A 230,686-nucleotide genomic window follows, 5' to 3' on the forward strand; every position below is an offset into this window, starting at 1 on the left:
ATCATATAGTTTGATTAGATGTGTGAAAATCGTATTTACAGCGATTCCCCGCTCTTTTGCTATTTCTTCAATGCTAAGACCATTCTCGTATAAGGATAATGTGGCTTTATAAGTGTTTCCTTTTTTTACTCTTTTAGGTTTATCTCTCTTTTCTTTACTGAAAGCGATTATTTCCTTTATAAAGCGATATCCGTAGTCCTGCATTTTCTTCCGGCCAACACCATTTATAAGCATGAATTCAGAATCAGACATGGGGCGTTGCCGTTCCATTTCTTTTAGTGCTGCATCATTAAAGATAAGGTAAGCGGGAATTCCTTCTTCGCGTGCGATCTCCAGCCGAAGTTGTCTTAGCCTTTCAAAAAGTGAACCTGACACCGAAGTGGCTTTTTCCTCTTTCAATTTAGCTTTTTGTTCTGTCACTTCTGCAAGCTCGACCTTTTCATTTTCGAAAAGAACTTTTTTTGCCTGTTCTGTAAGCTGAAGATGATTATTCCTGTCAAAGGCTATTTCAATATATCCCAGATTAATAAGTTGAATAAGATATTGCTGCCAGTTATGCCAGGAAATATCTTTTCCAACTCCGTAAGTAGTGAGTTGTTCATAATTATTCCTTCTCACGGTCTCGTTCTGGGCTCCTCGTAGAACATCAATTACGGTTGAAATAGGCTCAGAGGCTTTTAACCGAAAGATACAGGAAAGTGCTTTCTGTGCTATTATGGTGCCGTCAAAAAACTCTGGCGGATTTCTGCAAATATCACAGTTACCGCAGTTTTCTTCCATAAATTCTCCAAAATACCCCAGCAATATTTTTCTCCTGCAACTAAGCGCTTCAGCATATTGTTTCATGCGATCGAGCTTGGCCAGCTGTACGTCTTCATTTTTAGCATTGGAAGCGAATTTCTGTAACTGGATCACATCAGAATAACTATGAAACAGAAGAGTATCTGATGGCAGACCATCCCGGCCGGCACGTCCAATTTCCTGATAATAGCCTTCCAGGTTCTTCGGCATATTATAGTGGATCACCCATCGAATATTCGATTTATCGATCCCCATACCAAAGGCTATGGTGGCGCAAATGATCTGTTTTTCATCATTTATGAAGTCTTCCTGGATCTGTGAACGCTCAAGATGATCCAAACCGGCATGATAGGCTTCGGCTTTATATCCTTTAATTTTTAGTTTACTAGCCAGCTCTTCAGTGGTCTTGCGGCTCAGACAATAAATGATTCCGCTTTCTGTTTTTCGGTTCTGAATGAAATCTGCAATCTTTTCAAAACGTTTTATTCCTGGTTTTACCTCTAAGCTTAGGTTCTTGCGATCAAAAGAGGCAACATGTTTTTTAGCTCCCGGAATATTAAGCTGCATGCAAATATCATTGCGTGTGGCTTTATCGGCAGTAGCAGTTAATGCAAGAATAGGGGTGGAGGGGTAGCGATTCTTCAGATAACCCAGCTGAGTATAGGCAGGCCTGAAATCATGACCCCAGCTGGAAATACAATGGGCCTCGTCAATAGCAATAAGACTCACTTTTTCATCATTAAGAAAACGATCAATAAACTGAAGGCTTTCCGGCGCTACATATAATAGTTTGATCTCGTTCTTATCTATCTTTTGAAAAATAGCTTCTTTATCGGCTTCATCCTGACTGCTATTCAGGTAAGCTGCAGGAATCCCATTGGCGTTAAGACCATCTACTTGGTCTTTCATTAGAGCGATAAGAGGTGAGATCACCAGGGTGATTTCAGGTAAAAGGATCGCGGGCAGCTGATAACAGATAGACTTACCGCCACCGGTAGGCATGATCACTAAGTTGTCTTTAGCCTCAAAGACTGAATTGATAATTTTCTCCTGTAAAGGTCTGAAATTCTCATAACCAAAATATTCCTTCAGTGTATTTAGCAGCACTCCTTTTTCCATAGCCGCAAAAATAAAATTAAGCCCCGGTTTTAAGGAATAACTTTAGGCTAATTCTAATTTTAAATGGGGAAGCGGCAGATTTATTTCTTTAAAAGTGCCGTTAATGGATTATTATTACATTTATAAAAAATATTTTTCCGCTTATGGCCCTTAAACCAAAATCCTTGTTATTACGGCGTCCTAAAAATACAAAGACGGTAAACCAGATCCCTGGTACCATGACCTATGTAGGGAGAAAGGAATCTGCAACTACCAAACTTGATGTAATAGACTACAATCTTGAGAATTATGAAAGATTTACCTCGACCTCTACCGAAGATGCTTTCAAATTTGTAGATGAAGACAGGATTACATGGTTCAATATCGACGGTTTAAGTAATGTTGACGAAATAAAAAAACTGGGCGAGTATTATGAACTTCATCCTTTAATACTGGAGGATATTGTAAATACGGGTCAGCGCCCAAAGATCGAAGAATACCAGGATTATCTTTTTATAGTCTCAAAAATGCTTTATTACAGGGATGGTAATATTGAGAACGAACACATTAGTATGATAGTAGGGCGTAATTACCTGCTTACTTTCCAGGAATCAGATGGTGATGTGTTTGATTCGGTAAGGGAAAGACTTGAGAATGCAAGGGGGAGAATAAGAGGCCGCACTGCCGATTATTTGATGTTTGCACTTTTGGACTCGATTATTGACAATTATTTTCTGGTGATAGACGATATCAGTGATCGTATAGAGACCCTTGAGTCAGATCTTTTTACGGCAAAGCCGCAGGAGAATATTACCCAGGAGATCCAGGAGCTAAAAAGCACTATATTAAGGATCAGGCGCTCAGTTTTTCCTCTACGCGAAGTTGTAGGCAGGCTGGAAAAAATGGAAAATGGTCTTATCAAGGATAGTACCATCAATTATATTAGAGACCTGCATGATCACATTGTACAAATTTCAGAGAACATAGAGATCTACCGTGAAATGGTCTGGGGATTGATGGACCTTTACATGACAACAATAAGTAATAAAATGAATGAGGTGATGAAGGTTCTAACTATTATGGCCAGTATTTTTATACCTCTTACCTTTATTGCCGGTATCTACGGAATGAACTTTGAATATATTCCCGAGCTGGAATGGAAATATAGTTACTTTGTACTTTGGGGCATAATGATCATAATTTTCCTTTGCATGCTTTATTATTTCAAAAGGAAGAAATGGCTCTAAACTTTAAAACAATAAAAATGAAAATTTCAGGCTTGTTACTGATTCTTGGATTATTGCTGGTTAATCCACTTAATGCCCAAATGGAAAATCAAAAACTGACAGATTCGATAAACCGGATGTATGTTGGGACATATACCAAAAAAGAAGGCCATGTTGATGGTAAAGCAAGGGGCATTTATTTGCTTAATCAGCATTCAGACTCGGGAGATCTTGAATTCGTTTGTACGGCCGCAGAGGTTACAAACCCGTCTTTTGTGAAGGTGGGTAAAATGGGTAAATATCTTTATTCCGTGAGCGAACTGGGGCCTAATGATGCTGAAAGCGGGTTTGTTTATTCTTATGAGATACAGGAAGACGGATCTTTAAGGAATATAGGGAAACTAGGAACCGGTGGATTTGCTCCCTGCCACATTGCATTGGACCGATCGGGGAAATATGCCTTTGTTAGCAATTATGTGGGAGGTGTGGTTATGGTTTACAAGATCGGCCCTGATGGAAAACTCGTCAAAAACCAGGAACTTAAACTTGAATCTCCAGATAGTGCTCATGCCCATTCTTTAAAAGTAAGTGGAGATAATAGATATGCATATATAGCCGATCTTGGCAATGACAGGATATGGATCTATCATTTTGACAGAGCAGAGGGAAAGCTAACTCCGCATGACCAGAAATTTGTGGAATTGGAACATGGAGCGGGGCCACGTCATATGAGCTTTGCAAAGAATGGAAGTTTTGCCTATTCGATAAATGAGCTTAACAGTACAGTGAGCGTATTTGCCGTTAAAATGAACGGTGGTCTGGAACTAATTCAAAATATTTCTTCCTTGCCTGGAAACTATAAGAATAAGAACTCTGCCGCCGATATACATCTGCATCCTGATGGCAGATTCCTCTATGTATCTAACAGAGGTCATAACAGTATTGCTGTCTTTGAATTAAATTCTGAAACCGGAAAGCTTAGCACCGTTGATTTTGTTCCTGTAGCCGGAAAGACACCCAGGAATTTTGCGATATCCCCGTATGGTAAATATCTCTATGCTGCCAGCCAGGATACCGGAAATATTACTGTTTATGATATTAATGCCGAAACCGGAAAACTGAAAATTCACCAGGAATTATTTGAGATCAAAACGCCGGTTTGCCTGGAATTTGTAAAGTAGAAGCTTAAAGTCTCATTCGGTATGCAACCCCGGCTTTAAGACTTAAGTTTTTTATTAGTCCGGAGTCAAGCTGGGATTGATATATCAATTCCTCTGACCTGTCAAATGCTTCATAATCGTTTATCTGGTAATTTCCCACCCTTGCATAAAGTACAAGTTTTTCAGTGATATGTTTTTCAATGAAAAGGGAGGTTACAAGGGTTTCTTTCCTGAAATAATAGATTTCCGGATTTTCCCTGATAAGGTACGTATTAAGATTCCAGTCACTTTCCAGGCCAGTGTACAAGCTATTTTTTTTGAGTATCCATTCCCAGCGAATTACTGACGGAATCAGAATATACAGATTCCATTTCTCACTTGGAAGCCAGTGAATCCCTCCAATGGGGAACAACAGATTCTTATCAACCTCCTGATTAAAGTACATCCCGGCGAACAATTTTAAGGATTCACTTTTAACATGACTGAACATGAACCAGCCTCCGGTTTGCAAATCTTTAATCTGAGGTTTGAAATAATCTGAATTCAGTTTGAACCTAACCTGGGTTAACAGGCTCCATTCCTTATCTTTCCAGAAGTGCAGATATCCGGCACTGATAAAGTTGGAGTAGAGATCAAGCTCCCTGCCGGTATAATCAACATCCTGGAATTTAAAGACTTCAGAAGACAAAGTTCCAAGGATATAATCTTCATTTTTTAGTTCTACACCCAGATTAATCCTGGCCTCAAATCTGTCAAAAGAGAAATCTGATGCATTTTCGGGAGAATATGCAGAATGCTCGTAGGCTATATTTGCCACATCAAAATAGGATTGAGCAATCGCTATTGGCATATTAAGTAATACCAAGACCAATATTGACCTGCAAATAAATTTATTCATATTCCATTATTTATTATCCCATTGAAAGTTCGGCCGCCCTGAAGCGGTTCATTTCACGGGTTGTGATGCTGTCTCTGAGTGTCTGGGGAATTAGTTTACCTAAAGTTAAATAGAATTTGTTTCATTTTGATTTGATTCAAAATCATATTGAAAATTTCTATTCCTTTCATTGAAGGTTCTAATTTCTTTCGACATGGATAATTTTCCATCTTTCCTATTGCATGCCTTGCATCTTATACAGGAATTCTTTAAACCGCACATAATACTATTTTTTAAGAATTTATATTTTAAAAACATTGAGACCAGGGCATAAGTATGTGTTCCGTCGTATTATTCCATTTTGACCGATAATTTGGAATTTGTCTGCCGAGTATAGTTTGCTTTTTTTACTTCCCCGGGAGGTTTGAAAAGAATATCAAATACTTCTTTAAAACTATTTGCGCAACCAATCTTTTTAAAGATATCTATCCATACGTGGAATACGAGGAAAACTGGATTGTAGGTTTTTGGCTGATCGAGTATTCCATATACTGGCTCTTCTTCTTCTTCCTGGAAGGTATTGAAGATCCTATCCCAAATGATGAAAGTGGATCCATAATTTTTATCCAGGTATTTCCTATTCCTTCCGTGATGAACCCTGTGATGAGAAGGTGTTACAAAAAGATAGCTATACCATTTAGGTAGTTTTTTAATCATCTTTGTGTGAACAGAGAAACTGTATAGAAGGGCTAATTGATGAACGATATAAAATACTACTGGATGAAAGCCCAAAAAACTTACAGGTAGATAAAAAATGATCTTTATACCCTGAGTCCATGACTGTCTGAAAGCAGTAGAAAGATTAAAGTTCGTTGAATTATGGTGTGTAACATGGGTTGCCCATAAAAAGTTAATTTCGTGAGAAAGTCGATGTGAAACATACCTTAAGAAATCCAGAACAATATAACATAGAATAGAAGTTGCCCAATTAACCGGGATACTCCATGGCACTGTATTATAGATCCACAGAACCAGTAAAAAGAACGCCGATTTAGTAAAAATTCCTTCTACTAAATGAACCAATCCAATGAATAATGATGTAAGGAAATCTTTTCCTTCATATAAACCTTTTTTGTCTTTGATAGTTAAGATCAACTCTATTAATGCCAGGCCAATTAGGATTGGCGCACCATATAGGATCAGATTTGGTGAATTTTGTAAAACTTCGTTTAATTGTACTGTCGTTTTCATGATTGATGATTTTTGATGATTGAAAATTCAGTTGATTCATTTTAAATTTTATGTAATCGGGCCTTAAAAAAGGTTCCGTGCACATCTACCTGAATACATCTGCCATCTTGGTAATGAAATAAATTGGATACGCCGTTTGGAAAATCAATGCGATATTGATTTTCTCCTGTTTTTTGTATATCAACCATCATCTGAAGGTTGTCACAATAGACCGAGTTGATATCTTTTGGTTCAGAAAAATAGAGAAGTACCAGGTTTGAAGTTATTTTTGGGTATTCAAAGATTCTTCGAGAATCACCTTCAGTAATCAGGTAACTACCCTTTTTGAATACCAGTTCTTTAATAGCTTTCTGATTTTCGTTTATGGATCTATTGACGGATGAAAAGATTAGTTGATCATTTTTATACCTAAATTTTTCGGTTGCATTCACACGAAATTTTTTGATGAAAGAAACTTCAATCCTGGAGAAAACCTCGTAATCTGTATAAGGAGAGTATTCTTTCTTTTCAATTACTATGGTACCGATACTTTTGTCGTTTTTTAGGATATTAAACTTTACCTGACTTTGCTGTGCTTTAGATACTGAACATATAAGCAGACCTATTAGAAGAATTAAAAGGGTTTTGAAGTAATAAACAGACTTTTTGTGATACCATTCTTTTAATATTCGATTCCAGTACTGAAATCTTCCTGATGCTATTTGTAATACAATTAGTAGCATGGCACTTCATTTTATGAGGGAAGATCGTAGGGAATAATTCCTTCAGGTTAGTAAACCAAAATTAAACACCAGTTAAAATATGGATATCCAGTATTTTATGAATTTGTAAGATTTCGGACGTCCGGAATTATATCCGGACACTAACAGGTGGTCTCTCTGTATTCCGATGGTGTTTGAGAAGTGAATTTTTTGAAAGCGGAATAAAAAGTGGATTTAGAGTTGAATCCACATTCAAGGCCGATGGATACAATAGTATACCGGCAGAAACTGTCATCGTTAAGCAATTTTTTAGCCTGCTGAATTCTTAAAGAGTTTATATAATCAGAGAAATTATAATTACTGTAGGTATTAATAATCTTAGACAAATGAGTAGGACTCATATCCAGTTGATTGGCTAGTTCCTCCAGCCCAAGATTTGGATCCAGATAACTTTGTTTTTCTATGATATAAGAATCTATTTTTTCAAAATCTTTTTGATGTTTTGAATTGAGTTCGTTCTGCCCGGAAAGGCTCATATCCAGTTTTCCTTCATTAATCTTTAGAGCTTTATTTGACGAAATTGACCTCCTAATGGAAATTCGGTCATTTACATTATGATAACGATAGAAACCCTGGTAGCCTATCCAGTAGATCAAGAGAGAAGTTCCCAGTTTAAGGGGAAAGTAAACGATCCGTTCCCCGCTAATATTGAAACCTATGATCCCTACTAGCCAGAGGAATAGAACAAAACCTCCCAATTTTAGAAAAATCCTGAGCCAGCCAATGTCATCATACTTTAAAATGAATGGGTACAGGTGCTGCTTTGCAAAAACAATCCTCAAACATTTATAAAATATGAACAGGTTAAAGATCGCATTGAATATCTCTTCAAAAATGTTATAATCTTTAATAATGGAATCATCAAGGTCTGCTAAAAAATAGTATGCATAGGCTATTAACCCAATCCGAAGTATGAGCTCTATAATAAAGATAATTATTGCAGGCTTTATATAGCTTTTTATCGTTTTTTGAATTCGTAAATAATGAATTAAGAATGCGTGAAAAGTTGGTGATATGAACATATACCAGGGGACCAGCAACTGTTTAAAAAAGAAATTATTAGTAGAAAATCCTACCTCTATCAGCCAGGCCTGCAAATTATTAAGGGAAAGAACCAGTACAGTAAGATTAAGGTATATTACTGCCCAGCCCACTTTTTTTTTGGTGATATGAATAGTGAAGATGTTGAACACAAATCCCTGGATCACACCGGCAAGCAAAATAAAGTTGATGATCTTAATTATTGTGTCCATCTTTCCGATTTATAAACAATAATTCCAGGTCACATTTATAATGTGTTGTAATACAATTAATTAAAAACGTGTAGGGAATTAGTCCTTTAAAATTAAGCAAAAAAAAGACAGCTGGAAAAAGCTGTCTTTTTTTGGTATATTTTATTTTAGATCAGACTTCCTTTACCACAAAAAATCCATCATTTCCCTGAGACTGGTATAATGGCATAAAAATATAGGCATCCCATTCACTCTTTACATCATTGCCATTTTGTTTGGCTAGAAGTTCTCCTTTTTCAATTTTCTGAAAATTCTCGTAACCCGGCTGCATCTCAAAAATATCACTATCTTCCAGGCCATGCCTATAAACGATCTCAAATGTTTTTTGGGGAGGGGCATTCTTTTTGGCAAATCTGTCTACGCACTCGGGGTAAGTTGAGATCTGGGAAAGATCAAGATTACAGGCTTCTTTTAAAGCTAGCCATATAACCCCTTCATGGTTTTCTACAGATGTCTTATCGGTATGCTGTCCCGCTTCAAATACAAAGCCAGTCATTCCGGTGCGGCTAAGATAATGATCGATATCTCCGGTTATAATATCACTAAAACCTCTAATAATGTAGGTTGGGAATTTATGTGCCCATTCATCATTGTCATTTACTTCCTGAACCGAAACGTAAGGAAGGCTGGGAGAGGAGGTGGTGTGACAGTCCAGGAAATACCTTTTGGTAAAATTTGATTCAGGGTATTCTTTAAGGATACCAATGATCTCGAACATTTCCTTTTTTTCATGGGTGTCTTTCACACCACTCTGAATATTCTCTTTTGTCCAGGTCCTGTTCAGGTCTTCATCTATATATCTATTGTTTTGATTCAGAGCTTTTTTGTTCCCGGCTACACCTATAATAGTACCTTCAATTTCAGGGTTTGTTTTTTCCAGTTCTTTAAAAACAGTTTCAAGTGCTTTTACTCCACTGGGTTCATTCCCATGTATACCACCGGTGACAAATAGTAAAGGCCCCGCTTTTCCAGAGCTGTATTTTCCGATGATTCTTGGGATCTCTTCTTTCAATTCTTCATTCATACATCACGAATATTAGTCCATCGTTGCAAGGGTCCTGTTTGAAAGCTGTCCCTCATATTGTTTTTTATATTCTACTTTTCTTTCTATTGCTTCTATCACATAATCTGTAAAAGGAGGTAGACCAATGTCTTTAAAGCGTTCCATTCCACCTGGACTTAAAACGTTTATCTCAATTAGTTTATCCTTTACAATATCAAGTCCCACAAAGAAAAGCCCATCCCTTATAAGTTTTGGTGCAGTAAGATCTACAATTCGTTGCATTTCAGGAGTAAGATCACTACTGTCTGCAGTAGCACCTAGTTTAAAATTGCTTCGGAATTCACCTTCACCTGCTACCCTTCTAATGATAGCTTTCTGTCCATCTTTTTCCATAACTTTCCCGTTCAATAAAAGAACCCTAACATCTCCATCTTTTACTGCAGGTAGAAATTCCTGTGCGATCACATAGCCCTGTGAGCTTAGATGTTCAATAATCTGGTTCACATTCTTTTCATGTTTATCTATCAAATAAACATCCTGCCCTCCAGAACCTTCCAGCGGTTTTAAAACCATATTCTTATTTTGCTTTTCCCAGAACTCTAAAAGCTGCTCTTTATCCCTGGTTATCAGAGAATCTGGTTTTATTTCTTCAGGCAGTTCTTCAAAATATAATTTATCTATAAATGCATGTGAAAGTGCATAAGCATCATTTAAGACAATTATATCCTGTTGTTGTATCATTCGGCCAAAAGCTACTCCTGCTTGTTCAGCCCAGTGTCTTCCAACCTCTTCAGTAGGGTTATTTCTTATAAAAAGAACATCCAGGTCTTTGGAATTGATTTTCTTCTTTCTCGCTTTTTTTCCCTGAAGCGCCTTTAAGAATTTAGCCGGTGACTTGGTATCTGTTTTTGTAGGTACCTGGGTGGCATTTATGGTAATGGGTGAATCGTGATGAAAATTAAAGTCACCAACCCCCATAGCATATACATCATGACCTCTTTGATGGGCCATATGCATTAGAGCGACAGAGGTACCATTAGTCTCGGTCGACACGTCATTTAAAACAAAGCATATTTTCATTTACATAGCATTTGTGGCAGGTTAAGTCCCTGCCTGATTAATTCTAATTTTTCACACATTTTTTCACTGTGAAGGTAGCTAGGTTTCACCTGAACTGGATTAAGTACTTTTCTATCTGTTAATTCCTTTATTATTCCAGTATGTTTTATTCCGTATTTTCCTGCGAGCAGAGGCTCATAATCTCCTCCGTTTTCCAGGTGTTCTTTTAACAACACCAAACCTTTTAAATAGATGATATCTTTTATAAAACCTCCACCCTGCATGATGCGGGAAGTAATATTGAACGCCCGTTCCGGAGAGAATCCGTAATCTATTTTTAGAAGCCGGAAAATTTCCTGAAAATCACCGCCCTCTATCAATGCTTCGCCGGCAAGAACCCTTCCGGCCAGTATTCTAAGTCGGTTGGCCGTTAAACCGTCAACCATGAACTCTGACATCACAGCAAGACCTTCCTGTAAAGGATCGTAATCTGCCAGGCCGTTGCTTAACTGGTGTAAAGGTTGATTACTGCCATTATAATAGGTAAGTACATGGGTTCCCACCTCATGTTGGATAAGTGCCTCGGCTTCCTTGCGGCTCATCCTATAATCTTCCGGAAGATATAACTCACCGTGGGATACCATCATTACATTCACATCCTTTCTTATGTGGACCTTGCACTTAAAATTCTCATCCTGTTTTTTATAAAAGTCGAATTCTTTTCTGGCCATACTACTAAAGGCCTTTGAATCCAGAAGATCTTTATCTTCTCCCGGGTCTTCTTCAGGCACCTGGTTTAATATTGCCCTGGCTTCTTCACAAAGGCCATTTTCCACACCTTTATAAAGGCGTATGCTGTCGTACATGAAATTTTTGGTACCCCGTTCCCCCAGCATGCTAATCTGTAAATCTAGTTCTTCCCTTTTCTCCCTGAAAAGAAAGGACATGGCGGGATCGTCTATATCTTCCATTTTCAGGTTGTAAAGCCTCCTTTTTAGAACATCGGGATCTACAGGTAATAATCTGTAGTGGTAATCTATTACATGATCATAATTGCTTGTAAAAAACTTTTCTTTTATATCGTGGATATTTGAAGGAGATACCAGCCATAAAAACTGGTAAGATTTTTCGATTTCGGTGAGTTCCTTGTCAATATCAAAAACTATCTTTTTCAGGTATTTGCGCCCCAGTGCATTGTAGCTGGCGACTCCACCTGAAGTCTGGACCCTGATGAATTCGAAAAATGAACGATGTATGGCTCGTATCAAAAAGTCCTTAAAACTCCTGAAAAATACGGGGTAAAGTTTATTATCCTCATTCCGGTAGATAGGAGGGATTTCAAGGCCTACTACCACTGCTCCACAGTTTTTAGCATTTTCTATTGTCATAAGGTGAATGTCACCTTCGGCTTGCCTGTTAGGAGTATCCAGGATTTCGGTATCCAGATAAATACCGGTAAACTCTGAATTTATTTCAAGAAAATCCTTTTTTAAACTGTCAAGGGCTGAAGGAAGTCGCTGAGCGGGCCCCTTGATCTTTATCTTTGAGGAACCAGAAGCACCAGCATAGATCTCAAAGAGTAGAAAAGCCTCAAGGTCTGCAGAAATTTTATCAGAGATACGATATAAAAGCTTTTGGTATCCGGGAAAATCCTGGTTTCCTATAACCAGGTAAGACGATTCATTGGTGACAAATCTCCGGGTACCTTTATCATTTTCCTTTCGCCTGTATATAACAAGGTAGGGTAGTTCTTTTTCAATATGCAAGATTCCTTTACCAGGCAAACTGCAACTGATCTCCTTTTCTTTTTCAAGAACTGTTAAAATTTGTTCAATGGAATTTTCAGATAGATCAGGTATTTCCTGCATTTCTTCAAAAACTTATATGTATAATGCTCTAATAGCATTATACATAGGGATTTAATGATTGGTTTTTACGTGTACTTAAACCTAATTTAGTAAGATTAATAGGGATGTAGCGGCAAAATTTAAGTTTTGACAATACTTTAAGAAAGCCCTATAAATTAATGTGAAAAGAGTAAATTGGTCATCACACATCCAATTTATCCATGAGTCATTATATTTCAGCAAGTCTGGGCGGAGAAGATATAGAATTCACCAGCGGGTTAAACTGGCGAAGCATTTCAGCTTTAAGCGAATCTGGCTGGGGAATCTACGAGAATTATGAAACCTATTCCGGCAATAAACATTTAGACGGTGAAAGAGAGAAAGACGAACCATGGCCTTCCGGTTTCAATATGGGAGTTTCCGGATCTGGCAATGAATCCAGGGTAGATTTGGAAATGGCCACCAAAGCCTATAAAAATGCTTTATTGTGGGCAAGGGCGTTTAAGGAATCACACCCTGAACTATATAAGTGTGAATATGATAAGGCCGTGGAGATATTCAGAGATATTAATGAGGGTTTTGAGGTTTACATGAATGGTATCAGCTTAAGAGAGGAGGAGATCGTTAAAAATTTGGATGATCTCATAAAATGTCAGAAGCTTTTAACCGAAGATGAAACTCAAAGGGCTTTCCAGCAATTCTGGAGGGTTATGCAATTCAGTTATAAGATATATAAGCACACTTCCAAAGGAAAGGAAGCGCAAGTCTATTTTTCCTGACCTGGAAATAATAGGTTATTTAGGAAGGAGTATCCAGAGTATAAGCATTCCTATTCCAAAAACATACTTTCGGTTCAATTATAAACAGAGTATACCCGTAATTTCTAAACTGTGATAATTATTAATATTGAGGCCAATTCATGATACATCCGTTATACTCCATTAAAACGTTTCAGCTGATAATTTAACCTGGGAAATTAACATGAAACGTTAATGCTGTTTAAAACAGCATTGAAGGACAATAGTTTATGGTTTCTTGTTTTGTTAAATGAATATTAAAAATATTTATATTTTAGAGGAACCAACCAACCAGAAAATCTACATGATAAGGGCCTTGAGTTTTGCCATTTTTGTTCTTTCCCCGCTTTTAATCTTTTCGCAGGAGTGGGAGTCTTCCGTTCAATATATTAACAGTAATCTCCAGGGAATTAATTCTATTCGCCAGATAATTGAAGTAGAAGATTGGGAAGAATACCAGGATTCTCTTAGAATCATTAATGATTCAAAATTTGAAAACCTGGTTATGGAAGTCTATACCACACAAATTGAATTTGATTCTGAGGTGGAATACGTTACGGCCATACAAATCCCGCTTAGTGAGCTTATATCGGTTTCTAAAAATGATTATGAGGTAAAACTTGGTTTTTCAAAAGATTGTAGCCAAGAAGAAGAAAGCGCTAACGAATATTTCATTTTAGAAATTCCTGATGAAAAGCAAAAATATATTATGCATGCAGCTTTCAACCATTTACGGTTTGTAAATAAGGAATTTCATGAACGAAAGCATCGCGCCGAAATCTGCACATTCGGAAAAAAACCCTGAAATGAAACCCGGGAAAAAAGAGAGAAGATTCTGGAAAACGAAATTCACCTTTAAGAATATTACAAGCATCCCTTCAGAAATGGACCACCTTAATTTAAGAGATGAAAATTTCACAAATGAAGAACTTTGCTATATCACTTCACGGATTAGGAGAATTGACAGGCTCGATCTGGACAATAATCCAATTGATGACGAAGGATTAGTCTGCCTGGAAAACCTTGAATATATCAGGGAACTAAGACTTAAATCAATGAATATTACCGATGCATCGGTTGAGAGTCTTTGCGAAATGCAGGATCTCGAGCTTTTGCATTTGGGGAGTACTAAGGTATCCTGTGAGGGAGTAAGAAAATTATCTCCTCTTAAAAATTTAAAAACCTTGATCGTAAGTCCGCCTGAAATAGGGGAGTCAAGTTTAAATTACTTCCTTGAAGAAGTACCCGGATGTGAATTAATAATCAACTATAAGCCATATAGAAACTAAAATACAGACTAATCTTTACTAATTAATTTTTTTACAAAATGAATTCTTTCAAAATCTGCTTCAAATGCTTAGCTTTTTTAATGTTTTTAATTTTTTCCAGTGCGTCTACAAATTCTCAGGAGTCTATTTTCGATGTAAAAGTGCAAACTCTTGGTGGAATAGAAGTGAAAGTAGAGGATATCATCAAAACTAGTGAGGAGCCAGTAATTTTATTCACCTATTTTAATAATTGTGAAGTGTGTATTGGTTCATTGGATAGAATTCACAAAGAATTAAAAAATGACGGGATTTATGGGTCAGACAAGAAGAACTTCAGAGTTATGGCTGTTAATGTCTCTGAACCCAGTAATGGAGTACTGGGTATTAAAGAGTTTGCTCTGAAGAAACAATGGACTTTTGATATTTATATGGACCCCGATGAGAACATCCGAAAATTTTTACAAAAGGATGAGATAAGAGCACCCTATGGTTATGTCTTTTTAGGAAATAAGGTTATTCATTATAAACTTGGCTGGGTAGATGAAAATCCGGCTAAGACCGCAAAAAACTTAATCAATGCTGCCAGGAGCATTGGAAGTCCAATGGTCTATTATGATGCCGACTGGAATTATACAGATGCACAGGATTATGTTTATTTCCGTACGGTAGATCACTGGGATGATCTTTATATAGTTCAGGATAGATGGAAGTCTGGAAAACTACAAATGAGAGGTCAGTATAAAGATAAAGAGCTTACGCTACGGGAAGGTCATTTTATCTGGTTTAGTATTTATGGCAGGCCAATAATAGAAAGGGATTTTAAGGACAATATTCAGTTAAGGGAAAAATTATATTATCCAAATGGTCAACTTTTAAGTGATATTGAGTATAAGGATGGTAAGGTTTATAATATCCATGCAAGTTTTAGCCCAGAGGGTGAACCCTTTGACAAGGGAACTATAAAGGACGGTACGGGCTCTGTTATTTTATATAATGACTGGGGAAATAAAGTTCGTAAGTATTATTTGAACAATGGTATTTATGAGGGCGAATGGATTGAATATAAAAGTGACGGGAGCGTATCAAAGAAATACAAATATCAAAATTCAGAATGGGTTGAAATTTAAAACCTGAACCCATACGGAACATTTGCAATTGTTATGATCAAATTATTAAGCCGAAAGGAATGCCTTGAAAGAAACCTTAGCCTGGCAGCTTCTATTCAGGAAACTCAGTTTTTAGTTTATGCTCCAGATAAGAACGACCTGTTATTCAATCCAGGGGAAAATTATCTGGAAGAGGAACAAAAGTGGGTGGAATTAACAGAAGAGGAGTGCCAAAGGAGGAACAGGCCTATAATTGAAGAGTTTGAAAAGATACGGGATAAGATTCCAGATGCTCCGGAATTAGGAGCATTTAAGTCACAGGCCATCCTAAGCACAGCCACCAAAGATTTTAATGAACATAGAGTACTATTTAGCCATGGCCTTAATTATTTAAATGAAAAGTTGGATTGGCGTGGGATGTTATTCATTCTCGACTATCCTTTTCCCTGGTTATCCAGTCTGAATGAAGTAAGGGATAAGCAGGTGTTAAACTGGCTAAGGAAAAAGGGAGTTCATGATGATTTCAAAGGAGGGATATATGCTGATGGTGAGGATCTGAAAACCTGGGTCAGCCTTTTATTTAAGCTGAAGAAGGATAATGTGGGTTTTCCCGATTGCTCATTCGCCGGTGTAAATTCAGCAGCTATAGGTTTTATTTGTAAACATGGAAATATTCACTACGTCTTTTATAAAGATGATGAAAAGACAGAATTTGATAAAGCACTGGAAAAGTTGAACCTGATTGATATTCCTTTTGGAGCTTGTTAGTCTGTTTTTTCAAATAACGAAAGTGAATTAAAAACAAAAAAGCCCCGCGATTGCGAGGCTTTTTGTGATCTCGACAGGATTCGAACCTGTGACCGTCTGCTTAGAAGGCAGATGCTCTATCCAGCTGAGCTACGAGACCTTTTTGCGGTTGCAAATATAAGCCTCTTTATAAATAAAACAATGTTTTTTTATTTAAAAAATCTGTGCCTGTCTAAAAAAGAAAAACTTCCCGAAGGAAGTTTTTGATTATCAGTAAATAGTATTTTTTAGTTTATTCAGTTTTCTCTTAATAATTGCGTTTCCAGGTTGTGGCTTAGAATCACTAACTGGTTGAAAAGACTGGGTGAATCATCCTTTTTTTCAAACACCTGTATATAGATCATATTGAACCGTCTTATAAGTTCCAGGGTTTTCAGGGAAAGATGGAAAAAATTACCAGTTTCATGTATTTCCTGGATCATTTCCTTTACGGAATCAATTTGTTTATATTCTTCCTCGGTATTTAAAATATAATCCTGTTGCTTTTGCATAAACATTTGTTTTACATTTAGCAAGCAGGTAATTCTAATAGATTTGGCAATTCAAATATATAAGTAAATGTGCTTTAATAGTGGGATTCCTGTATAAAATCTTTTAATTGCAGGAATTTATCGGTGAAGGACATTAAAGAGGGTTCATAAAATTATCTTAATTTAGCCGGAAATTTTGAGCTCGCAATTTATGCCTGAATTTCTGTTAAAAATCTCTCCGGTTTACGAAAATGGAGAGCATTCATGCTTCTCTATGAAAATTGCCATTAAAACCGGTGATACTATCCATGATCTTGAATACGGAATTGCCGCTAAAGCATGACAAACGATTTTACCATTATTGTTCCCGTCTATAACGAACAGGACTGCCTGCCGCAACTTTTTGTTCAGTTGAAAGAGTATATTCAAAAAGCTTCCTTAAAAACCAAGGTGCTTCTGGTAGATGATGGTTCTACCGATGCCAGCCCTACAATGATAAAGGAATTCTGTTCCAAAAATGAAGGATTTGGATACCTTCTTTTCGAAAAGAACTTTGGAAAAGGAGCTGCTTTAAAAGCTGCTTTTGACCATACCGATACGGCTTTTCTGGGATATCTGGATGCCGATTTACAGACCTATCCGGAAGATTTTGAGAAGTTGCTTCCGTTTCTGGGTGAGTACGACCTGGTAACCGGATGGCGAAAGGAAAGAAAAGATACACTTGTAAAACGTATCTCTTCAAAAGTTGGTAACGGGGTAAGAAATTTGTTCACCAAAGACTTTATGCATGATACCGGATGTCCGTTAAAAGTAATGAAGACTGAATATGCCGTAAATATGCCAATGTTCAAAGGCTTACAGCGATTTCTTCCTGCAATGGTATTGCTTCAAAATGGTAAGATAAACGAAGTTGAAATTCCCCATTATCCAAGGTTAGCCGGAAAGTCAAAATACAATTTCAGAAACCGGTTTATGGGACCCTTGTTGGATTGCTTTGCATACGTGTGGATGAAAAAATCTTATATCAACTACAAAGTAGCAGAGAAAAATGAGTAACTGGTTGATCTACGCTCTTGGATTTACAGCTCAGCTTCTATTTTCAGGGCGTATGATTCTACAGTGGTTAGTGTCAGAAAAAAGCAAAAAGATTATCACCCCTGTAATTTTCTGGCAGTTAAGCTTGCTTGCATCCTTCCTGTTGTTTGTGTATGGTTATCTAAGGGATGATTTTGCCATAATGTTCGGGCAGGCACTAACTTATTTCATTTACATAAGAAATCTTCAGTTACAGGGGGAGTGGATAAGGTTTCCAAAGATTTTGAGATTCTTTTTATGGATTTTCCCTCTTCTCATTGTAATATATGGATTCAACAATAATGAGTACAATGCGGCCAGGTTATTTAGAAATGAGGATATTCCATTTTGGTTGATCATTTTAGGCTCGATTGCGCAGTTAATTTTTAACTTAAGGTTCGTTTATCAATGGATCTATTCGGAAAGAAGAAAAATATCGTCACTGCCAATGGGATTCTGGCTTTTAAGCCTGTTGGGTTCCGGTTTAATCCTGATCTATGCGACTTTTAGGAGAGACCCGGTTCTGCTTGTAGGTCATACTATAGGTTTAATAATGTATATGAGAAATATTTATATTCATAAGAATGAAATTAAAGGATAACTATCTTCTTTTATTAATTCTGGTGTGTATAGCGATCTTCTTCGTTAACCTTGACGCCATATATGTGAATATCATGGAAGCCCGTAATTTTGCCGAGGCGAGGGAAATGATCAATCTCAACCATTGGATCTTCACGACACTAAACGATGAACCCCGGTATGAAAAGCCACCTTTGCCTACATGGCTTACTGCTATTTCTATGTTGCTTTTTGGAATGAAGAGCCTTTTTGCTCTCAGGTTACCTGCGGCAATAATGGGAACCTTAACTGTGATCTTTACTTATAAACTTGGACTCAAGTTCACAGCGCACAGGAAATTTGCCTTTATTTCGGGCCTAATAGCCACTACTTCTTTTTATATTCTTTATTCCGGTAGGGATGGCCAGTGGGACATTCACACCCACGCCTGGATGATCATGGCCATTTATGGATTATATAAGGTTTTCACCGAAGAATCTGATAGATATAAAAATGCGATAATCTCGGGCATCCTTATAGGATTTTCCTTTCTAAGCAAGGGACCTGTTTCTATGTATGCGTTGCTTCTGCCATTTTTGATCGCCTACGGAGTGGTATATCGGTATCGGGGTTTTAGCAGGTATTGGAAACCACTTATTCTCATGTTGATTATTGCCTTTATCGTCTCAGCTTCCTGGAGCCTGTATGTATATTTTTTCGATACTCACGCGGTGTCTGAAATAACCGAAAAAGAAACAGGACGCTGGCTGGATTATAATGTAAGGCCTTTCTATTATTACTGGAGTTTTGTTATACAGAGCGGTATATGGACCATCCCTGCGTTTGTAGGCTTACTGTATCCTTATTTAAAGAATCGCGTATTTAATAAACCCGGGTATAAGTTCACCCTGTGGTGGACTTTAGCTTCTGTAATTCTTCTTTCAATAATTCCTGAAAAGAAATCAAGATACCTGTTGCCGGTCCTTATTCCGATGGCGCTGAATACTGGTTTCTATATTGAGTATCTATTCCGCAGATTCGATATGCTACCGGGAAAAGAGAAATGGGTGGTCTATTTCAATTTTATTCTTATAGCGATAATAGGGCTTATTTTTCCTATCGCCGGGATCATCTATTTCCAGGATGAGTTATTAAATATCTGGCCCTGGTTTCTGGTTACTTCTGTTTGTCTTTTCAGTATAGGAGTGCTAATCCTATATTATCTGAAGATAAACCGATTTAAACCTGTTTTTTACCTTACAGTCTGGTTTATTATTAGTATAATATTCTTTGGTTTGCCGATGGCCAGGAAAATTGAATCTAATCCGGATTATACAAGTATTCGAAAGGTGGATTCCTATATTGAAAAAGATCCCATGCCATTATACGAGTTTAAAGGCTTTACGCCTGAAATCATCTGGGAATACGGGAAACCTATCAAAGTGCTCTGGAATGGAGAAGAATTTGAAATGCCGGCCAGCCGCAGATTTCTACTTCTGGCTACAGAAGGGCAGGAAAAGGAAATGCGGGAAGTATTTTCAGGATCCCAGATAGAGAAAATTGATGAAATAGACATGAATCCGGTGGGAAATACCCATAAGGAAAGATTATTTAGAGATTTATATTTAATTACCAAGAAAACCGAAAATGATTAATTACCCGATAAAATTCAGACCTATCCTGCAGGATAAGATATGGGGAGGGAAAAAACTGAAAGATATACTGAATAAAGATACCAACCGGGAGCAGGTGGGTGAGAGCTGGGAGATCTCTGGAGTAGAAGGTAATATATCGGTAGTGCAGAACGGAGACGAAGCTGGTAAAAATCTGAAGGCCCTGATATCAGAATACAGGGAAAAACTGGTAGGAGAGAAGATCTATAAGGAATTTGGAGATGATTTTCCTTTGCTAATAAAATTCATTGATGCCAAGACCGATCTTTCGGTACAGTTACACCCCAATGATGAGCTGGCAAAGCAAAGACATAATTCTTTTGGAAAGACTGAAATGTGGTATATCATCCAGGCAGATAAAGGCTCAAAACTTAATATCGGTTTTAAAAAGGATCTGGATAAAAGAGAATACCTGGAATATCTCGAAAATGGAAAGATCACAGATCTGCTTAATTTTGAGGAAGTAAAGAAAGGCGATTCGGTATTTATAAATACCGGTAAGGTACATGCCATAGGAGGAGGTGTCCTTCTTGCCGAGATCCAGCAGACTTCTGATATCACTTATAGAATTTACGACTGGGATAGAGTGGATGCCGAAGGTAATTCAAGGGATCTTCATACTGCCTTAGCCCTGGACGCGATAGATTTTGAAAAGAAAGATGATTACTGGCTCAATTATGATAAAGAGGAAAACACATCATCTGAGATCGCTTCCTGTGAATATTTCACCACTAATTTCCTTCCTTTAAAAGGTGAATTGGAAAAGGATTATTCTTCCCTTGAATCTTTTGTGATCTATATGTGTGTGGAGGGAAAATCCAGAATAAGTATCGATAATAATTCCGAAGAGCTAAGAAAGGGCCAAAGCCTGCTTATTCCGGCTTCGGCCGATAAAGTGAAGCTGGCATCCAAAGATGCCGAGCTCCTTGAAATTTATATCAAATAGTGTTTTCTATTTTTTCAGGATCTTATCGATTTTTTGAAGTTCTTCTTTGCTGAATTCAATATTCTGAATAGCGGCAATATTATCTTCGAGTTGAGAAACTTTACTTACCCCCACCAGGACAGAGGTGACACGATGGTCTTTTAGAAGCCATGCGACCGCCATTTGTGCGAGACTCTGACCTCTTGATTCAGCTATTTTATTAAGTTCCTGTACCTGAGCGACTACTTCATCCGTGATCTGTGATCTGTCAAGATAGCTACCTTCAGTTGCCGCCCTGGAATCTTCAGGGATTCCGTGTAAGTATTTTGAAGTTAGGATCCCCTGTTCCAAAGGAGAAAACACGATGCTCCCAATTCCAATTCTTTCAAGTGTATCCAAAAGTCCATCTTCAACCCAGCGATCCATCATGTTATATCTTGGCTGATGGATTAGAAATGGGGTTCTCTGTTCTTTCAGTATTTTAGCAGCCTTAGCCGTGTCTTCAGCATTGTATTGTGAAATTCCAACATACAAGGCTTTTCCATCTCTTACGATCTGATCAAGCGCGCCCATGGTTTCCTCAAGCGGCGTTTCCGGATCTGGCCTATGATGATAGAAAATATCTACATAATCCAGCCCCATTCTTTTTAATGACTGGTCCAGGCTTGCGATAAGATATTTACGGGAACCAAAATTACCATAAGGCCCCGGCCACATATCCCATCCCGCTTTTGTAGAAATGATGAGCTCATCCCTGTATGCCTGGAAATCTTCCTTAAAGATCTTTCCAAAATTCTTTTCCGCCGAACCGTAAGGAGGACCATAGTTATTGGCCAGATCAAAATGAGTTATACCATTATTGAATGCAGTCCTCAGTATATTTCTGGCATTCCCAAAATCATCATTGTCGCCGAAATTATGCCATAAACCAAGTGAGATTAAAGGTAATTTGATACCACTCTTGCCACATCGGCGGTATTGCATTTTCTCATATCTTTTCTCATCAGGTTGGTATGTACTCATAATCTTATTTTTTTTTGAGGTTCCAATTTACTAAAAAGCAAATCAAACCTGAAGCCTCCAGGAAGAGGGATTCATGCCTTTGAGTATAATTCAGATAATTGATTTACTGGAAAGATGTTTCAACCTAGGTGAAGTATGGACCTGAAATTGGGTACAACCTGCAGCATACGTCCCAAAAAAACCAAGGATTCCGGTAAAAATAATTCCCGTCAATTGAGCAAAAAGGAGCCGAGAATTTATTTAAAATTCCTAAAGAATATTGCTTTTAGAGAAATAATCTGAAGAAACTATGTGAAATCAATTTTGGCTAAAGGTTAGATACGCTGAATTTCCATTAGGGCTATTCTCCAGGCTCAGTTTAATTTCATCATTAGTGGCTGATATAACATCATAATTGTTTGTTAGCTCACCAAGTTTATCCGAGGAACCGAAAAAGATATTAAAATCAACATCATAGTAAGAATCGAATTCGCTTCCAGAATCATTACTAATCCTCCAGGTGCCGTTTATATTATCAGAAGGCGAAGTCACCGACAGGTTATTGTCATCTTCAAACACGAAAATATAATCGGAATAATTAGCCGTATTGTCATTACCGTTGCTGCTGTAATTTGAAATTCGCCATTCACCCTGCATTACAATCTGGTTAAGCTGAGCTGCTTCGGCAGCCGAAAGTGCAATATCATCTTTATCGTTATCACAGGCCAGAATAAGACTGAGGCTGAACAGTATCAATACGTTTTTTAAACTTCTCATGGGGTAGGGTTCTTTTGGTTTATTTTTTCAACGTAAATTTAAGAAGCCTATTGCTTTTATTTAAGTAAATTTTAAGGATTAACAGGTAGGTTATAGTTTATAAATTTCAGCAATACTAACTGTATTCTTCTTTTAACCTTGATCATCAGAAAAAGTATGGAGCTAAAAACTACAAAGACTCCACATAGCTGCAGTATAGATAAAGTAGTCGAACATCTTTCTGCCAATAAGAATACCGGTCTGTCCAGTGAAGAAGCTGCCAGGCGCCTGAGAAGTTTTGGGCCTAACTTGCTGGAAAAGAAAAAGAAGAAAAGTGTTCTGATTGTTTTTATAGAACAATTTTTAGATCCTATCATTTATATTCTGAGCATAGCAATGCTTTTGGCCTTCGCTTTTGGGGATTGGCTGGAAGGTTTTGCAGTACTGTTTGTAATTGTGATGACCACTCTTATCGGTTTTTTTATGGAGCTACAGGCCATAAGGTCGGTGGAAGCTCTTCAAAAACTGGCTCCAACCATGAGCAGGGTGGTAAGAGATTCGAAAGTAAAGAATATTGAATCAAGCCTGTTGGTTCCAGGTGATGTGATAGTTCTGGGGATGGGAGATGTGGTGCCAGCCGATGCGAGGCTTATTGAAACGAACGCACTAGCCCTGAAGGAGGCCTCCCTTACCGGTGAAAGCCACCAGGTAGAGAAGCTTACCGGGAGTTTAGATAAGAATACTCCGATATCAGACCAGAAGAATATGGTTTTTAGCAGTACCATTGTTAGTAGGGGTAATGCCAGGGCTGTAGTTACTTCTACAGGAAATCATACAAAAATTGGAGAGATAAGCAGCCTTACCAGAAAAGCTGAAAAATTAAGAACTCCTTTGGAGAAAAAACTCAGTCGACTTAGTAGAAAACTAATATGGCTAACCCTGATTCTTGCAGCTTTTACAACCTTGAGCGGCTATCTTCAGGGAAAGGATCTCATGCTAATGATTAAAACCGGAATAGCCCTGGCTGTAGCTGCAATTCCGGAGGGTTTACCAATAGTTGCTACTATTTCCCTGGCCAGAGGTATGTTAAGGCTATCCAGGGAAAACGTGATCATAAAGAAGCTGGAATCTGTTGAAACCCTTGGTGAAATAGGTATAATATGCACCGATAAGACCGGAACCCTAACCGAGAATAAGATGGTGGTTCGCAGTATAATTGTTCAGAATGAAAAACTGGAAGAAATCAAACTTAACAAACATGGCTTTTCAGTTTCAAATGAACTACAAAGGAGAATCTTTGAGGTTTCCACCTTGTGCAATAACGCTGGAATAGGTGAGAAAAACTCTGAAGATCCCCTGGAAACAGGTTTACTGGACTTTGTAAAGGAATTTGACGGTGATCCACAGAGTATACGGAAGGCTTTGCCCAGGACAAAAGAATTTCCCTTCGACACCGATAAAAAACGAATGCTCACCATCAATGAGGAAGAAGATCATTTCCTGGTTTGTGTAAAAGGAGCTATGGAAACGGTTCTGGAAGATTGCTCTTACCTTCAAAACGGAGAAGTAATTTCCCCAATGGATACTAAACCGGATTGGCTGGAAAAAGGTGAAAATATGGCTTCTAATGGATTGCGTGTCCTGGCCCTTGCATATAAGCACATAAATGATTCATCTACAGAGCCTATGAAAGATCTTATTCTTTTAGGTCTGGTTGGCTTTGAAGATCCTCCCAGAAAAGATGTTCAGCAGGCTATTGAGACCTACAGGAGTGCCGGTGTGAAAGTTGTTATGGTCACAGGAGATCATCCACAAACGGCTCTTAAAATAGGCGAGGAGATAAGCCTGACCACTAAAGGGAGAGATTCAGAACCCGTGATCTACGGCCCAGATATTGGCGATTTAAAAAATATTTCTGGTGTAGAAAAAAAGAAAGTATTAGATGCCAGCATATTTGCACGGATGGTGCCGGAACAAAAACTTGATCTGGTAAGTTTTTATCAGAATAACAATCTGGTGGTGGGAATGCTGGGAGACGGAGTAAATGATACCCCCGCTTTAAAAAAAGCTGATATAGGCATTGCCATGGGTATTAGGGGAACCGAGGCAGCAAAGGAAGTTGCGGATGTGATTCTGATGGATGATAAATTTACCTCCACAGAATTAGCCATCAGGCAGGGAAGGAATATTTTTGGGAATATCCGGCATTTTGTGGTCTTCCTGCTGTCCTGTAACCTGGCTGAAATTATAGCAGTAGCCATCGCTTCAATGTCAAATCTTCCACTTCCCCTTATGCCTTTGCAAATCCTGTTTCTCAATTTGGTTACCGATGTGTTTCCGGCTCTGGCACTGGGAATGGGTAGAGGTAATAAAAGTGTTATGGATCAACCACCGCGACCATCAGATGAACCTATAATTACGAAGAAAATATGGTACGCAATGATTGCTTACAGCCTTTGTATAACCCTTGCAGTTATAGGGATAACCTGGTATGGCTATTCCTTTAATGGATATAGTCCAGTAATAGTAAACAATATGGCTTTTTATACACTTATCCTGGGGCAATTACTAAATGTTTTTAATCTGACCTCAAGAAAGTCTTCTTTTATTTTTAATGAGGTAACAAGTAACAAGTGGGTATGGGGTGCTATTATAATTTCCTTATTGATTGTGGTCCTGGCTTATTGGATTCCATTTCTAAATACTATTTTATCATTGGTGCCATTAAAGCTTGAACAGCTTATTATGGTCATATTTTTTGGAGTAATTTCAGTAGGATTGACACAGTTTCTAAAAAGAAACGGACTTATTGTTTAGAGCTTATCTTTCTCTATTTATTATATCTCCTTTGATTTTTTATACATTAATTAAGAATTTTAATCAGGATTTTTATTTTATAATCAAGATTCTATTCTTTGTGGTTTATACTATATTACCTCCCAGGTTACCTGACATTCAGCATTTTCAAAAGTCTCCCTTAACCTATAATATATACTAGTCTCGTAACTAACCGGGAAATTCAGTTCGAGACAGATTCTGTTTATAAGAAAATTTTTATTAATATGAATTAACCAAAGGATCTTCAGCTTTTTACCAGTTATTTAAAGGCAGGTAAAAACGGCCTTATTATGAGAGAGAAAACAGAAATCTGCCAGTTTCACTTCAGCATTACTTACTGACTTATAAGCTCGAGCAAGTGGGGAACTGGAAAATATATTATTACTGCTTATTCACCTATATCCTCATTCCAGAGCTCCGGATTATCCTTAATAAAACTTTCCATCATGCTAATACATTCCCTGTCGTTTAATACAACTACTTCCACATCATTTTTTCTTAATAGATCTTCCCATCCTAAAAAGTTAGAATTCTCTCCAATGATAACCTTTTTAATTCCATAAAGTAGAATCGTTCCCGTACACATAGGGCAGGGAGATAATGTGGTATACAAAACAGAATCTTTATAAACCGAAGCAGGCTGTCTTCCGGCATCTTCAAAAGCGTCCATTTCACCATGAAGAATAACGCTTCTCTTTTGAACTCTCCTGTTGTGGCCTTTTCCCAGGATCTCACCATTATGTACTATAACACTGCCAATTGGGATTCCACCTTCAGAAAGCCCTTTTCGAGCCTCGTCAATGGCTATTTTAAAATACTTATCCATAAAACTAATTCATTAAAATGTACAGCCATTTCGGCTTTAAGTAAAATTAAGGGATTAAGCCGTTAAAAAATTTATACCAAAGAGTGATTTCAAAATAAAAGCTTATATTTATTCCTATTATTTTCGATTTTTGATCGAAAAGACCTTATCCCCACAAACATTACCTTTTTAAAATACCCCCTGGAGTTATTAATATTAATTGCTGAATTATGGAGTCTCAGGCAAAACGGGAAGACTTTATTAGAGCTATAATATTTGCAATTAGCATCATATTGATATTCATTATATCAATTCTGAAATAGTTCTAAAAAGTAGAAGCGGTATTATCTCCGGAAGTATCCGGAAATAAAAATACCGGGCCATATAAGGTCCCGGCATTTTCGATTTAGCATATTATTTAAGGTCGATGGTTTTCTTTCCATGTCCACCTGAATTATTATTACGCAGACTTGCCACAGATATTGCCGGATATTTAGCTTTGATAAACATATATACCCCATAGCCTACAAGACCAATGGCAACTATTCCAAGGGCAAAAGACCCAAATTCATTCTGAATAAAACTGAAGGCATCAGTTTGTGTTCCTATGTCATTTCCAGATGATAAACCTGATCTTAAAGTTAAAAACGCCATAAGAGCTATAACTACACCCCGGGCCGTATGACCAAATTTACCAGCATTAATCAGTAATTTCTGTTCTTTATGATCCATTCCTGTCTCCTCAACTTCTTCCCGGAATTTTCCTGAGTAAGCACGATAAAGGTCATAAACTGCCTTTATCGCCATTCCGATTCCTATAATAATCGCGATGGTATCTCCATTAGAGCCAGACATGAGCGAACCCGTCATGGATTTACTGTCGCCAGATCCACCGCCGCCAAAAGCCAGTTTAAATGAATAGAAAGCCAGCCCACCATAGAGTAGGCCGCTTATGAAAAAAGCCACCCTTTTTCCATATCCTTTGGGATTGTCCTCAAATCCATTAGGGTTGGCGAATGACTGGTAGAATCGCCAGAAAACATAGCCTAAAAGTCCAACAGCCAAAACGATGAGCAAAAACTGGCCATAAGACTGCTCAGCCAGATACTTAAGCGCTCCTTTTCCTCCGGTTTGTTCACCTCCCTGTCCAAAAGCGGCAAGTGCCGTTAATATTCCTATTATACAATAAACTGCTCCTTTGGCAGCCATGCCAAATCTTGCGAAATTTTTCTTTTTACTGCTCATTTGTAATGGTTTGGTTGGTTATTTTTTTTGATTTCATTAAAATAAGTTGAAATAATTTAGGAAAGGATACAATTAAAAAAACTTTAAGTTTTCCTGATTTTTACATTGTATTCTAAAAGGGGTAAAACAATTAGGTTAATAGTAGGGTTTGGCATTAAAAAACCATATATTGAGCCTGTTATATTATTCCGCTATACTGAGATATTTAGAACCGTTTCTTTTCTGCAAGAGTTCTGAAACCTTTGAATTTTCCTTTTTTACGGATAGATGCTTTTATTACTAAAATTTTTCTAGAATAAAAAGCCTGCATCAGCTTTTGAATCAAATAATTATACCATTAAATATCCAAATTTTTCAGTGAGAAGTACTGACTTCTCAAAGGCCTTAAAAAGCAGAGTTAATAATTACTTTAAATCCAACAACATCAGCCGCCATGCAAATACAAGCATGGTATTGAAAACGATAAGCATGCTCGCGCTGTTTTTTGTTCCTCTCATTATTATAAACACCGGGATTGTTAGCAGTCCGTGGTTACTTTTCCTTTTGTATATTACAAGTGGTCTTGGAATGTCGGGGATAGGAATGGGAATTATGCATGATGCCATACATGGTTCTTATTCAAAGAACAAAAAGCTTAATAAGGTCCTTGGTTTAACTTTTAATCTTATTGGAGCAAATGCGACAGTATGGAAGATTCAGCATAATGTTCTGCACCATACCTATCCAAACATAGATGGGGCCGACGATGATATTAATCAACCTTTCTTTCTCAGATTTTCGCCCAATACCAAAAGATTAAGGTTACACAGGTTTCAATATTTGTATGTATGGTTCTTTTATTCACTCTCTACTATTTCCTGGATCACTGCCAAGGATTTTGTGAAGATCACCCGGTTTAAGAATATGGGGTTCCTCAACAAAAAGAATGAATTTAAAAAGGAGCTGGGTAAGGTGATAGGCTGGAAGCTCCTATATTTTTCCTATGCTTTGATCCTGCCTCTTATTATGGTACCACAGGCCGCCTGGATAGTTGTTCTTGCTTTCATAAGTATGCATCTGGTAACCGGTTTGTTAATAAGTACAGTTTTTCAGGTGGCACACATTATACCTGATACAGATTTTCCTATGCCAGATAATAAGAATAAAATAAGTGGTGACTGGCATGCGCATCAGTTAGTCACTACCAGTAATTTCTCTCCACGAAGTAAGGTCTTTTCATGGCTTATAGGTGGATTGAACTATCAGGTGGAACACCATTTGTTTCCAAATATCTGTCATGTGCATTACAGGGATATTTCAAAAATAGTAGAAGATACCGCGAGGGAATTCGGGATTCCATATCATAGTAAGAAAACTTTTATAGGAGCTATTGCAGATCACACTAAAATGCTTAGGTTCCTGGGAAGAAAGAATATGCTTGGCGCCTAAATCAATGTCATATTCTGGAATGTGAGATGCATTTTAATTATCATCTCACTAACTTAATTTAAGTTGTGAGATGATTAATATGAATTGTTATTCATATGGTCGTACATTCCTTATTCTCATTAGCTTGATTTCCCAGCATTTTTTTTAGACATCCTTCTCCGATGCGAAAATAAGGTGCTTTTAATAGAAACAAACCACTCTTTTTTAATAAACCTTCTAGCTTAAATTCGTACTTTTAATAGTAGAGAAATTAATTATTTACAAAACAGATTTATTATGAAAACTACAAATAAATCGGTAATCTACTACTTCTCTTTAATCATGTTCTTTATTGGTGCAGTCTTCTCAACAAATCAAATTTTAGGGCAGGAAAGACAACCTATAATTGACATGCATATGCATACCGGACTACCTCACGATATTCCTGCCGGAACGCCGGCAATTTGTCGGCCCGATCCATGTGAAGGCCAGGGCGGATCCACTGCAAATTCTTCTGAGAATCTTCAAAAAACTCTGGAACAGATGTCCAGGTATAATATTGTAAAAGGTTTTCTTAGCGGCATTGATTTATCCACGGTTAAGGAATGGAAAAAAGCTGATCCGGAACGTTTTATCGGATCTCCTTTTATTATGGAGCCGAATAGTTCCAACCTTGAAGCTCTCAGGCAGGAGTATTCTACAGGGCACTTAACCGGGATGGGTGAAATTGGAGCTCAATTAAACGGGATACCTCCAAATGATCCTGCACTGGAACCTTATTTTAAACTGGCTGAAGAGCTTGACCTTCCGGTACTCATCCATACATTGGGAATCGGGCCTTATATGCCTAATTTCCGCTCAGCCTCTGGAAGTCCACTCTTGCTGGAAGAGGTGCTTATTCGTCATCCAAAGCTTCGGATCTTTGTAGAAAATGCCGGATACCCATACCGGGATGAAATGATCGCCATGATGTATCAGTATCCACAGCTCTATGCTGATGTATCAACGATAACCTGGGTGATTCCGCGTACAGCCTTTTATGACTATTTAGAGGCATTTGTACGTGCAGGACTTGGAAAACGTATCATGTTCGGTTCAGACCAGATGGTTTGGCCTATGAAGATCGGGGCCGCTGTAGAAGCCATTGAAGAAGCTCCTTTTTTGAGCCAGGAGCAAAAAAGGGATATATTTTATAACAATGCGGCCCGCTTCTTAAAACTTGATAAAAAGGTAATAGCAGAACATTCCAGCCATAATTAACAGAGCAATGCTTAATTTTGAAAGATAAAATCTGCAGCTAGCTTTGCATGTAATTGGGTGGTGGCTATTAAGGGGAATTTCACATCTTCCTGGTCAAGGAGCATAGGAAGTTCTGTACAACCTAGGATCACTCCTTCAGCTCCCTGTTCCTGGAATAGATCTATTCGTTCCAGGTAGAAACTTCTTGCTTCATCGGTAAACTTGCCCTGTGTTAGTTCATTAGACACGTAATGATGTGATTTTAGAATAACGTTTTCAGAAGGAAGTAGAACTTCAATTCCAAAATTTTCTTTCAGATAATCGGGTATAAAATTTCCGGTTATTGTAGGTTTATTGCCCAATAAACCCAGTTTTTTTAATCCTTGTCTTTTTGCTTCCTTTCCTATGGCTTCACCTATGTGAAGTACCGGAATATCAAGTTTGGGCTGTATATGTGTATAGGTCATATGAGGAGTATTGGCACATATTATTATAGCTTCAGCTCCGGCCTGTTCCAGCTTTTTAGATACTTCCAGGTATTTGGCATTTATCTTATCACAATCCTGTTCTCTCATTAATTCAATGTTAATACTATAAATGATCAGTTCAGGATTGCCCTGAGTACCAATTTTTTCACTTACCAAATCATTGATTAATCTGTAATATACTATAGTGGAGTGCCAGGATGTTCCACCTATCATACCTAGAGTTTTCATAACTAAGGATTTAAGTTTTATTCAATGAAATTACGCTGTAATATTAGCTTTAACAGTAACTATTGTTACTCTAAAAGAAAATATGATAGCTGAAAACCATCATCCTTTCAAATCTAAATCAACTAATTATCAGGCTTTTCCTGAATGCTACAACTACCATTAGCGCAGTTACCACCAGCACATCCAAACCCGAACATTCCCATGGCCGTCATGTATATTCCAAGGATAACTCCTATCCATTGATCATAACTGGCGGCCTGGATTATCATAACCACTCCAATAACCAGATAAATTATTCGCCATATATTCCAACCTGTAAGAAGTCTTTCTTTCATGACTATAATTTATTATGAAGTTTTCTCCATCCACCGCCATTATGAACATTCGTGTAGCCAAGATTCTTTAAAATTCTTTTTGCATTTGCACTTCTCATACCAGATGCGCAGCATGTAATAATGGGCTGATCTTTCTTCGTGAGTTTGGAATGATGGGTAGTAAGACTATTTAAAGGAATATTTTTAGAACCTTTAATATGTCCTATCGCATATTCATTTTTGGTACGAACATCCAGAATAATTCCATTGTTCTTTAGTAACTCTGAATAATCGGGTTCCGGATTAGAGTTAAAGAGTTTCTTTAATATCTTAAGCATATTTTAATTGAATTTTAAATAATTTAATTCTAACCAGGATCCTCCATTTATACATTCTATACCCTGTTCTTGAAGGTACGTTTCTGCCTGATGACTCCTCATGCCAGAGGCACAACAGAGAATTAGAGGTGCTGTTAATTGCTTCAGTTCGTCCAGGCTATTTGGGATCTCAGTGAGAGGAATGTTCCTGGAGCCATTTACATGGCCTGAACTATACTCATTCCTACTTCTAACATCTATGATTGTACCTTTGTTCTCTTTTATCAATTTTTCAATACTCATAATTTCAGTTTTAATAATAGACCAAAAATAGTTCGTAAGGACTTACTTTACAGTGACTTCTGTTACAAAGCCTGATAGAACTATTGATGGAGAATATTAAACACCATCCCGTACTGAAAGTCCTATCCTGGGTAAGTTATTTTTAATTGGTGATTCCGAACTTCTTTAAAATATCTTCCATCAAACACCATCTTGTTATGGAAGACTGGAGCAAATTAGCTCCTACGAATGCGGTAAACCATAACCAGTTAATGTTTACATAAAGGGCAAGCATCAGGCTTATCAAAATAAATGTTCCTGCTACGCCTCGTACTATTCTATTTCTCATTTTTTATCGATTTTAATTAAATATGTCTTTCAATGGGTAATACTATGGCTCTAACCGGGTTATTGGTTTCGAGCTGTTGGTTATATTCCTTTACAAGCTTAAAGAAGCTGTCTATTTTCTCGTTTTCGGTAAAGCTGAAAAGCATTACCGATTCGTTGCCTGACTTTTCGCCGGGAAACCAGCTTTGAGTGGCGACAAGAGAATTCTTATAGCCGTCTATTTCCGAAGTACTAAAGGCATCTATATGTGATTCCCTGAAAAGTTTCAGAATATCCTTCTGAAATTCGGAAAGCGAAGTAACAATTAATAATTTCATCATTTTAATGGTTTTAAGCTACCGGATCCCTGAAACAGAGACCCGGCAGATTTGGTTTTATGTATGATTTTTCTTTTCGATCATATAGTAGACCAATGGCACTACCAGTAGTGTAAGCACTGTAGAAGCTATGGTTCCTCCCATTAGCGAGATTGCTAATCCCTGGAAAATAGGGTCAAATAAGATCACAAAGGCCCCGATCACCACCGTACCCGCGGTAAGTAGAATAGGAGTGGTCCTTACCGCTCCGGCTTCTATCACGGCCTGTTTTAGCGGAATTCCTTCTTCCAGTCTCAGGTTTACGAAGTCGATTAACAGCACCGAGTTCCGGACCATAATTCCCGCCAGGGCAATCATCCCGATAAAGGAAGTGGCAGTAAAAAATGCACCTAAAATCCAGTGACCTAATACGATTCCTACCAGTGAAAGTGGAATAGCTACCATCATAACTATAGGCGCTTTAAAGTTCTGGAACCAGCCAACAATGAGGATGTAGATTATTATGATTACCCCAAGGAAAGCGATTCCCAGGTCCCTGAAGACTTCCAGAGTGATCTGCCATTCTCCATCCCATTTGACGGTATAGTCGTCCTCATACTGGGGTTGATCCATATACAGTTCATTCATTGTATAACCTTCAGGAAGTTCTATGTCCTTCAGTTTCTCTTCCATTCCCAGGATGGCATACACGGGACTTTCAAGTTCTCCGGCCATATCAGCCAGAACATACACCACACGTTTCTGATTCTTGCGGTAAATGTTCTTTTCCCTTACATCATTTTGCACTTTAACCAGGTCACCTACAGAAACCATTTGTCCGTTCTGTGACTTGATCTGGATCTGAGATATATCACTAACAGTAGACTTTTCATTTTCGTCTATGGCCAGAACAATTCCCACTGGTTCAGCAGCATCCTCATCATAAAGCCGGGTTACGGCATTTTCTCCAAGAGCGGTATTAAGAGTATAGACTATTTGCTTTGGAGCAATTCCATAGAGCATTGCCTTTTCCTTATCGATCTCAAATTCATATTCAGGCTGATCGGCTTCCACCATCCAATCTACATCTACAACATCTTCTGTATTGTTAAGGATATTCTGAACTTCATCAGCTACTTCTATTTGCTTCTCGTAATCTGGTCCGTATACTTCGGCAACTATAGTAGACAGAACAGGAGGCCCTGGCGGAACTTCCACCAGCTTTACATTTGCATTATATTTAGCTGCTATTTTCTGTACATCTGGCCTCAATAACTTTACGATATCGTGACTCTGGGCGCTTCTGTCACCTTTATCGGTCAGGTTCACCTGGATATCGGCTGTATTGCTGGATCCTCGCAGATCGTAATGCCTTACAAGTCCGTTAAAGGTGATTGGCGCTGAAGCTCCCACATAGGTCTGATAATTCACAACTTCGGGTCTTTGAGACAGGTATTGTCCAATCTCCCTGGTTACCACAGCCGTCCGTTCAAGAGTGGTTCCTTCAGGCATATCTATAATTACCTGGAATTCGTTCTTATTATCGAAAGGCAACATTTTTACTGCAACGGTGTTTGTAAAGAACATTGCAACGGAAGCCAGAAGCAATATGATAGTTGTCCCCAGGAATATCCATCTTTTCTTTGGACTTTCTATCAGCGGCTTTTCAAATCTTGAGTATATCCTGTAAATAAGGGTATTGTCTATGCTATTGTCGTTTTCCTTTAATTCAGAATCAGGTTCCTTTTCGCCTTTTTTACTCTTTTCTCGTAGGAAAAGATATCCCAGGTAAGGAGTAATGGTTAAGGCCACAAATAAAGACAGGATCATCGCAATGGAAGCTCCAATTGGCATTGGGCTCATATATGGCCCCATTAATCCGCTTACAAATGCCATTGGCAATACCGATGCGATAACCGTAAAGGTTGCAAGTATAGTTGGATTTCCAACTTCATTTATCGCATATAAGGCAGCCTGTTTAAAGGGCAAACGCCTCAACTTGAAATGCCGGTGCATATTCTCGGCAATAATAATCGAGTCATCTACCACGATCCCTGTTACGAATACAAGAGCGAACAAAGTGATCCTGTTCAGGGTGTAATCGAGCATATAGTAGCTCAACAAGGTCAGGGCAAAGGTGATAGGTACAGACAGGAAGACTACAAGTCCGCCACGCCAGCCCATTGCAAGCATTACCACAATGGTTACCGCGATGATAGCTCCTATAAGGTGCATCAGTAATTCTGAAACCTTGTGTGAAGCCGTTTCCCCGTAATTCCTGGTCACTTCTACTTGTACATCATCAGGGATCAGATTTTGTTTTAAGTGATCTATTTTTTCGATGATAACATCGGCGACTTTCATCGCATCGGCTCCTTTTCTTTTGGCAACCGAAATGGTAACTGCCGGATAATTGGAAACGTATTCACCTGATTTTTCAGTAGCCTGGCCGTAACCAAAGCTTACATATTCCTTTGGTACTTCAGGTCCGTCAATAATACTGGCAACCTGTTTAAGATATACCGGTTGGTTGTCCTGAACCCCAACGATCAAATTATTTACATCTTCTTTTGTTTTAAGGAAACTGCCTGTGGTTACTAGAAATTCAGTGTCGTTTTTGTCGAATGTACCCGAAGACATTTGCTGATTATTAGCCTTGATCTTTTCGGCAATTCCCAGAAAGTCAACTCCACTGGAAGCCATTTTAGCCTTATCCAGCACTACTCGTAATTCACGGCTTCTTCCACCTATAGTTTTTGTAACTGAAACATCTTCGACTTTTTCGATCTCACTATTGAGTTCTTCAGCCATTTGCTTCAGTTCAAAATCGTCATAATTTTCACTCCATAAAGTGAGCCCGAGAACGGGAACATCGTCTATAGCACGGGTCTTGACCATGGGCTGCGTCACATTAGGGGGCAGTTGGTCCATACTCTTCATCAGTTCGTTGTATAGCTTTACATAGGATCGCTCAATGTCTTCTCCCACATAGAACTGAACGATGATCATTCCCTGTTCCTTCATGGAAGTGGAATACACATATTCCACTCCTTTTACGTTAGATATTATCTTTTCCAATGGCTTGACCACCCGTGATTCGACCTCGGTAGGAGAGGCGCCGGGATATCCTACAAAGATATCTGCCATAGGCACATCTATCTGAGGTTCCTCTTCCCTTGGAATAAGAAAAGAACTGTAAACCCCAACCACCATAAAGACGATCATCAGCAAAACAGTAAGTTTCGAGTTGATAAAGCCTTTGGCTATTTTGCCTGCTAATCCTTCTTTCATTGTATAGCTTTTAAATTCTTATAGTTTTTTGTGTCGGCTTATTTTATATTTACCGGAGCACCGTTGTAAAGTTTTCCTTCAGCATCTATTATGTATTTCTCATCTGCCTTGAGTCCGGAAAGCACCTCTACCTGGTCTCCGTAGGATTTCCCTAATCTTAACCATCTTAAGAGGGCAGTGTTCTGGGAGCTTACAGTATAGATTCCTGTTAGTGCTCCACGGTGTACCACAGCTGCTGAAGGAATAAGTACTCTTTCACTGGCTGTTTCCTGTTTCACCGGGACCTCCACACTCACATACATTCCAGATCTAATCTCATCACCTGTATCTTCAAGACTGATCTTTACAGGATACTGGCTTCCGGTATTCTTAGCTGAAGCACTCACTTCTGAAATAACTCCTTTAATGGTTTTGTCAAGTGTCTTTACATTTACATTGACTTCAGTTCCCTCTTTTATTGAAGACACTTCAGACTCCGGAACTGTTGCTCTTACTTCAAAAGCACCCGGAGCTTCCATTGCCACCAATGGCATTCCCGGGTTGGCCATATCGCCTTCTTCCGCAAATTTGTTGGTGATTACTCCGCTAAAAGGAGCTCTTATATTCACATAGGTAAACTGAGCCTGTACCTCATTCTTCATCTGGCGAGCCGCTTCAAGCCTGGCTTTAGCCATTTCATAGTTTGCGGTTACATCGTCCAGTTCCTTTTGAGAAGCACTGTTCTCCTCAAACAGGTTCTTAAACCTGTTATAGTCCTTTTCAGCATTGTTGTAGGCTGCCTGTGCTTCGGTGATTTTTGCGTTTACCTGGGCCAATTTTGCCTGAAGATCAGAGTTGTTGATAGAGACCAGTAACTGGCCTTTTCTCACTTTATCTCCAATTTCAACATTTATTTTATCCACATAGCCCATCATTCGGGTACTCAGTTTCGCATTGTTCACTGCCTCAATTTTTCCGTTAAGACCTAGAGTAGATCCTTTTTCTGAGGCAGGCGAGTTCATGCTTACTGCAATTGAAGCCTGCTTCTCCTGTGTGGTTTTTTTATCGGCATCACAGCTGATAAATAGACTTGCCATTCCGGCAATTAAAAGGGTATATAGTTTTAATTTCATCGCTTATTTTTTGGTTAAAAATTCTAAATATGCCTTAGCATAGTTGTATTCATAAATGGTTTGATAGTATTCGAGTTCTTTTTCAAGGTATTTTGCTTCTGCCGAAAGCAGATCGGAAGTTATTTCCAGTCCTTCCTCAAAACGGTTGGTCCTGATCCTTAGAGATTCTTCCGACTGTTCCATGGCAAGTTTGTTGAGATTCAATTTGTTCTCGGCATCCTTCAGTGCTCTTCGTGCCCTGTTCAGTTCCATCGTACTTTTTGAGAAATATTCTTCATATTCCAGCTTAGCCTGTTCATATTCGGCTTTGCTTTTCTGCATTTTCCCTATACGTTTTGAACCCTGGAAAACATCCCAGCTTAATGATATTCCAGCGATATATCCGCTGGCATCTCCCTGGAATATATCTTCATCGTAAAGCTCGTAGCTCCCAAAGGCATTTAACCTTGGCAAAAAATTCATCTTATCGGCCGTGTACATCTCCTGTCTGGCCTCTGTGGCCAGTTCCATTGCTTTGATATCGGAACGCTCTTCTGAAATTCCTGTGTTTTCAGGATCAATAAGTGAGTTTATTTGAAGTGAATCTGTTGGCTTCAGGATTCCTTCCTGGGATTTTCCCATTAAGAACTCCAGGTAATCCGAAGAGTTTTCAAGGTTACTTTTTGCGTAGTGTAAACGATTATTGATCTCAGAAACCCTTACTTCTACAGATAGTATATCGGCCTTTTGCAGATAACCCTGTTTATACCTGTCACTGGCCATTTTCTGATTGGAAATCGCTGCCTCAAGGGCCTTTTCCAAAACATTCACCGCTTTATAGGCCAGCTGAAGCTCCATATAGGCCTTTTCAACTTCCAGCGTCATATAATCCCCAGTGCGTTCGCTTTTTAGACGGGTAGCCTTCATTTTGGATTTGGCGGCCTTTCGATGGTATATACCATCAATATTCACTAAAGGTTGCTCCACCTCAATTTTTGTAGCAAAATTGTTTATACGGTCCGGATCGTTAAGAAGTGCAGGGTCAAAATCACTTTGAGTAATCCTTTCCTGATTTAGTTTGGAACCGAAGGCCATAAGCGGATTATTAGTAGTCATTCCCGTATGGGAGACACTTATATTTGGAAGAAAGACCGCGTTGGTCTGCCTGTAATCTGCCCTGGCCTGCAGGAATTCCTGCTCCGAGATTTTTAATGTTCTGTTATTTTCCATTACCCTTTCAAGCACCGAGTCCTTACTTATCGGATGCACTTGCTGGGCACTTATTTTAAGCCCTGCAACAAAGAGGAATAGAATTAAAAAGAGTCTTATTTTCTTCATGTCTGTTAATTTTCTGGGACAAAAGTATATTGAGGGTACAGGCAGTTCAGCAACTTTTGTTACTCATGCTTTTTTGAAAATTACTTTTGGGCCAGTGGATTTGAAGAATATTCCGATTTTTGGTAGAGGTTGAAAAGAGCCAACTTAATCTTAAGGTTGGGTAAAGACAGGAAATTATTTGTTTTTAGATTTGAAACGTAACACAAGTTACATTAAGACCATATCTAAAATATTAGATTTGCAAACGTGAGTACAAAAAACCTCATATCCTTGCTGTTAATTCCCTTGTTTCTGGGGAAGTTATTTATTGTAGATACCGGTCTGGTAAAAATTATATCTCAGGGAAGCGTATCATTTGTTAAACCTTATTGCAAGAAGAAACAATCCACCTGGGATTCTAAAAAAACTTACGATTTTAACCAGAGTGCAGATGAGGGGAGGAGTGTTATTGAAATTAGCAGTTTCTGTACTCCCCAGTTCAGCTTCAATGTCTTCTCCTGGGATTTAAATATTTCAGAAGACATCAGTATAGAAAATATAATATTCACTTCAAGATTAAGCTATCTCTATCTGGATAGCCATTCTCCTCCTCCCAGATTGGTATAATTGAGATTTTAGCATTTTCTGGATTGATGTTTTTGCATCGAATCAGGTCAGATTATAAATCATAATAATATCAATAATGACGAACAAAATTCATATTAGTCGTCGTTCCATACAGTTATTGCGAATTTTGGTAAGTGGAATTTTCCTGGTGGCAGGAAGCAATCATTTGCTGAACACCGCGAAAACAGTTCAACGACTGGAACAAGCCAGTTTTAAAGGTATTGCCTATTTTTTTGGTGACCCGGAATGGCTGGTGATACTCTCCGGAATTGTTATGCTGGGAGCGGGTTTTCTATTTCTTATTGGATATAAAACCAGATGGGCGGCAATCATATTATTACTTGTACTAATACCTATAACCCTATCGGTCCAGGTAGGACAGATAAACACACTTGGTCCACTCTTTAAAAATATCGCAATACTGGGTGGACTATTGTTTTTCATAATAAACGTCACAGATAAACTTTTTAAACTTAAATAAAATGAAAACAATTCTTTATAGCAGTATTTTACTGATACTAACATTTTTTACAGGAACCCATGCACAGGCACAACATCACACGAAACATAACTACGTGGTGCTCACCAAAAAGGTACCACAGTTACAACCAATATTAATAACGGCTGAAAAACTAAAAGAAGAGGATGGTGCCAATTTTGGTAACTTTGAAGTGATCATCTGTGGCAAAGAAATAGGAGACGTTACAGATCCTTCCAAAATAAGGGAGTTCATCTCCAAAGCTGAAAAGTTAGGAGTTCAACTCGTAGCCTGTGGATTCTCCCTGAATAAATTTAAGGTAGACAAGAAAGCTGTTCCAAAGAAAATGAAAGTTGTTGAAAATGGTATTCTCTACAATTTTCAGCTTCAGAAAAAGGGATATAAAAGTCTGAGTCTTTAAAAGCTCATTAGAAGAAATCATTAAGATAAGTAATGAGAAAAAAGAAGAAGAGCACTAAGAAAGCATGGGTGGAGTATTCCATTTATGCCTTTATAGCAATAGTGTTATATGGCACGGGCCTGCATACCGAAGTGATAGGCTTTGTGCATAGAGGACTCCTTGAAACAGGTTTATTAAATCCCAAAGTAGAGGAAAGAAAAGAACCAATGGGGACAGAGACCTTGGCAAATTCAGGAGACGTAAAGAAATATCCTGTAGCAGATTTAAATTTGAAGCTTAAGGATATCAATGGAGATTCTGTTTCCTTAAGTGACCTTAAAGGCAAAGTGATTTTTATGAACTTCTGGGCGACCTGGTGCCCTCCCTGTGTGGCCGAAATGCCCGGCATTAATAAACTACACAATGCTCTGGGAGACGAAGTGGCCTTCGTTATGCTATCAATGGATCAGGAGTTTGAAAAAGCCATTGACTATAAGGAAAGAAAGGAATTTGGCCTGCCTATCTACGAACCCGTAAGCCAGATACCCTCTATGTATGGTTCTTCACAGCTTCCCACTACTTATGTAATAGATGCGGAAGGCTATCTTGTATTGACACATATGGGAATGGCTGATTATAATACCGAAGAATTTAAAACTTTTCTGAAAAGTTTAAAATAAGCCAAAACCTGAAATAAAAAAGCCTGTTGAAACTTCAACAGGCTTTATATCTTTTTTGGACAGGATTGGGGAAATATCCTGTATTAGATCTTTTTCGGTTCTAATGAAGCTTCAATGCTCTTCAAGAAGCTGTCAACTTCAAAGGGTTTAGCGATAAAATTATTTGCTCCGGCGGCAACGCAGGCTCCCTGTGCATCATCCATTCCAGACATCATAAGGATAGGGATTTCTGAAATACTATCTGTATTCCTGATTTCTTTACAGATCTGCGTTCCATCTACTCCTTTCAATAACTTGTCTAATATTACCAGATCAAATTCATCTTCAAGAAGGTTTTCTATAGTTTCTTTTGGAAACCTTAAATGGCTTACTTTATAGCCATTCATTTCAAGTTGGTCCTTTAGTATAGAGCCCAGTGTATAATCATCTTCAACTAGTAATATTTTATTCATTTTAAAATTTTTTATTGAATTAGATAATGTTTGTTTGGATTTACCAGTTTTATAGAAAATCTTCTGTTTTTCTTTTTTTAACCTATATTTCTGGATGGTCATTCCATCGAAAAATCCCTCAAAAATAAGAATAAATATATGATCACTAGAGATACAGTTTCCTGTCATCAGACTTTTACTTCTTTCTTTTAAGAAATAATTCTCATCTGAAGTTTATTAAATAATTGATGTATAAGCTCATTTCTGTTTAAACATCAGCCTTATAGCTTGCTCCATTTTTTTCTTGAGAGTTTTATTAGGACTTCCCTCAATTCAACATTTCATAAAAATTTCACATAGTTTTCACAAAAAATTCACATAATCACTTGGTAGAAAGTACGTTTTTTACAATCTGATAATCTATTTAGGGTATTCTTAACTAAAGAATACAGAATTGAAATTCCCGAATCTAATGGCAAAAAAGACCACAACCTCTAAATCCAGTAGTAATTCATCTACCCGAAAAATCAGGAAAGCCAAAGGCCCCGTAGTAAAAAAATCTAAAAGAGTACCTCATGAGGAGATGTTCAAAGACAGTGATTATGTTCATGAACAATTAGATCGACTCATCTTCGCCCTGGAGGCGTTTAGGGAAGGAGATATTTCCGTTCGGCTCTCAAAGGAACGGAACGATAAATTCGCCGATCTGGCTGAGGCATATAATACCATGGTTGAAATGATTGGAGGGGTTAGTACCGAGGTATCGCGTATCTCCCGTGTAGGTGGTATTGAAGGAAACCTGGATGCGCGTGCAGAATTTAAGGCTTCCAGTGGGGTATGGAAGGATATGATCGACAACATTAACATCCTCATTGAGGCGATCGCAAAACCGGTACTTGAGGTAAGTAGAATTCTTAACAGTATTGCGGCCGGAAAACTTGAAGATAAATTTAGCCTTACGGTAACCGGTGACTTCCGGGCCATGGCCGATGTAATAAACCGTACTCTGGGAAGTTTGAATATTTTTGCTGAACAGGTAACACAGGTGGCCCGTGAGGTGGGTGTAGAAGGAAAGTTAGGAGGTCAGGCAAGTGTGCCTAACGTTTCAGGTACCTGGAAAGATCTTACCGACAATGTAAACCAAATGGCGAGTAATCTTACCGAACAGGTAAGGGAAATTGCCAGGGTGACCACTGCGGTTGCCGATGGTGACCTATCCAGAAAAATTACGGAAGAAGGAAAAGGAGGGGAAGTACTTGGTCTATCAACCACCATTAACCGAATGGTGGATTCGCTGAACATCTTTGCGGCCGAGGTGACCAACGTGGCACGTGAAGTGGGTGTTGAAGGAAAACTGGGAGGCCAGGCCGATGTGCCTGATGTTGCCGGAACCTGGAAAGATCTTACCGTTAACGTAAATACTATGGCGTCAAATCTTACCGCTCAGGTAAGGGAGATAGCAGGAGTTGCAACTTCGGTTGCGAACGGAGACCTTTCCAAGAAGATTTCCATTAATGTAAAGGGTGAAATTGCCGAACTGAAGGATACTATCAATCAGATGGTGGACTCGCTGAACATTTTCTCTGATGAGGTAACCCGTGTGGCACGTGAGGTAGGTACCGAAGGAAAACTGGGAGGTCAGGCTGAAGTGCCCGATGTAGCAGGAACCTGGAAAGACCTTACCGATAATGTAAACACGATGGCGAGTAACCTTACTAACCAGGTAAGGGAGATTGCCTCTGTAACTACAGCGGTAGCCCAGGGTGATTTAACACAAAAGATTACCGAAGAAGGAAAAGGGGGAGAGGTATTGATCCTTTCAAATACGATAAACAGCATGGTTGACTCCCTAACGCTTTTTGCTGCCGAGGTAACCCGTGTGGCACGTGAGGTAGGTACCGAAGGAAAACTGGGAGGTCAGGCAACTGTGCCTAGTGCTGCCGGAACCTGGAAAGATCTTACCGATAATGTAAATATAATGGCAAGTAACCTTACCACTCAGGTGAGGGAGATTGCAAACGTGGCGACTGCGGTGGCCAATGGAGACCTTTCTCAAAAGATTACTATTGATGTAAAAGGGGAGATCGCAGAACTGAAGGATACCATTAACCAGATGGTGGACTCGCTGAACATTTTCTCTGATGAGGTAACGCGTGTGGCCCGAGAGGTGGGTACCGAAGGTATCCTGGGAGGTCAGGCGAAAGTGCCTGATGTGGCCGGAACCTGGAAAGATCTTACCGACAATGTAAACTACATGGCATCTAATCTTACCACACAGGTAAGGGAGATCGCAAATGTGGCAACGGCTGTTGCAAAAGGTGATCTTGCACAAAAGATTGCCATTGAAGCCAAAGGTGAGATTGCTGAATTAAAGGAAACCATTAATACGATGGTGGACTCGCTGAACATTTTTTCTGATGAGGTAACGCGTGTGGCCCGTGAGGTGGGTACCGAAGGTATCCTGGGTGGTCAGGCAGAAGTGCCAAACGTAGGTGGTGCCTGGCTGGAATTGACCGAGAACGTAAACACGATGGCGAGTAACCTTACTACTCAGGTGAGGGAAATTGCCTCGGTAACCAAAGCGGTAGCGAACGGGGATTTATCCAAGAAAATTTCTGAAGAAGAAAAAGGTGGTGAGGTACTTGAACTTTCAACCATCATTAACACGATGGTGGACTCCCTGAATATACTTTCTAATGAGGTAACGCGTGTGGCCCGTGAGGTGGGAACCGAAGGAATGCTGGGAGGACAGGCCGAGGTGCCAAATGTGGCAGGTGCCTGGCTGGATCTAACCGATAACGTAAACACCATGGCGAGTAACCTTACGAGTCAGGTAAGGGAAATTGCAAACGTGGCAACCGCGGTTGCGAATGGAGACCTTTCACAAAAGATTTCCATTGATGTAAAAGGTGAGATCGCTGAACTGAAGGATACCATTAACCAGATGGTGGACTCGCTGAATATATTTGCTGCCGAGGTAACCCGTGTGGCCCGTGAGGTTGGAACCGAAGGAAAACTGGGCGGTCAGGCAAAAGTGCCGAATGTAGCAGGAACCTGGAAAGGGTTGACCGATAATGTGAATACGATGGCATCGAATCTTACCACACAGGTACGGGAGATTGCCTCGGTAACCACTGCGGTTGCGCATGGTGACCTTTCGCAAAAGATTTCTGAACAGGGTAAAGGTGGAGAGGTATTGGAACTTTCCACTACGATTAACATCATGGTGGATGCCCTGAATATATTTGCTGACGAGGTAACCAACGTGGCGCGTGAGGTGGGGACAGAAGGTATTCTGGGAGGTCAGGCAGAGGTGCCAAACGTTGCAGGTTCGTGGAAAGATCTTACCGATAATGTGAACCAGATGGCGAGTAACCTTACCTCACAGGTACGGGATATCGCAGGAGTATCTACGGCACTTGCACGTGGAGATTTCTCTCGTAAGATTGATGTGGAAGTAAAAGGTGAGGTACAGGAGCTTAAGAACAACATCAACGCGATGGTTGACTCCTTCACCACGATTGTAAAAGCTGCCAACACCATCGCTGAAGGTAACTTCTCGATTGAGATGCCGCTTCGTAGTGAGGCCGACCAGTTAGGTATCGCACTTAACTCTATGACCGAGAATCTTAAAAGAATTTCGGAAGAAAACGAAAATGAAGCCTGGATCAAGACCGGACAGGCTGGGCTTAACGATAGAATGCGTGGAGAGCAGGATATCCTTACACTTTCCAAAAATATTATTTCTTACCTCACAAAATATCTGGATGGGCAGGTTGGAGTGATCTATCTTGCTGAAAAGAACAAGGATAAAAAGCAGTTAAGAATGACCGGCTCTTATGCTTTTACCCGAAGAAAATCACTTAAAACCACCTTTAATTTTGGAGAAGGATTGGTAGGACAGGCGGCCACCGAAAAAGAGGCTATCGTGCTTTCAGGAATTCCGGAAGATTACATAAGTGTTTCATCAGGTTTAGGAAAAACAGACCCAAGGCATATACTTGTTCAGCCGTTTTTAATTGATGGGGAAGTGAAGGGAGTTATTGAAATAGGCTCATTTAAAGCGTTCAATGATAATCAGCTCGAGTTGGTAAGATCGGTTGGAGAAAATATCGCAATTACCACCAACTCTGCCCTGGACAGGGAAAAAATGAAAGATCTTCTTGAAGAATCTCAGAGACAGTCTGAAGAATTGCTTAAGCAACAGGAGAAATTGAAGATTCAGAGTAAGGAGTTGCAAATGGCTAATGAAGATCTTGAATCTAAAACGACAGATCTTGAGATGCAGAAGGAAGACCTGCAGTCAAGTAGGGTTGAGGTTGAGCGCAAGGCAAAAGAACTGGAGCTCGCCAGTAAATACAAATCGGAATTCCTTGCGAACATGTCTCATGAACTGAGAACTCCTTTAAATAGCCTTCTTATCCTGTCAAAAGATCTTAGTGATAACAGGAAAGGGAATTTATATAAGGATCAGCAAAAATCAGCGAGCATTATTTACGAAGGAGGCTTGAACCTTCTGAATCTGATTAATGATATTCTCGATCTTTCTAAAGTGGAGGCAGGAAAGCTTCAGATACATCCGGAAGAAGTTAAAATCTCCAATCTTATAAATAATCTGCGAAATCAGTTTGAACCGGTAGCAAAATCCAAGAAACTGAAGTTTAGCATTCAGTCTAATACAAAGGCCCCGGAAAAGATCATTACCGATGAGCAACGACTGGAGCAGATTATTAAGAATCTTATTTCTAATGCCATTAAATTTACTGAAAAAGGATCGGTAGATGTATCCATCGGCCTGCCTGATGATAAGGTTAAGTTCCGAGATATCACCATTCCAAAATCTGAAGTTCTGGAGGTTTCGGTAAAAGATACTGGAATTGGAATTCCGGAAGCTAAACGAATGATGATCTTTGAGGCATTCCAGCAGGCAGAGGGAGGAACCAGCCGCCAGTATGGAGGGACCGGCCTTGGACTTACAATTTCCAGAGAGCTTTCCAGACTTTTAGGAGGTGAAATTCATATTGAAAGCAAGGAAGGAAAGGGAAGTACATTTAAGATCTATATCCCTATGGACCTAAATAGTGCTCCTATAAAGGAAAAGGATGGTGCTATGTCTTCCTACAGGGAGACCACTCCAGATAAGACAAGAGAACTGTCGGTGCAGCAAACAGGTAAATATAAAGAAGACCATCAGAATGGCCATATTCCAGACGACAGAGAAAACCTTAAAGTTTCTGACTATTCAGTTTTAGTAATTGATGAGGATAAATCTTTTTCTAAATCGGTAAAATCAGTAGTTCAGAAGTTTGGATTTAAAATGCTTTTTGCAAAAAATGGAAAAGAAGGGTTAAAACTGGCTGAACAGTTTCAGCCAAATGGAATTCTAATGAATGAGCAGTTACCTGATATGAAAGGTATCACAGTGCTGGATCATTTAAAATTCAGCTTAAAGACCAGGCATATTCCGGTATTTTACACTTCTGAAGAAGATAGAAGTCGTGAAGCCTTAATGAAGGGAGCAATCGATTTTGGATTGAGGCCTGTTTCTTCTGGAGATATAAGTAAGGCGCTTCAGAAGATAGAAGAATTACACAATTCTCCAGACAGGGAAATTCTGATAGTTGAAGACGACGAAGGCAGCCTTAAGGCGATTAAAAAGATCTTGAAGCATAAAGGAATTAAGATATTCTCAGCAACCAATGGAGAGAAAGCTTTAACCAAGTTGAAATCAAGAAGATTTGACTGTATAATCCTGGACCTGAAGCTTCCTGATATTTCAGGATTTGAGGTGCTCAGGAAAATGAAATCGAACAAGGACGATAATAATACCCCTGTGGTGGTTTACACCGGTAAAGAACTTACTAAAAATGAGCTGGATGAACTACATAAATTTACAGATAGTATCCTGATTAAAGGGGCTTCTTCTCCTGAACATCTGTTGGATGAAGTATCACTTTTTATTCATTGCCATGAAAGTAAATTTTCGCTTCAGCAAAAGAAGATCATGGCAGATCTGCATGATCCAAAACATGGTTTAAAGGATAAGAAAGTTCTACTTACAGATGATGATACCCGTAATTCTTATGCCCTTTCTAAAATTTTACAAGAATCTGGAATGCAGGTTATCATTGCTGAAAACGGAAAAGTAGCCATCGAAAAACTTAAAAAGAATAAGGATATCGATATAGTGCTGATGGATGTGATGATGCCTGTCATGGACGGATATCAGGCCACAACAGAAATCAGGAAAAATTCAGATTACAAAAATTTACCTATAATTTCTCTAACCGCTAAGGCGATGCCTGAAGACAAGGCAAAAAGTCTTGAAGCGGGTGCTAATGATTATTTAACCAAGCCTGTGAATGTAGATAAATTATTGAACCTGATGAGGTTGTGGTTGCTTAAATAGAATCATTAAAAAAGGTTGTCTAAAAATTATTTTCTCTGTCATTTTGCGAGACACGAAGCAATCTTTACATGATTACTCAAAGTACAGATTACTTCACCTTGTTTGTGATCACGCCTGGAATTACTTTTTAGATAGCCTTTTTATTGTAAAAGTATACCTTCAATTATTGGCTAATCAGGTATGATATTAGACAATGAATACTAAATGATCAGAAATAAAAAAACCTCTGCATATACAGAGGTTTCAAGAGTATGGTCGGGGTGGCAGGATTCGAACCTGCGGCCTCCTGCTCCCAAAGCAGGCGCGATAACCGGGCTACGCTACACCCCGAATAGTTAATTATTATTTTTAGTCCTTTCCGTTCCAAATCACTTTAAAAAAGCAGCCGGGAAGCGGAGGAAATTTATCCCGATTTTTCCATTGAAAAAGAGAATAAAAAACCACAGACTAAAAATCTAGCGGAGAGACCGGGATTCGAACCCGGGCATCCAAGAAGGATGACAGCTTAGCAGGCTGCTGCATTACCACTCTGCCACCTCTCCGTTATTTAAGAACTTCGCAACTAATTTTGCGGTTGCAAATGTAACTTTTACTTATAAACCTTCCAAACCTTTTATTTCTTTTTTCGGTTTATTTTTAGATAAAAATAAGGCTTATATAATTAAAATACTTGGCTTCAGTAATCTAAGCCATTATATTTTTTTAAACAGTTTTTTCCGATCGTATCAGTTCATACAAATTACTGACCATTCGTTTATGATTTCGCACAAAAGGATTGTTATTATCCCATACATATCCGGCCAAAACCGCGCAGATCTGCTCTTTTATCTGGGGACTAGGATTAGGATGAAAGAATATCTCCTGAAGTTTACCCGAGTACCATTCTTTTACGTAGGTAGAAAACACATTAACACCTTTGTTGATATAAGCGGAATATTCTTTTTCCCAATCTACTTTCTCCCCATTTAGTTCCCTGTAAGCAAGCTTTGCGGCGAGAAGTCCGGATTCGGTTGCAAAGGCAACTCCTGAAGAAAAAACGGGATCCAGAAATTCAGCCGAATTCCCTGTCAAGGCAAAGCCTTCTCCATGAATATAATTCACATTTCTGGAAATATTCTGAAGTTTAACAGGGTCAAACTGAAAATCATAATTATCAAACCGCCCGTTATAGTAATTGGTTTCCTCTAGCATTTTCCGGAATAGCTCCTCATTTGTTCCTTCAAACCTTTCAAACCATTCATTTGAACCTACAAATCCAAGACTAGAAGTTCCATTGGAAAAAGGAATATACCAGAACCAGGTTTCAGTGTCCAGAACTTCAAAACTTATCTGTTCACCTTCCTTTCCTAAAGGTCTGTTTGTTTCTTCTATATGGGTAAATATGGAAGAGTGGTCATAGATCTTTGGTGGAGCTTCAAGGCCAAACTTCCGGGCCAGAACCCTTCCATTCCCACTGGAATCAATTATAAAGCGTGCAAAAAACTGAGATTCATTTCCCGAACTATCAATGCACCCTATCTCCCATATTCCATTTTTATACTCGAGAGACTTTAGTTCCGTTTCAAATTGTATTTCAACACCTCGCGAAGAGATTTCATCGGCCAGAACTTTATCAAAATCTGCCCTGGAGACTTGCCAGGTCCAGTCCCAGCCTTCTCCGAACTTTTTACTGAAGTCGAATTCTGCTACTTCATTTCCTCGGAGAAAACGAGCTCCAAATTTCTTTTGAAAACCTTCCCTATTTAGTGCTGGTAATAATCCTGCTTCATCAAAATTATCCATACACCTTGGAATAAGGCTTTCTCCAATGCTGAATCGTGGGAATTTCTGCTTTTCTAGAACTAAAAGGGATGCATTCTGTTTTTGCAAATAACCAGCAGCGACCATTCCGGATGGTCCTGCTCCAATGATGATTATATCTTTAATTTCCTTTTTCATAGACAATAAAGAGAGCGATAGACAAACTTAAAGAGAATGTATGAATGATAGGAAAGATTTTTTAGAGAAAAAACTTCATGACGGGGAGTTACTTAAATACACATTTTATAATTAGAAGGAGAGCCTAACTTTTTAATAAAATTCCTTGTGACCTATGTTACCCGGTTTAAATTAGAATTAAAACTTGAAACCCACCTTTTAAACATGGATGTTTTGTATTTATTATGCTACATTTGTTAAAAGCTTTAACAGCTATCCCAAACCTATAACTACTAGCAGAAAAGGTATATGCTGAACTTAGAAAATGCACTGAAACTTAACGACTTTTACAGGGTTTTATTTGATAGTGAGCAAATTGAACTTGACAAGAAAACCTTAGAAAGGCTCGATAAAAGTTTTAATTTCCTAAAAGATTTTTCCGAAAACAAGATTATTTATGGTGTAAACACTGGTTTTGGACCTATGGCTCAGTATAAGATTGAGAATGGAGACAAAATCAAACTTCAGCTCAATTTAATAAGAAGCCATGCGACAGGGGCGGGAGAGGTAATGAAACCACTTTATGTTAAAGCTTTAATGCTTGCTAGGCTGAATACTCTTTGCCTTGGTAAATCGGGTATTCATTCTTCTGTTGCAAGAACTATGATTGATATGATCAATAAGGATGTAACACCCCTTATTTATGAACATGGTGGGGTAGGTGCATCAGGGGACCTTGTACAGCTTGCACATCTTGCATTAGTACTGATAGGTGAGGGAGAGGTGTTTTATAAAGGCAAAAGAAGGCAAACAAAAGAAGTTTTCGATGAACTGGATATCGAACCGGCACAGATCAAAATAAGAGAAGGACTCGCCCTGATGAACGGGACTTCGGCGATGACTGGGATTGGAATCGTGAATGTCATTTATTCACGAAGATTGCTTGGCTGGGCAATTTTCTGCAGTTCGGTGATCAATGAAATAGTACAGGCATATGATGATCATCTTTCGGAGGAATTGAACTCTTCAAAACTTCATCCAGGTCAGCAGCGAATCGCGGAACATATGCGAAGGCATCTGGCTGACTCTAAACTTACTCGTGACCGTAACGAGCATCTTTATACCAGTGGAGCAGATAAGAATACATTTTTTAAGGAAAAGGTTCAGGAATACTATAGTTTAAGGTGTGTCCCACAAATCCTGGGACCGGTATCTGATACGATCGAGAATTCACTTAAAATACTTATTGAAGAAGTGAACTCGGCGAATGATAATCCCATTATTGATGTTGAAACAGAACATGTGTATCATGGAGGAAATTTCCATGGAGACTATGTTTCACTGGAAATGGACAAATTAAGACTGGTGATCACGAAGACTGCCATGCTAGCCGAAAGGCAGTTGAATTACCTTTTAAATTCAAAACTAAACGATATTCTTCCACCTTTTGTAAATCTTGGCAAACTGGGTTTGAATTTCGGAATGCAGGGCGCGCAATTTACAGCGGTTTCAACCACGGCTGAAAATCAGATGTTATCAAATTCAATGTATGTGCATAGTATCCCGAATAATAATGACAATCAGGACATTGTAAGCATGGGTGCGAATTCGGCAAATATGACCAGGAAGGTGATTGAGAATAGTTTTGAAGTACTTTCAACAGAACTGGCCACCATCATTCAGGCCCTTTATTATCTTGATTTTGATGAAAGACTGTCTTCGGCAACCAAATCAAAACTTCAGACCTTGAGAGGCATCATTCCTCCAATTAAAGAAGACAGGCCATTATATGAGGAGATTTCAAAACTGAAGGATCATCTAAGAAATAACGAAGCCTATTAATATGAAATATGCACTGGTAACCGGAGGTTCGAGAGGGATTGGAAAAGCCATCTGTATTCAACTTGCTTCCGATCTTAAATATAATATACTCCTCAATTATCACTCAAATACCGAAGCCGCTGAAGCAACGAAAACAGAGATAGAGAAAATGGGAGTTAATTGCGATCTCTTGAGATTTGATGTTGCCGATCATGATTCTACTCAAAACTCCATCGATAACTGGAAAAAAGATAATCCTGAAGCTAAGGTTGAAGTTCTGGTCAACAATGCAGGAATTACTAAAGACGGTCTTTTCATCTGGACCAATCAGGAAGCATGGGATTCGGTGATCAATACCAGTCTCAATGGATTTTATAATGTGACCCAGACGGTCCTTAAGGATATGCTTAGAAGCCGGTATGGTAGAGTGATCAATATAGTGTCGCTATCAGGTTTGAAAGGCAACCCTGGGCAGGTAAATTATTCTGCCGCTAAAGGAGCCATGATCTCGGCAACTAAAGCGCTTGCACAGGAGATCGGTAAGAGGAAGGTAACCGTGAATGCGGTAGCTCCCGGATTTATTAATTCAGATATGACCAGTGAATTTGATGAGAACGAACTAAAGCAGCTCATTCCGCTTAAGCGTTTTGGTGATCCGGAAGAGGTGGCAAACCTGGTAAGCTTTCTGGCTTCAGAAAAGTCGTCATATATTACCGGGGAAGTGATCAGTATTAACGGAGGTTTATATTCGTAGATCCATGGCAACCTGGAAAGGAAAATCGAGAGGTACGCTTTTAGGCTTCAAGATCTATGTGCAGATAATTAAGAAAACTGGTCTGTATTCAGCATATTTCGTGCTTCTATTTGTTGCAGCCTATTTTATCTTTTTTTCTTTTACTTCTACAAAAAGCACCTATTTTTTTTTCAGAAAAAGACTGGGATATTCCCCCATAAATTCGGCCTTGCATGTATACCTGAGCTATTTTACGTTTGGCCGTATTCAGTTAGACCGCATTGCCATCACCAATGGTTTAAAGCACAAATTCACCTTTGAATTTGACGGGATTGAGCATATAGACAATCTCTTAAAACAGAAAAAAGGAGGTGTCTTGTTAACGGCGCATATCGGCAATTTCAACCTGGCTAAACACTTTTTTGACGAAAAACATTCAGATGCGGTTGTAAATCTTGTGGTTACAGACTTTGAACACAGGCAGATCAAGAATTATCTTGAGTCGGTCACCGGAAAATCTGAAGTCAGGATCATAGTTCTTAAGGAAGATCTTAGTCACATCTTTAAGATGAAGGAAGCCCTTTCTAGAAACGAACTGTTGGTCTTTGCTGCTGACCGCTACCTGAAACATTCAAAAACATACAAAGCAGAATTCCTGGGTCAGGTTGTGAAATTTCCTCAGGGACCTTTTAAACTTGCCGCCAGAAATAAAATTCCTGTCTTATTTGTACATTTAATGCGTGAAAAGAATTTTCACTATCATTTTTATGCCAGACCTTATATTCCCGAGGAATATAAAGCCAGCGAAATTTTAGAGGCTTATCTTGAAGACCTGGAGAGAATGGTAAAAAAATATCCTCATCAGTGGTATAATTACTACGATTACTGGAATGACTTCAGTTGATTATGGCAGAAAACCTATTACATCATCCAATAACCTCTTATGAGGAAATTATTAAACTTATTCCCCAGAAGGAGCCTTTCGTGTTTGTGGATACCCTTTTTGAATATACCGCGCTTACAGGGGTAACCGGCTTCACGGTACCAAATGCTAATGTATTGGTTCATGAGAACAGGCTTTCCGAGAGCGGTTTAATAGAGCACATGGCTCAAAGCATGTCGCTGCACAGGGGGTACCAGGGCTCTCTTAGCGGACAAACAAAACCGAAAACCGGTTTTATAGGTCTTATCAAAACAGTTGAGATCTTTCATCAGCCTGAAGTAGGAGAGAAGTTGAAAACCTATGTTGAAATACTACATGAGATCATGAATGTAACTTCTGTTTCTGCCCGTACCGAAAATGAAAGGGGAGAGGTGATCGCAATTTCTGAAATGAAAACCGTGACGGTAGAATGAGTGAGAGCATTTTGAAAAGCAGTTTGAAAATGCGCGTTCGCTTTCATGAATGTGATCCCTTGCAGATCGTTTGGCACGGGAATTATCTCAAATTTTTTGAAGAGGGCCGCGAAGACTTCGGAAAAAAACATAATATCTCTTATCTGGATGCTAAGGAGAACGGCTATTCGATGCCCGTGATTAAATCGGTTTGTGAGCATAAACTTCCACTTAAATATGGAGATGAATTTGAGGTAGAGACTTCTTTTGTGAATGCAGAAGCCGCAAAGCTCATTTTTCAGTATAAAATATTCTCTTCGGGAAAGCTAATTTGTACCGGGGAAACCATCCAGGTTTTTACCGATAAAAATTCAGAATTAGTGCTTAACAATCCGCCGTTTTTCTTAGATTGGAAATCGAAAATGGGATTGATATAAATGAAAAGGAATTACCTCCTAAGTGATTCGATTATTTCTCCATTGGGGTTTGGCACCGTAGAAAACCTTGAGTCAATACACCGGGGTAGATCGGCCTTAAACTTTCATAAAAATCCCATATTCTCGGAGGATGGCGTATATGCCGGGATTATTCCTGAAAAGATCATCAACGAAGCTTTTAATCAAATTGGGAATCCTGAACTTTATACTAAACTCGAGAAGCTGATCATCCTTGCTATTCAGGAGGTTTTAAATGAGAATCCCGGTTTAAAGCTCCAGGATACGGGATTAATAATTTCCACTACCAAAGGCAATATAGACCAACTTGGAAAGAATGAATTTCCAGAAGAAAGGCTTTATCTCTGGAAAATGGCAGAGGTAATTGCCAGTTTCTTTGGATTCGAAAAAAAACCGGTAGTTGTTTCAAATGCGTGTATCTCGGGCGCTTTGGCAATTAAAACAGCAAATGATCTGATTTCGGCCGGTAGATTTGCAAAAGTCATAGTGGCCGGTGGAGATCTTGTTTCAGATTTTGTGCTTTCCGGGTTTCAGTCATTTCAGGCGATTAGCCCTGAACCATGCAGACCTTTCTCTAATGACCGTCAGGGAATAAGCCTAGGCGAAGCTGCTGCGGCGATCCTTATAGGACCAAACGGAAAGGAAAAAGAAAAAATTGCCTATGTGGATGCCTGTACAGCCAATGATGCTAATCACATTTCAGGCCCAAGCAGAACAGGAGAGGGGCTTTATTTAAGCATTTCGAGACTGCTTTCGGCATGTAATATCTTTCCTGAAGAAATAGGATTCTTATCAGCTCACGGCACCGCGACCACATATAATGATGAAATGGAAGCCATTGCCTTTAACCGTACAGGGCTTGAAAAGATTCCTGTAAATAGTTTTAAAGGTTATTATGGGCATACCTTAGGAACTTCAGCATTGATCGAAACCATTCTCACTAAGCATAGTCTTTTAAAGAATGAGCTTTTTGCTTCTGTGAATTTCTCGGAATCGGGCGTTTCGAAACCGCTCAATTTAATAAAGCAGCACATCCATAAGGAACTTAAGCTGGCACTAAAAACCGCCTCTGGCTTTGGTGGATGCAACCTGGCTATGCTTTTAAAAAAGGAAACCGATGAGTAAGCAGCTATTCATACAGGATTCTGTGATCATCCGTAACGGAAAGGTCATTGTGAACGGCAAGATAATTCATGAAACTGATGCTGATCAAAAACTTTCTTCTTTTCTGAAAAGCATTTACAAGAAGCAGAACTTCAAATATCCCAAATTCTTTAAAATGGATAGCCTTTCGAAGTTAGGCTATCTGGCCAGTGAAATACTTTTTAAGAATAAAGAACCCGAATCTAAAACTGCGCTTGTGTTTTCTAATGCAGCCTCAAGCCTGGATACTGATAAAGCCTACGCAGAAACCATGAATGATTTCCCGTCTCCTTCAGTTTTTGTTTATACCTTGCCAAATATCATGCTCGGGGAAATCAGCATCCGGTTTCAGCTTAGGTCTGAGAATATCTTTCTTATAAATGAAGAATTTGATCCCGGCTATTATATAGATTATTCAAAGGTCTTATTTGAGGAAGGAAAGGCCAGTAAGATTGTTTGTGGCTGGGTGGACTTGCACAATAGCGATTATGATGTATTTTTGTGCCAGATTAGCCCTGGTGAAGGCTATGATTTTAATGAAGAAGAGCTAAAGAAATTATACTTACCTACACATGAGTGATCTGCATACCGAATTAAAAAAAAGCATTATTGAACAACTTAACCTCGAAGATATGGAGGTTAACGAGATTGAAAATGACGAACCTCTTTTTGGGGATGGTTTGGGCCTGGATAGTATTGATGCACTTGAACTTATCGTGCTCATGGAAAAGGATTACGGGATCAAGCTTTCAGATCCCCAGCAAGGGAAGGAAGTATTTAACTCTATAAATACTATGGCCGATTTTATCGAGAAAAACAGAACCAGGTAATTTATGAAAGGTGTCGCCATCACTGGAATGGGAATTATTTCTTCAATTGGGAGAGACCTTGAAGAAACAAGCGATTCTCTGAAGTCCGGTAGAAGTGGCATTGATAAACCTAACATTTTCCAGACAAAACATTCTAATATTCTGGTTGGGGAGATAAGCTTCTCTAATTCTGAATTAGAGAATAACCTTGATCTGGAAATGAATCATACTTTCTCACGTGCCACAATGCTTGGCGCTTATGCAATAAAACAGTTGCTTGTAAATACGGGTCTTAAAGATATTCCTTCAGAAACCGGGATCATTTCCGGGACCAGTGTAGGAGGGATAGATATGACTGAGCGTTATTTTCACGATTATCCTGAAAATACTGAAAACCGAAGATTTATCAGGGCGCAGCACCCGGGGTTCTCTACAGAAATGATCGCTGAATATTTTGGTCTTAAAGGCTTTGTTTCCACTATTAGTACAGCTTGTTCTTCATCAGCTAACGCTATTATGATGGGAGCCAGGATGATCGAATCCGGTAAACTTAAAAGAGTGATTGTTGGTGGCAGCGACTGTCTTACTAAATTCACTCTGAATGGTTTTCACTCTCTGATGATCCTTTCTGAAAATAATTGCAGACCATTTGATCAAGACCGGGACGGACTTAATCTGGGCGAGGCGGCCGCTTATATTTTACTGGAAGCTGATGATTGTATTGGTGACAGAAAAGTTTTGGGCAGGGTCACTGGCTACGGGAATGCGAATGATGCTTTTCATCAAACTGCTTCTTCCGAAAATGGAGAGGGAGCCTATCTTGCCATTTCTAAAGCCTTGAAAAAAGCCGGAATAAAAAGCCGGGATATAGATTATATCAACGCTCACGGTACTGGTACTAAAAATAATGATCTTTCTGAAAGTTTTGCTTTTCAACGTGCCTTTGGAGATGAAATCCCACCGTTCAGTTCTACTAAGGCTTATACGGGTCATACCCTTGGAGCTGCAGGAGCTGTGGAAGCGATTTTTAGCCTGATTTCATTGCAGGAGCAGAAGGTCTTTCCCAATCTGAATTTCAAGTCAGGAATGAAAGAAACCGGATTATTCCCTGTAACGAAACCTACGAAAATGAAGATTTCTAACATACTTTCTAATTCGTTTGGTTTCGGCGGAAATTGTACATCCTTAATTTTTCAGAAAGATGAATAGGCTTTATGTAAATGGTATTTCATCCATCTCTCCGCAATCTGAAGATATTTTAGAGACAGGAAATCTTAGGGAATATCAGAGCAATATAATTCCTGCCCTGAAGCATGATTATAAGTCAATGATACAGCCTATGATGCTTAGGCGAATGTCGAATGCTGTAAAAATGGGCCTGTTCTGCTCAAAAAAAACATTGCTGGATGCACAGCTTGATATGCCAGATGCCATTATGGTTGGTACCGGCCAGGGGTGTTTGCAGGACACTGAAAAATTCATGGAGGCCATGCTCACTGCAGAGGAAGGCCTGTTAAGCCCAACATCATTTATCCAGTCTACTCATAATACGGTTGGCGGGCAGATAGCGCTCGATCTTAAGTGTACCGCTTATAACATGACCTATACACAGAATTCAGTATCATTTGAAAGCGCATTGTTAGATGCCTTGCTTCAGGCGAGAACCGAAAGTGGAACTCAAAACATCCTGGTAGGAGGTGTTGACGAGGTCTCTCCGGCTTTTACAGGTTTCCAGGAGCTTGACGGGCAATTGAAGAAGGAACCTGTTAAAAATACCGATCTGTTATGGTCGAAAACCCCAGGCAGCATTTTTTCAGAGACTGCCTCATTCTTTATGCTTGGTTCACAGGAAACTGAAAATTCTTATGCAGAATTAGTGGATGTTGAAATCATTAACACAGCAGAAATTCAAAACATTGGTGAAAGAACAGAACGTTTTCTTCAAACTAAAAACCTTACTTCTTCAGCTATTGATATCGTGATCCTGGGTAATAATGGAGATTCAAGATATGATCCTTTTTACCACGAGTTGCAGGAGAAGCTTTTCGCTGAAACTCTACAGCTGGCATATAAGCATCTGGTTGGCGAGAATAATTCGGTTTCTGCATATGCTTTCTGGATTGCTTCTAAAATCCTGAAAGAAAATAAAATCCCGGATTTTATTAAATTGAATGATTTAAATTGCAGTAAACCCCGAAGGATCCTGATTTATAACCAGTATCTCGGAAAGAATCACGGACTAATTCTTTTACAGAAGCTTTGATCTATAAAATCGTCAATATACTTTTTGGAGGGATATTCATGCTTATGCTCTTCCTGTTCCTGATGAATGACTGGCCCTTTTGGCCCTTACCGTTATTAGTGGTTTTATATATCATATTCATTCTTATAGTGTCGACAAATGTGCAGTTTAATTTTTTTGTAAAGGCATATAACAAAAATCCCGATTTTCCTGAAAACGCCGTGGCCCTGAGCTTTGATGACGGTCCCGATGATAATACCCTTAAGATCCTAGATATTCTTGATAAGCATGAGGCAAAGGCAGTGTTTTTCTGTATTGGGAAGAAGATAGAAGAACAGCCTCAGATTTTCCGGGAGATATTGAAACGTGGTCACATTGTTGGCAATCACACTTATTCTCATACAAGAAGAATGGGATTTCTGAGCAGTAAGTCCATCACAAATGAAATTTTAAAATGTGATTATATTGCAAAAGAGATTGGTGGTGTGAAAATGAATCTTTTTCGTCCTCCATTCGGAATTATTAATCCAAAGACTAAAAGGGCCCTACAGAAGACAGGGCACAGAGTAATAGGGTGGAACGTCAGGCCATATGACGCGATCACCAAATCTCCGGAAGTGATCATAAATCGAATTACAAAAAAGCTCGAAAAAGGCGACCTTATTCTCTTACATGATAATATGGAAAAGACTCCCATTATCTTGGAACAATTATTGGTAATTCTAAAGCAGCGAGAATTCGCTATTATAAGACCTGATAAATTATTTCGAATCAATGCGTATACTTAAAATTTGCCTTTTTTTCCTAAGCCTGAACATGATGGCTCAAAACGGTGTTTTGAATAATGCCGAGGAGCATGCATTTAAATCCAGGGTGATAGAAAAAGCGAATGGGATTAATAGCTTTTCAGCCGAATTCATGCAGACCAAGCATATGAAAGTAATGGATGAAAGCCCCGAGAGCCGGGGAAAAGTATATTATAAATCACCAGATCTTTTAAAGTGGGAATATCTCAGGCCTTACGATTATCAGATACTTTTTAAGGACTCCAAGCTCTATATCATGGAAGAAGGACAGCTTTCTGAAGTGGACCTATCTTCCAATAAGCTTTTCGAAAAAATGGGAGAACTGGTAGCTGGCAGTGTTAACGGAAAGATCTTACAGTCAGATAAAGACTTCACAATTACCTATTACAGGAATAAACAGAATATCAGGGCCCAGATCATCCCCAGGGATAAGAGCCTTAGCGGAATGTTCAAGGAAATATGGGTTAATTTTAATTCAGATCATCTCATCAATTCGGTGAGGTTAGTAGATCCTTCCGGTGATTATACCGAGATCTTTATGAAAAACATTAAAATTAATCAGTCCATACCACCTTCTGTTTTTCAAAACTAACTATCTTGTTCTTTAAAGATTTCGCATGATTTTAAAGGACTTTTACGAGGTTTCGCATACCAAAAAGAATGAAGACCTTCAGCTAACTACCCTGAAGGTCAATAAAGACCATGAGATCTATAATGGTCATTTTCCGGGGAGGCCTGTAACCCCTGGTGTAGTGCTTATGCAGTTATTCAAGGAAGAGGCTGAAAGGGTTTTCGAGAGTCCGCTTCAACTGGTAAGGGCAGATAACGTTAAATTTATGGCTGTTTTTGACCCTACAGATCATGATGAATTAATTCTGGAATCCCAACTTGAACAAAACGGAGATTTTATAAAACTTAAAGGAATAGCTAAGAATAATAAAGGTATAGTATTGAAGATCAATTCTCTATACAAAGGTCTTTAATTGTGTTTCTATTGCTATGTTCCTCTCCGAATAAATAATAATTTTGCAGTAAAACTTAGCAGGTGAAAAAAGAACCGGTTTTTCAATCCAGATTCGAAAAGCTTAACTGTTGTGTTATTGTGCCAACCTACAATAATGCACATTCACTCGCGTCTTTTTTGTCAGAACTTAAACTGTATACCCATAACATCATTATTGTGAATGATGGGTCTACCGATGAAACTGCCAAAATTCTAAAAGAACATCCCGGCTTACACCATAGATCGCATTCTCAAAATAAGGGTAAAGGCATGGCACTTAAGACCGGTTTTGGCTTCGCCCAGGAACTGAATTATGATTATGCAATCACAATAGATTCTGATGGGCAGCATTATCCTGATGATCTGGACGTTTTTCTGACTGAACTCGAAGCTCGTAAACAGGACGATCCTGAACTTCTACTTGTTGGCGACCGAAATATGGGAAGAGATGGTATCCCGGGAAAAAGCAGTAAGGGAAATCGATTCTCCAATTTCTGGTTCTTAGTAGTTACCGGTATTGAATTGCATGATACCCAGAGTGGTTACAGGCTTTACCCTGTAAAACTTATTAATTCACTTAAACTGGTCACCTGGAAATTCGAACTGGAGATTGAGGTTCTGGTGAAAGCAGCCTGGAAAAAGGTAGAAGTGAAGAATATACCAATCAAGGTTCTATATCAGGAAGGGGAAAGGGTCACTCATTTCAGACCTTTCTGGGATATTGTTAGAATCGTTCTTTTGTATATGTGGTTTGTGCTGGTGAGTTTCTTCTATATACATCCGCGGAATAAATACCAGGATTTTAAAAATAAAGGGTTCAGAAAATTCTGGAAGGAAGATATTGTAAAGAGTCAGGAACCACCTCATAAAAAAGCTGCTGCCATCGCATTAGGTGTGTTCATAGGCATTTCACCTTTTTGGGGAATCCATACTTTACTCGTATTCACTCTTGCCGCGGTATTTCGGTTAAATAAGGTTATAGCCTTTTTATTCTCCAATATAAGCATACCGCCTTTTATTCCCGTAATCGTATATGCAAGTTATCAGGCTGGCTCCCTTATTTCAGGAAAGGGTTTTGACTGGGAGATGAAGCTTCAAAAATTTGAAACAGGAACTGATGTTTTTATGGGATTATGGCAATATATTACGGGAAGTTTTGCTCTCGCAATTGTCATGGCCTTTAGTCTCTGGATTGTATTTTATTTTTTATTTTCGGTCTTTAATCAAAAGCAGGTGGTGAAACCTTAATGCATAAAGCTTTTCTCAATATTCATGACTTTTTGAAAAACCGAAAGATCTTTGGTTTTTCGGTACTTCTCTTTTACATCGCCATAACCGCTTTTTTCGCCTGGAATATTACTCTTGAAGAAGATATTACAAAGCTCATACCATCAGGAGAAAAACAGGATATTTTAAAGAAGGTTCTAAGGGTGACAGATCTTTCTGATAAGCTGATAATAAGTATATCAGCTGGGTCTGAAGATACCTCTCCCGATACTTTGGTGGCTTACGCTAATGATCTAACAGGAAGAATTGAAAAAGAATTACCCGGCTATGTCAACGAAATAAAGGGCAAGGTTCCTGAAAAAGATATCAGACAGGTCTATAAATTTGTTTATGATAATCTGCCTGTATTCCTGCAGGAGAAGGATTATGAAAAGATATCTAACCGGCTCTACCCAGATAGTATCCGGCCCCGGCTGGGCTCTGGTTACCGTCAATTGATGTCTCCCACCGGCTTCGTGACCAAAGATTACTTTCTGAGTGATCCATTAAGCTTTACAAACCTTGGCCTTTCAAAGCTTCAGGAGCTTCAGGTAGGAGATAATTTCGGTATTTATAAAAACTACCTGATTACAAAGGATAGAAAGAATATCATTCTTTTTCTTGATTCTGCTTTGCCCTCATCGGAAACGGATAGGAACGAAGATTTTATTAATTCTCTTGAAGATATTACCGGGCAACTAAATCAGGAATATGATCAGGTTGAAGCCAGTTATTTTGGAGGGATCCTGTATTCCCTTGCTAACGCTGATCGTATAAAAAAAGATATAAGGCTTACGATTGGTATCGCGGTGGTTTTACTGCTTATTTTGCTCATCTTTTTCTATAGAAAGATATATGTGCCGTTCCTGCTTTTCATCCCAAGTATACTGGCAGGAATTACAGCCATAGCAGTTTTAAGTATCGCAAAAGGAAGTGTCTCTGCGATCTCACTGGGAATCGGAGCTATCCTGTTGGGGATAACCCTGGATTACGCCCTGCACATCCTTACGCATTATCGCAATAATCGAAATATCACTCAGCTTTATAGAGACATAACCAGGCCTATATTAATGAGCAGTACCACCACAGCGGTTGCATTTCTTTGCCTAATATTTGTGCAAAGTGAGGCGCTGAATGATCTGGGAATTTTTGCTTCTATAAGTGTACTGCTTTCTTCCATTTTTGCACTGGTTCTCATTCCATTATTTTATAAACCTAAACCAGATTCAACTAAAAACAGAACCTTCCTGGATAAAATAGCAGCAGTTGATTATTCTGCTAAACGACCATTGGTGGTTGTAGTATTACTGCTATTTATAGTTTCGCTTTTCTTCTTTAACCGGGTTGAGTTCAATAATGACCTTTCAAAACTGAATTTTGAACCACCGGAGATTAAGAAACTGGAGAATAGAGTAGAAGGGCTTGCGGGAAGGTCTGGAAAGACCATCTACATGGTAGCTTATGGCAATTCAGTTGATGATGCACTACAGGAAAACAACAAATTATATCAGCGTTTGCAGGACCTTGAAAACGAGGGTAGAATTGAAAACTTCAGTAGTATAGGAGGGGTGATCCTCTCCACCGAAACTCAGAATAACAGGATAGAGACCTGGGAATCATTCTGGACACCTGAAAAGACTGATAGCCTGAGAGAGAATATAATTTCAATTTCTGCCGAATACGGATTCCGGCCAGAGACCTTTCATACTTTTTATCAACAGCTGCAAAAGGATTTTTCAAATATAGATCTGGATGATTACAAGCATGCTGGTTCGCTTTATCTTGATGATTTTATTTCTGAAGATGAAGATATAGCTACGGTTACCAGTACGGTTAGTTTGGAAGAGGGTAATAGTGCTGATTTTATTGCAAATTTTAAAAATGAGAACGGCATCTTTGCTCTGGATCGTAAAGCGATAAACCAGAATTTTCTTGGCAGTCTGAAGGAAGACTTCAATAAACTAATATTGATCTCGATCCTTGCGGTTTTTGTGATCTTGCTTATTTCTTATCGTAACCTGGAAATTAGTCTTTTTACTTTGTTGCCTATCGCGGTTACCTGGATCTGTGCTCTTGGCATAATGGCGATTCTGGATATAGAGTTCAATATTCTGAATATCATCATATCCACCTTTATTTTCGGGCTTGGCCTTGATTACAGCATTTTCATAACGAATGCCTGTTTGCATGAATACGAGACCGGAAGATCTGATCTTAAAACCTATCAGACTTCCATACTTATTTCTGTGATCACAACTTTGCTCGGAATGGGAGCATTGATTTTTGCGCAACATCCGGCCCTTAGATCGGTTTCAATAGTATCAATAATCGGAGTCCTTACCGCAGTCTTTGTGAGTTTTGTGCTTCAGCGTGCTATTTTCAAAAAGCTAATCCTTAACAGAGTTGAAAAAGGCAAAGCTCCTTTTCATTTTGGTCAGCTGGCAGATTTCAGAGGAAGGATAAGTGAATCTGAAAGTGAAAAACTATATCGTAAGTTAGCCATCCTGGATAACTATCGTTATAAGTCGGTTTTTCCAAAAGTAAGTCAGAGATTCAAGAGTACCCGGGAAAAGAACCTTAGGGTTAGCAGGTATATTGAAGATGGAGAGAGTATTTCCATAGTCAATTCGGAATATGGTATCATTCCTTTATTTCTTTCATATAAGTTCAGGAATGCCAGCATTCATGCTTATGAAAATAAAGAATACCGGTTCAGGGTTTCAAAAAGAACCCCACGTTCAAATTCGGCCGAGATATTCTTCTATTCGAGGATAGAAGATCTCCCTTCGAGTAAGGTTTTTATTATTAACGGTGATTTTTCCGACCAGCAGGAACTTATAAATTTAATAAAGGAGAATGCCGAAAAGGTGATCTTTATAGATTCGGAGTTTCCAAACAGGTGGTTGCTGGATATGAACTTTGAGATCGTATACAGGCAGAACAATATTCTGGTATTTCGTAAAGCCGATTAAATGAAAATGCGGATACCTGTCATATTACTCATAATCTCATTCCTCGGCATTTCCTGTGGGGTAAATAGATCCTTGGAACAAAAACCGGTGATTGAGGGCATAAATGAAATAGATACAGCCCGTACGCGTCATTCTGAATCTTATTTCAGCCTGGGGAAAAATCAGCTTTATAAGAACCATCATGGCATTTGGGAGCTTTACCTTGAAGGAAATGCACTGGAAAGGGGAGTAGCCAACGGAAGCCTTACTCGTGAACTTATTCAGCATCAGGAAACAGCCTTTATGAACAAATTGCAGGCCATGGTTCCCTCTGAAAGTTATCGCGGATTTTTAAAAAAAGTTGTATCATGGTTCAACAGGAAAATGCATGATCACGTTCTGCCGGAATATCAGCAGGAGATCTATGGTATTTCCCGCTATGCTTCGAATGATTATGATGATTTTGCTCCGGCCTATGTAAGGATGCTTTACCTTCATGGAGCTCACGATATAGGGCATGCTCTGCAGGACCTTATGCTGGTGGGCTGTACATCATTTGCTGCCTGGGAAGAAAAGACAGAAGACAACCAGTTATTAATTGGTCGTAATTTTGACTTTTATGCAGGTGATGAATTTGGAAAACAAAAGATCGTGGCTTTTGTAAATCCTGATTCAGGAAATAAATTCATGATGTATACCTGGGGTGGAATGATAGGTGTGGTAAGCGGTATGAATGAAAAAGGAATCACCGTGACCATCAATGCTGGGGAATCAAAAATGCCGCTGGTCGCCAAAACTCCGATCAGCCTGGTGGCAAGAGAAATTCTTCAATATGCTGCAAATACCTCAGAAGCCATTGAAATCGCTAAAAAACGTGAGGTTTTTGTATCAGAATCCATAATGGTAGGTAGTGCAGAAGAAAGGAAAGCCATTTTGATCGAGGTTTCTCCGTCTAATTTTGGTGTTTATGAAGTTGAAAATTCAAATGAAGTTATTTGCAGCAATCATTTTCAGAGTGAAGCTTATGCCAATGATTCAAAGAACTTAAAGGCTATAGAAGAAAGTCATTCCAAATACAGGTATGACAGGATGAACGAACTTCTTTCTCAATCAGAAATTTTAAACCCTGAGAAAGCTGTTGGGATTTTACGAAACAGAAAAGGTTTGAATGATGTTTCTCTTGGTTATGGTAATGAAAAGGCTATCAATCAGCTGCTTGCTCATCATGGGATCGTTTTCAAACCTGAAGAAAAAAAGGTTTGGGTTTCTGCGAATCCCTATCAGATGGGAGAATTTGTAGCTTATGACTTGGATAAGGCTTTTTCAAAGTTCCAAAAAGGTCTCGTAAATGCATCAGTTGCAGATGAAGAACTTAACATTCCTCAAAGCGCATTTATAGAAACCGAAGCTTTTAAGGATTATGAAAAATACAGAAAGTTGGAACATGATGTTAAGCTTAGCCTGTCTGAAGATATACCCGTAGAAATTGAAAAGGCAGAAAAACTGGTAAAACTTAACCCCGATTTCTGGGAAGCCTGGTACCTGGCAGGAATCATCTATTATGAAAAAGAAGATTATAAAAACGCAGTGATCCATTTTAAACAGGCTGATAGGAGAGAAGTAACCACCAGGCCTGACGAAGAAAGGATCGCTAAAATGATCAGAAAAAGCTACCGAAAACTTTAATATGGACGAGCTTCATTTTCAAAATATTGAAACTATAAAAGCAAGACAATGGGAATTGCTCAGAAAGCAGCTGGAATATATTGCCGATAAATCCCCATATTATAAGCGGCTCCTAAAGGAAAACTCGCTTCAGCTGGAGGATTTTCAAAAACCCGAAGATCTTAAGAAATTACCGCTAACAACGAAAGAAGACCTCCAACTAAATAATTCAGAATTTATAAGCGTTCCTGAAGAAGATATCATCGATTTTGTGACCACTTCCGGGACTTTGGGTAGTCCGGTGAATTTCGCCCTCAATGAAGCCGATCTTGAGCGGCTTGCAGAGAATGAATACAGGTCGTTTAGTATTGCAGGCATTAAAAAGACCGATAAGGTTCAGATCACTACTACACTGGATCGAAGGTTCATGGCGGGAATGGCCTATTTTCTTGGTCTCAGGAAGCTTGGAGCGGGCATTATCAGGACAGGAAGCGGACTTCCTCAATTACAGTGGGAAAGCATAGAGAGATTTAAGCCCAATTACCTGGTAGCTGTTCCTTCATTTCTTCTAAAAATGATCCAATATGCGAGGGAAAACAATATAGACTATAAGAAGTCTTCTGTTAAAGCAGTTATCTGTATTGGCGAACCCTTGAGAGATCAGTACTTTCAGCTGAATGCTCTCGGAAGTAAGATCACCGGATTATGGAATATTGAACTTTTTTCCACTTATGCTTCTACTGAAATGTCTACTGCTTTCACGGAGTGTCCTTATCATACAGGTAATCATATTCTAAGTGAGCTTATTTATACTGAAATTCTTGATGAGGATGGCAATCAGGTAAAGCCTGGAGAAATTGGAGAGTTGGTTGTTAGCCCGCTGGGGACTCAAACCATGCCTTTATTGAGGTTTGCTACCGGGGATATGCTAACCTATTATGAAGGCAAATGCGAATGCGGAAGGAATACGCCAAGACTGGGGCCGGTTGTAGGAAGAAAACAGCAGAAAATGAAGCTTAAGGGAACCAGTTTGTATCCTCAGCATATCATTGAGGTATTGAATGCTTTTGGCAAGATCAAATCTTTTGTGATAGAAGCCAGGAAAGATGGACTTGGAAATGACGTGGTTTCAATTAAAGTTCCTGATTCATTTAAGGAAACAGATGAATTAAAAGAATATTTCAAATCCCAACTTCACGTCACTCCCAGAATTGAAAATTTGCCTGTAAAGGAAATTGAAATGCTGAAGTACCCAAAAGCCAGCAGGAAGCCTCAGATATTTAGAGACCTAAGGTGATCATACCTTTTTACAGACTATGACGATTTTTTGCTCATCAGGGTTTGTGGTAAAGAAAATATAATCCTCGCCGCCATCCTTTATTTTGAATTTTTTCCGGATCTGTTCGACTGATTCCGGGAAATTACGGGTAGTGACATTAGCATTTTTACCCTTAAAGTATCGCTTTATATCAGAGTCTTTATATTGTTTAATATCAATAATTTCAAAAGATCTTCCAGGAAATGACTTAAGCGCCTTTGAAGTATATAAATGTGAGTTTGGGTTTAACTTCTTAGTATCGGTTTGTATGGCCAGTCTATTGTACATTCCGCTCTTCATAATAGCAGCATTTGGCTCGTATAAATAGACTTCGGGATCACCGAAAATGGGTTTCTCAATATCAACTGTTTTTACTCCGGAAAATTCCTGAACACCATTTTTTTCAAAATTGACGGTCTTTATTGCTGGCTCATCCTTAAAATCCTTCTGAAGCATCCACAATAATTCTTTGACCTCATTCCCAATAGCTACTATATGTATTTCCTTTACATTCTTCAATTCAGTAATTCCCGCAGAAATATCCAGGATAGGGGATGTTTTGATCATCACATTTTCAGTATGCTGAAAGATCATACCAAGATTTGCAGGTATATTAGGTTCACAATCTTCAAGTTTAAATACTTTACCTCCATGTTCATCCCTTCTGGCAGGATCGGCATAAAGCCAGTCGAATTTTTCGGAAGTCTCCTTGAGAATTTCAAGCCCGTTCTTTGGTTTTACAGTAATGTTATTAGCCTTTAGTACTTCGAAATTATGAGAGGCTATCCCAGCCAATTCTTCATTTATCTCGCAATAAGTTAGTTCTTCAAATCTTTTTGAAAGGAAGTAGGAGTCGATCCCCATTCCTCCGGTGAGATCAATTGCCTTTCTACCATCAACTAAAGATGCTTTATAGCGAGCTGTGACTTCAGAAGATGTTTGTTCAAGATTTAATTTGGGAGGGTAGATAATTCCTTCTGTTCCGTAAAATTCGGGGAATTTCTTTTTAGCCACCTTAAGACCCTTGATCTGAACTGCAAGTTCCTGTACCGTTATTTCCTCAAAAGGACTTCCTTTCAGGATGAGTGCAGGTATATCCTTATTCTGATTTTCTTTAATAAATCTGGCAACTTTAGGATCAAATAAGGCCTGATTAAGCATGAAAATTAGAGGTCTCTGGTTAGCCTTTTTACGATCTTATATTCGCTAAGTGATTCCTTGGCGATAACCTTCAGGGCCGTATAGAATGGAACTGCTACTACCATTCCGGTAATTCCGAATAATAATCCGGCGATAAGAATTATCAGGAAGATCTCTAAAGGATGCGATTTCACACTGGCTCCAAAGATCATTGGCTGGGAAATAAAATTATCTATAAGCTGGCAAATTCCGTAACCAAGCATCACATAAATGACTTTTGGCAGAATTACACTGCTGAAATCGGCTCCCAGGTTACTGGATATCACGAACAACGCCATTAGGATCCCGGCCAGCAGCGGCCCAAGATATGGCACGAGATTGAGAACAGCGCAGATAAACGCAATAGCTATTGGGTTGTTTATCTCAAAGACTGAAAGCAGGATCGTGTAAAGGATGAATAGTACCGTGATCTGCAAGGTAAGTCCAACGAAATAGCGTGATAATAATACTTTGATCTTATTGAATACTCTTTGAAATTTCTGTTCTTCTCCGCGGTTAGCAAATACAAGAATGCTATTAAGCATTAACTTGCTGTCTTTTAAAAAGAAGAAAGAGATGAAAAGAATAGAGAATACAGCTACTATGGTCGCTCCCAGTATTCCAAAGACATTATTAAGGAACTGCGGAATCAAGCTCACATCAAAATTTCTAACGAAGGCGCTTCTTTTAAGTGCTTCTATAATGTTGATCTCTCTAACACCCAAATAGTTGTTTATCTGCTCATTCAGATCGTTCAGGTCGCTCTTAAAGGCTTCAACATCAATCTGTGCCAGATATTTACTTTGTTCAATAATAATCGGTATGAATACGAATATGATCCCTACAAAGATCGCCAGCACCAGTATGAGAACGGTGACAACCGCAAGCTGATTGGGTAAATGGAGACGGTTGCGAAGAAAAATTACTATAGGCCTGCCAATTAATGCAATTACACCCGCAACTGCCACGTAAACTATCACCGATTGTACTTCCCATAAAAAGTAGAGCAGCAGAATGATACCTAGCATGATACCTGTGGCTCTCAGTATTCCGTTTGCTATATCGTGTGCTTTCACAGCGTAAATATATTATTTCTTATGAAACTTGTTCAGGGTTTTAGTGATTTCATAGAATGCTATACCAACTGATTGTGCCACATTCATACTGCTATTTTCACCGAACATTTCAATATGGAAAGATAAATCGCAGATTTTCAGAATTTCATGGGATATTCCATGTCTCTCATTTCCAGCTACTAGTATAATTTTATCTGAGATTTTTTCCCTGAAATTTTGAATTGGTTGACTTCCAGACGTTATTTCGAGAGAGATCGTTCTGTAATTCTCTTTTTTTAAACTCTCAATTTGCGGCAATGGATTTTCTACGAATTCAAAATCAACAGTATTATGAGTATTACGAGCTGTGCGCTTTAACCGGTTACTGTTCAAATTAGGCCTTGTACCGCTAAATATTATCTTTTCTATTCCGAAGGCATCGGCCATCCGAAAAAGACTCCCAATATTGGCCTCTCCGGTAACATTGTCCAATAAAAGAATGATGGGGAAACATTTCTTCTGAAAGCCCGTTTCGTTATGGGAAAGCTGTTCACTCAATTCTCGAAAGCATATTTAATAATGTTAGCGCCCATCTTTAAGGCTCTCTGTCTTACTTCTTCAGGGTCGTTATGAACCTGCGGACTTTCCCAGCCGTCACCAAGGTCACTCTCATAGGTGAAAAGAAGGATCAGTCTCTCATTATCAAATATTCCAAAGGCCTGGGGCGGTTGCCTGTCGTGTTCATGGATCTTTGGCAATCCCATTGGAAAATTGAAGGCAGTATAAAAAATAGGATGATTAGCTGGGATTTCTGTGAGCTCTTTTTCGGGGAAAATTTTTTTGATCTCTTTCCGGATATATTGGTTCATTCCGTAATTGTCATCTATATGGAGAAAGCCTCCGCTTAGAAGATAGTTCCTAAGATTTTCTACTTCTTCGTCATTAAAAAGAACATTTCCATGCCCCGTCATATGCACAAATGGATACTGAAAGATATCTGTGCTGCCAGGCTCTACCGTTTGAGGTTTGGTATTTATTTTCGTGTTTATATTGTCATTACAGAATTTAATAAGATTGGGCAGGGAAGTGGGGTTTGCGTACCAGTCGCCACCTCCATTGTATTTTAAAACGGCTATCTCCTGGGAATTTGCAGCTATACCTAAGCCCAGAAAAAAAATCGTCGTGAAAAGCTTTAACGACTTCATATAGGTTTATTGATTTACCATGGCTACAGTATGGCAGGCTACTATTGCAGCTGTTTCGGTTCTTAATCGGCTGTCGCCCAGGCTAACCTGTTCCCAGCCAGTATTTCTAGCCTGTTCGATCTCTTCTTTGCTAAAATCCCCTTCGGGACCAATTAAAATATTTACCCTATGCCAGGGATGTACTTTTTTCTGAAGATATGGTTTTTCGTTCACATCTTCACAATGGGCTATCAATTTTGAACCTTCAATGCCCTGTTCAATAAGATCCTTAAAAGTTACAGGTTCATTAAGTTTTGGAAAGTAATAATGAAGGGACTGTTTCATAGCACTTAGAAGCACCCTTTCATAACGCTCGAGTTTCACTTTCTTACGTTCGCTGTGATCACAGATCACCGGGGTGATCTCATGTACTCCGATCTCTACAGCTTTTTCCAGGAACCATTCGTACCTATCATTCATTTTGGTAGGAGCTACTATCATATGGAGATAATAGGGAGGTGGTGGCTGTTTTTCTGCTGAACTAATTCTGGCTATACATTGTTTAAGATCGGCCTGGATGATTTCTGCGGTAAAAACAAATCCTTTCCCATTGGTAATATTCAGAATATCTCCTTCTTTTTTGCGAAGCACCTTGACAATATGCTTGCTCTCGTCCCGCTGAAAAACAACCTGTTTATCTTTTTCTGAAATGTCTGGATTAAAGAATAACTGCATCTTAAAATTTATATCGGGATTGGGCAGTAATGGAATAATCGGCGAAATCTTTCTTCAGGTATTTATGATATCCTGCAATCCCAATCATGGCAGCGTTGTCGGTGGTATATTCAAACTTAGGGATATAGCATTTCCAGCCCCATTTCTTTTCAGCATCTTTCAGCGCCTGTCTTATACCACTATTGGCTGAAACCCCTCCACCTATAGCAACCTGATTTATTCCGGTCTCCTTAACGGCCTTTTTCAGTTTATCCATCAATATTCCAATAATGGTATACTGAATTGACGCACATATATCTTTAAGGTTCTTTTCAATGAATTCAGGATCGTTCTTTGTCTCTCTCTGAACAAAATATAGAACGGCTGTTTTAAAACCACTAAAACTGAAATTGAGTCCGTCCACTTTTGGTTTGGGAAATTTGAAAGCTTTTGGGTTTCCTTCTTTTGCATATTTGTCTACCAGTGGTCCACCGGGATAGGGAAGCCCGAGTATTTTGGCACTTTTATCAAATGCCTCACCAACTGCATCATCGGTAGTTTCACCGATCACTTCCATTTCAAAATAATCGGTCACCTTTACAATTTGTGTGTGCCCTCCACTTATGGTCATGGCAAGGAAGGGAAATTCGGGTTTGTCATATCCATCTTCTTCAATAAAATGTGCCAGGATATGAGCCTGCATGTGATTTACCTCAATTAACGGAATATTTAAACCCATCGCCAGTGACTTCGCGAAAGAGGTTCCAACAAGCAGCGATCCCATAAGCCCGGGGCCCCTTGTAAAAGCAATTGCAGAAACATCTTTTTTAACGATATTTGCCTTCGCCAGTGCCTGGTGGATTACCGGAACTATATTTTGCTGGTGTGCCCTGGAAGCCAGTTCGGGTACCACACCTCCATATTGTTGATGAACTTCCTGAGTTGCAACAATATTAGAAAGTATTTTTCCGTTGCAGAGTACAGCAGCAGCGGTGTCATCACAGGATGATTCAATGGCGAGAATATTTATTTTTTGATCTGGCATCTGAAATTATTGGACATAGAAGTTGTAAATTAGACGCAAAGTTAAAACATAATAACGTATCAAAAAATTCTGGAAAATACTAACTAAAACAGTGGTCGCACTGATTTTGTTATTCATAATTTTATTGATAGTATTTTCCATTCCTGCAGTACAAACATCTGTAGCTAAAAGACTTACTGATTCCCTTCGCGAGAAGAGCGATGTAAATATTTCAATTGGGCGGGTGTCACTTAGTTATTTTGGGAATGTGAGACTCAATGAAATATATGTAGAGGATCATCATGCCGATACATTATTTACCGCAGATGAAATACGCTCTTCTATTATTAGCTTTACTAATCTGATAAATAATTCACCCGATCTGGGTAATACGCGTATAGAAGGTCTTAACATGAAAATGAGGCGTTACGAAGGGGAAGATAAGGACAATCTTGGTGTATTAATTGAAAAACTTAGAAAGGAACCCAAAGGGGATTCAACCCATTTCGAATTACATGCCGATAATGTTCAGATCGTGAATAGCCGTTATAGTTATTTTGATGAAAATCTGGATACTCCCGACGTACTTGTACTTGACAGTCTGAATATTTATGCTAACCAGCTAAGGATAGACGATGAAAATATTGATATAGACATAGGAAGTCTTAAAGGTTATGAGCACAGGGGCATCCAGATTGACAACCTGTCTACAAAGTTTCATTACGATCCTACTGAAATGAATCTAGTGGATATGAGCCTGCAAACCCCGGGCTCGCTGGTTAAAGCCGATCTTTATTTTAACTATGACCAGGGTGATTTTTCAGATTTTGAGAATCTGGTTCAGGTAGAGGCCGATTTCAGGCAAAGTGTGCTGTCCAGCAACGACCTGCAGGCGTTTTATGATGGTTTTGGAGATGACCAGGTTGTTAATTTCAAAACAAAACTTACCGGTACACTCAACGATTTCCATTTGGAAGGCTTTGAATTAGAAGGGCTCGACCGCACCACTATCTATGGTAATTTCCAGATCAAGAATTCTTTCTCAAAAGAAGCGGATACCTTTAGCATGGACGGAAGTTTTTCTGACTTTAACACCAATTATTACGATATGGTGAACTTTCTGCCTGGCCCGTTACTCGGTAAACTTCCGGAAAGCCTTAGGGAATTTGGAAATGTCAATCTAAAAGGAAATACTTACGTTACCACTTCCTCCCTTGATGCCGATGTATATCTTAACAGTCAGTTAGGTTCGGCAGATGCCGACTTTATTCTGAAGAACTTTAATAGTTCACAAAGATCTACTTATAAAGGAAGGCTGGTGTTTAGAGATATTAATATCGGGCGGATTACCGAAAATGAAAAACTGGGGAAAACCACCTTTGATATAGACTTTGATGGTGGTGGTTTTGACAGGGAGCATTTGAATACTCAGTTAAAAGGTAGTATTTCTAAGATTCAGTATAATGGTTATACTTATTCCAATATCAGAGTTATAGGAAATCTTCGAAATCCTGTGTTCAATGGATATTTTGTTTCCCGGGATCCGAATTTGCAGATGGAATTCAATGGACTCGCCGATGTCTCTGAAGATATTAATGTTTACGACTTTGAGGCCTCGGTACAATATGCAGACCTTAATACTTTGAACTTCGTAGACCGTGATAGTATTTCGGTTTTTAAGGGAGATATCATCATGAATATGAAAGGCACTAATATAGATGACGCCTTTGGGGATATTCTTTTGTTAAATACTTCCTACCGAAACCAGGATGATCTCTATTACTTCGATGACCTGAATATTTCGTCAAGTTTTGAAGGCCCGGTTAGAACCATCAGCATCCAGTCTCCTGATGTGATAAATGGAGAAGTAACCGGAATTTTCAAAATAAACGAGGTAGGAGCCCTTTTCCAGAACTCCCTTGGAAGCATTTACACTAATTACAAGCCACGTACTATCACGACCAACCAGTATATGGAGTTCGATTTTGATATTTATAATCAGATAGTGGAAGTTTTCTATCCTGAAATAGAACTGGCTCCCAATACTTTTATTCGCGGCAGGGTAGAATCAGATGAATCTGAATTCAAACTTACTTTCAGATCACCACGCATCGATGTCTTTGATAATATGATTGAAGAAGTAAACCTTCAGGTAGATAATACCAACCCGATTTATAATACATTCTTCGAGGCCGATAGCGTGGCGACCGATCTTTACAATTTTTCAGAATTCAGTTTTATCAATGTAACACAAAGGGATACTCTTTTTATTCGATCTGAATTTCAGGGAGGCAAGAACAATAATGATGTCTTTAACCTGAACCTTTTTCATACCATCAATGAGAACAGTAAATCTGTAGTGGGTATTCAGAGGTCGGACTTCAAATTCAAGGATAAGGTCTGGTATCTTAATGAGTCCGGTAACAGGAGCAATAAGATAATTTTTGACAATAAGTTCCGGGATCTTCAAATAGATTCCCTCGTTATGAGCCATAATAATGAAGAGATAAGACTAAGAGGAGAAATGAGGGATTCCACATACAAAAACTTTAAGATGCAGTTTGTAAATGTGGATATAGATAAGATAACACCAGAAATTGACAGTCTGAACCTTGCCGGTACTCTCAATGGAGATCTGGATCTTTTACAGGAAGAAGGTGCCTATTACCCAAATACCAATATGACCATAGATTCTCTCAGGGTTAATGATATATACCTTGGGCATTTGAAGATGGACGTGGAAGGAAATGAAGACCTAACCAATTATTCTGTTTATAGTGTTCTTAAAAAAGATGGTTTTGAGTCCCTTTCTACAATTGGAGATATTAACGTCTCGGGTAATGAGCCAACCATAGATCTGGAGGTTAATCTCAACCGGTTGAATATGGGAATTTTCACACCTCTGGGTGCCGATGTTCTTACCGATATAAGGGGTTTTGCCACCGGTAGAGCCTTTGTGACAGGTAATTATAAGAATCCTGATTTTTCCGGAAATCTGGAACTGAGCAAGGCCGGTTTACGCATCCCGTATTTAAATGTTGATATAGATTTTCAGGATAAGGCCAGGGTAGATCTTACCAAGCAGCAATTCGTGTTCGAAAATATTGGAATTATAGATACAAAATATAGGACTCGGGGAATTCTGGATGGGACCATTTCCCATCGTAATTTTTCAGAATGGTTCCTGGATCTCGATCTGCGATCTAACAGGATGCTTGTTCTTGATACCGAAGCTGATGAGGATGCTCTTTATTACGGGACTGCTTTTATTGACGGGGAGGCTACTATCAAAGGACCTACAGATGAACTTGTTATTGATGTGAACGCGGCTACCGAAAGAGGAACGGTCTTCAAAATTCCTTTGAGTGATACAGAGTCGGTGGGGGATAATTCTTTTATCAGATTCCTGAGTCCCGAGGAGAAAGCTGCACGTCTGGCTGGCCAGGAAATTGAGATTCCCGAGGTGAAAGGAATTGAGATGATCTTTGATCTTGATATTACCAATGAGGCCGAAGTAGAGGTCGTGGTTGATAAAACGAGCGGAAGTACACTTAGGGGGCGTGGAGCAGGTAGTTTATTATTGGAGATAAACACGAATGGTAAATTTAATATGTGGGGGGACTTCATTGTATATGAAGGGGTATATAACTTCAAATACGCAGGACTTGTTCAAAAGGTCTTTAAGGTGGAATCTGGAGGAAGTATCAACTGGGATGGAGACCCAATGGACGCCCAGCTGGATGTGAGTGCGGTATACTCCCTGAATGCAAACCCTGCGGTATTGCTTGAAAATCCTTCAGTGAACAGAAAGATACCTGTAGATGTGGTGATCAATCTTCAGGGGCAGATAGAACAGCCAGATATTAGTTTTGATATTGATTTTCCGAATGCCAGTTCTACGGTAAAATCGGAATTGCAATATAGGATAGATGACCGTGCGAGTAAGGAATTACAGGCTCTTTTCCTAGTTACCCAGGGAACATTCTATAGCGAGTTTGGTTTGCGTGGGGCCGCGATATACGGTACTCTTGCTGAACGTGCTTCCAGCATCGTAAATGATATTTTTGCCGATGACGATGGTAAGTTCCAGGTGGGGGTTAATTATGTGCAGGGTGACCGCACGCCCGATCAGCAAACAGTGGATAGATTCGGTCTTACCCTGTCCACACAGATTTCAGACAGGGTGATAATAAATGGCCAGGTAGGTGTTCCAATAGGAGGAATAACGGAATCTGTGATTATTGGCGACCTGGAGATCGATTTCCTTCTGAATGAAGATGGAACTCTACGAGCTAAGGTATTTAATCGTGAAAGTAATATTCAGTTTATAGGAGAGGAAATCGGCTTTACCCAGGGTATCGGTTTATCATATTCTGTAGATTTTGATACATTCAAAGAACTAATAAGAAAGATCGTAAATACCGAAATAGTTAAGACAGCAGCCGAAGAACAGGAAGAGGAATCTGCCAAATCTCTCGCTCCAGATTATATTAATTTTCCATCCAGCAGCGGGGCAGATCAGAAATTTTAATAATTATTTAATTCTCATTCATTTCTATCCCTTTAAATTTGAGTAAGAAGTAGAGGGACCAACTGATTTATTTAAATTAGTTCGTAGATTTATTCTCAATTAAATTTTTTTATGGCTAAAAGAGTAAGACGTATTGGAGTAATGACATCCGGAGGTGATTCCCCGGGGATGAATGCTGCCATCAGGGCTGTTGTAAGAGCATGTGCATATTATCATACCGATTGTATAGGTTATTACCGCGGTTATCAGGGAATGATCAATGGTGAATCTATTAAACTGAATGCACGAAGTGTTCGAAATATTGTCAACCAGGGAGGTACTATTCTTCAGAGTGCTCGATCTAAAGCTTTTCTCACAGAAGAGGGAAGGGCGAGGGCAGCCGAAAACCTCAAAAAGGATGAAGTTGATGGGATGATATTGATAGGAGGAGATGGAACTTTTCGTGGCGGACAGGTCTTTAGTAAGGAGCACGGCATTTCTGTGATTGGAGTTCCAGGAACCATAGATAATGATATTTTCGGTACCAACTACGCTATAGGATATGATACCGCGCTGAACACCGTGGTTGAAGCAATAGATAAAATAAGGGATACCGCCAGTTCACATAACCGACTTTTCTTTGTGGAAGTTATGGGGCGTGACGCTGGATTTATAGCACTAAACAGCGGAATTGGTGCTGGTGCTGAAGAAATCCTGATTCCTGAAGAAAATCTCGGTCTGGAAAGGTTGCTGGAATCTCTGGAAAGAAGTAGGCGTGCCGGAAAAACCTCCAGTATAGTGGTCGTTTCAGAAGGAGATAAGATAGGTAAGAATGTATTTGAACTTGCAGATTATGTAAAGGAGAACCTTCCAAATTATGATGCACGGGTGACAGTTCTGGGACATATTCAACGTGGAGGAAGGCCCAGCTGTTTTGACAGGGTGCTGGCCAGCCGTCTGTCGGTAAAGGCAGTGGAGCTTTTGCTTGACGGAAAGAAAGACCTGATGGTAGGAATGCTTAATAACGAAATTGAATCCTGTAGTCTGGACCGGGCTCTAAAAGGAAAGCACAACATCAATAAGGAGCTTCTTAAAATTTCAGAAATCTTATCTACTTAATATGAAGACGATAGCGATAATTGCCCACGACGGGAAGAAACCTGAAATGGTTCAATTTCTTAATGAAAGCAAAGAGGTCCTGGACTCTAAACAGATTAATCTTATTGCTACCGGAACCACAGGCTCCAAGACTGAGGCCGCCGGATATAAAGTAGATAAATTACTATCAGGACCTTTGGGTGGTGATGCCCAGATCGCAGCAAGGATTGCAGAGGGGCTCGTGGATATGGTGATCTTTTTCCGTGATCCTTTAGACAAACATCCTCATGAACCTGATATCTTTATGCTTATGAGATTATGCGATGTGCATGATGTACCGCTGGCTACAAATCCTGCAACGGCCAGACTGCTTATTAAAGGGCTGGAATAAGTTAAGATTTTATAGCGATAGCGCTGATCTCCACATTTACGAATTTAGGGAGATTAGCTACTTCAACGGTCTCTCTTGCCGGTGCATTTTCAGAATCGAAATAGCGGCCATATACTTCGTTTATCTGACCGAAATTATTCATGTCACTTATGAAGATGGAGGTCTTCACGATATTATCCATTCCTAAACCGGCTTCTTGAAGAATCGCTTTTAGGTTTTCCAGAACCTGAACGGTTTCCGTTTCGAGGTCATTTGTTTTGAGATCTCCTGTCTTAGGATCTAATGCGATCTGCCCCGAAACATAAAGCGTGTTTCCGGCAAAAACTGCCTGGTTATACGGACCTATTGGAGCCGGGGCGTTGTTGGTTTTAATTATTTTTTTCATGATTATATAGTTTTAATCCTTCTAAAGTCTAAAGTCTAAAGTCTTATAATTGTCGGTCTCTTTCGCGTCTCTTTTCGTATTTGATATCGCTTAATACGCTGGATTTTATCCTGATAAGGAAGTTCCATGATTTTCTGTTGCTAAAAGGAACCCAGCTAAAGCTCATCATCCAGCTATTAAGATCCCTCTGGAACCTTAATTGAGTAAAGGTGAATCCATTGTTTACCAGGTCGTATCCTGAGCTTACACCCACTTTCCATTTTGGAGCCAGTTCAACATTCCCCGTAAACATCAGGGAGTGTGCAGAAATCTCATCCTGCCTTGCGGAATTGGAATAATTAAGAGAGTAGGCCAGCCTTAGGTCCCATGGGATCTTATAATTGTACCAGGAATCTTCATTTTCCCGTTCACTTCCCTCAAATTCATCATCCTCAAAAAGTTCACCATCGGGCCCCATTCCCTTTCCGAAAAGATCGTCTTTTCTTCCTCCGTTTCGGAGGGTTTCATTGTCTATTTCATCTACCTCTTCCTCGTTGCCTTCAAAATCCTTATTTGAGAATGAATATCCAAAATTCACGCTTCCATTGGTAAGTCTGAAAAGGCTTCCGCCATTCTCGATATTCAGTTTGTTGATTCGGCGATTATTGTTATTAAGTGCATAAATATCCAGATTACCACCAAAGTTAATGTCCAGTTTATTCTGAACTATTGGAATGGACCCTCTTAGAGCTATTGGGGAAAGTTTTAATGAGTCTCCGGCCAGGTTATAACTGGTGCTCATACTAAAGTTGTTAAGCAGTGTTATTTTCTTTGGCTCGGTAGCTGTGCTGTCTTTTGAAGTTACTTTTGCCTCAAGAGTATTACTAATGCTTAAACCAACAGAACTTGAAAAATTTCTGCCTGGAGCCCCATATAAAGTACCATCAAATCTTGAATAGTCAACCAGTTCTATCTGGTCAGGGTTTCTCCTGTCAGGCCTCTCATAAGTGTCATAGAACCTGTCAAATCCGGGATTGATACTGTAACTCAGCGAAGGCCTCATTACGTGCCTTACCGCCTGAATCTTTTTGTCTTTTCCGAAACTTTTGAGTCCGTAAAGTGTGGTACCCATGCTGGCGTTGAAGTTATAGGTTCGGTAAGAATCAAAGCCGTTTATTGTATCTCTCACTACTTGATTTAGAACAGGATCGTAAGATTGTTCAAAAGTTCTTGAAACCCAGGTCTCTTCATAGCTTGTCCCGGTACTTACACTAAGAAATTTAAAAAGCTTGAAATTGGTTGAAAGTGGTATGGAGTGCTGGGCTCCCAGTTTAGCATCCCTGAACATTTCAGGTTTAAAAAACAATGAATCGGTAGTTTCAATCTGGTTTTCGGCCCTTAAACTATACTGCAGGTTAATGTTCTGAAACAGGCCTTTTTTGGCCCCTGCCGTCGGGGCAAAAGGGTAGATCCTGGACATGCTCAGCTGCAGGGTTGGCAAGCTCATATTAATGCTCTGGGTTCGTGTATTCTGGGAATGTCTTGCAGCCAGACTAAGGTTTACCTGCGGTTCTCCTTCAAAAGTCTTGCTGTAGGAAACCGATGAACTCAGGGTGTTATTAAGGAAATTCCCCGTATTAGACTGGTTGATGGATTCCTGGTAATATTCACTACTACCCAGGTTTACCGAAGCAGAGAACCTGGAACTTGGGTTGGCCTTGGCATCCTGACTGTGAGACCATCTAATGTTATAGGATGAAGATTCACTGAAATCCGGAAAACCCCGCTGACTATTGAATCTCTTTTCATACCTCACACTGAAATTACCACGAAAGCGGTAGCGTTTTGCATAATTTGATGTGAGTTCAAGGTTATATGTCCCATTTGTATAATAACTTCCTAATGCGAGAAGGTCGGCATAGTCACTAATCGCGAAATAATAGCCTCCATTCTGAAGATTGTAACCATACTGGCTATCCCCAAAAGAGGGAATTATGAAGCCTGAGGTCTCTTCATCGGTTAAGGGAAAATATCCAAAAGGAAGTCCGAGGGGTGTTGGCACATCGGCGATGTACATGTTCACCAGTCCCGAAACGATCTTTTTATCCGGAACAAATTTGATTCTTCGGGCATAGAAGAAATATTCTGGATCGTCTACATCTTCTGAAGTGGTGAAGCGTACATTCTTCATAAAGTACACCGAGTCGTTCTCACGCTTGGTAACCATTCCCTTTACATTAAATTCAGCTTCCTGGGTTCTGGAATTATAGACCAGGGCTCTTTCAGTATCAAAATTAAACCTAATGGAGTCTGGCTCAACAGTTCGCTGAGCCTGTGTGAATACCGGGGTTTGGGTGTATACCCCGGTAGAGTCTTCAATTCCGTAGGCAAAAACCTCATTTTTTGAATTATCTATGATGATAAGCCCGGCTTCTATGGTCATATCCCCGTACACTATTTTGGCTTCATTATACAGGTACATCTTATTTTCTTTAGGACTTAACCTCATATAATCTGTAGCGGTATAACTAACAATATCTGTCAGGAACTGTGGTTTTCTAACTGTGTCTGTTTGGGTGGTGTCCTGTTGCTGTAGCTGCTTGCTTATTTCATCAGCATTCATTACAGGAGCTATCGAATCCTTTTCGGCCTGTACTGGAATAGAAGAGGTTTCAACTTCCTGCGGGTACAAAACAAGGGAAAAGAACAGCGTGAAAACGAAGCAAAAAAGACTATTCGGGATATTTGTTTGCAATGCTTTAAGTGCTATTTTTGTACGGATTGGCTTGCTTTTTGCAACTCCAAAATTACATATATTTTTTCAGCTGAGTTTTTAGAGCGCAGGAAAAATAGTAATTAAAATATTCACCCCACTTAAGCGTTAGCTTTTTTATGAGAACGAACTTACTTAAACTTTTCGTATTAGCAATTGTAATAACCGGCATTTCCAGCCACGTTTATTCAGCGGAAATTCCGCCGAATCTTGACAGGTTTGTGGTTGTTCTGGATGCGGGTCATGGAGGCAAGGATACAGGGAATATAGGGAATGGATATAAGGAAAAGGATATTGCTCTAAGTATTGTTCTTAAAATAGGAAAAGCCCTGGAGAAATATGAAGGCATCGATGTGGTGTATACAAGGGATACCGACGTATTTATTCCGCTTGAAAAGAGAGGGAAGATCGCCAATGATGCAAACGCCGATCTCTTTGTATCGGTACACTGTAATGCACATAATTCTCAGGCCTACGGTACAGAGACATTTGTTCTTGGATTACATCGTAATGAAACCAACTTTGAGGTAGCCAAACGGGAGAACTCGGTAATTTACCTTGAGGAGGATTATGAAATCACCTACAGCGATTTTGATATCAACTCGCCGGAATCATTTATTGGCCTTACCATAATGCAGGAAGAATATCTTGATCAAAGTATTTTGCTGGCTGACTTTGTACAAAAAGAGTTCACCAATAAGCTTAACCGAAAGAACAGGGGGGTAAAGCAGGCTGGTTTTATCGTTCTGCACCAAACCTATATGCCCAGTGTTCTTATAGAAACAGGGTTTTTGACCAATGACCATGAAGGTGCGTTTTTAAATAGTAACACTGGCCGTGATAAAATGGCTACTGCTATTACTAATGCTATTATAGAATACAGTCATACAATAAATCTAAATACACTGGAAAGTATAGTAGCGAATCATCCCATGGGAGTTGATGACGGGCAAAAGGTTTCAAAATCTCAAATCTATAAGGACGTTACTTTTAGAGTACAGATAGCCGCTGGCTCTAAAAAATTAGATCCGAAACCCTATAATTTTAAGGGCTTAAGTAATATTGACCGTATAAAAGAAGCGGGATTGTACAAGTATTATTATGGGGAAACCTCAGATTATTTGAAAATTCAGCAATTACATAAAGAAGCGATAAAGAAGGGATATCCAAGCAGTTATATTGTTGCCTTTAAGAATGACAATAAAATAACGGTTAATGAGGCGTTAAAATCTAGGCTTAAATAGAATGGCTTTTCTATTTTTATTTCTAAATTTGTGCTTATCCTTTAAAAAGTTTGCTTTTGAAATATTCCAGAGAGGTCAAGACTGCCCTGTTAGCTATTACAGCTATAGTAATTTTAATCTTCGGTTATAGTTTTCTAAAGGGAGAAAATCTGCTGGACAATAGTCGTACCTTCTACGCGGTATACGACGATGTTGAAGGTTTGTCACCTTCCTCAGAAGTTACCATAAACGGGCTTAAAGTTGGAAAAATAACAGGAATTGATTTTTTGAATAGTAAAGGCGACCTTGTAGTGACCTTTACCGTTAAGAAGGATTTTCCTTTTTCCAAGAATAGTGAAGCCAAGATATACGGGGGTAATATAATAGGAGGTAAGTCCCTTGCCATTATTCCTAAATATGATTCAAATATAGGCATGGCGAAAGATGGGGATACTCTTGAAGGAAGTAAGGAAGAGGGGATCATGGAGCTTGTTAATGACCGTCTTACGCCGCTTCAAAAGAAACTGGAAAATACCATTGTAAGTGCCGACTCAATGCTTACAGCTATCAATAAGATCTTGGATGATTCTACAAGAAACAATATCAAGGGAACTTTCAAAAACCTTGATCAAACAGTAACAAGCTTTAGAATCACAGCAACCGAACTTCAGGGAATTGTTCAGGGTAACTCTGAAAAATTAGACAGGACATTTACCAATCTTGATGAAATGTCTACCAACTTTAATAAGTTTTCAGACACTCTTACCAGCATGGATATCAAGCAGATCACTTCCGATCTTGAAAAAGTAGTAGCCGATTTTGAAAATGTTTCTGATAAATTAAACAATGGAGATGGTACTGCGGCCCGACTTATAAACGATGATGCAGTCTACAACAACCTGGATCGCGCTACAAAACAACTGGAAGAATTGTTACAGGATGTAAAACTGAATCCAAAACGCTATGTTCATTTTTCAGTTTTCGGGAAGAATCCCGGTCCATATGATCCACCAGAAGACTCTTTAAAATAACCAACCATGCAGATTATTGCGCAGATTTTATTTGTCATTGCCCTGGTGGCGGGAATAGGTTTTTTCGCCAGAAACATCAGGAGAATTATACGAAATATAAAACTTGGTAAAGAAGTAGACAGGAATGATAATCCTGGTGAGAGGTTTGCCAAAATGGCAAGGATCGCAATGGGGCAAAGCAAAATGGTACGCAGGCCTCTAGCCGGTGCGCTACATATAATTGTCTACCTCGGTTTCATAATTATCAATATTGAGGTTCTGGAGATTATAATTGACGGTATTTTCGGAACTCATCGCGTACTATCATTTCTGGGAGGTTTTTATAATGTCTTAATAGCTGCCTTTGAAGTTCTGGCACTTCTAGTGCTCGTTGGAGTGATACTCTTCTGGACAAGGAGGAATATCAGCAAACTGAAAAGGTTCTGGAGTCGGGAGATGAAGGGGTGGCCGAAGAATGATGCGAATTATATCCTTTATTTCGAAATGATCCTGATGATTCTGTTCCTCACCATGAATGCGGCAGATTATCAGTTGCAGCTTAATGGTGCTGCGCATTATACATCGGAAGCAGGAATCATGGGAAGTTTTCCTATAAGTCAGTTTTTATTACCGATAATGGATGGGCTGGATAATTCAACTTTGATCATTATTGAACGAGTGGCATGGTGGGCTCATATACTCGGTATACTTTTCTTCCTTAACTACCTTTATTATTCAAAACACCTGCATATTTTACTGGCGTTTCCAAATGTTTATTATTCAAAACTAACTCCTCAGGGTGAGTTTAATAATCTTGAAGCCGTAAAGAAGGAGGTGGAATTAATGATGGATCCGAATGCCGATCCCTTCGCAGCCCCTGCAGAAGGAGAAGAAGATGACGAACCGGAGAAATTTGGGGCGTCAGATGTTTTCGACCTTAATCAGGTTCAGTTATTAAATGCTTACACCTGTACCGAATGTGGTCGCTGTACCTCAGAATGCCCGGCGAACCAAACAGGCAAGAAGCTTTCTCCAAGAAAGATCATGATGGATACCAGGGACAGACTGGAAGAAGTAGGAGAGATCGTTAATAAGAAGGGAAAATATGAAGATGATGGCAAGCAATTGCTGGACGATTATATTCAAAGAGAAGAACTATGGGCCTGCACCACATGTAATGCATGTGTAGAGGCATGCCCGGTTGGTATAGATCCGCTATCCATTATACTCGATATGCGCAGGTATCTCGTAATGGAGCAGAGTGCGGCGCCTAATGAACTGGCGATCGCAATGACCAATATAGAGAATAATGGAGCTCCATGGCCTTATAACCAAATGGATCGTTTGAACTGGGCTGAAGAAAAATAAAAGAAAAAAAGAATAAAAGACAAGAATATGGCAGATGCACTTAAGGTTCCAACTATGGCCGAATATATGGCAGAAGGCAAGAAACCGGAGGTCTTATTCTGGGTGGGCTGTGCTGGTAGTTTTGATGACCGTGCAAAAAAGATAACCAAAGCCTTTGTTAAGTTATTACACCAGGCCGGAGTAGATTTTGCAGTCTTAGGTACTGAAGAAAGCTGTACCGGGGACCCTGCAAAACGTGCCGGGAATGAATTCTTATTCCAGATGCAGGCGGCCACAAATATAGAAGTGCTTAACGGCTATGAGATCAAAAAGGTGGTAACTGCCTGTCCTCACTGTTTTAATACTCTTAAAAATGAATATCCTTCACTTGGAGGGAATTACGAGGTGATGCATCACACTCAATTCCTAAAAGCCCTTCTTAATGAAGGCAGGCTAAAGGTTGAAGGGGGTAAGTTTAAAGGTAAAAAGATCACTTTTCATGATCCCTGCTATCTTGGCCGCGCGAATAACGAATATGAAGCTCCGCGAGATCTCCTTAGAAAACTTGAGGTTGAACTGGTGGAAATGAAAAAATGCAAAAAGAATGGACTTTGTTGTGGAGCAGGAGGAGGACAGATGTTCAAGGAACCTGAACCAGGAAATAAAGACGTTAACCTAGAAAGAACAGAGCAGGCCCTGGAAGTTAATCCTGAGATTATTGCGGCAGGTTGTCCTTTTTGCAATACCATGATGACCGACGGTATTAAGGGAAAGGAGAAAGAAGACAGCGTGGCAGTAATGGACGTTGCAGAACTTATTGCAAATGCCGAAGATCTTTAACTAAATTCTGAAAAGTTAAATCCCGGTACTATATTTGAGCTCATGGCTAAAAAAATTAGATTTGTAACAATTTAATTTAGCCCTTAATTATGTTAGTACCATTTGAAAGTCTTCCCGGTAGTTCCCGGGTTTGGATATATCAGGCCAACAGGTCGTTCACAGAAGAAGAGGTTCAGGAAATCTCAAAAAAACTTGATGGGTTTATTGAAAAATGGACCGCTCACGGAGCCGATCTTAAGGCTTCTTATGAAATAAAATACAAACGTTTTATAACCATAGCGCTGGATCAGCAGCTCAATGCCGCATCCGGTTGTTCTATAGACGCCTCTGTGAATTTTATCCAGCAGTTGGAGAAGGAATATGATGTAGATCTGCTTGATAAAATGAATGTTTCCTATAAACAAGGTGAATTCATAGCTTATAAAAGTCTTTCAGATTTTAGAAAAATGGCGAAAGAAAAAGCAGTTTCACCCAAGACCATCGTATTTAATAACCTTGTAAACAATAAAGCCGAATACCTGTCAGACTGGGAAGTTCCGGCTTCCGAAAGCTGGCATAAACGATTTATGAAGAGATGAAGTTGAAGCAGCCCCAAAGGTTTTATACATTTTTACTTTTCCTACTCATTTCTTTAAGCGGAATTGGACAAAATACCAACCCGCTCCTGGTGGATAATTATCCTGCCCAGAAGCAGTGGGTGGATAGTATTTACGATTCAATGAGTCTTGAACGTAAGGTGGGGCAGCTTTTTATGGCCAGTATCTGGTCTCAGAATGACAATGAAGCTGATACCATTCGTAAACTCATAAAAGAACATCACATAGGAGGACTCATCTTCTCTAAAGGAGGACCTGTAAAACAGGCAAAGCTTACCAATGAATTTCAGGAAATGTCTGAGGTACCCTTGTTGGTAGGTATGGATGCCGAATGGGGACTAGCTATGAGACTTGATAGCACTTTTGCTCTTCCATGGAATATGACACTTGGGGCTATTCAGAATAATGAATTGGTGGCAGATGCCGGTGCAGCCATCTCAAGGCACGCCCGAAGATTGGGAGTTCACTTTAATTTTGCCCCTGTAGTGGATATAAATACAAATCCTGATAATCCTATCATCGGGAATAGGTCATTCGGTGAAAACAAAATAAATGTTACTGAAAAAGCCCTGGCTTTTATGAGAGGAATGCAGCGGGAAGGAGCTCTAAGCACCGCAAAACATTTCCCCGGACATGGAGATACCGATCAGGATTCTCATAAATCTTTGCCCACCATCAACTTTTCTTCTGAAAGGATAGATAATGTAGAGCTGTATCCGTACAAAGAACTTATTCCGCAGGGGCTTAGCAGTGTTATGGTTGCGCATTTGAATGTTCCGGCCCTCGAATCAAAAGATGGTTTGCCCGCGTCGATATCTGAAAGCATAGTAACCGGGATATTGAAAAACAATATGGGGTTTAACGGACTCATCTTTACCGATGCTCTTGGAATGAAAGGGGTTGCCAAAAATAAAGAACCGGGAGAAGTTGATCTTCAAGCCTTTCTTGCCGGAAATGATATACTTCTTATGAGTGAAGATGTAGGGAAAGCTTCAGAAAGTATTATTGAGGCCTACAATGAAGGCATTATTTCTGAAAGCAGGCTCGAGCTATCGGTCAAAAAGATCCTGGCGGCAAAGTATAAGGTTGGCCTAAGTGTTTTTAAACCTATCTCCACTAACTTTCTTATTGATGAGCTCAATACCTCCAGGGATGATGCATTACTTGATGAATTATTTGAGAACGCCATAACCCTGCTTAAGAATAATAAAGCCGTAGTTCCGGTAAAAGACCTTCCTGAAAAAAAGATAGCTTATGTGAACTTTGGAGATGCGGACGGTAGTGAGTTTTTAGGTCAAATGAGGAAGTATGCTCAGGTTGACTGGGTTAAGGCTGAAAAATTATCAGACTTACTTGAAAAACTGGAGGCATATAATTATGTGGTTGTTGGTTATCATAAACCGGATAAAAGCCCCTGGTCTTCCTATAAATTTTCTGATAAGGAGCTGGTATGGTTACATGAGATCGCCCGAAAGAACAAAACAGTTCTTTCCTTATTCACAAGGCCTTATGCGCTTTTAGATGTGAAGAGCTTTGCTAACCTGGAAGGGATACTGGTAGGGTATCAAAATCATCCTGTAGCTCAGCAAAAGCTCGCACAGGTGCTTTTTGGGGCTCTGGATGCAAAAGGAAGGTTGCCGGTAAGTTTAAAGAATGAATTTCCCGAAGGTACAGGCTACAATACAAATAATATAAACCGACTAGCATACGGCAAACCGGAAAGTGTCGGAATGAATTCGGCAAAACTGAAAAAGATAGATAGCCTCGTGAATTATGCTATCGATAAGAAAATGACACCAGGTGCGCAGGTTCTTATAGCGAGAAAGGGAAAGGTGATTTACCAGAAGAATTTCGGGTATCAAACCTATGAAAAGGAACTACCGGTTACCGATACCACCATCTATGATCTGGCGTCGCTCACCAAAATACTGGGAACCTTACCATTAGTAATGGAGCTGGACGAAGAGGAGGTGATCGATTTTAATACAAAACTTGAAGAACTGCTACCGGTTTTTAAAGGCTCTAATAAAGGAAGCCTGAGATTGCAGGATATGCTGATGCATTATGCCAGGTTACAGGCATGGATCCCGTTTTATGTATCTACTCTCGATCCAAAGACTAAAAAACTCTCTGGTAGTTATTATAGCGATATACCTTCTGAAGTTTTCAATACACAGGTGGCAGCAGATATGTATATTCGCAATGATATTGGGGATACTATTGTAGATATTATTAAGAGAAGCGACCTGGATAGCAGGCTTAGGTATAAGTATAGTGACCTTCCTTATTATTTACTTAAATACTATCTGGAAGCTTATTACAACAGCAATTTGCATAATCTTACCCAGGAACATATTTATAAACCTCTTGGAGCAAGTTATACGGGTTATTTGCCACTAACAAGATTTGATACTCTGCAAATAGCACCAACAGAATATGATAAACTCTGGCGTCGCCAGGTAGTTAGAGGATTTGTTCATGATCAGGGCGCGGCCATGCAGGGAGGAATTGGCGGACATGCCGGTTTGTTCAGTACAGCGAATGACGTTGCCAAGATCATGCAGACCTATCTTAATGGAGGCTCTTATGGAGGTGAAAAGCTGCTGGATAAGGCAACTATAGAGAAATATAATACCTGTTATTATTGTGAGGATAACGTAAGACGTGGCGTGGGATTCGACAAACCCCAGCTGGGTGACGCAGGACCAACTTGTAATTGTGTTTCTATGATGAGTTTTGGTCATACCGGCTTCACAGGAACACTGGCATGGGCTGATCCCGAGGAAGAAATTGTTTATGTATTTTTGTCTAACCGAACTTATCCCGATTCTAATAATAGAAAACTTATTCGTGAGGATATACGGTCTGAAATCCAAAAAGTGATATACGAATCTATAGATTATTAATTGATGAAAATAGCCATTGTTTGTTATCCAACCTTCGGAGGGAGTGGAGTAGTAGCTACAGAATTAGGTCTTGCACTGTCTCGAAGAGGCCATGAGGTACATTTTGTTACCTACAAACAACCGGTGCGCTTAGAGACTATTTCCAGTCATATTAGATTTCACGAAGTGAATGTGCCTGAATATCCGCTTTTTCATTATCAGCCCTATGAGCTTGCCTTAAGCAGCAAGCTAGTAAATGTTGTAAAGAATTATGGAATAGAGCTATTACATGTACATTATGCCATTCCCCATGCGTATGCAGGTTATATGACCAAGAAAATGTTGGCCGAAGAGGGTATAAGCCTACCAATGGTTACCACGCTTCATGGTACCGATATTACACTGGTGGGGAACCATCCTTTCTATAAGCCAGCTGTTACCTTCAGTATTAATAACAGTGATTTTGTTACTTCTGTTTCTGAAAGCCTGAAAGAAGATACGCTTAAGTTCTTTGATATTAAGAAAGATATTGAGGTGATTCCTAATTTTATTGATGTTTCAAAATTTCAGCAACAGGTATTTACCGATTGTCAACGGGAAATTATGGCCGATGATGATGAAAAGATAATCACACATGTTTCTAATTTCCGTAAGGTGAAAAGGGTAGATGACGTGATCAGGATCTTTTTTGAGATACAGAAAAAGATGAAAGCCAGGCTGATGATGGTTGGGGAAGGGCCTCAACGGGAAGTTGCGGAAAGCCTGGTACGAGAACTGGATATAAGAGATAAAGTTCTTTTTCTCGGACAGAGCAACGAGATAGATAAGATACTTTGCTTTTCAGACCTGTTTCTTTTGCCTTCTGAGACTGAAAGTTTTGGATTGGCAGCCCTTGAAGCAATGGTTCACTCAGTTCCTGTAATATCTTCTAATACAGGAGGTTTGCCTGAAGTGAATATTGATAGATTTTCCGGTTTTCTTCATAATGTAGGAGACGTTCAGGCTATGGCAAAGAGCGCCATCTCTATACTTGAGGATCCAGGAAAACTTGAGAAATTCAAAAAGCAAGCGCTGGAAGCGGCAGAGAAATATGATATTAATCGAATCGTTCCCATGTATGAAGACCTCTATAATAGGGCTTTGGTGAACGCATAAAAAAAGTGGAGATCTCTCAATCTCCACCTCTTCCTTTCTTAAACCTATTTAAGAAAATCTAAAACTGATATCTTATCCCTAATGCAATATCAGGTCCTAAATCCTTACGATTTATATAATCTGAAAAAGTAATTTCGGGTCTAAAATCCAGGGACAATAGCAAAGGAAAGTCGAAATTATATTCTATTCCTATATCTCCGGCAATTAGAGCGAAAAGTCCATCATGTGTATCCTCGAATTTATCTGAATCATTTCCTATACCAGCACCCGCACCCACGTACCAGTTAAAGCCACCTTCAATGTTCCAGACCCACTGGTAAAGACCAACGAGTTTTATAGCGTCATAATTGCGAGTGTCTCTCCAGCCAAGATCGAGTTCTAAACGGTTATTGTCACCACCTATAGCTCTTTGATAAGAGACTTCTGTACCTATTCCGTTATTGTCACCTATTCTTAAACCTATAGCGTTCTCTGAAATATTCTGAGCGCTAACGTTGCTAAAAAAAACAGCTCCTATAATAAAAGCCGCTAAAAGAACTAGTTTTCTCATAGTTTGATTGCTTTGTTTTGTAGCAAATTTAAAGTGAATAGTATTACAAGAACGTAGTCTTGACCAAATCTATTGTTAATATTAATTAAAAAACTGTTAAGCCTACTCACAGAAAACTTATAAATTTGGGTATGAAAAAGAAACAAGCCCTGGAACGACTTTCCGGAAAACTAACCGGAAAACTGTTTTACGACGACTTATGGAAGAGTATTTATGCTACCGATGCCTCGGTTTACCGGGAAATACCCCTTGCTGTATGTTATCCTGCAAATGAAGAAGACCTGGCACGCTTAATTGAGTTCGCTAAAGAAAATCATACTTCCCTGATACCCCGAACCGCTGGAACCTCTCTGGCAGGTCAGTGTACGGGAGATGGGATTGTGGTTGACGTTTCAAAAAACTTCACCGATATAATTCGAATAGATAAGAAGGAGAAAACCGTAACAGTGCAGCCCGGAGTGATTAGGGATGATCTTAACAGGAAACTTCACAAACACGGACTCTTTTTTGGTCCTAATACCTCTACTTCAAACAGATGTATGATAGGAGGTATGGTAGGCAATAATTCCAGTGGAACTACCTCCATTAAATATGGGACCACTAGGGATAAATTAATTTCTCTTAAAGCTATTCTAAGTGACGGCTCAAAAGTGGAGTTTAGAGAACTAAGTGCAGAGGAGTATCAGGAAAAGCTGAGATTACAAAACCTGGAAGGCGAAATATATCGCAAGATCGATGAAAAACTACGCGATAAGGATATCCAGGATGAGATTAAAAAAAATTATCCGCCATCAAGTCTTCATCGTAGAAATACCGGCTATGCGATAGATGAATTGCTGGATTGTGAGCTTTTTCAGGAGAATTCAAAGTATTTCAATTTTTGCAGACTTATAGCCGGAAGTGAAGGTACGCTTGCGTTTATTACTGAGATCACCCTTCAGCTGAACGAACTACCTCCTCAGAATACCGCTATGGTAGCTGCTCATTTTGCCAGCATAGATGCCTGTATGCAAGCTGTTGTACCTGCTATGGAGCATTCCCTTTATACATGTGAAATGATGGATAAGGTGATACTCGATTGTACCAAGGAAAGCCTTAAATACAGGGAAAACCGGTTTTTTATTGAAGGAGATCCACAAGCCATTTTAATGCTGGAACTAAGATCTGATTCTGAAGTTGAATTACAGAACCAGGTAAAAAAGATGCTGGCAACACTTGAAAATTCCGGGCTTGGGTATGCATTTCCAGTTCTTTATGATGAACAGATAGATCTCGCACTGGAACTAAGAAAAGCAGGGCTCGGTTTATTGGGGAATATGAAAGGTGATAAAAAAGCTGTTGCCTGTATTGAAGATACGGCTGTGGCACTACCTGTACTTGCAGATTACATTTCTGATTTTAGCAAAATAATGAAAGCTTATGGTCAGCAGGCTGTATACTATGCTCATGCAGGAGCCGGAGAAATTCATTTAAGACCTCTTCTGAATCTGAAAAAATCAGAAGAAGTTGCACTTTTCCGAAATATTACTGAAGACGTAGCAAAGCTGGTAAAGAAATATAATGGGTCATTAAGTGGCGAACATGGCGATGGTCGTGTAAGGGCAGAATTCATCAAACTGATGTATGGTGAACATTTGTACCAGGTTTTAAAAGAAGTGAAACAGGCTTTTGATCCTGAAAATATCTTCAACCCCGGAAAGATTGTTGATGCACCTGCCATGGACACCTCTTTGAGATATGTACCAGACAGGAAAGAGCCTGAGATAGAAACTTTGATGGATTTCTCAGATGCCGATGGTATTCTTCGGCTGGCAGAAAAATGTAATGGGAGTGGAGACTGTCGTAAATCGGTAGAAGCAGGCGGTACGATGTGCCCCAGTTACAGGGCTACAAAAGACGAAAAAGATACCACCAGGGCCAGGGCCAACGCATTGCGTGAGTTTTTAACCAACTCAGAAAAAGCAAACCCTTTTGATCATACTGAGCTTAAGGAAGTCTTGGACCTTTGTATTAGTTGTAAAGGCTGTAAAAGTGAATGTCCTTCAAATGTAGATATGGCTTCCTTAAAAGCCGAATTTCAGCACCAGTATCATAAAAGTAATAAACCCAGTTTCAGGGATAAGGCTTTTGCTAATATTACCCAACATAATGCAATGGCTGCAAAGATTCCGGGTATTTCCAGGTTTGTTATGTCTAATTCCTTTACATCCGGACTTGCAAAAAAGCTGATGGGCGTTGCTAGAGAAAGAGAATTACCAAAAGTAGCAAAGCAAACCTTAAAACAATATTACCTGTCCAATAAAGCCAAATTTGATATTGAAGACCCCATTAAAACGGTTTATTTATTCAATGATGAGTTTACTAATTATCTGGATGTACAGGCAGGGAAAGATGCGCTTAATTTACTGGCAAAACTTAAATATAAGGTCATTATCATTGATCATCCCGAAAGTGGGAGAAGCCAGATATCTAAAGGTTTTCTTTCCAATGCTAAGCGGCTTGCAAACGAAAATGTGAGCATCTTCAAAGACCTTATTTCTGAAAATTGCTTTCTTTTAGGCGTGGAACCTTCAGCAATTCTGAGTTTTAGGGATGAATACCTGAGGCTTGCCGATGATAAGGAAGCTGCCAGAAAAATAGCGGCGAATACATTTCTGGTAGAAGAATTTCTGAAACAGGAAATTTCAGAAGGTAATATCAGGCAGGAGCAGTTTACAAATAAAAGTGCGATGGTAAAGATCCATGCACATTGTCATCAAAAAGCTCTATCAAACTCATCACGTACTTTTGACATTCTCAACCTTCCAAAGAATTATAAGGTGACCATCATTGCATCGGGTTGTTGCGGAATGGCTGGGTCTTTCGGGTATGAGAAAGAGCACTATGAGATAAGTATGCGAATAGGGGAGAACTCACTGTTTCCGGCGATTAGAAAAGCCTCTGAGGCTACGATCATTTCAGCAAATGGGACCAGTTGCCGCCACCAGATAAAAGATGGGACCGGTAGGCAAGCCCAACATCCTGTAACCATCCTTCGAAATGCCTTAAAAAACTAAACTGGTTGATTTTTGAAAATTTTGTTAATGCTTCTTAAAAATCCTTTTTAGGTCTTTTTTAATACTAAATTTATCCCAAGTCGATAAGTTGGAATAAGAGAAGTTAACACCCGCGGATGGACAAAGACCTACGAATTCAGAAATTAGAAAAAGAATTAGAAGAAAGTCATAAGAAAAGAGAAAAGCTGGAAAAACAGAATTCTTCTTATGAAAAATCCCATGCGCAATTAAAAGAAGAAAACTACCAGCTTAAAGGTCTGATTTATTCTTCCACAGCTCTGATCACATTTTTGAAAGGTCCCGAGTACAGGGTCGAATTTGCGAATAACCCTATTATAAAAGCTTGGGGTAAAGGCGATGATGTTATTGGACAACCTCTTTTTGATGTTGTACCAGAGGTACGTGATCAGGGTATTGAGGAATATCTCAATCAGGTATACTATAAAGGGGAACCTTATCATGCCAAAACTCTACCGGTTGAGCATGATATCAATGGCGAGATGGTAAAATCGTACTTTGATTTTTCCTATATGCCCCAGTATAATTTAGATGGACAGATAGTAGGGGTTGGGGTTATCGCACAGGATGTTACAAAACAGGCTTTACTGAATCAAAAAATAAAGAAAAGTGAAAAGGAATTTCGCGGACTGGTAGATTTTATGCCTCATAAGATAAGTATCGCCGATGCCGATGGTAATACGCTTTTTTACAATAAAAGCTGGTTGGATTACACTGGGATGAGTATGACTGAATTTTTAGAATCTCACTGGACCGAAATAATCCATCCAGATCATATCGAAAAGGTTGAAAAAGAGCGTAAACACTCTTTGAAATCAGGAAAAACACTGGATCTTGAATTGAAAATGAAAGATAAGAATGGTGATTATAAGTGGCACCTGCATAGATCCATTGCCATGAAAGATGATGGTATTATCACCTCCTGGGTAAGTTCAAGCACCGAGATACAAAAACTGAAAGAAGAGGAGCAACGCAAGCAAGACTTCCTTAAACTGGTAAGTCATGAATTAAAAACTCCAGTAACTTCCATCAAGGGATATGTTCAATTGTTGCAAACCATGATAAATGGTGAAAATGATAAGTCTAAACAGCCATATTTACATCGTATTGAAGATCAGGTTGAGAGGCTTATAAAATTAATCTCAGAGATTCTGGATCTATCAAGAATAGAGCAGAGTGAACTTGAACTTAATATTGAAGAATTTAGTTTAAATAAGCATGTTGAGAATATCATCGAAGATATTTCTTATTCTCATAAGGATGTTCAGATAGAATTAGAGCATTTATGTGAATGTGATGTAAAGGCTGATAAGGATAGAATAGGGCAGGTAATTATAAATTTTATAACCAATGCTCTTAAATATTCTCCAGATTCCAAAAATGTGCAAGTAAAAGTGTTTCATGAAGAAGAAAACAATGTGGCTGTGAGTGTGAAAGATTTTGGAATCGGGATAGAAAAAAAAGATATTAACAGGATATTTAACCGATTCTATAGGGCTTCTTCAATGAATGAAAAAACCTATTCGGGATTCGGAATAGGTCTTTACCTTTCCAACGAAATTATTGAAAGACATAATGGAAAAATATTTGTGGATAGTGAACCTGGAGCAGGATCGGAATTCACCTTTATATTACCCCTAAATCAGAATTAAGTTATGGCAAAAATATTGATCGTAGATGATGACCAAACCATTGGTTTTATGCTTAAAGACATACTTGAGTTCGGAGGGCATGAGGTGACAGTATCACAACAGCCGAAGAAGACCAAGGAAAATATCCTTAAAAATGATATAGAACTGGTACTGCTTGATAAACTGATTTCAGGCGTTGATGGAACTGATGTTTGTGCCGAATTAAGAAAGGATGAAGACGTCCAGGAGATCCCTATCATTATGATGAGCGCTCTTCATAATGTTGGAGAAGTATGTAAATCGGCAGGAGCTACAGAATTTATAGCCAAACCTTTTGATATGGAAACTTTACTGGCCAAGACCAATGAGATTCTACAGAAACATGGTAAAACCAGTTAATTTTAATATAGTTCCTTTTATATAAGAATTTATTGCCCGCACTTAGTTTCATTTTTTAAGGAGATAAGATTTTGGGTGATTGGCGGGTTAGCCGAGATCTGCTGAGATGCGGAGTTGATGTTATGTTAACATTAAATAGGATTCCGTTTTCAAATATGTTCTTAAAAAATTACTTTTGTTCAAAAAGCTGCTAATGCCTGGAAATTCCTTTGGTAAATTATTTAAACTAACCACCTTCGGTGAGTCACATGGTGTGGCTATTGGTGGTATAATAGATGGGTGTCCTGCCGGTCTTGAAATAGATATAAAAAGTGTTCAAAATGACCTGGACAGGAGACGTCCGGGGCAGTCGGCTATCGTTACTCAACGAAAAGAGCCTGATACCGTGGAATTTCTTTCCGGAATATTTGAAGGCAAATCCACCGGCACCCCAATTGGTTTCATTATCAAAAACGCCAATCAGAAATCTAAAGATTATTCTCATATTAAGGATACTTACAGGCCATCGCATGCCGATTATACCTATGATGAAAAATATGGAGTTAGGGATTATCGCGGTGGTGGAAGATCATCGGCCCGTGAAACAGCCTGTCGTGTAGTAGCGGGAAGTATCGCAAAACAAATGCTTCAGAATGTGCAGATAACCGCATTTGTATCTTCAGTTGGTAAAATTGAACTTGACAAGAATATTGCAGATCTGGATTTTTCAGAAATCGAAAAGAATCCCGTGCGTTGTCCCGATGCGAAAATGGCTTCAGAAATGGAAACCTATATCAAAGAAATAAGGGCTGATGGGGACACTGTAGGAGGGACAGTGCAATGTGTTATAAAAAATGTCCCGAAAGGCCTTGGAGAACCAGTATTTGATAAATTACATGCCGAGCTGGGAAAGGCTATGCTTTCTATTAATGCGGTTAAAGGTTTTGAATATGGCAGTGGTTTTGAAGGGACAAAAATGAAGGGAAGCGAGCATAATGATATGTTCAATAAGGATGGTTCTACCAAAACCAATTTGAGCGGAGGCATTCAGGGAGGTATTTCCAACGGGATGGATATCTATTTTAAAGTTGCATTCAAACCTGTAGCGACCCTTATGCAAAAACAAACTACGATTAACTCAAAAGGAGAGGAAGTTGAAATGCAGGGTAAAGGACGTCATGACCCCTGTGTGGTTCCAAGAGCTGTGCCCATTGTTGAGTCCATGACTGCACTGGTTCTGGCCGACTATTATCTTCAGAATAAATCATCTAGGATCTAAATCTTTGAAATAAAACTAACATGAAAAAACTTGCACTGCATTGGCAGATTTTATTAGGAATGGTTGCCGGGGTTCTTTTCGCCTTGATCATGACCAACTTTAGTTGGGGAGCCGATTTTGTTAGCGACTGGATCAAGCCTTTTGGTAATATCTTTATAAATGCTTTAAAACTGATCGCAGTGCCGTTGATCCTGGCTTCTCTTATCAAGGGGATATCAGATCTAAAGGACATTTCTAAGTTGTCCAAAATGGGTACACGAACCATCGCTACATATATTATTACAACAGTAATCGCAGTAACTATAGGGCTTGTAATGGTAAATCTCATTGGTCCCGGGAGAACGATATCTGAAGAGACCAGGAGTGACCTTATTGCAAGTTATGAAGGGGATGCCTCTGTTAGGATATCCGATGCGCAGAAGCAGAAGGATGCAGGGCCTTTACAGGCTCTGGAAGATCTTGTTCCCAGTAATATTTTTGGGGCTGCCAGTGATAATGGCAATATGTTGCAGGTGATCTTCTTTGCTATTTTCTTCGGACTCGGACTTATCCTTATTCCTGAAAAGACGGCAAAACCTGTCAAGGATTTCTTTGATGGTTTTAATGAAGTCATACTTAAACTGATCGACCTGATCATGCTCACGGCACCTTATGGCGTGTTTGCCCTTTTGGCTGCGCTTGTGGTCGAATCGCCAAGTACAGATCTTTTCGCAGCTCTGGCCATGTATGCACTTACTGTCTTGATAGGACTTGCACTTATGATCGGTGTTTATATTCTGTTGGTCTGGGTATTCACCAAGAACAAACCTTCATTCTTTATCAACGGAATTGCTCCGGCACAGTTACTGGCTTTTTCCACCAGCTCAAGTGCTGCGACGCTTCCCGTTACCATGGAAAGGGTAGAAGAACATATGGGAGTTCATAAAGAAGTAACTAGTTTCGTTCTTCCAATTGGCGCCACTATTAATATGGATGGAACAAGTTTATATCAGGCAGTAGCCGCGGTTTTCATTGCGCAGGCATTTGGGATGGATCTAACTATCGGAGCTCAGCTCGGAATAATTATGACAGCAACACTTGCTTCGATAGGCTCTGCAGCCGTTCCAGGAGCCGGAATGGTAATGCTTGTAATCGTATTAGCTCAGGCAGGAATTCCGGAAGCTGGACTTGCCTTGATCTTTGCAGTTGACAGGCCTCTGGATATGTGCAGAACCACGGTTAATGTGACAGGAGATGCTGCCGTGTCACTTATGGTGGCCAAGTCTGTAGATATGATGGGACCTCCAAATGTGAAGGAGTGGGATGATGATTATCACCCGGAGGCAGAAACCATTTCTCAGACAGAAAAGGTGTAGCCAAGGCCTGCATTCACATTTAGATTATTCATCTCCAAAGCCGCGGGGTAATTTGTAATTAATTTTTAGAAAGAAAATTTAGTATATTTAGTTTTCAACTAACTACTAATTTTTCCTTTCAATGAAACAATCTTACCTCCTGGGCCTGTTTATTGGCCTTTTTTTCATCAACTTATCCTTTCCCCAATCCAAAGATAAAAAGAACAACAAAGAGAATACTGAAGACAAGGTCTCTTTAGGTGATCTTAAATTAAGAAACATTGGTCCTGCCTTTCTTTCGGGTCGTATTGCCGATATTGCTGTTCATCCCGGTGATAATGATATTTGGTATGTAGCTGTGGGTTCTGGAGGTGTTTGGAAGACCGAAAATTCGGGGACCACATGGCAACCACTCTTCGATGAGGAAAATTCTTATTCAACCGGTTCAGTTACCATAGATCCTTCCAATCCAAATATCATTTGGGTAGGAACGGGTGAAAATGTCGGAGGAAGGCATGTGGGTTATGGCGATGGTGTATATAAAAGTGAAGATGGCGGCCAGAGCTGGAAGAATATGGGGCTCAAAACTTCCGAACATATCTCCGAAATCATCGTTCATCCAGAAGATTCAAATATTATATGGGTTGCTGCACAGGGACCACTTTGGAATAAGGGTGGCGAACGGGGTCTTTACAAATCTTTGGATGGTGGTAAATCATGGAAGAAAGTTCTGGGTGGAAATGAATGGACGGGAGTAACAGATATTATGCTTGACCCAAGAAATCCTGACAGAATTTATGCCGCTACCTGGCAAAGGCATAGGACTGTCGCTTCTTATATGGGAGGTGGCCCAGATTCAGGTATCCATAGATCGGAAGATGGAGGAGAAACCTGGACCGAGTTAGACCAAGGTATTCCGAAGTCAAACCTAGGCAAAATTGGGCTTGCAATTTCTCCTCAAAAACCTGATGTCATTTACGCTGCCATAGAAACAGATCAGCGACAGGGTGGTCTTTTCCGTTCGGAAGACAGAGGAGCTTCCTGGACTAAAATGTCTGACGCCGTTTCGGGTGCTACCGGACCTCATTATTACCAGGAACTGTATGCGAGTCCTCACGAATTTGATCGGCTTTATCTAATGGATGTACGAATCCAAACTTCAGGAGATGGCGGTAAAACCTTTAAACAATTAAAAGAAGAGGATAAGCATTCAGATAATCACGCTATTGCTTTCAGAGATGATGATCCAGATTATCTGCTGGTAGGAACAGATGCCGGAATCTACGAAAGCTTTGATAATGCAGAAACCTGGAGCTATTTTAAAAACCTTCCTTTAACCCAGTTCTATAAAGTAGCTGTTAACAACGCAGAGCCTTTTTATCAGGTGTTCGGCGGCACTCAGGATAATGGTTCAGTAGGAGGACCATCCAGAACAGATGAACGCGAGGGAATTAGAAATGCTCATTGGTTTAAAACATTGTTTGCAGATGGGCATCAATCGGCCACCGATCCCGAATACAACAATATCATCTATGCGGAAACCCAGGAAGGTGGTTTATACAGAATTGATCTGGCTTCTGGAGAAGAAGTTGCAATCCAGCCACAACCGGAATACGGAGAAGATTATGAACGATTCAACTGGGATTCTCCAATCCTTGTGAGTCCTCATAAAGCCTCAAGAATTTATTTTGCCTCCCAGAGGGTGTGGAGATCTGAAGACCGGGGAAACAGCTGGGAAGTTATCTCACCCGATTTAACCAGGGATGAAGAACGTATGGAATTGCCAATAATGGGAAGAAAACAGAGCTATGATAACCCGTGGGATGTGCTGGCTATGTCTAATTATAATACCATAACATCTCTTGCAGAATCACCAATTCAGGAAGGAATTATATACGCCGGAACCGATGATGGATTTATTCAGGTAAGTAAAGATGCCGGCCAGAACTGGACTAAAGTTCCTGTGACTCGCCTTGGTCTTCCTGCAAGGTCTTTTGTAAATGATATTAAAGCAGACCTATATGAGGCAAATACGGTGTATGCGGTTCTTGATAATCATAAAGAAGGGGATTTTTCTTCTTATATCTTTAAAAGTACCGATGCCGGTAATAGCTGGAACTCTATGAGAGGTGACCTTCCAAAAGAATTGCTGGTTTGGAGAATAGTCCAGGATCATGAAGATAAAAATCTCTTCTTCTTGGGGACCGAGAAGGGGATCTATACCTCCTGGAATGCAGGAAAGAACTGGCATAAAGTTCCTGGTTCGCCAACTATTCCCTTTAGGGACCTGGTCATTCAAAAACGTGAAAATGATCTTGTTGGAGCTTCTTTTGGCCGTGGCTTTTTTATCCTTGATGATTATCGGGCTCTAAGAGAAGTAGAAGAAGCTACTTCAAACGAGAGCGGTTATATGTTCCCAATTAGAAAAGCTTATTGGTACAAACCAAAAAGTGTGGTAGGCAATACGGGAGCCGATTATTATTTCGCTGAGAATCCGGAATACGGAGCTTTGATAACCTATTATCTACCTTCCTCATATAAAAGTTCTAAAGACAAAAGAAAGGAAAGAGAAAAAGCACTGGATACCACGGGTAAAGATATTCCATTTCCAGGTTGGAAGGCTTTGGATGCTGAAATGAGTGAGGAGGGCAGGACTATCTGGGTGCTTATAAAAGATGAAAATGACAATATAGTAGATCGTGTAAAAGCAAAAGGAAAAAAAGGAATTAATCGTGTTGCCTGGGATCTATATTACTCGTCTTTAGGCCCCATAGAACCGGGAGAAATAGGAGATGGCGATATGGGTAATGTTAGAGTTGTGCCCGGTAACTATTCCGCCACATTGGTTATGGAAGAAAATGCTCAAAGCACTGTACTTGCAGGTCCAGAAAATTTTGAAGTGGTTCCATTAAGAGAAACAACTTTAGATGGTGCGGCTCATCAGGAGATTGCTAAGTTTTGGCAAAGAAGTACTGAGCTGTTTGCCGATATTAGAAAACTGAATTATGCTCTGGAAAATGCTGAGAATAAGGTTAAGGCAATGCGGGTCGCCTTAAACCGAACACGAGCCGAAGCTCCAGAGATCAAAAAGAATCTTTACGACCTGGATGGGGAAATCAGAGAATTGAAAATTTCTTTAGAGGGAAGTCCATCCAAGGCAAAAATGGGTGAAAAGGTCCAGCCTAACCTGAGAAGTCATTTTATTTTTGCTTTCAGAGGAAGCCAGACCACTTATGGCCCCACGGCAGCACATAAGCGAAGTATGAATATTGCTGAAAGAATGTATAACGATCTTCGGTCTGAGGTAAGCACAATTGTAAACGAAACCATTCCTGCATTGGAAAATAAACTTAATGAAATAGGTGCTCCAAATATTCTGGATGGCGAATTGAAAAATTAACTCTAAAATAATTCTTTGTTTAAAATCCAGCTTCGATCAATAGGGGCTGGATTTTTTCATATTAGTAGCCAGAATTTAACTTAACACAGATAACCGAAAGCCATATTATAAAACGGAAAGATGATCTTAGTTATCAATCCAAGAATTTAGCTTTTAGTGCGGGAGTAGGGATCATACATTCATATTTTTTCCCGAACCATTTATAGCGTTTGTTTGCTATAAGATCATAGATCAGGTCTCTGAACCCCTCTGGTAGCCCAAGAAAATTTTTCAGTAACGAATATCCTCCTGAAAGATCTCGTGAGATCTCCAGTACCGCGGTGGATTTACGATAATATGCGACTCCCGGTACTATTAGCATGATAGAATCTATCTCCTCTGGATCCAGTCCGCGTTCCGAAACCAGTTTTTTGCCTATTTCGCTTTGTAGTGAAGCAAACCTGAAAACATCTTTTTTGTCGTGCTTAATAATAAACTGAACAGCACCCTCACAAAGGTTGCATACACCATCAAACAACACGATCTTCTTATTTTCGGGTAACTGATCCATATAATTATTTTTTAGCGGCCTGTACAAGCTCTAATTGCTCAAGACCAACAGAAGTTGTGAACATTCCGTAATTAACGATGGCTTTTCCTTTTTCGATGCTGTCTATAGAGCCAACGGCTTTTCCATCTTCCAGTCTCACTCTATCCCCAACCTTTAATTTTGCTTTAGGCTTGTTGGCTTCCTGTTTCTTAATTTCCTCTTCTTTCTTCTTTTCTTCCTTTTTCTTTTGTCTTATTGGCTGGATCTTTTTCTGAACTTCCTGCTTAATCTGACGTTCTTTTGCTTTTCTGGCCTTCTGCTTCTTTTTATCCTCTTTTTTTCGTTTGGAATTTTCTATCTCAACCATCTTCAGAAATTCACCTATCAACTCTTTTTTCCGTTTATCGTTGAAATATTTTTCACTAAGATCGTTTACTTTCTGGCCAAGATAAATAAGCCGCTGGTTGGTATCATAAAGTTCCTGATAACTCTCCAGTTTTTGCTGTATCCTGGAATTGATCTCTTCAAGTTTCTCTTTTTGAGCTGCCGCCTTTTCCTCTTTGGTCTTTAAAGAATCGGTGGTCTTTCTTAATTCCGATCTTTCTTTCTGAAGTTTAGCGATACTTCTGTCAAACCTTATCTTTCCTCTTTCAACCTTCTTTTTGGATCTGTTGATGAGACTGTATGGAATCCCATTCTTCTGAGCCACTTCAAAGGTAAAGGAACTACCTGCTTCACCCACCTGAAGTTTATAGACAGGTTCAAGAGTCCTGTTATCAAACATCATATTGGCATTGCTCATATCAGGCAGCTCATTCGCCAGCTTTTTAAGATTGGCGTAATGGGTTGTTAGGATCCCGTAGGAACCTTTCTCATAAAAGACCTCCAGAAAGGTTTCTGCCAGGGCACCCCCGAGTTCAGGATCACTCCCTGTTCCGAATTCATCGATAAGGAACAATGTCTTATCATCACATTTTCGAAGAAAATAGTTCATATTCTTCAGCCTGTAGCTATAGGTGCTCAAATGATTTTCTATAGACTGATTGTCACCTATATCTGTAAGCACTTTTTTAAAAAGACACACCCTGCTGTATTCATGAACCGGGATAAGCATTCCGCTCTGGAGCATTACCTGTAACAGACCAACGGTTTTAAGCGTAATACTTTTACCGCCCGCATTGGGTCCTGAAATCACTATGATCCGGTTATCGGGAGCCAATTCGATACTTTGCGGAAAAGTCTTTTCTCCTTTTTTCTTATTGCTAAGGTAGAGAAGTGGATGATAGGCTTCCTTCAACTGAAGTTCTCTTTCTTTACTTATCCTGGGAAGTACCCCATTTATTCTTTCAGCATATTTAGATTTTGCCGCTATAACGTCAATATCACTCAGCAATTCCTGGTATTCGGTCAGAGTTTCTCTATAAGGTCGAGCAAACTCCGTTAATTCCTTGAGAATTCTTTTTATCTCTTCTTTTTCCTCGTATTCCAGGTTATTAAGTTCGCGTGTAAACTGGTAAGTCGCTTCGGGCTGTATATAAACGATACTTCCAGTCTTGGAATTGCCCATAATCCCGCCTTTCACCTTTCGGCGATGCATGGCCTTTACAGCAAGTACACGTACATTCTCAACCACACTTTCCCTTATCTCATCAAGATAACCGTAGGATTGATATGAAGTAAGGGCCGAGTTGAAACTGGAATTTATTCTTCCCTTCACCGAATTGATCGATCGCCTCAGGTTCTGTAAAAGGGGAGAGGCATCATCCTTCATTTCACCGAAGCGATCTATAACTGCATTGATTTTATTGGTCAGGCTTAGGTCAAACTCAATATGTGAGACTGTTTCAGATAGCGCAGGGTAATCTTCGGAATATTTCTGGAAATATTTTATATGGGTGTTTACCGTCTCGGTAATGGACGCGATCTTCCTGAAACCTGATATCTCAACAAGAGAACCTTCTATTCCCAGCAATTTGATCTCCGGCTGAATGGAATCGAAACCGTGATTTGGAATAGGCTGATCCCTGGTTTTTGAATTGAAGTATTCATTGGTCTGATCAAGGCCAAAGACCGTTTTTTTATAATTTGGATAAGGTTGAATCTTCAGAGCTTTTTCCTTTCCCTGCCCGGTAATGCAAAATTCGCTGATTTGTGCACAGACTACCGGAAACTCAAGATCCTCAAGACTCCTCGAACTAATTTTAATCATATCAATTTTTCCCTACTTTTGAGGTCCTGCAAAGTTACTTAATTCTCATGAACGTAAGAATACACCCAAGCTGGAAAAAAGAACTGGAACCGGAATTCGAAAAGGATTACTTCCAAAACCTCACAGAATTTGTAAAAAATGAATACTCTGAAAACAAATGTTTTCCTCCCGGAAAGGAGATCTTCGCGGCATTTGATCATTCGAATTTTGATGACACCAAGGTAGTTATCCTTGGTCAGGACCCCTACCACGGGATTGGTCAGGCAAACGGACTCTGCTTTTCTGTAAGAGATGGCATCCAGTTTCCACCCTCGCTTATAAATATCTTCAGGGAGATTGAAAATGACCTGGGAAAACCAGTTCCATCTACCGGTAATCTGGAAAGATGGGCAGATCAGGGAGTTTTATTGCTGAATGCAACTCTAACAGTAAGGGCGCATCAGGCGGGCTCACATCAGAATAAAGGCTGGGAAACTTTTACTGACCGAGTTATTGAAACGATTTCAAGGGATAAGGAAAATGTGGTCTTTATGCTGTGGGGTGGTTATGCAAAGAAAAAGACGAAACTTATTGATAGCTCCAAACACCTTATTCTAACCAGCGGTCATCCATCTCCATTAAGTGCCAATCGTGGTTACTGGTTTGGAAATAAACATTTCAGTAAGGCAAATAATTACCTTGAAAACAATGGGGAAAAACCTATAGATTGGTAATTAGAACCTGAATCCGAGATTTACCATGAACTGGCCAACTACTGTAGGGGAATTATCGCTTAAAAGATTCCTTCCTATACCCGCATTAAGGTCCAGCATAAAACCTCCCTGGGATACAAATTTGCCACCTAATCCGAAGCCTATAGCAAAATCTGTATAATCCTCAGTTTCATAGACATAATCATCTGTAAATTCAGAATAGTAGTAATCCGTTTCATACTCTCCATTAGAGATCATCCCGAAAGCGTTCACGTAGAAACCACGAGCATAATCTGAACTAAAAAAATGTTTATACTTACCGGTTAGGGATATATCTTTATAATACGCCTCATCAATATAGCTGTCTTTACTCGGATGAATAAAACCTTCAATTGCCCATGTGGAGTTTTCATCTATTACTCTTTCATAAGTGATTTCAATGATACCAAAGGCTACAAGATTGAATGCATTGATGCTTAATTCGTTTTGAGTGATGTCTCTCTTTTCAGGTTCCTGATTTTCCGGGTTTTCCTGGGAAACGCATAACGAGGTCGTGAGCAGCAGAGAAACTGCTAAAAGAAGGTTTTTCATTAAGTCGGTTAGAATTGATTCGGCCCGAAATTATGAATATTATTTTTAATATGATATCGGCTATAAAAACTTTTTTAAGAATTATTCATTCCAATTGAATGTGCGGATAATTATCTTAAAATGAAAGGCAGGTATTCCAACCGGCCTAATTCTATCATAATTTTATGGTCATGATCCTTAGAGTGTAAATTCGTTTCCGCGTGAAGTATGAATATTAAAAAGTATGAACGAGATCTGAATAATTTCTCTTTTCTTTCACCAAATTTAAATCAAAGAGTGTTTCCTGTACGTTGTTGAGATCTTCCTCATTTATTTGTTCCTGGCTCCAACGGGTAAGATCAAGCCATTTTCTGATATCTTCCAGTTTTTGCTGATATCTTTCTGATAACATGACATCTATATTTCTTTGAAGCTTGAAGTCCTTGGTTTCAGAATTAAGGATCTCAAGCATCAACTGAAGTCTTCCAGGGTCCTTCCGAATACTTTCATTTCTGGCAGCGATCACAAAACATGGCCATGGAGTAGGGCAGTCGGCTACCAAACGAAAGGTTTTATTGTCCACAAGCGGTTTTGTGGTAAAATGTTCCCACATAAAATATTGTGCCCTGTCCTTTTCAAGTGCTTTTATAGCGCCTTCCAGGTTATTTACGATCTCAAATTTGAGATCGTCCATATTCCAGTTCCTATTCTGAGCATTCACGTAGGACATTAGGTGAGAACCGCTGCCTTTTCTGCTAATCGCCGCAGTAGTTCCTTCGAGGTCTTTTATATTTTTATATGGTGAGCCTGCCGCAACATGTATCCCCCAAATCAACGGACTGGCAATATAGCACTGGATGATCTTACTTTCATTACCATTGATTATATCCCTTGTGATACCTTCAGTAAGTATCACGGCTGCATCAAGTTCTCCTGACCTTAATGCCTTGCACATCGCTCCTGTACCTTCCGGGTAATCCTTCCATATCACATTAAGACCTTCATCACTAAATTTGTTGTTCTCCATGCATAGATGCCATGGAAGGTTAAAATGTTCTGGTACGCCTCCTATTTTGATCGTTTTCATCAGAATAATGTTTTTCTGGAAAATTATTTATCCAGTATGCTTTTCTTTCAAATAATTATATATCTCGTATTGTGATCTTATCTTTTTTTCTCCTTTCTTCCTCTGCACATACTTATTGGTCTCTTCTGGATCCTGTATCCGGGCCTTGAGATTGTCATTTAGCTGAATATTCAGAATATCCTTGAATTCCTGTTTGATATCTTCATCCAGAACAGGAGAAATGACCTCTATTCTTCTATCAAGGTTTCGGTTCATCCAGTCAGCGCTGCCGTAGAACATTAGTTCGTCACCACCATTTTCAAAAATATACATTCTACCGTGTTCAAGAAACCTGTCTACAACACTTGTTATATAAATATTCTCGCTCATTCCCTTGATACCAGGAATAAGACAGGTGAAACCTCGAATCAGTAATCTTATTTGAACTCCTGCCTGGCTGGCCTTATACAGCAACTCTATCATCTCTTCATCTTCAAGGCTGTTCATCTTGGCAGTGATTTTTGCCTTTTTACCTTCCCGTGCATTTTCTATTTCGTTATAAATAAGCTTCAGGAATTCCTGACGGGTGGAAAAAGGAGAGATCAGCAGATTTTTCTCCCTTGGGATTATAAGTTCTCCTTCAAGTACTTTGAACAGGCGTTGTAACTCCTTAGTAATATACTTGTTTGCAGTAAAAATGGCGTGGTCACAATATATCTTTGCGGTTTCGCTATTAAAGTTTCCGGTACCTATATATGCATATCTCATACTGATATCTCCTTCCTGCCTGCATATAAGCATGATCTTTGAATGCACCTTTACTTTTGGGTAACTGTAGATCACATTAGCACCTTTTTCTTCAAATTTTCTTCCCCAGATTATATTGTTCTCTTCATCGAATCTCGCCTTTGCCTCTACAAAAACAGTCACTCTTTTTCCATTATCCAGAGCTTCCAATAAAGAAGAAGTAAGTTTAGATTCATCAGCCACCCTGTAAAGGGATATACTAATATCTGTAACCTTATCGTCTTTTGCAGCCTGTCCTATAAATTTCTCTACATACCCAAATGACATATAGGGAAAATGAAGTGCCTGATCTTTCTTCTTAATCAACTCAAAGTAATCTTTGCTTTTATCCAGGGTTTTATGTGGCAGGGGAGGAAGTTCCTTAAAATGAAGCTTTGGATTTTCTGTAGGATCGGGAAAGGAAAAGAAATCCTTAAAATTATGATATTTACCTCCGGGCATCATATCTATCTTTCCCAGCTTTAATAACTTTCTTATTTTTTTCTGAACATCCTTTGGCATAGATGCATCATATAATAATCTGGTTGGCTGCCCATCGGTTCGCTGCTTCAGGGATTCATATATCTTCTCTGCCAGCACACCTTCATATATATCATCTATATAAAGTTCAGCATCCCTTGATAATTTGATCTCATAGATACCAGTAATATTATTTTCCGGGAAGACCTTGTAGGCTTCATGTCTAATGATTTCATCTAGGTAGGTAATGTTATGCTTTCCCTTAACCCCTTTCATCATTACAAATCTACCACATTCGTTAACGGGAATATTTACTACAGCCAGTCTGTCCTCATTATCAAAGGTTATAAGAAAATATAAAACTGAATTTTCCAGAAACAGCTCATTCTCTTTGTTCAAATTCAACATGATGGGTTTCAGGTGTTCTTCCACTTTATTGTTGAAAAAGGAACTCACAAATTCCTTATGTGCCGGTTTAAAGTGTTCAGCATCGAGTATATGTATCCCATTTTTTGCCAGTTCAGGGATGATCTCATTATGATATATTTCACCAAAACGATCCTGTTGCTTTTTTACTTCGTCAATGATCTGTTTTGTGATTTTTGAAGGCCTTAGTGCGAGTTTCTTACGGATGCTTTTTTTAACCCGTTTCATTTGTCGAAGCTGGGATACCCTTACCCTGAAATACTCATCGAGATTTGAAGAAAAAATTGCGAGAAACTTCATCCTCTCATAAAGAGGATTGATCTTATCTGCGGCCTCCTGAAGAACCCTTTCATTAAAACTTAACCAGTTAAGATCTCTGTGCCTAAACCGGTCTTCATTAGGTTGCTGCATTGGTGATAGATTGTTTAATCAAAAATACAAAGTACACCATGCTTTGCTTTTAATATATTGTTAAATAAGACGGGCTATTTCGCGATCCTCTCCAGTGAATACTCTATTAGTTTGTCTACCGGTTCCTTGGTATTTTCGGCAAATTCTCCGGTCGCTCTGTTAGCGAGCACTACATTCATTGAAACGGCACGATGACCTAACAGCCGGGATAATCCATAAATCCCGGATGTTTCCATTTCAAGATTGGTGATGGCATGTCCTTTATAGTTAAAAGAAGCTATTTTTTCATTCATGTCAGGATCAGGGATACCCGCTCGTAGAACCCGTCCCTGAGGGCCATAGAAGCCAATATTGGTTCCTGTAAATCCTTTGATGGTAGAATCAGAACTTAATTTATCTATAAGATATTCATTTCCCTTGACCACGTAAGGCATAGCCTTGTTTGATGCCCAGCCTGTGTGTTTAATAAATGCTTCTGAAATTTCAGTATTCAGAATATCATCGCTTTTATAGTAATAAATTAGTCCATCAAAGCCAATTGCCCATTCGCTGGTTATAAATGAACCTACTGGTATTTCTTCCCTTATTGATCCGGTTGTTCCTATCCTGATAATATCCAGACTAACGGAGCCCTCCTTAATTCTGGATTCCTTAAGGTCTATATTTACCAGGGCATCCAGTTCGGTAAGAGCGATATCGATATTATCTGTTCCCATTCCTGTAGACATTACCGTGATACGCTTCCCTCTAAAATATCCTGTATGGGTTACAAATTCCCTTTTTTGCTTTTTCAGGTCTACATTATCGAAGTGTTCAGTAATCCTTGCAACCCTTCTTGGGTCACCAACAAGAATTACAGTTTGGGCGAGGTCTTCAGGCAAAAGCCCCAGGTGGTAGATAGAACCGTCCGCATTCAGGACGAGTTCAGACGATTGTAAACTCATGTTATAATTTTAGTAGTCTGTGAGACTCAGATTCATAAAGGAAATCATACATTCTCGCACCTCCAAAATATTCGTCATTTTTCAGATCCCTGTAAAAATTCTTTTCTCCGTTCAAGGCCTGTATTCCTTTCTCGGTTAAACGGATACGGCCTTCTTTGTTTTTATAAAAAATGGAAAGTTTTTCCAACAACCTCCGCATTTGGGTGTCGCTATATCCGTAGTATCCCTGATATTGAAGGGCATAACCTAATAAGTGATTTTTGTTGGCGATCTCATGATTTTCTATCAGTTTGAGCACATTCCTTTCCAGGGTGTTTATTCCTGTGACACTATTAGGAAATCTTTCGATATGGGCTCGTATACAGCTGGAGAGATATTCGAAGTTGGTATTAGTCTTTATCTGGGGTTTTAATTTCATAGGGTTATTACTACAGTACAGTTCCCATATAAGTACAGCGACCTCAATATCATCGTCATTTAATTTGATCCTGTTTTCATAATGGTTCCTGAGCTCATCAAGGCTTAAGTTTGAAAGTGGCTTGAATTCATCCTCTCCGGGAAGCTTTCTACTGCAAACAAGCGAAATTGGGATGTCTTTTTTCTTTTCAAAAAGCAGATTTATGGCAGCAAGCATATTGATATGACAAAACAGGTCAAATTCAAACCAGAGAATTACCGAATCATAATCATTATTGGCTTTTAATCTTTTTACCTCCGAAATGAACCGGTCTTCATAATTTTCAGCGGAAATAGAATAGGTATGTCTAAGGTATTTTTTTCTAAGCTTATAAAATTCCTGATTGATTTCTTTAAGAGTAGGGCCTTCACAAAGGAGTTCACGCCATATAATAAACTCCCCGGGCAGGTTTAACTGCTCCACTTGTTCTGCAAGGCTGTCGCCGTTGATGATATGTAAGGTCTTGTTTTCCATCTCTTATTGAAAAAAAGCGTATTGGATTAGCCACCAACACGCTTCACTTTATAACCTTCTTTTTTTAATAGCTGCATAATCTTATCACGATGATCACCCTGAATAATGATCTCTCCATCTTTTGTTGAGCCCCCAACACCACATTTTTTCTTCAACATTTTGCCAAGGGCAATCAGATCTTCTTCCGGTCCCTGGAATCCCTTTATAATGGTTACGGTCTTACCGCCGCGACCTTTATTGCTAAAATGAGCTTCCAGTTCCTGTTCTCCGGGAGGAAGAGGTTCCTGAGATTCTTCATCTGCATACTCACTATCATCAAAATCTTCATTGGTGGAAAATACAAATCCACCCAGATCTTCTAATCCTAATTTCTTTTTTGCCATAATTATTTTTTAGCCAGGCCTATTTCAATAAGGCGCTGATTCAAAAACTCACCGGCAGTGATATCTTCATATTGTTTTGGATGGTCTTCGTCTATACATTCCTCAAGACAATCCAGTCTCATATCACTCCTTGGATGCATAAAGAAAGGTATGGAATATCTTGGTTTATCCCATTCTTCTTTTGGTGGATTTATCACCCGATGAATAGTGGACCTTAATTTATTATTGGTATGCCTTTCGAGCATATCTCCAACATTGATCACTAATTCATCTTCCTGTGGAATCGCGTCTATCCACTCACCATCCTTTCTTAGCACCTGAAGTCCTCCTGTTGAAGCGCCCATAAGCAGGGTGATAAGGTTAATGTCTCCATGTGCTCCGGCTCTCACTGCCCCTTTAGGTTCTTCGGTGATCGGTGGATAATGAATTGGTCTTAGAATACTGTTCCCATTACTGGCCCAGTGATCAAAATAATATTCTTCCAGACCAATGTAAAGTGCAAGAGCTCTTAAAACATAAATACCTGTTTTCTCAAGCATCCTATATGCTTCCATTCCTACATGATTGAAATCTTTTAGTTCTTCAACCTGTACATTTTCCGGATATTCTTCTGTAAGATTTGCATCTTCAGATGGTTCCTGGCCAAAATGCCAGAACTCTTTAAGGTCACCTTCTTTTTTGCCTTTGGCGTGCTCCTTACCAAAAGAAATATATCCTCTCTGACCTGCAAGGCCTTCAATTTCATATTTCTGTTTGGTTTCTAGAGGAAGGTCGAAGAAAGATTTAACCTCTTTATATAACTCTTCTACGAGTTCATCACTTAAAAAATGATTCTTTAAAGCTACAAACCCAATTTCTTCGTAGGCCTTACCAATCTCTTCAACAAATTTTTCCTTTCTCTTTGGGTCGTCTGAAAGGAAGTCGGCCAGGTCTACGCTGGGAATATTATTCATTGCCATTCTAAGCAGTATTTTGATTTTAAATAACAAGCAAAGTTAAATAAAATTAGGTGATATGCCGCTGGTTTATATTTTTCTTAGCATATAGAAATTTGGTTACATTTGAGAGATAAATATTTTTTATGCTCTCCAAGAAAGTCAAAATGCATCAATTGGAATATAAGGATTTTCAGATCTCAAATGATAAAATGCTCGGGCTATACAAAGCTATGCTCAAACCCAGGATGATAGAGGAGAAGATGCTTATCCTTTTACGCCAGGGTAAGATATCAAAATGGTTTAGTGGAATAGGGCAGGAAGCTATTTCCGTTGGGGTGACAACAGCCCTGAATGATGATGAATATATTCTTCCCATGCATCGAAATCTCGGTGTTTTTACTACCAGAGATATTCCTTTATACCGACTTTTTGCCCAGTGGCAGGGAAAAGCTTCCGGTTTTACCAATGGCCGTGACCGCAGCTTTCACTTCGGGACTCAGGAATATAAGATCGTTGGAATGATCTCCCACCTGGGGCCTCAATTGGGGGTTGCAGACGGGATTGCACTTGCTCATAAACTAAAAGAAGAAAAGAAACTTACATCCGTTTTTACGGGAGAAGGGGGTACCAGCGAAGGGGACTTTCATGAGGCCCTTAATATTGCTTCGGTCTGGGACCTGCCTGTGCTGTTCTGTATTGAAAATAATGGCTATGGACTTTCTACGCCCACAAACGAGCAATATAGATGTAAGGACCTTGCAGACCGGGGTGCCGGATACGGTATGGAGTCGCATATCATCGATGGGAATAATATTCTGGAAGTGTATTCAAAGGTTTCTGAAATAGTGGAGGGCATGAGAGAAAACCCCAGGCCGGTCCTGGTCGAATTTAAAACCTTCAGGATGCGTGGCCATGAAGAGGCTAGCGGGACCAAATATGTACCTCAGGAATTGATGGATGAATGGCAGGAAAAAGATCCGATAAGTAATTTTGAGGATTATCTTTCTGAAACTGGTGTTCTTGCAAAAGATCTTCAGCAGGAAATCAGGGAGAGCATCACCAGGGAAATTGATGAAAATCTTGAAAAGGCTTTTTCGGAATCAGCTATTGATTCTGATGAAACTAAAGAGCTAGATAATGTATTTCAATATTTTAATTATCAGGAAGTTAAGCCTTCTGGGAAAACTGAAAATGTTCGATATATAGATGCTATTTCCCAGTCCCTTAGATCATCTATGGAAAAACATGAGAATCTGGTTTTGATGGGACAGGATATTGCAGATTATGGGGGTGTATTCAAAATTACAGAGGGATTTATTGATCAGTTTGGTAAAGAAAGAATAAGAAATACGCCTATCTGTGAGTCGGCTATTGTAGGCACCGCCATGGGACTCTCTATTAATGGGATGAAAGCCATGGTAGAGATGCAGTTCAGTGATTTTGTGAGTTCAGGTTTTAATCCCATTGTGAATTATCTCGCCAAGGTGAATTACCGGTGGGACCAGAATGCCGATGTTGTAATAAGAATGCCCTGTGGGGGCGGAGTGGGAGCCGGACCATTTCACAGCCAGACCAACGAAGCCTGGTTTACAAAAGTTCCCGGGTTAAAAGTGGTCTATCCTGCCTTTCCTTTTGACGCAAAAGGTCTGCTTAATACAGCCTTTAATGACCCCAACCCGGTATTATTCTTTGAGCATAAAGCACTTTATAGAAGTATAAGGCAGGATGTACCTGTAGATTACTATACCTTGGAATTTGGTAAAGCTTCCAGACTTAGGGAAGGTAAGGATGTGAGTATAATCACCTATGGTGCAGGGGTACACTGGGCTTTGGAAACCCTGGATGAAATGGATTTTCATAAAGCAGATCTTATTGATCTCAGAAGCCTTCAGCCTCTGGATATGGATAGCATTTGTGAATCGGTTACCAAAACGGGAAAAGTGATTATTCTTACCGAAGATTCTTTATTTGGCAGTCTGGCTTCAGAAATCGCTGCCATAATCTCTGAAAATTGCTTTGAAAGCCTGGATGCACCTGTAATGAGAGTGGGGAGCCTTGAAACACCCATTCCTTTCGCTGAAAACCTCGAGAAACAGTATCTTCCACGGAAAAGATTCAGGGAAAAGCTTCAATATTTAATAGAATATTAATAAGCCTGTAAATTAATGATGATTTAATTAAGAATCCTTAACAAAGCCACTGTTAAAGTATTAATAATCTTTTGTTGAAGGAAAAGCACTACTGTAATTTAGTTATAACTAATCAATTAAAACTATAAATTATGGTACGCTTAATCGTTATTTTTCTGATTATTGCGATTGTTGCCGCAATCTTCGGATTCGGTGGGGTCGCTGAAGGAGCAGCAGATATTGCGAAGATTATTTTTTATATTTTCCTTGTGCTGCTTGTAATTTCACTGTTAAGCAGATTATTCAGAAGATAATATAATCAGGTTCATATCATCCAATGTGTTCTTATGCGAAACCATATTGCACATTGGATTTTTAGTTTAAATCAACTCTACTATGAAAAAGTTTTTAATTCTATTATCTGCAGTTGCCCTAGTGGCCTCATGCGGACCGAGTAAAACAGCCAGAGAAGCCCGTAAAACATTTGACGGGAACTGGACACTAACAAGTGTAACTTATCCTAATAACCCGGGTGAATTCAATGTAACTCTTTTCAATGAAGCTTCGGCTTCCTGTTTTGAGAACAGTACCTGGGATTTTGTTTCTAATAACAATCGTGGCACGTATTCTGTATCAGGTGTTGGGTGTGACGGAGAAACAAATTATTTCATTTGGTCTATAGACGAAGAGAATACTCCTGAAGGGGTATATGATTTTCTTCTTAAACCTACCAATGAAGATTACAAATCAACGACCGGTAACCAGGGATTCCGTTTGAATCTTAAAAGTTTAAGTGATACCAATATGGTATGGGAACAAACCGTAAGTCTTGATGGATCCCCGTTTACCATTAGAATGAATTTTTCAAAACTTTAATTAAAATTGAATAGCTATGAGAACAGTGATAAATAGAATGTTAGCATTGCTGGTAGTTTCAACCCTTATATTTGGTTGTGAAGCGACCAAGAATGCAAATAATAAACAAAAAGGAGCCGTAATTGGAGCCACAGGTGGAGCCGTTATTGGTGGGGTGATTGGTAATAATACCGGAGATGGTAATACCGCACTTGGCGCCATTATTGGTGGTGTAGTGGGTGGTACCGCCGGAGCGATCATCGGGAATGAAATGGATAAGCAGGCTAAAGAGATCGAAGAGGAGATCCCTGGAGCTGAAGTTGAACGTGTAGGTGAAGGTATCAATGTGACATTTGATGAATCCAGTGGTGTATATTTTGCAACAGATAAATATAATATCAATGCAAAATCTCAGGAAACCCTTAACAAGCTTGCCGGAATCTTCAAGGAATATCCACAAACAAACATTCTTGTTGAAGGGCATACCGATAATACAGGAAGCGATAGCTATAACCTTACATTGTCCAAGAACAGGGCTCAGGCTGTAACCGGATATCTGGTTGAGGCCGGTATAGATCGCGGACGTTTCACCACCAAATGGTATGGTGAAAGCAAGCCTAAATATGACAACAGTACTGCTGAAGGTCGGGCTCAGAACCGTAGGGTAGAGCTTGCAATTATAGCCAATGAGCAGATGAAGGAAGAGGCTAAGAGAAAGGCTGAACAACAAAAAGATAACGAGAACTAATGATATAGTTTGATCAAATGAAAATCCCGGATTTTTCCGGGATTTTTTATTCTTTATATTTAAATTAAAAGAGTGAAAAACACCCAGGTCATAATTATCGGAGGCGGATTGGCAGGTCTTACTGCAGCAATTCATCTATCCCTCAAGAATATTAATGTGATCCTGATTGAAAAGGAAAAATATCCCCATCATAAAGTATGCGGAGAGTATTTATCGAATGAAGTGACTCCTTATTTAAAGATTCTGGGTCTGGATCTAGACTCATTGGAGCCTGCAAAGATAAAACGCCTCAAATACTCATCTAAAAATGGGGAAAGCATTTCCTGCGACCTGGAATTGGGTGGCCTTGGAATAAGCCGCTATGCCCTGGATAATTATTTTTTCCGCAAAAGTATTTCTCCTAACTGCCAAATAATTTACGATACTGTTACCACAGTTAAGTTCGAAAAGGAAAGTTTTTTGGTGTACCTTGAAGGCGGTAAAAGTTTGGAGGCAGATTTTGTTCTGGGTGCCTATGGTAAAAGATCTAATCTTGATAAAAGCCTAAAAAGGCCATTTTTTGATCGCTTATCTGGTTGGCTGGCTATAAAGGCTCATTACCGGAATGATAATTATCCAGAAGATCTGGTATCCTTGCATAACTTTAATGGAGGATATTGCGGGTTATCGAAGACCGAAACGGGAGCTGTGAATGCCTGTTATCTGGCGTCATATAAAAGCTTCAGAAGATACAAGAATATAGAAACTTTTAAAGAAAAGGTTTTATTAAAGAACCCTGAATTAGAGGAATTCTTCCTGAATTCAGAGGCATTGTTTGATAAAGACCTGAGCATAGCACAGGTCTCTTTCGATAAAAAGAATGTTATTGAAGACCATATCCTAATGCTTGGAGATGCTGCAGGATTGATACATCCATTATGCGGTAACGGTATGGCAATGGCTATTCATAGTGCAAAGTTGGCTGCCGAAGGCATTATTGAATTCTATGAAAACAAGCATATTGGAAGGTCATATGTAGAAGGTAGTTACCAGAATAAGTGGAATTTGGAGTTTAAATCCAGGATAAGAGCCGGAAGAATACTCCAACATGTACTATTAAACAGCCCACTTTCGGAGATCACTCATGGGATCATAAAGAATTTCCCTGCTGTGATGCCGCAGATTATCAAAAGAACTCATGGACAGCCATTCTATGCTTAAGCCAGATACTTCACGCAGAACTGACCAGATTGAGATCATGGATGATTTTGAATTGAAAGGTTCTGAATTAAGAAAGACTTTGCGAGATCTTGAGAAGATAAATTCCTGGCTTGGGGGGAATAAGATCACCAGGAAAGGGATTGAAAAACTACTTCACAACCATACAAAAGGTCGAATAGTTAAGATCGCTGATATTGGCTGCGGCAATGGTGCAATGATGCGAAAACTGGCAATTTGGGGTCGAAAAAAAGGCTATAGCTTTGAATTTGTTGGAATAGATGCAAATTCCCATACTATACAAATCGCAGAAGAACTTTCTAAGTATTATCCTGAAATAAGTTTTCTAAGCCTTAATATTTTAAGCGATGAATTTCAGAAAATGGAATTCGATATCATTTTATGTACCTTGACACTGCATCATTTCAGGGACAAAGAAATCATAAGTTTGGTAAAGCAATTTCATGCACAATCCCGCCTGGGAGTGGTGATAAATGACCTTCACAGGAGTAAAATTGCTTATTTCCTGTTCCAGGCATTCTGTTCGGTATTCGTCAATAATGAGATCGCGAGAAAAGATGGACTCGTATCTATTCTTAGAGGTTTTAAAAAAAGAGAAATAGAGAAGTTTTCAGGTCATATCCCTGCAAGTGATCATCATATCAAATGGAAGTGGGCATTCAGATATCAGTGGATCATCATGTAAAATAGCATATTATTTTTTATGAGCGTAAAGATTGTAAACGTAGAAAAAGAACTACCGGAATATTCCCGGAACACACAGGAGATACTTCCTCTGGTTGAGAACTGGCTTGATGGCCAGGAGGAAAGGTTCAGAAGAAAAGTTCTGAAGATCTTTGAAGGAGCAGGGGTAGATAAGCGTTATTCGATCATGTCTCCAGAGGATGTATTCACGGCTACTTCATTTGAAGAGAAGAACAATATTTATGTAAGGGAGGTAAAGAGGCTTGGGAAGAATGTCCTGGAGAAAGCATTGCATAATTCAGGTTGGGCAGGTGATTCGCTGGATTTTATAATTACAGTGAGCTGTACCGGCATTATGATCCCTTCACTGGACGCATACCTTATCAATGAGCTTGAACTAAAAAGAGATATCACCAGGCTTCCGGTAACCGAAATGGGCTGTGCTGCAGGAATTTCAGGAATCATTTATGCTAACAATTTTCTGAAAGCCAATCCGGGGAAAAGAGCCGCTGTGGTAGCAGTAGAAAGTCCGACGGCTACTTTTCAGCTGGAAGATTTCAGTATGGCAAATATGGTGAGCGCCGCGATCTTTGGTGATGGTGCCGCCTGTGTTTTACTTTCTTCAGAAGAGAATGTTTCAGGGCCAAAGATCCTGGGAGAGGAGATGTATCATTTCTATAATTCTACCCATTTAATGGGCTTTGACCTTATCAATAACGGGCTTCAAATGATCCTTGACCCGGCAGTACCGGAGACCATATCAGAGCATTTCCCGGCAATTATTCATCCGTTTCTTGAGAAACATAACACTTCCATTGAGAAAGTAGATCATTTGGTATTTCACCCGGGAGGTCGAAAAATTGTGCAAACGGTTTCTGATCTTTTTGGTAACTTAGGAAAGAATATAGACGATACCCGGGAGGTTTTACGCTTATATGGAAATATGAGCAGTGCAACGGTTCTTTATGTTTTAGAGCGTTTTCTCAAAAAAGAGATTCCTGAAGGAGAGCAGGGAATTATGCTCAGTTTCGGACCCGGATTTTCGGCTCAAAGAATTTTATTGGAATGGTAGCAGAATTCAAAGATCAGGATTACTGGGCGCTTATCCTCGGAGGTAGCAGTGGCCTGGGCTATGCCAGCGCTAAGAAACTGGCAAAACATGGAATGAATATCATCATTATTCATCGTGACAGGCGAACAGAAATACCGGATATCGAAGAAGCCTTTGACGAGATAAGGGCTTCTGGAGTAAAATTCGAAAGTTTTAATGCCGATGCCGTAAAAAAAGAGAGCAGGGAAGAACTTATTGAAAAGATCAAAGAAATTCTTGGCGAGAAAGGAAAGATAAGGACACTCTTACATAGCATAGCCAAAGGGAATTTAAAACCGATGATAGGTGATGATCAGATCCTGGAGAATATAGATTTACAGCTTACCATAGATGCCATGGCACTGAGTTTGTATGACTGGACCCAGGCGATTTTCAGGAACAAGCTTTTTACGAAAGACGCCAGGGTTATTTCATTTACAAGCGATGGAAACAAAAAAGCCTGGAAGAATTACGCTGCAGTTTCAGCCGCTAAGGTTACCCTGGAAGCATTAACCAGAAGTATCGCCCTTGAGTTTGCCAGATATGGGGTAAGAGCCAATTGCATTCAGGCTGGCATCACTGTTACCAGGTCTTTCCAGATGATCCCAGGGAATGAGACTTTAAGAGTGCATGCCCTAAAACATAATCCTTTTAGAAGGCTTACCGTACCTGATGATGTGGCCAACGTTGTATACCTTTTGAGCAAGGATGAAGCAAGCTGGATCACCGGCACTATCATTCCGGTTAATGGAGGTGAACATCTTATGTAAATGCTGAAGCCTGTGGATAAAAAAGATATTCTCAAACACTTACCCTATTCAAAGCCTTTTTTATTTGTTGATAAAATCCTTGAGATCAATGAGAACTCTGTGACTGGACAATATACTTTTTCGCCGGAACATGATTTTTATAAAGGCCATTTTAAAGCTAATCCGCTAACACCGGGAGTTATTTTAACCGAATGTATGGCGCAGATAGGTGTAGTATGTCTTGGAATATTTCTACTGAACAAAGACAAAATCATTTCCGGAAGGCCCAATATTGCCCTGTCATCTTCAGAAGTGGAATATTTCAAATCGGTAATTCCAGGAGAAACCGTGAAAGTGGTTTCAGAAAAGCAATATTTCAGGTTCAATAAGCTTAAATGTAAAGTAAGCATGTTCAATAACAGCGAAGAACTTGTGTGCAGGGGAGTGATTGCAGGAATGATATTAGATAAGGAGAGGAATGAATAAAAGAGTTGTCATAACAGGAATGGGGGTTGCCGCGCCTAACGCAGTGGGGCTTGCTAATTTTGAAGCTGCTTTGAAAAATGGAAGTAGTGGCATTCGTTTTTTTCCTGAACTTGAAAAACTCAACTTTACATGCCAGGTAGGAGGGAAGCCCCAAATTTTGGAGGAGCTCCTTGATAATTATTTTACTCCGCTTCAGTTAAAAGGACTTAACAGTAGTGGAATCGTATATGGCGTAATCTCGGGAACAGATGCCTGGATAGATGCCGGACTTGAAACCGCAAACGGAAATTCCCCTGACTGGGATTCAGGGATCATTTTTGGTACAGGAATCCTAGGTGTGGATAAATTCAGGGAAGCCATACATCTCATCGATGCGGGAAAGACACGACGTTTGGGCAGTACGAGTGTGGTACAGACCATGGCAAGTGGAATAAGTGCTTATTTAGGAGGCATGCTCGGCTGTGGGAATCAGGTAACCTCCAATTCATCTGCCTGCATAACAGGCACGGAAGCTTTACTTATGGGCTTTGACAGGATAAGGTCGGGCAGGGCGAAGCGTATGCTTGTTGGCAGCTGTGGAGATCATGGTCCTTATGTATGGGGAGGTTTTGATGCGATGAGAATTCTCCCAGGCAAATATAATGACAGACCGGAAGAGGCTTCCAGGCCAATGAGTGCCTCGGCAACGGGATTCGTACCTGGTAGTGGAGCAGGAGCATTAGTTCTGGAAGATCTTGATTCGGCTATTGAGCGAGGCGCAAATATCTATGCTGAAGTGCTTGGAGGTGAAATAAATAGTGGCGGACAAAGAGGTGACGGAAGTATGACCGCTGCCAATAATGAAGCTGTGGAAAGATGCATTAAGGTTGCTCTAGAAAATTCAAATATTTCCGGTAGCGCGATAGACGCGATAAACGGTCATCTAACGGCAACCAACAGGGATTCAACCGAAATAAGGAACTGGATCAATTCGCTTGGGAGAAAAAGAGACAATTTTCCATATATTAATTCCCTTAAAGGAATGACGGGACATTGCCTGAGCGCTTCCGGTTCCATTGAATGTGTAGCTTCAGTGCTACAGGTGAAGAACGACTTTTTGTTTCCTAATATCAATTGCGAAGATTTACATCCAGAAATTCTGCAGCTAATTGATGAAGATAGGATTCCACGGCAAAAAATGAATGCTAAGATAAATATCCTGGCAAAGGCCAGTTTTGGCTTTGGAGATGTGAATGCCGTTGCTATTTTTAAAAAATATATTGCTTAATTCTTCAATATGAGTGAAAAAGAGATCATAGATAGATTAAAAAAAATTGTTGAGCCATACGTACAAAGGGTGGAAGGCCTTCAGAACTTCCAGGAAAATACAGATTTTCTAAATGATCTGGAGATCAATTCAGCAAACCTGGTTGACGTAGTTCTTGATGTGGAAGATGAATTCGATATCGAAATAGATAATGATTCCCTGGAAGGGATGTTAACCGTGGGAGATGCAAAATCTATTATCCAAAATAAAATTAAAGCCGGGTGATAGGGAATGATATTATAGATGTTAGGCTTATCCTTTCCGAAAGAAAATCAGAAAACCAGCGCTTTATGGCTAAGGTTTTTACGGAAGAGGAGCGAAGCATGATAGAGAAGGCTGATGATCCTGAAACCAGCCTCTGGTTGTTCTGGTCGATTAAGGAAGCTGCTTATAAGGCCCATCAGAGAAATTTTGATCTCTCCAGGACTTTGAATCCGTTTTCGTTCAAGTGTAAATTGAAGGCCTCAGGAAAAGAGGGAACAGTCGAGGTTGATGGCTTTACTTATGATGTTCAACTGGAATTGAATTCTGAATATATCCATTGTCATACTTCTTCGCAGACTGTTTTTAAGAAAATATACAGGAAGTATAAGCCTACAAAAGAGGAAATATTAAAAGAAATATGCACTTCCTTAGACCTTAAAAGTCGGAATTTCCGCATAGAAAAAGACAGTAATGGTATCCCTTCACTTGTCGATCCTCACACCACAAAAAAACTGCCATTTTCACTCAGTCATCATGGTAATTTTACAGCTTTTGTCATTCCGTTAATTAACTCCTAAAAGCAGTTAAACATTTAAAAACTGGTTTGACCTCTCCGTCACTGTTTTGTATATTCAAAGTACATTTTAAAACCAATTATATATGAAGACAGTAGATAAAATGGAGGTGCTTCACAGCCAGACGGCTGAGTTTATTGAAAAAGGTGAAACCGGGAAATTCCTGAAACTTATTCCCGATACCTTTATCATTAAAGGTGAGAAAGAAAATGGTGTTTTCAACCAGGGATATGCGATAAGACATCTTAACCGAAGGGATATGATCCTTATAGATGTGGTTGAAAAATCTACTAAAGATGCAGTTAAAAGGCTGGTAGATGAAGGATATAACATTAAAGGAATACTTATTACCTGTGATGCGATTTTGAAATCGGCTTATGCCGATCTCAAGACCATTTCTGAAGATGCCGGTGGTGCACCCATCTATGCACATCCAAGAAATAATTTCAAAGACAATTTTAAAACAAAAGATATAACAGCCAAAGACAAAGTTCTGGATAGCTTTGATATCAACATTTTTGATCTTCCCGGAAATGAAGGTGCTTCAGTAGTCGTTTATTGCGACCTCAATGAGGGAATGTTGTTCCCCGGTGAAGATGCTGTTGGTTCAGACTATGATTCAGAACTAAACACTTTTATAAGACCGGAAAAGAAAAATGAAAATAATGATTTCGGGCTTGCAGAAAGCTGGGCGGCTTTTGACACCCCTTTTACCTATCTTTTTCCAAGAAAGGGTAAACCTGGATTCAATCTTGAAGAAGGGCAGCAGATAGATATTCTTAATAAACTAGGAAGAAGTTAACTCGATTAAATTATAGAATTTCCGAAAGGGCTGTTTTGAACTAACATTTTGGCCATGATTGCCTTGAATTCAGCATATCCGCCAGATGACATATTTCAAAACGCCCTTTTCTGTTTTTAGCAATTTTTAGATTTTTCCTCTCGTTTCTTTTCTTTTTCCTGCCTTTCCTGCTTTTCAGCTTCTTTTGCGTCTTCATCTGATACCAGGGGATGATCTGTTATATTAAGCCCTACGATTAGTATTACATTTGCGATGGTCCCATAGAGCATCATTACAACAGCGATAAGACCACCACCGAGAAGAGAGGCCATACCTAAACTAACATAGTAGATAGTTTGATACCAGGACTTTGCAACTTCCTGAGATTCACTTATAGGCAGATTAAGCATCAAAAATGTGATAACCGCTGCTACGATCAAAATTGTATCAGATTTAGCGATCATAAGCACATCACGGTAATGCCTGTCAGTAAGTTTGGAATTTGAAGATCGGCTAAGGCCAAGTAAGGTAAGCATAAGGGCAAGAATCGTAGTTGAACCTAAAATTACCGTATTACAAAGCATATTGATCCCAGACATTGAATTCTTAAGGAGCTCCATAGCCTTATAACCTGATATCTGGCCCAGTATAAATGTTCCGGTTCCCATAACTATGGTAGAAACAATTCCGCCTACAATAGCTCTTTTTACAATAGCATTCATTCTATTTAGTTTGGTAATAAAAATATAAGAATTCAAATAATTCACTTTTCCTAAAATTTTGTGGTTTAAGGCTAAGGTTCTGTTAAATGGCAGGAGATTTCCTCAGAAAGATGCTAATTTAAAGCTTAAAATTTCCAACTATGTCTAAACTTAATGTCACGCAAAAGCTTATTAAAGAACACCTTCTAAAAGGTGAAATGGAACCAGGAAAGGAGATTGGAATCAAAATAGACCAGGCATTGCTTCAGGATGCTACAGGAACCCTGGTTCAACTGGAACTGGAGGCTATGGGATTGAAGAAAGCCCAGACAGAAGTGGCCGTTCAATATGTGGATCACAATCTTTTACAAACCGATTTTAAGAATGCTGACGATCATTTATTCCTTCATTCAGCCGCACAGCGTTTTGGTTTATGGTATAGCCGTCCGGGGAATGGGGTAAGTCATCCCGTACATATGCAGCGCTTTGGGAAACCGGGAAAAACCATGGTAGGTTCAGATAGTCATACTCCTGCCGCAGGCTCTCTGGGCATGCTCGCCATTGGGACCGGAGGTCTTGATGTAGCTGCCGCCATTGCTGGTCAGCCTTATTTTGTGAAAATGCCCAAGGTGATGGGAGTAAAGCTTACCGGTAAATTGCCAGATTGGGTTAGCGCGAAAGACGTAATTCTGGAAATGTTAAGAAGATATGATGTAAAAGGCGGGGTAGGAAAGGTTATAGAATATTATGGAGATGGTCTTAAAAATCTTAGTGCTATGGATCGTCACGTAATAGCAAATATGGGTGCAGAGCTTGGTGCAACTACCACTGTTTTTCCTAGTGACGAAGAAACCAAAAGATTTCTAAAGTCACAGAAAAGGGAAGAAGACTGGGTGGAGTTAAAGGCTGATGAAGGTTGCGAATATGATTTTCATGATGAGATCGTTCTTGACGAGCTTGTACCTCTAATAGCGCTTCCAACCAGCCCGGGAAATGTTGTTCCTGTAAGAGAAGTGGAAGGTAAAGAGATAAGCCAGGTAGTAATAGGATCATCGGCAAATCCAGGACTTAGGGATTTCTGGATCGCCGGGGCTATAGTGGAAGGGAAATCTGTAAACAATGATGTTTCATTTGATATTAATCCCACATCCAGGCAAATGATCCAGAATATGATAGATAATAAGGCCTTTGCCAATCTTATCACCGCGGGAGCGAGATTTCATCAGTCAGGTTGCATGGGATGTATAGGAATGGGGCAAGCTCCGGCCTCAGGAACTATTAGCTTAAGAACCATGCCAAGAAACTTCCCGGACAGATCGGGAACAAAGGATGACCAGGTGCATTTATGTAGCCCTGAAACGGCAGCTGCCTCAGCACTCACAGGAAAGATTACCGATCCGCGTGATCTGGAGAAATTATATGATATGAAATATCCTCAATTCAAACATCCCGAAATTGAGATCATAAATACTGAAATGCTGGTTGCTCCGCCAGAAGATGGAACAAATGTTCAATTAAAGAAAGGACCCAATATCAAATCACTACCATATATAGAGCCTATGCAGGAGAAATATTCTGTGCCTGTGTTATTGAAAATGGGCGATAATATTTCTACAGATGAAATTTTAAAGGCCGGGGCTGAAGTTCTTCCATTCAGGAGTAACCTTCCAGAAATAAGTAAATTCTCTTATACGGTAATAGATGAAAGTTTTTACGACAGGGCCATGCAGGCCAAGACAGAACACGGCGGACATATAGTCGTGGCCAAAGATAATTATGCACAGGGATCCAGTCGTGAACATGCCGCGATTGCTCCTAAATACCTTGGTCAGGTTGCCGTAATAGCGAATTCCTATGCGAGAATTGCTTGGCAGAATCTGGTGAATTTTGGAATTCTTCCCCTTGAATTCATAGACATAGAAGATTATGATAAAATAGAGCAGGGAGATCTTATTTATTTTAGAAATCTTTGTGAGGATGTGAAGAACAGGAACAATATCAAGGTCATCATTAAAAAGGAAAGTGGTGAAAAGACGCACATAGAAACTAAACACAGTATGAGTGATCGCCAGATAGATATTCTCCTAAAAGGAGGGATCATCAACGAATTTAAGGAGAGACTTGAAGAAGAAGATCTTAAAGCTTAATAATCCTCAAATAATAAAACCCTTTCAGTTTCCTGAAAGGGTTTCTTCTTTTATTAAAAACACTCAGATTAATGTGTGCTCATTTTGGATTTTCGTTTGCTACATTGTCTCTCCAGATCGCTTGCAGTGGCGGCAATTGATGCTTCAAAAGAATTTTCGTTAGACTGGGCAAAGATCTCAGGTCCAGGGGCACTAAGCCTTATCTCGGTAATATATCCGTTTGGTTTTTGATTTTCATCTCTTTTAAAGTAAACATTCGCTCTTACGATCCAGTTATATTTGTTCTCGATTTTATCAAGTTTTTTCTGTGTAAAAGATTCAAGATTTGAACTTTTATCTACATTGACAAATTCAAAAATAGCTTCCATATATTTCGGTTTAATGTTTAATTAAAGAAACCTAATTCCAAATGCCCAGCCAAGCCTGTTAGGCTAGATTTGGCAAAGATTTAGCACTCTTTTTAGATTTGACTAATATTACCTTAAAATGTCCTTAATCGCGCGGTAATTAGTGTGAAAAAATCGATGAGCCGTATATAAAGCCGTACTTTTAAGGTTGTTATGGAAATAAAGGATTTACAGAGAAAGATGATGAGCAGGGCTATTCAATTGGCCCGTGAAGGAAGGGATATGGATAATGGAGGTCCTTTTGGTGCAGTTATTACTAAAGGGGATAAAATTATAGCCGAATCCCGAAACGAGGTGCTGTGTAAGGGAGATTGTACACAGCATGCCGAAATGAGAGCAATAAAGCGTGCCTGTAACAAACTCAAGACCACAAATCTACAGGGCTGTGTACTTTATTCCAGCTGTGAACCCTGTATGATGTGCCTTGGAGCTGCCCACTGGGCCGATTTTGATTATATCTATTATGGAGCATCTGCCGAGGATGCAAAGGAATTTGGTTTCGACTATAGCGATATGTATCATAATTCTGATGCCGATAAAAGGCATAATGAATTCAAGATGATACAATTATGCAGGGAAGAGGCCATAGCTGTATGGGAAACCGCTGACAAAGAAGAATTACACGTTTAAAAAATTAAGTAGATTGAAATTTGATAGATCCGGAAGCAAGCTTATTAGCTTCCGGATCTTTTTTTAGCACAAAGCCAGAAATTCGATTATTAGGCATACAAGTATAAATAGGGCGAAGGGATTAGCTTTTAATCTTCCATTTGAACAGTTTACATGATTTAAAATTTGTAAATTAATACTTATAAACTTTAAGTTATGCGACCTAAAGAGTTAAGGGGGCTTAGAACTGCCTTTATATTTATCGTTTCGTTTACTCTCATTGCGATTATGGTAGCCTGTGGTGGTACAAGCTCCACCGGACAGGTTCATAATTATGATGAGCTTCAGAACCTTATATCATCCCGGGATTTTCAAATAGAGAATGACTGGGCAAATCCTTCGGGTGGTGGTAATATCAACCTCATAGGAAACCCCAATTTTATTAGGTTTAGTGGGGATAGTGTGGAAGTGTACCTACCATATTTCGGGGTACGCCATGCTGGAGCAGGATATGGCAGGGAAGGAGGGATTAAATATAAAGGACCTGCCGAAGACTTCAATATTAGCGAAAATGCAGAGAAAAAGAATATTGAAGTAGATTTTGAAGGTAAACAGGGCGGAGAGAATCTTGAGTTTCATATAAAGCTCTTTGCTAATGGAAGTAGTTTTACTTCCGTGAACACTTCACAGAGATCCACGATCTCATACCAGGGGACTGTGAGCAGGGTTGAAGAAGAATAACACGATAATCTTGTTTCGGTAAGGCTTATAAAAGGATGAAATATGTAAGTTAAGTTTTTACATTTTTTCATTGAGACGTTTGTCATATTCATTTATAAAGTCCAGGGCCTTCTCAAGATCATGAAAATGATTGATATTACAAGGGAAGAATATTCTTTCGAAAACCAGATTTGTAAAACCTATTTTACCATAGGTTACCACTGTATAGGTTTTTAAATGCTTTTGATACTTCGAGAATTTTTTCCAGTCCTGGGGACGAACTGAATAGTCATTTATCCTGTTAGAAATATAATGTACGCTAGAAAATGGGCCATAGAACTCCAGGCCCAGATCGATGATTTTTTTGCCTTTAGACCAGTCGTAGGTAATTCCTTCAGCGACTTCAGCAACTATGGCATTTTCCAGAAAGAAAAAATTACCGTAATCCAGACTATGAATCTTTTTGATCTGATCGTATGGAACAATATCTACGACAGATTTCTTCATAACAATTCTTATAAATCAATAAATCATCAAAGAATAAGCCTAATTGATTAAAATTCAGGCTTATAACATTTATGTATGGTAAAATTGAATAATACTGAGGATTAGCGGAGATAGATTTAAGTGTATAATAAACTCAGGATTCGGAGAATAGTGGGGAAAGACCACACTTGTGGGGAATAATCATTTACTAAATATTCTATTTTACATAATATAAATTATAGGTCATTTATGATCTTCGCGAATAATTAATAACTCTATCGCAGTCTAACAAATAGAATATATCCTAAAGTTTGTTAACCTGTGAGGTTTTCATAAAGTCAAAGTTAATTGACCTTATCATTTTAAAAATAATGATTATAACCCAAATTGAACTGTAGTTCTTTGATAATCAGAATAATTTATTCTTATTTATTTCTTTTATTAGCCTTCATTTGCTCGAACAATTCCTTATACAAACCGCGAGCGATCAATAATTTCATTATTTCATTGGTTCCGGCATAAATTCTGGCAACTCTATTATCTGCATACATACGTGCAATTGGATAATCCCACATATAGCCATAACCTCCAAATAACTGCAGGCATTCATCGACTACTTTATTGTGCATTTCTGTTGCTGAATATTTCGCAATTGAAGCACTTTCAGCGGTTAACTGATGTTTTGATAATAATAATGTGCAGCGATCCAGAAAAGCCTGGTGAACCTGTAATTGTGTTGAGCATTCGGCAAGTTTAAATTGAGTGTTTTGGAATGCAGCAATGGGTTGTTTAAAAGCGGTTCTTGTAGATGTGTATTCAATTGTATTTTCTATAGCTCCTTCCGCACCGCCAATAGCATTCAGCGCAACTATTAAACGCTCTCTGGCCAATTCGGTCATCATAATTTTAAACCCTGATCCTTCTTCTCCTAATAAATTCTCTTTCGGAACCTTTACATTATCGAAAAATAATTCACAGGTATCCTGGGCCTTCATTCCTATTTTTTTGAGAGGTTTTCCCTTTTTAAAACCTTCTGAATCACTATCTATAATTAATAATGAAATGCTTTCCGTTTCTGTTCCTTTCCTGGTTTTGACTGCTACTAAGGAAATATCACACATGCATCCATTTGTGATGAATGTTTTCTGTCCATTTACCAGATAATGATCTCCCTTGTCTACCGCCGTTGTTGTGATAGCCTGAAGATCACTACCACAGTTAGGCTCAGTCATACCTAGGGAAGCAATCATTTTTCCAGTAGCCATGGCAGGTAGATACTTTTGCTTTTGAGCCTCAGTACCATACTTCAAAAGATATGGAGCAACAACATCTGAATGTAATGAAAAACCTGGGCCGGTAACTCCCTTTTTCGCCAGCTCTTCAATGAATAAAGCACTAAAACTGAAATCAAAACCACTGCCACCATAAGCCTCAGGCATATCGATACATAGTAAACCCAATTCGCCGGCTCGTTCCCAGATCTCCCTGTTCACCATTCCATTCTTTTCCCATTCATCCATTTGATCCAGCATTTCATTGTTGATGAAGTCCTGGATCATCTTTTGCATCATCCTATGTTCTTCTGATGAGTATATTTCGCGTTCTAATAATACATTTTGTAACATACGGCCTGAAAATTTGAATTACTAAGTTTTTTAAAAACCCGCTTGGACCCCTTAAAGGTACTATAAATCAGACTTATACATATTTAGGCCCGGCTGCTATTCTTTGGCAGTTTTCTCAAAGTAGTTCGGATAAAAAGAATCCTCTAGATATCCCTTACCTGACAAAGCTTTGAAATTTATCTTCAAGGATTTTTAATTTAGGTTCTATATACAATTTACAGAATGGTCTTTCAGGATCGGTCTTATAGTAGTTTCTTATTTCAGGTCTGGAAGCCTTAAAATTGCCGAACATATGTGCTGTAGTAATGATCTGCTCTTCAAATTTCCCCTGTGAAGAAGCCAGGATATCCAGCACCTTAGCATATTGCACAGGATCGAAGGTATAAACTGCAGACAGGTATTTAGAACGCATACTATGATTGGAAGTACTTTGATGCGTTTGCAGATGGATCTCGATAAGTTTTTGAAGGCTGATACTTCCTGGATCAAAGTATACCAGCACTCCTTCAAAAAAAGTTTCCTTCTCCTTTTCAGTGGAAATATAACCCTGCTTCACCTCTCCTACTCCTTTTATAGACTGAAATACAGCCTCGGTACACCAGTGGCATCCACCTCCAAAACCTATTTTCGGTAATTCCTCCAACATCTGAGTATTTGGTATATGCGCTTACTAAAATAATAAAGCAAGGAATATTCCTGCTTATATATTCCCATGGAATTGATTAATTTTAAGTAAACCATAGGCTTATGTGTTACAGAACAAAATTAAACTCAAAACTTGCGGCACTTGAAAGGTCGCTTGATGCGCGCTTTATTGAGCCGGAAAAGTATAAACCGCAGGAAGAGATCAATGCATTTACGTTTTCAGAGACTCCGGTAATCATAGATGAGAATCCGGGTGAAATTGATATGTTTCATTGGGGTTTAATTCCTTTCTGGGCCAAAGATGATAAAATCAAAAAAATGACCCTGAATTCCAAGATAGAAACGGCCAGTGAAAAACCGGCTTTCCGGAATTCAGTAAAGAATCGCTGCCTGGTGATCGCAGATGGTTATTATGAATGGCAATGGATAGATCCAAAAGGAAAGGAAAAACAAAAATATCTTATTCAGCCGGTAGATCAGGAAATATTCTCTTTCGCCGGGATCTACTCCTCGTGGAAAAATCCACACACCAATGAACTGGTGAACTCCTACTCTATTCTCACTACCGAGGCTAATGAATTAATGAGTGAGATCCATAATAATAAAAAACGCATGCCTGTTGTGCTCAAAAAACAGGATACCGCAGCATGGCTTGCCGGCAAAGACCTGGAAAACTTTGCTTTCCCGTATGAGGTAGAGTTAAAGGCAAAACCGGTATCGTAGAGATTCTGAAACGAGCTCAGGATGACGTAGCAATTTATCTAATATGACTCCCCGCATTAATATCGATCGTAGCACCGGTGGCGTGGTCCATGAGTCCGCTGCACATGAGTCCGATCAATGGCGCAAGATCCTTAGGCCTGGTGAGTTCGTTTAAAGCAATTTCCTTTAAAACCCTTTCTTCTCCATACTGATCGATAAACTGCTCTGCCATTGCGGTACGGGTAAATCCAGGGGAAACTACAAACGATTTTATATTATCCTTTCCGAAGGAACGAGCAACCGATCTCGCTAAAGATGTAAGACCGCCTTTTGAAGCAGCATAAGCCAGGTATTCTTCGGTCTCTCCCCGAAAAACTGCACGGCTGCCTATATAAATAAAGCGCCCTCCGGCATTTTCCTTAAAATGATCTATTCCCAGTTTAGTTAGGATTCCCACCGAGTTCAGGTTGATATCAATGGTTTTTCTCCATGTCTTCAGCCATTCTTCTGTAGATAGTGAAGTAGAATGCTTCAGAAAAACTCCTGCATTCAGAATTATAGCATCTATTTTCCCAAATTCTGCCGTGACCTCCTCAAAAAGTCTGAAAACATCACTTTCCTTTTCAAGATCGGCCTGGAAAATACTGGAACCGGTAGCGTATTTTTCCGCGAGTTCCTGCGCAGAAGCTTTATGCCTATTATAGTGGATAGCCAGAGTAGCGCCCATTTCCATTAAAAAATCGGCTATCCCCTTCCCTATTCCTTTTGAAGCTCCGGTGAGCAGGATATTTTTTCCATTGAGATCAAGTTTTATCATTATAAAATATTTTTAATCCATCCTCCGTCAACAGCAAGTGATACTCCCGTAATATAACTGGCTCTTTCACTGGCCAGAAAGGTTACCGCAGCAGCAAATTCTTCGGGTTCTCCAAATCGACGCAAAGGAATATCCTTTTTCTCATTTTCGATATCGGGATTTTTAGCCATCAGGTTTTTAAGTCGCCGGGTATTCGTATAGCCAGGCATTACATTATTTACGGTGATATTATATTCACCAAGTTCACCAGCCAGAGTCTTCATCAATCCGGCTACGGAAGCCCTTACTGAATTCGATAAAATAAGGTTCTCTACCGGCTGCTTAACCGCCTGGGAAGTAATACTAATGATGCGCCCCCAGTTTTGTTCCTTCATGCCCGGAATAAAACTTCGCATGATGGAAACCGCGCTGCCTAACAGCAGTTGATATGCGCTGTCCCAGTCTTCCTGCTCAAAATCTTCAAATTTACCTGAAGGCGGCCCTCCGGTATTGGTGACAAGTATATCAATATGACCGAATTTGTCCATTATTTCGGCTATAATTCGTTTTCTATCTTCTGTATTGGAAAGGTCACCTGCAACTGCCATAACCTCTTTGTTAGAGGCTAAAGCAATTTCATTCTTTGTTGCGTCCAGTGTTTCTTTATCGCGTCCATTAATGATCACTTTAGCGCCTTCAAGAGCCAGTTCCATAGCCACACTTTTCCCCAGCCCCTGGCTGGATGCTCCAACAAAGGCTATTTTATTCTTTAATCCAAAATCCATAAAAATCTATGAGTTGTTTCTCAGGTAATTATCAGTTCCGTCGAGCCAGTCCTCGCGAATGGGCGCCCAGGTGTCAATTTCTTCAACATCTCCAATCATAAGCGCTTCATGAGGAAGATTTGCAGGGATCACAATAACATCTCCGGCATTTAAATCTACTGTTTCTTCTTTATTTTCACCTAACCAGAAGCGAATGGTTCCGGAAAGCACATTTGTTACCTGCTCATTAATATGGCTGTGTTGCGGTACTAAAAACCCATCTTTGAATTTCATTTTTGCGACCATCACTTTTTCGCCGTAGACCAGCTGGCGTTCCATTTTATCGGTAACCTTTTCTACGGGAATGGTATCCCAGTTCAGTTTTTTGATCATTTTCAATTTTATTTAAAACTGAAATAAGATAAGGATATTTACTTAAATCTTTTTTGTGTGAAATCGCATCCATTCTTTTTCAGTATGTAAATAAACAAGTTGGAGGTTCCAAAGTATATCCACCATAAGTATTACAGCTAAGAATACCATCCAGTTTAACTTCTAAAAGTATTAAAGAAAAATTGTTTAAGTTTATAGTTAAGATTAAATTCTTAAATTAAAAGTATAATTCTTATGCCTTATAAAACAACTTGGGAGCCTTTAGGTATCATTTGGAAATTCTATGGTGATGTAACTGCTGAAGAGATCGAAGAGGCAAACATTGAATTCTACAAAGATGAGCGAAGTGATGAGGCCAGATATCAGGTAATTGATGCTTTGGAAGTAACCGATGTTGAATGGAATGATGTTGACATAAAAGAAATAGCAGCCCAGGACAAAGGAGCATCTTTTCTGCTGCATAAACTTAAGGTGGCTTATGTATCTAAAGATGAAAAGGTTACCGCTGTTCTGAAAAAGTATATAGAAATATCACGAATTCTCAATTCAAGCTGGAAATTCAAAGGTTTTGATGAACTTGCTCCTGCCCTAAAATGGGCAAAAAAGATAAAGTCTAAGGGCAAAAACAAACTGTCCTAAACAGGATTATTTTATTATAACATTCATTTTTCAATTATCTCAACACCTTACCGCGCTACATTACTCTATAATTTTCTCAATTTAAGCTATAGAAAAAACAATATGATGCTTAGAAAGTATAATTTTTCGTGGAATAATACGGTTTGTAAATTTCAGACGATAACTTACTGCCCTTATGCTTGAAAAAATCATAAAATTCAGAAAGCAATTGCATAAACATCCTGAATTATCCGGGAATGAGCGTGAAACGGCGAAGTTCATAGAAGAATTCGTGAGATCTAATCACGATACCTGTATCATTACTGAACTTGGAGGTCAAGGGCTGGCAGTGGTGTACGACCTGCCAGAAGAGGGACCATCGGTAATGATTCGCTGTGAACTTGATGCACTTCCCATAGAAGAGGTAAATGAATTTTCACACAAATCGAAAAAGCCTGGGATATCACATAAGTGTGGGCATGATGGGCATATGGCTATAGTAGCCGGACTGATTTTGAAGATCAGAGAAAAAGCTTTCAATAAGGGTAAAATTATTCTTCTGTTTCAGCCAGCCGAAGAAACAGGTGAAGGAGCCTATAAGGTTTTGAACGATCCTAAGTTCAGGGAACTGGCTCCCGATTATGTTTTTGCATTGCACAATATTCCCGGATTTCCCGTCAATTCGATAATAAGTGTCCAAAACATCTTCTCCTCTACTGTACAGAGTCTGGCCATATATCTCACCGGGAAACAATCTCACGCTTCCGAACCAGAGAACGGCATCAATCCTGCGGTTTCTATTGCAGAGATTGTAAAGCGATTCAATGACCTTAATCAACCGGATATAGATAAACCTTCGTTCACCCTATTCACCCCTGTATATATAAATCTTGGTTCTAAGGATTATGGGATTTCAGCCGGGAAAGGCGAAATACATTTCACCATTAGGACCTCTACAGAGGAAGTGATGGATAGTTTAAAAGAAAAGCTTATTGAAATTACCGGGGAAATAGTTGAAAAGCATGGACTACAATTAAATATTGACTGGTGTGATTATTTCCCTGCCTCAAGAAATGACGAAGAATGTAATAATTTAATATTGAGAGCTTCAAAGGAGCATAATTATGAGCTTATTCAACAGCAACATCCTTTTAGATTTGGTGAGGATTTTGGATGGTTTTCAAAAAGAACAAAAGCCGCGATGTTCGGCCTTGGGGCCGGCACGAATTCACCTTCACTGCATCATTCCGATTATGATTTTCCGGATGAAATTATCGAAACCGGGATTAACATGTTCTCCAGCATCATAGAGATGATCCTTAATAAAGAAGAACTAATCCGTTAGGGGTTAAATTTAGCTCAGGCAAAAAGATCAAATAATATTAAACTTAGTTTTCAGTTTTTATTTTCTTCAGCATATTTTTTGCATGATCCCCGGTATTTCCTTCAGGATCCAATTGAACAGATTTCTTATAAAACTTCATGGCTTTTTCTTTATTTCCCGCTTTTAGATAGGCCTCTGCCAGACTGTTCCAGGCATTGGCTGATTCGGGAAATAGTTCCGTATTCATTTGGAAAACATAGATGGCTTCCTCTACTCTTTCACTCGCCAGTAACCGGTAAGCGGTATTATTGAACTGTTCTTCAAACTTAAAGAAAGCGTAATTCGGATCATTTACCATTCTTGCGGCCTCTGTCATCACTTTTTCAATCTTTCCTTCAAAAAAGAGCGTAGTAAGATATCCCATAGGGTCACGTACGAAAGTAGTATCTGAAAAATTCAGGGCAGTTTCCAATACGGGATCTCTGTTGGTTCTGTAATCTTCAAAACTCATTTCCACCGGAATATGTGGTTCCAGCCATTCATCATTCTCCCATTGTGGTTTATCCTGCCACCATGCGAATGACAGGTAAACAGGAATACCCGAGTTTGGCAGATCCAGCCTTTTGGTATCTCCATAGAAATTAATATTCTCGGCCGTTGGCTCCCCTATAAAGATAGCATTGGTGTAATTATCAAGTTCATTAACCAGGTTCTGGCATGCAGAAAAAGTTCGTCTTCCCAGGATCACAAAAAAATGTCCGGGCCGGTTGATCTTATCGCTTTTTATGATTCCGGTTACGATAGGTTTGTTCTTATAATTATTACCACCTCCATTTAATCTCACATCAAGGATCAACTTCTCTACCTCATTTTCTTCGATAAAATTGAATACTTTATCGTAGAATTCCGGGATAGATTCAGAAGGATCATCCTGTATCTGACTATGTCTTATATAAACAGTTTTCTCCTCTGGCAGATATTCGTAATAATATATCTTATCCTCCAGATGTTTCAGAAATAATGGATTCTCCCCTTTTTCCCTCGTATTAAGCCAGTTTTCGCTCTCTGCACTAAATCCATAATTTCGTTCTATCTTTTCCCCTTTGGGAAGGGACGAGATCTTTTGTTGAAACTGCTTTCCGTCCTTTTCAAAAGTAAAACTAACCGTATTTGAAAAATCAGCCATAACACCCTGGGCATGCAGAATTTCAGGTACCGTTATAAAATTGAGACCGTAGGCTTTAAAGTATTGTTCGTTTTCGGCCGGAACTACGGGATATATGGCCATGATTACTTTATCGATAGGAATCCCTTCCACGGCTATGAGCCTGGCCCCAAGTATATTTTTGTATTCGTTACTGACTTCCCTTACAAACACCCCATCGCTAAACTGATAAAAAGTTACCGGCAAACGATGAAACCCAACTATATCACCCCGCCATCCCAATTCGGTATGGCCATATCCAAAAGAAGCAATAATTCTTGCGAAACCGGCGATCACCTCATGTTCCAGCATATTTGGAATTTTACTGTAGAGTTCATCAATCTTGGCATCAAATTCTTCACTAGTTGTCTTTTTAAAAAGGAATGGATAGTCTCTATGAATGGTTCTCTGAAGAAATTTAATATCTTCCTGCCATTCTTCCGTGGAAGCCAGATTCTGTGACTGAAGAAAAGGTTGCTGAAACAGAAGACAGATCGTAATAAAAAGTTTTTTTATCATACTTTCTCAATTGTTTTCAATAAACATAATTCTATTGGTTTACAAGTTCCTTCTGGATATTTCCGGGTACTGGCTGATAAGATGAAAATACAGAATTAAAAGTTGCCCTTCCCTGGGTAAGGGATCTAAGATCAGTTGAATAGCCATACAATTCAGCCTCTGGAGCAATACATTTAAGGATCTGGTAATTATCGTTACTATCTACTCCCTGTATGATGGATCTTCTGGATTGCAGATCGGTCATTACATTTCCCACCATTTCTTCCGGGACCTTTACCGTAAGCTCTAGGGTAGGCTCCAGTAGTTTAGGATTGGCATTCAGAAATGCCTCTCTAAATGCATGGGCACCGGCGATCTTGAACGAGATATCATTAGAATCTACAGAGTGCATCTTACCGTCATAGACCATTACCCTCACGTCTCTAATATAAGAACCGGTAAGTGGCCCTTCCTCCATGACCTCTAGAATTCCTTTCATAATGGAAGGTAAATAACGCTGGTCTATGGCTCCCCCAACAATACAGTTATAAAAGACCAGTTTTCCACCCCACGGCAGGTCTATTTCATCCTTTCCTCGAATATTGAAACCCTCAGGTTCATCTATTCCTTCAAACCAGGGTTCTATTTTCATATGCACCTGGGCGAACTGCCCTGCCCCGCCCGATTGTTTCTTATGTCGGTAATTGGCCGTAGAAGAGCGCTGAATAGTCTCTCTGAATGCAATCTTTGGTTTTTCAAAGTTCACCTCGATTCCGTAGATATTATTGAGCATCCATTCAACAATAGCCATATGAAGCTCTCCCTGGCAGGCAATTATAAGTTGTTTCCCTTCTTTAGAATATGAAACCACCACGGTGGGATCCTGGCTATGTATCTTCTTCAAAGCTTCACTAAGCTTTTCTTCATCTTTATTATTCACCGCTGAAATCGCCTTGCTGTACCTTGGCTGAGGGTATTGTATAGGTTTGATAGATACTTCTTTACCGGCTTTTGCCAAAGTATCATTTGTTTCGGTGAATTTTAATTTCAGGGTAGCACCAATATCACCCACCGTAAGCTTGTTCACAGGTTTTCTATCCTTACCATCCATGATAAAAAGCTGGTTTAAAGTTTCGGTTTCACCATTCCTGGAATTCACCAACTTATCGTTTACACTCAATTCCCCGCTTTTCACTTTGAAAAAAGTAAGCTGTCCAAGATTTGGCTGGTGTACGGTCTTAAATATAAAAAGCACGGTTGGTGCTTTCTTTTCCGGAAGGATATCTTCTCCTTCGGTACTTTGTTCCGGCTCCAGATCGGCTGCTGCAGGAGCCACATTATCAATAAAGCCCATTAACCTGCCGCTGCCCATATCATTGAGTGCTGACATACAGAAGACCGGAAATAGCTCATGATTCAACATCCCCGCTTTTATCCCCTTTCTCATCTCATCTTCATTCAGGCTGCCTTTCTCAAAGAATAATTCCATAAGTTCTTCATCGTTTTCTGCTGCTTTTTCCACCAGTTCATTATGAAGATAGTCAACGGTGTCCTTTTGGTCCTCGGGGATCTCAAGTTTTTCAGGTTTTCCGCCTTCAGGTAGAAATTTATACATCTTCATTTTAAGAACATCCACAATACACTGGGAACCATCAAGCATTAAAGGATACTGTACTTTTACGGCATTATTGCCTACCAGGTTCTTAATGGTCTTAAAGCTATCTTCAAATTTCGCTGCCGGATGGTCTATCTGATTGATCACAAACAAGGTAGGCTTACGGTACCTGTCAATATAGTTCCAGATGATCTCGGTACCTACTTCTACTCCCTGCTGGGCATTAAGGACTGTAACCACACTATCGGCCACCCTTATAGAAGAAATGACTTCGCCTATGAAGTCATCCAGTCCCGGGGTATCAATGATATTGATCTTGTAATTCCTCCATTCGGTATGAAGAGGTGTGGCGAAGATCGAATTCCCTTTTTCGTGTTCCACTTCGTGATAATCTGCCACGGTATTTCTGGATTCTACGGTGCCCCGCCTGTTAATGAGTCCGGCTTCGAACAACATGGTTTCCGCCAGGGTAGTCTTTCCGCTATTATGGGCTCCCACAAAGACTACATTCTTGATGTGTTTATCATCATAAATTTTCATCGTTTGAGATTTTTGAAAATGAGTGAATAGGTGGATTTTGCAACTTCCTGAAAAGTGTAGTATGAGATCTGGGAAGTTCCATAAGCACAGGATTTGCACTATTAAAGATAAGGAATACTTTAAAATATGCAGTCAAAAATGCCCGAAAACAAAACCCGGATACATATTTTTATATGATTTCGAGTTTAAGGATTCCTGATGGACTTCTATAAAATATTATTCTGAAAATTCTTTTTTACTCATAAGGATTCCAAAAGGTCGTAATTCTTTGATATTGAGTAAAACTACGGTGAGTATCCCCATAACAGGAATGGCGAGAATCATTCCAATAACTCCCCAAACCATATTACCAAGTATCACTGCAAGTATTACAAAGAAAGGATGAACATCTACCCGGTCCCCTACCACATAAGGTTCTAAAACATAACTTTCAACGAACTGGGCTATCGTAAAAGTAAGTGCGATGCCCACCAGGGTAAAAGTATCTCCGGTGGCAACAAAACCAAATACAACTGCCATCAAAAAAGCGATTATATTTCCCACATATGGTATTAGAGTAAGTAAAGCTGCAATAACGCTTACAAGAATAAAATTACTTACTCCCGAGATACCTAACCCCACTGAATATAATACCACAAGTAATACTATCAGTATAAGTCTTCCTATAAGGTATTGGGGGGCGACCCTGGCCGATTCGGTGATGATCGTCTTTACCGTTTCTTTTTTCCGGTCTGGGAATACATTTAGTAAAAAATCTTTGAAAATATGCCTGTAATTCAATAAAAAGAAGACATATATAAATGTGAGAAAGTAGTTTGCTACAAAACTGGTAACTTTATTCATAAAATCGGCGATCCTCTCGCCAGACGTCATTTTGTCTTGGACGGCCGAGCCATTTTTAGCTTCTTTTACATCTTCTCTGCTTAGAGGGGTATGTTTCAGTGCAAAATTCTCAAGCTGTTCTATCTTTGGTTTCATAACCTCCTTAATTCTTGGCCAATCCTCGGCAAGACTTCTTAGCTGAAAAGAAATTATGGCCATAAGCCCCATTGACAGTAAAAAAAGCATTATGCTATTGAGAAGTGCCGCGACCGAACGTTTCATCTTTCTTTCCATCCTTTTCGCTAAAGGCAAAACTATAAGGCTAAGTATGATCCCCATCATTAATGGCGCGAAAAATCCTTTTGCTTTAGACAAACCCCAGAAAAGGAAAAATGTTGAAAGGACTACTGCGGTAATAATGAAAAGCAATCTACTTTTACGATTCATATTGTTGGTTATAGGTTGATTTTGCTCTAATATCGGAAATGTTTGAGCTCTTCTATATTAAAGAAATCAAAAAGCCTCTCTAATTTTTACAGATAATCGTAATTTCGGACCAAAACCACATTTATGGCAGCAGGAGGTTCTAATATAGCTATCTATGGCGCGATAGGCGCTAATTTTCTTATTGCAGTTAGTAAATTTATTGCTTCATTCTTCACTGGCAGCTCGGCAATGCTCGCCGAAGGCATACATTCTCTTGTAGATACAGGCAATGGTTTGCTTTTGCTTCTTGGAATAAAAAGATCAAAACAAAAACCCGATAAACTTCACCCTTTTGGATATGGTAAGGAGGTGTACTTCTGGAGTTTCGTGGTAAGCATTCTTATTTTCGCACTGGGAGGCGGATTCGCTATTTATGAAGGTATTCATGCAATACAGGATCCTCATGTAATAGAAGATCCTACCTGGAATTATGTAGTATTAGGAGCAGCAATCGTATTTGAAGGAATAGCTCTTTACCTCGCTTTAAAAACCTTTAATAAATCAAGGGCACACCAATCAAAAAATCTAATAAAGAATATAGCCCGAAGTAAAGATGCTGCGACCTTTGCTGTTATAATCGAAGATGCCGCAGCAGTCATAGGTTTAACCGTGGCCCTTTTTGGCGTCTTCTTTTCTCAGCTGATGGAAAATCCTTACCTGGACGGGGCAGCTTCAATAGTAATTGGAGCTATTCTACTTACAGTTGCAACTTTTCTTGCCAGCGAAAGTAAAGGCCTTCTTCTTGGTGAAAGCGCGCACCCTGAAGTTATTGAAGACGTAGACAAGATTATTAGTTCCAATAAATATATAAAAGCTTCCAATCTGCCGCAAACCATGCACTTTGGTCCTGACAAGATCCTCCTTATTGTTGAAGTTGATCTTTTGGATGATCTTGAATTACTGGAGGCTGAAAAAATAGTTGATGACCTTAGGAATGAAATCAGGGAAAAAAAACCTACAATCAAAGAGGTTTATATTCAAACTACCAATGAATTATAGAAAGATTGACCAAAGTGTCTTTAGCAATCAGAAACTCTCAAATAAGATTACTATGAATCAATCCGTTTCAGGGATCTCCCTCTTTTCATTGATTCCATTCCCACTGAACACTCCTACCCGATAATAATATTCCAGGTTTTTATTAAGTCCTGAGTTCGTATTTTTCTCCTCAAATATCATTACGGAAAGATTAAGTTTTTCAGGATTCTAAAGTAAGGTAATCACCTGAAGTATAATTGTTTTAAATTTTATAATAGGCTCTTTAATCTTTGAGCAATTCGCACATATTTAATGGATTGCACCTATTGTAAGTTAAATGACTTGTTTAGAACTTCTACCTGTTTGTTTCTACCATCTCACTAATACCCTACGCAATGCAAAACACTTTTGTTTAACTAAATTATTTTGATATGAGATTTTCTAACATTACTAAATTTATTCTATTGGTATTCATCTTAAGCATAATGGGATGTTCTACCGACACGGAACTTCCACAAGATCAGATCCAGGAGGTGGATGCTTCGGCTAAAGCTGCAGTTCAGTTCAATTTTACTACTAGTTTAAAAGGAGACAATGAGGTTCCTTCGAATGATAGCAAGGCTACAGGTCAGGCAATCGTGAAAATAAGCAAGGATGAGACCTATCTTGAATACAAACTTATTGTAGCCAATATTGACGATGTATTAATGGCTCACTTCCATATGGCCCCTGCAGGAACTAATGGAGGTTTTGTCGTATGGCTGTATGGTCCTTCAGAACCATCTGGAGATTTTAATGGTGTTCTGGCTGAAGGTGTTATTACTGAAGATGATGTAATAAATGCTCTGGATGGGGATTTCCAGGCCCTGATAGATGCTATTAGAGCGGGAAATATTTACGTAAATGTACATACCACAGAATTCCCAGGTGGCGAATTACGAGGCCAGTTATAAATTATACATTCCATAAAAAAATAAAAACAAAAAAAGCCATCCCAAAGGATGGCTTTTCATTAAAAAGATCAGAACTAATTAGTCAATTAGCTCTACGTTTATAGCGTTCAATCCTTTTCTACCCTGTTCAGTTTCAAACTGAACCTTGTCGTCTTCACGAATATCATCTATTAGACCACTAGAGTGTACAAAGATATCTTCGTTTGATTCTTCAGAATTAATAAAACCAAATCCTTTGGAATTATTAAAAAACTTTACTTTACCTGTTTGCATTATATTGCATATTAAAATTACTAAATACTGCCGTGCTTTTTTAAAGATCGTACGACATCCAATCTTAACTACTTAATACTTTAAAAAAGCCTTAAATATTAGTCAATTACTTCAACGTTCACAGCGTTTAGGCCTTTTTTGCCCTGCTCCACCTCGAACTGCACTCTGTCATCCTCACGAATTTCATCGATAAGACCACTAGAATGTACGAAGATGTCTTCGTTTGAATCATCAGCTTTAATAAAACCAAATCCCTTGGTATTATTGAAAAACTTTACTTTACCTTCTTGCATTGTACTACTTATTAATTGTTATAAATTGCCATTTACTTTTATAGATCGTATGGCTTCCAATCTTTTAGTTTATCCTGTTCTAAGAGAATCCATCCTTCCCAAACTGCGTAGCATTTTAAAATGTTCCCCGATTGCCGAAACAAAATTGTGTTTATTATGGTAAGGCAAACCATATTCTTTAGCGGTTTCGGCTACTATATGTGATATCTTCCTGTAATGAACATGGCAGATATTTGGCAATAAATGATGTTCGATCTGGTAATTCAATCCTCCTATTAACCAGGAAAAAAACCGGCTTTTGGGTGAAAAATTACTGGTGGTAAACAACTGATGGCTTGCCCAGTCGCCCTCCACAATTCCTTCTTCATTGGGCAACGGATATTCTGTTGTGGGTACTATATGAGCCAACTGAAATATTGTAGTAATCATAAGCCCTGTTACAAAATGCATGCAAATGAATGCCAGCACAACTACCCACCATGCCACAGGGGCTATAATAATTGGTAATATTAGTACAAAGCTAAAGGAAATTGCTTTCCATGTGATAACCTTCATTAATTCCTTACTGAAGGTTGTACCTCCTTTAAAGAATCCCATTTTTCTAAAACGTACCATTCTAACAAAATCCTTGGCAGTTACCCATGATACCGTGGAAAGTCCATAGAAGAACCATGAATAGATGTGCTGGAATTTATGAATGCCATACCTCTTGGTATGAGGAGTGAACCTTAAAAAGAATGGTGGATTTATATCATCATCCGCCTCTTCGATATTAGTAAAGGTATGATGTAGCACATTATGCTGGATCCTCCAGATACTGGCATTTGCACCAATCAGGTTTAGAGTATATCCAAGGTACTTGTTTACCTTTTGATTTTTGGAATATGAATTATGTATAGCATCATGCATGATTCCCATCCCTATACCTGCCATTCCAAAACCACTGATAATGTATAAAGCAAAAATCAGCCAGACGCTTGATATTATCCCTGTGTTAATGATAACCAGTGGAGTAAGGAATACAAGCAGCATAAGAACCGTTTTCACGATCATACTGCCATTGGCATGCTTACTAATATTATTCGTCTTGAAATAGGAGTTTACCCTGCTTCTTAAGGTTCTGGAGAATTCGGAGGCCCGTTTTTGGGCAAATTTTGGATTATTGATACTGGTACTATTTATTATTTACTGTCTAAATACTGAAGTGAACAAAACTTGGAATATCCTGAACGGATCTATTTAAGTGAAGATACTAAACTATTTAACGTGACAAATGTAGTCTTTAATAATGAGCAAACACCACAATAATAGATTAATTTTCAAATAAATACAATTGTGAGGACTTTTCCAGGCTATATCGCTCTAAATTATACAACTAAATGTGAGGGCTATATTTTCTTTACATTCACGGCATTCATCCCCTTCATGCCTCTTTCAAGCTCAAAACTCACCTTGTCATTTTCCATAATCTCATCAACGAGCCCGCTTACATGTACAAAATATTTTTCTCCTGTTTGCTTTCCTATAATGAATCCGAAACCTTTGGAGTGATCAAAAAATGAAACTTTTCCTTCTGTATCTGTAATTACTTCTTCCTCTTCCCTATCCTCCTTTTTAGGAACAGCTATCTCGATATCTTCAGCTTCCACTTCTACTTTCTGGGAGGGGTCTGGCGGAGTATCAGTTAGATTTCCATCTGCATCTACATAGGCGATCATATCTTCGAAAGATGCACCTTTATTAGAATTCTCTTTGCGCTCGAGTCTTTTTTGCTCTTTTTCCTTACGCTTTTTAAGCTTCTTTTTTTCTTTTTCTCTTTTGTTTTGGGTTTGTCCGGATCTTGCCATTCACTAAATTTTAATTAATACTCGTTTCAATTTCAATGCTTTGAACCACTAAACGAATACCAGAAAATTTAATGTGTAAGATTATCTTTTGAAGGATTTATTCAGAGAGAGCAATGGCTAGTTTTTAGCCTGCACCAAAATTTTGGTAAAGATAGGCATAGGGATTCGATAATAAAAACTTATATCACAGAGTTAGTGAATTATTCCTTTTCATGAAGATATTTAAAAACTGCGGTAAAATCGAGATCAGCCATGTTTTTATGTTTTGCCAGGGCGTAAACCTCTTTAGCAGTATTGGTTAACGGGCTTGGCTGGTTCAACTCATAGGCTGTTTCTGTAAAAAGATGAAGGTCTTTCTGAAGATGTTTCAGCGGAAAATTTGGTTCATATTCATCATTCTCTATCCTGGATCTAAATAAATCCAGAATGGGAGCTGTAACAGGTGTTTTCAAAAGAATATCCATCCCCGTCTTTTTATCTATTCCCATCGCCATACCAAGATTAAGACTTTCGGAAAAAGCCAGGATACTTTGCCCCAAAAGCTGGTTGATCATGATCTTCATTGCCGAACCTTTACCGGCAGGCCCAATATGGATCGCATCTTTTCCCATTTTTAGAAATAAAGGTTTGGCTTCTTCAAAATCTGACTGCTCCCCTCCTGCCAGAAACAATAGCTGGGCATCTTCAGCAGGTTTCTTGGAGCCTGAAACCGGAGCATCCATAAAACGAATGCCTTTATCTCTGGCTTCTCGAGCCATTCGTTCACTAAATGAAGGATTAACGGTACTGGAGTCTATCCACAAAGAATCCTTTTGCATCGAGTTTAGGAAACCAGTATTACCAGTTGCAAGCTCTTCCACTACTTTTGGGTCTTCAAGCATTGTAAAAAGCACCTCTACTCCTTTTCCTGCTTCTGAAGGGGAATCTGCCCATTCCGCACCTTTTTCGATTAAAGACTCAGCTTTATCCTTTGTACGATTATATACTTTGAGCTGATGACCTTCTTTTAACAGGTTGGCAGCCATTCGGCTTCCCGTAATGCCTAAACCAATAAAACCAATTTTCATAGATGCTATATTTACTTCAAATTTAATCACTGGTATTTAAGCCTCCAATATGCTAAGGATTTTAGCAAAAATTTATGAAGGTTTTGGGCAGAAACCGAAAGATGTAGATTAATTTGAAAGAAAAAATCATGAAAGCAGTCGGATTCACTCAATCACTTCCCATAGATGATGAAAATAGTCTTTTTGATTTTGAAACAGAAAGCCCAAAATTTGAAGATAGGGATCTCCTGGTTAGAGTCAAGGCTATTTCGGTAAATCCGGTAGATTATAAAATAAGACAATCTGCAACAAAAGATTCAAAGTTAGATGAACCAAAGATTATAGGCTGGGATGCTGCCGGTATCGTTGAAGAAACCGGCAAAAAAGTAAGCATGTTTAAAAAAGGCGACGAAGTCTATTATTCTGGAGATATTACCAGGCCGGGAAGTTATGCAGAATTCCAGGCTGTAGATGAAAGAATAGTTGCACGCAAACCTGTTAATTTAAACTGGGAAGAGGCTGCGGCTCTTCCCCTAACCGCTCTTACCGCCTGGGAATCTATTTTCGACAGGTTGAGGATACGCGAAAATAGTGGAGTGGATAAGAATATACTTATCATTGGTGGTGCCGGCGGTGTTGGATCAATAACCATTCAGTTATTAAAAACCCTTACTAAACTAAAAGTGATAGCCACCGCCTCGAGAGAAGTGACAAGAAACTGGTGCGAAAAGATGGGAGCTGATGATATTATCAATCATAATAATCTGGTTGATGATCTGAAAAACTATGAGAATGTGGATTATATACTGAACTTTGCCGATACTTCCGGTACCTGGAAACAAATGTGTGAAATTATAGCTCCCCAGGGTGGTATTTGTTGCATTGTAAATACCACCGAAAATGTAGACCTTAATTTATTGAAGCAAAAGAGCGTTAGCTTCCACTGGGAACTTATGTTTACCAGGAGCATGTATCAAACTGAAGATATGATAGCGCAGCATAAAATACTTAAGGAATTAAAAAAACTAATTGAGGATCAGAAAATAAAATCTACGATCAATAGAAAATTTAAGGGGCTAAGCGCTGAAACTCTAAGAAAAGTCCATCGTTTTCAGGAATCTGGTAAATCAGTAGGAAAAAATGTGATCCTTTTTTGATCAGGTGATGATTGCATCCCTGGGGTAACAAAAAAATTAGTCCTTAATATCCATGAGTTGTCTAAGCCGATCTATATGTTCATCTACCTCTTCTATTTTATCTGAATAAGAACGGGCAATATGATCTGAACCCTTCTCTCGGAAATTCTCTGCCATATTAAGCATAAGTACTTTTTTTTCTTCAAGTGTTCTCAGGCATACCCATAGCGTTTCTTCCAGGTTCTCATTCTGGGCAAGCAAAAGAGATTCTTCAGAGAAAGAATGTCCTACATGACATCTGTATCTTGTTATTCCTGTATCCTTTATTTTCCATAATGGCCCGCCGCAACTGGCGCAGCTTAAAGGAACCTGTTCACCCAGGTATTCTTCGGTCCTTACCTGACTTCTAATTTTAGTTGAGATCTCAGCCTCTCTTTTAAGACTGTATGGTATCTTGACTTCTTCTGGCAGAGGTTTTTCAATAATTTTTTTTATTTGATCACCAATCTTCTCCAAATCTGCAGTATAGTCTATTTCGACGAATTTTTGTGCCGTTTGGGGCATCCCCGAAAATTCTGATGTTTTTGGATTCTGTATCAAGGTTTCCCCTCCGCAGCGCTTAATTGCTTCAAGGCCTACTGTCCCATCATTTAATCTTCCTGATAAAAGAATACCTACACACCTGTTCCCGTAGACTACGGCCCCCGATCTAAACAAGACATCGATCGCCGGACGAAACAGGTTTTCCCTGGGCCCGTTTGAATTGGAGAGCTTCCCATTTTTAATTACCATATGCTGATTGGGTACGCAAACATATATCTTACCAGGTTGAATTTCCAGATCTTCTCTGGATTCAAGAACTTCCATTTCTACCTTTTTGTTAAGGTGAGAACTGAAACTTGATATCATATCAAATGAAGAATGTACCACTACTAAAAAAGCAGCTGGCGTATCGTGCGGAAGATCACTTAGGACTTTTTCTACCGCAGCTCTGCCTCCTGCAGATGCTCCAATTAAAAACAATCTGAATTCTTCCAAAACTTCTTTTTTTATAGTTATACCACAGTTATCCTATTTGGATTCGAGAATATCGATCTTTCTTATTTTGGGATCTTCAGATAACAGCTTGGATGCATTCTCCATTAACTGTTTTGCTATTTCCCCATTTAAATGCTCACTTCTTCCCTCTTCGTCTTCAAAAGTGTCAAAAACCCCAAAAGTATTCTGATCTATCCTGAAACTATACCAGGTAATGGTTTTCTCCTCTTTTTCTGCAAGCTCTACAGCCGATCTTAGAAAAGCCTCTACATCTTTTTCTTTTCCCGATTTCGCTTTTACTGTAACCAGGAAACCATAATTTTTCATAATAAACCTTATTGATATTACCTTAAATTTAAGGAATAAGTCCGGGGACCTCGAGTTTTAAAGGTTAAAACTATATTATAATTCAAAAAAAGACCGGGATTGAATTGCCGGTCTTTAACTAATAAACCAATATTTTTTACTAAGAAGCGCTTAGCTGCCCACTTCAAAAGAAATCTTCGCATTCACTCCATAGGATATAATCTCGTTGTTTTCAACCTTCCCATTCATCTCTCGAACGTAGACGGATTTAATGTTCTTGACTGACTTAGCTGCTTCTTTCACCGCATTTCTGGCTGCATCCTCAAAGCTTTTGTCTGAAGTGGCCAGTACTTCTATTACCTTAATAACTCCCATAATAATTTAATTTAACTGGTTAATGTTTATTGCATATTGAATTTACAGAAGAATGAGCTGTAACTCAAATGATTAACACAAGATTATAAGAGCTATTCGCCCTGAAAATTAAATGTTAATCATCCTTAACTGGAATCAAATACACAGGTATCTCTGTTTTTTCAAGGACCCTGCTTGCGGTTGTTCCCATTAGAACTTTTTCAAGAACAGAGTGGCTGTGAGTACCCATTACAATGAGATCGGCACCCCATTCCTTCGCATATTCAAGGATAGCCGAAGAAGTAGGACCTTCAGCCATATGAGTGGTCACTGCCGGATCATCAAGATGTTTGGCCGCAGTCTCTATAAAATCCTTGGCTACCGCCCTTAACTCTGAAATAACATTCAGGTCTACCTGCATTTCATTATAGCCTTCGTACCCCATAAAAGTGGGGTAATTTATGCCATAATAACTAACATCGGCCAATACGTGAATAAGGCAGACCTCTGCTCCCAGCTTTTTAGCCAGTTCATAACCTTTACGTGCGACTTTTTCAGAGTTTGGGTTATAATCCATCCCTATAAGCACCTTTTTCATAACTTGAGAATTACTGATTAGTTACTCTAAGTTAGAGAAAAATGCAGCTAAAGCCTATTTAGGCTATTATATTTTTCATGAGTAATGTAAAAGGCCTTATTTGCCATTTCCTGCAAAGGCATCAACAGGCTTTTCAAAAGCGATGAACAAGATACATGGTCCTTTATCTTTGCATTTAGCGGTATGAGGTTTTTTAGCTGGCCCGTAGCCATAAGATCCAACCTTAAGGATTTGAGTGGATTCTCCCTCATAAGTGACTTCCATTTCCCCTGAAATTAATATCATGCGTTCAGCTGAATTGTGCCAGTGTAAAGGAATATCTGAATTGGCCGGAACTTTAAATAAAATATCGGCATTGTTGCTTGCGGGATCTCCATGCAGAATGGCAATATTACATCCGTTTGGCATAAAATCCGGACAGCCACCCCAGTTAAGTTCAGTGTCTTTATGATCTACTACAGTTGATTTTTCCTTCTGTTTTCCATCCTGGGCATAGGATGCAGCTACCATGAAGAGGAGTATTAGGAAGCTTAGGAATACTTTCTCTGATTCTTTAATAATCTTTAATGATTTCATTTTGGTTGTTTTTAGTTAGTTAGTAATCTTTTAGTCCTAAAGGTGAGTTGAAAAAATACCTCATAAATAACTAATTAAAAATGGGTAGAAACCAGTATAAAGATAGTCCGTGAAAAATCATGAAAAATATGATTTTGGTCATGTTATTTTCTGATAAACAACTAATTAATAAATCGTTTTTGAGTTATCTTTATAGGAGTAACCTATAAATTTCTGCTATATGAAAACTACAAGGGAAGCCGCACGGGAAGCCAGTCATAAAAATCTCGTAGAATTGCTAACTGTTCTACTTGAAAAGAATTATGATGCTGAAAAAGGCTATAAAAAAGCTATAGAGCATACAAAGAATGCTGACTTAAAACATTTTTTAAGAAATCAGGCTGCTCAAAGAAATCATTTTGCGACTGAGCTGGATAAACAAATCCACATGCTTAATGAGCATCCAAAATCGAACTCTAATGGCAGCGCTCTTGGTACTTTACATCGTTTATGGATAGATGTTAAAAGCTCATGGGCGAAAAAGGATGATGAAGCTATACTGGAAGAATGTATTCGAGGAGAAAAAGCCAGTCTTAAGGAATATGAAGAGAGAATCTCAAAAAATATACTTTCTCCCAAAATAAAAATTATGTTAGAAAACCAGAGAGATAAGATACGTGAGACCATCTCTGAAATAAAAAAGCTCGAAGATCTTTAAAACTCAAAAAAATGCCGGTAGTTTTACCGACATTTCATTTTAATTCTTTACTACTATCAATTGGGCCTTCGCTCCCGTGAGAAGGTTCCACTCCTTTTTTGCCAGTTGTTCCCCTTTTTCACTGAGAACGCGTAATTCGGCTGTATTAGGGCCTGAACTACCCTGATTAAGAGCAACGAATTCAATACTATTAAAACCGTTTTGCAGGGTTACCAGAACCGGTTGAAAACCTGCATGCAGAGTTACGCTCCTGGCAACCAGTTCTCCGTTCACAAATATCTGTACCTTATCTCCATCAACATATTCATGGTCACGGCAGTATACCTCTACGAATTTTCCTTTGGTAACAACATTCCCAAGACTTTGATCAAACTTATATTCTTCCTTTATTTCCTTGTCTTTCGTCCATTTTTCCTCAATAACATCCCCGGCCGTTAATAAACCATTTGGGTTTTCCCTCAGGTCGATAGGTTTAGGCTTATCCTTTAAAAATCTGCTTTCGGTCTCCACTTCCTCTTTTTTGAGAATAGGGAAGCCTGTTGAGTTAGATTCTTCGGCTTTTATTATAGGACCCGTATTAGTAGTACGCGGGATCTCTACCTGAGCGTTCATGCCCAGACCTACGCAGAGAAATATAAATAATAGGATTCGTTGAATCATAATTATGGGTTATTCTGACTTATCTAAGATTATTGCATCAAAAATACAGCCAAAATTTTAAAACGTATAAAGATTGGTCAACATAGCTATTGGCCAATTCCCTTGTATTAATAGAAATTAAGTCTCAAGGAAGTTTCGAAATCAATAAGGTGATTTCTTTATCCAAAAACAAATCTCGAAAGTATTTAGAGAAATGGTTTTCTTTTCAAACTATCAATTCTTAATCCTCAGGGAAACCCGGGCTTTGTTTCATCTCTTCTATTTGCTGGGTATGGCGAGCGGTATGGCCAGCCATAAAAAGAACTGTTTGATATGCATCAATTTTTCCAAAAGGGAACTCAGTGATATAATTTCTCATATCAACATCTGTATCCTTTAGAAAATCAACGATGTCTTCTCTTTGGTCATTGAAAGCTTCTAAAGCTTCATCGGCACTAGTATACTGGGCTTTTGGCTCAAATTGTGACTGGGTCTTTACTTTCTGACTTCGGTCTGTTATAAATCCCAGGATCTGTTCATCGCTCATTTTTACCTCTGCCTTAAGCTCCGGGGTTGGGTCTTCGACAAACTTTGCTTCTAACATAGATTTTAAAGATCCTTCTACTATATTAATATGCTCCACGATTTCGGCTATAGACCAGCTTTCTGGATCTGGCTTGAACTGCATTTGAGCATCGCTAAGACCTTCTACGCTTTCTTCCAGCCCTTCTTTGGTCTCTTCGAGATATTCAAAGATATCATCCTTATCTAAGCTTATTACGGCTTCGTCAGCACTTTTAGTTTCTGACAGAACAGACTTGTTTCCAGAATAAAAAGAACTCAGAAAAACAAGACAAACAAAAGAAATTAAAGTTTTCATAATCAATGTTTTAAATTAATTTATTTGATCAGTTAGTTTTAAACAAGTACACATTCAATATGTAACAAATCTTTAGATATCTGAGGGGCCTTATCAGGATAGTTCAGTAATTACTGCTTCTTTTTTATCTGGGATATATAGGTTCTCAATTCTTTTACTTTATTGCTATTGTCATCCTTGAAAATATATACATCACAGAACGCATATCTCTTATACTTTCCAGGTTCTATCTTGATTTCCACGATACCTTCCACAACCGTTTTTTCTTTTTCATTGATGAATTCCACCACTTTTATCTCCATTGGGCCACCCTGTTTCATGCGGCCTAGCTCGCTTTCAAAGTCTGAACGTCCAGCAATAGTCTTATCTCCAACAATTTTCCATTGAATATCATCGGTAACACTACCGCTTATGAACTCTATATCACAACTGGCAAAAGCTTCATTTATCTTTTTTATGAAATCTTTTCTGCTCCCCATACCTCCTTAATTTTCTTCTATTATCGAAAGAATATTTCCGGCTGTATCCTTAAACCAGGCTATAGATGGTCCCTTATCACTTCTATGAATACCTTTTAAATCGGTTTTTACAACGCCATCATATTGCTCAAATTTCACTCCTTTGGCTGTAAGTTTATCAACATGTTCCTCAAGATTATTCACTTTAAAATTCAGGACTGTAAAATTGGCTGGCTCATGGTCAGGTTTCGGATAGATCAATACTAAATGGTTTACCAGGTCTAGTTCCAATAGCCCCATTTTATTCTCGCTGATTTCCAGGCCAAGTAAATCCCCATAGAACTTCTTTGCCTCATTTAAATCGTTGGTTGAAAATGTTGAGAAGGCTTCACATTTTGCAAGCATAGCACTGATTTTTAAGTAAATGACTTATAAATTTACATTATTATTTTGGAATACTCCTTTTTTAATTTGTTTGAAAAGCTTTCTAAAAACGGAAATTCAAGCTGGTATTTACAGTCGCCTGTCAACTTCTATTAATTATTTTCTATGAGGAAAAGCTTACATTTGAGAGATCATCTATAATTATCATAATCATGCAGGTTCAGGAACTACTCAAAACCAATTCGGTTGCAAGTAAATTCATTGCTCAGTTAAGAGATATCAAAGTCCAGGGAGACAGAATGCGTTTCAGGCGTAATATTGAGCGCCTTGGAGAGATCCTGGCCTATGAGCTAAGCAAGGAACTTAATTATACCAGGAAAGAGATCGAAACGCCTTTGGGAAAGTCTGCTATACCCCTCCCGGAAGACGAATTGGTTATTTGTTCTATACTTCGTGCCGGTCTTCCCTTGCACCAGGGACTCCTTAATTACTTTGATGATGCAGAAAACTCTTTTATTTCAGCTTACCGGCATCATCCCGATAATGATGAGAATTTTGAGATACTAGTTGAATATTTAGCTTCTCCCTCACTGGAGGGAAAAACACTAATCCTGGCTGACCCCATGCTGGCTACGGGCCGGTCTTTTTCCAATGTTTTAAAAGCTCTGGAACCAATGGGGCAACCTGCGAAGATCCACCTGGTATCTGTAATAGGTTCAGATGAAGGTATAGAGTATCTTAAATCTGTATTTCCCGAAAATTCCAAACTATGGATAGCCACCATAGATCATGAGCTTGACAAGAACGGTTATATAGTTCCGGGCCTTGGTGATGCGGGTGATCTCTGCTTTGGCAATAAGCTTCAACATTAAAACGGATAGCCTATCGCAAAATTGAAAACTGGGTTCGTAATATCGAAATCCCATCTCTGCCCTGCTGGCAGGGAAGGATCATGCATAGGAGCAGCCAGATCAAATCTTATTACGAAATTCTGAATATCAATTCGTAAACCAACACCCCCTCCTATTCCGAATTCATTGATAAAATTCCCACTAAACTGTCCAATATTGGCCGGTTGGTTTTGTTCTTCAGATCCCTCCGGCTGAAGGTCGGGATTTACTTTACTGGTCCATACATTCCCTGCATCAATAAAGAATGCCCCATTCAAATAAGTTATAATTGGGAATCGGTATTCAGCATTGGCTTCCAGTCTTATATTTCCGTACTGGTCTCTATATCCTACATCTCCATCTTCAGGAGGAGTATAATCTCCGGGGCCTAAAGATCGTGTTCTGAATGCCCTAACACTGTAAGGCCCGCCAGAAAAATATTGCTTACTGAAAGGCATCACATCAGAATTCCCGTAAGGGATTCCATAGCCTGCAAATAATCTCGTCGCTATCACCTGAGAATCTCCCAACCGGAAATGATACCTGAAATCTGCATCCACTTTGGCATACTGGGCATATTCAAGACCAAATACTTCTTTTTTGCCAGATTCGGCTTCTTTTCCAATTAAACCGAAAGTATTTCCGGCAATGTCAAGGTTGGTATTTAAATAAAACACATGTTTTTTTCCCAAATCTACCAGGCCGTTATAAATGAAGGAATATGTGAGCCCCGCTATGAATTCCTGATCGAAACTTCTCTGCAAAAACGGATTTTCAATCAGGACATCCCTGAATTCCTGGGTAGTATTTCCCAGCTTCACATAATTGAAATTTATAGGATTCAATTCATGGGAAACATAGCGATTGGCATTCCAGTAATATCCGAAGCGTGCTGAAAGCGATGTCAGGCTGAATAACTGACTTCTCTTAAGATAATCCCCACCCAGGCTGATCTTGGTTTTAGGAATGGAATATTCAAAGAAATCTTCATTTATGTCTATCGGGAAAATCATGCGTGGAATTATAAGATCGTTGGTAAGAGCCAGCTGGATACTATTGCGTCCCGCTTCCCCGTTAGTTCCCGCCTGGAATTCATATCCTACATTGCCCGAAATATGAAAGCTCTCCCCACCTTTAAAAAGATTCCTGTTAGAAAAGGTGATTCCCAAATGTGGACCGGCGAAATTATTCGATTTTGTGAGTGCCTGTAATTCTGCCCTTATCGCTCGTTTTTTTAAAGGTGACAGGTAAATGTTGGCTTCAAGCAAACCAAGACTGTCGGTAGCGAGTGTATCTATCTCTTCATACTGTATATTCACAAATTTATAGGCACCTATAGAACCAAGTCTCCTGCTGGTATTTCTCGATTTTTCAGGATCGTAGTAATCCCCGGTTTCAATAAGAATATAAGGATCCAGGCGTTTGGGCTTAAAGAAAAGTTCTTCCTGGAAGTAATTCTTATCCTCGTATCGCTCATAATTTTTGGTCAGTGAATCTTCATCAACATTGTAATTAGCATAAACATTCACATTAGAGACCTGGTAAGGAATCACAGATTTAGGCGGGACATCTTTCTTTAATCTCAGAAAGAGATCAAACCTTTTTTTGTCATATTGATTGGTATCGGCCTCGAATATCAGGAAGCCTGGATTAAAATTATAATAACCGTCCTTTTTGAGGTGAAGGTCTATTCGTTCCCTTTCGGCCTTCAGTCTTGGTAGATCAAATCGCATTCCCTGTTCCAGCAATGTCTTGTCAAAATTTTCCTGGATATTCCTGTAAACGATCAGGGAGTCTGAATCCAATTGATAAGACTGCATGGTATATGGATCTGGAACCTTAAGTTCATAAGATGCACTAGCTGTTTTAGACTTTTCATTCTTTTCGGTGTCTGAACTAACCCGACTGTAAAAGAAGCCCCTGTTTTCGAGTCGGTTTAAAAGCAGATCTTCCGTATTGCTAATATCTACATCTGATAGGTATACCGGTTCCTCTCCCATCTTCTTGTTAAGGAATTTATTGATGAAGCCTGGTTTTTCCTTTTGCGCTTTATAATGAAAATACAAACCGGGTCTCATTCCAAGTATTTTAGCATTCGGTTCCGGTCTCAGCACGCTTTCAAGTTCGGCCTTTAACTCAGGTTTTTCCTTAATGGTGGTATCTGATTCTATTTTGATTCTGGCTCCGGTATAAAGGAATTCATCATCAGGAATGAATTTCTTCACACTACATGCCTGAATTAAGGCTACAACGAGCAATATGAGGCCTGGTTTAATTCTCATCTGTACTACCTTCTTTCTTTTCAGATTCACTTTCCTTATCATTTTTAACTTTTTCCATCACTGCTCGCTCGAACATATCCTTAAACTTGTTGAATTCCTTAGTGAAGATCAAAGCGATCCCGCTCACAATTAGTTGGCCGTCTATCACATTCTCGTACTGACTCCTGCTGAAACCTTTCAGACGCCATACGCCATTTTCGTCAAGCAGATAAGAAATACTCACATTACCAATAACGGGACTTGTTTCCTGCCCCGGCTGATTGCCTCCCTGAATATCGAGTTCACTTCCCACCTCTACTATAAGACGGTCTTCCAGAAAGGCTTTTTGGGCACTTACGTCAAGCTGTGTCCTGTCTTGAGGACTTTCCCCCTGGTAATCGGTAAAACTATCAACCTGAAAATTCAACTGCAGTCCGCTTTCACCAAGTATTCTGCTGGAAAGCATATTAAGCTGATCTGATAATGCCTCATTCAGGTTATCTCTGGCCACTGCCAAAGTACCGCCACGACTTCCATCGCTACCAGACCCTGGAAAGAAACGGTTAAGAACCAATAACGAAAAGACCTGTTTATTCAGTTCCTGTTCCTGGTTATTCAGCTGTTGCACCATTCCGTATACCTGCCCTCCAACGGCACCCTGTTCATCTTCAGGCATATCAAGGCTGAAGGATATCTTTGGTTCCATAAGTTCACCGTCAATATTCAGATAAACATAGAATGGAAGTTCCTGTCGGTACCTTTGCGTTGTACCAGGATCTGTTGCCGATAACCGGGAAGCCATCAGGGAGGAGGCTGAAGTTTCGACCTCGTAGATGGCCCTAACATCCAGTTGGGCATCAAAAGGATCTCCTGCCCAGGAAACCCTGCTGCCATCGGCAATATCAAATCTTCTTTTTACGAGATTGTAAAGGCTCATCTCATAAAAGCCATCATTGATCTCATATATTCCGGTGAGTGAAAGCCTACCGTTAGGATACATATTGAAAATAAGGTCTCCTTCTCCCTGAACCTGGAATTTATCGCCCGTATCCTGGTTGATAATTACATTGAAGGTGGCTCCTTCATCGACTCTTATCCTTGAAAAAATATCATAGCCAGAAATCACATAAGATTCTTCTTCGGTCTGAGTGAGTATATCATCCGGATTTTCCTTATTAACGAAGATCACAATTCCATCCCGTTCTTTCATTTGTAACTCGGTCTCGGGCACTACATAGGTGAAATTGGTACTTTCCTTAACGTCCAGATCCATATTCACTACCGGCAAATTAAGGTCTCCTGTAACCTGGGCATCAACATCTACCACGGCCTCTCCATAGAAAAGAGAATTATCTTCTTCTGTGGAGTTAAGAAGTCTGAAATCCCTCGCCTGGAAATCAAGATCAAAACCCGGATTTAATAACTTCTTTGTGGTAATTTTTCCATTTACCACAAAAGAGTTCTGGTTATTATCATTAATGTTGAAATCATTAAAATATACGCCCTCATTATCCAGTGTAAGCTCTTCATTCGGCAAAACGAATGGAGCGTTGAGAAATGCAATATTAAAACCGGCATTATTAAACTTCAGGCTCCCGGTATATTGAGGTTCTGCAACGGTACCATTCAGCGTGAAATTGCCTGAGAAACTCCCGCTTCCATTTTTAATTTCACCTAAAGAAAAGCCCTCAAGTGCTGTCATTTTAACTTCATTGAGATCAAGGTTCATATCCAGTTTAGCCGACGTTTCATCCGCTATATAGGATCCCGTAAGATCCAGATCAACCTCTCCCCCTTTCATCGCCATCTCGAAATCATAAGTGCTAAAACCTTTCGAATTACCCTTCAGGCTCAGAGTGTTAAGATCAACGTCCATCACCTCAAACTGATTGATCTGCATATCGGCTAATAGGCCGGTCTTTCCAAAAGGATCTTCATAGGTGAGATTTCCATTAAGCTGACCTTTGGCGAGCTGATTTTCAGGGTTCAGATAGTTCAGAAATGCGGCCAGTTTAAAATTCCTGAAATCAAGGCTAAGATGTTCTTTTTCGACACCAGGTGCATTATTGCTTAACTGCATTTCCTGATCGTTCCTGGTTAATCTGAAATCCCGGAAGGAAAGATATTCCTTTGCATAGCTTACTTGATTGGACTCCGCAACGTCCCAGGGATTTCGATTTAAAATAAGGTTCCGTGGATTTATATGGAATTTGAGGGTGTCACCCTGAAAGTTCAGTTCAGAGTTTACATGTACCAGGCTATCATTTTCATACAGGGAGGAGAAATCAAGATTAAGCTTTCGGTTTAAAACATTTCCTTTGAGAATTGTTTTTTTGATCGCAAGCGGACCTGCATTCAATTCATTAAAAGCAAATTCAAAATTAAGATCGGTGGGATCTGAACGCATATCCAGTTTTAAACTATCTATCTCACTGCTGTAGTAATTAATAAAGGGAACAGCAATGGAAGCATCAAGTTCACGGTCCTTCTCCCTGAAATCAACATCTATATCAACACTATCCAGCTCTTCAAGGTTCACAAGAAAAACCTCATTGAGAATTGGCGCCTGGCTAATCTTAGCGTTTAATTTAAGGTTTACCGGTTTTATAATGGAATCTTCATTATAATTCTCAGTAATATATCTCTTGAAATGGCGATCGATCGCTGCGGTGAAAGCCACAGGATCGGCATTGGACTGAAGATCAAGGTCTATCACCCTGTTATCTACCTGAACCGAAGTGGTATCTGGCCTAACATAGGCTGAAGCATTAAAGCTCCCCAGCAAATAAGTCTTATTATTATAGACGGCTACACCATCTTTTATCTCTGCCTCAGCTTCATAATTATTCGCATCACCCTCAAACCAGCCTTCAAGCACAAATCCGGTCTTAATACTTTTTTGAGTTATTCCCAGTTCTCCAAGATCGGCACCATCAAGATAAACCGTAAAATCAAAACGGGGGGATACTGTATCTAATGCGATCTGGGTCTGGGCTTCCATGTCCAGGTTGGCGTCCTGGTAAAATAGATTTACCGGCCCCCGGCCATTTTCCAGTTCCCCGTCTATATCTATATCCCGGAATTCATAATCCCTGTATGTAAAAGAGGAAATGGTAGATTCTAAAGTGGCGTCCAGGTCTTCAATGGAGCTTCCCTTCCCCGAAGTTTTTAACTGCAATTGAATATCCCCGAGGCTTTCATTTTGCAGCAATTTCCCGAGCGCTATACTATCCCCTTTTACCTCTGCGTCAAAAACGACCTGTTCTCCTATTTCAAAATTACCGTTTATATCAAGGCTACCATCAGAGGTCTTCAATACAGATACGGTTTCAATTCTTGAAGTACTGCCCGATATACTTCCATTCCAGCTTATCTTTTCAGGCAGGCTTATCCCAATATCCTCTTCCTTTACAAAATTTATCAGATCTGACCGCTGTGAACTGATACTTGCATCGGGAAGGTGGAATAACAAATTATCAGGATCCTGTATGTTTTTAATTTTTCCGCGTCCTGACACAATGGTATTCTTCCATCTGAGATCAAATGCTAGCACTTCCAGATCACTTAGCTTTCCCGATGCTGCTATATTTCCGTTTACAGGCGCGGCAGCCAGGGAACGCAGGTATTCATTATTTCTTAAATCTGGCTGGAACCGAAAAATATCTCGAAGGTACAGCCTTATATTGTTAAGATTAGCCTGCATAGTAGCATTACCGGGCTGTTCTATGAATTCGTTCATATTTGAATAATCAATAATCACCTCGCCCGATGCAGTATTATTGTTGGCGGCAATGTTCAGATCATTGTATTCCATTCGCTCATCGCTAACCATAGCTCTAATGTTGAGCTTATTTACATGTATGCCAGAACCTTCCCGGAACTCTAATTTCTGAATGTTCGCTGTGGCTTTTTTCTTTTCATATTTAAGCTCTTCTGCCAAAAGGTTAAGACTATCTAGTTTAACGGCATTAGGATCAAAGATCCCTTCCCTTACTTTGGTATCGTTCACCGAATAAAAAAGATCATTATTCTGCAGATCTATACTGGCGATATCTATTTTCCATTCAGGCCATTCAAAGCCGGATGAATCATTGTTATTTTTAGAAGAAGCAGCGGAGCTCTGTTGTTCCATTTTTAAAATGACCTCAGAATTTGCAAGCCTGACCGATTTACCTGAGATACTGAGCTTTTTTAGATCAATCCCCGCATCAGTTAGCTGAAGGTCCTCAATATCAGCATCGGTAAAAAGAGAATCCGGAACACTGTTATATACCAGCTTTACATTGCTGAATTTCAAATCCTCAATCCCAAATATAGGATCGGCCATCGGCTCTTCGTCACTTTCAGGAAATGCTTTGGTCTGGGTGTAATATATTTCGGCATTGGCCAGGTAGATCTCCCCTGCCCTGTATATCATATTCTGAATATCGGTCTCATTCAGGTTCAATTGCAGGTTCTGGAATCGGAATTTTGAGTCTATCCCAGAAACTTCATCTTTATATATTATATCAAAATCCTGAAGGTTGAGATCCCCAATACTAATTCCCATAGGATTAGAGGCACTGTCTACCGGGGATGCCTGGGTGGTATCGCTGGCAAAAGCTTTCATAAGGATCTCATAATTGAATCCCTGAACAGAATCTTTGCGAATAATTTTTGCCCTCAGGTTATTCGCGTTCAGATCGTTCAGGGCAAATGTATTGCCCTTAATTAATTCCCACAGTCCAATATTGGCTGAAAGGCTCTTAGAATAAATTATGGTATCTCCACCAGGATCTTCTATATAAAGCTCATCCAGCTGAATATCGCCATTGAACTGAATAAATATTTTCTCCAGGTCAATGTGGGCTCCAGATTCTTTTTCAATAGAACCAATGAATTTATCTTTTATGATATTCTGGCCCCAGGGACTTCTGACGAACAGAATAATAACCAGCAGAAAAATAAGCAGGCCGAGGAAGATTTTTCCCAGTAACTTCAAGATCTTCAATACCTGTTTCCTATAATTTGCCAAGCAGTGGATTTTAGTGAATCTCAAAGTTATCGTTTAAGCAAGATAAAGTGAAAAGATGAAAACTTAATTTCTGGTAAACTTGTGTTAAAATCCTTAGAAAATGCTGTTATTACTAAGTATTCGGAATAAATACTCACTGATAATTGTGGAGAAATTTTACACATTTTATGAAGATTTCCACAGTTTTTGATGCCTTTAAATGACATAAATACGAATTGGAATTATATACTTTAAAAAGAAATCAGAAAAACTAAAATCTTCTTTAAGTCCTGTAATAATAAGGCTTAGCACCATTTTAAGTCTATCCTGATCATATTCAGGAAAAGTTCCTGATACCAGATTATTCTTACGTGGCATTATTGTCGCACTTCTATAAACGATTAGAAAAACTAGATAATTAATCAATTCAACTTTAAAAAATCTATTTATGAAAAGAGTAATAACTGTAACGGTATTGGCTGCGACCATGTTAACTTCTTGTGTGTCGAAGAAGAAATATGTCGCACTTGAAAGTGAACTGAACGATACTAAGAGTACTTTACAAAAAACCCGTGTAGAGAAGGAAGAAATTGAAGAGAAATATGCCCGTATCGAAGCCAGGGTGGCAGAATATAATGCCAAGATCAATTCTCTGAAAACGGAGAATGAAGGTATGATGGAAATGAACGATCTAACGGTAATGTCTAAGAAGACCAAGGATAGAATGCGTAACACCATCGCCAAAATGGATCCTGAAGAAGTACAGGGAGCTAAAACCCTTGAGGATTCAATTAACCTGGCAGTTTCTTATAACCTGAAGCAAAACATTTCAGAAGGTGCCGATGAAGATGATATCGACATCAGCGTTGATGAAACTGTTGTAATGATCAATGTATCAGACAAACTTCTTTTTGGAAGTGGTAGCTATAGAGTGACCAATAAGGCACAACCACTTCTTAAAAAACTTGCCGAAGTGATCAACAGCGAGCCTGCTATGGAAGTTATGATTGAAGGTCACACTGATGATCGTACAATCGTGAAAGATTCTTATCTTAAGGATAACTGGGACCTTAGTGTAAGAAGAGCTACCTCTATTGTTAGACTTCTGCAGGATAAATATGATGTAGACCCTTCAAAACTGATCGCTGCTGGTAGAAGTAGTTACCAACCCCTTGTAGATAATACCAATAAAGAAAACATGGCTAAAAACCGTAGAACAAGAATAGTGATAATTCCTAATCTGGATAAATTCTTCGCTATGCTTGAATCTGATACTCAGGTAGCCGAAACCGATCAATTAGACTAACATTATTATTGAAGGTCATAAAAAGGGAAGTGATTGCTTCCCTTTTTTTTATTTGACATCTTTAACTCGATTTTAACCTCTTAAAAATCTCAAAATGAGATGGATTGGTTAACTTATTAAAAATGATAAACCAACAGTTATGAAGAAAGAAGTCAACAGACCTGAAGAAGAAAAAAAGAAGGGAAAGCCGGATGACCTTCCTTATAACCCTGAAGTTACCCCTGAGGATAAGCAGGCTTTAAATGAAAAAGGCCGGAGTATGAATAAAGGCCAGGATAAAGCACTTGATCGCAAACAACCTGTAGATTTCACGGCAGAAGAAATGGACGTCCCAGGGAGCAATAAAGAGGAAGCTTCTAATGAGGGACAGATTCCCGATGAACAAAACTGGCAGTATAACAAAAAGGGTTCCCGTCCAGACAGACAAAAGTCAAAGGAACATCCAGATTCTGATAAGAAGATTTGAGACGTAAATATTCTGATAGACCCATCCTGCTAGATGGGTCTATTATTTAAATTATATACCAGAGAAAAAGACTTACTGTAAGGCCAACCAGGGCGATCAAACAGGTCATTACAGTCCAAGAGGCAAATGTCTGTTTTTCGGTGAGACCAAGATACTTTCCAACAAGCCAGAATCCACTATCATTCACATGTGAAAAGCTGGAAGCACCTGCGGCAATTGCAATAACTATAAGTGCAATATGAGGCATTGAATAATCTGCCCCGGAAACTACAGGCGCAGTAATTCCTGCTGCTGTTATCATCGCTACGGTAGCAGAGCCTTGCAAAATCCTTATTAATACAGCCACTATAAATCCGAATAGCAATGGATTAAGCAAGGAATCATTTAAGCCTCCTGCGATCATTTCTCCCGCTCCTGTGGCTATAAGTATCTGTTTAAAAGCACCACCCGCACCGGTTAAAAGAATTATGATCCCTGCAGCCTGAAATGAGGAAGTAGCAACTTTCAAAAGAAACTCCTTTCCCATCCCCCTTCTTATCCCTATAAAATACCAGGCAAGTAAATTGGCAATTATCAATGCCGTAAAGGGGTGTCCCAGCAAACTTATTGTATATAACACCCCAGAAGGAATCTGGATCTGATCAAAGAAGGGACTGTTAATAAGAGTACTCAAAACTATTAGCAGAATTGGAACAAAAATAATCAAGATGATTAAACCGGCCGATGGAGGATTATCTATAGTCTCTTCTTCAGCTTCGGTAAAATGTCCCGGTTCTATATATATTCTTCTGGATATATATTTTGCAAATAGAGGTCCGCCTATGATCGCTGCCGGTAAACCCGCTATAAATCCAAACAAAATCACCCATCCAAGGTCGGCGCCAAGTATATCTGCAACGGCTATGGGTCCAGGGGTTGGCGGAATAAATGCATGAGTAATAGCCAGACCAGCCAGTAATGGCAGAGCAAATAAAAGCAATGATTTCCCCGTTTTCTTACTTAACGCATAAGTGACCGGTACCAGGATAATAAAAGCCACGTCAAAGAATACAGGGATGGCTATTGCGAACCCCGTAAGCATCATAGCCCAGGGGGCTCTTTTCTGTCCTGTTTTTTCGAGAATACTGCTGGCAAGTTTCTGGGCCCCTCCAGATTGTTCCAGTATTCCTCCAAAAAGAGCTCCAAGTCCCACCACGGTAGCCACAAAACCAAGTGTGCTTCCCATACCTTCTTTCATGGTTTCCATGATCTCTAAAGCTGGCAGACCGGCTAGCAAACCCACAACGATACATACAATAAGGAGTGCCAGGAAAGCCTGGATCTTAAGTTTAAGAATAAGGAAAAGCAGTAATGCAATACCTGCGATGACAGCCAGTAATAAAGGAATTTCCATTAATCAGTATTTTTCCATTGGGTATGATAATATTCACCACGCTCACTGTCGGTACGTTCATACCCGTGAGCCCCAAAGTAATCTCTTTGAGCCTGAATTATATTAGCTGAAGACTGGGCAGAAGCAAAAACATTCAGGTAATTAATGGCTGCAGAACTCACCGGCATAGGGCAATTCCTTTTAATAGCCATAGCAACGACTTCAGAAAGCAAATCTTTATGTGATTTGATTTCAGTAATTATTTCAGAACTCATTAAAATATGGCTGGCAGGATTTTCTTTTAATATCTCCACAAGGCTTTCCATAAAGCCTGATCGGATGATACAGCCATTAGTCCATATCCTTGCTATTTCAGAAAGATTGAGTTTCCAGTTGTATTCCACGGAAGCCTTAAATAAGAGATCAAAACCGATTGAATGATTTATGACCTGAGCGGCTTTAAATGCACCGAAAAGGCATCCTTTAATTGAATCGGTCACTTTTATTTCATTCCTAAATTCGTATTCCTTTTCTGCCTTGACTCTTCTTTCCTTATTGCCAGAAAGATTACGGGCCATCACCGCTGCTGTAATAGTATCAAGCGAAATTCCCAGGTCAAGGGCTGCCTGGGTGGACCAGCCACCCGTCCCCTTCTGACCGGCCACATCAAGAATACTATCCAGTAGAAGACTTCCATTCTCCTCTTTTTGCAGAATATCTGCAGAGATTCCTAGAAGGTAACTATTGAGTTCTGCATTCCATTTTTTAAAAATAGTAGAAATTTCGGCAAGGCTAAGTTTTAGGTAAAACCTCATAAAATGATAGAATTCGGCAATTAGCTGCATCTCGCCATATTCGATACCGTTATGAAGCATTTTTACAAAGTGCCCTGAACCTTCAGGACCTATGTAACTGCAGCATGGTCTACCATCTTTATCCCTTGCGGCTATAAGATTTAAAATAATTTCTACCCTCTGGTAAGCTTCCATGGAACCGCCAGGCATAATGGAAGGGCCATTTCTGGCTCCTTCTTCACCGCCAGATATACCGATTCCCAGGTAGTGTATTTTTTTATCCCCTAATTCACGAATCCTTCTTTCGGTATCGATAAAATGAGAGTTTCCTGCATCTAATAGCAGATCATCCGCTTCAAGCAGTGGTAATAATTCACTAATGACAGAGTCAACAGCTTTACCAGCTTTTACCATAAGCAGGATATTTCTTGGTCTGGGCAAATGCTCCACAAATTCCTTAAGATCATTAAACCATGGAAGTTCAAACCGGGAACTATATTCTTCATGAAAGTTTCTTGCTATTCCTTCTTCCTCTCCGGGAACTTCACGGTTATAAACCGACACACGAATTCCGTTGGTGGCCATATTAAGGGCCAGGCTTTTACCCATAACCCCTAAACCTATTATGCCCATTTCGGGTTTATCTATTTTAGCCATAAGGTCCTTTAAAGTCTGTTCTGGTGATGCGCTTACTTTTACCTGGATCCCATATTTGGGCGGTTCAAGGATATCAAATTGGGATCGAAGCATTTCTGGTTTAAAAAAATGATCCTTCCTTGCCTTCATTCTTTCGTGTATGGTTTCAAAGCTATCATAGAGATAGATCCACTCAATATTTACCTGAACCCGATCCTGGATAAACTTTCTATATTTTTCCTTTAAGGCCGAACATGTAAAAACTCCTCCATTTCTTTGTGAACTTTCCCCGATCCTTTTTGCTATTCTTTTAAGCCACTCTTTACGATCTTCATCATTAAGCGGTTGTCCGCTCTTCATTTTTTGGATATTTTCTTTTGTATGAAAATCGTCACCTTCAAAAAACGGTAGATCGAGCCTTGAAGCCAGGACTACTCCAAGAGTTGTCTTTCCAACTCCGGAGACCCCCATTAAAACAAATATCTGCATCAGTACTTACTTTTTCCTTTTGCCTAGGAAAAAGTCCAGAGAGTACTTTCCGGGGCCTGAAAACAGAAGAAGGATAAACCCAAACATATATAATAATGGCAATTCCTGTTTTCCGAAACCATCGGGCATATGCACTACCAGGGCGGCAACTCCCATGGTGATAATGAGAGGAATAGCAGCAATTCTGGTAAGGAAGCCAAAAATTATTAAAACCGAACAAAAGAATTCGGCAAAAACAGCAAAGGTAAAAGTAAAGGTTTGTCCAAAACCTAAGGGGTCTCCAAAGGTTATCTCCTCTATACCAAAGAACCTTGTGAATTTAGAAAATCCGTGAGTGAGCATAAGTCCTGCAATTGCCACTCTGAATATTAACAATCCAAAATCCAGGCTTCGAAGATCAAGATTAGTTGTGTAAGTATTTTTCATAATAGAAATTATTTAAGAATAAAAGATAGAAAAGTTTTTCTGATTGTTAAGTGAATTGGAGTAGAAGGATCCTTAAAAGTAAAATTAGTAACTCAAATAATCCGGTTTTAAAAAAGCCATGAATTTTTCAACCAATCATTAAAAATGTTTTTTATCGATTTTTTATGCCTTTCATCTATTTTTTGTTTTATATTTATAATTACTTAATTTTAAGTATGTTTAATAGCCTAAGGTTTTTTATTCCTGCCTGCTTATTTTTTCTAATATCATTTTCCGGAATTAGTCAAAGAAGTGCTACAGCGTCCTTTACTGCGACGGTTACAATAATTGATCCTATTGAGATACAGGCAACCTCTGATATGAACTTCGCGAGCATCGATGCCCGGAATGGTGGGACAGTAACATTAAATCCTGATAATACCCGTTCTAGTTCTGGAGATGTCCTTCTGGACAACACTTCAGGGGTTTCTGCTGCAACTTTTGAAATCAAAGGACAAAGCGGATATTCTTTTGATCTTTGTCTACCAGAAGGAGATTTTGTTCTGGTCAATGGACCTGAAAATATTACGATTAAAGATTTTACCTCAGATTTGAAAACTCAAACCCTGCTAGCCGGCACACAGATGATAAGACTGGGTGCTACCCTGGAAATTGCACCAAACCAGAGACCTGGAGTGTATTCTTCCCCCGCTCCCATTGAGGTTACGGTAAACTATAATTAAATTCTTACAGAAGGACTTTAGAGTTGAATTAAATTACCTACATCACTTTTTAAGGTAATATACACTTCCTAATAAAATATTAATTACTGTATTTCAACGATTATATAAAGTTGGTTATCGAGTTTTTTTGATTAGATCACTCCTTCACCCCATCTTTACTGCGCTAAATTGATCTATTAAAACCTACTCTACTATGAAAAATTTTACTTTTTTACTATTAGCTTTTTTTACTGCCAACTGTTTTGCTCAAAGTTCAGCATCTGGAACTGCTACCGTTAATGCAGAAATTGTAAGTCCCATAAGCATTACCTCTTCAGGTTCTCTAAATTTTGGGAAAATCGCTCAGGATGCAACTGCCGGTAATGTGATTATAGATGCCGCAGGAACCAGCAGAACCTTTGACAATTCCAATATGGAAATAAGCACTAGTACTTTTACAGTCCCTACTTTTACGGTAACCAGGGCGACCGGAATGAGATATGGGGTAACCACATCCGGTGACGTTCTACAGACTGCAGGCGGCGATACCATGACGCTTAATAATATAACTACAAGTCTTTCATCGACTTCAGGTCTTGCTGACTCAAGTTTTACCGTTGGAGGAACTCTACAGGTTGGTGCAAATCAGGCAACTGGCACTTATACCGGCGATGTGACGGTGACGGTTACTTACGAATAGACAGAATATAGAATATTATAAAGTAACGCCGTCCTGTTACGGCGGCGTTATTTGTTTAGTCAACAGTAATCTTTAACCGGTAAATTATGAAGAATTCTCTTCTTGTTGTACTCGTATGTTTCTGTTCTGGGATTTATGCCCAATCGTCTTCTTCAACTTCGGTTAACAGTACGGCGGTGATCGTTGAGCCTATAGAGATCACAAAAAATGTAGACCTGCATTTTGGAAATGTGATTAGTGGTTATAATCCCGGTACACTCATATTGTCTCCTGAAGGAAGCAGGACAGCTTTTGGAGTGCAACTATCTCCCGCCAATCCCGGTGAAGTAAGTGCCGCCGAAGCTGTGGTTAAACATGGGAATTATAATTACTCGATCACCCTGCCAGAGAATTTTACTTTATTCAACGAGGCTAATCCAAATCAGTTCCTGGTTATAGACCGTTTTACGGTAGAGCCGGAGATAACTGGAAACGATACCGATATTTTAAAGATAGGTGCTACTTTAAATCTTGAAGCAAATCAGCCACCTGGTTTTTATACCAATTCATCAGGATTCAATGTCACTGTGACCTATAATTGACCATTTCAAACTTTCAAATGATTTGATTTAAATCTACCCCAATGAAAATAGCTCCCCCCTACCTGCTAACTCTTATTTTTTTATTCATTTTTCAATCAGTCTTCGCGCAGGGAGATCTGATGATCATGCCCAAGCGTCTGGTTTTTGACGGCTCTGAAAGGTCTCAGGAAATAAGCCTGGCAAATACGGGAAATGATTCCGCTACCTACGCTATTTCATTCCTTCAGTATAAGATGAAGGAAGACGGAAGTTTTGAACAGATTACCGAACCTGAAGACGGACAAAGATTTGCCGATAATTTTCTCAGATATTATCCCCGCAGGGTTAGCCTTGCACCAAACGAAGCACAGACCGTGAGACTTCAGCTTACAAGAACAGGAGAAATGAACGAAGGAGAATACAGGTCACACCTTTATTTCAGGGCTGTGGAAGAACAAACTGCACTGGGTAGTGAAGAGACCAAAGAGAATGACGGCAATATTTCGATTAACATTAAAACCGTATTTGGAATCAGTATTCCGGTGATCATCAGGAAAGGAACATCTACCACCAAAGTAGACTTAACCAATGTTTCCTTTGACTCCGATAACAAGATTATTTCCCTGGATATTGAGAGAGAAGGAAATATGTCGGTTTATGGAAATTTACAGGTTGAACATCATTCTGAAAATATTGTTAGCTCTGAGGTAGGAGTTGTTAAGGGGGTAGCAGTATATACTCCAAATGAGAAGCGACATTTTTCTTTTCAACTTCAGAATCCGGAAAATATCGAGCTAAAAAAAGGAAAGCTTGTTATTAGCTATAGAACCGACAAAGGAAAAGTATTAGCCACAACATCATACGATCTGGAATAAAAAATGCCCTTTGCCCCACTAAAAAAATCATTCTTTTTCATAATCTGCTTTTTAAACTTATTGCAGGTTTGGGGACAGACAGATGGTACCATTTCAGGTAGCCATACCATCCCTGTGGGAACCACCGAAGAATATAATAACCTCTACCTCGACAATAATAATAGCGACCTTGTTGTAAATGGAACTCTTATCGTTCATGGAGATCTTATTATGAGCGGGAATAAGGCGCAGTTCTCAATGGGGGATTCTGCTTTTGTTCTGGTGTATGGGAATTTTGAAGCTTCAAACCTCGTAAATGTTTCAGTCTCCAGTTATCTTATTATTCAGGGAAATTTTATAAGAAACTCGGGATCTAGCCAGGGTACCCTGGATATCAGTGAAGGCAATATTTATATTTTTGGAGAAGTAGACGGATGGCCGGCAGATTTCACTACCTGTCCCGATTATGACGGAAGTACAGAGACCAGAACTACCGATAATTGTGACTTCGGAACCGAGGAAGACCTGGAAGATAACATAGAGAGTTTTCCTCCCGAATATACAGAAAAACTGAATTGCTACAATGTGGAAGATCCTACCGATGAGTCAGCCTGTATTGGTGATTCTGTGACCTTTTCAGTGAATGATATAGTGGGTGTAAATTATCAATGGCAGTTAAAGCCTACTTCTGGAACAGACTATACTGATATTGGAACTAATTCTTCGTCCATTACTCTTCCCGATGTAACCACGAGTATGTCGGGTAACCTGTACAGGGTTGTGGTAAGAAACCAGGATACAACCGCCGCAGGTTGTAAGCTTACTGTCTCCAACCCGGCAAGCCTTACCGTTAAAACGAACAATGAATGGACAGGATCTATAAACTCGGACTGGAATACCGCAGAAAACTGGCTTTGTAATTATATTCCTAATCTGACTTCAGATATAATTATTCCCTCTGGGCTGGCTAACTACCCGGTTCTTAATACAGGTGATGCTGGAAAAGTGAAGGATCTTATTTTAGAAACCGGGGCCAGCATCCAAATTATTAATAACACGCTGGAGATAGCTGGAAATATTACCAGTTCTGGTTCCGTTGATTCCGCTTCCGGAAAAATAAAAATGAGCGGGACAGCTGCACAGAGTATTCCATCCAATCTGTTCCTTAATAATAGAATTGAAGACCTGGAGATCAATAATGCTAATGGGGTCACTTCAAATGCTGTTGTTGAGCTTACCGGTTCTTTAAAAGTTACTGTGGGCACCTTTTATACGAATAATAATTTCACGCTGGTTTCTGATAGTATACAAACCGGCCTCATTGATGGTTCGGGGAATGGAGAAGTTATTGGCCAAGTTAAGATGCAGAGATATATAAATCCTGCGTTTGGCTATAAATACATTAGTTCTCCTTTCAGCAATTCCACCGTAGGAGATTTTTCAGCATATATAAACCTGTCATCAGGTTTTCCTCTTATTTATAGATATGATGAAAACCGAAAGGATTCTAATAATAATGATACCTCAGGCTGGGAAGCTTATACAAATACTGCATCTGCCCTGAATATTATGGAAGGCTATGCGGTTAATTTAGGTAGTGCCTCAACTCCGATTACCATTGAGCTAAGCGGGACGGTAAATAATGGTGACTATCAGAAGAACCTGATAAACCATAACGGAAAGTATACCAAAGGTTTTCACCTGGTTGGAAATCCATACCCCTCTCCTATCGACTGGAATTCCGCGTCGGGATGGACAAAGAACAACGTTGACGATGCTGTATATTTCTTCAGGGCCGATGTAATTGACCAGTACACCGGTACTTATTCTTCGTTTGTAAATGGAATTTCCAGCAGTGATGGTAATAGCTCCAATATAATTCCCTCCATGCAGGGCTTCTTTGTGCATGTTAGCGATCCGTCAACAGGTATATATCCTTCAAGTGGAACTTTAGGGATGACAAATGAAGTAAGGGTCAACGATTTTGGCCAGCAGTTCATTAAAGCAACCAGCACACCGAAAGAGCTGATTCGTATCTCTGCTTCGCTTAATGAAAATAGTGCCAGGGATGAAATGGTGATCTATTTTGACCAATCGGCTTCTGTTAATTTTGAAAAGGAAAAGGATGCCTTGAAACTTCTTAATACCAATTATGAGGTGCCTAATCTATACACCATTACCCCCGAAGGAAAAGAACTTTCGATCAATGCAATTTCCAGCTCCATGATCAAGAGTTCAGAAAAGGTCCCGTTGGGTCTACTAGTTGAAAAGGAAGGCATGATGACAATTAGCCTTCAGGAAATACAGAATCTGTCAGCAAATCTGAAAATCTACCTTATTGATGAGGAAAAAGCCACTTATGTAAACCTTAACGAAGAGGATTATAAGTTCCACACCGGGAAAGCTGAATATGATTCTCGTTTCTACCTTTCTTTTAGCACGGCCGGATTACCCGAAATAGAGATATTTCAGGAGCCTTTTAGCCTGATGAATACAGGACAGGAGATCGGAATAAAAATGAACCTGCAGGAAAAGGAAAGTGGTCTTTTAATGATCTGTAACATCGCGGGACAGTTAATAGATGTGAGAAAAGTACAAGGAAAGGAAGACATAAATATTCAGGGAATAAAGAGTAACGGCGTTTACATGGTAAGCTATATCTCAGGGAACAGAAAATTCTCAAAAAAAGTCCTGGTCAAAAAATGATAAGAAGATGAAGAATCTCCAAGAAATCATCCTGCTATTTTTCCTGTGCCTTTTAGGGAATTACGGAATGACAGCCCAGGAAAACCCACCTATTCCGGTACAGGTAGAAGTAAATACTGCACAGTTTCTGAATTTTGGAGCTTTTACTGTTGGAGATGCCGGGGGAACTGTAAGCGTTGACCATAACGGAACAAGAACCTGGACGGGCGATGTAACCCTGCTTAACAATGGCACGGTCTCTCCTGCCCTTTATGATGTGTACGCAAATCCCGGCACCATCATAAACATTACCCATCCCGCTTCGTTCGAGCTCACAGGAACCAGCGGCCAGAAGATCAGTCTTGAAATAAACAGTTATAGTACCGGTAATACATTCATAAGCACTCAAAACCCAACGATCCCTAATTCGGTCTATATAGGGGGAACTCTTATTCTGGGGAGTTCTTCGGCTAATGGACCAGGTAATTATAGTGGTACAATAAATATCACCTTCAATCAGCAATAAAGAATACCTCCCGGCTAAATGAGCTTGATTTTTAAAGACAGATATTCAAATTATTTTTTCGGTATCAGTCTGGTGCTTATGTTCTTCAGTGGATTCGTTGCTAAAGCACAGGAATTAAATGACTATGATGAGCTTATAGTGGATCTATCTGCTCCAAGGATCGGGATGATCGAGATGCCTATTGCAATTAAAGGGCAATCTGCATTTATCTCGGTGACCGATCTCTTTAATGCTTTTGCAATAAAAAATGAATATGATTCCACCAGGCAGAAAATCAGTGGGTTCATCATTTCTCCTGATGCAACATATACCATAGATCCGGCGGGCAATCAGATTATTTATAAAAACGAATCCTACACCATTTCAGATGACGACTTTATAAAAACCCCTACCACACTTTATTTAAGGTCTGATCTTTTCGGAAGCATCTTCGGACTGTATACAAATTTCAGCTTCAGAAGACTTTCTTTAGATCTGAAAACAGATCTTGATCTGCCCATTTTCAAAAAGTTAAGGCAGGAAGAGTTAAGAAGCAACCTGAATGAAGTTAAGGGCATTGTAGAACCAGACACGATAATAGAAAGAAAATATCCTTTCTTTAAAGGAGGGATGCTGGATTGGGGCGTGGTAACAACTCAGCAAACCAATGGTATGGACGATAACCGGTTTAACCTGGGATTGGGAACCATGATCGCCGGTGGGGAGACCAATGTGCTTTTGAATTATTCCAGCCGGGTTCCTTTTACTTCAAGAAACCAGTTCTATCAATGGCGATATGTAAATAACGACAGTAAACTTTTTAAACAGGTAACCGCCGGTAAAATCTTCACCGGGGCAACATCCTCCCTGTTTGCACCGGTTGTTGGGGTGCAGTTTAGCAATACGCCTTTACTTAACCGAAGGTCTTACGGAACGTATATACTGAATGATTATACTGAACCCAGATGGACGGTAGAGCTTTATGTGAACAATGTACTTGTGGATTACACGCAGGCCGATGCCTCCGGTTTTTATAGTTTTGAGGTTCCGTTAATGTACGGGAATACTAATGTAGACCTAAGGTTTTATGGCCCTTATGGCGAAGAGCGAACCGAAGCGAGAGTGATCAATATTCCATATACATTCATTCCGAAAAATGAGCTCCAGTACACTTTAAGCGCAGGGGTCGTAGAAGATGACGATAATCGTAGATTTTCCAGGTTTGCCCTGAATTACGGACTTTCCAATAGTATTACTTTTGGTGGTGGAGTGGAATATCTTTCAGAAGTGAGCAGCGGTGAGGTAATGCCTTTTGTTAATACCTCGGTTAAACTTGCACCTAACCTACTGCTTTCAGCCGAATATAATTACGGGGTAAAGGGTGAAGGACTTTTAAGTTATCGTACTCCATCCAGTATGCAATTCGATCTTAATTATACCAAATATCATAAAGATCAAACGGCAATAAATTATAATTACCTGGAGGAGCGGGAATTCAGCTTTTCATCTCCTATCAGAAGTCGGGCTTTCTCTGCATTTACACGGTTTAGCGTGAACCAGATCATTCTCCCGACCACGGAGTTCACCACGGCTCAGCTTCTACTGTCGGGTGTTCTTTTTGGGGTAAGCACCAATCTTACCACCTATGCTATTTACAATGATCGCGTTAAAGACCCAACGATATACAGCAGCATTGCCCAGACCTACAGGTTGCCCTATCAGGTCTTATTCTCACCCCAAATTCAATACGATCTCGGTGATCAGGCTGTAAGAAATATTAACCTTGAACTGGAAAGAGTAATCTTTGACCGTGGTTTTCTAAACCTGTCTTATGAGAACAATTTCCTAAGGAATGCATATACCTTCGAAATTGGACTAAGATATACATTCAATTTTGCTCAAACCGCGCTTACTTCCAGAATTGGAAACAGGAATTCCTCCTTTATCCAGTCAGCCCGCGGAAGTCTTCGATATGATGATAATGTGGGTTACCTGGGATCAAGTAACCGTCCCGGGGTTGCCCGTGGCGGAATTACCCTTATTCCATTCCTCGATTTAAATGAGAATGGAAAACAGGATCTAATGGAACCCGGTGTGCCAGGTCTTGAACTAAAATCAAATCCAGGCATTCTTACCTATAATAAGGAAAAGACCATTCTAAGGATAAATGACCTGCAGCCATATACAAATCTGTTCATAGAGATCGAACCTACCAGTCTGGACAATATTGCATGGAATATTGAGAATACCCGTATTTCCCTGGAAACAGTGCCTAACCAGTATAAGGCTGTCTATATTCCTGTAAATGTGATGGGAGAAGTTTCAGGTTTTGTTTATCTAAAAGATGAAAAAGGGACTCATGGTCAGGGAAGGATCCTGGTAAATATCTATGACGAAAATGCTAAAAAGGTGAAAAGTATTCTAACAGAAGGAGACGGATATTTCAATTACCTGGGTTTAAACCCCGGGATATACACGGCTGAAGTTGATAAAGACCAACTGGAAGACCTGAATTTTAAAAGCTCTCCTCCCAGCCTGAGTTTCGAAATAGAGATGAGCGAATATGGTGATATTGTAGATGATATTGAGTTTACGCTGAAAGCATCAGGAACCGAATAAGATCAGTAGGATATTTTGAGGATCTTTAAACGTCTGACTTCTTTGCCTAAATTAAATTGGGCGACTTCCTCCAGCTTTTTGCCGGTAATAGCCCTTGCAAGAGGTGCTACGAATGCGATCTTTTTCTTTTTAATATCGGCTTCATCCACTCCAACGATTTGAAATTCCTGCTTCTGCCCAGAGTCAAGATTTTCCAACTCAACCTTTGCTCCAAATCTAACTTCATCCTCAGGCTGATCCGCAGGTTTTAATAACCGGGCTGTATTTAACCTTTCGGTTAGTAAATTTATCTTTCCATCGATCAAAGCCTGGGTTCTTCTCTTTTCAGTATCATTTTCTGCCACAATATTTGCACGTTCCTGTTCCAGTTGCATCATCTCAGCCTTTAGGTCTTCAAGTCCTGCGGGCGTAACATAATTGGTCTCACCTGCCGGCAAGGCGGCTCTGGGCGGTATCAATGGTGGTTCTTCCTGGTCTCCCTCCTTTACAAATCCTCTGCTCATAATTTGCAGTTTAATGAGTAATCTATGAAATTTAATAGAAATTACTGAAACGACCTTTTGCCTAAGATCATAAATATTTCTGAAAGCTTATTACGCTGTTTGGCAAAGAACTATTTTTAGTAGTTTAATATTAATTATGAGCCTGGAAATAATCATATTGTTTGCAATAATTGTGATTGTGATATTTCTTTTTTCTCTGGAAGTATTTCCTGTAGATAAGATCGCTTTCTTCATTATGGTTAGTCTTCTACTAACAAATCTTGTTAGTCCTGAAGAGGCCATTTCAGGTTTTTCAAGCCCTGCAACCATTACCGTTCTGGCCCTTATGATCATTGCCATTGGTCTCGAGGATAACGGCGTGATAGACTGGCTAACAGGCGGATTAAAGAAGCTCAGAGGTTTACCTCTTTTCTTAATGGTTCCGGTTTTTATGTTCATCGCAGGAGGCATTTCGGCTTTTATTAATACCACCGCAGTTGTCCTGGTGTTTGTAAAGATAATTAATGAACTCTCGGTTAGATACGATATCCCGAACTCTAAGCTTCTTCTTCCTATTTCTTATGCCGGGATCATTGGGGGTAGCTGTACTTTGATGGGAACTTCAACAAACCTTATTGTTAATGCGGAGTCTGTAAAAAGAGGAGTGGAACGCTTTGATTTCTTTGAATTTACATGGTTTGGCGGAATATTCCTGGTAATCACTATAACAATTGTGAGTTTTATGGTAAAGTTTCTACCTAGGAGTAAAAAGACTGATTTGGCCGCAGATTATGATCTGGATGAATTTATTACGAAAGTAATCGTTCCAAAAGGATCAGAACTAATCGGAAAGAGCCTGGAAGAAGTATTCGAACAAAAGGAAGATGAAATTGAAGTAGTAAGGTTAAAAAGAGAGAGCGTTATAAATGACCATCCGGGAAAATATACAACTTTAAAAGAAGGTGACCAGTTGCTTTTAAGATGTAGTATGGAGCAGCTCATCAAATTAAAAGAAACTAAAGACCTTACCATAATAAAAGACTCAGAGTACGAGGTGACATCTCCGGCCGATAAGGAGGCTGAAAGTATTGAAGAGAACATCCAGGTGGTAGAGATCCTGATGCTTCCTAATTCACCATTAATAGGTAAAAGTATTAAGACCGTAGGCTGGTATGACCTTCATGGCGCAATGCCTTTAGCTATTAGAAAAAGAAGGAGTTTCAGGAATCCGGGGCGAAGGATTTTTGACAGGAAATCCGATGAGATTGAGCTAAGGGTTGGCGACCGATTGCTGGTAGAAGTTACCGAAAATGCGATGGAACAGTTAAAAAAAATGGATAACATCAGTATCTTACAGGAGTACCAGGATATCGATGTTTCCACCAAATTAAAGAGAAATCTTTCATTTGGGATATTGCTGGTGGTGATTGGACTTTCAGCATTTTCTATTTTTCCTATTCTCAAAAGCGCATTGATCGGTTGCTTTCTAATGATCTTTTTAAAGTGTATAGATCTGGGTAAAATCTATTCGCAGGTGAACTGGCAGATCATTTTCCTCCTTGCCGGTATGATACCACTAGGTGTGGCTATGAATAATACCGGAGCTGATCAATGGTTATCGGAACACCTATTAAGATTATTTGATGACAAATCAGATTTTATAATTATTGGCCTGTTATTCTTTGTGACCATGTTCTTAAGCGGATTTGTTTCTAACAATGCAACTGCGATCATTATTACCCCAATAGCGATCACCATTGCCGCGAATCTAAAAATGGATCCCAAGCCTTTTATCCTAGCTGTCCTGTTTGCATCAAATTTCAGCTTTTTCACCCCTGTAGGTTACCAGACAAATACTATTATTTATGGGATGGGTATCTACAGGTTTAAGCATTTCTTTATAATTGGTGGAGTTCTTTCTATCGTTTTATGGATCACGGCGACCATTCTGCTTTCAGGACAGTTATAAAATGGTATTTTTGAAAAAAATTCAATGTCAAGAGTACTTGTTATAGGTTATGTATGGCCTGAGCCCACTTCTTCGGCTGCGGGTACGCGTATGATGCAGCTACTGAAATTCTTTAGAAACGATGGCTATGAGGTTCTATTTTCTACTACCACCCGGGAAACCGAAAACAAAGCCGATCTTGATTCGATAGGAATAAGAACGGAAAAAATAAAGCTGAACGATCCTGAATTTGATAAACTGCTGGAAGAATTTCAGCCAGATATGGTTCTGTTCGATCGGTTTATGATGGAAGAACAGTTTGGGTGGCGGGTCGATAATATGTGTCCGAAAGCCATAAAAATACTGGATACCGAAGATCTTCACTTTCTTCGGAAAGCTCGCGAGATTGCCTATAAAAAGAATGAAAAGGCTGAGAAAATTTATTTTAATTCAGATCTTACCAAAAGAGAAATTGCGGCGATCTATCGCTGTGATCTAAGCCTTATTATTTCGGAAGCAGAGATGAAACTGCTTCTTTCTGAATTCAGAATCCCAAAAGAAATTCTGCTTTACCTTCCTTATTTAATTGAGAATATCTCGGAAAGTGAATATAAGGATTTGCCAGATTTTGAAGAGCGTAATGATTTTATAAGTATCGGTAATTTTTTACATGAGCCCAACTGGAATGCGGTATTATATATAAAGGAAAAAATATGGCCACAAATACGAAAGAAATTACCCGAAGCGAAAATGCAGATTTACGGAGCATATGCTACCGAAAAGGTCTATAATCTACATGATGAGAAATCGGGTTTTATAGTAAATGGTCAGGCCGAAGATTCTTCAGAAGTGATGCAAAAAGCAAGGATTTGCCTGGCTCCTATCCGGTTCGGAGCCGGATTAAAAGGCAAGCTCATCGAAGCTATGCAGAATGGAACTCCATCAGTCACAACCAGCATTGGTGCTGAAGGTATAAATTCTGAATTATCCTGGAATGGTTTTATTGCAGATTCTGAGAATGAATTTATCGCCAGGGCCGTTGAGCTCTATTCTGAAAAAAACCTTTGGAGACAGAAACAAATTACGGGCTTTGAGATCATCAACTCGCGTTTCAGCAAAGAGCAATTTGAAAGTAACTTAAAAAGCCGACTGGAAGAGATAAAAAACAATATTGTAGCTCACAGGCGCATGAATTTTACAGGAGAAATGCTAAAACATCATCTGCATAAAAGCACCTATTTCATGTCGAGGTTCATCGAAGAAAAGAATCGTAACAGAAATTAAAAAAACCGCCGGTAGATAAAGCTTCCCGACGGTTTTTCACTACACAAAAAACAGTTTAACTAAATTTTACACAAACCACTAAACTGATTTAACCAAATTAACCTCAAATAATTTTTCATTCAATTTTCTCAATACCTCGATCTTATGTTTGGTATCTACTAAAAGGGAAATGTTGTTGTTACTTCCACCGTAAGAGATCATTCTCACTGGCACATCCTGTAGGATCTCAAACAATCTGGAGGTTCCTTTATCTTCTATAAGCCCCTCTCCTACCACACAAATGATACTATGGCTGTAATCAACGCTTATTTCTCCATATTGCTCCAGTTCAGAAATTATAAGTTCAAGGTTACGTACATCATCAATAGTCAATGAAATAGCGATCTCTGAAGTGGTGATCATATCGATGGCGGTCTCATACTTATCAAAGACCTCGAATATCTTTTTCAGAAATCCGTGTGCCATTAGCATACGGTTAGATTTGATTTTTATCGCAGTAATATCATCTTTAGCTGAAATTGCCTTAAGCCCCTTTTTTTCTGCCAGGGCACTGATACAAGTCCCATCGGCATCGGGTGTAAAGGTGTTCTTCAGATATACGGGAATGTTCTTTCCGATTATCGGTGAAATGGTCTGGGGATGAAGGATTTTGGCACCAAAATAAGCAAGCTCTGCAGCCTCTTCAAAACTAAGCTGTGCCACAGCATGAGTATTATCTACAAAGCGGGGATCATTATTGTGTAAACCACTGATGTCTGTCCAGATCTGAATTTCTGAAGCTCTGATGGCGGCTCCCAGGATGGTTGCTGTATAATCGCTACCTCCTCTTTTCAGGGTACTTACTTTATTATTTCTGTCCAGTCGAACAAAGCCCTGTGTTATGAAGATATCATTCGCTTCAGAATTTTTCAGTGCATCATTCAAAAGCTCTCCCACATAACCGGTATCCGGATTTTCCAGGTTTGAAATATGCATGAAATCCCTGGCATCCAGTAAAGTGTTTCCTATATTTTCCTCTTTCAGATAAGAACTGAAAATAAAAGTTAAAAGACTTTCACCATTGGTCAGGATCCTGGCCTCCAGTTCATCAGTCCAGCTTTCGCTGCAACTCGCCTGCAAAATTTCAAGCTGAGCAGCTATAACCGATTTGATCTCCTTCCTGGCAGAAGAACTTTCAACAAGTTCATCTATTAATTCAAAATGTTTCTCCCGTAAGGCTCTTATATTTTCAAAAATCACATTAACCTTTCCGGTTTGCACGGCGGCGGAGATCTCCACCAACTGATTCGTAACACCAGACATTGCTGATAGCACAAGCAGTTTAGACCCAGAACGGGTAGAAATAATGTTTTTTACATTTCTGATACTCGCAGCAGATCCTACAGAAGTACCTCCAAATTTTAATACTTTCATAACCAGTAAATTCCGGGTGCATAGATATCATGAAACAAAAATCAGGCAAAAATTATATCTCATTTTATATACATTTGTACAAAATGTTTAATAATTAACAATGAAGACGATCACTACCTGTGTACATGACATTATAAGGCATCAACCATTTCTGGATGACGCTATAGCAAGAGATATTGTAAACTTCAGCGGGCTTGCCGCCGATATTCAGCCACAAGTAGAAAAGGAAATGAGGAAACCTGTAAAACAGGGCAGCATCATTATGGCCTTACGGAGATATGCCCCAAGCCGGACAAAAATCAATATGCGCAGTTTAAGAGAAATGGGAGATATCATTGTTAGATCGGGCATTACCGAATATACTTTTTTGAATTCCAAAACAATCATCTCAAATAAAGCCCGGCTGCTTGAGGCGGTTAAAGACCAGACAGGAGTTTATCTTAACTATTCAAGTAACTACCAGGAAAGTAATATTCTTGTTTCTTCTACACTTACAGATCTGGTTGAAAAATGTTTCAGGAATGAGGTAAGAGTATCTGTAAAAGATGAACTGTCCTCTATTACAATCGCCCTGCCACAAAACAGCTCACAAACAGTAGGACTATATTTTTACATTTTTAAGCTACTGGCTTATGAAGGTATTCCTGTTTTTGAAATGATCTCTACCTCCAATTATTTTGCTCTTTTTCTGGAGAAAGAATATGTGAACAAAGCCTTTTTACTTATGAATGAGATCAAACAATAATTTACCAGTATTCATAATAAACACCAACCATAGCTATGATGGTAAGTAATATGATAACCGCTATTGCAATGTAGATGCTTTTGTTTTTCCCTTTTTGAAATCTCTGTAGAATCTCAATAGGTGACTCCTTATCTTCTTTTTCTATGTTCACCATAATTTTGGTTGGTTTGGAAAACGGGCACTAATATACTAAAAATCAATATCTTAAAAGGAATGGAATTTAAAGTTTTCCTAATATTCTTAGGTCAAAATACCTTAGTTGCTATTTTTAAAAAGTAAATATGAAAGTATGAAAAGTATTTTGAGAGCCCTGCTGGCCGGCTGGGGAGCAAAGAAACTTGGCAGCGGATGCGGTTGCGTAGGAATTATAGTTGTTTTTATAATACTATGGATCCTTCTGGGCTATCTGGGTCTTTCCTGATTAATTATAATCATTTATTAGTGTGCTCCATTCCATGGTCTTCAATGTTTTTACAAGAATCGGGTTAATTTGTTTTAGAAGCTCAGAATCCCTGGGAAACGCATAACTGTAGTAATCCTTTTTAAGGCTGTGCCCGAGAATTTCAAGATCATCTGACAAATTCTGCCTTTGGATTTCATATTTCAAAATAGGCTCATCATATACGAAAAGAGCGGTTTCTTTATTTAGAAGCGCCTCAATACCGGCTCTACCATTCTTCACCAGATTAGTTTCAATCCTGTACAAATCCATCAATTCCTGTGAACTGGAACTGCTAACTGTGGTAACATCAAATCTTTCCAGGTCCTGTATTCCAGTAATTTCATCATTTATACTGCTTACGGTAAGTGAAGAAGCGATCCCTGCCGTAAAACTTGAAATAATGATCACAGCCATAAACATCCAGATAAGCCCAATTATCCTTCCACCCGTGGTTCGGGGTGATTTATCTCCATAGCCAACCGTGGTCATGGTTACGGCACTCCACCAAAAACCCTGCATTATTCCTTTAAATTTACCTCCAAACTCTTCGTGATTCTTCCTTCTTTCAAATAGCCACACCAGGAAACCAAAAATGAATATGACAAATAATAGAAGGAATACCACAGAAAAGAAATCCCAGCTAAAAAAATTCTTCAGATGCTTCAGAAGGCTCGATTCCTGGCGTTTAGCCACGCTGGTATGTGAGATGAAATAAGGTTGGGAAAAATCCATTATTTTCATTCGCTGATCGGTAACCGTTATCGGATTCACGCTCAGGTCAATTTCTCCTGTTTCGAGAGCATTCAGTAAGCTTTGAAGGTCTTCATATTCCTTGAATTCATATTCGGCCTGCAGCTCTTCATTTACAAGTTTCCATGATGCTATACTTAATCCCGAATACCCATTAGGCTGTTTTTCAACGAAAGGAGGGGTTTCTGTTATACCTATTATTAATTTACCATCTTCTGGCAAAGTATCATTCTGAGATATACCATTTTGTGCGATTAGGAAAATTAATATGAGAAAAAGAAAACGTGGAGTATAAAGCATTAGGTTATAATTTATAAGACCCGAAAATATAATATTTAGTAATTAAACTAAAATCACTTTTTTGTAGTGTCTTTTTTGAAGATATAAGCCATATTAACCTTTTTCCTTCCAAATTTCCTTGCACGGGTAATATCCTCGCCCATATAAATATCTATACGAGTTCTCCAGCGATAGTGCATTTTGTCCTTCACAAGGAAAATACTATCAAAACCTTCGATCTTAACCTTAGAATTATGCTCCAGCCCCATTCTGATAAGGTCACGGGAAACCGCAATGGCATTCATTCCTGGTTTAAGGGTATCACCCCAGGCGGTAATCCTGGGGTCATCCTCTGTTTGATAGTGAACCGAATTGTATGCAGTAGCGGTAACACAAATGGTATCCCAGTCAACTTCAGGTCCTTTATCCTTAATCCTTTTGCATGCGGGTAAAATGATCAGAATTAACAACGCAATACATAACTTAAAGAAATAAGTGCTTATTAGGTTATGAAATTTCTGGCATGATCGCATAAATATCTATAAGGTGAAACCATCAGGATAATCTCGTTTTACAAACCGGTTAGCCTCATCGAAGTTTGTTACTTTCATATTTTCAGCATCCCAGAGCATTTTTATATCCCTTCCAGGATAGTAGATCTCTTTTTCACCTTTCTCATTCTTTCTACTCTTTTGAATATCATATCCTCTTATAGCAAGATTTGCTATCAAAAGAGTTTCGGTTAAAGGACCCGCGATTTCAAAAGGTGAACTCAGTTGTTTATTACCATAACCGGCTATGGCACCTTCTACCCACTGTGCATAATGCCCATCGGTTCCGCCCGGGACACGCTCGTATTTTTGAGGTACATTTACTTCATCGGTTTTGGAAGTTGGTAGTAACCTCGGGTTAGCTCCATAAGTTCCACACATCATCTTTCCTTTAGAACCAATAATAAGAGCTCCATTTCCTCCGTCTCCAAAAGTTTCATCGGGACCAAGTTCTTCCGGTCGCATGGGTTTTATTCCACCGTCCATCCAGTGAAGTGTTATATCTTCAGAATTCTCTTCTTTGCCATCAAATTTCATAATCACATGACTTGAAGGCGGACAGGATTCCGGGAAATAACCTCTTTTAAACTCATCAACATATACGCTACCCACGCTGCATTCCACTTCTTTTGGATATTTCAGGCCGAGTACGCTAAAAGGAGGTTCAATTAAGTGGCACCCCATATCTCCTAAGGCTCCGGTACCATAATCCCACCATCCACGCCAGTTGAAGGGTACCAGGCCGTCAACATATTCTTTATAAGGAGCTGTGCCAAGCCATAATTTCCAGTCGAGTTCAGAAGGTATAGGTGAAGATTTTTTAGGCCATGGAATACCTTGGGGCCAGACTGGCCTGTTAGTCCAGACGTAAACTTCATTAACTTCGCCTATAAGTCCGGCATCGTACCATTCTTTCATTTTTCTAACTCCGTCACCCGAAGCGCCCTGGTTACCCATTTGAGTGACAACCTTATACCTGTCGGCCGCCTCTGTGAGTTTACGGGCCTCGTATATATCGTGAGTAAGTGGTTTTTGAACATATACATGTTTACCCAGTTCCATGGCGGCCATGGTCTGTACTGCATGGTTATGATCTGGAGTTGAAACCGACACGGCATCGAAATTCTTTGATTCCTTTTCAATCAATTCTCTATAGTCCTTGTAATATTTAGCTTTCGGAAATCTTTTTCTTGAAGTGGCTGCACGACGATCGTCCACATCACATAAAAAGGCGATTTCGGCCTTTCCACTTTCATAAAAACTCTGGATATCACTTTGTCCCTTCCCACCTACACCAATACCGGCGATTAAAAGTTTATCACTAGGAGCAACATATCCCGGGCCTCCAAGGACATATCTGGGAACAATGGTGAATGCTCCTCCTACAATTGCCGATTTTTTGATAAAATCCCGACGGGAATCCTTGGCTGAGTCTTTAAAAGTGGTTTTTTTCATGAATAAAAGAAATTTAAGTTTTTGAGACAATTAATAAGAAGTCCCAATTTAAATAAAATATGACAAAATGTATCATAATCGGATAATCTGTCGGGTTATTTGGGTTTCGGCAGGATACTTGTACATTTGCAGCTTTAAATGGCTGAAAATGAATTTACAGCCGAAATTTTAATAGAAAATATATTTTTATGAGTCAAGTAAAGCAAAATGACACCGTTAAGGTACATTACACAGGGAAGTTAGAAGACGGCCAGGTTTTCGATAGTTCAGTGCAACGAGGAGAACCAATAGAGTTTACTCTTGGTCAGGGTCAACTTATCCCAGGTTTTGAGAAAGGCCTTATCGATATGGAAGTAAATGAAAAAAAGACCATCAGTATACCAAAAGATGAAGCATATGGAGATCCTAAAGCTGAGCTTATCCAGGAAGTTGAAAAGAGTCAGTTACCTGAAGAGCTTAAGCCGGAAGTAGGAATGCCTTTAGTTTCTAAAGGACCTGACGGCCGTGAGATCAATCTAGTTGTTAGTGAAGTGAAGGATGACAGTATCGTAGTAGATGCTAATCACCCGCTAGCAGGAAAAGATCTTATTTTTGATCTTGAAGTAATTGAGATCAAATAATTTCAATTATATAGCAATAGGAAAGCCCGGAATAATACTCCGGGCTTTTTTTATGGATAAACGCCATGTTTTAGGTTAAGATTTTTATAATTCTTTTCTCCTTTTAGCCTTCATTAGTAACTTAGATAGCAATCACTAAAAATTAAATTATGAAAAGAAAAGGATCTGCTATATGGAATGGCTCGCTAAAGGAAGGAAATGGTACGGTAAGTCTTGAAAGCGGTGTACTTAAGGATGCTCAGTATTCGTTTAAGTCCCGTTTTGAAAACGGAAAAGGCACAAACCCGGAAGAACTGGTAGGAGCGGCACATGCGGGATGCTTTAGCATGCAGCTTTCGGCATTTTTGAGCGAAGAAGGTTTTGAACCCGATAAGATTGAAACCACTTCTGAAATCACTTTTGAAGATGGAACAGTAAAGCGTTCTCATCTTATTCTTACTGGTACCGTTCCAGGCATTGATAAGGATAAGTTTGAGGAGATCGCCAACAAAGCAAAAGAAAAATGCCCAATCTCCAGACTTCTTAAAGCCGAGATCACTCTGGAATACGATCTTAAATAGATAAAAATCATCTTGACTCAATTTTGGAAAGCCTCAACTCTGGGGCTTTTCCTTTTTTAAAAGTTCACTCAGGCCAGAAAAAACTATAGATTTTATTTCGGGAGACATCATTTCATTCTGAACCCATGCCTGATTCACTTCAATCTCAATACCCAGGTAATCTCGCGGAAATAGCTTTCTCAGCGAAGTAGTAAATCCATCCGCCTTTCCTAAATATGGATAGTTGAATCGAACTCTTATCTCAGGTTTTTGAAGTTTTATTTGTGTTTTAAAATCCCTGCAAAATTGTTTTTCCTCTATTTTCCCGGGGTCATATAATAAACCTATATCACAATCTCTTTTTACGCCGTTTAATACCGGAGTAAAACTATGAATTGATAAATGCAGGACTTTCACTCCAGATCTAACATATTTTGTGATCTCATCCTGGATTATTTGCCTGTAGGGGTAATAATACGATTTAAGAATATTTTCTTTTTCCTCTTTATCGAGACCAGTCGAAAACCGGGAAAACAATTTCCTGTGGTGCGCAGACCGGTTAGTTTCTACAAGTAATCTGCCAACAAGCTGAGCCTTACTGAAATCGGCAAGATCTTCAAGTTCTTTGAAGAGATCAAAAGCTCCGGCATCGTATGCCTCATGTGTTCGTAATATTCCAGGATCATTTTCGAACAGTCTCCTGTATGGTTCAGGAATGTTGGAAACTGCATGTTCACAGGTTAAAATGACTTTCATGGCCTGAACATCCTGTTACTTTCAAGGCATTCACCTAACTTGGAGTAAACCTTAATAATATTTTCTGGGGCAAAGTCATTACGAAGAGCTTTTAAAATCCTACTGGCCAGGCTTCCATTCTGTAGAATAAATTCAATATGTTTCCTGTGATTTTCGCTTAGCTCCTCTCCTACCAGACTATAAAGTTTTTTCCAGATCGTCCTTACATCACTGGCCTTATCCAGGTCGAATACAGCCAGGTACATCTTATTCGTGATAAGCGTATTCTCAGCATCTTTAATCACTTCATCAAAGATCTCAAAAAGATCATCTTCATGCCAGCTTTTCTGGTCTTCGATAGAAACCAGTTCTTCTCCAACCAGCAATTTCAATGCTTCAACGATAAAAGCCGCAATGGCGATATCTGCCGAAGGATTCTCTTGAATATCAATAATGCGAATTTCAATGGCATTCCTATCAAATCTGGAAATAGCTCCCCTCGAATTTAAAAAATGATGGTCGAGTAAATTTTCATTATCATAAGGCTTGATTGCTGTTGTTATCGGTTCAAAAATAGTCCTATAATAGGCATCCTTTGTGAAGACCTGTTCTGGAATCACCTTTCCCGTCATTTGGGGAATTTCCTTCTGATTGGTCTTGTAGTAATGCATACGGGTATCCTTGAACCCTGTGTATTTTGCGTCCAGAACTGGAGAACTGGCTGCGAGCCCAGGAATTATAGGTAAAATTAAACGTACTGCTGCATGTAATTTTTCAAATTCAGCATCATCATAAAATGGCAGGTTTATATGCATGCTCTGCACATTGCTCCATCCATGGCCTTTACAGTCGAAAATCCGGTTATAAAGAGCATATATTTTGGAGTAATGATGTTTCCATAAATGTGTCTCGGTATGCGGATCCATTAAAGGATGTGAGGCTCCGGGAAGTAGACAAGTGTCAAATTCTGTCAAGAGCGTATTGATTTCCTTTACGTTCTCTAAAAACAAATCCTCCAGGTTCTCCAGATTTTCAGCAGGACCAATAGTCTTGAGCTCCACAACATGAGCTACCAGTTCATTGCTCCATTCAATCTTTCCGTTTTCCACATCAGAGGTTAGAGAACCGTTCTTTTTGGTAAGTAATTTATCGACAATGGGATTTACCTTAAGATCTGAATTACGAACAAGCATGTACTCAAGTTCTATCCCGTAAACTTCAAAAAGATGATATGCCATATTATTTGTTTTCGAGCCTGTTCTTTAAAGTTCTTAAAATATCATTATAAATCTTATCTCCATAATATGCGTCCTCTACCCCTGCATCTATATTCGGATTATCATTTATCTCAATAACCAGTGCTTTTCCGTTCACCTCTTTTATATCTACACCATAAAGCCCCTTTCCCATCAGTTTAGCGGCTTTTATAGCATTTTTAATGATATTGGAAGGAACTTCTTCAATAGGAAGACAATCTGCGTTTCCATCCTGCTCGGTCTTCTTTTTAGCATTCCAGTTATAGATCTGCCAATGACCTTTGGCCATATAGTACCTGCAGGCATAAAATGGTTCACCGTCCAGGATCCCGATTCTCCAGTCATATTCCGAAGGAGAGAATTCCTGAGCTATCACCAGTTCTGATTTTTTGAGCATTGCAGTCACCATTTCCTCATACTCTCCTTCTGTCATGGCTTTCTTCACTCCAAAAGAAAATGTGGAATCGGGAGACTTAAGTACCACCGGGACTCCTATCTTTTTGAGTACTGTATTTTTATTATCCTTATGAACAATAACCGTCTTTGGAGTTGGTATACCTGCATTTTCCATGGCTTCGGCCATAAAAACCTTATTGCAGCATTTCAGGATGGCATCGGGATAATCTACGATAGCGATATCTTCCTGTTGTGCTTTTCTGGCAAATGCATAAGCTTCATTGTTCACTTCAGTACTTTGCCTGATGAACAAAGCATCAAAGGCGGAAAGGCGTGAGAGATCTTTAGGTGAGATAAGCTCGGTATAAAACCCCATTTTCTCTGCCAGCTCTGTAAATTTCCTCAAGGCTCTGACATTACTTGGTGGCGCAATATCTTGTGGATGCACTAAAATAGCCAGATCATATTCAAAAGTATTGCCGCGAACAGTGTCATATCTCTTTTTTGTAAAATATTGTTCCGCAAAAAGAAGCATGCTCTCTTTATGTTCTTCCGGAATCTCAACTTCCGAAATAGCTTTAATACTCTTAATGTTCCATCGGGTGGTGAAATTGAATTTTACGCGTAAAAAAGGGATCTGAAAATGCCTGAAGAACATGGCACTTAGTTCTTTATATTTTGCAGCCACGTTCTGGCCAAAATAAATGCTTAAGGTGAATTCCTGTGATTTTATATTCTTAAGAGAACGCTGGATAAGATCATCAAATTCCTCCGAAACTATCTTTACAAGCCGGGGTTCGCCCAGGTCTACTAAATTCTTAACGGTAGGTATTGCCAGATGCCCTCGTGCTTCTGCAAGCAAAGATACATAATAGCCTTTTGATTGATATGAATAATCTTTGCAAAGATTGAATATCCTGGCTTTCTTAAGTTTCGAAAACTCAGGATTAGTGAGATACTCCCGGGATGAAATCACCTTTAAATGTTCAGAAGAAATTGTCCAGGTTTCGGGATGATTTACAACAATATATTTATTCATTAAAGAATGAAGAATTTTATTCAAATGTAGATTAAAAACCGATCAGAATTTAAAATTTAAGTTCAGCTTAATATTAATTCTTAAATTCAGGCCTTCAAACCAAATTTACAGTACAAACATGCGATTTAAAATTATTGGAATACTCCTCTTTTTAGGCTCATTTATGGCAAATTCACAGAATACAGATAGCGAGATCATTGAAAAAGCGAAACGCATTCATGAAAAAGTGATCACCATAGACACCCATAATGACATCAATGTAAATAATTTTACTGCCACTAAAAATTATACTATGGATCTGGGCACCCAGGTAAACCTTCCTAAAATGGAAGCTGGTGGTCTTGATGTTACGTGGCTTATTGTTTATACCGGCCAGGGAGAACTTAACGAGGAAGGATATGCAGCCGCATACGAAAATGCCATTCAGAAATTTGATGCTATCCACCGTCTTACGGAAGAAATAGCTCCTGAGAAAATAGGACTTGCAACCAACTCTGATGAGGTAAGAAAACTAGTTAGTGAAGGAAAGAAAGTAGCCATGATAGGGGTTGAAAATGCATATCCGGTAGCTGAAGATCTGAGCAGAATAAAGGAATTTTATGATCGTGGCGCGCGCTATATGTCATTATCCCATAACGGCCATAGCCAGTTCTGTGACTCTAATACGGGTGAGGAAAATAACGAATGGTTGCACGGAGGTTTAAGCGAACTGGGTAAAAAGGCAGTGGCTGAAATGAACAAATGGGGTATTATGATAGATGTATCTCACCCCAGCAAAGAGGCTATAAAACAAATGTTCGAGCTTTCTAAAGCTCCTTTAATTGCCTCACATTCTTCGGCCAGGGCTCTTTGCGATCACAGCAGGAACCTGGACGATGAACTTCTCGCTCTTTTCATGAAACATGGCGGGGTTGTGCAAACCGTAGCCTTCAGCGCATACCTGAATACGGAAAAACACAATGCTTTTGAAGAAGCCAGTAAGGAGATCTTTGAGAAAAAAGCACAGGAAATGAATTTTGAGATCCTGCCAAGAGAAAGCATTTCAGAACTTAGTGAAGAAGATCAGGACGAATATTATGAGGAATATCGAGAGGTAAGACAGTCTTCTGCTTCAGAGATTGTAGAGCTCAAGAAAGAAATAGATCCTGTTGATGTATCAGACTTTGTTGACCATATAGACTATCTCGTTCAAAAAATAGGAATAGACCATGTTGGAATTAGTTCCGATTTTGATGGAGGAGGAGGAATTGATGGCTGGGATGATGCTTCTGAAACCCTGAATGTGACCGTTGAACTTGTGAAAAGAGGTTATTCTGAACAGGAGATAGCCAAATTATGGGGTGAAAACCTGCTCAGGGTTCTAGATGAAGTACAGGAAGTATCGAGAAAAATGCAAAAATCCTAATTATAATAACTTTATCTCAATAATAGAAGGAGTTCCAAGGTTGCCTTCATTGGAAACAAATAATCTTCCGGAAGGACTAAAACAAATTCCTTCCGGCTGAGGGAATTCTGAAGGATCCAGTAAATGGATCCTTTTTATTTTTCCTGTATCCCTGTTAACGACCAGTATTTTCTGAAACTCCGCATCCAGGATATAAAGATCTCTGGTGGTTGGATGAAAACAAATATCTGAAGGCCTGATAAGTTTACGGGGATTGCTGGTATTGAAAACATCGAATTCTGGATCATCATAATTTACTTTTAAAACAGGTTCCATATCTAAAACACCAGTCACAGGATCAAACGAATAGATTCCTTTATAATCACCCTGGTTATCCAGATTTCGGTCCTTTACCGATATCCATAAATCACCGGAACCTGAAGCCGCAGCACCCTCAATATTGTTTCGGTATTCAAATTTAAGCTGTATATCTTCTGAGTTCTCTTCCTGCCCATTAATATCTTCAACTCTTACCAGTCTACCGTTGCTCTCTGCAACCCAGTAATTGTCATCCAAACGGGTTATGGCTTCATAATCCCCAGGGCCTCCAAACTTATATCGTTTAATTATTTTTGAACTTTTCAGATCATAGATAAAGATTATTCCATCTTCATCCTGAATACAGGCAATTTCCTCGTTACCGGCCCATTCCATCCCTGAGACTTCCTGTAGTTCAGTTGGTAGATCCCATTTCCGAACGGTCTCATAACTTTTTTCAGCATCTTCAAAATCATAATCGTATTCCTCATAAATCGCATAAATCGCCCCGGCGAGTATCAAAACTGTTATAACAATTCCTACGGCCCATTTAGTCATGGAGATCTTTTTTTGGAAGTTAAAATTACAATTATGACTAGCGGTGTCAAAAAGATTAACAATACTTTGAACTACCTCAGTTATTTTTAATTGAATGATTTATAGATAATTAAGCTTTTAGTTAAAGTATTGTTAAATAGGTACCTTTTATTACATAGTACTGTAACAGATATTTTTTGTCGTCGTCTATTAGGTACAAGCAATCATTAAAAAATAGAAATTATGAAAACTTTTTTAAGCAACACCAAAAACAGAAGATCTTTTATGAACACAGAGGCCAACTCAAGTACGTTTAGCTTCTCCAACAGAAGAAGATACTTTTAATCAAATCATCAATCATTAATCATCAATTAAAATTTATCAATCATGACAACTTTAGTAAGCAACACCAAAAGCAGAAGATCTTTTATGACCACAGAAGCCAATTCAAGTCAGTTTAGCTTCTCCAGCAAAAGAAGATACTTTTAATCAAAATCATCATTCATTAATCATCAATTAAAATTTATCAATCATGACAACTTTAGTAAGAAACACCAAGAACAGAAGATTATTTATGAACACAGAGGCAAGTTCTGTTAAAGCAACTATTTTTAGCCGAAGGCGATTTGCCTGATATTTTCAAACTTTAAAATTCATCAATCATGAGAACGCTAGACAGTATCATCCAGGATTTTGGTTCAAGTAAAGAAGGAGGTTTAAGTCATCGCAGACCTTTTCTGAACCTTAAGAGTACAACCATTCATTTGAACTGGTACAATCAAAAACAGATTGCATAAATCATCAAATTATCATCAATCAATAATTCATCAATCATGACAATTCTATCTAACATCATCCAGGATTTTGCTACAGGAAGAGAAGCTAATTTAACTCATCGAAAGCTTTTTCTAAATGCCAAAAGTACCACAAGTAGAATGTGCTGGTACTCAAGAAGGCGATACGCATAATCCTCAGAAAAAATCCCCTCGTATGAAAACTATTTCAACCTAGCCGGTGAACCGCAGTTCACCGGCTATAATTTTTGGTTAAAAAACATTAAAATAAGCTTAAAATTGAATGTCCTGCATCAAACATTTGTTTATTTGCAGCTATTACATTCATAATAAATGTTAGAAAAAATAAAAAGGCATCCCAAACTCAAATGGGCACTGATAATTCTACTAAGTTTAATTGCCCTTTTCTTTCTATTTTTTGGCAGTATTTACTTTGGAATGTGGGGAAAGATCCCAACTTCAAAAGAACTTACCGAACTCAAACAAAACAAGGCTACACAGGTTCTTGACTCCGAAGGGGAACTTATTGGCAAATTCTATGTTTATGATCGGCAGCCTATAGATTTTTCCAAACTCCCACCACATCTTATAGAAGCACTCATTGCTACCGAAGATGCCCGGTTCTATGAGCATGACGGAATAGATAACCGTAGCTTATTAAGAGTGTTCTTTAAATCGATCCTGCTTCAGGATGAATCGGCCGGAGGTGGTAGTACCATTACACTTCAACTCGCTAAGAATATTTATGGGCGTCGGGATTTTGGGCTCTTCGGAATTGTGATCAACAAAATGCAGGAAGCGATCATTGCGAAAAGGCTGGAAGACATTTATTCAAAAGATGAGATCATAGAGCTTTATTTCAATACGGTTCCCTTTAGCGATAACACTTATGGAATAGAGAGCGCGTCACTTAAATTCTTCAATAAGAACACTTCAGAGCTTAAGCTTGAAGAAGCGGCGGTATTGGTAGGGATGCTTAAGGCAAGTCATTATTATAATCCCAGGATATTTCCTGAGAGAAGTCGGCTAAGACGTGATGTGGTTCTCATGCAAATGGCAAAATATGATTACCTGAGTATGGAGGAGGCTGAAGAGGCCAAATTAAGACCTATGGTGCTTGATTATAAAAGTTATAGTCATGACGAAGGTATAGCTCCTTATTTCAGGGAACAGGTGAGAAAAAAAGTGAGCAAGGTGCTGGATACCCTGAAAAATAAAGATGGAAAAAAATATAATATCTACAGGGACGGGCTTATTGTTCATACCACCCTCAATTCAAAGATGCAGAAGCTGGCCGAAGAAGCAATGATGGAACATATGGCCGCTTTACAGGAGCAACATGAAAGTTCATACGGCAATTATGCACCGTGGATAAGAAATAAGGAAATACTGGAAGATGCCATAAAGAACTCCGAGAAGTACCAGGCGCTTAAAAAGGAGGGGCTTAGCGAAGATGAGATCAGGAAAAAAATGGAACAGAAACATCCCACCGAACTGTTCAATTATGATGGGATGGAGACCAGGAATGTGAGCACTATAGATAGTATCACTCATTATTTGAAATTCCTTAATTCCGGCTTGCTGGCTGTAGATCCTGAGGACGGAGCGGTACAGGCTTGGGTAGGCGGAGTGGATTTCAGGTTCTTCAAATATGATCATGTTGCCCAAAGTAAAAGACAGGTAGGTTCTACCTTTAAACCGGTTGTTTATACTGCGGCACTGGAAAGCGGTATGGACCCCTGCTCCTATTTTTCGGTACGCGAGGTTACCTATGAAGATGGCTGGACACCTTCTAATTCGTCTTCTGAAGGAGATGACCCGAATATGAACTACAATCTGAAAATGGCTCTAAGTCGCTCCATGAATACCATTGCCGTAAAAGTTCTGATGGAGACCGGGATTGGAAATGTGATCAACCAGGCCAGACAAATGGGAATCGAATCAGATCTACCAAGAGTACCTTCCATTGCCCTGGGAACTGCTTCTTTGAGCTTAAGCGAACTTACCACAGCATATACGAGTTTTGTAAACAGAGGTCATTATTCTGAACCCTATTATATTACCAGGATTGAAGATGGAAACGGTAATCTTCTTGCCGAATTCAAACCTGAAATATCCAGATCACGAGCTTTTTCAGAAGATACCCGAAAGATCATGATCAATATGATGCAGGCAACAGTGAATGAAGGTACCGCTGCGAGGTTAAGATATAGATACAGCTTGCGTAACGATCTTGCGGGAAAGACCGGAACCACACAGGATAATAAGGATGGTTGGTTTGTAGGGATGAATCCCGAGCTAGTTTGCGTTACCTGGGTAGGAAGCGATGATCACAGGATTGGTTTCAGGAACACGGCCATTGGTCAGGGTGCCAATTCAGCATTACCCATCTTTGCAGGTTTAATGCAGAAAATGAATGCTGATTCGGCTTTTGACGAGATCACAAATGCCCGCTTCTCCCCTCTTTCACCAGAACTTGCCGAAATGATGGAATGCCCACCACAGGAGCGAGACAATTTCTTTGAAAGGCTCTTCTCTGGCAATAATAAAAGAGAAAAGAAACCCGAAAAAAAGAAAAAGAAGAAAGGTTTCTTTCAGCGGCTATTCGGAAAAAAGGACAAGGACGATAATTAGAATTCCTTATTGATCTGCATCCTTAACCTTCTGGAATAATCTTCTTCCAGCCAGTCGCGATAGTTCTTGGTACTCTTACTAATACAATATGAATATTGTTTGATCCTGGACGCGATATCATCTTTAAGTTCTTTGGCTAGAATACGGGCATCAAATACATCCTCGCTATTCTCTACACACATCTTTACGTGTTGCTCTAAAGACCATTCCAGGACCGACTTCGATTTAAGCCCTTTTTTGATCACCTCGTCATAGGCATCTTCAATATTAAAACTAACATCTTCGGTTTTGGAGAATTTCTCACGAATTTCAGGAGGCATCTCGTATTGGAATTCTCTTTCGATCTCTTCATCACTAAGAAGATTTTCAAAATAGAAATCAGGCGAACGGAATATCTGCTTCCAGTCCACCGGGGTGCTCCAGTGACCAAACCTGGCCATATTATTACCAAGATCTATCACCGTGAACTCATCCTTATTCTTAAGCACACGTGAACCACGGCCAATCATCTGGAAATATAAGGTAAGAGATTTTGTAGCACGGTTAAGGATAATGGTTTCAACGGTTGGTTCATCAAAACCAGTGGTAAGTATACTAACCGACGTAACTATAGCATCTGGAGTATGTTTGAACCATTTGAGAATATCCTTTCTTTCCTGTTTGCTGGTAGTATTATCAAGGTGCCTAATTGGAAGACCCGCATTCTTAAACGTATGGTATACTTCTACAGAGGTATTTATACCATTATTGAAAATAAGTGTCTTTTTACCTTTAGACTTTTCATAGTATGCAGTAAGAAGTTTTTCCTGCATCGTATAATTGGAATACAGCTCTTCTGAAGACTTTACGGTATAATCACCATTCATACCGACCTTAAGGGTAGTTAATCCAACATTGTAACTGTAGATATTCGCCCTGGCAAGAAAGCCTTTTTCAATAAGAGACTGAATTGAGTCCCCAACAATAAGCTCCCTGTAATTATCTTTCATTGGAAGCTTTATATTAGAACTTAAAGGAGTAGCAGTCACTCCTAGTATAAAGCAATTCTCAAAGAACTTGAATAGCTTCCTGAACGAATTGTAGTGAGCCTCATCGATGATCACAAGACCAATATCCTGTATTTCAAGTTTTTCATCGTTCAGGCGGTTATTAAGGGTTTCCACCATCGCTACAAAACACATGTAGTCGTCCTGATCTGGCAATTCCTTAACCTTACTGTTTATGATCTTGTTTCGAACACCAAAGCCCGAAAGCATCTTTGAAGTCTGCTTGCAAAGTTCTATCCTGTGAGTAAGGATGAGAACTTTTTTATTTGTTCTTTGAATATATTCTCTCGTGATCTGAGAGAAGATTACGGTTTTACCACCGCCTGTGGGTAATTGATAGAGAAGGTTATACTTTTCTGGATGTTCATCTATCACCCCGAATATCTTATTTATATCCTTTTGTTGATAATCGTAAAGCTCCTTGTCTACTTTCTTTTTTTCAATACCAAATGTTTCTACCGCCATATAATCCTTTAAGTAAGCAATTTTGCAAAAATAAGGCATTTTTAAGCTTTACTCAAAAAATAGGGGAATAATCTCCCCCCCTAAAAAATGACATTACCCTAAAAATGTTGTAAATTTGAAATGCAGAAGTCCTCATATAATTACTCTATACCCTTCTTCTGGAGTAACTGCATCCCCCCCTTTTTTATTTTACTAACTAAAAAATTGAAGATTTGGCTACCGAAAACAAATTATTCGATAAATATATACCAGTATTAAAAAACTGCGAACTTTTCAATGGAATGACGAATGAGCATTGGAGGGAGTTACTGGTCAATTTTCATGAAGAAAAATGGCCTAAAGAAACCTGTATGGTCAACCATCAGAAATTTCTGTTCCATTTCTATATCATAGTTTCAGGCCGTATCAAAATGTACAATGTAGATGAATTCAGTGAAAAGGAACATACCTTATTTCTACTTAAGGAGTCTGATGTGTTTGACCTTTTCTGCCTGATGGATGGAACAAGACATCACGTATATTATGAATGTCTGGATAACATAAAGGTCCTGGCAATTCCTATGGATAAGCTTAAACTATGGCTGAACAAGAACCCCGTATATTACCAACACTTTCTTTCTTATGCAGGCAAAATGATGAGAATGCTTGAGAGCAATGTTTCTCAGTTAATATTTACCGATATCTCTACAAGGTTATTGAGGTTACTGGTGAATAACGTGAACAGTAACTCCAAGCAGTTGGAACATATTAACGATTTACCAAATAAGGAAATAGCCAATCTTATTGGATCTACACGAGCTGTTGTAAACCGACATCTTCAAAGACTCAAAAAGAATGGTTCTATTAAAATAGCGAGAAAGCAGGTAGAGATAAAAGATATTTCAATTCTTTTAAAGGAACTGGAAAATCAGAATAAAAAAATATAAAATATTGAAGTTATGCTACTTAGGTAGTTTGCATTTCTTTAAATCATATCTATCTTGCTACCTCATTCAATAATTTATTCATCAATTAAAACTTTACATCATGAAAAAGTTCATCACTTTAATGTTAGCAGTAGCTGGATGTATCTTTGCATCTAACGCACAAGTTATTCAACTGGAAAAAGTTGAATTATCAGATTTTGAACCCACCGCACAGATAGTCTTTGAAGACTATGCTAATGGAATTATCAAAGTAAAAGAAAACCACGCTAAACAGTTCCAGGATAATGCCATTAACTTTTTGGTAGAAAATTTTGACATCTACAGATTTATGAGAGAAGCTGGAGATGATACTGACGAAGTTAGGGTAACATTAAAAAGCAGTAATGGTATGTTACTAGCTTCTTACAACAAAGATGGGCAACTTGTTAAAACTTATCAAAAGTTTAAAGACGTTCCATTACCTCCAGCAATTCGCAACCAGGTATATGCCGAGTACGAAGGTTGGACAATGACTAAAAATAAATATGTTGCTTCTGGATTGGAAGACAACATTGATAAGGAGAGATATCTTGTTCACCTTGAAAGAGGAAATGATAAGGAAAAAATAAAAATAACTCCTAAAAGTACCGCCGGTACTGGCGTAGCAGTGGTTATTGAAAAACAATAGTTGAATTTTACTACTTGCGCACAGGAGATGAATCATCTCTTGTGCGCAAGATTTATTTTAAGGCTGTGTGAAATTTTAAGCGTCTGTCCAACCTCATAGACAGAAAGTGTTAAAATGTAATAGTAGTTAATAATGGTAGATCTCTCAGATCACTAATCACAAAGTTAACGCTAAACTTTTCACACAGTCTTTCTTTTTTATTCAAAAAGATCTGAGGATAAATACCGGTCCCCCCTGTCGCATACAATACTTACCACCAATCCGCTTTCAAGCTCATTACAAAGTCTTACGGCCGCGGCCGCGGCACCTCCACTACTCATTCCCGCAAAAATTCCTTCTTCTTCTGCGAGCCTGCGACTCATTAGAACAGCATCTTTTTCGCTAACTTCTAAAGTCCTGTCCACCTTTTTGGGATTGAATATTTTGGGGAGATAAGCTTCTGGCCATTTCCTTATGCCAGGGATGCGTGAATCATCGGTTGGCTGTACACCTACTATCTGAATATCTTTATTCTTTTCTTTTAAATAAGTACTGGTGCCCATAATAGTTCCAGTGGTACCCATAGAAGATACAAAATGGGTAATCTTATGCTTTGTGTCATTCCATATCTCTGGACCAGTAGTTTGGTAATGAGCTTTCCAGTTGTCATCGTTTCCAAACTGATTAAGCATAAAGTAATCACCAGATTTCATTTTATCCTCGGCATAATCCCTTGAACCTTCAATCCCATCATCAGAACTTGTCAAGATCACCTTGGCTCCATAAGCCCTCATGGTTTGAACTCTCTCAATGGTAGAGTTTTCTGGCATTACCAGTTCAATATCCAAACCAAATATTCCGGCTATCATGGCTAGGGCTATACCCGTATTACCACTGGTAGCTTCAATAAGTTTCGTGCTTTTATCAATATCTCCACGCTCCAAAGCACTTTTAATCATATTATAAGCAGCGCGATCTTTTACACTACCCCCCGGATTTTGACCTTCCAGTTTAAAATATAGCTCTACTCCAGGCTTTGTCATTATTCGCTGTGCCTTTACCAAAGGTGTATTTCCTACAAGATTTAGGATTGAATCGTTCATTTATCTGCAGTATTTTTTATGCTTATTTGAGGAGTATGTGACACCATGGAATTTGCTGGAACCGATTTTGTTAACCAAACATTTCCACCTATAACACTGTTTTCTCCTATGGTGGTTTCTCCTCCTAATATAGTCGCGTTCGCATATATGGTGACATTCTTCTTAATTGTAGGATGTCGCTTAACATTCCTGAGGGTTCTGTCCACAGTTAAAGCTCCTAAAGTCACACCCTGATATATTTTTACATTATCTTCTATAACGGCAGTTTCCCCAATTACAACTCCTGTGGCATGATCAATAAAAAATGAATTACCTATTGTAGCTCCGGGATTAATATCGGTTCCTGTTAGACTATGGGCACACTCCGTCATTAATCTAGGCACAAGTGGAAGTCCGAATTTGTAAAACTCATGACTCAATCTATAAATAGCTATCGCAAAAAAACCGGGATAAGAAAGATACACTTCTTCAACAGAGTTAGCTGCAGGATCATTTTTAGCAATAGCCTGGGCATCAAGGTTGAGCTTCTTCAAAATTCCGGGAAGCATTTCAACATATTCACTCCAGATATCCTGACAGGGCGAACCGGGTTCCCAGCATACTAATTTTGCAAGGACTTCAAAATCCATCCCTAATTCCATTAGGTTATCCCTTACCGGAGTTTGTTTGTCAAATAGAGTATGAAAAAGCTTATGGGTAAAAGCTTCCGTTTTTTCCTTAACGCTCAGATTAAGATTTGGAAGATTCTTCTGCTCTTCTATTTGAGATATTATTTCTTCAATTTTCATAGCTGACTTTTAATGTCAATCAAATTTACTTAATTCAAATGAACTCAGAAAGGCTTTCAAGCAGACATACAGTCAATTATCAGCCAGAAATTCTAGTTAAATTTTTACTAAGAAAAAAACAACCTGAAGTTTACTGAATTAAATTAGATATAATCTAAAAACCATTATACAATGGCACAGGAAAAAAAATCGCCAAAAGCTCAAAAGGGTCCGCAAAAGCAGGCACCCAAAGCAAAACCAAGTAAGCCTAAAAAGTAATTTTTAGTGTAGAGACTTAGTTTTTCTCAGGCCACCTCTAAAGGGTGGCTTTAATTTTAAGTCCAAAACATTTACATTTTTTAGGTGAAACTTAACGCATTCTTGGTAATTCAGTTTTTTCAAAGATTGTAATTTAATTACACTAACCTAAATCATCATTATTTATGTCTGATAATAGTTCTTCCGGCTCTCTTGGGTGGCCCTCGGTATGGGCACTTGCAGCCGGAGGTATGGTAGGTGGTGGGATTTACACCGCCCTTGGTGTTGTTGTAGCGGTAGCAGGGCAATGGGCCTGGCTAAGTTTTGTGATAAGCGGTATTATTGCCTGTTCCAGTGCATATTGTTATATAATCCTGGCAAACAAATTTGAAGAAAGTGGTGGTGCGTTTACCTATCTACGCGAAGTGAATAAAGATGGAGTGGCCGGTAGTCTATCCTGGTTGTTACTACTTGGTTATGTTCTTACCATGGCGGTATATGCATTTGCTTTTGGTCATTATTTATCCTATTCCTTTAACGGTGGTCCATTGATCACCAGGATTTGTGCAATAGGTATAATGCTGGCCCTGGTAAGCCTCAACCTGGCCGGGGTAACTAAAACGAAAAAAGTAGAAATAGCTATCGTAACTTTAAATTTGCTGGCTCTTATAGGGCTTGCTGTATTAGGTTTCTTACAATGGGATACGCTAAAACTGGTTTCCGGTATAGAACCAAGACCATTATGGAGTGCCCCAATTGGAGCTGCGAGTATTTTTATGGCTTATGAGGGCTTCCAACTACTAACCTATGAATATGATGAAATAAAGAAACCTAAAAAGATATTAAAGCCAACGATAATGGCCGCGGTGGCATTTGTAATTATAATATACGCCATTGTCGCGGTAGGAGCTGTAATGCTTGCCGGAAGCCTTGCAATAATTACTCAAAAACAGGTCTCATTATCGGTTGCGGCCAGAAGTGCTCTTGGTTTGCCTGGTTTAATTGCCATGACCGTTGCAGCAGTCTTCGCAACTGCCGCAGCGATCAATTCTACTTTATTTTCCAGTGCAAAACTTTCAAAAAGGGTGTCAGACGATAAGGAGCTACCTTCCTTCTTTAAAAAGACAAAAAACAATGTGCCGTACAGGGCGGTTATTCTTCTAGGAATACTATCTACTGTTCTTGCCGTGATAGGCAAGCTTTCTTCCCTGGTTGAAGCTGCCAGTCTCATATTTCTAATAACCTTTGGAGTAGTGAATATCATTGCACTGAAGTTCATCAAAAAAAGTAGAAAATGGATCTCATGGGTAGGCATAATTCTTTCAGGCCTGGTTATAATAATCTTATTATTAAGACTTTCGGTGGTTGCTCCCGTCCAGCTGGGAATACTTCTGCTACTGGCACTTTTCATAATCCTTGGCAGACCAGTTCTAGTGAAAAAATACTCCAGTAATTCTTAAAACTCAATGATGAAAAAACTTATTCCAAAAATTTTCTGGCTTTTTATTATCCTTTTTACTCTGGGATGCTCAAACAAACCTCAGGAAACCAATGGGGCTGAATTGAGAATCTTTAATGCTACCCTGGATAATATTCAGGTGCAGGTGGAATCCTCAAAAACCGATAAGTTCAAGCAACAATTAGAAATTAAAGGAAATGGTTCATCAGAATACATAAGTCTTCCTGGAGAAATTTATGACCTAAAAGTTCATTCTAAACAGAAGTATCTGTTGAACAAAAAATCAGGCCTGCCACCTCAGGAAAAATACACGGCAATTATTTATGGTAAGCCTGAATTCTCATCGAAAGTGAATGAGGCCAGTTTTACACATAAACTACATTATGTATTTGAAGGTGCAGAAAACCATACAAAGAATGGATTTCTTCCTACTCATAGCCTGTTCAGGGATAAAATAAAGCTTAAAAAGGGTATTAGCAGCTTAAGGGCTTTCCATGCTGCCGCTGGGATCGCGCCCATCAAAATCAAGATTAAGACAGATGAGAAATCTCAGGAACTCACAAAAGGACTGGCTTATGGCAAACCTGTACTTGGAAAACATTTTAAAGCAGGAAACAAGAAAGTGGAGGTTTACTTAAAAGGTTCAACGGAGCCTATTCTTGCAAAGGAATATACTTTCAAATCTCAAAAAGCATATCTGATCATTTTTCTGGAAAAAGAGGATGGCCTGGGAATAGAAATTCTGGAAAACTAAATCACCTGATTAAGGAGAAATGCCCTTTTCTATCCGGAAAACCAGAGATCCTGATCAAATACCAGTAATCATCTGCCGGAAGATCCTTACCACGAAACTGCCCTTTCCAGCTAAAACCAGCTCCATTGCCGGTTTTTAAAAGTTTTCCGTAACGATCGAAAATATGGATTTTGGAACTTTCAAAATACTCCACACCCTTTAATTCAAAAGTGTCATTATAGCCATCGTTATTTGGGCTGATGAATTTTGGAACCACTATATGGGGAAACTCCTGACTTTCAGTTTTACAATCGGCAAGATCTTTTATGTAGGCTGTATAAATCCCTCCGGGCAGGTGCTCAAAGAAATTAGAGTTTTGGTAATTCATACCATCAATAGAATACAGGAATTCACCCTGAAATTCAGGGACGATGGTTACCGATCCTTCTTCAGAAATGATCTCTGCTATTCCAGCCTCCGGCGCAGCTTCAACCGTAAAAGTTTTTACTGAAGAACAATCATTCTGGTTCGTAATTTCTACGGAATATGTCCCGGGTGTGTCAATCCTAATACTTTGTGTGGTTTCGCCAGAATTCCATCTATATTGCTGTCCAGGCAGTTCAGCATCCAAAGAAATTTCTGAACCTGAACATATTTGAAGAAGTTCGTCACTAACCTGGGGAACTTCATTTATGGTAAGTCTCACAGCTGTTCTGCTGCTTGGTGAACAATCGGTTCCTGTATTTCTGGCCTCTGCATAATAAACTCCGGCGGTTTGTACCAGAAAAACAGAAGTTTCCGAAGCCAGTAAATTCCCTCCAGCAGAGGCATCATACCAGTAAACACTTTCACCCTGAGCGGCTGATACACTTAGGGAAGGAACCTCTTCATCACTACAAATCCTGATATCACCATTACTTACCGGTGCCTGCGGACGTCTTATCACTTCAATAAGAAAAGGTTCTGATGCAGAACTACACTCATTTGAAGAAAGATTCACCGCGTCTTCAGCAACCTTTACCCTGAAATATTTCGTGGCAGAAATCGAGTTCGCCTCATAATCTGAAGAATTTGCACCCTGAATGTTCTGCCAGTTTTCACCGTCATCGCTACTCTGCCACTGGAAAAAATGTTGTTCATAAACAGAATTATCTGGTGTAGCCTGCAAAGAAAGTCCAGCAGGAGTATCCTCCTCGCAAACGGTGTAAACGCCTTGACTTCCCTTATCTGCCGATATAGTTGTAAGATCACCGCAAGATCTAAAAATAATATCATCAATGGCAAGGTCATTTCCGCAACCCCCATTTCCGTTATTGAACATTTTTAGAATCACTGTCCCCTGGCCCGGCTCGGTTGAAAAGGTTAGGGCATATTGTTCCCATTTAGGCGAAGCACTGGAATTGATATCACCGGTATCACCGGCTTTCAATAGAATAGAATCGGTTTCATCCCAGATCTCAAAGCGTACATTAATCGGAATATCTCCGCCGGGGCAAACCCCGGTGTTACTTTTATGAACGTTAATAAGAAAAGCAGAAAATTCATAAGTAGTATTTGCACATAAACCTGTGATCCCAGTTCTGTAGAATCTCCCCGATGAAAAATCGGCGTTCACTATAAGTGCTCTTCCATTTGAAACAGTTGTCTGTGGTAATGAAGAATACCAGGTTCCAAAAGTAACCCCAAGTATATCTGAGATGGTATATTCCCCATCATATGGATCTCGTCCCTCAATAAAAGTATAACTCGTAACCCCCGGTGCAAGCTCCTGCCCTGTCCCGGTGCCTGTCCCAAAATCTTCATGAAAGATGGGATCACCTTTACTCCCACTGCAAAAGCCCAGCTGTGCCTGTACCTGTAGGCCAACTAAAAAGCAAAAAAGTAGTGCGAAAATTTTCATTTGAAATTTTATAAGAAACGGTCCATTAGTCTGTTAAATTTATAGCTATTATCCCAATTCTGTGCTTCGGTTTCTTCCCCAATTTTATGTATGCGGCTTAAAAATTCATTAGAAATGCCCTTATCTATCACAAAATTCACGGCCTGTTCATAAGATTTGAACATACTTTTTTGAAAGGCTTCAGTTATATTTTCCTTGTCCTTTGAATAAGCCTGTGCGATCTCAATATTATAAAACATAACTTCGGCAAGGTAATGAGGTTCCATTTCCAGTTTTAAGAAATGCTTTATAAGCTTTTGAGCCACCGATCTTCTCTTCTTGGGTTTCCTGTTACTTACCGGAAAATATTCCTTAGATATTTTGAATTTAGCCTCCTTTACGAGCTTTTCCTCATTTGGGTTGAAAACAAAATTATAATAGACCCTAACATCATCAAAGCGTTCATACAGATCCATGATTTGTTCCTCCAGATCTTCCTTCTGAAGGGATTTTACATATTTCTTAAAAGCACGCTTACTCATGTTATTTATTTTAATCTGTTTACTTTTTCCTGGAGCTTTTCAGAAATATCAAGCAACCATTCTAACTGGCCTGTTATCAGATATGCCTCCTGAAGCAAATACCTGGTCTTTCGCTCTATGTTTCTCTTACCAGCTTCGATCTCTTTGTCTCTTTCCTCGGCCAATAGATCAAATTTCTGATGGAGCGACTTGGCTGCATTTGAAATTTGCGGATCAATATTTTGGAGAAGCTTCTTTCCTTCCAGGATATTGATCGTATTATTTAAATTGGTTGAGATCGCTTTATAAAATATTTCAAAATCTGATGAGGCCCTGGTAGTGGGATGTGTTCTTATATAGGTACCCATTGATGCCAGGGCCGACAGAAATGTCTGATTCAGTTCAACGATCTCATATATGAGCCCTAATTTTTTTTGACGGGATTTAGGTTCCTGTGTCATCCTCTGAAAAGACGCACTAAGAGTGCCCATCTCGAGAAATGCTTTTTTCCGGCTAAGTTTATATGAAACGGGGAGTTTATCTTTTTTATGGTAAAACCAGTCTATTTCAGAAAGATAAACCTGATTGGCTTTTACCGAATCAGCAATAACCTTGTTTATATTCTGCAACTCCCATTTTGGCCAGAAGATAAGATTACCAAGAGCCGCCAGCCCCGCACCTACTATGGTATCCAGTATTCGATATTGTATTACATCAAGAACATCAGGTTTTAAAAGAGCATAGATAAAAATAATACTTAGGGTTATAAATATGGCTGCAGTTGTGTAATTACGCTGAATGAGCGAAAAGGCCAGTGTAAGAGACAACAAACCCAATATTGCATAGACAGTGCTGTTTTGAGTAAGAAATACTATTGCGATCGCAAGAGCTCCACCTATCAGGGTACCAACTATACGTTTCCTGGTCCTTTGTTTGGTAAGTCCATAATTGGGTCTCATTATTACTATGATGGTGAGAAGGATCCAGTAAGAATTCTGAACCGAAAAATAAGCCCCTACCAGATATCCAATAAGTACCACCACAGATAACCTTAGAGAATGTCTGAAAATCCCTGAATCAAAATTGAAGTTGGTCGCCAGGGTCCTGAAACTATAATCCTGATGGCTTAAAAACTTTCGAAATTCTTTTGCTTTATAGACCAGTTTATTGTTCACTTCCAGATTACGGAGAATGCGATCTATATTATTTAATTTCTGAGCCTGTTTTGACTGATAATCGAATAGATTCCTCAATAAGAGTAAGGCCTCTCTCTTTTGACTTATATCAACCTTATCCCTCATGTTAAGAAGGACTTCTTTTGTGGATCTAACATATTTTGGAATCACATTTTCCGGAACCTCGGAGTTTTTGTGAAGGGCGGAAGCAACCTGGTCTAACTGCTCTGCCATTTTGAGGGTTAACTGGGTAAATACATCAAGTTCTTCCCGGTGATCTTTAAGACCTTCTTTCATCTTCTGGTATTCCAAAGGATTTGCCATCGCCAGTTCAAGGATATCTACCAGGTCTATAAAAATGAGCAACCTGTTTCGGGTATAACCAGAATTTCCGGAAGATCTGCGGGAGCTAAGCAAAATTTCGCGAAGGCGCTCATGACGTTCATTAAGTTCTCCCTGTTTTATAAATATCTCTTTTTGCAATTCTTCCATATCTGAACTCTCACTTAAGAGTCCTGACCTTAGCCGTAGATATTCAGCTGTTAGTTCCATGGTTTCGGCAAGCAGCTGTTCTGTGGCACGCTTGGGCCTTATAAAATACCAGCTTAGACTTATCAAAAGATACCAGAGTCCTCCAGACAATATAAGCAATGCTTTTTGCCATATTTCAATTCCTGAAGAAATATTGGCAAAACTTAATACAACTGCAAGAAGACCAGAAAATGTAACCAGTGAAGCCCTGAAACCATAAACTGATAAATATGAAACTCCAAACATCATAATTAACAGCATTGGAATTACCGTCCATAAAGAACTACTCGCATAACCCGCGATCAAAAAAGAAAGGCTTCCCAGTAAAGCTGCAAATAAAATTCCTAAGACCTTATGTTTAAAACTGCCGGGCACATCACTTGGAGAAGACAATAGACAGCCCATCGCAAGACCTATCCCTATCTCAAGTTTCCCCGCGTTTGAAAAAATTGATATTGGCAAAACAATGGCAATAGTGAGGACGATAGCCTTTGAGAAATCGGTACTCCTCAGGAACTTTATAAAATCGTTTTGATATTGCTTAAGTCTATTGGTCAAATTTCGTGTGTTTCAGGTCGTGAAATTACAGGATTAGCTGCAATAAGCTCAAAGATTAATTCAAATATCAGGATTTAAGGAGAAATTGGCATATGTTATTTGCTGAATGCCATATTTCACAGTAATTTCAAAAGAAAAATTCAGGAAATGAACGATCAGATTATACTTAAAAACAGACCAAAAGGAAAACCTTCAGAAGATAATTTCGAGTTGCAGGAAATTGAAACAGGTAAACCTAAAGCAGGAGAAGTGCTTCTGGAAAGCAAATATATTTCGGTAGACCCCTATCTAAGAGGAAGAATGCGAGATGAGGAATCTTATATAGAACCATTTAAGGTGGAAGAACCGATAGAGTCCATGATCGTGGCAGAAGTTACAGATTCCAGAAACCCAAACTTTTCAAAAGGAGACCATGTTATTGGAATGCTTGACTGGAAGAAACTACAGATCAATTCCGGTGAAAATCTTAGAAAGGTAGATAAATCCCTTGCCCCTCTTTCAGCTTATCTTGGAGTTTTAGGACTTACTGGACTAACCGCTTTTCTGGCTCTTGATAAAATAGGTGACCTTAAGTCGGGAGAAACTTTACTGGTCTCTGGAGCAGCAGGTGCAGTGGGAAGCATTGTTGGCCAGATAGGAAAAATTAAAAAGTGCAGGGTTGTGGGTATCGCAGGTAGCGATGAAAAAATAGAACATATCAGGAATAGATTCGGTTTTGATGCAGGCATTAATTACAAGGATACTAAAGATATGACCAAGGCTATAGCTGAAGCATGCCCTGATGGAGTTGATGTTTATTTTGATAATGTGGGCGGAGAAATCCTGGATGCTGCGTTACAAAATATAAACAAAGCTGCACGCATCATCAATTGCGGAGCTATTTCGATCTATAATTCTACCGAAGTTCCTATGGGGCCAAGACCTGAAGGTATTCTTATCAAAAAATCGGCACTGATGCAGGGATTCCTGGTTCGTGATCATATTAAGGATTATGAAAGAGCCATCCAGGAACTGGCAGGTTGGTTGAAAGAAGGAAAACTTACTTATGATGAAACCATAATTGAAGGATTTGATAAAACGCCTAAAGCCTTTATTCAGCTTTTTGAAGGCCGTAATATTGGTAAAATGCTGGTGAAAGTCTAAGCAAAAAAGGTCCGGAAATATTCCGGACCTTTTAATTTTTTATTGTCTAATTTATTGAGCCTGCTCGGTAGGCATTATATAAACATCATTTATATTCGCTCTTTTAGGCTGGGAAAGCGTATACGATATAGATTCAGCAATATCTTCAGCCTGAAGCGGGGTCATATCCTCAAAATTTGAAAGCAGTCCCTCTTTGATCTCATCATCAGTTATTGTCTGTGTCAACTCGGTTTCAACAAATCCGGGCTCAATTGAGGTTACATTGATATTGAAATTAGGAGCTAACTCCTGTCTTAAGCCCTCCGAGAACATTTTAACAGCAGCTTTAGTCGCGCAGTAAACTGCACCTCCGGGATAGATCTTACGGCCGGCACTGGAAGATATATTAATAATATTACCGCTCTTCTGTTCCATCATAGTAGGCAGAACAGCTGAAACACCATTAAGCACTCCTTTAATATTTACATCAACCATTTTATCCCATTCATCTGTATGCAGATTCTTCACATATGAAAGTGGCATTAGCCCGGCGTTGTTTACTAACGCATCAATACTATTAAATTCACTTTTGGTCTTATCCACTACCTTTTGAAAATCCTCTTTCTTCGTAACATCTCCTGCTACTACCAGGGCTTTCCCTGCATTTTCCTTATCGATCTTAGATTTAAGTTCCTTCAGCCTCTCCTCTCTTCTTGCCGTTAATACCACGTTAGCTCCTTCTTTAGCAAGCTTGAGTGCCGTTGCCTCTCCAATTCCACTTGAAGCTCCAGTGATAATTACGGTTTTTCCTTTAATACTCATTTCTTATTTTGTTTTTGATTCTCTCAAAAATACTGCTTTGAAAACCGAAAAGCTGAGCAATATCGGGCTTTGTAATGATTTTAACCCCTGTAACCCGCAGGTGTTAATTTTTTAAATATTGTTTAAATAAAAAAACCGGATCAGGCGTGATCCGGTATTATTAAAAAGGGAATAAATTTTTATTTTTTGGGAGGTTGCGAAGGTCTTACTTCGATCTTACTTGGCAAGGTACGCGGATTCATTTTCAGCAGATCTCCAACCAGTTCCCCTATGTCTTCGATCTGTATCTTCCAGGCATCCTCTTCGGTAGGTTCATTATCATTAAAGTAGGTAGCCACAGAACCAGGCATGATAGTGCTTACCTTCACTCCTTTATCCCTCAGGTCCAGCATTACAGCCTGGGTAAATCCGGTAAGACCAAATTTACTGGCGTTATAAGCCGCTCCACCAGCAAAGAAATTGGTACCGGCAAGACTCGAGATGGTAATAATGTATCCTTCTGATTCCTTAAGAGCATCCACGCAGGCTTTGATACTGTAAAAAACTCCGGTAAGGTTGGTGTCTATCGTTTCTTTCCACTGGTCTGTAGTAAGATCTTCAACCGAACCAAAATGACCAATCCCTGCGTTTGCTACAAGTACGTCCAGCCTTTTCCATTTGTCCAGTAATTCATTTACAACTTTCTTCTGACTTTCAAAGTTCCTGACATCAGCCTCAAGACCAATGATCTCTCCATAATCAGAAAGTTTATCGGCTGCCTTCTCGGCTGCAGATAGCGATCTGCTGGTTACCGCCACTTTATATCCCATTTGCAATAAAGTTTTGGCAACACCATAACCTATTCCTTTACTTCCTCCGGTTACCAGAGCTGTTTTATTTTCGCTACTCATAATTTATTTTTTGATGATTAAAGCTACTAAAGACGCTTATCGTGCTGAAATTAAAAGCTCTAAGATTCTGTTAATTTTAAAGGTTAAATACTTTATAAAACCGGATAAAAATCTTTTATAGAATCTTAAAAAAACTAACTTTGTCATCGTAAAAAATTAAGCTGTTCGTAATTGTAGTATCGAATATTAGCACTCACCAAAATTAACAGAGATACCTTGGAAAATATAAAAGCACAGAAGCTATTAAATAAGATACAGCGCGACCTAATGCGCAATGGTATAATCATCAATACTCTTGTAGAAGATCTAAAAGAATTAAGGAAGCTGGTTGTTGAAGAAAATATTCCTTTGCTAGCTAAAGTTATTAGGTTAACATATGAGCATATTGATGAGAATGAAGGCTTTTTAATAGCTATTCCTGAAGATGAACCATTGGAAGATGAAGCTGAAACTGAAGTAGCTGAAGAGGTAACAGGACAGGAAAGTTTAGAATATATGTTTTCCCTTATGGCCGACCATTCAAATAAACTTAATGAAATGGAGCTTCGGGAGTATGTGAAGGCTTTAAAAGAACATGCCGGAGAAGACTATTAGACAGTTTTCTTTGATCATATCTACCCTACTTCAGCCCAAAGACTTCTGAAATTGCTATAAAAGAATTTTAAATTAATGAAAGAGAAAGCGAAATCTAAAAAGAAGTCGCGAATCCGTTTGTTGCATCAATATTACCATTATACAGGCTTTTATTCCTTTGTATGGAAAAGCTTAAAAAAGGCTGTATTACCAATTTTAATTTTTGTTGGAGCATTATGGGCCATAGATCATTATCTTCTGGATATTGAAGATATGCTGGTTACGATTACCCAAACCTATGCTCCATTAGAAGTTCTTGGTATTTTCTTTTTATCTGAATCTCTCCTGGGGATTGTTCCTCCCGAGTTGTTTATCGCCTGGGCCGGAAAATCTGTAAGCCCTTTCATATACCTAAGCCTTCTTGCCACGGCTTCTTATCTGGGAGGTATCGTTTCCTATTTTATGGGAGTAGGTATTACAAAAATACCCGCCGTTCATGAAGCCATGGAATCCAAAATGGCCAAACATATTAAGAATACCAGAAAATGGGGTGGTTTTCTAATAGTGGTAGGAGCTTTACTACCTATTCCATTTGCAATGACCAGTATTGCTGCAGGCATTATCAGGTTTCCATTTTCCAGCTATCTAATCTTCGGAATGCTGAGATATGCTCGATTCTATTTGTATTCCCTTGTAATTTTTGAAATGGTTTAACTATTAAGTTTCTTAATTTTTAAACTTTTCATAAGGCTTAAGGTTAAGAGCCGTATATATTCTATATTGGATTAACCAACCAAAATTCACTGCATGGATTCAAAGATCCAGAAAATGGCTCGTACCGGTTATATCGCCAAGGGAATTGTATATGCTATTACCGGGATCCTTACATTATTGGCTACGCTCAATATGGGTGGTAAGCAATCAGGAAAAACAGAGGTAATAGAATTTCTACAGAAACAGGCCTTTGGAAATGTGCTACTTGTTCTATTAGCTGCTGGTTTTCTTTGCTATGTAGGCTGGAGATTTGTTCAGGCTTTCATGGATCCTGAAAATATAGGCAGTGATGATAAGGGAATACTGAACCGAATAGGTTTTTTCATCAGTGGTCTTATATACCTTTCCCTGGCTGGTTTTACCATTAAAAAGTTAATCGATGCCGGATCATCGGATGGTGATGAAATGACATTTGCAATTCTATCCGGAAAATTCGGGGTGTTTGTTTTTGTTGTCGCAGGACTTTCTTTCGCGGGAAAAAGTATCTACCAGTTCAGAAAAGCATTTTTAGGAAACTTCCTGAAAAAATTTAACTATAAGTCGGTAAAAGACCATACAAGAAGAATGATCATCAAAAATACGGCATACCTTGGTGTTTTTTCCAGGGGTATTGTTTTTGGCGTACTCGGTTTTATCTTTCTTAGGGCAGCATATTACTCTAATACCACTGAAATAAAAGATACGAATGATGCCTTTTCTTTTTTAAGCCACTCTTATGGCGCGTGGTTAATGGGCATAGTCTCTGCCGGATTTGTTTGTTATGGCGTCTTTATGTTTGCAACTGCTAAATACAGAATTTTTAATGTGTAACTAATTAAAACCAATAGATATGTCTTTATTAACCATTATTTTAAATATCCTTTTACCCCCATTGGCGGTATTTCTGAAACATGGGCTTGGAGTTACCTTTTTAATAAGCCTCCTGTTAACTGCACTTGGATGGATTCCAGGAGTGATTCACGCCTTCCTGGTAAATGGAACCAGATAAAACTAAAAATAAGCAGTCTCAAAACACTTTGGATCGTCATCCTGAATTTATTTCAGAATCCCAACATGTTTAATGGCTGATTTCAGTAAGTAGCTGAAACAAGTTCAGCTTGACGAAATTGAAATTTCTGAGACTGCTTATTATATGGAAAATAGTTAAATGTCTTCTTCCTCTCTCTTCTGAACAACTTTCTGCCATTTCCAGGCACTCTCCAGCGCTTCGTCAAGTGACCGACTTGCTTTCCAGTTAAGTTCCTCATTAGCTTTGGTAGTATCGGCATAAGCCGCAGTAATATCACCTTCTCTTCTCCCAACTATTTTATAAGCTAAGTTTTCACCCGTTACCTTTTCAAAAGATTTTACGACTTCTAATACCGAGTTTCCTTTTCCTGTTCCCAAATTAAAGACTTCATAATTCTTCTTTTCCTTATCTTCCAAAAGCCTTTTCAAGGCATGAACATGAGCCTCGGCAAGGTCCATAACATGTATATAGTCCCGTATCGCGGTTCCATCAGGAGTTGGATAATCATCTCCAAAAACAGATAGTTCCTCTCTTTTACCTATCGCGGTTTGAGTGATGAATGGAACAAGATTTTGAGGTACACCTATTGGCAATTCACCAATTTCGGCCGTAGGATGAGCTCCTATCGGATTAAAATATCTCAGTGAGATAGCCTTAAATTCAGGTTTTGTCTTACAGGTATCCTCTATGATCTCCTCTCCTATCTGCTTCGTGTTTCCGTATGGGGATTCCGCTTTTTTTACCGGGGCATCTTCGGTAATCGGTAATTCATCCGCCTGTCCATATACGGTACATGACGAACTGAAAATAAAATTAGCTCTATCATTTTTATATAATTCCTGTAACAGGTAAACAAGGCTTGATATATTGTTCTCATAATACAGAAGAGGCTTATTTACACTTTCTCCTACAGCCTTGGATGCCGCAAAGTGGATAACTCCATCAATATCCGGATGTTTTTCAAAGAAGTTCTTTACAGCCGATTTCTCGCGAAGATCAATATTTTCAAATTCTGGAGTCTTACCGGTTATCTGGGTGATTCCCCCTAGCACATCAAGAGAAGAATTAGAGAGGTTATCTATAATTACAACCTCGTATCCATCTTCCTGAAGTGCCACAACAGTGTGTGAACCAATAAAACCAAGTCCACCGGTTACCAATACTTTTTTCTTACTCATAATTTACTTTTTCAAGCGCAAATTAATGAAAAAGGGCCGATCCTAAAATATTATTCATGTAAACTTTACGCTTATTCTATTCCTATACACTGTATGTCAAGTCAGTTTAATGATTATCTTTGAAGCAGATTTTTTTTAAGCATGACAGCAACACAGAGCAAACGTTTATTTAAGTGGGTGAGTCTTTTGGAAGGCCTATCTTTTTTATTATTATTATTCATCGCGATGCCGCTGAAATATTTTTTTGAAATGCCTCAAATGGTCTCCCATGTGGGAATGGCCCATGGCATACTTTTTATAGGTTATATCGCTTTAGCTCTCTTACTGATAAGGCCTATGGAATGGAACTTAAAACAAACAGCATTAATTATGGGATGTTCTCTTATCCCATTTGGTCCCTTTTATGTTGAAAAGAAATATCTTTAATACATGAATATAAAGGAAGGATTAAAAGATCTTATCTGTTTTTTTGAAGAATTCTTTATAGCACATGGAATGAATGAGGATCTGGCTATGTACCTGAACCTCCTTCTAAACCTGGTGGTGCTTACTCTTATTGTAATTGGGCTGAATTACCTAATCAAAAACTTCATTATAGAAGCTTTTAAGGTCTTCACCAATAAGACTAAAACAACCCTGGATGATTTCCTTATCAAGAGTAATTTCCCCAGGTATGTAGGGCGGTTTTTACCCTTATTCGTTATATATGAGACTTTTCCCCTGATCTTTTCGGAGTTTCCCGAGGTACTCGAAATCTTCTATAAACTTGTTGATATTTATGTAATCATCCTGATTGTCTGGATTTGCCGAAGTGTTTTAAGGTCTACCAGGAATTATCTGAAAACCAGGGAAGAATTTAACGACAAGCCCTTAGAAAGCTTTAGCCAGATCATTATGATCTTTATCTGGATCATTGGCTTTATGTTCATATTTTCCAGGCTTTTTGACAGATCGGTCTTAGGTTTTGCTATTTCCTTAGGTGCTGCATCGGCAGTTATCCTGCTTATATTCAAGGATACTATCCTGGGTCTGGTAGCTTCCATCCAGGTTTCGGTGAACGATATTGTACGTATTGGAGACTGGATCTCTTTCGAAAAGTTTGGAGCAGATGGTACGGTAACCGAAATCAACCTGGCAACAGTCAAGGTTCAGAACTGGGATAATACATATACCACGATTCCTACTTACAGCCTTATTTCAGACTCGTTCCAGAACTGGCGTGGAATGCAGGAATCTCCAGGAAGACGAATCAAACGTTCCATTTTGATCAAACAGAACTCGGTTAAGTTTTTGAATAAGGATGATATTGAAAAGTTCAAAAAGATAAAACTGATCGCTCCCTATCTTGAAAATCGTCAGGCTGAAATAGACAAATTCAATGAGAGCAATAATATTGATAAAAGTCTCCTTATTAATGGTCGTAATCAAACAAATCTTGGAGTATTTAGAAAATATATCGACTCATATTTACATGAACATTCTGCGATCCATAAGGAAATGTATCTTATAGTAAGACACCTGGCCCCAACAGTGAATGGGATTCCTTTAGAGATACTTTGTTTCAGCAGGGATAAACGCTGGGAAAATTTTGAATATATCGCAGCTGATATTTTTGATCATGTGATAGCCGCTGTCCCCTACTTTGACCTAAAACTATTTGAAGCTCCTTCGGGCGATGATATTCATAGTTTTCTGGAAAGGAATGAGCAGTCTTAATAACCTAATCCAACCAAAACTATGAACTTAAAATCATTTCTTCAGGGCTTCGGTATCCTGGCTGTAGTAATAACCTTGGTTCCCCTTATCGCAGCTGATTTCTGGTGGATAAGGATATTTGACTATCCGCATATAGAGCTAACCCTTCTTACACTTACTGCTATAGCAGCTTATTTTTTGAGATTTGAGATAAAGAACTGGAGGGATTATGCTTTTATTACAGTACTCGTGGCCTGCTTCATATACCAATTCGGGAAAATATTCCCTTATACACCATTTTCTCCTTTAGAGATAAATGAACCAACAGCAGATGTTGATAATTCCACAGGCTTTAAGATCCTAACATCAAATGTGCTTCAAAAAAACAAGATAAGTGACTCACTTATCGCAGAAATGAAAAGAGTTAAGCCAGATATTGCTGTTTTTACCGAAACCAATACAAGATGGCAGAATGAAATAAATGAAGGAATTGGTAAGGATTATCCTTACAAGGTGGAAGTTCCTTTACCAAACACTTATGGAATGCTCCTCTATTCCAAATTTGACCTAATAAATCCAGAGGTGAAATTCCTCGTAGACGACAGTATCCCTTCAATACATACCGAAGTACGCCTAAAGTCTGGAGACAGGGTCCAGTTACACGCTATACATCCTACTCCACCAATGCCGCAACATAACCCTTCGTCTACTGACAGGGATGCTGAAATGATGAAGGTCGCTTTACAGGCAAGAGATTCAGAATTACCGGTACTTGTAATTGGTGATTTTAATGATGTCCCCTGGTCACAAACCGTAGGTCTGTTCAAAAATGTTGGAGAACTGCTGGATGTTAGAGTAGGAAGAAGTTTCTATAATACTTTTGATGCCACCAGTTTTATTATGAAATGGCCTCTGGATCATATATTTGTGACAGAAGAATTCAGAGTGAAATCTATTTCCAAGGGTTCTTTTATCGAGTCTGACCATTTCCCTTATTATGCTGAACTTTATCTTCAACCGCAATTGGCAAAAGAACAGAAGCCTGATAAGGCTACCAAAAAGCAGGTTGAGAAAGCCAGAAAGCAAATAAATGAAGAGCAAAAGGAAGACGCTGAAAAAGGCCAGAATCACTAATCCAAGAAGTATTAGTTTATTTTAGCCTGTCCTTAACAAACTCTACTTCTGTTTTTCCGTGAGGTTTGGGTTTTCCTTTTTCATCGAGAGCAACCATCACGATCTTATCAATGGTGATTATGGTTTCCCTTGTCATTTTGTTTCTAACCTCACATTTTAAGGTTATGGAAGCGGTTCCAAATTTCACAACCTCGATACCAATTTCAACAATATCTCCCTGATGAGCCGAACTTCTAAAGTCTATCTCACTCATGTATTTAGTAACTGTCTTTGGATTTTCCAGCTGGACTATGCTATAAAGCGCGCATTCTTCATCTATCCATTCAAGTAGCCTGCCTCCAAACAAAGTTCCATTGGGATTAAGGTCTTCAGGTTTTATCCATTTTCTAGTGTGAAATCTCATTTTTTATTTTAAAATTAAAGAGAAAACCTGAGGAAATAAAAAGGCTGAGATAGATTTATCAGATTCGGAAAAAGCGAAATTAAATCTGATAAATTAGAAATTAACCGCAATTTTATTACGAAATCAGAATCATAAGAATTGCTGTGCCACATTAATGATCTCATCATGATCAAAGGCCAGATCCATATTATGTAATTTTTCAATGGCAAACCATTTGGCATCTTTAGCATCATCTGAAGGCGTTAAATCTTCCTCACAGAAAATACGACTTAAAAAAGCGATGGAGATCGTACGTCCTCTCGGATCACGCCCTGGCTTGCCAAAAGCCTGAACCTGTTCCATAGATTCTACTTTTACACCAGTCTCTTCTTGTAATTCACGTTTAGCCGCAGTTTCCAGGTCTTCTCCCTCTTCTACAAAACCACCGGGTAAAGCCCATTGATCTTTAAAGGGATCATTTTTCCTTTGAATAAGTAATACTTTAAACTTGTTGTTCACTTTACAAAAAACTACACTGTCTACTGTAATCGCTATATTTTGTTCTGCCATTTTAATTCAATGTTTTTGGAATTAATAAATCGGTATTAAACCTTTTATTGAACTTTTCAATAAAATAAGCCGAAAGAAGTGGTGAAGCTTCCTCAACATTTTGGTGTACAAAGAAATATACGTTTTTTAATCCTAACTTGCACCATTCTTCCAGTCTGTCCAGCCAGTCATCCAACCTTGTATAGTCAGTTTTATGATTAGCTCCGTTATATCTTATAAAGGCCGAATCTGTAGTAAGCCTCATATGAAGAAGGTCCCTTCTACCTGCAGATTCTGTGATAATATGGGTTATATTATATTCTTTCATCAGCTCATTCAGTTCACCTGTTGCCTTTTCATCCTTATACCAGTCCGCATGCCTGAATTCTGCAGATAGAGGGATCTCCTTTGGCCAGTGTTTAAAAAAGCTCTCTACCCTCTCCATGTTTTTAGGTCCAAAATCATCCCTAAGCTGTAAAAAACACATCCCCAGTTTTTCCTTTAAAGGAAGAAGATTGGTCACATAATCATCGGTAAGCCTTTCTGTTTCATTTAGTCTTTTAATATGACTGATGATCCGAGGAACTTTTGGAAAGAATTTAAAATCACCTTCAGCCTTCTCTTCCCACTTTGCAAACTGTTCTTCGGGAAACATTCTGTAAAATGAGGCATTTAACTCTATAGAGTTGAATTGGGTACAATAATATTGAAGTTCATCTTTGGTGCCCCTTGGATAAAAATTCTTAAGATCTGTTCTGTTCCATTTTGCGCAACCTACCCTCACATCGGTAAATTCAGACTTTTTAAATTTTTTTAATACTTCTTTGGTCTGTTTATGGGTTGGCGGCAATGTAAAATCGATATCGCCTGGGTTATCTACTTTTCCGAATTTCATGTGACATCAGGTGATTTCTTATTTAAAAAAAACGGTTTTCTTATTTACAAACTCCCTGATCCCATCCTCAGAAAGCTCCCTACCATATCCGGAAATTTTTGTTCCTCCAAAAGGAAGTCGCGGGTCACTTTTTACAAGTTCATTTACAAAAACAGCACCATCTTCAAACTCGGGAACCAGATTTTCGGCAAACTCCATGTCTTCTGTAAAAATAGAAACCCCCAGTCCAAATTTAGATAAATTGACAAGATCTATGGCCTCCTGATCTTTTTTGAAAGTAGTCACTCCAATAGCAGGTCCAAAAGTCTCCTCGGTGAACATTTTCATATCCGGGGTTACGCCTGTTAGAATCGTAGGCTCCAGGTATGCACGGTCTCTTTTTCCTCCAAGAATGATCTTCGCACCGTCTTTCACAGAGTCCTTTATCTGTTGTTCCAGTTCTTCAGCCAGATCTTCCCTTGCAAGTGTTCCGATAAAAGTATTCTCATCCAGAGGATCTCCGCTCTTTAATTCCCTTACCTGTCTTACGAACTCATCCATAAAGTCATCGGCAATACTATCATGAAGTATCAGCCTTTTCCCGGCAATACAACTCTGACCTGTATTCTGAAACCTCGCCATTACACAGGTCTTTACACTTTCTTCAATATTAGCATCCTTAAAAACTACTAGGGCATTGCTTCCTCCCAGTTCCAGAACTGACTTCTTGATCTCATCACCGGCTGTTGAAGCGACCGCGGCTCCTGCTGGTTTACTACCTGTTAGTGTCACGGCTTTAACCCTGGAATCCCGAATTATATCCTCTATTTTACTGCTGCCAAGCACAAGGTTCTGAAAACACCCGTCGGGAAAACCTGCTCTCTCAAATACCTTCTGAATATTATTGGCGGATCTCATCACATTACTCGCATGTTTTAAAATTCCGATGTTTCCGGCCATAAGGGCTGGAGCGGCAAACCTGAAAACCTGCCAGAACGGGTAGTTCCATGGCATCACGGCTAAAACAACCCCTATAGGTTCATAGCTCACATAACTTCTAGAAGCATCAGTTTTGATGGTTTTGGAGGATAAGTGCTTTTCGGCGTTCTCTGCATAATATTCACAAACCCAGGCACATTTTTCAATTTCAGCTATTGCCTGTTTTATCGGTTTTCCCATTTCAAGGCTCATATCCCTGGCATATTCCTCTTTATTCTTTTTTAGTTCAGCTGCAGCCTTGAGCATAAGTTCTGCCCGCTCCTTAAACGAGGTTTTTCTCCATTTTTTGAAGCGGTTATCGGCCTTTTCCAGAGCCTTATCTACTTCAGGTTTTGTTAGCTCTTTGAATTTCTCAAGTATTTCGCCTGTATATGGATTTTTGGATTCAATCATAGTAAAACAATCTTTAGCTTTTCTTTTAAATATAATAAGATGAATAGTAGAATTACTGGCGATTAAGACATATTTAACGGGGAATGTTTATAACCGGTGCACAAGTATGAATACGGCACAGTAAATGCGACTCTTTAATTGGTTATATTTAAGAAACTTTACTTGCCATGAATCCGAGAGATATTAACCTAATGGAACTCAGACCTGAGATTCCTTCAGCAAGGATTACAGAGAACATGAGTTCAGATGAGAGGTTTCAGAATGAAACACTTCGACCCGTAGCGAAACTACAGGATGATTTACTGGTGGCAGCTTTCCGGAATTATATCACCAAGCACAAGAATGCCTTTTATGATCTAAATCTTGAAAAAAGGTTGCTTTACATTGAAAATGCTATCCAGAAGGATATCAAGTTCAGGAATAGTCTTAAAGGGATGATCATTGGTCAGTTTACCCTTAAAGAATACGAAACTTACATTCAGAATTCTTCAGCGCTGAACAAGCGCATGATGAATATTGTAAAGGAAAGACTTCAAAGCAATATTCAGCTTTTAGAACGCGACCTGGCGTACTAGAAAGCCTATCAGAATTGTGATGGTAAAGCTCATAAGGGTTCCTATGAGCACATACTCGGTTTGCTTTCTCGCTCCGGTCTCCGATTTATCGCTGAAACGCAGAATGGATTTTGCAGCGATCAGAAAACCTATGGCTGAAAAATTCAGAGTGAGTATAAAAGTTAGTACAAGTACCCTTTCAAAGATTCCTATATACCGGCCAGCGGCATCCAGGCTGTTTCGCCTGAGATCATCCTCTACTTCGTTCTGCCATCTTTGAGTTGCTTTTCCTATGAGGAAACCAGCTGGAAAAATTATGACCAGATAACCTATTATTATTGCCATTACTGACTCTGAACTTAACAGATCGGATAAATATGGTATTATGCTTTGAAAATTAGATGTGATCCAAAGCCAGGCTAGCACTATGGCAAAAAGGTGCAATATCTGGTCTGATAAAAATATCTTCAGGCTGTCCCTGTGGAACTGTAATTTCCAGAGATCGGTAAAAAAGTGAGTGAAGCTTATAAAAACGGCCACATACCAGTACTCTATTCTCATCAGGAAAATTAAGGTAAGTACTCCTGCTATTATCGCGTGAAGGTACAGGAACTTTGAACGGCCTTTATTCCTCCGCTTATGTTTTACCCATTTTGTGGGCTGTATCACAAAATCGGTGATCACATGAGCAAGTAATAACTGTAAAAGAATGAGTATACTATTTTCCATTAGAAAAATGTTCGTTAATTACTTTCTTATAACGCGCTAGCAAAACATCGATTGCATCCCAGCCAGCAGCTTTCTTTCTTTGATTTACAGCAGACTGACTAATTCCCAGTTCAGCGGCGATTTCAGTTTCTTTAAATCCTTTCAAAAGATAATAAATAACTTCAGCAGACGCTGTACTCCATTTATCAGATAAGGTATCAAAAAGCAAAAAGGAAGCATCAAACTCTTCATTAATATTATCAGAAGGAGTCTTGAGTCTTAGTTTTCGGTTATATTTCTTCATTTCATCAAGAGTTCTACCCGATAACTGGAAGGCCTGGCCATTGGATTCCAATATCGAATCCCTTTTAAAATCATAGCTTCCAATACCAATTGCCATCTTTAGGTCTGCCTCCCGTTTAAAAGCCTTATTGCTCTCGCTGTCGTTGAGATGTAACCTGTTAATAGCGGTCTTTATTCTTAATGCAAAATGTAGCGCTTCTTGGGGTGCATATATGAGTCCCTGAAAGCTATCCCCCCTGTAAATCTCAAATTCTGATGCTGGATGAGTAAGTTTTTCCAGTTCTCTAAATTCCCTGTTAAGGGCACGAATAGCCTGTTCCAGTAATTCCTTTGAATAACTGGAGGAAGACAGGAGATCGGCTGATATTACTGCAATCATAAAACAAATATACAAAAAAATAAGTTTAAAAGCTTATAAGTACTAATTATAAGTTTTAAAGCTTATTTACAATAGATATAAGCTTTTATACTTATATTAAAAATTCATATTAAATATTTCCTAAATCTTCGGCAAGCCGCTAAAGCTTAATTAATTTTAGAATTCTAATGCGAGAATTTTGAAATATGGTAGCGAATAAAGAAGAATTATTTTACAAGTGTCTTGATACTGTTAACAGGCAGATCGATAAGTATAAAAATGAGATGGACCAGATTAGAGAGTCTATGGAGAATAATGATGCCCATACAGATTATGATGAAGATGATAGTAAGGGGCAATTACTGGGCGATTTTGAAAAATATGCCGAATACCTTGACAACTCAAGGAAAATGAAGGAGAAATTAAGCCGTATCGACCATAAACATTACAGTGAGCAGATAGATTTTGGAAGTGTAGTAGAAACTTCGGAAAACTACTACTTCATTTCGGCAGCACTGGGTAAGGTTGTTTTGGATGAAGGCAGTACGGTTTTTGCCATTTCAACCGAAGCTCCTATCTACCAGGAAATGAAAGGTAAAAAGGCCGGGGACAGTTTTACCTTTAATGGGAAAGAACACAAGATACTCGAGGTACACTAATTATTCGGGGTATTCGATACGCAAATGATAAATATTCTTAAGCTTACGTTTAAGGATCTTTTTCACCATCTGAATTTCCTTGAAGGTGATGTTCGAGTTCAGGAACTGGCCCTCTTCCATTTGCTTATCAATGATCTTCTCTACAAAATTATCGATGAGTACAGCGGTTGGTTCCTTTAGACTCTTACTTGCCGCCTCAACACTATCACACATCATCAAAATAGCGGTTTCCTTACTGAAAGGAATAGGACCCGGATATCGAAAATCTTCTGAAGGAGCGTTTTCATTAATCTCCTTCTCCTTCATATAGAAATAATAAACTGTCGTAGTCCCGTGATGCGTTCTAATGAAATCGATCACTCTATCTGGAAGATTATTCTTTTTTGCGATCTCAATACCCTTAATCACATGCTCAATAATTATCTGTGCGCTTTCTCGAGGAGATAATTCATCATGAGAATTTACGGAAGTCGTCTGATTTTCGGTAAAGTAAGTAGGATTATGCATCTTACCAATATCGTGGTACAGCGCTCCCACCCTTGCAAGCATGGCATTTGCATTTATTTCATTGGCGGCAGCTTCGGCGAGATTAGCCACATTGAGACTATGATGGAAAGTTCCGGGAGCTTTTTCTGCCAGTTCCTTCAATAATCTTGAATTGGTGTCCGAAAGTTCAAGAAGAGACATATCGCTTACCATGCCGAAGATCTTTTCATACACATAAATAAGCGGCTGAACAAATAGAGTTGCAAGCCCTCCCAAAATAAAAGTAAGAAATACCTCGGGCTTCATATCGTTTATATCTCCTTCCTGAATCACGGTAAATGCGAAATAAGCTACTATATACACCAAAGTGATCTGACCCACAGATATAAATAGATTAGCCCTTTTATACAGCTCACTAACCGTAAGTATGGTAACTATCCCCGCAATTATTTGAAGGAACATATATTCATAACTGTTAGGCACAATGAAGCCTAAAAGCAATACGGTTATTACGTGAGTGAACAAACCAAGCCTAGCATCAAAGAAAGCTTTTAAGGTAAGCGGAAGTATACACAAAGGAACCACATACACATAGTCAATATTAAAGTTGACCACCAGAGTGGTAAGCATCACCATAAAGATAATATTGAAGAATATGAAAGTGACCTTTACATTATTCTCAAAAACGCTAACCCGATATTTCCTCATGAAAAGAAGCAGCATCAATAGGGCCAGCGCAACCAGGGCACTGTAACCAACGATGATCCAGTTGTAGTTCGACTGGCTCCATACCTGTGACTCATATTCAGCTTTGAGAGAACGCAAAATATTATACTTATTTCCTTCAACCACCTCGCCTTTGGCTATGATACGGCTGCCCTGCTCTATTATTCCGCGGGTATATGAAATATTATTCAGCTTGCTCTCAAGTTCCTTCTGGGTTAGATTATTATTGAATGTGACATTTGGCTCCACCGAATTGAAGAATACTTCCAGCAATTCAGTTTTAAAGGAAGAAAAACCTGCATTAGTGATCTCATCATTTAAGAAACCTCGTATTTCACCCTGTTTCAGGATTCTTCTGTAAGCAACTTCCGAAGCTTCATTTCCTTTTAATAAATAAACCAGTTGATCTGGCTCCAGACGGTCACTTTCCTGCAGGAGCCCAAATTCATAGATCTTATCTACTGTTTCTGCAACAAAGTCATCTATAATAGTCTCATAGATATTCAGGGTTGAATCGGCGAAAACATTTTGAACTTCCTGTAAAGCATCTTCTTTTATTCTCCCAGGTTTTTCAGTGTCAAAATTATAATAAGGAATATGAGACCGGGAAATATCCTGCTTTTCTGCAGCGATCTCTTCATCGGTCTTAAGGATCGCAAAATCAAATGGCGCATATAGATTTTCATACTGCCAGGGTTTTCCCTTGGGGATATCATATTTGAATTTGCCTCCTTTTGGAAGAAGGTAAACGATTAAAACTGAGGTAAGCACAAACAGGAAAACCTTGTAAAAAAGCGCCTGATTTTTGTATAGCTTATTAATGAAATCGCTCATAAATATTCAGGTAATGCTCAAATGTAGTAAAAATAGGTCTGAATAAGCTTAGGTTATTTAATTCCTTATAAAATCACTAACTTCGCAACACCTCAATTAATAAAACTTAAATAATGAATAAAGAAGTAGTAATAGTAAGCGCTGCGAGGACTCCGATAGGAAGTTTTTTAGGCAGCTTATCCACAATTCCTGCTACAAAATTAGGCTCGGTAGCAATAAAAGGAGCCCTCGAAAAGATAAACCTGAAACCAGAGATGGTAGAGGAAGTTTTAATGGGTAATGTAGTTCAGGCAGGTGTAGGACAGGCTCCTGCAAGACAGGCTGCTCTTGGTGCAGGAATTCCAGATACGGTTCCATGTACTACGGTAAATAAAGTTTGTGCAAGCGGAATGAAAGCAGTAATGCAGGGAGCTCAGTCTATCATGCTTGGAGATACTTCTATTGTTGTAGCCGGAGGTATGGAAAATATGAGCCTTATCCCGCATTACTTGCATCTAAGAAAAGGACAGAAGTTCGGCCCAGCCAGTATGGAAGACGGGATGCAGAAAGATGGCCTGGTAGATGCTTACGACCATAATGCAATGGGAGTTTGTGCCGACCTGTGTGCGTCTGAACATAACTTCTCTCGTGAAGATCAGGATAAATTTGCCATCCAGTCCTATGAAAGATCGGCAAAAGCATGGAAAGAAGGTAAATTCGATAATGAAGTTGTTCCTGTTGAAGTGCCTCAGAGAAAAGGTGACCCCGTGATCGTAAAAGAAGATGAGGAATACAAGAATGTTAGAATGGATAAGATATCTTCTTTAAGACCGGCTTTCTCAAAAGAAGGTACCGTTACGGCTGCCAATGCCTCAACTATTAATGATGGTGCCGGAGCTGTGGTATTGATGAGCAGGGAAAAAGCAGATGAATTAGGCATTAAGCCTTTAGCTACCATTAGAAGTTATGCCGATGCTGCCACAGAGCCGAAATGGTTCACTACAGCGCCTTCAAAAGCTCTTCCAAAAGCGATCGCAAAGGCTGAGATAAAAATGGAAGAAGTAGATTTCTTTGAATTTAATGAAGCTTTCTCGGTAGTAGGTCTTGCGAACATGAAAATTTTAGGATTAAACGATAAAAATACCAATGTGAACGGTGGTGCTGTTTCTCTTGGGCATCCACTTGGATGCAGCGGTGTAAGAATACTTATAACCTTACTGAATGTCCTTGAACAGAACAATGCCCGCATTGGTGCAGCTGCTATATGTAATGGAGGGGGTGGAGCATCAGCCATGGTAATAGAACGCAATGCCTAAAATTGAATAAAAGTTAATGCAATACGGTATTTGCCATTTAAGTATAGTACCGCTAAGAGCTACGTCGTCTCACGAGAGTGAGATGACTTCTCAGCTCTTATATGGTGAACATTTCAAGATCCTGGAAGAAAGGGCTCATTGGAGCAGGATAAGAAATGCGTTCGACGGATTTGAAGCCTGGATAGATAAGAAACAGTACAGGAAGATCGAAGAGGAAGAATATTATTCTCTTGAAGATACAAGTTATCGGCTTTCAGCTGACCTTATAGAATACATCACAGACGACAGTGGTTTGCTTATGCCAGTGGCCCTGGGTTCGGTGGTAAATTTCAGTCCAAATCTGGCTCATAAATTTGAAGGAGAAGTTATTACTTCAGACAAAGCCACCAAAGAAAAAATCGTTGAAACTGCTCTTCTCTATCTTAATTCACCTCACATTTGGGGTGGAAAAACCCCTTTTGGAATAGACTGCAGTGGTTTTACTCAAATGGTTTATAAACTAAATGGTGAAAAAATTAAAAGGAGTGCTGCTGAACAGGCAAAACAGGGAGAGGCTTTAAGCTTCATTGAAGAGAGTGAACCGGGCGATCTTGCATTTTTTGACGACAATGAAGGTGTCATTAATCATGTTGGTATCATTATGCAGGACAACTACATAATCCATGTAGACGGCTGCGTAAGAATAGACCGTATAGATCACTCAGGAATTTTCAATGCACAACTGCGAAAGCATACCCATAAACTAAGGGTAATCAAAAAGATAATTTGATAAGTAAGGTTTTAATAAATAAAAAAACCCGCTGAAATTCAGCGGGTTTTTTTATTATCTCTTTAACTAAGATTATTGATTAAGCTTAGCTTTCATTTCATCTACTTTTTCCTGATTTCCAAGATTCGAGTAAATATTCATTGCAGTTTTGATCGCATCGGTATTATTAGGATCAATTTCAATGGCTTTCTCTAGAATCGGCACTACTTCTTTATAAAGATCTTTTCTTTTAGCATCCAGTTCTTCGTAACGCTCATTGTCAGCCTTACTCATTCCAAGACCATTCATTTCATCAATAATTTCTCTTTCCTTGGCCAGAATAGCAGCAACCTTATTAATCCTTGCGTTATTCATTTCCTCATCAATCTCAAGAGCCTTATTGTAAAATTCAACGGCTTTTTCATTATCACCATTTTCAGCGTACATCAAACCAATGTTATTCATGGTATCTGCATCATTAGGGTCTTTTTCAGCAAGCTCTTCAAGAATTGTTCTTGCTTTCTCTTTTTCGCCCATTTGATAATACATGTTGGCTTCTGCCTTTAGAAGGCTCATATCGTCAGGATTGGTGGCTTTAGCTTTATCCATGGCTGCAACAGCCTTATCATATTCCTTCTGGCTGATATAAATTCTGGCGATTAGCTGAGCTATATCACCTTTCTTAGAAGGAATCTCTCTCACTGCAGGATCTTTATACTGGTCAGTTTTCACCATAAGATCTCTTTGTTCTTTAGATCCAAATGCTTCTACTTCCCCGGTTTCTACATTCACAGCTACGAATTCCTTTCCAGAACCATCATAATCCATCTCGTTCAACATCTCAAGATATTCAACAGCTTTAGCATAATCCTGAGCCTGAACAAGGTTATTGGCAGCATAATAAAGATAGATAGTATCTTTTTGGCTTAACTCATAGCTGGCATAAAGTTTTTCTGCTGCAGACGCGAATTCTTCTTTATTCTGATCATCTATAGCACTTTGAATAAGATTGTTCTTCAAAGCCATCAAACTTTCAGCGGCGTCATCATTTCCCATTTCGGCTGCTTTCTGAAATGCTTCGGCTGCTATCTTAAGGTCGGCAGCAGAAGCATTACCGGCTCCCATGTATGCCTTACCTTTATAGAAATAGAAATTCTCTGTCCATTTATCATTTAGTTCACCTAGATTTTGTTCGGCTATTTTAAGCTGAGCTTTTGCTTCTGCATAATTGCCATCATCAAGGGCGTCTTCTGCATTTTTTACCTGATCTTTCTGGGCAAAAACTGTCATAGAAAAAAGCGACAGACCCAGCACAAAAATATTAGTTTTCATTGTTGTTTTGGTTTTAGTTTTTTATTCCTCACTATCATCTGCAATAGTTGTGCCATTCGCCGGTTCTTCACCACCTATAGGCTTTTCGGCGTCTTCCATACTTTCCACATCGTCCTCGTCATGTAACACTTTGGCCACGGCAGCGATAGCATCATTACCTTTAAGATTGATAAGTCTAACTCCCTGAGTTGCACGACCCATCACTCTAAGATCTTCAACAGCCATTCGTATAGCTATACCGGATTTATTAATAATCATCAGGTCATCCTTATCGGTAACATTTTTAATCGCGACAAGTTGTCCGGTCTTTTCGGTAACAGAAATAGTCTTCACTCCTTTTCCTCCACGGTTGGTGATACGATAATCCTCAAGACTTGAACGTTTTCCGTATCCATTTTCAGAAACTACCAGGATATCAGAATCAAACTCATTAACAGAAACCATTCCTACTACCTCGTCATTATCATCAGCAAGGGTAATACCTCTAACACCAGAAGCATTTCTTCCCATAGGTCTGGTCTTGCTTTCTTCAAACCGTATAGCTTTTCCGCTTTTCACTGCAAGCATTACCTGAGAGTTTCCTGTCGTAAGTTTTGCTTCCAGTAGTTCGTCTCCTTCCTTAATGGTAATTGCGTTAATACCATTAGTTCTTGGACGGGAGTATCTTTCAAGCCTGGTCTTTTTCACCTGACCTTTCTTAGTGGCCATGATCACAAAGTGATTGTTGACATATTCCTCATCCTTGAGGTCCTGAGTACAGATGAAAGCGTTTACTTTATCTTCCGGCTCAATATTAATAAGATTCTGAATTGCCCTTCCTTTTGAGGCTTTACTTCCTTCCGGAATTTCATAAACTCTCATCCAGTAACATTTACCATTCTGAGTGAAGAATAACATGTACTGGTGATTAGTTCCAACAAAAAGATATTCCAGGAAGTCCTCATTCCTTGTGGTGGAACCTTTCTGTCCCACTCCTCCTCTATTCTGCTTTTTATATTCGCTTAAGGAAGTTCTTTTAATATAGCCCGCATGAGAAATAGTGATAACAACTCTTTCATCAGGGATCATATCTTCAATGCTCAGATCTCCTCCAGAGTATTCAATTTCAGAACGTCTTTCATCACCATATTTTTCTTTTACTTCTATAAGTTCATCTTTGATCACTTCCATTCTACGCTCCTTACGGGCAAGAATATCTTCAAGATCTTCTATAGTCTTCAATATCTCTTCATATTCAGCTCTTAACTTGTCCTGTTCAAGACCGGTAAGCTGTCTCAACCTCATTTCTACGATAGCCTTAGCCTGAACTTCGGTAAGCTCGAAACGCTCCATCAATTTCTCCCTGGCTTCTTCAGCATTAGAAGATGCACGGATAAGCGCTATAACTTCATCAATATTATCTGAAGCAATGATAAGTCCTTCAAGGATATGAGCACGGTCTTTAGCTTTTTTAAGCTCAAATTCCGTTCTGCGAACCACAACATCATGCCTGTGTTCAACGAAGTGATAAATAAGGTCCTTCAGGTTAAGCATCTCAGGTCTTCCATTCACAAGTGCAATATTATTTACACTAAAAGAAGACTGGAGTGCAGTATGTTTAAATAAGGTATTTAGAACAATATTAGGAATCGCATCTCTTTTAAGCTGGTATACGATACGCATACCATTACGGTCTGATTCATCCCTTATAAGACTAATTCCATCAATTTTCTTCTCATTGACAAGATCGGCTGTTTTCTTGATCATATCTGCCTTGTTCACCTGGTAAGGAATTTCGGTAACAACAAGGTATTCTCTACCATTGATCTCTTCCATATGAGATTTGGCACGCATAACGATACGACCTCTTCCTGTTTTAAAGGCTTCTTTTACGCCATCATAGCCATAGATAATTCCCCCTGTTGGAAAATCGGGCGCTTTGATATGCTCAATGAGCTCATCTATTTCAATATCATTATTGTCAATATAGGCTACAGTCCCATCAATAACTTCTGAGAGGTTGTGTGGAGGCATATTAGTAGCCATACCTACCGCGATACCGCTTGCACCGTTTACCAGCAAATTTGGAACCCTGGTGGGAAGCACCACAGGTTCACTCAGTGAATCATCAAAGTTCAACTGGGTGTCAACAGTCTCTTTATCAATATCGGCAAGCATATCTTCACTGATCTTGCGCATACGTGCTTCTGTATAACGCATCGCTGCCGGACTGTCACCATCTACAGATCCGTAGTTACCCTGACCATCTACCAGCATATATCTCATACTCCATTCCTGGGCCATTCTAACCATGGTATCATATACCGATGAATCTCCGTGCGGGTGATACTTACCTAATACCTCTCCTACTATTCTAGCCGATTTCTTATAGGCTCTGTTAGAAAGAACCCCAAGTTCGTACATCCCGTACAAAACCCTCCTGTGAACCGGTTTTAAACCGTCACGCACATCTGGTAAGGCACGTGACACAATGACCGACATCGAATAATCGATATAGGCCGATTTCATTTCATCTTCAATGTTGATAGGAATTAGCTTTTCTCCTTCAGCCATATTTTAAAGTTTAATTTATCTCTATAAAAATCTAAGGGGCAATTTACATATTTTATCCCTTTTTAAGCGGATTCGGCATAGCATTAGCCCTATTTTTATTAACAAATTTTTATTGTGATTTGGTTAATAAGTTCACTATTTTACACTTTGAAAATTGAAAGTAATTTTGTCAATTAGCTACTAACTCCCTATTAGGTACAGTTTTTGACCAAATTCGAGTGAAAACAACTTTGAGAAAGGAAGATAAAATGGATGATAATTTTTCACCAAGAGTAAAAGATGTAATTGCTTACAGTAAAGAGGAAGCATTAAGGCTTGGCCACGATTTTATCGGGACAGAGCACCTTATGCTTGGCTTGCTGAGAGATGGAGACGGAAAAGCTATAGAAATACTCAATGCACTTGAAATAGATCTTAGTCATTTAAGACGTAAAGTCGAGATTCTAAGCCCTGCGAATCCGAATACGGTTACAATTAATAATGAGAAAAGAAACCTGCATTTGACCAGGCAGGCAGAGCGTGCTTTGAAAACAACTTTTCTGGAAGCTAAACTTTTTCAGAGCTCCTCTATAAATACTGCTCACTTGCTGCTATGCATTTTGAGAAACGAAAATGATCCCACCACTAAATTGCTGAACAAATTGAAAATAGATTACGATGGAGTAAAAGATCAGTTTAAATATATGATCGCAAGCGACGAAGATGATTTCTCTGACAGTCCATCAGCAGAATCTTTTTCAGATGATGACGGTGGTGACGAGACCACCAGGGAAAATCCATTCAGTAGTAGTGGAGGAACTGGAAAGACTTCTAAAAAATCCAAGACTCCCGTTCTGGATAACTTCGGAAGAGACCTTACTGCTCTTGCCGAATTGGATAAACTGGATCCGGTTGTTGGAAGAGAAAAGGAAATCGAAAGGGTTTCTCAAATCCTTAGCCGAAGAAAGAAGAACAATCCATTATTAATAGGAGAACCTGGGGTTGGTAAATCGGCCATTGCCGAAGGCCTTGCACTAAGGATTGTAAAACGCAAAGTTTCCAGAATTCTTTTTGACAAAAGGGTTGTGACGCTTGATCTTGCAAGCCTTGTTGCCGGAACTAAATACCGTGGTCAGTTCGAGGAAAGAATGAAAGCGGTTATGAACGAGCTTGAAAAGAATGATGATATCATACTTTTCATAGATGAAATTCATACCATAGTTGGAGCTGGTGGAGCAACAGGAAGCCTGGATGCCAGCAATATGTTCAAACCTGCTCTGGCAA

Annotated in this window: 214 protein-coding genes and 3 tRNA genes (2 of these 217 cut by a window edge); 113 read left to right on the forward strand and 104 right to left on the reverse strand. The window is 39.1% G+C overall.

Translation table 11 applies throughout. The annotated features are described in order from the left end of the window. On the reverse strand, nt 1-1,920 hold the 5' portion of the coding sequence (gene recQ / locus NE848_RS11435) for a DNA helicase RecQ (protein WP_252113664.1). The gene continues 186 nt to the left of window position 1, outside the view; 1,920 of the gene's 2,106 nt are visible here — the first part of the coding sequence; its start codon is at nt 1,918-1,920; its stop codon lies off the left edge, out of view. Between the two features lie 143 nt (nt 1,921-2,063). Between recQ and corA the strand changes: the two genes are divergently transcribed. Continuing rightward, nucleotides 2,064-3,146, forward strand: a complete 1,083-nt coding sequence (gene corA / locus NE848_RS11440) for a magnesium/cobalt transporter CorA (RefSeq protein ID WP_252113666.1) — start codon at nt 2,064-2,066, stop codon at nt 3,144-3,146. A gap of 17 nt (nt 3,147-3,163) precedes the next feature. Continuing rightward, complete coding sequence (locus tag NE848_RS11445; RefSeq protein WP_252113668.1) at nt 3,164-4,306, forward strand: lactonase family protein; 1,143 nt, start codon at nt 3,164-3,166, stop codon at nt 4,304-4,306. 4 nt (nt 4,307-4,310) lie between these two features. Here NE848_RS11445 and NE848_RS11450 read toward each other — a convergent pair whose 3' ends face one another. The 7 genes from NE848_RS11450 to NE848_RS11480 form a co-directional block, all read right to left on the reverse strand. Beyond that, nucleotides 4,311-5,183 (reverse strand): DUF6268 family outer membrane beta-barrel protein, encoded by an 873-nt coding sequence (locus NE848_RS11450; RefSeq protein WP_252113670.1) that lies wholly within the window; start codon nt 5,181-5,183, stop codon nt 4,311-4,313. Between the two features lie 330 nt (nt 5,184-5,513). Beyond that, nucleotides 5,514-6,413, reverse strand: a complete 900-nt coding sequence (locus NE848_RS11455; protein WP_252113672.1) for a sterol desaturase family protein — start codon at nt 6,411-6,413, stop codon at nt 5,514-5,516. 41 nt (nt 6,414-6,454) lie between these two features. Next, complete coding sequence (locus NE848_RS11460; RefSeq protein ID WP_252113674.1) at nt 6,455-7,135, reverse strand: DUF6134 family protein; 681 nt, start codon at nt 7,133-7,135, stop codon at nt 6,455-6,457. A gap of 140 nt (nt 7,136-7,275) precedes the next feature. After that, on the reverse strand, nt 7,276-8,427 hold the full coding sequence (locus tag NE848_RS11465; RefSeq protein WP_252113676.1) for a helix-turn-helix domain-containing protein: 1,152 nt from the start codon (nt 8,425-8,427) through the stop codon (nt 7,276-7,278). Nucleotides 8,428-8,578: 151 nt separating this feature from the next. Next, the gene (locus tag NE848_RS11470) at nt 8,579-9,490 is read right to left on the reverse strand and encodes a succinylglutamate desuccinylase/aspartoacylase domain-containing protein (protein ID WP_252113678.1); all 912 of its coding nucleotides are present in this window, start codon (nt 9,488-9,490) and stop codon (nt 8,579-8,581) included. Between the two features lie 12 nt (nt 9,491-9,502). Beyond that, nucleotides 9,503-10,549, reverse strand: a complete 1,047-nt coding sequence (locus tag NE848_RS11475) for a glutathione synthetase (RefSeq protein ID WP_252113680.1) — start codon at nt 10,547-10,549, stop codon at nt 9,503-9,505. Beyond that, nucleotides 10,546-12,396 (reverse strand): peptidase MATCAP family protein, encoded by a 1,851-nt coding sequence (locus NE848_RS11480; protein ID WP_252113682.1) that lies wholly within the window; start codon nt 12,394-12,396, stop codon nt 10,546-10,548. Before NE848_RS11480 ends, NE848_RS11475 begins: the two co-directional genes overlap by 4 nt. A gap of 200 nt (nt 12,397-12,596) precedes the next feature. Here NE848_RS11480 and NE848_RS11485 point away from each other — a divergent pair, with 200 nt between their 5' ends. The 5 genes from NE848_RS11485 to NE848_RS11505 all read left to right on the forward strand — a co-directional run bounded on the left by NE848_RS11485 (nt 12,597) and on the right by NE848_RS11505 (nt 16,314). Continuing rightward, entirely contained in the window at nt 12,597-13,154 is a 558-nt protein-coding gene (locus NE848_RS11485; protein WP_252113684.1) for a hypothetical protein, read from the forward strand. Between the two features lie 268 nt (nt 13,155-13,422). Next, a complete protein-coding gene (locus NE848_RS11490) occupies nt 13,423-13,977 on the forward strand; it encodes a hypothetical protein (protein WP_252113686.1) in 555 nt (184 codons plus the stop codon). Nucleotide 13,978: 1 nt separating this feature from the next. Continuing rightward, on the forward strand, nt 13,979-14,461 hold the full coding sequence (locus NE848_RS11495; RefSeq protein ID WP_252113688.1) for a leucine-rich repeat domain-containing protein: 483 nt from the start codon (nt 13,979-13,981) through the stop codon (nt 14,459-14,461). An 80-nt stretch (nt 14,462-14,541) separates the two neighbouring features. Next, nucleotides 14,542-15,567 (forward strand): redoxin domain-containing protein, encoded by a 1,026-nt coding sequence (locus NE848_RS11500; RefSeq protein ID WP_252113690.1) that lies wholly within the window; start codon nt 14,542-14,544, stop codon nt 15,565-15,567. A 33-nt stretch (nt 15,568-15,600) separates the two neighbouring features. Further along, entirely contained in the window at nt 15,601-16,314 is a 714-nt protein-coding gene (locus NE848_RS11505; RefSeq protein ID WP_252113692.1) for a hypothetical protein, read from the forward strand. Nucleotides 16,315-16,379: 65 nt separating this feature from the next. Here NE848_RS11505 and NE848_RS11510 read toward each other — a convergent pair. Beyond that, nucleotides 16,380-16,453, reverse strand: a tRNA-Arg gene (locus NE848_RS11510). A gap of 136 nt (nt 16,454-16,589) precedes the next feature. After that, entirely contained in the window at nt 16,590-16,844 is a 255-nt protein-coding gene (locus tag NE848_RS11515; protein WP_252113694.1) for a hypothetical protein, read from the reverse strand. A gap of 190 nt (nt 16,845-17,034) precedes the next feature. On the opposite strand from NE848_RS11515, the gene NE848_RS17300 reads away from it, so the two are divergent. Genes NE848_RS17300 through NE848_RS11535 form a run of 5 tightly spaced genes read left to right on the forward strand, consistent with a single transcriptional unit; the run spans nt 17,035 to nt 21,074 of the window. Then, nucleotides 17,035-17,166, forward strand: coding sequence for a hypothetical protein (locus tag NE848_RS17300; protein ID WP_279344049.1), 132 nt, complete (start codon nt 17,035-17,037; stop codon nt 17,164-17,166). Continuing rightward, the gene (locus NE848_RS11520) at nt 17,163-17,879 is read left to right on the forward strand and encodes a glycosyltransferase (RefSeq protein ID WP_252113696.1); all 717 of its coding nucleotides are present in this window, start codon (nt 17,163-17,165) and stop codon (nt 17,877-17,879) included. The genes NE848_RS17300 and NE848_RS11520 overlap by 4 nt, the downstream gene beginning before the upstream one ends. Next, the gene (locus NE848_RS11525) at nt 17,872-18,498 is read left to right on the forward strand and encodes a lipid-A-disaccharide synthase N-terminal domain-containing protein (protein ID WP_252113698.1); all 627 of its coding nucleotides are present in this window, start codon (nt 17,872-17,874) and stop codon (nt 18,496-18,498) included. The genes NE848_RS11520 and NE848_RS11525 overlap by 8 nt, the downstream gene beginning before the upstream one ends. After that, nucleotides 18,482-20,110, forward strand: a complete 1,629-nt coding sequence (locus tag NE848_RS11530) for an ArnT family glycosyltransferase (protein ID WP_252113700.1) — start codon at nt 18,482-18,484, stop codon at nt 20,108-20,110. The genes NE848_RS11525 and NE848_RS11530 overlap by 17 nt, the downstream gene beginning before the upstream one ends. Then, nucleotides 20,103-21,074 (forward strand): type I phosphomannose isomerase catalytic subunit, encoded by a 972-nt coding sequence (locus tag NE848_RS11535; protein ID WP_252113702.1) that lies wholly within the window; start codon nt 20,103-20,105, stop codon nt 21,072-21,074. The genes NE848_RS11530 and NE848_RS11535 overlap by 8 nt, the downstream gene beginning before the upstream one ends. Nucleotides 21,075-21,080: 6 nt before the next feature. Here NE848_RS11535 and mgrA read toward each other — a convergent pair whose 3' ends face one another. Together mgrA and NE848_RS11545 are read right to left on the reverse strand one after the other, a co-directional pair. Then, nucleotides 21,081-22,076 carry an L-glyceraldehyde 3-phosphate reductase gene (gene mgrA / locus NE848_RS11540; RefSeq protein WP_252113704.1) on the reverse strand — a complete coding sequence of 332 codons (996 nt, stop codon included), beginning with the start codon at nt 22,074-22,076 and terminating at the stop codon, nt 21,081-21,083. 297 nt (nt 22,077-22,373) lie between these two features. Further along, a complete protein-coding gene (locus NE848_RS11545; RefSeq protein ID WP_252113706.1) occupies nt 22,374-22,832 on the reverse strand; it encodes a hypothetical protein in 459 nt (152 codons plus the stop codon). 156 nt (nt 22,833-22,988) lie between these two features. On the opposite strand from NE848_RS11545, the gene NE848_RS11550 reads away from it, so the two are divergent. Further along, nucleotides 22,989-25,628: a cation-translocating P-type ATPase gene (locus NE848_RS11550; RefSeq protein WP_252113708.1), complete on the forward strand. Its 2,640-nt coding sequence runs from the start codon at nt 22,989-22,991 to the stop codon at nt 25,626-25,628. 409 nt (nt 25,629-26,037) lie between these two features. On the opposite strand, the gene NE848_RS11555 is transcribed toward NE848_RS11550, so the two are convergent. After that, a complete protein-coding gene (locus tag NE848_RS11555; RefSeq protein WP_252113710.1) occupies nt 26,038-26,475 on the reverse strand; it encodes a nucleoside deaminase in 438 nt (145 codons plus the stop codon). A 393-nt stretch (nt 26,476-26,868) separates the two neighbouring features. Then, complete coding sequence (locus tag NE848_RS11560; protein WP_252113712.1) at nt 26,869-27,699, reverse strand: DUF1206 domain-containing protein; 831 nt, start codon at nt 27,697-27,699, stop codon at nt 26,869-26,871. A gap of 468 nt (nt 27,700-28,167) precedes the next feature. On the opposite strand from NE848_RS11560, the gene NE848_RS11565 reads away from it, so the two are divergent. Both NE848_RS11565 and NE848_RS11570 read left to right on the forward strand, forming a co-directional pair. After that, on the forward strand, nt 28,168-29,127 hold the full coding sequence (locus tag NE848_RS11565) for a fatty acid desaturase family protein (RefSeq protein ID WP_252113714.1): 960 nt from the start codon (nt 28,168-28,170) through the stop codon (nt 29,125-29,127). Nucleotides 29,128-29,403: 276 nt separating this feature from the next. Next, a complete protein-coding gene (locus NE848_RS11570) occupies nt 29,404-30,366 on the forward strand; it encodes an amidohydrolase family protein (RefSeq protein WP_252113716.1) in 963 nt (320 codons plus the stop codon). A gap of 11 nt (nt 30,367-30,377) precedes the next feature. Here NE848_RS11570 and NE848_RS11575 read toward each other — a convergent pair whose 3' ends face one another. The 9 genes from NE848_RS11575 to NE848_RS11615 all read right to left on the reverse strand — a co-directional run bounded on the left by NE848_RS11575 (nt 30,378) and on the right by NE848_RS11615 (nt 38,338). Continuing rightward, complete coding sequence (locus NE848_RS11575) at nt 30,378-31,061, reverse strand: aspartate/glutamate racemase family protein (RefSeq protein WP_252113718.1); 684 nt, start codon at nt 31,059-31,061, stop codon at nt 30,378-30,380. 122 nt (nt 31,062-31,183) lie between these two features. Continuing rightward, nucleotides 31,184-31,396, reverse strand: a complete 213-nt coding sequence (locus NE848_RS11580; protein ID WP_252113720.1) for a hypothetical protein — start codon at nt 31,394-31,396, stop codon at nt 31,184-31,186. A gap of 2 nt (nt 31,397-31,398) precedes the next feature. Continuing rightward, nucleotides 31,399-31,713, reverse strand: coding sequence for a rhodanese-like domain-containing protein (locus NE848_RS11585; protein ID WP_252113722.1), 315 nt, complete (start codon nt 31,711-31,713; stop codon nt 31,399-31,401). 3 nt (nt 31,714-31,716) lie between these two features. After that, nucleotides 31,717-31,995: a rhodanese-like domain-containing protein gene (locus NE848_RS11590; protein ID WP_252113724.1), complete on the reverse strand. Its 279-nt coding sequence runs from the start codon at nt 31,993-31,995 to the stop codon at nt 31,717-31,719. A gap of 142 nt (nt 31,996-32,137) precedes the next feature. Continuing rightward, nucleotides 32,138-32,323, reverse strand: coding sequence for a YgaP family membrane protein (locus NE848_RS11595; protein ID WP_252113726.1), 186 nt, complete (start codon nt 32,321-32,323; stop codon nt 32,138-32,140). Nucleotides 32,324-32,339: 16 nt separating this feature from the next. After that, complete coding sequence (locus NE848_RS11600; protein ID WP_341482788.1) at nt 32,340-32,642, reverse strand: hypothetical protein; 303 nt, start codon at nt 32,640-32,642, stop codon at nt 32,340-32,342. 54 nt (nt 32,643-32,696) lie between these two features. Then, a complete protein-coding gene (locus NE848_RS11605; protein WP_252113728.1) occupies nt 32,697-35,909 on the reverse strand; it encodes an efflux RND transporter permease subunit in 3,213 nt (1,070 codons plus the stop codon). A gap of 38 nt (nt 35,910-35,947) precedes the next feature. Then, nucleotides 35,948-37,021, reverse strand: coding sequence for an efflux RND transporter periplasmic adaptor subunit (locus NE848_RS11610; protein ID WP_252113730.1), 1,074 nt, complete (start codon nt 37,019-37,021; stop codon nt 35,948-35,950). A 3-nt stretch (nt 37,022-37,024) separates the two neighbouring features. Next, nucleotides 37,025-38,338 carry a TolC family protein gene (locus NE848_RS11615; RefSeq protein ID WP_252113732.1) on the reverse strand — a complete coding sequence of 438 codons (1,314 nt, stop codon included), beginning with the start codon at nt 38,336-38,338 and terminating at the stop codon, nt 37,025-37,027. A 246-nt stretch (nt 38,339-38,584) separates the two neighbouring features. On the opposite strand from NE848_RS11615, the gene NE848_RS11620 reads away from it, so the two are divergent. The 4 genes from NE848_RS11620 to NE848_RS11635 all read left to right on the forward strand — a co-directional run bounded on the left by NE848_RS11620 (nt 38,585) and on the right by NE848_RS11635 (nt 40,502). Continuing rightward, the gene (locus tag NE848_RS11620; RefSeq protein ID WP_252113733.1) at nt 38,585-38,944 is read left to right on the forward strand and encodes a hypothetical protein; all 360 of its coding nucleotides are present in this window, start codon (nt 38,585-38,587) and stop codon (nt 38,942-38,944) included. A gap of 76 nt (nt 38,945-39,020) precedes the next feature. Then, complete coding sequence (locus tag NE848_RS11625) at nt 39,021-39,425, forward strand: DoxX family protein (protein ID WP_252113735.1); 405 nt, start codon at nt 39,021-39,023, stop codon at nt 39,423-39,425. A gap of 1 nt (nt 39,426) precedes the next feature. After that, a complete protein-coding gene (locus NE848_RS11630; RefSeq protein ID WP_252113737.1) occupies nt 39,427-39,843 on the forward strand; it encodes a DsrE family protein in 417 nt (138 codons plus the stop codon). Nucleotides 39,844-39,875: 32 nt separating this feature from the next. Further along, on the forward strand, nt 39,876-40,502 hold the full coding sequence (locus NE848_RS11635; protein WP_252113739.1) for a TlpA family protein disulfide reductase: 627 nt from the start codon (nt 39,876-39,878) through the stop codon (nt 40,500-40,502). Nucleotides 40,503-40,585: 83 nt separating this feature from the next. Here the strand turns inward: NE848_RS11635 and NE848_RS11640 are convergent, their stop codons facing one another. After that, nucleotides 40,586-40,954, reverse strand: coding sequence for a response regulator transcription factor (locus NE848_RS11640; RefSeq protein WP_252113741.1), 369 nt, complete (start codon nt 40,952-40,954; stop codon nt 40,586-40,588). A gap of 451 nt (nt 40,955-41,405) precedes the next feature. Between NE848_RS11640 and NE848_RS11645 the strand changes: the two genes are divergently transcribed. Further along, nucleotides 41,406-47,342 carry a HAMP domain-containing protein gene (locus tag NE848_RS11645; protein WP_252113743.1) on the forward strand — a complete coding sequence of 1,979 codons (5,937 nt, stop codon included), beginning with the start codon at nt 41,406-41,408 and terminating at the stop codon, nt 47,340-47,342. Nucleotides 47,343-47,594: 252 nt separating this feature from the next. On the opposite strand, the gene NE848_RS11650 is transcribed toward NE848_RS11645, so the two are convergent. The 3 genes from NE848_RS11650 to NE848_RS11660 all read right to left on the reverse strand — a co-directional run bounded on the left by NE848_RS11650 (nt 47,595) and on the right by NE848_RS11660 (nt 49,280). Continuing rightward, nucleotides 47,595-47,672: transfer RNA gene (locus NE848_RS11650), tRNA-Pro, on the reverse strand. A gap of 129 nt (nt 47,673-47,801) precedes the next feature. Further along, nucleotides 47,802-47,884: transfer RNA gene (locus NE848_RS11655), tRNA-Ser, on the reverse strand. 160 nt (nt 47,885-48,044) lie between these two features. Beyond that, nucleotides 48,045-49,280: an NAD(P)/FAD-dependent oxidoreductase gene (locus tag NE848_RS11660; protein ID WP_252113745.1), complete on the reverse strand. Its 1,236-nt coding sequence runs from the start codon at nt 49,278-49,280 to the stop codon at nt 48,045-48,047. A 288-nt stretch (nt 49,281-49,568) separates the two neighbouring features. Here NE848_RS11660 and flxA point away from each other — a divergent pair, with 288 nt between their 5' ends. The 17 genes from flxA (at nt 49,569) to flxY (ending at nt 66,785) form a co-directional block, all read left to right on the forward strand. Continuing rightward, the gene (gene flxA, locus NE848_RS11665) at nt 49,569-51,101 is read left to right on the forward strand and encodes a flexirubin biosynthesis tyrosine ammonia-lyase FlxA (RefSeq protein ID WP_252113746.1); all 1,533 of its coding nucleotides are present in this window, start codon (nt 49,569-49,571) and stop codon (nt 51,099-51,101) included. Nucleotide 51,102: 1 nt separating this feature from the next. Further along, a complete protein-coding gene (gene flxB, locus NE848_RS11670) occupies nt 51,103-51,834 on the forward strand; it encodes a flexirubin biosynthesis SDR family reductase FlxB (RefSeq protein WP_252113747.1) in 732 nt (243 codons plus the stop codon). Nucleotides 51,835-51,838: 4 nt separating this feature from the next. Then, a complete protein-coding gene (locus NE848_RS11675) occupies nt 51,839-52,717 on the forward strand; it encodes an LpxL/LpxP family acyltransferase (protein ID WP_252113748.1) in 879 nt (292 codons plus the stop codon). Nucleotides 52,718-52,719: 2 nt separating this feature from the next. Continuing rightward, on the forward strand, nt 52,720-53,169 hold the full coding sequence (locus NE848_RS11680) for a hotdog family protein (RefSeq protein WP_252113753.1): 450 nt from the start codon (nt 52,720-52,722) through the stop codon (nt 53,167-53,169). Then, nucleotides 53,166-53,585: an acyl-CoA thioesterase gene (locus tag NE848_RS11685; protein ID WP_252113755.1), complete on the forward strand. Its 420-nt coding sequence runs from the start codon at nt 53,166-53,168 to the stop codon at nt 53,583-53,585. Before NE848_RS11680 ends, NE848_RS11685 begins: the two co-directional genes overlap by 4 nt. Further along, a complete protein-coding gene (locus NE848_RS11690; RefSeq protein ID WP_252113758.1) occupies nt 53,586-54,728 on the forward strand; it encodes a beta-ketoacyl synthase N-terminal-like domain-containing protein in 1,143 nt (380 codons plus the stop codon). After that, on the forward strand, nt 54,721-55,326 hold the full coding sequence (locus NE848_RS11695; protein ID WP_252113760.1) for a 3-oxoacyl-ACP synthase: 606 nt from the start codon (nt 54,721-54,723) through the stop codon (nt 55,324-55,326). The genes NE848_RS11690 and NE848_RS11695 overlap by 8 nt, the downstream gene beginning before the upstream one ends. Beyond that, the gene (locus tag NE848_RS11700) at nt 55,319-55,576 is read left to right on the forward strand and encodes a phosphopantetheine-binding protein (RefSeq protein ID WP_252113762.1); all 258 of its coding nucleotides are present in this window, start codon (nt 55,319-55,321) and stop codon (nt 55,574-55,576) included. The genes NE848_RS11695 and NE848_RS11700 overlap by 8 nt, the downstream gene beginning before the upstream one ends. Nucleotides 55,577-55,579: 3 nt before the next feature. Continuing rightward, nucleotides 55,580-56,764 (forward strand): beta-ketoacyl-[acyl-carrier-protein] synthase family protein, encoded by a 1,185-nt coding sequence (locus NE848_RS11705; protein ID WP_252113763.1) that lies wholly within the window; start codon nt 55,580-55,582, stop codon nt 56,762-56,764. Then, entirely contained in the window at nt 56,757-57,818 is a 1,062-nt protein-coding gene (locus NE848_RS11710) for a beta-ketoacyl synthase chain length factor (protein ID WP_252113770.1), read from the forward strand. The genes NE848_RS11705 and NE848_RS11710 overlap by 8 nt, the downstream gene beginning before the upstream one ends. Beyond that, nucleotides 57,815-58,585 carry a polysaccharide deacetylase family protein gene (locus tag NE848_RS11715; protein ID WP_252113775.1) on the forward strand — a complete coding sequence of 257 codons (771 nt, stop codon included), beginning with the start codon at nt 57,815-57,817 and terminating at the stop codon, nt 58,583-58,585. Before NE848_RS11710 ends, NE848_RS11715 begins: the two co-directional genes overlap by 4 nt. Then, nucleotides 58,572-59,195 carry a flexirubin biosynthesis/transport protein LolA2 gene (gene lolA2, locus NE848_RS11720; RefSeq protein WP_252113777.1) on the forward strand — a complete coding sequence of 208 codons (624 nt, stop codon included), beginning with the start codon at nt 58,572-58,574 and terminating at the stop codon, nt 59,193-59,195. Before NE848_RS11715 ends, lolA2 begins: the two co-directional genes overlap by 14 nt. Before the next feature lie 25 nt (nt 59,196-59,220). Beyond that, nucleotides 59,221-59,586 carry an ApeI family dehydratase gene (locus NE848_RS11725; RefSeq protein WP_252113779.1) on the forward strand — a complete coding sequence of 122 codons (366 nt, stop codon included), beginning with the start codon at nt 59,221-59,223 and terminating at the stop codon, nt 59,584-59,586. A gap of 62 nt (nt 59,587-59,648) precedes the next feature. Further along, nucleotides 59,649-60,854: a DUF2062 domain-containing protein gene (locus NE848_RS11730; protein ID WP_252113781.1), complete on the forward strand. Its 1,206-nt coding sequence runs from the start codon at nt 59,649-59,651 to the stop codon at nt 60,852-60,854. Further along, nucleotides 60,854-63,844, forward strand: coding sequence for an MMPL family transporter (locus NE848_RS11735; protein ID WP_252113783.1), 2,991 nt, complete (start codon nt 60,854-60,856; stop codon nt 63,842-63,844). Before NE848_RS11730 ends, NE848_RS11735 begins: the two co-directional genes overlap by 1 nt. Then, the gene (locus NE848_RS11740; RefSeq protein WP_252113786.1) at nt 63,845-65,509 is read left to right on the forward strand and encodes a C45 family autoproteolytic acyltransferase/hydrolase; all 1,665 of its coding nucleotides are present in this window, start codon (nt 63,845-63,847) and stop codon (nt 65,507-65,509) included. 1 nt (nt 65,510) lies between these two features. Then, a complete protein-coding gene (flxY, locus tag NE848_RS11745; RefSeq protein WP_252113788.1) occupies nt 65,511-66,785 on the forward strand; it encodes a flexirubin biosynthesis putative acyl-CoA ligase FlxY in 1,275 nt (424 codons plus the stop codon). On the opposite strand, the gene NE848_RS11750 is transcribed toward flxY, so the two are convergent. From NE848_RS11750 to tsaD, 6 genes are read right to left on the reverse strand one after another with little or no spacing between them, the layout of a single operon-like run. Next, nucleotides 66,786-67,967 carry a class I SAM-dependent methyltransferase gene (locus NE848_RS11750; protein ID WP_252113790.1) on the reverse strand — a complete coding sequence of 394 codons (1,182 nt, stop codon included), beginning with the start codon at nt 67,965-67,967 and terminating at the stop codon, nt 66,786-66,788. A gap of 5 nt (nt 67,968-67,972) precedes the next feature. Then, on the reverse strand, nt 67,973-69,013 hold the full coding sequence (locus tag NE848_RS11755) for an AI-2E family transporter (RefSeq protein ID WP_279344064.1): 1,041 nt from the start codon (nt 69,011-69,013) through the stop codon (nt 67,973-67,975). A 60-nt stretch (nt 69,014-69,073) separates the two neighbouring features. After that, nucleotides 69,074-69,598: a TrmH family RNA methyltransferase gene (locus tag NE848_RS11760; protein WP_252113794.1), complete on the reverse strand. Its 525-nt coding sequence runs from the start codon at nt 69,596-69,598 to the stop codon at nt 69,074-69,076. Continuing rightward, nucleotides 69,595-70,245, reverse strand: a complete 651-nt coding sequence (locus NE848_RS11765) for a DUF4159 domain-containing protein (protein ID WP_252113796.1) — start codon at nt 70,243-70,245, stop codon at nt 69,595-69,597. The genes NE848_RS11760 and NE848_RS11765 overlap by 4 nt, the downstream gene beginning before the upstream one ends. A 6-nt stretch (nt 70,246-70,251) precedes the next feature. Beyond that, a complete protein-coding gene (locus NE848_RS11770; protein WP_252113798.1) occupies nt 70,252-70,959 on the reverse strand; it encodes a 16S rRNA (uracil(1498)-N(3))-methyltransferase in 708 nt (235 codons plus the stop codon). Nucleotide 70,960: 1 nt separating this feature from the next. Then, the gene (gene tsaD, locus NE848_RS11775; protein ID WP_252113800.1) at nt 70,961-71,983 is read right to left on the reverse strand and encodes a tRNA (adenosine(37)-N6)-threonylcarbamoyltransferase complex transferase subunit TsaD; all 1,023 of its coding nucleotides are present in this window, start codon (nt 71,981-71,983) and stop codon (nt 70,961-70,963) included. 91 nt (nt 71,984-72,074) lie between these two features. On the opposite strand from tsaD, the gene NE848_RS11780 reads away from it, so the two are divergent. The 3 genes from NE848_RS11780 to NE848_RS11790 all read left to right on the forward strand — a co-directional run bounded on the left by NE848_RS11780 (nt 72,075) and on the right by NE848_RS11790 (nt 77,961). After that, nucleotides 72,075-76,493 (forward strand): translocation/assembly module TamB domain-containing protein, encoded by a 4,419-nt coding sequence (locus tag NE848_RS11780; protein ID WP_252113802.1) that lies wholly within the window; start codon nt 72,075-72,077, stop codon nt 76,491-76,493. 111 nt (nt 76,494-76,604) lie between these two features. Next, complete coding sequence (gene pfkA, locus NE848_RS11785; RefSeq protein ID WP_252113804.1) at nt 76,605-77,591, forward strand: 6-phosphofructokinase; 987 nt, start codon at nt 76,605-76,607, stop codon at nt 77,589-77,591. A gap of 1 nt (nt 77,592) precedes the next feature. Beyond that, nucleotides 77,593-77,961 carry a methylglyoxal synthase gene (locus NE848_RS11790; protein ID WP_252113806.1) on the forward strand — a complete coding sequence of 123 codons (369 nt, stop codon included), beginning with the start codon at nt 77,593-77,595 and terminating at the stop codon, nt 77,959-77,961. 1 nt (nt 77,962) lies between these two features. Here the strand turns inward: NE848_RS11790 and NE848_RS11795 are convergent, their stop codons facing one another. Beyond that, a complete protein-coding gene (locus NE848_RS11795) occupies nt 77,963-78,346 on the reverse strand; it encodes a RidA family protein (protein WP_252113808.1) in 384 nt (127 codons plus the stop codon). 43 nt (nt 78,347-78,389) lie between these two features. Then, nucleotides 78,390-81,080 (reverse strand): putative LPS assembly protein LptD, encoded by a 2,691-nt coding sequence (locus tag NE848_RS11800; RefSeq protein ID WP_252113810.1) that lies wholly within the window; start codon nt 81,078-81,080, stop codon nt 78,390-78,392. A gap of 137 nt (nt 81,081-81,217) precedes the next feature. Between NE848_RS11800 and NE848_RS11805 the strand changes: the two genes are divergently transcribed. The 7 genes from NE848_RS11805 (at nt 81,218) to bshA (ending at nt 90,154) form a co-directional block, all read left to right on the forward strand. Continuing rightward, nucleotides 81,218-82,342, forward strand: a complete 1,125-nt coding sequence (locus tag NE848_RS11805) for an N-acetylmuramoyl-L-alanine amidase family protein (RefSeq protein ID WP_252113812.1) — start codon at nt 81,218-81,220, stop codon at nt 82,340-82,342. 56 nt (nt 82,343-82,398) lie between these two features. After that, nucleotides 82,399-83,352, forward strand: coding sequence for an MlaD family protein (locus tag NE848_RS11810; protein WP_252113814.1), 954 nt, complete (start codon nt 82,399-82,401; stop codon nt 83,350-83,352). A gap of 6 nt (nt 83,353-83,358) precedes the next feature. Further along, entirely contained in the window at nt 83,359-84,699 is a 1,341-nt protein-coding gene (locus NE848_RS11815) for a 4Fe-4S dicluster domain-containing protein (RefSeq protein ID WP_252113816.1), read from the forward strand. Between the two features lie 27 nt (nt 84,700-84,726). Further along, nucleotides 84,727-85,518 carry a (Fe-S)-binding protein gene (locus tag NE848_RS11820; protein WP_252113818.1) on the forward strand — a complete coding sequence of 264 codons (792 nt, stop codon included), beginning with the start codon at nt 84,727-84,729 and terminating at the stop codon, nt 85,516-85,518. Nucleotides 85,519-85,607: 89 nt separating this feature from the next. Then, nucleotides 85,608-86,096, forward strand: a complete 489-nt coding sequence (locus NE848_RS11825; protein WP_252113820.1) for an ABC transporter ATPase — start codon at nt 85,608-85,610, stop codon at nt 86,094-86,096. After that, on the forward strand, nt 86,093-89,020 hold the full coding sequence (locus NE848_RS11830; protein ID WP_252113822.1) for a serine hydrolase domain-containing protein: 2,928 nt from the start codon (nt 86,093-86,095) through the stop codon (nt 89,018-89,020). The genes NE848_RS11825 and NE848_RS11830 overlap by 4 nt, the downstream gene beginning before the upstream one ends. Nucleotides 89,021-89,023: 3 nt before the next feature. After that, nucleotides 89,024-90,154 (forward strand): N-acetyl-alpha-D-glucosaminyl L-malate synthase BshA, encoded by a 1,131-nt coding sequence (gene bshA, locus NE848_RS11835; RefSeq protein ID WP_252113824.1) that lies wholly within the window; start codon nt 89,024-89,026, stop codon nt 90,152-90,154. A 58-nt stretch (nt 90,155-90,212) separates the two neighbouring features. Here the strand turns inward: bshA and NE848_RS11840 are convergent, their stop codons facing one another. Then, nucleotides 90,213-90,704: a hypothetical protein gene (locus NE848_RS11840; protein ID WP_252113826.1), complete on the reverse strand. Its 492-nt coding sequence runs from the start codon at nt 90,702-90,704 to the stop codon at nt 90,213-90,215. Between the two features lie 131 nt (nt 90,705-90,835). Between NE848_RS11840 and NE848_RS11845 the strand changes: the two genes are divergently transcribed. From NE848_RS11845 to NE848_RS11870, 6 genes are all read left to right on the forward strand, one after another. After that, on the forward strand, nt 90,836-93,760 hold the full coding sequence (locus NE848_RS11845) for an FAD-binding and (Fe-S)-binding domain-containing protein (RefSeq protein WP_252113828.1): 2,925 nt from the start codon (nt 90,836-90,838) through the stop codon (nt 93,758-93,760). 116 nt (nt 93,761-93,876) lie between these two features. Next, complete coding sequence (locus NE848_RS11850; RefSeq protein ID WP_252113830.1) at nt 93,877-95,430, forward strand: PAS domain-containing sensor histidine kinase; 1,554 nt, start codon at nt 93,877-93,879, stop codon at nt 95,428-95,430. 3 nt (nt 95,431-95,433) lie between these two features. Continuing rightward, a complete protein-coding gene (locus tag NE848_RS11855) occupies nt 95,434-95,808 on the forward strand; it encodes a response regulator (protein WP_252113832.1) in 375 nt (124 codons plus the stop codon). A 193-nt stretch (nt 95,809-96,001) separates the two neighbouring features. Further along, the gene (gene aroC, locus NE848_RS11860) at nt 96,002-97,066 is read left to right on the forward strand and encodes a chorismate synthase (RefSeq protein WP_252113834.1); all 1,065 of its coding nucleotides are present in this window, start codon (nt 96,002-96,004) and stop codon (nt 97,064-97,066) included. 20 nt (nt 97,067-97,086) lie between these two features. After that, nucleotides 97,087-98,421, forward strand: a complete 1,335-nt coding sequence (locus NE848_RS11865; protein WP_252113836.1) for a dicarboxylate/amino acid:cation symporter — start codon at nt 97,087-97,089, stop codon at nt 98,419-98,421. Between the two features lie 121 nt (nt 98,422-98,542). Further along, nucleotides 98,543-101,800: a WD40/YVTN/BNR-like repeat-containing protein gene (locus NE848_RS11870; protein ID WP_252113838.1), complete on the forward strand. Its 3,258-nt coding sequence runs from the start codon at nt 98,543-98,545 to the stop codon at nt 101,798-101,800. 133 nt (nt 101,801-101,933) lie between these two features. Here NE848_RS11870 and NE848_RS11875 read toward each other — a convergent pair whose 3' ends face one another. Both NE848_RS11875 and NE848_RS11880 read right to left on the reverse strand, forming a co-directional pair. After that, entirely contained in the window at nt 101,934-102,350 is a 417-nt protein-coding gene (locus NE848_RS11875; protein ID WP_252113840.1) for a thiol-disulfide oxidoreductase DCC family protein, read from the reverse strand. Between the two features lie 4 nt (nt 102,351-102,354). Further along, nucleotides 102,355-104,538 carry an endonuclease MutS2 gene (locus NE848_RS11880; RefSeq protein ID WP_252113842.1) on the reverse strand — a complete coding sequence of 728 codons (2,184 nt, stop codon included), beginning with the start codon at nt 104,536-104,538 and terminating at the stop codon, nt 102,355-102,357. A 47-nt stretch (nt 104,539-104,585) separates the two neighbouring features. Between NE848_RS11880 and NE848_RS11885 the strand changes: the two genes are divergently transcribed. Beyond that, nucleotides 104,586-105,251 carry a uracil-DNA glycosylase gene (locus tag NE848_RS11885; RefSeq protein ID WP_252113844.1) on the forward strand — a complete coding sequence of 222 codons (666 nt, stop codon included), beginning with the start codon at nt 104,586-104,588 and terminating at the stop codon, nt 105,249-105,251. Here the strand turns inward: NE848_RS11885 and NE848_RS11890 are convergent, their stop codons facing one another. The 7 genes from NE848_RS11890 to NE848_RS11920 all read right to left on the reverse strand — a co-directional run bounded on the left by NE848_RS11890 (nt 105,252) and on the right by NE848_RS11920 (nt 112,180). Continuing rightward, on the reverse strand, nt 105,252-105,821 hold the full coding sequence (locus tag NE848_RS11890) for a hypothetical protein (protein WP_252113845.1): 570 nt from the start codon (nt 105,819-105,821) through the stop codon (nt 105,252-105,254). Between the two features lie 214 nt (nt 105,822-106,035). Next, nucleotides 106,036-106,887 carry a substrate-binding domain-containing protein gene (locus NE848_RS11895; RefSeq protein ID WP_252113847.1) on the reverse strand — a complete coding sequence of 284 codons (852 nt, stop codon included), beginning with the start codon at nt 106,885-106,887 and terminating at the stop codon, nt 106,036-106,038. Nucleotides 106,888-106,914: 27 nt separating this feature from the next. Continuing rightward, a complete protein-coding gene (gene ppk1, locus NE848_RS11900; protein ID WP_252113849.1) occupies nt 106,915-108,969 on the reverse strand; it encodes a polyphosphate kinase 1 in 2,055 nt (684 codons plus the stop codon). A gap of 74 nt (nt 108,970-109,043) precedes the next feature. Then, nucleotides 109,044-109,913, reverse strand: a complete 870-nt coding sequence (locus NE848_RS11905) for a nucleoside phosphorylase (protein WP_252113851.1) — start codon at nt 109,911-109,913, stop codon at nt 109,044-109,046. Nucleotide 109,914: 1 nt separating this feature from the next. Then, the gene (locus NE848_RS11910; RefSeq protein ID WP_252113853.1) at nt 109,915-110,844 is read right to left on the reverse strand and encodes a DUF1835 domain-containing protein; all 930 of its coding nucleotides are present in this window, start codon (nt 110,842-110,844) and stop codon (nt 109,915-109,917) included. A gap of 26 nt (nt 110,845-110,870) precedes the next feature. After that, nucleotides 110,871-111,227: a translation initiation factor gene (locus NE848_RS11915; protein ID WP_252113855.1), complete on the reverse strand. Its 357-nt coding sequence runs from the start codon at nt 111,225-111,227 to the stop codon at nt 110,871-110,873. 2 nt (nt 111,228-111,229) lie between these two features. Further along, a complete protein-coding gene (locus tag NE848_RS11920; protein WP_252114465.1) occupies nt 111,230-112,180 on the reverse strand; it encodes an isopenicillin N synthase family dioxygenase in 951 nt (316 codons plus the stop codon). Between the two features lie 149 nt (nt 112,181-112,329). On the opposite strand from NE848_RS11920, the gene NE848_RS11925 reads away from it, so the two are divergent. The 13 genes from NE848_RS11925 (at nt 112,330) to NE848_RS11985 (ending at nt 123,011) form a co-directional block, all read left to right on the forward strand. Next, nucleotides 112,330-114,315 carry an alpha-ketoacid dehydrogenase subunit alpha/beta gene (locus NE848_RS11925; RefSeq protein ID WP_423748005.1) on the forward strand — a complete coding sequence of 662 codons (1,986 nt, stop codon included), beginning with the start codon at nt 112,330-112,332 and terminating at the stop codon, nt 114,313-114,315. A 131-nt stretch (nt 114,316-114,446) separates the two neighbouring features. Continuing rightward, nucleotides 114,447-114,608, forward strand: a complete 162-nt coding sequence (locus NE848_RS11930) for a DUF1328 domain-containing protein (RefSeq protein WP_131395494.1) — start codon at nt 114,447-114,449, stop codon at nt 114,606-114,608. 82 nt (nt 114,609-114,690) lie between these two features. Beyond that, nucleotides 114,691-115,170 (forward strand): lipocalin family protein, encoded by a 480-nt coding sequence (locus tag NE848_RS11935; protein ID WP_252113859.1) that lies wholly within the window; start codon nt 114,691-114,693, stop codon nt 115,168-115,170. A 16-nt stretch (nt 115,171-115,186) separates the two neighbouring features. Beyond that, complete coding sequence (locus NE848_RS11940; protein WP_252113861.1) at nt 115,187-115,897, forward strand: YiaD family glycine zipper/OmpA-like lipoprotein; 711 nt, start codon at nt 115,187-115,189, stop codon at nt 115,895-115,897. 72 nt (nt 115,898-115,969) lie between these two features. Next, a complete protein-coding gene (locus NE848_RS11945; RefSeq protein WP_252113863.1) occupies nt 115,970-117,097 on the forward strand; it encodes an NAD(P)/FAD-dependent oxidoreductase in 1,128 nt (375 codons plus the stop codon). Beyond that, entirely contained in the window at nt 117,075-117,800 is a 726-nt protein-coding gene (locus tag NE848_RS11950; protein WP_252113865.1) for a methyltransferase domain-containing protein, read from the forward strand. The genes NE848_RS11945 and NE848_RS11950 overlap by 23 nt, the downstream gene beginning before the upstream one ends. 18 nt (nt 117,801-117,818) lie before the next feature. Then, nucleotides 117,819-118,871: a type III polyketide synthase gene (locus NE848_RS11955; protein WP_252113867.1), complete on the forward strand. Its 1,053-nt coding sequence runs from the start codon at nt 117,819-117,821 to the stop codon at nt 118,869-118,871. Then, nucleotides 118,865-119,659 carry an enoyl-ACP reductase FabI gene (locus NE848_RS11960; RefSeq protein ID WP_252113869.1) on the forward strand — a complete coding sequence of 265 codons (795 nt, stop codon included), beginning with the start codon at nt 118,865-118,867 and terminating at the stop codon, nt 119,657-119,659. Before NE848_RS11955 ends, NE848_RS11960 begins: the two co-directional genes overlap by 7 nt. Then, on the forward strand, nt 119,660-120,124 hold the full coding sequence (locus tag NE848_RS11965; RefSeq protein ID WP_279344050.1) for a 3-hydroxyacyl-ACP dehydratase FabZ family protein: 465 nt from the start codon (nt 119,660-119,662) through the stop codon (nt 120,122-120,124). Beyond that, the gene (locus NE848_RS11970; protein WP_252113871.1) at nt 120,117-121,391 is read left to right on the forward strand and encodes a beta-ketoacyl-[acyl-carrier-protein] synthase family protein; all 1,275 of its coding nucleotides are present in this window, start codon (nt 120,117-120,119) and stop codon (nt 121,389-121,391) included. Before NE848_RS11965 ends, NE848_RS11970 begins: the two co-directional genes overlap by 8 nt. Before the next feature lie 9 nt (nt 121,392-121,400). Continuing rightward, entirely contained in the window at nt 121,401-121,655 is a 255-nt protein-coding gene (locus NE848_RS11975) for an acyl carrier protein (protein WP_252113873.1), read from the forward strand. Next, nucleotides 121,652-122,212: a 4'-phosphopantetheinyl transferase superfamily protein gene (locus NE848_RS11980; protein WP_252113875.1), complete on the forward strand. Its 561-nt coding sequence runs from the start codon at nt 121,652-121,654 to the stop codon at nt 122,210-122,212. Before NE848_RS11975 ends, NE848_RS11980 begins: the two co-directional genes overlap by 4 nt. An 82-nt stretch (nt 122,213-122,294) precedes the next feature. After that, nucleotides 122,295-123,011, forward strand: coding sequence for a hypothetical protein (locus tag NE848_RS11985; protein ID WP_252113876.1), 717 nt, complete (start codon nt 122,295-122,297; stop codon nt 123,009-123,011). A gap of 116 nt (nt 123,012-123,127) precedes the next feature. On the opposite strand, the gene NE848_RS11990 is transcribed toward NE848_RS11985, so the two are convergent. After that, nucleotides 123,128-123,712: a hypothetical protein gene (locus tag NE848_RS11990; RefSeq protein WP_252113878.1), complete on the reverse strand. Its 585-nt coding sequence runs from the start codon at nt 123,710-123,712 to the stop codon at nt 123,128-123,130. A 140-nt stretch (nt 123,713-123,852) separates the two neighbouring features. Between NE848_RS11990 and NE848_RS11995 the strand changes: the two genes are divergently transcribed. Continuing rightward, the gene (locus NE848_RS11995; protein ID WP_252113880.1) at nt 123,853-125,838 is read left to right on the forward strand and encodes an aconitate hydratase; all 1,986 of its coding nucleotides are present in this window, start codon (nt 123,853-123,855) and stop codon (nt 125,836-125,838) included. 68 nt (nt 125,839-125,906) lie between these two features. Here NE848_RS11995 and NE848_RS12000 read toward each other — a convergent pair whose 3' ends face one another. Beyond that, nucleotides 125,907-126,206, reverse strand: coding sequence for an HPF/RaiA family ribosome-associated protein (locus NE848_RS12000; RefSeq protein ID WP_252113882.1), 300 nt, complete (start codon nt 126,204-126,206; stop codon nt 125,907-125,909). 192 nt (nt 126,207-126,398) lie between these two features. Between NE848_RS12000 and NE848_RS12005 the strand changes: the two genes are divergently transcribed. Next, on the forward strand, nt 126,399-126,875 hold the full coding sequence (locus NE848_RS12005) for a nucleoside deaminase (RefSeq protein WP_252113884.1): 477 nt from the start codon (nt 126,399-126,401) through the stop codon (nt 126,873-126,875). Nucleotides 126,876-127,070: 195 nt separating this feature from the next. Further along, nucleotides 127,071-127,595, forward strand: coding sequence for a DUF4251 domain-containing protein (locus NE848_RS12010; RefSeq protein ID WP_252113886.1), 525 nt, complete (start codon nt 127,071-127,073; stop codon nt 127,593-127,595). A gap of 57 nt (nt 127,596-127,652) precedes the next feature. Here NE848_RS12010 and NE848_RS12015 read toward each other — a convergent pair whose 3' ends face one another. The 3 genes from NE848_RS12015 to NE848_RS12025 all read right to left on the reverse strand — a co-directional run bounded on the left by NE848_RS12015 (nt 127,653) and on the right by NE848_RS12025 (nt 130,331). Next, on the reverse strand, nt 127,653-128,081 hold the full coding sequence (locus NE848_RS12015) for a hypothetical protein (RefSeq protein WP_252113888.1): 429 nt from the start codon (nt 128,079-128,081) through the stop codon (nt 127,653-127,655). A gap of 404 nt (nt 128,082-128,485) precedes the next feature. Further along, a complete protein-coding gene (locus tag NE848_RS12020; protein WP_252113890.1) occupies nt 128,486-129,685 on the reverse strand; it encodes an acyl-CoA dehydrogenase family protein in 1,200 nt (399 codons plus the stop codon). A 154-nt stretch (nt 129,686-129,839) separates the two neighbouring features. Beyond that, the gene (locus NE848_RS12025; RefSeq protein WP_252113892.1) at nt 129,840-130,331 is read right to left on the reverse strand and encodes a peptide-methionine (S)-S-oxide reductase; all 492 of its coding nucleotides are present in this window, start codon (nt 130,329-130,331) and stop codon (nt 129,840-129,842) included. A gap of 101 nt (nt 130,332-130,432) precedes the next feature. Between NE848_RS12025 and NE848_RS12030 the strand changes: the two genes are divergently transcribed. Continuing rightward, nucleotides 130,433-131,053, forward strand: a complete 621-nt coding sequence (locus NE848_RS12030) for an SOS response-associated peptidase (protein ID WP_252113894.1) — start codon at nt 130,433-130,435, stop codon at nt 131,051-131,053. A 34-nt stretch (nt 131,054-131,087) separates the two neighbouring features. Here NE848_RS12030 and NE848_RS12035 read toward each other — a convergent pair whose 3' ends face one another. Genes NE848_RS12035 through NE848_RS12045 form a run of 3 tightly spaced genes read right to left on the reverse strand, consistent with a single transcriptional unit; the run spans nt 131,088 to nt 132,985 of the window. After that, complete coding sequence (locus NE848_RS12035; RefSeq protein WP_252113896.1) at nt 131,088-131,849, reverse strand: SDR family oxidoreductase; 762 nt, start codon at nt 131,847-131,849, stop codon at nt 131,088-131,090. Then, nucleotides 131,849-132,613 (reverse strand): SDR family oxidoreductase, encoded by a 765-nt coding sequence (locus NE848_RS12040; protein WP_252113898.1) that lies wholly within the window; start codon nt 132,611-132,613, stop codon nt 131,849-131,851. Before NE848_RS12040 ends, NE848_RS12035 begins: the two co-directional genes overlap by 1 nt. A 6-nt stretch (nt 132,614-132,619) precedes the next feature. Then, on the reverse strand, nt 132,620-132,985 hold the full coding sequence (locus tag NE848_RS12045; RefSeq protein ID WP_252113900.1) for a cupin domain-containing protein: 366 nt from the start codon (nt 132,983-132,985) through the stop codon (nt 132,620-132,622). Nucleotides 132,986-133,219: 234 nt separating this feature from the next. On the opposite strand from NE848_RS12045, the gene NE848_RS12050 reads away from it, so the two are divergent. Continuing rightward, a complete protein-coding gene (locus tag NE848_RS12050) occupies nt 133,220-133,624 on the forward strand; it encodes a hypothetical protein (protein ID WP_252113902.1) in 405 nt (134 codons plus the stop codon). 175 nt (nt 133,625-133,799) lie between these two features. Continuing rightward, nucleotides 133,800-134,948 (forward strand): amidohydrolase, encoded by a 1,149-nt coding sequence (locus NE848_RS12055; RefSeq protein ID WP_252113904.1) that lies wholly within the window; start codon nt 133,800-133,802, stop codon nt 134,946-134,948. Nucleotides 134,949-134,991: 43 nt separating this feature from the next. On the opposite strand, the gene NE848_RS12060 is transcribed toward NE848_RS12055, so the two are convergent. From NE848_RS12060 to NE848_RS12070, 3 genes are all read right to left on the reverse strand, one after another. Then, complete coding sequence (locus NE848_RS12060) at nt 134,992-136,650, reverse strand: tetratricopeptide repeat protein (RefSeq protein ID WP_252113906.1); 1,659 nt, start codon at nt 136,648-136,650, stop codon at nt 134,992-134,994. Nucleotides 136,651-136,681: 31 nt separating this feature from the next. Further along, on the reverse strand, nt 136,682-138,784 hold the full coding sequence (locus tag NE848_RS12065; RefSeq protein ID WP_252113908.1) for an elongation factor G: 2,103 nt from the start codon (nt 138,782-138,784) through the stop codon (nt 136,682-136,684). 216 nt (nt 138,785-139,000) lie between these two features. After that, complete coding sequence (locus NE848_RS12070; RefSeq protein WP_252113910.1) at nt 139,001-140,053, reverse strand: AI-2E family transporter; 1,053 nt, start codon at nt 140,051-140,053, stop codon at nt 139,001-139,003. 123 nt (nt 140,054-140,176) lie between these two features. Here NE848_RS12070 and NE848_RS12075 point away from each other — a divergent pair, with 123 nt between their 5' ends. Together NE848_RS12075 and NE848_RS12080 are read left to right on the forward strand one after the other, a co-directional pair. Next, the gene (locus NE848_RS12075; RefSeq protein WP_252113912.1) at nt 140,177-141,091 is read left to right on the forward strand and encodes a cation diffusion facilitator family transporter; all 915 of its coding nucleotides are present in this window, start codon (nt 140,177-140,179) and stop codon (nt 141,089-141,091) included. Between the two features lie 410 nt (nt 141,092-141,501). Further along, nucleotides 141,502-142,023: a CHRD domain-containing protein gene (locus NE848_RS12080; RefSeq protein WP_252113914.1), complete on the forward strand. Its 522-nt coding sequence runs from the start codon at nt 141,502-141,504 to the stop codon at nt 142,021-142,023. Between the two features lie 78 nt (nt 142,024-142,101). Here the strand turns inward: NE848_RS12080 and NE848_RS12085 are convergent, their stop codons facing one another. The 5 genes from NE848_RS12085 to NE848_RS12105 form a co-directional block, all read right to left on the reverse strand. Next, nucleotides 142,102-142,296, reverse strand: coding sequence for a cold-shock protein (locus NE848_RS12085; protein WP_252113916.1), 195 nt, complete (start codon nt 142,294-142,296; stop codon nt 142,102-142,104). A 98-nt stretch (nt 142,297-142,394) separates the two neighbouring features. After that, the gene (locus NE848_RS12090) at nt 142,395-142,589 is read right to left on the reverse strand and encodes a cold-shock protein (protein WP_011709462.1); all 195 of its coding nucleotides are present in this window, start codon (nt 142,587-142,589) and stop codon (nt 142,395-142,397) included. A 69-nt stretch (nt 142,590-142,658) separates the two neighbouring features. After that, nucleotides 142,659-143,621 (reverse strand): fatty acid desaturase family protein, encoded by a 963-nt coding sequence (locus NE848_RS12095; protein ID WP_252113918.1) that lies wholly within the window; start codon nt 143,619-143,621, stop codon nt 142,659-142,661. Between the two features lie 356 nt (nt 143,622-143,977). After that, on the reverse strand, nt 143,978-144,436 hold the full coding sequence (locus NE848_RS12100; RefSeq protein WP_252113920.1) for a cold-shock protein: 459 nt from the start codon (nt 144,434-144,436) through the stop codon (nt 143,978-143,980). Nucleotides 144,437-144,636: 200 nt separating this feature from the next. Then, entirely contained in the window at nt 144,637-145,503 is an 867-nt protein-coding gene (locus tag NE848_RS12105; protein WP_252113922.1) for an NAD(P)-dependent oxidoreductase, read from the reverse strand. Nucleotides 145,504-145,631: 128 nt separating this feature from the next. Here NE848_RS12105 and NE848_RS12110 point away from each other — a divergent pair, with 128 nt between their 5' ends. Further along, nucleotides 145,632-146,639 carry a zinc-binding alcohol dehydrogenase family protein gene (locus tag NE848_RS12110; protein ID WP_252113924.1) on the forward strand — a complete coding sequence of 336 codons (1,008 nt, stop codon included), beginning with the start codon at nt 145,632-145,634 and terminating at the stop codon, nt 146,637-146,639. 36 nt (nt 146,640-146,675) lie between these two features. Here NE848_RS12110 and NE848_RS12115 read toward each other — a convergent pair whose 3' ends face one another. The 5 genes from NE848_RS12115 to NE848_RS12135 form a co-directional block, all read right to left on the reverse strand. After that, nucleotides 146,676-147,656, reverse strand: a complete 981-nt coding sequence (locus tag NE848_RS12115) for a chemotaxis protein CheB (RefSeq protein ID WP_252113926.1) — start codon at nt 147,654-147,656, stop codon at nt 146,676-146,678. A 33-nt stretch (nt 147,657-147,689) separates the two neighbouring features. Continuing rightward, nucleotides 147,690-147,983, reverse strand: coding sequence for a putative quinol monooxygenase (locus NE848_RS12120; RefSeq protein ID WP_252113928.1), 294 nt, complete (start codon nt 147,981-147,983; stop codon nt 147,690-147,692). Between the two features lie 150 nt (nt 147,984-148,133). Continuing rightward, nucleotides 148,134-148,337 carry a dodecin family protein gene (locus tag NE848_RS12125; RefSeq protein WP_252113930.1) on the reverse strand — a complete coding sequence of 68 codons (204 nt, stop codon included), beginning with the start codon at nt 148,335-148,337 and terminating at the stop codon, nt 148,134-148,136. A gap of 115 nt (nt 148,338-148,452) precedes the next feature. Then, nucleotides 148,453-148,914 (reverse strand): universal stress protein, encoded by a 462-nt coding sequence (locus NE848_RS12130; RefSeq protein ID WP_252113932.1) that lies wholly within the window; start codon nt 148,912-148,914, stop codon nt 148,453-148,455. Between the two features lie 96 nt (nt 148,915-149,010). Further along, nucleotides 149,011-149,490 carry a cupin domain-containing protein gene (locus NE848_RS12135; protein WP_252113934.1) on the reverse strand — a complete coding sequence of 160 codons (480 nt, stop codon included), beginning with the start codon at nt 149,488-149,490 and terminating at the stop codon, nt 149,011-149,013. Nucleotides 149,491-149,710: 220 nt separating this feature from the next. On the opposite strand from NE848_RS12135, the gene NE848_RS12140 reads away from it, so the two are divergent. Then, the gene (locus NE848_RS12140) at nt 149,711-150,187 is read left to right on the forward strand and encodes a ferritin-like domain-containing protein (RefSeq protein ID WP_252113936.1); all 477 of its coding nucleotides are present in this window, start codon (nt 149,711-149,713) and stop codon (nt 150,185-150,187) included. Between the two features lie 39 nt (nt 150,188-150,226). Here NE848_RS12140 and NE848_RS12145 read toward each other — a convergent pair whose 3' ends face one another. The 4 genes from NE848_RS12145 to NE848_RS12160 form a co-directional block, all read right to left on the reverse strand. Further along, nucleotides 150,227-150,847 (reverse strand): hypothetical protein, encoded by a 621-nt coding sequence (locus tag NE848_RS12145; RefSeq protein ID WP_252113938.1) that lies wholly within the window; start codon nt 150,845-150,847, stop codon nt 150,227-150,229. Between the two features lie 220 nt (nt 150,848-151,067). Next, complete coding sequence (locus NE848_RS12150; protein ID WP_252113940.1) at nt 151,068-151,706, reverse strand: DinB family protein; 639 nt, start codon at nt 151,704-151,706, stop codon at nt 151,068-151,070. Nucleotides 151,707-151,816: 110 nt separating this feature from the next. Continuing rightward, nucleotides 151,817-152,185: a nuclear transport factor 2 family protein gene (locus NE848_RS12155; RefSeq protein WP_252113943.1), complete on the reverse strand. Its 369-nt coding sequence runs from the start codon at nt 152,183-152,185 to the stop codon at nt 151,817-151,819. Nucleotides 152,186-152,191: 6 nt separating this feature from the next. Further along, nucleotides 152,192-152,569, reverse strand: a complete 378-nt coding sequence (locus NE848_RS12160) for a VOC family protein (RefSeq protein ID WP_252113945.1) — start codon at nt 152,567-152,569, stop codon at nt 152,192-152,194. Between the two features lie 191 nt (nt 152,570-152,760). On the opposite strand from NE848_RS12160, the gene upp reads away from it, so the two are divergent. Then, nucleotides 152,761-153,420, forward strand: coding sequence for a uracil phosphoribosyltransferase (upp, locus tag NE848_RS12165; protein WP_252113947.1), 660 nt, complete (start codon nt 152,761-152,763; stop codon nt 153,418-153,420). Here upp and tamL read toward each other — a convergent pair. The 3 genes from tamL to NE848_RS12180 form a co-directional block, all read right to left on the reverse strand. Further along, a complete protein-coding gene (tamL, locus tag NE848_RS12170; RefSeq protein WP_423748004.1) occupies nt 153,417-155,762 on the reverse strand; it encodes a translocation and assembly module lipoprotein TamL in 2,346 nt (781 codons plus the stop codon). The genes upp and tamL overlap by 4 nt on opposite strands. Further along, complete coding sequence (locus NE848_RS12175) at nt 155,710-160,713, reverse strand: translocation/assembly module TamB domain-containing protein (RefSeq protein WP_252113949.1); 5,004 nt, start codon at nt 160,711-160,713, stop codon at nt 155,710-155,712. Before NE848_RS12175 ends, tamL begins: the two co-directional genes overlap by 53 nt. A 195-nt stretch (nt 160,714-160,908) precedes the next feature. Then, nucleotides 160,909-161,070, reverse strand: coding sequence for a hypothetical protein (locus NE848_RS12180; protein WP_252113951.1), 162 nt, complete (start codon nt 161,068-161,070; stop codon nt 160,909-160,911). Nucleotides 161,071-161,140: 70 nt separating this feature from the next. On the opposite strand from NE848_RS12180, the gene NE848_RS12185 reads away from it, so the two are divergent. Both NE848_RS12185 and NE848_RS12190 read left to right on the forward strand, forming a co-directional pair. Further along, nucleotides 161,141-161,998, forward strand: coding sequence for an OmpA/MotB family protein (locus NE848_RS12185; RefSeq protein WP_252113953.1), 858 nt, complete (start codon nt 161,141-161,143; stop codon nt 161,996-161,998). Nucleotides 161,999-162,137: 139 nt separating this feature from the next. Then, nucleotides 162,138-162,464, forward strand: coding sequence for a hypothetical protein (locus tag NE848_RS12190; RefSeq protein ID WP_252113955.1), 327 nt, complete (start codon nt 162,138-162,140; stop codon nt 162,462-162,464). A 46-nt stretch (nt 162,465-162,510) separates the two neighbouring features. Here NE848_RS12190 and NE848_RS12195 read toward each other — a convergent pair whose 3' ends face one another. From NE848_RS12195 to NE848_RS12205, 3 genes are read right to left on the reverse strand one after another with little or no spacing between them, the layout of a single operon-like run. Next, a complete protein-coding gene (locus tag NE848_RS12195) occupies nt 162,511-163,857 on the reverse strand; it encodes a GntP family permease (RefSeq protein ID WP_252113957.1) in 1,347 nt (448 codons plus the stop codon). Continuing rightward, nucleotides 163,857-165,755 (reverse strand): decarboxylating NADP(+)-dependent phosphogluconate dehydrogenase, encoded by a 1,899-nt coding sequence (gene gnd / locus NE848_RS12200; protein ID WP_252113959.1) that lies wholly within the window; start codon nt 165,753-165,755, stop codon nt 163,857-163,859. The genes NE848_RS12195 and gnd overlap by 1 nt, the downstream gene beginning before the upstream one ends. A 6-nt stretch (nt 165,756-165,761) precedes the next feature. Continuing rightward, complete coding sequence (locus tag NE848_RS12205) at nt 165,762-166,181, reverse strand: DoxX family protein (RefSeq protein WP_252113961.1); 420 nt, start codon at nt 166,179-166,181, stop codon at nt 165,762-165,764. A gap of 215 nt (nt 166,182-166,396) precedes the next feature. On the opposite strand from NE848_RS12205, the gene NE848_RS12210 reads away from it, so the two are divergent. The 7 genes from NE848_RS12210 to NE848_RS12240 all read left to right on the forward strand — a co-directional run bounded on the left by NE848_RS12210 (nt 166,397) and on the right by NE848_RS12240 (nt 174,805). Further along, entirely contained in the window at nt 166,397-166,903 is a 507-nt protein-coding gene (locus tag NE848_RS12210) for a DUF4402 domain-containing protein (protein WP_252113963.1), read from the forward strand. Nucleotides 166,904-167,096: 193 nt separating this feature from the next. Beyond that, complete coding sequence (locus NE848_RS12215) at nt 167,097-167,582, forward strand: DUF4402 domain-containing protein (RefSeq protein WP_252113965.1); 486 nt, start codon at nt 167,097-167,099, stop codon at nt 167,580-167,582. 86 nt (nt 167,583-167,668) lie between these two features. Beyond that, nucleotides 167,669-168,163, forward strand: a complete 495-nt coding sequence (locus NE848_RS12220; protein WP_252113967.1) for a DUF4402 domain-containing protein — start codon at nt 167,669-167,671, stop codon at nt 168,161-168,163. Nucleotides 168,164-168,204: 41 nt separating this feature from the next. Further along, nucleotides 168,205-169,017: a fimbrial biogenesis chaperone gene (locus NE848_RS12225; RefSeq protein ID WP_252113969.1), complete on the forward strand. Its 813-nt coding sequence runs from the start codon at nt 168,205-168,207 to the stop codon at nt 169,015-169,017. A gap of 60 nt (nt 169,018-169,077) precedes the next feature. Then, nucleotides 169,078-171,702 carry a T9SS type A sorting domain-containing protein gene (locus NE848_RS12230; RefSeq protein WP_252113971.1) on the forward strand — a complete coding sequence of 875 codons (2,625 nt, stop codon included), beginning with the start codon at nt 169,078-169,080 and terminating at the stop codon, nt 171,700-171,702. A gap of 7 nt (nt 171,703-171,709) precedes the next feature. Further along, nucleotides 171,710-172,207 (forward strand): DUF4402 domain-containing protein, encoded by a 498-nt coding sequence (locus NE848_RS12235; protein WP_252113973.1) that lies wholly within the window; start codon nt 171,710-171,712, stop codon nt 172,205-172,207. A gap of 18 nt (nt 172,208-172,225) precedes the next feature. After that, nucleotides 172,226-174,805, forward strand: coding sequence for a fimbria/pilus outer membrane usher protein (locus NE848_RS12240; protein WP_252113975.1), 2,580 nt, complete (start codon nt 172,226-172,228; stop codon nt 174,803-174,805). A gap of 2 nt (nt 174,806-174,807) precedes the next feature. Here the strand turns inward: NE848_RS12240 and NE848_RS12245 are convergent, their stop codons facing one another. Next, a complete protein-coding gene (locus NE848_RS12245; protein WP_252113977.1) occupies nt 174,808-175,308 on the reverse strand; it encodes a GreA/GreB family elongation factor in 501 nt (166 codons plus the stop codon). Nucleotides 175,309-175,444: 136 nt separating this feature from the next. Here NE848_RS12245 and NE848_RS12250 point away from each other — a divergent pair, with 136 nt between their 5' ends. Continuing rightward, nucleotides 175,445-177,256, forward strand: coding sequence for a sodium:proton antiporter (locus tag NE848_RS12250; protein ID WP_252113979.1), 1,812 nt, complete (start codon nt 175,445-175,447; stop codon nt 177,254-177,256). A 24-nt stretch (nt 177,257-177,280) separates the two neighbouring features. Further along, nucleotides 177,281-178,519 carry a glycosyltransferase family 4 protein gene (locus NE848_RS12255; RefSeq protein WP_252113981.1) on the forward strand — a complete coding sequence of 413 codons (1,239 nt, stop codon included), beginning with the start codon at nt 177,281-177,283 and terminating at the stop codon, nt 178,517-178,519. 78 nt (nt 178,520-178,597) lie between these two features. On the opposite strand, the gene NE848_RS12260 is transcribed toward NE848_RS12255, so the two are convergent. Continuing rightward, entirely contained in the window at nt 178,598-179,932 is a 1,335-nt protein-coding gene (locus tag NE848_RS12260) for an aspartate kinase (protein ID WP_252113983.1), read from the reverse strand. A 100-nt stretch (nt 179,933-180,032) separates the two neighbouring features. Here NE848_RS12260 and NE848_RS12265 point away from each other — a divergent pair, with 100 nt between their 5' ends. Continuing rightward, nucleotides 180,033-180,677: a hypothetical protein gene (locus NE848_RS12265; protein WP_252113985.1), complete on the forward strand. Its 645-nt coding sequence runs from the start codon at nt 180,033-180,035 to the stop codon at nt 180,675-180,677. A gap of 1 nt (nt 180,678) precedes the next feature. On the opposite strand, the gene NE848_RS12270 is transcribed toward NE848_RS12265, so the two are convergent. Continuing rightward, entirely contained in the window at nt 180,679-180,831 is a 153-nt protein-coding gene (locus NE848_RS12270; RefSeq protein ID WP_252113987.1) for a hypothetical protein, read from the reverse strand. Nucleotides 180,832-180,966: 135 nt separating this feature from the next. Between NE848_RS12270 and NE848_RS17305 the strand changes: the two genes are divergently transcribed. After that, nucleotides 180,967-181,098 (forward strand): hypothetical protein, encoded by a 132-nt coding sequence (locus NE848_RS17305; protein ID WP_279344051.1) that lies wholly within the window; start codon nt 180,967-180,969, stop codon nt 181,096-181,098. Here the strand turns inward: NE848_RS17305 and NE848_RS12275 are convergent, their stop codons facing one another. The 3 genes from NE848_RS12275 to NE848_RS12285 form a co-directional block, all read right to left on the reverse strand. Continuing rightward, nucleotides 181,099-182,169: a transporter substrate-binding domain-containing protein gene (locus NE848_RS12275; protein ID WP_252113989.1), complete on the reverse strand. Its 1,071-nt coding sequence runs from the start codon at nt 182,167-182,169 to the stop codon at nt 181,099-181,101. A gap of 53 nt (nt 182,170-182,222) precedes the next feature. Continuing rightward, entirely contained in the window at nt 182,223-182,618 is a 396-nt protein-coding gene (locus NE848_RS12280) for a 3D domain-containing protein (RefSeq protein WP_279344052.1), read from the reverse strand. A gap of 69 nt (nt 182,619-182,687) precedes the next feature. After that, on the reverse strand, nt 182,688-184,154 hold the full coding sequence (locus tag NE848_RS12285; protein ID WP_252113991.1) for a Gfo/Idh/MocA family protein: 1,467 nt from the start codon (nt 184,152-184,154) through the stop codon (nt 182,688-182,690). Nucleotides 184,155-184,342: 188 nt separating this feature from the next. On the opposite strand from NE848_RS12285, the gene NE848_RS12290 reads away from it, so the two are divergent. After that, nucleotides 184,343-184,774 carry an FKBP-type peptidyl-prolyl cis-trans isomerase gene (locus NE848_RS12290; protein WP_252113993.1) on the forward strand — a complete coding sequence of 144 codons (432 nt, stop codon included), beginning with the start codon at nt 184,343-184,345 and terminating at the stop codon, nt 184,772-184,774. Between the two features lie 149 nt (nt 184,775-184,923). Next, a complete protein-coding gene (locus NE848_RS12295; RefSeq protein ID WP_252113996.1) occupies nt 184,924-185,334 on the forward strand; it encodes an OsmC family protein in 411 nt (136 codons plus the stop codon). 33 nt (nt 185,335-185,367) lie between these two features. Here the strand turns inward: NE848_RS12295 and NE848_RS12300 are convergent, their stop codons facing one another. From NE848_RS12300 to NE848_RS12310, 3 genes are read right to left on the reverse strand one after another with little or no spacing between them, the layout of a single operon-like run. Further along, nucleotides 185,368-186,069: an N-formylglutamate amidohydrolase gene (locus tag NE848_RS12300; RefSeq protein ID WP_252113998.1), complete on the reverse strand. Its 702-nt coding sequence runs from the start codon at nt 186,067-186,069 to the stop codon at nt 185,368-185,370. Continuing rightward, complete coding sequence (locus NE848_RS12305) at nt 186,066-187,286, reverse strand: glutamate-cysteine ligase family protein (RefSeq protein WP_252114000.1); 1,221 nt, start codon at nt 187,284-187,286, stop codon at nt 186,066-186,068. The genes NE848_RS12300 and NE848_RS12305 overlap by 4 nt, the downstream gene beginning before the upstream one ends. A 1-nt stretch (nt 187,287) precedes the next feature. Beyond that, entirely contained in the window at nt 187,288-188,739 is a 1,452-nt protein-coding gene (locus tag NE848_RS12310) for a RimK family protein (RefSeq protein WP_252114002.1), read from the reverse strand. Nucleotides 188,740-188,857: 118 nt separating this feature from the next. On the opposite strand from NE848_RS12310, the gene NE848_RS12315 reads away from it, so the two are divergent. After that, nucleotides 188,858-190,144, forward strand: coding sequence for a dipeptidase (locus tag NE848_RS12315; protein ID WP_252114004.1), 1,287 nt, complete (start codon nt 188,858-188,860; stop codon nt 190,142-190,144). Here the strand turns inward: NE848_RS12315 and NE848_RS12320 are convergent, their stop codons facing one another. Next, nucleotides 190,145-190,999 (reverse strand): SdiA-regulated domain-containing protein, encoded by an 855-nt coding sequence (locus NE848_RS12320; RefSeq protein WP_252114006.1) that lies wholly within the window; start codon nt 190,997-190,999, stop codon nt 190,145-190,147. 641 nt (nt 191,000-191,640) lie between these two features. Here NE848_RS12320 and NE848_RS17310 point away from each other — a divergent pair. After that, on the forward strand, nt 191,641-191,775 hold the full coding sequence (locus NE848_RS17310; protein WP_279344053.1) for a hypothetical protein: 135 nt from the start codon (nt 191,641-191,643) through the stop codon (nt 191,773-191,775). Between the two features lie 330 nt (nt 191,776-192,105). Continuing rightward, nucleotides 192,106-194,406 carry a penicillin-binding protein 1A gene (locus NE848_RS12325; RefSeq protein ID WP_252114008.1) on the forward strand — a complete coding sequence of 767 codons (2,301 nt, stop codon included), beginning with the start codon at nt 192,106-192,108 and terminating at the stop codon, nt 194,404-194,406. Here the strand turns inward: NE848_RS12325 and NE848_RS12330 are convergent. Further along, nucleotides 194,403-195,917 (reverse strand): DEAD/DEAH box helicase, encoded by a 1,515-nt coding sequence (locus NE848_RS12330; RefSeq protein WP_252114010.1) that lies wholly within the window; start codon nt 195,915-195,917, stop codon nt 194,403-194,405. The genes NE848_RS12325 and NE848_RS12330 overlap by 4 nt on opposite strands. Before the next feature lie 212 nt (nt 195,918-196,129). Here NE848_RS12330 and NE848_RS12335 point away from each other — a divergent pair, with 212 nt between their 5' ends. Further along, entirely contained in the window at nt 196,130-196,843 is a 714-nt protein-coding gene (locus tag NE848_RS12335) for a Crp/Fnr family transcriptional regulator (RefSeq protein WP_252114012.1), read from the forward strand. Nucleotides 196,844-196,943: 100 nt separating this feature from the next. Then, a complete protein-coding gene (locus tag NE848_RS12340; protein WP_252114014.1) occupies nt 196,944-197,510 on the forward strand; it encodes a hypothetical protein in 567 nt (188 codons plus the stop codon). Between the two features lie 197 nt (nt 197,511-197,707). Here the strand turns inward: NE848_RS12340 and cysM are convergent, their stop codons facing one another. Together cysM and epsC are read right to left on the reverse strand one after the other, a co-directional pair. Further along, nucleotides 197,708-198,592: a cysteine synthase CysM gene (gene cysM / locus NE848_RS12345; RefSeq protein ID WP_252114016.1), complete on the reverse strand. Its 885-nt coding sequence runs from the start codon at nt 198,590-198,592 to the stop codon at nt 197,708-197,710. Continuing rightward, complete coding sequence (epsC, locus tag NE848_RS12350) at nt 198,589-199,380, reverse strand: serine O-acetyltransferase EpsC (RefSeq protein ID WP_252114017.1); 792 nt, start codon at nt 199,378-199,380, stop codon at nt 198,589-198,591. The genes cysM and epsC overlap by 4 nt, the downstream gene beginning before the upstream one ends. Before the next feature lie 422 nt (nt 199,381-199,802). On the opposite strand from epsC, the gene NE848_RS12355 reads away from it, so the two are divergent. Continuing rightward, nucleotides 199,803-201,077, forward strand: a complete 1,275-nt coding sequence (locus NE848_RS12355; RefSeq protein ID WP_252114019.1) for an APC family permease — start codon at nt 199,803-199,805, stop codon at nt 201,075-201,077. A 9-nt stretch (nt 201,078-201,086) separates the two neighbouring features. Then, nucleotides 201,087-201,830, forward strand: coding sequence for a hypothetical protein (locus NE848_RS12360; RefSeq protein ID WP_252114021.1), 744 nt, complete (start codon nt 201,087-201,089; stop codon nt 201,828-201,830). A 1-nt stretch (nt 201,831) separates the two neighbouring features. Here the strand turns inward: NE848_RS12360 and NE848_RS12365 are convergent, their stop codons facing one another. The 3 genes from NE848_RS12365 to NE848_RS12375 are packed head-to-tail and all read right to left on the reverse strand — an operon-like array spanning nt 201,832 to nt 206,473. Further along, nucleotides 201,832-203,709 (reverse strand): T9SS type B sorting domain-containing protein, encoded by a 1,878-nt coding sequence (locus NE848_RS12365; RefSeq protein ID WP_252114023.1) that lies wholly within the window; start codon nt 203,707-203,709, stop codon nt 201,832-201,834. A gap of 8 nt (nt 203,710-203,717) precedes the next feature. Continuing rightward, a complete protein-coding gene (locus NE848_RS12370) occupies nt 203,718-204,230 on the reverse strand; it encodes a DUF6155 family protein (protein WP_252114025.1) in 513 nt (170 codons plus the stop codon). A 5-nt stretch (nt 204,231-204,235) separates the two neighbouring features. Further along, the gene (locus tag NE848_RS12375) at nt 204,236-206,473 is read right to left on the reverse strand and encodes an FUSC family protein (protein ID WP_252114027.1); all 2,238 of its coding nucleotides are present in this window, start codon (nt 206,471-206,473) and stop codon (nt 204,236-204,238) included. A 147-nt stretch (nt 206,474-206,620) separates the two neighbouring features. Here NE848_RS12375 and NE848_RS12380 point away from each other — a divergent pair, with 147 nt between their 5' ends. Then, the gene (locus NE848_RS12380; protein ID WP_252114029.1) at nt 206,621-207,616 is read left to right on the forward strand and encodes an NADP-dependent oxidoreductase; all 996 of its coding nucleotides are present in this window, start codon (nt 206,621-206,623) and stop codon (nt 207,614-207,616) included. A 51-nt stretch (nt 207,617-207,667) separates the two neighbouring features. Here NE848_RS12380 and NE848_RS12385 read toward each other — a convergent pair whose 3' ends face one another. Together NE848_RS12385 and NE848_RS12390 are read right to left on the reverse strand one after the other, a co-directional pair. After that, nucleotides 207,668-208,417: an SDR family oxidoreductase gene (locus NE848_RS12385; protein WP_252114031.1), complete on the reverse strand. Its 750-nt coding sequence runs from the start codon at nt 208,415-208,417 to the stop codon at nt 207,668-207,670. 179 nt (nt 208,418-208,596) lie between these two features. Next, a complete protein-coding gene (locus tag NE848_RS12390) occupies nt 208,597-209,307 on the reverse strand; it encodes an SDR family oxidoreductase (protein ID WP_252114033.1) in 711 nt (236 codons plus the stop codon). A 216-nt stretch (nt 209,308-209,523) separates the two neighbouring features. Between NE848_RS12390 and NE848_RS12395 the strand changes: the two genes are divergently transcribed. From NE848_RS12395 to NE848_RS12410, 4 genes are all read left to right on the forward strand, one after another. Continuing rightward, nucleotides 209,524-209,901, forward strand: coding sequence for a hypothetical protein (locus NE848_RS12395; protein WP_252114035.1), 378 nt, complete (start codon nt 209,524-209,526; stop codon nt 209,899-209,901). A 75-nt stretch (nt 209,902-209,976) separates the two neighbouring features. Next, nucleotides 209,977-210,594, forward strand: coding sequence for a YqaA family protein (locus NE848_RS12400; RefSeq protein WP_252114036.1), 618 nt, complete (start codon nt 209,977-209,979; stop codon nt 210,592-210,594). Between the two features lie 93 nt (nt 210,595-210,687). After that, a complete protein-coding gene (locus NE848_RS12405; protein ID WP_252114038.1) occupies nt 210,688-211,464 on the forward strand; it encodes a DUF1206 domain-containing protein in 777 nt (258 codons plus the stop codon). Between the two features lie 19 nt (nt 211,465-211,483). Then, nucleotides 211,484-211,642 carry a YqaE/Pmp3 family membrane protein gene (locus NE848_RS12410; RefSeq protein WP_131395330.1) on the forward strand — a complete coding sequence of 53 codons (159 nt, stop codon included), beginning with the start codon at nt 211,484-211,486 and terminating at the stop codon, nt 211,640-211,642. Between the two features lie 155 nt (nt 211,643-211,797). Here the strand turns inward: NE848_RS12410 and galE are convergent, their stop codons facing one another. Beyond that, nucleotides 211,798-212,841, reverse strand: coding sequence for a UDP-glucose 4-epimerase GalE (gene galE, locus NE848_RS12415; RefSeq protein ID WP_252114040.1), 1,044 nt, complete (start codon nt 212,839-212,841; stop codon nt 211,798-211,800). 141 nt (nt 212,842-212,982) lie between these two features. Between galE and NE848_RS12420 the strand changes: the two genes are divergently transcribed. From NE848_RS12420 to NE848_RS12430, 3 genes are read left to right on the forward strand one after another with little or no spacing between them, the layout of a single operon-like run. Then, nucleotides 212,983-213,267 (forward strand): DUF3817 domain-containing protein, encoded by a 285-nt coding sequence (locus tag NE848_RS12420; protein ID WP_252114042.1) that lies wholly within the window; start codon nt 212,983-212,985, stop codon nt 213,265-213,267. 3 nt (nt 213,268-213,270) lie between these two features. Continuing rightward, on the forward strand, nt 213,271-214,557 hold the full coding sequence (locus tag NE848_RS12425; RefSeq protein ID WP_252114044.1) for a mechanosensitive ion channel family protein: 1,287 nt from the start codon (nt 213,271-213,273) through the stop codon (nt 214,555-214,557). 21 nt (nt 214,558-214,578) lie between these two features. Next, nucleotides 214,579-215,670, forward strand: a complete 1,092-nt coding sequence (locus NE848_RS12430; RefSeq protein ID WP_252114046.1) for an endonuclease/exonuclease/phosphatase family protein — start codon at nt 214,579-214,581, stop codon at nt 215,668-215,670. A gap of 16 nt (nt 215,671-215,686) precedes the next feature. On the opposite strand, the gene NE848_RS12435 is transcribed toward NE848_RS12430, so the two are convergent. From NE848_RS12435 to NE848_RS12450, 4 genes are all read right to left on the reverse strand, one after another. Continuing rightward, the gene (locus NE848_RS12435; protein ID WP_252114048.1) at nt 215,687-216,073 is read right to left on the reverse strand and encodes an acyl-CoA thioesterase; all 387 of its coding nucleotides are present in this window, start codon (nt 216,071-216,073) and stop codon (nt 215,687-215,689) included. A gap of 129 nt (nt 216,074-216,202) precedes the next feature. Continuing rightward, nucleotides 216,203-216,622: an NUDIX domain-containing protein gene (locus NE848_RS12440; protein WP_252114050.1), complete on the reverse strand. Its 420-nt coding sequence runs from the start codon at nt 216,620-216,622 to the stop codon at nt 216,203-216,205. A 1-nt stretch (nt 216,623) separates the two neighbouring features. Further along, the gene (locus tag NE848_RS12445; protein ID WP_252114052.1) at nt 216,624-217,496 is read right to left on the reverse strand and encodes a DUF72 domain-containing protein; all 873 of its coding nucleotides are present in this window, start codon (nt 217,494-217,496) and stop codon (nt 216,624-216,626) included. A gap of 18 nt (nt 217,497-217,514) precedes the next feature. Next, nucleotides 217,515-218,867: an NAD-dependent succinate-semialdehyde dehydrogenase gene (locus tag NE848_RS12450; RefSeq protein ID WP_252114055.1), complete on the reverse strand. Its 1,353-nt coding sequence runs from the start codon at nt 218,865-218,867 to the stop codon at nt 217,515-217,517. A gap of 167 nt (nt 218,868-219,034) precedes the next feature. Here NE848_RS12450 and NE848_RS12455 point away from each other — a divergent pair, with 167 nt between their 5' ends. Next, nucleotides 219,035-219,442 carry a glyoxalase gene (locus NE848_RS12455; protein WP_252114057.1) on the forward strand — a complete coding sequence of 136 codons (408 nt, stop codon included), beginning with the start codon at nt 219,035-219,037 and terminating at the stop codon, nt 219,440-219,442. On the opposite strand, the gene NE848_RS12460 is transcribed toward NE848_RS12455, so the two are convergent. After that, nucleotides 219,419-220,150 (reverse strand): DUF3307 domain-containing protein, encoded by a 732-nt coding sequence (locus tag NE848_RS12460; protein ID WP_252114059.1) that lies wholly within the window; start codon nt 220,148-220,150, stop codon nt 219,419-219,421. The genes NE848_RS12455 and NE848_RS12460 overlap by 24 nt on opposite strands. After that, complete coding sequence (locus NE848_RS12465; protein ID WP_252114061.1) at nt 220,140-220,811, reverse strand: SatD family protein; 672 nt, start codon at nt 220,809-220,811, stop codon at nt 220,140-220,142. Before NE848_RS12465 ends, NE848_RS12460 begins: the two co-directional genes overlap by 11 nt. Nucleotides 220,812-220,996: 185 nt before the next feature. Between NE848_RS12465 and NE848_RS12470 the strand changes: the two genes are divergently transcribed. Continuing rightward, nucleotides 220,997-221,449: a transcription elongation factor gene (locus NE848_RS12470; protein WP_252114063.1), complete on the forward strand. Its 453-nt coding sequence runs from the start codon at nt 220,997-220,999 to the stop codon at nt 221,447-221,449. On the opposite strand, the gene NE848_RS12475 is transcribed toward NE848_RS12470, so the two are convergent. Continuing rightward, nucleotides 221,450-223,495: an HD family phosphohydrolase gene (locus tag NE848_RS12475; protein WP_252114065.1), complete on the reverse strand. Its 2,046-nt coding sequence runs from the start codon at nt 223,493-223,495 to the stop codon at nt 221,450-221,452. A 113-nt stretch (nt 223,496-223,608) separates the two neighbouring features. Here NE848_RS12475 and NE848_RS12480 point away from each other — a divergent pair, with 113 nt between their 5' ends. Further along, a complete protein-coding gene (locus tag NE848_RS12480) occupies nt 223,609-224,790 on the forward strand; it encodes an acetyl-CoA C-acyltransferase (protein WP_252114067.1) in 1,182 nt (393 codons plus the stop codon). A gap of 16 nt (nt 224,791-224,806) precedes the next feature. Further along, nucleotides 224,807-225,559, forward strand: coding sequence for a C40 family peptidase (locus tag NE848_RS12485; protein ID WP_252114069.1), 753 nt, complete (start codon nt 224,807-224,809; stop codon nt 225,557-225,559). Nucleotides 225,560-225,631: 72 nt separating this feature from the next. Here NE848_RS12485 and NE848_RS12490 read toward each other — a convergent pair whose 3' ends face one another. Then, nucleotides 225,632-226,870 carry a tetratricopeptide repeat protein gene (locus NE848_RS12490; protein WP_252114071.1) on the reverse strand — a complete coding sequence of 413 codons (1,239 nt, stop codon included), beginning with the start codon at nt 226,868-226,870 and terminating at the stop codon, nt 225,632-225,634. A 21-nt stretch (nt 226,871-226,891) separates the two neighbouring features. Beyond that, complete coding sequence (gene gyrA / locus NE848_RS12495) at nt 226,892-229,423, reverse strand: DNA gyrase subunit A (protein ID WP_252114074.1); 2,532 nt, start codon at nt 229,421-229,423, stop codon at nt 226,892-226,894. Nucleotides 229,424-229,671: 248 nt separating this feature from the next. Between gyrA and NE848_RS12500 the strand changes: the two genes are divergently transcribed. Continuing rightward, nucleotides 229,672-230,686: the 5' end (the start) of an ATP-dependent Clp protease ATP-binding subunit gene (locus tag NE848_RS12500; protein ID WP_252114473.1), read on the forward strand. It continues 1,541 nt past the right edge of the window; the window shows 1,015 of its 2,556 coding nt (coding positions 1-1,015); its start codon is at nt 229,672-229,674; the stop codon falls past the right edge of the window.

The sequence above is a fragment of the Gramella jeungdoensis genome (assembly GCF_023805255.1).
GTDB lineage: Bacteria > Bacteroidota > Bacteroidia > Flavobacteriales > Flavobacteriaceae > Christiangramia > Christiangramia jeungdoensis.

Excerpts from the sequence above, each read along its gene's own strand:
- gyrA (WP_252114074.1), bottom strand. The coding sequence starts at position 229,423 with ATGGCTGAAGGAGAAAAGCTAATTCCTATCAACATTGAAGATGAAATG.
- NE848_RS11600 (WP_341482788.1), bottom strand. The coding sequence starts at position 32,642 with ATGATGAAATTATTAATTGTTACTTCGCTTTCCGAATTTCAGAAGGAT.
- flxA (WP_252113746.1), top strand. The coding sequence starts at position 49,569 with ATGCTGAACTTAGAAAATGCACTGAAACTTAACGACTTTTACAGGGTT.
- NE848_RS12055 (WP_252113904.1), top strand. The coding sequence starts at position 133,800 with ATGCTTGAAAAAATCATAAAATTCAGAAAGCAATTGCATAAACATCCT.
- NE848_RS11895 (WP_252113847.1), bottom strand. The coding sequence starts at position 106,887 with ATGAAAACGATCAAAATAGGAGGCGTACCAGAACATTTTAACCTTCCA.
- NE848_RS11885 (WP_252113844.1), top strand. The coding sequence starts at position 104,586 with ATGAACGTAAGAATACACCCAAGCTGGAAAAAAGAACTGGAACCGGAA.
- NE848_RS11910 (WP_252113853.1), bottom strand. The coding sequence starts at position 110,844 with ATGGAAAACAAGACCTTACATATCATCAACGGCGACAGCCTTGCAGAA.
- NE848_RS12035 (WP_252113896.1), bottom strand. The coding sequence starts at position 131,849 with ATGATAAAACTTGATCTCAATGGAAAAAATATCCTGCTCACCGGAGCT.
- NE848_RS11465 (WP_252113676.1), bottom strand. The coding sequence starts at position 8,427 with ATGGACACAATAATTAAGATCATCAACTTTATTTTGCTTGCCGGTGTG.
- NE848_RS12275 (WP_252113989.1), bottom strand. The coding sequence starts at position 182,169 with ATGCTTTATACTCCACGTTTTCTTTTTCTCATATTAATTTTCCTAATC.
- NE848_RS11550 (WP_252113708.1), top strand. The coding sequence starts at position 22,989 with ATGGAGCTAAAAACTACAAAGACTCCACATAGCTGCAGTATAGATAAA.
- NE848_RS12235 (WP_252113973.1), top strand. The coding sequence starts at position 171,710 with ATGAAGAATCTCCAAGAAATCATCCTGCTATTTTTCCTGTGCCTTTTA.
- NE848_RS12110 (WP_252113924.1), top strand. The coding sequence starts at position 145,632 with ATGAAAGCAGTCGGATTCACTCAATCACTTCCCATAGATGATGAAAAT.
- NE848_RS11935 (WP_252113859.1), top strand. The coding sequence starts at position 114,691 with ATGAAAAAGTTTTTAATTCTATTATCTGCAGTTGCCCTAGTGGCCTCA.
- NE848_RS12250 (WP_252113979.1), top strand. The coding sequence starts at position 175,445 with ATGAGCCTGGAAATAATCATATTGTTTGCAATAATTGTGATTGTGATA.
- NE848_RS11645 (WP_252113743.1), top strand. The coding sequence starts at position 41,406 with ATGGCAAAAAAGACCACAACCTCTAAATCCAGTAGTAATTCATCTACC.
- tamL (WP_423748004.1), bottom strand. The coding sequence starts at position 155,762 with ATGATAAGGAAAGTGAATCTGAAAAGAAAGAAGGTAGTACAGATGAGA.
- NE848_RS12155 (WP_252113943.1), bottom strand. The coding sequence starts at position 152,185 with ATGGGGAGCAGAAAAGATTTCATAAAAAAGATAAATGAAGCTTTTGCC.
- NE848_RS12320 (WP_252114006.1), bottom strand. The coding sequence starts at position 190,999 with ATGACTAAATGGGCCGTAGGAATTGTTATAACAGTTTTGATACTCGCC.
- NE848_RS12010 (WP_252113886.1), top strand. The coding sequence starts at position 127,071 with ATGCGACCTAAAGAGTTAAGGGGGCTTAGAACTGCCTTTATATTTATC.
- NE848_RS11525 (WP_252113698.1), top strand. The coding sequence starts at position 17,872 with ATGAGTAACTGGTTGATCTACGCTCTTGGATTTACAGCTCAGCTTCTA.
- flxB (WP_252113747.1), top strand. The coding sequence starts at position 51,103 with ATGAAATATGCACTGGTAACCGGAGGTTCGAGAGGGATTGGAAAAGCC.
- NE848_RS11795 (WP_252113808.1), bottom strand. The coding sequence starts at position 78,346 with ATGAAAAAAATAATTAAAACCAACAACGCCCCGGCTCCAATAGGTCCG.
- NE848_RS11490 (WP_252113686.1), top strand. The coding sequence starts at position 13,423 with ATGAATATTAAAAATATTTATATTTTAGAGGAACCAACCAACCAGAAA.
- NE848_RS12435 (WP_252114048.1), bottom strand. The coding sequence starts at position 216,073 with ATGAGATTTCACACTAGAAAATGGATAAAACCTGAAGACCTTAATCCC.
- NE848_RS11960 (WP_252113869.1), top strand. The coding sequence starts at position 118,865 with ATGGTAGCAGAATTCAAAGATCAGGATTACTGGGCGCTTATCCTCGGA.
- NE848_RS12145 (WP_252113938.1), bottom strand. The coding sequence starts at position 150,847 with ATGATTCAACGAATCCTATTATTTATATTTCTCTGCGTAGGTCTGGGC.
- NE848_RS12005 (WP_252113884.1), top strand. The coding sequence starts at position 126,399 with ATGGAAATAAAGGATTTACAGAGAAAGATGATGAGCAGGGCTATTCAA.
- NE848_RS12125 (WP_252113930.1), bottom strand. The coding sequence starts at position 148,337 with ATGGGAGTTATTAAGGTAATAGAAGTACTGGCCACTTCAGACAAAAGC.
- NE848_RS11660 (WP_252113745.1), bottom strand. The coding sequence starts at position 49,280 with ATGAAAAAGGAAATTAAAGATATAATCATCATTGGAGCAGGACCATCC.
- NE848_RS11870 (WP_252113838.1), top strand. The coding sequence starts at position 98,543 with ATGAAACAATCTTACCTCCTGGGCCTGTTTATTGGCCTTTTTTTCATC.
- NE848_RS11925 (WP_423748005.1), top strand. The coding sequence starts at position 112,330 with ATGCATCAATTGGAATATAAGGATTTTCAGATCTCAAATGATAAAATG.
- NE848_RS12420 (WP_252114042.1), top strand. The coding sequence starts at position 212,983 with ATGACAGCAACACAGAGCAAACGTTTATTTAAGTGGGTGAGTCTTTTG.
- corA (WP_252113666.1), top strand. The coding sequence starts at position 2,064 with ATGGCCCTTAAACCAAAATCCTTGTTATTACGGCGTCCTAAAAATACA.
- NE848_RS12290 (WP_252113993.1), top strand. The coding sequence starts at position 184,343 with ATGAGTCAAGTAAAGCAAAATGACACCGTTAAGGTACATTACACAGGG.
- NE848_RS12065 (WP_252113908.1), bottom strand. The coding sequence starts at position 138,784 with ATGAAAATTTATGATGATAAACACATCAAGAATGTAGTCTTTGTGGGA.
- NE848_RS11575 (WP_252113718.1), bottom strand. The coding sequence starts at position 31,061 with ATGAAAACTCTAGGTATGATAGGTGGAACATCCTGGCACTCCACTATA.
- NE848_RS12485 (WP_252114069.1), top strand. The coding sequence starts at position 224,807 with ATGCAATACGGTATTTGCCATTTAAGTATAGTACCGCTAAGAGCTACG.
- cysM (WP_252114016.1), bottom strand. The coding sequence starts at position 198,592 with ATGAACGATTCAATCCTAAATCTTGTAGGAAATACACCTTTGGTAAAG.
- NE848_RS11630 (WP_252113737.1), top strand. The coding sequence starts at position 39,427 with ATGAAAACAATTCTTTATAGCAGTATTTTACTGATACTAACATTTTTT.
- NE848_RS11830 (WP_252113822.1), top strand. The coding sequence starts at position 86,093 with ATGAAGTTGAAGCAGCCCCAAAGGTTTTATACATTTTTACTTTTCCTA.
- NE848_RS11695 (WP_252113760.1), top strand. The coding sequence starts at position 54,721 with ATGAGTAAGCAGCTATTCATACAGGATTCTGTGATCATCCGTAACGGA.
- NE848_RS12370 (WP_252114025.1), bottom strand. The coding sequence starts at position 204,230 with ATGAGTAAGCGTGCTTTTAAGAAATATGTAAAATCCCTTCAGAAGGAA.
- NE848_RS11920 (WP_252114465.1), bottom strand. The coding sequence starts at position 112,180 with ATGAATAATATTCCCAGCGTAGACCTGGCCGACTTCCTTTCAGACGAC.
- galE (WP_252114040.1), bottom strand. The coding sequence starts at position 212,841 with ATGAGTAAGAAAAAAGTATTGGTAACCGGTGGACTTGGTTTTATTGGT.
- NE848_RS11855 (WP_252113832.1), top strand. The coding sequence starts at position 95,434 with ATGGCAAAAATATTGATCGTAGATGATGACCAAACCATTGGTTTTATG.
- NE848_RS12295 (WP_252113996.1), top strand. The coding sequence starts at position 184,924 with ATGAAAAGAAAAGGATCTGCTATATGGAATGGCTCGCTAAAGGAAGGA.
- NE848_RS11485 (WP_252113684.1), top strand. The coding sequence starts at position 12,597 with ATGAGTCATTATATTTCAGCAAGTCTGGGCGGAGAAGATATAGAATTC.
- NE848_RS11565 (WP_252113714.1), top strand. The coding sequence starts at position 28,168 with ATGCTCGCGCTGTTTTTTGTTCCTCTCATTATTATAAACACCGGGATT.
- NE848_RS11545 (WP_252113706.1), bottom strand. The coding sequence starts at position 22,832 with ATGAGAAGTTTAAAAAACGTATTGATACTGTTCAGCCTCAGTCTTATT.
- NE848_RS11805 (WP_252113812.1), top strand. The coding sequence starts at position 81,218 with ATGAGAACGAACTTACTTAAACTTTTCGTATTAGCAATTGTAATAACC.
- NE848_RS12045 (WP_252113900.1), bottom strand. The coding sequence starts at position 132,985 with ATGATCAAAAAACTGAACTGGGATACCATTCCCGTAGAAAAGGTTACC.
- NE848_RS12305 (WP_252114000.1), bottom strand. The coding sequence starts at position 187,286 with ATGGCATATCATCTTTTTGAAGTTTACGGGATAGAACTTGAGTACATG.
- NE848_RS11480 (WP_252113682.1), bottom strand. The coding sequence starts at position 12,396 with ATGCAGGAAATACCTGATCTATCTGAAAATTCCATTGAACAAATTTTA.
- NE848_RS11680 (WP_252113753.1), top strand. The coding sequence starts at position 52,720 with ATGGCAGAAAACCTATTACATCATCCAATAACCTCTTATGAGGAAATT.
- NE848_RS11930 (WP_131395494.1), top strand. The coding sequence starts at position 114,447 with ATGGTACGCTTAATCGTTATTTTTCTGATTATTGCGATTGTTGCCGCA.
- NE848_RS12085 (WP_252113916.1), bottom strand. The coding sequence starts at position 142,296 with ATGCAAACAGGTAAAGTAAAGTTTTTTAATAATTCCAAAGGATTTGGT.
- NE848_RS12000 (WP_252113882.1), bottom strand. The coding sequence starts at position 126,206 with ATGGAAGCTATTTTTGAATTTGTCAATGTAGATAAAAGTTCAAATCTT.
- NE848_RS11950 (WP_252113865.1), top strand. The coding sequence starts at position 117,075 with ATGGACAGCCATTCTATGCTTAAGCCAGATACTTCACGCAGAACTGAC.
- NE848_RS12015 (WP_252113888.1), bottom strand. The coding sequence starts at position 128,081 with ATGAAGAAATCTGTCGTAGATATTGTTCCATACGATCAGATCAAAAAG.
- NE848_RS12185 (WP_252113953.1), top strand. The coding sequence starts at position 161,141 with ATGAAAAGAGTAATAACTGTAACGGTATTGGCTGCGACCATGTTAACT.
- NE848_RS11915 (WP_252113855.1), bottom strand. The coding sequence starts at position 111,227 with ATGGCAAAAAAGAAATTAGGATTAGAAGATCTGGGTGGATTTGTATTT.
- NE848_RS11605 (WP_252113728.1), bottom strand. The coding sequence starts at position 35,909 with ATGAAAGAAGGATTAGCAGGCAAAATAGCCAAAGGCTTTATCAACTCG.
- ppk1 (WP_252113849.1), bottom strand. The coding sequence starts at position 108,969 with ATGCAGCAACCTAATGAAGACCGGTTTAGGCACAGAGATCTTAACTGG.
- NE848_RS12270 (WP_252113987.1), bottom strand. The coding sequence starts at position 180,831 with ATGGTGAACATAGAAAAAGAAGATAAGGAGTCACCTATTGAGATTCTA.
- NE848_RS12300 (WP_252113998.1), bottom strand. The coding sequence starts at position 186,069 with ATGAAAGTCATTTTAACCTGTGAACATGCAGTTTCCAACATTCCTGAA.
- NE848_RS12490 (WP_252114071.1), bottom strand. The coding sequence starts at position 226,870 with ATGAAAACTAATATTTTTGTGCTGGGTCTGTCGCTTTTTTCTATGACA.
- NE848_RS11460 (WP_252113674.1), bottom strand. The coding sequence starts at position 7,135 with ATGCTACTAATTGTATTACAAATAGCATCAGGAAGATTTCAGTACTGG.
- NE848_RS11975 (WP_252113873.1), top strand. The coding sequence starts at position 121,401 with ATGAGTGAAAAAGAGATCATAGATAGATTAAAAAAAATTGTTGAGCCA.
- lolA2 (WP_252113777.1), top strand. The coding sequence starts at position 58,572 with ATGCGTATACTTAAAATTTGCCTTTTTTTCCTAAGCCTGAACATGATG.
- NE848_RS17300 (WP_279344049.1), top strand. The coding sequence starts at position 17,035 with ATGCCTGAATTTCTGTTAAAAATCTCTCCGGTTTACGAAAATGGAGAG.
- NE848_RS11955 (WP_252113867.1), top strand. The coding sequence starts at position 117,819 with ATGAGCGTAAAGATTGTAAACGTAGAAAAAGAACTACCGGAATATTCC.
- NE848_RS12030 (WP_252113894.1), top strand. The coding sequence starts at position 130,433 with ATGTGTTACAGAACAAAATTAAACTCAAAACTTGCGGCACTTGAAAGG.
- NE848_RS12180 (WP_252113951.1), bottom strand. The coding sequence starts at position 161,070 with ATGCCACGTAAGAATAATCTGGTATCAGGAACTTTTCCTGAATATGAT.
- mgrA (WP_252113704.1), bottom strand. The coding sequence starts at position 22,076 with ATGAGTACATACCAACCTGATGAGAAAAGATATGAGAAAATGCAATAC.
- NE848_RS11535 (WP_252113702.1), top strand. The coding sequence starts at position 20,103 with ATGATTAATTACCCGATAAAATTCAGACCTATCCTGCAGGATAAGATA.
- NE848_RS11450 (WP_252113670.1), bottom strand. The coding sequence starts at position 5,183 with ATGAATAAATTTATTTGCAGGTCAATATTGGTCTTGGTATTACTTAAT.
- NE848_RS12245 (WP_252113977.1), bottom strand. The coding sequence starts at position 175,308 with ATGAGCAGAGGATTTGTAAAGGAGGGAGACCAGGAAGAACCACCATTG.
- NE848_RS12455 (WP_252114057.1), top strand. The coding sequence starts at position 219,035 with ATGAATCCGAGAGATATTAACCTAATGGAACTCAGACCTGAGATTCCT.
- NE848_RS12310 (WP_252114002.1), bottom strand. The coding sequence starts at position 188,739 with ATGAATAAATATATTGTTGTAAATCATCCCGAAACCTGGACAATTTCT.
- NE848_RS11700 (WP_252113762.1), top strand. The coding sequence starts at position 55,319 with ATGAGTGATCTGCATACCGAATTAAAAAAAAGCATTATTGAACAACTT.
- NE848_RS12365 (WP_252114023.1), bottom strand. The coding sequence starts at position 203,709 with ATGAAAATTTTCGCACTACTTTTTTGCTTTTTAGTTGGCCTACAGGTA.
- NE848_RS12430 (WP_252114046.1), top strand. The coding sequence starts at position 214,579 with ATGAACTTAAAATCATTTCTTCAGGGCTTCGGTATCCTGGCTGTAGTA.
- NE848_RS12285 (WP_252113991.1), bottom strand. The coding sequence starts at position 184,154 with ATGAAAAAAACCACTTTTAAAGACTCAGCCAAGGATTCCCGTCGGGAT.
- upp (WP_252113947.1), top strand. The coding sequence starts at position 152,761 with ATGCAGGTTCAGGAACTACTCAAAACCAATTCGGTTGCAAGTAAATTC.
- NE848_RS11690 (WP_252113758.1), top strand. The coding sequence starts at position 53,586 with ATGAAAAGGAATTACCTCCTAAGTGATTCGATTATTTCTCCATTGGGG.
- NE848_RS12425 (WP_252114044.1), top strand. The coding sequence starts at position 213,271 with ATGAATATAAAGGAAGGATTAAAAGATCTTATCTGTTTTTTTGAAGAA.
- pfkA (WP_252113804.1), top strand. The coding sequence starts at position 76,605 with ATGGCTAAAAGAGTAAGACGTATTGGAGTAATGACATCCGGAGGTGAT.
- epsC (WP_252114017.1), bottom strand. The coding sequence starts at position 199,380 with ATGAAAATTGAAGAAATAATATCTCAAATAGAAGAGCAGAAGAATCTT.
- NE848_RS11610 (WP_252113730.1), bottom strand. The coding sequence starts at position 37,021 with ATGAAATTAAAACTATATACCCTTTTAATTGCCGGAATGGCAAGTCTA.
- NE848_RS11815 (WP_252113816.1), top strand. The coding sequence starts at position 83,359 with ATGCAGATTATTGCGCAGATTTTATTTGTCATTGCCCTGGTGGCGGGA.
- gnd (WP_252113959.1), bottom strand. The coding sequence starts at position 165,755 with ATGCAGATATTTGTTTTAATGGGGGTCTCCGGAGTTGGAAAGACAACT.
- NE848_RS11445 (WP_252113668.1), top strand. The coding sequence starts at position 3,164 with ATGAAAATTTCAGGCTTGTTACTGATTCTTGGATTATTGCTGGTTAAT.
- NE848_RS12225 (WP_252113969.1), top strand. The coding sequence starts at position 168,205 with ATGAAAATAGCTCCCCCCTACCTGCTAACTCTTATTTTTTTATTCATT.
- NE848_RS11710 (WP_252113770.1), top strand. The coding sequence starts at position 56,757 with ATGAATAGGCTTTATGTAAATGGTATTTCATCCATCTCTCCGCAATCT.
- NE848_RS11790 (WP_252113806.1), top strand. The coding sequence starts at position 77,593 with ATGAAGACGATAGCGATAATTGCCCACGACGGGAAGAAACCTGAAATG.
- NE848_RS11555 (WP_252113710.1), bottom strand. The coding sequence starts at position 26,475 with ATGGATAAGTATTTTAAAATAGCCATTGACGAGGCTCGAAAAGGGCTT.
- NE848_RS12255 (WP_252113981.1), top strand. The coding sequence starts at position 177,281 with ATGTCAAGAGTACTTGTTATAGGTTATGTATGGCCTGAGCCCACTTCT.
- NE848_RS11990 (WP_252113878.1), bottom strand. The coding sequence starts at position 123,712 with ATGAATGCTATTGTAAAAAGAGCTATTGTAGGCGGAATTGTTTCTACC.
- NE848_RS12340 (WP_252114014.1), top strand. The coding sequence starts at position 196,944 with ATGAAAAAGTTCATCACTTTAATGTTAGCAGTAGCTGGATGTATCTTT.
- NE848_RS11890 (WP_252113845.1), bottom strand. The coding sequence starts at position 105,821 with ATGAAAAACCTTCTTTTAGCAGTTTCTCTGCTGCTCACGACCTCGTTA.
- NE848_RS12100 (WP_252113920.1), bottom strand. The coding sequence starts at position 144,436 with ATGGCAAGATCCGGACAAACCCAAAACAAAAGAGAAAAAGAAAAAAAG.
- NE848_RS12465 (WP_252114061.1), bottom strand. The coding sequence starts at position 220,811 with ATGATTGCAGTAATATCAGCCGATCTCCTGTCTTCCTCCAGTTATTCA.
- NE848_RS11765 (WP_252113796.1), bottom strand. The coding sequence starts at position 70,245 with ATGAAGTCGTTAAAGCTTTTCACGACGATTTTTTTTCTGGGCTTAGGT.
- NE848_RS12470 (WP_252114063.1), top strand. The coding sequence starts at position 220,997 with ATGGTAGCGAATAAAGAAGAATTATTTTACAAGTGTCTTGATACTGTT.
- NE848_RS17310 (WP_279344053.1), top strand. The coding sequence starts at position 191,641 with ATGAGAACGCTAGACAGTATCATCCAGGATTTTGGTTCAAGTAAAGAA.
- NE848_RS11985 (WP_252113876.1), top strand. The coding sequence starts at position 122,295 with ATGAAGACAGTAGATAAAATGGAGGTGCTTCACAGCCAGACGGCTGAG.
- NE848_RS11595 (WP_252113726.1), bottom strand. The coding sequence starts at position 32,323 with ATGAGAAATAGAATAGTACGAGGCGTAGCAGGAACATTTATTTTGATA.
- NE848_RS12105 (WP_252113922.1), bottom strand. The coding sequence starts at position 145,503 with ATGAAAATTGGTTTTATTGGTTTAGGCATTACGGGAAGCCGAATGGCT.
- NE848_RS11770 (WP_252113798.1), bottom strand. The coding sequence starts at position 70,959 with ATGCAGTTATTCTTTAATCCAGACATTTCAGAAAAAGATAAACAGGTT.
- NE848_RS12130 (WP_252113932.1), bottom strand. The coding sequence starts at position 148,914 with ATGAAAAAGGTGCTTATAGGGATGGATTATAACCCAAACTCTGAAAAA.
- NE848_RS11740 (WP_252113786.1), top strand. The coding sequence starts at position 63,845 with ATGAAAATGCGGATACCTGTCATATTACTCATAATCTCATTCCTCGGC.
- NE848_RS11590 (WP_252113724.1), bottom strand. The coding sequence starts at position 31,995 with ATGAGTATTGAAAAATTGATAAAAGAGAACAAAGGTACAATCATAGAT.
- NE848_RS12240 (WP_252113975.1), top strand. The coding sequence starts at position 172,226 with ATGAGCTTGATTTTTAAAGACAGATATTCAAATTATTTTTTCGGTATC.
- NE848_RS12220 (WP_252113967.1), top strand. The coding sequence starts at position 167,669 with ATGAAGAATTCTCTTCTTGTTGTACTCGTATGTTTCTGTTCTGGGATT.
- NE848_RS11845 (WP_252113828.1), top strand. The coding sequence starts at position 90,836 with ATGAAAAAGAAACAAGCCCTGGAACGACTTTCCGGAAAACTAACCGGA.
- NE848_RS12190 (WP_252113955.1), top strand. The coding sequence starts at position 162,138 with ATGAAGAAAGAAGTCAACAGACCTGAAGAAGAAAAAAAGAAGGGAAAG.
- NE848_RS11940 (WP_252113861.1), top strand. The coding sequence starts at position 115,187 with ATGAGAACAGTGATAAATAGAATGTTAGCATTGCTGGTAGTTTCAACC.
- NE848_RS11880 (WP_252113842.1), bottom strand. The coding sequence starts at position 104,538 with ATGATTAAAATTAGTTCGAGGAGTCTTGAGGATCTTGAGTTTCCGGTA.
- NE848_RS12390 (WP_252114033.1), bottom strand. The coding sequence starts at position 209,307 with ATGAGTAGCGAAAATAAAACAGCTCTGGTAACCGGAGGAAGTAAAGGA.
- NE848_RS11495 (WP_252113688.1), top strand. The coding sequence starts at position 13,979 with ATGAAACCCGGGAAAAAAGAGAGAAGATTCTGGAAAACGAAATTCACC.
- NE848_RS12260 (WP_252113983.1), bottom strand. The coding sequence starts at position 179,932 with ATGAAAGTATTAAAATTTGGAGGTACTTCTGTAGGATCTGCTGCGAGT.
- NE848_RS12025 (WP_252113892.1), bottom strand. The coding sequence starts at position 130,331 with ATGTTGGAGGAATTACCGAAAATAGGTTTTGGAGGTGGATGCCACTGG.
- NE848_RS12060 (WP_252113906.1), bottom strand. The coding sequence starts at position 136,650 with ATGATAAAAAAACTTTTTATTACGATCTGTCTTCTGTTTCAGCAACCT.
- NE848_RS11735 (WP_252113783.1), top strand. The coding sequence starts at position 60,854 with ATGCATAAAGCTTTTCTCAATATTCATGACTTTTTGAAAAACCGAAAG.
- NE848_RS12095 (WP_252113918.1), bottom strand. The coding sequence starts at position 143,621 with ATGCTGCTTGTATTCCTTACTCCACTGGTTATCATTAACACAGGGATA.
- NE848_RS12480 (WP_252114067.1), top strand. The coding sequence starts at position 223,609 with ATGAATAAAGAAGTAGTAATAGTAAGCGCTGCGAGGACTCCGATAGGA.
- NE848_RS12445 (WP_252114052.1), bottom strand. The coding sequence starts at position 217,496 with ATGAAATTCGGAAAAGTAGATAACCCAGGCGATATCGATTTTACATTG.
- NE848_RS11615 (WP_252113732.1), bottom strand. The coding sequence starts at position 38,338 with ATGAAGAAAATAAGACTCTTTTTAATTCTATTCCTCTTTGTTGCAGGG.
- NE848_RS11705 (WP_252113763.1), top strand. The coding sequence starts at position 55,580 with ATGAAAGGTGTCGCCATCACTGGAATGGGAATTATTTCTTCAATTGGG.
- NE848_RS11585 (WP_252113722.1), bottom strand. The coding sequence starts at position 31,713 with ATGCTTAAGATATTAAAGAAACTCTTTAACTCTAATCCGGAACCCGAT.
- bshA (WP_252113824.1), top strand. The coding sequence starts at position 89,024 with ATGAAAATAGCCATTGTTTGTTATCCAACCTTCGGAGGGAGTGGAGTA.
- NE848_RS12075 (WP_252113912.1), top strand. The coding sequence starts at position 140,177 with ATGGCAGCAGGAGGTTCTAATATAGCTATCTATGGCGCGATAGGCGCT.
- NE848_RS11455 (WP_252113672.1), bottom strand. The coding sequence starts at position 6,413 with ATGAAAACGACAGTACAATTAAACGAAGTTTTACAAAATTCACCAAAT.
- NE848_RS11995 (WP_252113880.1), top strand. The coding sequence starts at position 123,853 with ATGTCTAAACTTAATGTCACGCAAAAGCTTATTAAAGAACACCTTCTA.
- NE848_RS11580 (WP_252113720.1), bottom strand. The coding sequence starts at position 31,396 with ATGAAAGAAAGACTTCTTACAGGTTGGAATATATGGCGAATAATTTAT.
- NE848_RS12405 (WP_252114038.1), top strand. The coding sequence starts at position 210,688 with ATGGATTCAAAGATCCAGAAAATGGCTCGTACCGGTTATATCGCCAAG.
- NE848_RS17305 (WP_279344051.1), top strand. The coding sequence starts at position 180,967 with ATGAAAAGTATTTTGAGAGCCCTGCTGGCCGGCTGGGGAGCAAAGAAA.
- NE848_RS12325 (WP_252114008.1), top strand. The coding sequence starts at position 192,106 with ATGTTAGAAAAAATAAAAAGGCATCCCAAACTCAAATGGGCACTGATA.
- NE848_RS11570 (WP_252113716.1), top strand. The coding sequence starts at position 29,404 with ATGAAAACTACAAATAAATCGGTAATCTACTACTTCTCTTTAATCATG.
- NE848_RS12440 (WP_252114050.1), bottom strand. The coding sequence starts at position 216,622 with ATGGCAGAACAAAATATAGCGATTACAGTAGACAGTGTAGTTTTTTGT.
- NE848_RS11505 (WP_252113692.1), top strand. The coding sequence starts at position 15,601 with ATGATCAAATTATTAAGCCGAAAGGAATGCCTTGAAAGAAACCTTAGC.
- NE848_RS12070 (WP_252113910.1), bottom strand. The coding sequence starts at position 140,053 with ATGAATCGTAAAAGTAGATTGCTTTTCATTATTACCGCAGTAGTCCTT.
- aroC (WP_252113834.1), top strand. The coding sequence starts at position 96,002 with ATGCCTGGAAATTCCTTTGGTAAATTATTTAAACTAACCACCTTCGGT.
- NE848_RS11475 (WP_252113680.1), bottom strand. The coding sequence starts at position 10,549 with ATGAAAATATGCTTTGTTTTAAATGACGTGTCGACCGAGACTAATGGT.
- flxY (WP_252113788.1), top strand. The coding sequence starts at position 65,511 with ATGGACGAGCTTCATTTTCAAAATATTGAAACTATAAAAGCAAGACAA.
- NE848_RS12160 (WP_252113945.1), bottom strand. The coding sequence starts at position 152,569 with ATGCTTGCAAAATGTGAAGCCTTCTCAACATTTTCAACCAACGATTTA.
- NE848_RS12050 (WP_252113902.1), top strand. The coding sequence starts at position 133,220 with ATGCCTTATAAAACAACTTGGGAGCCTTTAGGTATCATTTGGAAATTC.
- NE848_RS11970 (WP_252113871.1), top strand. The coding sequence starts at position 120,117 with ATGAATAAAAGAGTTGTCATAACAGGAATGGGGGTTGCCGCGCCTAAC.
- NE848_RS12265 (WP_252113985.1), top strand. The coding sequence starts at position 180,033 with ATGAAGACGATCACTACCTGTGTACATGACATTATAAGGCATCAACCA.
- NE848_RS11470 (WP_252113678.1), bottom strand. The coding sequence starts at position 9,490 with ATGAATGAAGAATTGAAAGAAGAGATCCCAAGAATCATCGGAAAATAC.
- NE848_RS11750 (WP_252113790.1), bottom strand. The coding sequence starts at position 67,967 with ATGCTTAATCAGGCCTTATTTGATCCTAAAGTTGCCAGATTTATTAAA.
- NE848_RS12140 (WP_252113936.1), top strand. The coding sequence starts at position 149,711 with ATGAAAACTACAAGGGAAGCCGCACGGGAAGCCAGTCATAAAAATCTC.
- NE848_RS11530 (WP_252113700.1), top strand. The coding sequence starts at position 18,482 with ATGAAATTAAAGGATAACTATCTTCTTTTATTAATTCTGGTGTGTATA.
- NE848_RS12355 (WP_252114019.1), top strand. The coding sequence starts at position 199,803 with ATGTCTGATAATAGTTCTTCCGGCTCTCTTGGGTGGCCCTCGGTATGG.
- NE848_RS11725 (WP_252113779.1), top strand. The coding sequence starts at position 59,221 with ATGATTTTAAAGGACTTTTACGAGGTTTCGCATACCAAAAAGAATGAA.
- NE848_RS12080 (WP_252113914.1), top strand. The coding sequence starts at position 141,502 with ATGAGATTTTCTAACATTACTAAATTTATTCTATTGGTATTCATCTTA.
- NE848_RS12380 (WP_252114029.1), top strand. The coding sequence starts at position 206,621 with ATGAACGATCAGATTATACTTAAAAACAGACCAAAAGGAAAACCTTCA.
- NE848_RS11965 (WP_279344050.1), top strand. The coding sequence starts at position 119,660 with ATGCTGAAGCCTGTGGATAAAAAAGATATTCTCAAACACTTACCCTAT.
- NE848_RS11625 (WP_252113735.1), top strand. The coding sequence starts at position 39,021 with ATGACGAACAAAATTCATATTAGTCGTCGTTCCATACAGTTATTGCGA.
- NE848_RS11755 (WP_279344064.1), bottom strand. The coding sequence starts at position 69,013 with ATGCTAGGTATCATTCTGCTGCTCTACTTTTTATGGGAAGTACAATCG.
- NE848_RS11685 (WP_252113755.1), top strand. The coding sequence starts at position 53,166 with ATGAGTGAGAGCATTTTGAAAAGCAGTTTGAAAATGCGCGTTCGCTTT.
- NE848_RS12400 (WP_252114036.1), top strand. The coding sequence starts at position 209,977 with ATGAAAGAGAAAGCGAAATCTAAAAAGAAGTCGCGAATCCGTTTGTTG.
- NE848_RS11515 (WP_252113694.1), bottom strand. The coding sequence starts at position 16,844 with ATGCAAAAGCAACAGGATTATATTTTAAATACCGAGGAAGAATATAAA.
- NE848_RS11865 (WP_252113836.1), top strand. The coding sequence starts at position 97,087 with ATGAAAAAACTTGCACTGCATTGGCAGATTTTATTAGGAATGGTTGCC.
- NE848_RS12090 (WP_011709462.1), bottom strand. The coding sequence starts at position 142,589 with ATGCAAGAAGGTAAAGTAAAGTTTTTCAATAATACCAAGGGATTTGGT.
- NE848_RS12020 (WP_252113890.1), bottom strand. The coding sequence starts at position 129,685 with ATGTTACAAAATGTATTATTAGAACGCGAAATATACTCATCAGAAGAA.
- tsaD (WP_252113800.1), bottom strand. The coding sequence starts at position 71,983 with ATGCCAGATCAAAAAATAAATATTCTCGCCATTGAATCATCCTGTGAT.
- NE848_RS12210 (WP_252113963.1), top strand. The coding sequence starts at position 166,397 with ATGTTTAATAGCCTAAGGTTTTTTATTCCTGCCTGCTTATTTTTTCTA.
- NE848_RS11850 (WP_252113830.1), top strand. The coding sequence starts at position 93,877 with ATGGACAAAGACCTACGAATTCAGAAATTAGAAAAAGAATTAGAAGAA.
- NE848_RS11520 (WP_252113696.1), top strand. The coding sequence starts at position 17,163 with ATGACAAACGATTTTACCATTATTGTTCCCGTCTATAACGAACAGGAC.
- NE848_RS12195 (WP_252113957.1), bottom strand. The coding sequence starts at position 163,857 with ATGGAAATTCCTTTATTACTGGCTGTCATCGCAGGTATTGCATTACTG.
- NE848_RS12120 (WP_252113928.1), bottom strand. The coding sequence starts at position 147,983 with ATGAAAAATTATGGTTTCCTGGTTACAGTAAAAGCGAAATCGGGAAAA.
- NE848_RS12475 (WP_252114065.1), bottom strand. The coding sequence starts at position 223,495 with ATGAGCGATTTCATTAATAAGCTATACAAAAATCAGGCGCTTTTTTAC.
- NE848_RS12385 (WP_252114031.1), bottom strand. The coding sequence starts at position 208,417 with ATGAGTATTAAAGGAAAAACCGTAATTATCACTGGAGCTTCAAGTGGA.
- NE848_RS11640 (WP_252113741.1), bottom strand. The coding sequence starts at position 40,954 with ATGAATAAAATATTACTAGTTGAAGATGATTATACACTGGGCTCTATA.
- NE848_RS11825 (WP_252113820.1), top strand. The coding sequence starts at position 85,608 with ATGTTAGTACCATTTGAAAGTCTTCCCGGTAGTTCCCGGGTTTGGATA.
- NE848_RS12460 (WP_252114059.1), bottom strand. The coding sequence starts at position 220,150 with ATGGAAAATAGTATACTCATTCTTTTACAGTTATTACTTGCTCATGTG.
- NE848_RS12150 (WP_252113940.1), bottom strand. The coding sequence starts at position 151,706 with ATGAAAACTTTAATTTCTTTTGTTTGTCTTGTTTTTCTGAGTTCTTTT.
- NE848_RS12315 (WP_252114004.1), top strand. The coding sequence starts at position 188,858 with ATGCGATTTAAAATTATTGGAATACTCCTCTTTTTAGGCTCATTTATG.
- NE848_RS12330 (WP_252114010.1), bottom strand. The coding sequence starts at position 195,917 with ATGGCGGTAGAAACATTTGGTATTGAAAAAAAGAAAGTAGACAAGGAG.
- NE848_RS11500 (WP_252113690.1), top strand. The coding sequence starts at position 14,542 with ATGTTTTTAATTTTTTCCAGTGCGTCTACAAATTCTCAGGAGTCTATT.
- NE848_RS11875 (WP_252113840.1), bottom strand. The coding sequence starts at position 102,350 with ATGGATCAGTTACCCGAAAATAAGAAGATCGTGTTGTTTGATGGTGTA.
- NE848_RS12040 (WP_252113898.1), bottom strand. The coding sequence starts at position 132,613 with ATGGATTTTGGATTAAAGAATAAAATAGCCTTTGTTGGAGCATCCAGC.
- NE848_RS11840 (WP_252113826.1), bottom strand. The coding sequence starts at position 90,704 with ATGAGAAAACTAGTTCTTTTAGCGGCTTTTATTATAGGAGCTGTTTTT.
- NE848_RS12135 (WP_252113934.1), bottom strand. The coding sequence starts at position 149,490 with ATGAAATCATTAAAGATTATTAAAGAATCAGAGAAAGTATTCCTAAGC.
- NE848_RS11635 (WP_252113739.1), top strand. The coding sequence starts at position 39,876 with ATGAGAAAAAAGAAGAAGAGCACTAAGAAAGCATGGGTGGAGTATTCC.
- NE848_RS12360 (WP_252114021.1), top strand. The coding sequence starts at position 201,087 with ATGAAAAAACTTATTCCAAAAATTTTCTGGCTTTTTATTATCCTTTTT.
- NE848_RS12205 (WP_252113961.1), bottom strand. The coding sequence starts at position 166,181 with ATGAAAAATACTTACACAACTAATCTTGATCTTCGAAGCCTGGATTTT.
- NE848_RS11820 (WP_252113818.1), top strand. The coding sequence starts at position 84,727 with ATGGCAGATGCACTTAAGGTTCCAACTATGGCCGAATATATGGCAGAA.
- NE848_RS11675 (WP_252113748.1), top strand. The coding sequence starts at position 51,839 with ATGGCAACCTGGAAAGGAAAATCGAGAGGTACGCTTTTAGGCTTCAAG.
- NE848_RS12410 (WP_131395330.1), top strand. The coding sequence starts at position 211,484 with ATGTCTTTATTAACCATTATTTTAAATATCCTTTTACCCCCATTGGCG.
- NE848_RS12450 (WP_252114055.1), bottom strand. The coding sequence starts at position 218,867 with ATGATTGAATCCAAAAATCCATATACAGGCGAAATACTTGAGAAATTC.
- NE848_RS12215 (WP_252113965.1), top strand. The coding sequence starts at position 167,097 with ATGAAAAATTTTACTTTTTTACTATTAGCTTTTTTTACTGCCAACTGT.
- NE848_RS11905 (WP_252113851.1), bottom strand. The coding sequence starts at position 109,913 with ATGAGTTTACAATCGTCTGAACTCGTCCTGAATGCGGACGGTTCTATC.
- NE848_RS11560 (WP_252113712.1), bottom strand. The coding sequence starts at position 27,699 with ATGAGCAGTAAAAAGAAAAATTTCGCAAGATTTGGCATGGCTGCCAAA.